Source organism: Vibrio tapetis subsp. tapetis, from assembly GCF_900233005.1.
Lineage (GTDB): Bacteria > Pseudomonadota > Gammaproteobacteria > Enterobacterales > Vibrionaceae > Vibrio > Vibrio tapetis.
The window spans coordinates 634,149-864,834 of the sequence record NZ_LT960611.1; the positions used below are offsets into that span (position 1 = coordinate 634,149).

At 43.5% G+C, this 230,686-nt stretch carries 192 protein-coding genes, 1 tRNA gene, 1 pseudogene and 1 riboswitch (2 of these 195 only partly in view); of the genes and pseudogenes, 97 read left to right on the forward strand and 97 right to left on the reverse strand.

Features of this window, described 5'->3' with window-relative positions; all coding sequences use genetic code 11:
- Together VTAP4600_RS02905 and rmf are read left to right on the forward strand one after the other, a co-directional pair.
- A protein-coding gene (locus VTAP4600_RS02905; RefSeq protein WP_102521417.1) for a DUF3466 family protein crosses the window boundary here: on the forward strand, positions 1-1,187 show its 3' portion. Its footprint begins 697 nt before the window's first position; only the last 1,187 of its 1,884 coding nucleotides appear in the window; its start codon lies off the left edge, out of view; the stop codon is at positions 1,185-1,187.
- A gap of 164 nt (positions 1,188-1,351) precedes the next feature.
- On the forward strand, positions 1,352-1,525 hold the full coding sequence (rmf, locus tag VTAP4600_RS02910; protein WP_102521418.1) for a ribosome modulation factor: 174 nt from the start codon (positions 1,352-1,354) through the stop codon (positions 1,523-1,525).
- A gap of 142 nt (positions 1,526-1,667) precedes the next feature.
- Here rmf and fabA read toward each other — a convergent pair whose 3' ends face one another.
- Together fabA and VTAP4600_RS02920 are read right to left on the reverse strand one after the other, a co-directional pair.
- Positions 1,668-2,186, reverse strand: a complete 519-nt coding sequence (gene fabA / locus VTAP4600_RS02915) for a bifunctional 3-hydroxydecanoyl-ACP dehydratase/trans-2-decenoyl-ACP isomerase (RefSeq protein WP_102521419.1) — start codon at positions 2,184-2,186, stop codon at positions 1,668-1,670.
- A gap of 66 nt (positions 2,187-2,252) precedes the next feature.
- Positions 2,253-3,917, reverse strand: a complete 1,665-nt coding sequence (locus VTAP4600_RS02920) for an AAA family ATPase (RefSeq protein WP_102521420.1) — start codon at positions 3,915-3,917, stop codon at positions 2,253-2,255.
- Between the two features lie 166 nt (positions 3,918-4,083).
- Between VTAP4600_RS02920 and matP the strand changes: the two genes are divergently transcribed.
- The 6 genes from matP (at position 4,084) to ltrA (ending at position 8,313) form a co-directional block, all read left to right on the forward strand.
- The gene (gene matP, locus VTAP4600_RS02925) at positions 4,084-4,533 is read left to right on the forward strand and encodes a macrodomain Ter protein MatP (RefSeq protein WP_102521421.1); all 450 of its coding nucleotides are present in this window, start codon (positions 4,084-4,086) and stop codon (positions 4,531-4,533) included.
- Between the two features lie 11 nt (positions 4,534-4,544).
- A complete protein-coding gene (locus tag VTAP4600_RS02930; RefSeq protein WP_102521422.1) occupies positions 4,545-4,856 on the forward strand; it encodes a DUF3634 family protein in 312 nt (103 codons plus the stop codon).
- A 185-nt stretch (positions 4,857-5,041) separates the two neighbouring features.
- Positions 5,042-5,371 (forward strand): hypothetical protein, encoded by a 330-nt coding sequence (locus VTAP4600_RS02935; protein WP_102521423.1) that lies wholly within the window; start codon positions 5,042-5,044, stop codon positions 5,369-5,371.
- A 358-nt stretch (positions 5,372-5,729) separates the two neighbouring features.
- On the forward strand, positions 5,730-5,882 hold the full coding sequence (locus VTAP4600_RS25880) for a hypothetical protein (RefSeq protein WP_172443053.1): 153 nt from the start codon (positions 5,730-5,732) through the stop codon (positions 5,880-5,882).
- Positions 5,883-6,001: 119 nt separating this feature from the next.
- Entirely contained in the window at positions 6,002-6,229 is a 228-nt protein-coding gene (locus VTAP4600_RS02940; RefSeq protein ID WP_012396984.1) for a hypothetical protein, read from the forward strand.
- Positions 6,230-7,029: 800 nt separating this feature from the next.
- Entirely contained in the window at positions 7,030-8,313 is a 1,284-nt protein-coding gene (gene ltrA / locus VTAP4600_RS02945; RefSeq protein WP_102521018.1) for a group II intron reverse transcriptase/maturase, read from the forward strand.
- A 707-nt stretch (positions 8,314-9,020) separates the two neighbouring features.
- Here the strand turns inward: ltrA and VTAP4600_RS02955 are convergent.
- Positions 9,021-9,416 (reverse strand): helix-turn-helix transcriptional regulator, encoded by a 396-nt coding sequence (locus VTAP4600_RS02955; protein ID WP_102521425.1) that lies wholly within the window; start codon positions 9,414-9,416, stop codon positions 9,021-9,023.
- Between the two features lie 120 nt (positions 9,417-9,536).
- On the opposite strand from VTAP4600_RS02955, the gene VTAP4600_RS02960 reads away from it, so the two are divergent.
- The 4 genes from VTAP4600_RS02960 to VTAP4600_RS02975 all read left to right on the forward strand — a co-directional run bounded on the left by VTAP4600_RS02960 (position 9,537) and on the right by VTAP4600_RS02975 (position 11,614).
- Entirely contained in the window at positions 9,537-10,679 is a 1,143-nt protein-coding gene (locus VTAP4600_RS02960; protein ID WP_102521426.1) for a phage/plasmid replication protein, II/X family, read from the forward strand.
- A 12-nt stretch (positions 10,680-10,691) separates the two neighbouring features.
- The gene (locus tag VTAP4600_RS02965; RefSeq protein ID WP_012396988.1) at positions 10,692-10,973 is read left to right on the forward strand and encodes a single-stranded DNA-binding protein; all 282 of its coding nucleotides are present in this window, start codon (positions 10,692-10,694) and stop codon (positions 10,971-10,973) included.
- A complete protein-coding gene (locus tag VTAP4600_RS02970; protein ID WP_012396989.1) occupies positions 10,970-11,323 on the forward strand; it encodes a hypothetical protein in 354 nt (117 codons plus the stop codon). Before VTAP4600_RS02965 ends, VTAP4600_RS02970 begins: the two co-directional genes overlap by 4 nt.
- Before the next feature lie 69 nt (positions 11,324-11,392).
- Entirely contained in the window at positions 11,393-11,614 is a 222-nt protein-coding gene (locus VTAP4600_RS02975) for a hypothetical protein (RefSeq protein WP_012396990.1), read from the forward strand.
- Positions 11,615-12,302: 688 nt separating this feature from the next.
- On the opposite strand, the gene VTAP4600_RS02980 is transcribed toward VTAP4600_RS02975, so the two are convergent.
- Complete coding sequence (locus VTAP4600_RS02980; RefSeq protein ID WP_102521427.1) at positions 12,303-12,683, reverse strand: hypothetical protein; 381 nt, start codon at positions 12,681-12,683, stop codon at positions 12,303-12,305.
- 369 nt (positions 12,684-13,052) lie between these two features.
- Between VTAP4600_RS02980 and VTAP4600_RS02990 the strand changes: the two genes are divergently transcribed.
- From VTAP4600_RS02990 to VTAP4600_RS03020, 6 genes are all read left to right on the forward strand, one after another.
- A complete protein-coding gene (locus tag VTAP4600_RS02990) occupies positions 13,053-14,132 on the forward strand; it encodes a replication initiation factor domain-containing protein (protein ID WP_102521428.1) in 1,080 nt (359 codons plus the stop codon).
- A gap of 1 nt (position 14,133) precedes the next feature.
- Positions 14,134-14,469: a hypothetical protein gene (locus tag VTAP4600_RS02995; RefSeq protein ID WP_102521429.1), complete on the forward strand. Its 336-nt coding sequence runs from the start codon at positions 14,134-14,136 to the stop codon at positions 14,467-14,469.
- A 243-nt stretch (positions 14,470-14,712) separates the two neighbouring features.
- Positions 14,713-14,922: an LPXTG cell wall anchor domain-containing protein gene (locus VTAP4600_RS03005; protein ID WP_415239672.1), complete on the forward strand. Its 210-nt coding sequence runs from the start codon at positions 14,713-14,715 to the stop codon at positions 14,920-14,922.
- A 133-nt stretch (positions 14,923-15,055) separates the two neighbouring features.
- On the forward strand, positions 15,056-16,462 hold the full coding sequence (locus tag VTAP4600_RS03010; RefSeq protein WP_102521430.1) for a hypothetical protein: 1,407 nt from the start codon (positions 15,056-15,058) through the stop codon (positions 16,460-16,462).
- Between the two features lie 3 nt (positions 16,463-16,465).
- Complete coding sequence (locus VTAP4600_RS03015) at positions 16,466-16,810, forward strand: DUF2523 family protein (RefSeq protein WP_102521431.1); 345 nt, start codon at positions 16,466-16,468, stop codon at positions 16,808-16,810.
- Between the two features lie 7 nt (positions 16,811-16,817).
- Positions 16,818-18,224, forward strand: a complete 1,407-nt coding sequence (locus VTAP4600_RS03020; protein WP_102521432.1) for a zonular occludens toxin domain-containing protein — start codon at positions 16,818-16,820, stop codon at positions 18,222-18,224.
- A gap of 85 nt (positions 18,225-18,309) precedes the next feature.
- Here the strand turns inward: VTAP4600_RS03020 and VTAP4600_RS03025 are convergent, their stop codons facing one another.
- From VTAP4600_RS03025 to VTAP4600_RS03040, 4 genes are all read right to left on the reverse strand, one after another.
- A complete protein-coding gene (locus VTAP4600_RS03025; protein ID WP_102521433.1) occupies positions 18,310-18,492 on the reverse strand; it encodes a YegP family protein in 183 nt (60 codons plus the stop codon).
- 372 nt (positions 18,493-18,864) lie between these two features.
- A complete protein-coding gene (locus tag VTAP4600_RS03030) occupies positions 18,865-20,943 on the reverse strand; it encodes a PAS domain-containing hybrid sensor histidine kinase/response regulator (protein WP_102521434.1) in 2,079 nt (692 codons plus the stop codon).
- Between the two features lie 11 nt (positions 20,944-20,954).
- Positions 20,955-22,142 carry an FIST signal transduction protein gene (locus tag VTAP4600_RS03035; RefSeq protein WP_102521435.1) on the reverse strand — a complete coding sequence of 396 codons (1,188 nt, stop codon included), beginning with the start codon at positions 22,140-22,142 and terminating at the stop codon, positions 20,955-20,957.
- 108 nt (positions 22,143-22,250) lie between these two features.
- Positions 22,251-22,607 carry a hypothetical protein gene (locus VTAP4600_RS03040; protein WP_102521436.1) on the reverse strand — a complete coding sequence of 119 codons (357 nt, stop codon included), beginning with the start codon at positions 22,605-22,607 and terminating at the stop codon, positions 22,251-22,253.
- Between the two features lie 260 nt (positions 22,608-22,867).
- Here VTAP4600_RS03040 and ccoN point away from each other — a divergent pair, with 260 nt between their 5' ends.
- From ccoN to uspE, 10 genes are all read left to right on the forward strand, one after another.
- Positions 22,868-24,295, forward strand: a complete 1,428-nt coding sequence (gene ccoN, locus VTAP4600_RS03045; protein ID WP_172443054.1) for a cytochrome-c oxidase, cbb3-type subunit I — start codon at positions 22,868-22,870, stop codon at positions 24,293-24,295.
- Positions 24,296-24,307: 12 nt separating this feature from the next.
- Positions 24,308-24,928, forward strand: a complete 621-nt coding sequence (ccoO, locus tag VTAP4600_RS03050; RefSeq protein ID WP_102521438.1) for a cytochrome-c oxidase, cbb3-type subunit II — start codon at positions 24,308-24,310, stop codon at positions 24,926-24,928.
- Positions 24,929-24,937: 9 nt separating this feature from the next.
- Positions 24,938-25,120, forward strand: coding sequence for a cbb3-type cytochrome oxidase subunit 3 (locus VTAP4600_RS03055; protein ID WP_102521439.1), 183 nt, complete (start codon positions 24,938-24,940; stop codon positions 25,118-25,120).
- On the forward strand, positions 25,120-26,088 hold the full coding sequence (gene ccoP / locus VTAP4600_RS03060; RefSeq protein ID WP_102521440.1) for a cytochrome-c oxidase, cbb3-type subunit III: 969 nt from the start codon (positions 25,120-25,122) through the stop codon (positions 26,086-26,088). The genes VTAP4600_RS03055 and ccoP overlap by 1 nt, the downstream gene beginning before the upstream one ends.
- A gap of 84 nt (positions 26,089-26,172) precedes the next feature.
- Entirely contained in the window at positions 26,173-26,652 is a 480-nt protein-coding gene (locus VTAP4600_RS03065; RefSeq protein WP_102521441.1) for a FixH family protein, read from the forward strand.
- Between the two features lie 3 nt (positions 26,653-26,655).
- Positions 26,656-29,025 (forward strand): heavy metal translocating P-type ATPase, encoded by a 2,370-nt coding sequence (locus VTAP4600_RS03070; protein WP_102521442.1) that lies wholly within the window; start codon positions 26,656-26,658, stop codon positions 29,023-29,025.
- Between the two features lie 4 nt (positions 29,026-29,029).
- Positions 29,030-29,206 carry a cbb3-type cytochrome oxidase assembly protein CcoS gene (ccoS, locus tag VTAP4600_RS03075; protein WP_102521443.1) on the forward strand — a complete coding sequence of 59 codons (177 nt, stop codon included), beginning with the start codon at positions 29,030-29,032 and terminating at the stop codon, positions 29,204-29,206.
- A complete protein-coding gene (locus VTAP4600_RS03080; protein ID WP_102521444.1) occupies positions 29,196-29,867 on the forward strand; it encodes a sulfite exporter TauE/SafE family protein in 672 nt (223 codons plus the stop codon). Before ccoS ends, VTAP4600_RS03080 begins: the two co-directional genes overlap by 11 nt.
- A 99-nt stretch (positions 29,868-29,966) precedes the next feature.
- The gene (locus VTAP4600_RS03085) at positions 29,967-30,713 is read left to right on the forward strand and encodes a fumarate/nitrate reduction transcriptional regulator Fnr (protein WP_102521445.1); all 747 of its coding nucleotides are present in this window, start codon (positions 29,967-29,969) and stop codon (positions 30,711-30,713) included.
- A 149-nt stretch (positions 30,714-30,862) separates the two neighbouring features.
- Positions 30,863-31,804, forward strand: a complete 942-nt coding sequence (gene uspE, locus VTAP4600_RS03090) for a universal stress protein UspE (protein ID WP_102521446.1) — start codon at positions 30,863-30,865, stop codon at positions 31,802-31,804.
- Positions 31,805-32,119: 315 nt separating this feature from the next.
- Here the strand turns inward: uspE and VTAP4600_RS03095 are convergent, their stop codons facing one another.
- The 5 genes from VTAP4600_RS03095 to VTAP4600_RS03115 all read right to left on the reverse strand — a co-directional run bounded on the left by VTAP4600_RS03095 (position 32,120) and on the right by VTAP4600_RS03115 (position 36,710).
- Positions 32,120-33,172 carry an IS4 family transposase gene (locus tag VTAP4600_RS03095; protein WP_231897854.1) on the reverse strand — a complete coding sequence of 351 codons (1,053 nt, stop codon included), beginning with the start codon at positions 33,170-33,172 and terminating at the stop codon, positions 32,120-32,122.
- 123 nt (positions 33,173-33,295) lie between these two features.
- The gene (ttcA, locus tag VTAP4600_RS03100; protein ID WP_102521447.1) at positions 33,296-34,189 is read right to left on the reverse strand and encodes a tRNA 2-thiocytidine(32) synthetase TtcA; all 894 of its coding nucleotides are present in this window, start codon (positions 34,187-34,189) and stop codon (positions 33,296-33,298) included.
- 222 nt (positions 34,190-34,411) lie between these two features.
- On the reverse strand, positions 34,412-35,050 hold the full coding sequence (locus VTAP4600_RS03105) for a DUF2987 domain-containing protein (protein ID WP_231897855.1): 639 nt from the start codon (positions 35,048-35,050) through the stop codon (positions 34,412-34,414).
- Positions 35,051-35,065: 15 nt separating this feature from the next.
- Positions 35,066-35,905 (reverse strand): glucosaminidase domain-containing protein, encoded by an 840-nt coding sequence (locus VTAP4600_RS03110; RefSeq protein ID WP_102521449.1) that lies wholly within the window; start codon positions 35,903-35,905, stop codon positions 35,066-35,068.
- Positions 35,898-36,710, reverse strand: coding sequence for a DUF2189 domain-containing protein (locus tag VTAP4600_RS03115; protein WP_102521450.1), 813 nt, complete (start codon positions 36,708-36,710; stop codon positions 35,898-35,900). Before VTAP4600_RS03115 ends, VTAP4600_RS03110 begins: the two co-directional genes overlap by 8 nt.
- A 297-nt stretch (positions 36,711-37,007) precedes the next feature.
- Between VTAP4600_RS03115 and potA the strand changes: the two genes are divergently transcribed.
- The 6 genes from potA (at position 37,008) to VTAP4600_RS03145 (ending at position 43,016) form a co-directional block, all read left to right on the forward strand.
- A complete protein-coding gene (potA, locus tag VTAP4600_RS03120; RefSeq protein WP_102521451.1) occupies positions 37,008-38,126 on the forward strand; it encodes a spermidine/putrescine ABC transporter ATP-binding protein PotA in 1,119 nt (372 codons plus the stop codon).
- Positions 38,113-38,967: a spermidine/putrescine ABC transporter permease PotB gene (gene potB, locus VTAP4600_RS03125; RefSeq protein WP_102521452.1), complete on the forward strand. Its 855-nt coding sequence runs from the start codon at positions 38,113-38,115 to the stop codon at positions 38,965-38,967. The genes potA and potB overlap by 14 nt, the downstream gene beginning before the upstream one ends.
- Positions 38,967-39,737: a spermidine/putrescine ABC transporter permease PotC gene (gene potC, locus VTAP4600_RS03130; protein WP_102521453.1), complete on the forward strand. Its 771-nt coding sequence runs from the start codon at positions 38,967-38,969 to the stop codon at positions 39,735-39,737. The genes potB and potC overlap by 1 nt, the downstream gene beginning before the upstream one ends.
- 116 nt (positions 39,738-39,853) lie before the next feature.
- On the forward strand, positions 39,854-40,891 hold the full coding sequence (locus VTAP4600_RS03135; protein WP_102521454.1) for an extracellular solute-binding protein: 1,038 nt from the start codon (positions 39,854-39,856) through the stop codon (positions 40,889-40,891).
- Positions 40,892-41,030: 139 nt separating this feature from the next.
- Positions 41,031-42,074 (forward strand): extracellular solute-binding protein, encoded by a 1,044-nt coding sequence (locus VTAP4600_RS03140; protein WP_102521455.1) that lies wholly within the window; start codon positions 41,031-41,033, stop codon positions 42,072-42,074.
- A 267-nt stretch (positions 42,075-42,341) separates the two neighbouring features.
- Positions 42,342-43,016, forward strand: a complete 675-nt coding sequence (locus VTAP4600_RS03145) for a GGDEF domain-containing protein (protein WP_102521456.1) — start codon at positions 42,342-42,344, stop codon at positions 43,014-43,016.
- Here the strand turns inward: VTAP4600_RS03145 and cobB are convergent.
- A complete protein-coding gene (gene cobB, locus VTAP4600_RS03150; protein WP_102521457.1) occupies positions 42,988-43,719 on the reverse strand; it encodes a Sir2 family NAD+-dependent deacetylase in 732 nt (243 codons plus the stop codon). The two genes, VTAP4600_RS03145 and cobB, sit on opposite strands and share 29 nt — an antisense overlap.
- A 166-nt stretch (positions 43,720-43,885) precedes the next feature.
- Positions 43,886-45,105: pseudogene (locus VTAP4600_RS03155) on the reverse strand (ammonium transporter).
- Between the two features lie 361 nt (positions 45,106-45,466).
- Here VTAP4600_RS03155 and VTAP4600_RS03160 point away from each other — a divergent pair.
- Positions 45,467-47,338 (forward strand): methyl-accepting chemotaxis protein, encoded by a 1,872-nt coding sequence (locus tag VTAP4600_RS03160; RefSeq protein ID WP_102521458.1) that lies wholly within the window; start codon positions 45,467-45,469, stop codon positions 47,336-47,338.
- 109 nt (positions 47,339-47,447) lie between these two features.
- On the opposite strand, the gene VTAP4600_RS03165 is transcribed toward VTAP4600_RS03160, so the two are convergent.
- The 9 genes from VTAP4600_RS03165 to VTAP4600_RS03205 all read right to left on the reverse strand — a co-directional run bounded on the left by VTAP4600_RS03165 (position 47,448) and on the right by VTAP4600_RS03205 (position 56,313).
- The gene (locus VTAP4600_RS03165; RefSeq protein ID WP_102521459.1) at positions 47,448-47,861 is read right to left on the reverse strand and encodes a hypothetical protein; all 414 of its coding nucleotides are present in this window, start codon (positions 47,859-47,861) and stop codon (positions 47,448-47,450) included.
- A gap of 44 nt (positions 47,862-47,905) precedes the next feature.
- Positions 47,906-48,937 (reverse strand): formate dehydrogenase subunit gamma, encoded by a 1,032-nt coding sequence (locus VTAP4600_RS03170; RefSeq protein ID WP_102521460.1) that lies wholly within the window; start codon positions 48,935-48,937, stop codon positions 47,906-47,908.
- Between the two features lie 14 nt (positions 48,938-48,951).
- Positions 48,952-49,560, reverse strand: a complete 609-nt coding sequence (fdh3B, locus tag VTAP4600_RS03175; protein WP_102521461.1) for a formate dehydrogenase FDH3 subunit beta — start codon at positions 49,558-49,560, stop codon at positions 48,952-48,954.
- An 11-nt stretch (positions 49,561-49,571) separates the two neighbouring features.
- Positions 49,572-52,427: a formate dehydrogenase subunit alpha gene (locus VTAP4600_RS03180; protein ID WP_102521462.1), complete on the reverse strand. Its 2,856-nt coding sequence runs from the start codon at positions 52,425-52,427 to the stop codon at positions 49,572-49,574.
- Between the two features lie 14 nt (positions 52,428-52,441).
- Positions 52,442-52,636 (reverse strand): twin-arginine translocation signal domain-containing protein, encoded by a 195-nt coding sequence (locus VTAP4600_RS03185; protein WP_102521463.1) that lies wholly within the window; start codon positions 52,634-52,636, stop codon positions 52,442-52,444.
- A gap of 55 nt (positions 52,637-52,691) precedes the next feature.
- Entirely contained in the window at positions 52,692-53,294 is a 603-nt protein-coding gene (locus tag VTAP4600_RS03190) for a TorD/DmsD family molecular chaperone (protein ID WP_102521464.1), read from the reverse strand.
- An 8-nt stretch (positions 53,295-53,302) separates the two neighbouring features.
- Positions 53,303-55,012: a 4Fe-4S dicluster domain-containing protein gene (locus tag VTAP4600_RS03195; protein WP_102521465.1), complete on the reverse strand. Its 1,710-nt coding sequence runs from the start codon at positions 55,010-55,012 to the stop codon at positions 53,303-53,305.
- 184 nt (positions 55,013-55,196) lie between these two features.
- Complete coding sequence (locus VTAP4600_RS03200; protein WP_102521466.1) at positions 55,197-55,874, reverse strand: DUF3306 domain-containing protein; 678 nt, start codon at positions 55,872-55,874, stop codon at positions 55,197-55,199.
- On the reverse strand, positions 55,864-56,313 hold the full coding sequence (locus tag VTAP4600_RS03205) for a DUF3305 domain-containing protein (protein ID WP_102521467.1): 450 nt from the start codon (positions 56,311-56,313) through the stop codon (positions 55,864-55,866). Before VTAP4600_RS03205 ends, VTAP4600_RS03200 begins: the two co-directional genes overlap by 11 nt.
- 242 nt (positions 56,314-56,555) lie before the next feature.
- On the opposite strand from VTAP4600_RS03205, the gene fdhD reads away from it, so the two are divergent.
- Both fdhD and VTAP4600_RS03215 read left to right on the forward strand, forming a co-directional pair.
- Positions 56,556-57,383 (forward strand): formate dehydrogenase accessory sulfurtransferase FdhD, encoded by an 828-nt coding sequence (gene fdhD / locus VTAP4600_RS03210; protein WP_231897856.1) that lies wholly within the window; start codon positions 56,556-56,558, stop codon positions 57,381-57,383.
- A 274-nt stretch (positions 57,384-57,657) separates the two neighbouring features.
- Positions 57,658-59,550 (forward strand): methyl-accepting chemotaxis protein, encoded by a 1,893-nt coding sequence (locus VTAP4600_RS03215; RefSeq protein ID WP_102521468.1) that lies wholly within the window; start codon positions 57,658-57,660, stop codon positions 59,548-59,550.
- 185 nt (positions 59,551-59,735) lie between these two features.
- On the opposite strand, the gene VTAP4600_RS03220 is transcribed toward VTAP4600_RS03215, so the two are convergent.
- From VTAP4600_RS03220 to VTAP4600_RS03230, 3 genes are all read right to left on the reverse strand, one after another.
- A complete protein-coding gene (locus VTAP4600_RS03220; protein WP_102521469.1) occupies positions 59,736-61,325 on the reverse strand; it encodes an ABC-F family ATPase in 1,590 nt (529 codons plus the stop codon).
- Between the two features lie 141 nt (positions 61,326-61,466).
- The gene (locus tag VTAP4600_RS03225) at positions 61,467-63,500 is read right to left on the reverse strand and encodes a sensor histidine kinase (protein WP_102521470.1); all 2,034 of its coding nucleotides are present in this window, start codon (positions 63,498-63,500) and stop codon (positions 61,467-61,469) included.
- Complete coding sequence (locus VTAP4600_RS03230) at positions 63,487-64,953, reverse strand: sigma-54-dependent transcriptional regulator (RefSeq protein WP_102521471.1); 1,467 nt, start codon at positions 64,951-64,953, stop codon at positions 63,487-63,489. The genes VTAP4600_RS03225 and VTAP4600_RS03230 overlap by 14 nt, the downstream gene beginning before the upstream one ends.
- A gap of 221 nt (positions 64,954-65,174) precedes the next feature.
- Here VTAP4600_RS03230 and VTAP4600_RS03235 point away from each other — a divergent pair, with 221 nt between their 5' ends.
- From VTAP4600_RS03235 to VTAP4600_RS03260, 6 genes are all read left to right on the forward strand, one after another.
- Positions 65,175-65,984 (forward strand): ABC transporter substrate-binding protein, encoded by an 810-nt coding sequence (locus VTAP4600_RS03235; RefSeq protein ID WP_102521472.1) that lies wholly within the window; start codon positions 65,175-65,177, stop codon positions 65,982-65,984.
- 2 nt (positions 65,985-65,986) lie between these two features.
- A complete protein-coding gene (locus VTAP4600_RS03240; protein WP_102521473.1) occupies positions 65,987-66,685 on the forward strand; it encodes an ABC transporter permease in 699 nt (232 codons plus the stop codon).
- A gap of 11 nt (positions 66,686-66,696) precedes the next feature.
- Positions 66,697-67,401, forward strand: coding sequence for an energy-coupling factor ABC transporter ATP-binding protein (locus tag VTAP4600_RS03245; protein WP_102521474.1), 705 nt, complete (start codon positions 66,697-66,699; stop codon positions 67,399-67,401).
- Positions 67,379-67,963: a molybdenum cofactor guanylyltransferase MobA gene (gene mobA / locus VTAP4600_RS03250; protein WP_102521475.1), complete on the forward strand. Its 585-nt coding sequence runs from the start codon at positions 67,379-67,381 to the stop codon at positions 67,961-67,963. Before VTAP4600_RS03245 ends, mobA begins: the two co-directional genes overlap by 23 nt.
- Positions 67,960-69,789, forward strand: a complete 1,830-nt coding sequence (locus tag VTAP4600_RS03255; protein ID WP_102521476.1) for a bifunctional molybdopterin-guanine dinucleotide biosynthesis adaptor protein MobB/molybdopterin molybdotransferase MoeA — start codon at positions 67,960-67,962, stop codon at positions 69,787-69,789. The genes mobA and VTAP4600_RS03255 overlap by 4 nt, the downstream gene beginning before the upstream one ends.
- Before the next feature lie 100 nt (positions 69,790-69,889).
- The gene (locus tag VTAP4600_RS03260; RefSeq protein ID WP_102521477.1) at positions 69,890-70,159 is read left to right on the forward strand and encodes a DUF2960 family protein; all 270 of its coding nucleotides are present in this window, start codon (positions 69,890-69,892) and stop codon (positions 70,157-70,159) included.
- Between the two features lie 68 nt (positions 70,160-70,227).
- Here VTAP4600_RS03260 and nagK read toward each other — a convergent pair whose 3' ends face one another.
- Together nagK and VTAP4600_RS03270 are read right to left on the reverse strand one after the other, a co-directional pair.
- Entirely contained in the window at positions 70,228-71,136 is a 909-nt protein-coding gene (gene nagK, locus VTAP4600_RS03265) for an N-acetylglucosamine kinase (protein WP_102521478.1), read from the reverse strand.
- 166 nt (positions 71,137-71,302) lie between these two features.
- On the reverse strand, positions 71,303-72,049 hold the full coding sequence (locus VTAP4600_RS03270) for a tRNA-uridine aminocarboxypropyltransferase (RefSeq protein WP_102521479.1): 747 nt from the start codon (positions 72,047-72,049) through the stop codon (positions 71,303-71,305).
- 59 nt (positions 72,050-72,108) lie between these two features.
- On the opposite strand from VTAP4600_RS03270, the gene VTAP4600_RS03275 reads away from it, so the two are divergent.
- Positions 72,109-72,912 (forward strand): sterol desaturase family protein, encoded by an 804-nt coding sequence (locus VTAP4600_RS03275; RefSeq protein WP_102521480.1) that lies wholly within the window; start codon positions 72,109-72,111, stop codon positions 72,910-72,912.
- Between the two features lie 69 nt (positions 72,913-72,981).
- Here VTAP4600_RS03275 and VTAP4600_RS03280 read toward each other — a convergent pair whose 3' ends face one another.
- Positions 72,982-75,015: a methyl-accepting chemotaxis protein gene (locus VTAP4600_RS03280; RefSeq protein ID WP_102521481.1), complete on the reverse strand. Its 2,034-nt coding sequence runs from the start codon at positions 75,013-75,015 to the stop codon at positions 72,982-72,984.
- A 96-nt stretch (positions 75,016-75,111) separates the two neighbouring features.
- Between VTAP4600_RS03280 and VTAP4600_RS03285 the strand changes: the two genes are divergently transcribed.
- Positions 75,112-75,597, forward strand: coding sequence for a C40 family peptidase (locus VTAP4600_RS03285; RefSeq protein ID WP_102521482.1), 486 nt, complete (start codon positions 75,112-75,114; stop codon positions 75,595-75,597).
- A 41-nt stretch (positions 75,598-75,638) separates the two neighbouring features.
- Here VTAP4600_RS03285 and VTAP4600_RS03290 read toward each other — a convergent pair whose 3' ends face one another.
- The 3 genes from VTAP4600_RS03290 to VTAP4600_RS03300 form a co-directional block, all read right to left on the reverse strand.
- Positions 75,639-75,983, reverse strand: coding sequence for a DUF3802 family protein (locus tag VTAP4600_RS03290; RefSeq protein WP_102521483.1), 345 nt, complete (start codon positions 75,981-75,983; stop codon positions 75,639-75,641).
- Between the two features lie 85 nt (positions 75,984-76,068).
- A complete protein-coding gene (locus VTAP4600_RS03295; RefSeq protein ID WP_102521484.1) occupies positions 76,069-77,037 on the reverse strand; it encodes a sensor domain-containing diguanylate cyclase in 969 nt (322 codons plus the stop codon).
- Positions 77,038-78,003 carry a response regulator gene (locus tag VTAP4600_RS03300; protein WP_102521485.1) on the reverse strand — a complete coding sequence of 322 codons (966 nt, stop codon included), beginning with the start codon at positions 78,001-78,003 and terminating at the stop codon, positions 77,038-77,040.
- A gap of 245 nt (positions 78,004-78,248) precedes the next feature.
- Between VTAP4600_RS03300 and VTAP4600_RS03305 the strand changes: the two genes are divergently transcribed.
- The gene (locus VTAP4600_RS03305) at positions 78,249-79,124 is read left to right on the forward strand and encodes a fructosamine kinase family protein (RefSeq protein ID WP_102521486.1); all 876 of its coding nucleotides are present in this window, start codon (positions 78,249-78,251) and stop codon (positions 79,122-79,124) included.
- 289 nt (positions 79,125-79,413) lie between these two features.
- On the forward strand, positions 79,414-79,617 hold the full coding sequence (locus tag VTAP4600_RS03310) for a CPXCG motif-containing cysteine-rich protein (RefSeq protein WP_102521487.1): 204 nt from the start codon (positions 79,414-79,416) through the stop codon (positions 79,615-79,617).
- Positions 79,618-79,667: 50 nt separating this feature from the next.
- On the opposite strand, the gene VTAP4600_RS03315 is transcribed toward VTAP4600_RS03310, so the two are convergent.
- The gene (locus tag VTAP4600_RS03315) at positions 79,668-80,300 is read right to left on the reverse strand and encodes a riboflavin synthase subunit alpha (protein ID WP_102521488.1); all 633 of its coding nucleotides are present in this window, start codon (positions 80,298-80,300) and stop codon (positions 79,668-79,670) included.
- 153 nt (positions 80,301-80,453) lie between these two features.
- Here VTAP4600_RS03315 and VTAP4600_RS03320 point away from each other — a divergent pair, with 153 nt between their 5' ends.
- Positions 80,454-81,824, forward strand: coding sequence for an MATE family efflux transporter (locus VTAP4600_RS03320; RefSeq protein ID WP_102521489.1), 1,371 nt, complete (start codon positions 80,454-80,456; stop codon positions 81,822-81,824).
- A 114-nt stretch (positions 81,825-81,938) separates the two neighbouring features.
- Here VTAP4600_RS03320 and VTAP4600_RS03325 read toward each other — a convergent pair whose 3' ends face one another.
- The gene (locus tag VTAP4600_RS03325) at positions 81,939-82,802 is read right to left on the reverse strand and encodes a DNA ligase (RefSeq protein WP_102521490.1); all 864 of its coding nucleotides are present in this window, start codon (positions 82,800-82,802) and stop codon (positions 81,939-81,941) included.
- Between the two features lie 366 nt (positions 82,803-83,168).
- Between VTAP4600_RS03325 and VTAP4600_RS03330 the strand changes: the two genes are divergently transcribed.
- Positions 83,169-83,245: transfer RNA gene (locus VTAP4600_RS03330), tRNA-Val, on the forward strand.
- 127 nt (positions 83,246-83,372) lie between these two features.
- On the opposite strand, the gene VTAP4600_RS03335 is transcribed toward VTAP4600_RS03330, so the two are convergent.
- From VTAP4600_RS03335 to VTAP4600_RS03380, 9 genes are all read right to left on the reverse strand, one after another.
- Complete coding sequence (locus tag VTAP4600_RS03335) at positions 83,373-85,325, reverse strand: monovalent cation:proton antiporter-2 (CPA2) family protein (RefSeq protein ID WP_102521491.1); 1,953 nt, start codon at positions 85,323-85,325, stop codon at positions 83,373-83,375.
- Positions 85,322-85,939, reverse strand: a complete 618-nt coding sequence (locus tag VTAP4600_RS03340; protein WP_102521492.1) for an NAD(P)H-dependent oxidoreductase — start codon at positions 85,937-85,939, stop codon at positions 85,322-85,324. The genes VTAP4600_RS03335 and VTAP4600_RS03340 overlap by 4 nt, the downstream gene beginning before the upstream one ends.
- A gap of 206 nt (positions 85,940-86,145) precedes the next feature.
- Complete coding sequence (pheT, locus tag VTAP4600_RS03345) at positions 86,146-88,533, reverse strand: phenylalanine--tRNA ligase subunit beta (RefSeq protein ID WP_102521493.1); 2,388 nt, start codon at positions 88,531-88,533, stop codon at positions 86,146-86,148.
- Between the two features lie 15 nt (positions 88,534-88,548).
- Positions 88,549-89,532, reverse strand: coding sequence for a phenylalanine--tRNA ligase subunit alpha (gene pheS / locus VTAP4600_RS03350; RefSeq protein WP_102521494.1), 984 nt, complete (start codon positions 89,530-89,532; stop codon positions 88,549-88,551).
- 264 nt (positions 89,533-89,796) lie between these two features.
- Positions 89,797-90,918: a GGDEF domain-containing protein gene (locus tag VTAP4600_RS03360; RefSeq protein ID WP_102521496.1), complete on the reverse strand. Its 1,122-nt coding sequence runs from the start codon at positions 90,916-90,918 to the stop codon at positions 89,797-89,799.
- 337 nt (positions 90,919-91,255) lie between these two features.
- Complete coding sequence (pulA, locus tag VTAP4600_RS03365; RefSeq protein WP_102521497.1) at positions 91,256-95,296, reverse strand: pullulanase-type alpha-1,6-glucosidase; 4,041 nt, start codon at positions 95,294-95,296, stop codon at positions 91,256-91,258.
- 408 nt (positions 95,297-95,704) lie between these two features.
- Positions 95,705-98,761 (reverse strand): efflux RND transporter permease subunit, encoded by a 3,057-nt coding sequence (locus tag VTAP4600_RS03370; RefSeq protein WP_102521498.1) that lies wholly within the window; start codon positions 98,759-98,761, stop codon positions 95,705-95,707.
- Positions 98,761-99,822 carry an efflux RND transporter periplasmic adaptor subunit gene (locus VTAP4600_RS03375; RefSeq protein WP_102521499.1) on the reverse strand — a complete coding sequence of 354 codons (1,062 nt, stop codon included), beginning with the start codon at positions 99,820-99,822 and terminating at the stop codon, positions 98,761-98,763. The genes VTAP4600_RS03370 and VTAP4600_RS03375 overlap by 1 nt, the downstream gene beginning before the upstream one ends.
- Positions 99,822-100,898, reverse strand: a complete 1,077-nt coding sequence (locus VTAP4600_RS03380) for an efflux RND transporter periplasmic adaptor subunit (protein ID WP_102521500.1) — start codon at positions 100,896-100,898, stop codon at positions 99,822-99,824. Before VTAP4600_RS03380 ends, VTAP4600_RS03375 begins: the two co-directional genes overlap by 1 nt.
- A 156-nt stretch (positions 100,899-101,054) precedes the next feature.
- On the opposite strand from VTAP4600_RS03380, the gene VTAP4600_RS03385 reads away from it, so the two are divergent.
- Positions 101,055-101,855 (forward strand): TetR/AcrR family transcriptional regulator, encoded by an 801-nt coding sequence (locus VTAP4600_RS03385; protein ID WP_102521501.1) that lies wholly within the window; start codon positions 101,055-101,057, stop codon positions 101,853-101,855.
- An 88-nt stretch (positions 101,856-101,943) separates the two neighbouring features.
- Here VTAP4600_RS03385 and VTAP4600_RS03390 read toward each other — a convergent pair whose 3' ends face one another.
- Positions 101,944-102,264 carry a YciI family protein gene (locus tag VTAP4600_RS03390; protein WP_102521502.1) on the reverse strand — a complete coding sequence of 107 codons (321 nt, stop codon included), beginning with the start codon at positions 102,262-102,264 and terminating at the stop codon, positions 101,944-101,946.
- A gap of 194 nt (positions 102,265-102,458) precedes the next feature.
- Between VTAP4600_RS03390 and VTAP4600_RS03395 the strand changes: the two genes are divergently transcribed.
- The 3 genes from VTAP4600_RS03395 to VTAP4600_RS03405 all read left to right on the forward strand — a co-directional run bounded on the left by VTAP4600_RS03395 (position 102,459) and on the right by VTAP4600_RS03405 (position 106,224).
- Complete coding sequence (locus VTAP4600_RS03395; protein WP_102521503.1) at positions 102,459-103,898, forward strand: protein adenylyltransferase SelO; 1,440 nt, start codon at positions 102,459-102,461, stop codon at positions 103,896-103,898.
- Between the two features lie 91 nt (positions 103,899-103,989).
- Positions 103,990-104,532, forward strand: a complete 543-nt coding sequence (locus VTAP4600_RS03400) for a heme NO-binding domain-containing protein (protein ID WP_102521504.1) — start codon at positions 103,990-103,992, stop codon at positions 104,530-104,532.
- Positions 104,533-104,535: 3 nt separating this feature from the next.
- The gene (locus tag VTAP4600_RS03405; protein ID WP_102521505.1) at positions 104,536-106,224 is read left to right on the forward strand and encodes an ATP-binding protein; all 1,689 of its coding nucleotides are present in this window, start codon (positions 104,536-104,538) and stop codon (positions 106,222-106,224) included.
- Between the two features lie 28 nt (positions 106,225-106,252).
- Here the strand turns inward: VTAP4600_RS03405 and VTAP4600_RS03410 are convergent, their stop codons facing one another.
- The 3 genes from VTAP4600_RS03410 to VTAP4600_RS03420 form a co-directional block, all read right to left on the reverse strand.
- Complete coding sequence (locus tag VTAP4600_RS03410) at positions 106,253-108,424, reverse strand: EAL domain-containing protein (RefSeq protein WP_102521506.1); 2,172 nt, start codon at positions 108,422-108,424, stop codon at positions 106,253-106,255.
- A gap of 22 nt (positions 108,425-108,446) precedes the next feature.
- Complete coding sequence (locus VTAP4600_RS03415) at positions 108,447-109,481, reverse strand: phosphate/phosphite/phosphonate ABC transporter substrate-binding protein (protein ID WP_172443055.1); 1,035 nt, start codon at positions 109,479-109,481, stop codon at positions 108,447-108,449.
- A 187-nt stretch (positions 109,482-109,668) separates the two neighbouring features.
- Positions 109,669-110,118, reverse strand: coding sequence for a dCMP deaminase family protein (locus VTAP4600_RS03420; RefSeq protein ID WP_102521508.1), 450 nt, complete (start codon positions 110,116-110,118; stop codon positions 109,669-109,671).
- 311 nt (positions 110,119-110,429) lie between these two features.
- Between VTAP4600_RS03420 and VTAP4600_RS03425 the strand changes: the two genes are divergently transcribed.
- Positions 110,430-110,885, forward strand: a complete 456-nt coding sequence (locus tag VTAP4600_RS03425; RefSeq protein WP_102521509.1) for an exoribonuclease R — start codon at positions 110,430-110,432, stop codon at positions 110,883-110,885.
- Between the two features lie 111 nt (positions 110,886-110,996).
- Here the strand turns inward: VTAP4600_RS03425 and VTAP4600_RS03430 are convergent, their stop codons facing one another.
- The 3 genes from VTAP4600_RS03430 to VTAP4600_RS03440 form a co-directional block, all read right to left on the reverse strand.
- The gene (locus tag VTAP4600_RS03430) at positions 110,997-111,377 is read right to left on the reverse strand and encodes a VOC family protein (protein ID WP_102521510.1); all 381 of its coding nucleotides are present in this window, start codon (positions 111,375-111,377) and stop codon (positions 110,997-110,999) included.
- Between the two features lie 147 nt (positions 111,378-111,524).
- Positions 111,525-111,824, reverse strand: coding sequence for a YkgJ family cysteine cluster protein (locus tag VTAP4600_RS03435; RefSeq protein ID WP_102521511.1), 300 nt, complete (start codon positions 111,822-111,824; stop codon positions 111,525-111,527).
- Positions 111,825-111,946: 122 nt separating this feature from the next.
- A complete protein-coding gene (locus VTAP4600_RS03440; RefSeq protein ID WP_102521512.1) occupies positions 111,947-112,387 on the reverse strand; it encodes a GNAT family N-acetyltransferase in 441 nt (146 codons plus the stop codon).
- Between the two features lie 121 nt (positions 112,388-112,508).
- Between VTAP4600_RS03440 and VTAP4600_RS03445 the strand changes: the two genes are divergently transcribed.
- Positions 112,509-112,841, forward strand: coding sequence for a PBPRA1643 family SWIM/SEC-C metal-binding motif protein (locus VTAP4600_RS03445; protein WP_102521513.1), 333 nt, complete (start codon positions 112,509-112,511; stop codon positions 112,839-112,841).
- A gap of 57 nt (positions 112,842-112,898) precedes the next feature.
- On the opposite strand, the gene VTAP4600_RS25885 is transcribed toward VTAP4600_RS03445, so the two are convergent.
- Entirely contained in the window at positions 112,899-113,060 is a 162-nt protein-coding gene (locus VTAP4600_RS25885; RefSeq protein ID WP_172443056.1) for a hypothetical protein, read from the reverse strand.
- A 224-nt stretch (positions 113,061-113,284) separates the two neighbouring features.
- Here VTAP4600_RS25885 and VTAP4600_RS03450 point away from each other — a divergent pair, with 224 nt between their 5' ends.
- Complete coding sequence (locus VTAP4600_RS03450; RefSeq protein WP_172443057.1) at positions 113,285-114,244, forward strand: transposase; 960 nt, start codon at positions 113,285-113,287, stop codon at positions 114,242-114,244.
- A 217-nt stretch (positions 114,245-114,461) separates the two neighbouring features.
- Here the strand turns inward: VTAP4600_RS03450 and VTAP4600_RS03455 are convergent, their stop codons facing one another.
- Positions 114,462-114,740, reverse strand: coding sequence for a hypothetical protein (locus tag VTAP4600_RS03455; protein ID WP_102521514.1), 279 nt, complete (start codon positions 114,738-114,740; stop codon positions 114,462-114,464).
- Between the two features lie 258 nt (positions 114,741-114,998).
- Here VTAP4600_RS03455 and sbcB point away from each other — a divergent pair, with 258 nt between their 5' ends.
- From sbcB to purT, 5 genes are all read left to right on the forward strand, one after another.
- The gene (gene sbcB / locus VTAP4600_RS03460; RefSeq protein WP_102521515.1) at positions 114,999-116,423 is read left to right on the forward strand and encodes an exodeoxyribonuclease I; all 1,425 of its coding nucleotides are present in this window, start codon (positions 114,999-115,001) and stop codon (positions 116,421-116,423) included.
- Positions 116,424-116,433: 10 nt separating this feature from the next.
- Entirely contained in the window at positions 116,434-116,796 is a 363-nt protein-coding gene (locus tag VTAP4600_RS03465) for a CidA/LrgA family protein (RefSeq protein ID WP_102521516.1), read from the forward strand.
- A gap of 1 nt (position 116,797) precedes the next feature.
- Positions 116,798-117,475: an LrgB family protein gene (locus VTAP4600_RS03470; RefSeq protein WP_102521517.1), complete on the forward strand. Its 678-nt coding sequence runs from the start codon at positions 116,798-116,800 to the stop codon at positions 117,473-117,475.
- 176 nt (positions 117,476-117,651) lie between these two features.
- On the forward strand, positions 117,652-118,539 hold the full coding sequence (gene cdd / locus VTAP4600_RS03475) for a cytidine deaminase (RefSeq protein ID WP_102521518.1): 888 nt from the start codon (positions 117,652-117,654) through the stop codon (positions 118,537-118,539).
- Positions 118,540-118,782: 243 nt separating this feature from the next.
- Positions 118,783-119,976, forward strand: coding sequence for a formate-dependent phosphoribosylglycinamide formyltransferase (gene purT / locus VTAP4600_RS03480; RefSeq protein ID WP_102521519.1), 1,194 nt, complete (start codon positions 118,783-118,785; stop codon positions 119,974-119,976).
- Positions 119,977-120,048: 72 nt separating this feature from the next.
- Here the strand turns inward: purT and VTAP4600_RS03485 are convergent, their stop codons facing one another.
- Positions 120,049-120,720: a thiopurine S-methyltransferase gene (locus tag VTAP4600_RS03485; RefSeq protein ID WP_102521520.1), complete on the reverse strand. Its 672-nt coding sequence runs from the start codon at positions 120,718-120,720 to the stop codon at positions 120,049-120,051.
- 299 nt (positions 120,721-121,019) lie between these two features.
- On the opposite strand from VTAP4600_RS03485, the gene VTAP4600_RS03490 reads away from it, so the two are divergent.
- Positions 121,020-121,799: a RelA/SpoT-related domain-containing protein gene (locus tag VTAP4600_RS03490; RefSeq protein ID WP_102521521.1), complete on the forward strand. Its 780-nt coding sequence runs from the start codon at positions 121,020-121,022 to the stop codon at positions 121,797-121,799.
- A 116-nt stretch (positions 121,800-121,915) separates the two neighbouring features.
- On the opposite strand, the gene ihfA is transcribed toward VTAP4600_RS03490, so the two are convergent.
- The 7 genes from ihfA to VTAP4600_RS03525 all read right to left on the reverse strand — a co-directional run bounded on the left by ihfA (position 121,916) and on the right by VTAP4600_RS03525 (position 129,000).
- Positions 121,916-122,212: an integration host factor subunit alpha gene (gene ihfA, locus VTAP4600_RS03495; RefSeq protein WP_102521522.1), complete on the reverse strand. Its 297-nt coding sequence runs from the start codon at positions 122,210-122,212 to the stop codon at positions 121,916-121,918.
- A gap of 485 nt (positions 122,213-122,697) precedes the next feature.
- Positions 122,698-123,906: a hypothetical protein gene (locus VTAP4600_RS03500; protein WP_231897857.1), complete on the reverse strand. Its 1,209-nt coding sequence runs from the start codon at positions 123,904-123,906 to the stop codon at positions 122,698-122,700.
- The gene (locus VTAP4600_RS03505) at positions 123,903-124,613 is read right to left on the reverse strand and encodes an ABC transporter ATP-binding protein (protein WP_102521523.1); all 711 of its coding nucleotides are present in this window, start codon (positions 124,611-124,613) and stop codon (positions 123,903-123,905) included. Before VTAP4600_RS03505 ends, VTAP4600_RS03500 begins: the two co-directional genes overlap by 4 nt.
- Positions 124,614-124,615: 2 nt before the next feature.
- A complete protein-coding gene (locus tag VTAP4600_RS03510) occupies positions 124,616-125,863 on the reverse strand; it encodes an ABC transporter permease (protein WP_102521524.1) in 1,248 nt (415 codons plus the stop codon).
- Positions 125,853-127,082 (reverse strand): ABC transporter permease, encoded by a 1,230-nt coding sequence (locus VTAP4600_RS03515; RefSeq protein ID WP_102521525.1) that lies wholly within the window; start codon positions 127,080-127,082, stop codon positions 125,853-125,855. Before VTAP4600_RS03515 ends, VTAP4600_RS03510 begins: the two co-directional genes overlap by 11 nt.
- Positions 127,083-127,106: 24 nt before the next feature.
- Positions 127,107-127,895 carry an outer membrane lipoprotein-sorting protein gene (locus VTAP4600_RS03520; protein WP_102521526.1) on the reverse strand — a complete coding sequence of 263 codons (789 nt, stop codon included), beginning with the start codon at positions 127,893-127,895 and terminating at the stop codon, positions 127,107-127,109.
- Between the two features lie 163 nt (positions 127,896-128,058).
- On the reverse strand, positions 128,059-129,000 hold the full coding sequence (locus tag VTAP4600_RS03525; protein ID WP_102521527.1) for a siroheme synthase: 942 nt from the start codon (positions 128,998-129,000) through the stop codon (positions 128,059-128,061).
- Positions 129,001-129,445: 445 nt separating this feature from the next.
- On the opposite strand from VTAP4600_RS03525, the gene VTAP4600_RS03530 reads away from it, so the two are divergent.
- From VTAP4600_RS03530 to VTAP4600_RS03555, 6 genes are all read left to right on the forward strand, one after another.
- Positions 129,446-130,474 carry an amino acid ABC transporter substrate-binding protein gene (locus tag VTAP4600_RS03530; protein ID WP_102521528.1) on the forward strand — a complete coding sequence of 343 codons (1,029 nt, stop codon included), beginning with the start codon at positions 129,446-129,448 and terminating at the stop codon, positions 130,472-130,474.
- 72 nt (positions 130,475-130,546) lie between these two features.
- On the forward strand, positions 130,547-131,749 hold the full coding sequence (locus VTAP4600_RS03535) for an amino acid ABC transporter permease (protein ID WP_102521529.1): 1,203 nt from the start codon (positions 130,547-130,549) through the stop codon (positions 131,747-131,749).
- Between the two features lies 1 nt (position 131,750).
- A complete protein-coding gene (locus VTAP4600_RS03540) occupies positions 131,751-132,848 on the forward strand; it encodes an amino acid ABC transporter permease (RefSeq protein WP_102521530.1) in 1,098 nt (365 codons plus the stop codon).
- Positions 132,849-132,869: 21 nt separating this feature from the next.
- Positions 132,870-133,619, forward strand: coding sequence for an amino acid ABC transporter ATP-binding protein (locus VTAP4600_RS03545; RefSeq protein ID WP_102521531.1), 750 nt, complete (start codon positions 132,870-132,872; stop codon positions 133,617-133,619).
- 230 nt (positions 133,620-133,849) lie between these two features.
- Positions 133,850-134,515, forward strand: a complete 666-nt coding sequence (locus VTAP4600_RS03550; RefSeq protein WP_102521532.1) for a Bax inhibitor-1/YccA family protein — start codon at positions 133,850-133,852, stop codon at positions 134,513-134,515.
- 112 nt (positions 134,516-134,627) lie between these two features.
- Complete coding sequence (locus tag VTAP4600_RS03555; protein WP_102521533.1) at positions 134,628-134,957, forward strand: TusE/DsrC/DsvC family sulfur relay protein; 330 nt, start codon at positions 134,628-134,630, stop codon at positions 134,955-134,957.
- A gap of 28 nt (positions 134,958-134,985) precedes the next feature.
- Here VTAP4600_RS03555 and yccX read toward each other — a convergent pair whose 3' ends face one another.
- Positions 134,986-135,258 (reverse strand): acylphosphatase, encoded by a 273-nt coding sequence (gene yccX, locus VTAP4600_RS03560; protein ID WP_102521534.1) that lies wholly within the window; start codon positions 135,256-135,258, stop codon positions 134,986-134,988.
- Positions 135,259-135,342: 84 nt separating this feature from the next.
- Between yccX and VTAP4600_RS03565 the strand changes: the two genes are divergently transcribed.
- On the forward strand, positions 135,343-136,746 hold the full coding sequence (locus tag VTAP4600_RS03565) for a methyl-accepting chemotaxis protein (RefSeq protein ID WP_102521535.1): 1,404 nt from the start codon (positions 135,343-135,345) through the stop codon (positions 136,744-136,746).
- A 203-nt stretch (positions 136,747-136,949) separates the two neighbouring features.
- Positions 136,950-138,146, forward strand: a complete 1,197-nt coding sequence (locus VTAP4600_RS03570; RefSeq protein WP_102521536.1) for a class I SAM-dependent methyltransferase — start codon at positions 136,950-136,952, stop codon at positions 138,144-138,146.
- Between the two features lie 132 nt (positions 138,147-138,278).
- Here VTAP4600_RS03570 and VTAP4600_RS03575 read toward each other — a convergent pair whose 3' ends face one another.
- Complete coding sequence (locus VTAP4600_RS03575; RefSeq protein WP_102521537.1) at positions 138,279-147,638, reverse strand: Ig-like domain-containing protein; 9,360 nt, start codon at positions 147,636-147,638, stop codon at positions 138,279-138,281.
- Between the two features lie 456 nt (positions 147,639-148,094).
- On the opposite strand from VTAP4600_RS03575, the gene VTAP4600_RS03580 reads away from it, so the two are divergent.
- Positions 148,095-149,399 (forward strand): TolC family outer membrane protein, encoded by a 1,305-nt coding sequence (locus VTAP4600_RS03580; RefSeq protein WP_172443058.1) that lies wholly within the window; start codon positions 148,095-148,097, stop codon positions 149,397-149,399.
- A 188-nt stretch (positions 149,400-149,587) separates the two neighbouring features.
- Here VTAP4600_RS03580 and VTAP4600_RS03585 read toward each other — a convergent pair whose 3' ends face one another.
- A complete protein-coding gene (locus VTAP4600_RS03585; RefSeq protein WP_172443059.1) occupies positions 149,588-161,008 on the reverse strand; it encodes a VCBS domain-containing protein in 11,421 nt (3,806 codons plus the stop codon).
- Positions 161,009-161,697: 689 nt separating this feature from the next.
- Here VTAP4600_RS03585 and VTAP4600_RS03590 point away from each other — a divergent pair.
- From VTAP4600_RS03590 to VTAP4600_RS03610, 5 genes are all read left to right on the forward strand, one after another.
- Entirely contained in the window at positions 161,698-162,279 is a 582-nt protein-coding gene (locus VTAP4600_RS03590) for an OmpA family protein (RefSeq protein ID WP_102523885.1), read from the forward strand.
- Positions 162,280-162,944: 665 nt separating this feature from the next.
- The gene (locus VTAP4600_RS03595; RefSeq protein ID WP_102521540.1) at positions 162,945-164,246 is read left to right on the forward strand and encodes a TolC family outer membrane protein; all 1,302 of its coding nucleotides are present in this window, start codon (positions 162,945-162,947) and stop codon (positions 164,244-164,246) included.
- 8 nt (positions 164,247-164,254) lie between these two features.
- Complete coding sequence (locus tag VTAP4600_RS03600; protein WP_102521541.1) at positions 164,255-164,872, forward strand: OmpA family protein; 618 nt, start codon at positions 164,255-164,257, stop codon at positions 164,870-164,872.
- Between the two features lie 79 nt (positions 164,873-164,951).
- The gene (locus tag VTAP4600_RS03605; RefSeq protein WP_102521542.1) at positions 164,952-165,302 is read left to right on the forward strand and encodes a DUF2750 domain-containing protein; all 351 of its coding nucleotides are present in this window, start codon (positions 164,952-164,954) and stop codon (positions 165,300-165,302) included.
- Between the two features lie 266 nt (positions 165,303-165,568).
- Positions 165,569-167,530 carry a tetratricopeptide repeat-containing diguanylate cyclase gene (locus VTAP4600_RS03610; RefSeq protein WP_102521543.1) on the forward strand — a complete coding sequence of 654 codons (1,962 nt, stop codon included), beginning with the start codon at positions 165,569-165,571 and terminating at the stop codon, positions 167,528-167,530.
- Here VTAP4600_RS03610 and queC read toward each other — a convergent pair.
- The 11 genes from queC to VTAP4600_RS03665 all read right to left on the reverse strand — a co-directional run bounded on the left by queC (position 167,493) and on the right by VTAP4600_RS03665 (position 180,496).
- Positions 167,493-168,185: a 7-cyano-7-deazaguanine synthase QueC gene (queC, locus tag VTAP4600_RS03615; RefSeq protein WP_102521544.1), complete on the reverse strand. Its 693-nt coding sequence runs from the start codon at positions 168,183-168,185 to the stop codon at positions 167,493-167,495. The genes VTAP4600_RS03610 and queC overlap by 38 nt on opposite strands.
- Positions 168,186-168,194: 9 nt before the next feature.
- Complete coding sequence (queE, locus tag VTAP4600_RS03620; RefSeq protein WP_102523886.1) at positions 168,195-168,845, reverse strand: 7-carboxy-7-deazaguanine synthase QueE; 651 nt, start codon at positions 168,843-168,845, stop codon at positions 168,195-168,197.
- Positions 168,846-168,982: 137 nt separating this feature from the next.
- Positions 168,983-169,525, reverse strand: coding sequence for a GNAT family N-acetyltransferase (locus tag VTAP4600_RS03625; RefSeq protein WP_231897858.1), 543 nt, complete (start codon positions 169,523-169,525; stop codon positions 168,983-168,985).
- Positions 169,526-169,529: 4 nt separating this feature from the next.
- Positions 169,530-170,987, reverse strand: coding sequence for a bifunctional NUDIX hydrolase/phosphatase PAP2 family protein (locus tag VTAP4600_RS03630; RefSeq protein WP_172443060.1), 1,458 nt, complete (start codon positions 170,985-170,987; stop codon positions 169,530-169,532).
- A gap of 90 nt (positions 170,988-171,077) precedes the next feature.
- Complete coding sequence (locus VTAP4600_RS03635) at positions 171,078-171,557, reverse strand: GNAT family N-acetyltransferase (protein ID WP_102521547.1); 480 nt, start codon at positions 171,555-171,557, stop codon at positions 171,078-171,080.
- 188 nt (positions 171,558-171,745) lie between these two features.
- Complete coding sequence (locus VTAP4600_RS03640) at positions 171,746-173,626, reverse strand: propionyl-CoA synthetase (RefSeq protein WP_102521548.1); 1,881 nt, start codon at positions 173,624-173,626, stop codon at positions 171,746-171,748.
- Between the two features lie 29 nt (positions 173,627-173,655).
- Complete coding sequence (gene prpF, locus VTAP4600_RS03645; protein ID WP_102521549.1) at positions 173,656-174,912, reverse strand: 2-methylaconitate cis-trans isomerase PrpF; 1,257 nt, start codon at positions 174,910-174,912, stop codon at positions 173,656-173,658.
- Between the two features lie 12 nt (positions 174,913-174,924).
- Positions 174,925-177,534, reverse strand: coding sequence for a Fe/S-dependent 2-methylisocitrate dehydratase AcnD (gene acnD / locus VTAP4600_RS03650; RefSeq protein ID WP_102523887.1), 2,610 nt, complete (start codon positions 177,532-177,534; stop codon positions 174,925-174,927).
- A gap of 114 nt (positions 177,535-177,648) precedes the next feature.
- Positions 177,649-178,779: a bifunctional 2-methylcitrate synthase/citrate synthase gene (gene prpC, locus VTAP4600_RS03655; protein ID WP_102521550.1), complete on the reverse strand. Its 1,131-nt coding sequence runs from the start codon at positions 178,777-178,779 to the stop codon at positions 177,649-177,651.
- Between the two features lie 113 nt (positions 178,780-178,892).
- Positions 178,893-179,792, reverse strand: coding sequence for a methylisocitrate lyase (prpB, locus tag VTAP4600_RS03660; RefSeq protein ID WP_102521551.1), 900 nt, complete (start codon positions 179,790-179,792; stop codon positions 178,893-178,895).
- Complete coding sequence (locus tag VTAP4600_RS03665) at positions 179,789-180,496, reverse strand: GntR family transcriptional regulator (protein ID WP_102521552.1); 708 nt, start codon at positions 180,494-180,496, stop codon at positions 179,789-179,791. Before VTAP4600_RS03665 ends, prpB begins: the two co-directional genes overlap by 4 nt.
- A gap of 619 nt (positions 180,497-181,115) precedes the next feature.
- Between VTAP4600_RS03665 and VTAP4600_RS03670 the strand changes: the two genes are divergently transcribed.
- From VTAP4600_RS03670 to VTAP4600_RS03685, 4 genes are all read left to right on the forward strand, one after another.
- Entirely contained in the window at positions 181,116-182,858 is a 1,743-nt protein-coding gene (locus VTAP4600_RS03670; RefSeq protein ID WP_102521553.1) for a methyl-accepting chemotaxis protein, read from the forward strand.
- A 302-nt stretch (positions 182,859-183,160) separates the two neighbouring features.
- Positions 183,161-184,132: a tripartite tricarboxylate transporter substrate binding protein gene (locus VTAP4600_RS03675; RefSeq protein WP_102521554.1), complete on the forward strand. Its 972-nt coding sequence runs from the start codon at positions 183,161-183,163 to the stop codon at positions 184,130-184,132.
- 172 nt (positions 184,133-184,304) lie between these two features.
- Positions 184,305-184,781 carry a tripartite tricarboxylate transporter TctB family protein gene (locus tag VTAP4600_RS03680; protein WP_102521555.1) on the forward strand — a complete coding sequence of 159 codons (477 nt, stop codon included), beginning with the start codon at positions 184,305-184,307 and terminating at the stop codon, positions 184,779-184,781.
- A 13-nt stretch (positions 184,782-184,794) separates the two neighbouring features.
- The gene (locus VTAP4600_RS03685; protein WP_102521556.1) at positions 184,795-186,339 is read left to right on the forward strand and encodes a tripartite tricarboxylate transporter permease; all 1,545 of its coding nucleotides are present in this window, start codon (positions 184,795-184,797) and stop codon (positions 186,337-186,339) included.
- Between the two features lie 113 nt (positions 186,340-186,452).
- Here VTAP4600_RS03685 and VTAP4600_RS03690 read toward each other — a convergent pair whose 3' ends face one another.
- From VTAP4600_RS03690 to VTAP4600_RS03705, 4 genes are read right to left on the reverse strand one after another with little or no spacing between them, the layout of a single operon-like run.
- Positions 186,453-187,475 (reverse strand): ABC transporter substrate-binding protein, encoded by a 1,023-nt coding sequence (locus tag VTAP4600_RS03690; RefSeq protein WP_102521557.1) that lies wholly within the window; start codon positions 187,473-187,475, stop codon positions 186,453-186,455.
- An 11-nt stretch (positions 187,476-187,486) separates the two neighbouring features.
- Positions 187,487-188,449, reverse strand: coding sequence for an ABC transporter substrate-binding protein (locus VTAP4600_RS03695; RefSeq protein ID WP_102521558.1), 963 nt, complete (start codon positions 188,447-188,449; stop codon positions 187,487-187,489).
- 59 nt (positions 188,450-188,508) lie between these two features.
- A complete protein-coding gene (locus VTAP4600_RS03700; protein ID WP_102521559.1) occupies positions 188,509-189,198 on the reverse strand; it encodes a response regulator in 690 nt (229 codons plus the stop codon).
- Positions 189,195-190,796, reverse strand: a complete 1,602-nt coding sequence (locus tag VTAP4600_RS03705; protein WP_102521560.1) for an ATP-binding protein — start codon at positions 190,794-190,796, stop codon at positions 189,195-189,197. Before VTAP4600_RS03705 ends, VTAP4600_RS03700 begins: the two co-directional genes overlap by 4 nt.
- A gap of 217 nt (positions 190,797-191,013) precedes the next feature.
- Here VTAP4600_RS03705 and VTAP4600_RS03710 point away from each other — a divergent pair, with 217 nt between their 5' ends.
- Genes VTAP4600_RS03710 through VTAP4600_RS03725 form a run of 4 tightly spaced genes read left to right on the forward strand, consistent with a single transcriptional unit; the run spans position 191,014 to position 195,680 of the window.
- Positions 191,014-192,420 carry a TolC family protein gene (locus VTAP4600_RS03710; RefSeq protein WP_102521561.1) on the forward strand — a complete coding sequence of 469 codons (1,407 nt, stop codon included), beginning with the start codon at positions 191,014-191,016 and terminating at the stop codon, positions 192,418-192,420.
- Entirely contained in the window at positions 192,417-193,400 is a 984-nt protein-coding gene (locus VTAP4600_RS03715; protein ID WP_102521562.1) for an HlyD family secretion protein, read from the forward strand. The genes VTAP4600_RS03710 and VTAP4600_RS03715 overlap by 4 nt, the downstream gene beginning before the upstream one ends.
- Positions 193,381-194,547, forward strand: coding sequence for an ABC transporter permease (locus tag VTAP4600_RS03720; RefSeq protein WP_231897859.1), 1,167 nt, complete (start codon positions 193,381-193,383; stop codon positions 194,545-194,547). Before VTAP4600_RS03715 ends, VTAP4600_RS03720 begins: the two co-directional genes overlap by 20 nt.
- The gene (locus tag VTAP4600_RS03725; RefSeq protein ID WP_102521563.1) at positions 194,544-195,680 is read left to right on the forward strand and encodes an ABC transporter permease; all 1,137 of its coding nucleotides are present in this window, start codon (positions 194,544-194,546) and stop codon (positions 195,678-195,680) included. Before VTAP4600_RS03720 ends, VTAP4600_RS03725 begins: the two co-directional genes overlap by 4 nt.
- Positions 195,681-195,761: 81 nt before the next feature.
- On the opposite strand, the gene VTAP4600_RS03730 is transcribed toward VTAP4600_RS03725, so the two are convergent.
- Positions 195,762-196,508 (reverse strand): chromosome partitioning protein ParA, encoded by a 747-nt coding sequence (locus tag VTAP4600_RS03730; protein ID WP_231897860.1) that lies wholly within the window; start codon positions 196,506-196,508, stop codon positions 195,762-195,764.
- 16 nt (positions 196,509-196,524) lie between these two features.
- Positions 196,525-196,683: a hypothetical protein gene (locus VTAP4600_RS25890; protein WP_172443061.1), complete on the reverse strand. Its 159-nt coding sequence runs from the start codon at positions 196,681-196,683 to the stop codon at positions 196,525-196,527.
- 461 nt (positions 196,684-197,144) lie between these two features.
- A riboswitch (glycine riboswitch) is annotated at positions 197,145-197,250 on the forward strand.
- Positions 197,251-197,343: 93 nt separating this feature from the next.
- Between VTAP4600_RS25890 and VTAP4600_RS03735 the strand changes: the two genes are divergently transcribed.
- Entirely contained in the window at positions 197,344-198,720 is a 1,377-nt protein-coding gene (locus VTAP4600_RS03735) for an alanine/glycine:cation symporter family protein (RefSeq protein WP_102521564.1), read from the forward strand.
- 72 nt (positions 198,721-198,792) lie between these two features.
- On the opposite strand, the gene VTAP4600_RS03740 is transcribed toward VTAP4600_RS03735, so the two are convergent.
- Positions 198,793-199,431 (reverse strand): LysE family translocator, encoded by a 639-nt coding sequence (locus tag VTAP4600_RS03740; protein ID WP_102521565.1) that lies wholly within the window; start codon positions 199,429-199,431, stop codon positions 198,793-198,795.
- Positions 199,432-199,622: 191 nt separating this feature from the next.
- Between VTAP4600_RS03740 and VTAP4600_RS03745 the strand changes: the two genes are divergently transcribed.
- From VTAP4600_RS03745 to VTAP4600_RS03765, 5 genes are all read left to right on the forward strand, one after another.
- On the forward strand, positions 199,623-201,104 hold the full coding sequence (locus tag VTAP4600_RS03745; protein WP_102521566.1) for a carboxypeptidase M32: 1,482 nt from the start codon (positions 199,623-199,625) through the stop codon (positions 201,102-201,104).
- A gap of 113 nt (positions 201,105-201,217) precedes the next feature.
- On the forward strand, positions 201,218-201,565 hold the full coding sequence (locus VTAP4600_RS03750; RefSeq protein WP_102521567.1) for a rhodanese-like domain-containing protein: 348 nt from the start codon (positions 201,218-201,220) through the stop codon (positions 201,563-201,565).
- 189 nt (positions 201,566-201,754) lie between these two features.
- Complete coding sequence (locus tag VTAP4600_RS03755; protein WP_102521568.1) at positions 201,755-202,195, forward strand: hypothetical protein; 441 nt, start codon at positions 201,755-201,757, stop codon at positions 202,193-202,195.
- A gap of 369 nt (positions 202,196-202,564) precedes the next feature.
- Complete coding sequence (locus tag VTAP4600_RS03760) at positions 202,565-203,086, forward strand: outer membrane beta-barrel protein (protein WP_172443062.1); 522 nt, start codon at positions 202,565-202,567, stop codon at positions 203,084-203,086.
- A 108-nt stretch (positions 203,087-203,194) separates the two neighbouring features.
- Positions 203,195-203,677: an outer membrane beta-barrel protein gene (locus VTAP4600_RS03765; RefSeq protein ID WP_102521570.1), complete on the forward strand. Its 483-nt coding sequence runs from the start codon at positions 203,195-203,197 to the stop codon at positions 203,675-203,677.
- A 162-nt stretch (positions 203,678-203,839) separates the two neighbouring features.
- On the opposite strand, the gene VTAP4600_RS03770 is transcribed toward VTAP4600_RS03765, so the two are convergent.
- The 4 genes from VTAP4600_RS03770 to hrpA all read right to left on the reverse strand — a co-directional run bounded on the left by VTAP4600_RS03770 (position 203,840) and on the right by hrpA (position 209,980).
- Positions 203,840-204,376 carry an outer membrane beta-barrel protein gene (locus tag VTAP4600_RS03770; RefSeq protein WP_102521571.1) on the reverse strand — a complete coding sequence of 179 codons (537 nt, stop codon included), beginning with the start codon at positions 204,374-204,376 and terminating at the stop codon, positions 203,840-203,842.
- A 234-nt stretch (positions 204,377-204,610) separates the two neighbouring features.
- Positions 204,611-205,078 carry an outer membrane beta-barrel protein gene (locus VTAP4600_RS03780; protein ID WP_102521573.1) on the reverse strand — a complete coding sequence of 156 codons (468 nt, stop codon included), beginning with the start codon at positions 205,076-205,078 and terminating at the stop codon, positions 204,611-204,613.
- A gap of 307 nt (positions 205,079-205,385) precedes the next feature.
- Positions 205,386-205,880, reverse strand: a complete 495-nt coding sequence (locus VTAP4600_RS03785) for a porin family protein (protein WP_102521574.1) — start codon at positions 205,878-205,880, stop codon at positions 205,386-205,388.
- 155 nt (positions 205,881-206,035) lie between these two features.
- Positions 206,036-209,980, reverse strand: a complete 3,945-nt coding sequence (gene hrpA / locus VTAP4600_RS03790) for an ATP-dependent RNA helicase HrpA (RefSeq protein ID WP_102521575.1) — start codon at positions 209,978-209,980, stop codon at positions 206,036-206,038.
- A gap of 193 nt (positions 209,981-210,173) precedes the next feature.
- On the opposite strand from hrpA, the gene VTAP4600_RS03795 reads away from it, so the two are divergent.
- Positions 210,174-210,761 (forward strand): FMN-dependent NADH-azoreductase, encoded by a 588-nt coding sequence (locus VTAP4600_RS03795; RefSeq protein WP_102521576.1) that lies wholly within the window; start codon positions 210,174-210,176, stop codon positions 210,759-210,761.
- Positions 210,762-210,845: 84 nt separating this feature from the next.
- Here the strand turns inward: VTAP4600_RS03795 and VTAP4600_RS03800 are convergent, their stop codons facing one another.
- Positions 210,846-212,183, reverse strand: a complete 1,338-nt coding sequence (locus tag VTAP4600_RS03800) for a MipA/OmpV family protein (protein ID WP_102521577.1) — start codon at positions 212,181-212,183, stop codon at positions 210,846-210,848.
- Between the two features lie 170 nt (positions 212,184-212,353).
- Between VTAP4600_RS03800 and VTAP4600_RS03805 the strand changes: the two genes are divergently transcribed.
- Positions 212,354-212,707 (forward strand): VC1380 family protein, encoded by a 354-nt coding sequence (locus VTAP4600_RS03805; RefSeq protein ID WP_102521578.1) that lies wholly within the window; start codon positions 212,354-212,356, stop codon positions 212,705-212,707.
- Positions 212,708-212,846: 139 nt separating this feature from the next.
- Here VTAP4600_RS03805 and VTAP4600_RS03810 read toward each other — a convergent pair whose 3' ends face one another.
- The gene (locus VTAP4600_RS03810) at positions 212,847-213,557 is read right to left on the reverse strand and encodes a sulfite exporter TauE/SafE family protein (RefSeq protein ID WP_415239673.1); all 711 of its coding nucleotides are present in this window, start codon (positions 213,555-213,557) and stop codon (positions 212,847-212,849) included.
- A 171-nt stretch (positions 213,558-213,728) separates the two neighbouring features.
- Here VTAP4600_RS03810 and VTAP4600_RS03815 point away from each other — a divergent pair, with 171 nt between their 5' ends.
- A complete protein-coding gene (locus tag VTAP4600_RS03815; protein ID WP_102521580.1) occupies positions 213,729-214,172 on the forward strand; it encodes a tellurite resistance TerB family protein in 444 nt (147 codons plus the stop codon).
- 102 nt (positions 214,173-214,274) lie between these two features.
- Here VTAP4600_RS03815 and VTAP4600_RS03820 read toward each other — a convergent pair whose 3' ends face one another.
- The 7 genes from VTAP4600_RS03820 to VTAP4600_RS03850 all read right to left on the reverse strand — a co-directional run bounded on the left by VTAP4600_RS03820 (position 214,275) and on the right by VTAP4600_RS03850 (position 222,766).
- Complete coding sequence (locus VTAP4600_RS03820; RefSeq protein ID WP_102521581.1) at positions 214,275-215,255, reverse strand: ABC transporter ATP-binding protein; 981 nt, start codon at positions 215,253-215,255, stop codon at positions 214,275-214,277.
- Positions 215,252-216,256 carry an ABC transporter ATP-binding protein gene (locus VTAP4600_RS03825; protein WP_102521582.1) on the reverse strand — a complete coding sequence of 335 codons (1,005 nt, stop codon included), beginning with the start codon at positions 216,254-216,256 and terminating at the stop codon, positions 215,252-215,254. The genes VTAP4600_RS03820 and VTAP4600_RS03825 overlap by 4 nt, the downstream gene beginning before the upstream one ends.
- 2 nt (positions 216,257-216,258) lie before the next feature.
- Positions 216,259-217,146 carry an ABC transporter permease gene (locus tag VTAP4600_RS03830; protein ID WP_102521583.1) on the reverse strand — a complete coding sequence of 296 codons (888 nt, stop codon included), beginning with the start codon at positions 217,144-217,146 and terminating at the stop codon, positions 216,259-216,261.
- 10 nt (positions 217,147-217,156) lie between these two features.
- Complete coding sequence (locus VTAP4600_RS03835) at positions 217,157-218,110, reverse strand: ABC transporter permease (RefSeq protein WP_102521584.1); 954 nt, start codon at positions 218,108-218,110, stop codon at positions 217,157-217,159.
- A 23-nt stretch (positions 218,111-218,133) separates the two neighbouring features.
- Positions 218,134-219,888 carry an ABC transporter substrate-binding protein gene (locus tag VTAP4600_RS03840; RefSeq protein WP_102521585.1) on the reverse strand — a complete coding sequence of 585 codons (1,755 nt, stop codon included), beginning with the start codon at positions 219,886-219,888 and terminating at the stop codon, positions 218,134-218,136.
- Positions 219,889-220,319: 431 nt separating this feature from the next.
- A complete protein-coding gene (locus VTAP4600_RS03845) occupies positions 220,320-221,948 on the reverse strand; it encodes an endonuclease (protein ID WP_102521586.1) in 1,629 nt (542 codons plus the stop codon).
- A gap of 287 nt (positions 221,949-222,235) precedes the next feature.
- The gene (locus tag VTAP4600_RS03850; RefSeq protein WP_102521587.1) at positions 222,236-222,766 is read right to left on the reverse strand and encodes a 3'-5' exonuclease; all 531 of its coding nucleotides are present in this window, start codon (positions 222,764-222,766) and stop codon (positions 222,236-222,238) included.
- A 311-nt stretch (positions 222,767-223,077) separates the two neighbouring features.
- Between VTAP4600_RS03850 and VTAP4600_RS03855 the strand changes: the two genes are divergently transcribed.
- From VTAP4600_RS03855 to VTAP4600_RS03870, 4 genes are all read left to right on the forward strand, one after another.
- Positions 223,078-223,698: a DUF2760 domain-containing protein gene (locus VTAP4600_RS03855; RefSeq protein WP_102521588.1), complete on the forward strand. Its 621-nt coding sequence runs from the start codon at positions 223,078-223,080 to the stop codon at positions 223,696-223,698.
- 36 nt (positions 223,699-223,734) lie between these two features.
- Positions 223,735-225,687, forward strand: coding sequence for an Hsp70 family protein (locus VTAP4600_RS03860; protein WP_231897861.1), 1,953 nt, complete (start codon positions 223,735-223,737; stop codon positions 225,685-225,687).
- 49 nt (positions 225,688-225,736) lie between these two features.
- Positions 225,737-228,550 carry an Hsp70 family protein gene (locus VTAP4600_RS03865; RefSeq protein WP_102523891.1) on the forward strand — a complete coding sequence of 938 codons (2,814 nt, stop codon included), beginning with the start codon at positions 225,737-225,739 and terminating at the stop codon, positions 228,548-228,550.
- A gap of 169 nt (positions 228,551-228,719) precedes the next feature.
- Positions 228,720-229,571 (forward strand): hypothetical protein, encoded by an 852-nt coding sequence (locus tag VTAP4600_RS03870; protein ID WP_102521589.1) that lies wholly within the window; start codon positions 228,720-228,722, stop codon positions 229,569-229,571.
- On the opposite strand, the gene VTAP4600_RS03875 is transcribed toward VTAP4600_RS03870, so the two are convergent.
- The gene (locus VTAP4600_RS03875; RefSeq protein ID WP_102521590.1) at positions 229,546-229,770 is read right to left on the reverse strand and encodes a hypothetical protein; all 225 of its coding nucleotides are present in this window, start codon (positions 229,768-229,770) and stop codon (positions 229,546-229,548) included. The genes VTAP4600_RS03870 and VTAP4600_RS03875 overlap by 26 nt on opposite strands.
- Before the next feature lie 130 nt (positions 229,771-229,900).
- Positions 229,901-230,686, reverse strand: the 3' portion of a protein-coding gene (locus tag VTAP4600_RS03880; RefSeq protein WP_102521591.1) for a diacylglycerol/lipid kinase family protein. 120 nt of this gene lie beyond the right edge of the window; 786 of the gene's 906 nt are visible here — the last part of the coding sequence; its start codon lies off the right edge, out of view; the stop codon is at positions 229,901-229,903.

The window sequence follows — 230,686 nt, forward strand, 5'->3', positions numbered from 1 at the left end:
TTGGCGTTCTTCTAGCACCAACACGTGCGTTTGATGAATTCGAATATGGCGGTAAGAGCTATGCTGTTGGTTCGGCTGCAAGTGATGTATTTAACTCGCGTAGTTGTTCTAATACAACGAATCCGGAGGAGAGCTCATCTTGCCAAAATACCATTTATAATAGTAAAGCGTCGGTGTGGGACTTGAATACACCTGCACCGATTCAGGTAGCAAATTGGAATGGTTTTAGCGGTACAAGTCCGGGCAATTCTAATTCCATCAACTCTAGTATTCGTGGAGCCTCGATTGCTGCAGGCGGAACCTACGATGCTTTACCTGTATTAGCCGGTTACAACGCAACAAATGGCGATAGCCGGTCTATGTTGCAAGCTGCGGTTTTTTTGCCTAACACGACTGGTTTTACGGTTGCCGCCGATCAATGGACATCAAAAACAGTTGCTGGTACCGAGCTAAAAAGCGGCAGTGATTGGCTTTACAGTAATTCAACCGCTACAGACATCAACAATAAGCTAGTTGTTATTGGCACAAGCAAGCGTGGTAGCTTCGACTATATTCGTGGTAGCAGTAGTACAGGTAATACCGATATCCCAGTACAAAATGGTTCGTTGAACAACCGTTTGTGGGTCGCTGATGCGTCAACTGGAAGCCCGACTGCTGACTACCTAAGTGGTGGCATCTTCTTTGATGGCTCTGGCGGTGAAATGGGAGCGATAAACAACTTTAATGAAGTTGTTGGACGCGTTCACGCTGAAACGTCTCGTGAAGTTCAAGGTAAAGTGCGTCGTGAACGTGGTTTCATTCTTCCTTATAAAGCTACTGGCATAGCGAATAACCGTAGTGCCATCTTTAATAATCAGGCTTGGTGGCTCGATGACTTAACTAATGATGGTAGCCAAAGTGGTACTGCCAATAAGTATCGAATTTTAGACGCTAACGATATTAACGATGCCGGCATTATTGCAGCTACTGCGGTTTACTGTTCTATTGGTTACAAAACAACATCTCATAACTCTGAGTGTGGCGTAGCAGAAAAGAAAGTAGCGATAAAACTGACTCCTATAGATGGGGCAACATCTGCTAATATTCAGGTAAGATCTACAGACTCTAATCCCGTGACCAGACAAGGTGCTGGGCTAGGTTGGTTGTTCTTAGGCGTGCTAACACTATTTGGTTTCCGCCGTAAATAATAAAATTGTAATAATAGGCATGGTTTCACAAAAATGAAACCATGCCTTTTTTGTGTCTTGTGTATCTGCTCATTCTGTACAATTCTTAATCATGGAGTAACAAAAACTCCATACGATGTTAATAGTAGTAAATTACGAATTTTAGATTTTGTGAGGACTGTACTATGAAGAGACAGAAACGTGACCGCCAAGAACGAGCTCAATCTCAAGGTTACAAAGCAGGAGTGAATGGGAGATCTCAAGAGGAGTGCCCATATCAACAAATGGAAGCGAGATCGAATTGGTTAGGTGGTTGGCGGGACGCCAGAGATGACAAACAAGCTGGTCTCTATAAGTAAATTACAACCTTCAGAATAGGAAAAGGCCCCTTAATATGGGGCCTTTTGCGTTATGTGAGCATTAATATGTATGAGCACATAACGCACTATAACTAAATGGATAGTAACAAAAAAGACAGCCTATTCAGCTGCCTTTATTGATTTAGAAGTTAGATGTGTCTTGGAATAAACCAACTTTTAAATCTTTTGCTACGTAAATCTCTTTGCCATCAACTAAAACTCGGCCATCAGCAAGGCCCATAACAAGGCGACGATTGACAACACGCTTCATATGAATCTCGTAAGTCACTTTTTTCGCAGTCGGTAGGATTTGACCAGTGAATTTCACTTCGCCCACACCTAGAGCGCGACCTTTACCTTCTCCGCCAACCCAACCAAGGTAGAAGCCAACTAGCTGCCACATTGCATCAAGGCCAAGACAACCCGGCATTACAGGGTCACCAGGGAAGTGGCAATCGAAGAACCAAAGATCAGGAGTAATATCCAGTTCAGCTAAGATCAGTCCTTTACCGAAATCGCCTTCAGTTTCAGACATTTTCGTAATTCGATCCATCATTAGCATGTTTGGTGCTGGTAGTTGCGGGCCTGTAGGGCCAAACAATTCGCCTTGGCTAGAAGCTAGTAGGTCTTCACGAGTATATGAATCACGTTTATTTTGCATTATTTTATTACTCCAAAAATACTTATTGGGCATGTTAGTGAACAGCTGTACGCTAAACAAGTCGGATCAGTTATGGTCAAACCACTGTTTAAGTCTCGTAATCAAACCATTAGCCGGGATGTGCCGTTCAAAATCATCAATCCGTTGTGCTATTTTATTTAAAATTGTGTCTTCATCATCACCACGAAGTGCCTTTCCCGTAAGCAACGGAACCGCTTCATCAACAGATTCCACCGACCAGATATGAAATTTCTCAGCTTTAATCGCGTTGATGACATCATCGTGTAATGCTAAATGTTTCAAGTTTGTTTTAGGGAGAATCACACCTTGGCCCCCCGTTAAACCTTTGTGCTGGCAGACGTGGAAGAAACCTTCGATCTTTTCGTTAAGCCCCCCGACAGCTTGAACTCGTCCAAACTGATCAACTGCACCTGTAATAGCAATCTGTTGATTGATCGGTTGTTCAGAAAGGGCGCTGACTAGTGAACACAACTCGGCAAGTGACGCACTGTCGCCATCCACTTCACAATATGATTGCTCAAATACAATTGATGCCGAGTAAGGTAAAGGCTCATCTAAATTAAGCGCACTGCTTACAAATGCTTGCATTATCATCATGCCTTTAGCATGAAGATTGCCACCAAGTTCAGCTTTGCGTTCAACGTCGTTAATGTCGCCGTCACCAAAGTGGATAACACAGGAAATACGTGCAGGTTCGCCGTATGAGATAGGATGGCCAGGTATTTCTACGACAGTCAGTCCGTTAACTTGCCCAACTTGCTCACCCTCAGTTTCAATGATGACTTGGCCACCGAGTATGTCGTCGACGGCTCGAAGGGTAAGATAAGACTCTCGATAATACTTATGTTCAATTGCGGCTTTAATATGAGCACTAGTTACCGCGTCACCATTAGACTCTAATGCCGATTCAGACAGTAGGGCATTATGCCAAACGGGACTTAATGGCGCGAAATCTTGGTCTTCACACTGACGGGCGCCAGCGGCAAGTAAAGCGGGCACTGAGTCACAAGTAATATCGGGCAGTTGGAATCGGGTAAGCAAGCCTTTAACATAACCGAGGTAAGTCGCTAGTGACTCTTCACTGAGCCTGACTTCCAACTCTACTTCACTGAACATACAGAATCCGGTTTGTATGTCTGTGTCGAAGTAATCAAGGTCACCCATTTGGTTTCGATCGCCAATCACGACGAGCTTCGTATCAAATGTTGATGAGGGTATGGTAATTGATAGGTTTTTACTGTCGGCGTTGATCGGAGAAACCGCTTCACCAAGTAGTGCCGCTTTTAGTTTGGTCCACATTATCGGATTAGCTAAAATGAGATTAGCAGAAACCATTAGGTAGCCGCCGTTAGCCTGCTCAAGATAACCTTTGATATGCTGGGTAATATCACCATCTTTCGCTTGGTACAAACCGAATAGGGCATCTGAATCAAGAGACTCAACACGAACCACCGGTTTGCCTGCTGCTATATCATTAGAGTCTTGAAGCTGCTTAAATCCATCGACAACCAACTGACGATAAATTGCGTTGTCTGGTGCGTTAACTAATAAAACTCGAGTTAAACTGTTGAGTTTGTCGAATCGAGAGATGGCTGATGCAAGGCGCGGCTGAACATCCAAAAACGTTAAGGGTGCTAGCTCGTGATACTGAGAAATCACTTGCGCAAATGAATCGTACTGAGGTGTTACTGATTGCCAATTTTCGTGCATCTTAGGCGCTATGTCTCATGTTAAAAGAGCCAAAGTATATAGAAAATTGGTGATACGTTATAGTGTTATCTTACAATTGAGCGAAGCAATGAGTAATCCTGAAGAATTTGATTTTGACGTCAGTTTGGGTTACGCTGTCACACGTAATTTTTAATGGAATGAGTTCATGAAATATCAGCAGCTAGAAAACCTGGAATGTGGTTGGAAATGGCAGTATCTCGTCAAGAAGTGGAAAGACGGAGAGGCTGTTACACAATATATCGATACTAGTGAAGATGCCGCTGCTATAGAACAACTCAAGCTACTTGAGCATGAACCGACTAAAGTGCTGGACTGGATCAGTCAGCACATGTCACCTGAACTTGATAACAAAATGAAGCAAGCGATTAGGGCAAAGCGCAAACGACATTTTAATGCTGAGCAGGTTCACACCAAAAAGAAATCGATTGATCTTGATTACCGCGTTTGGGAAAAACTCTCGAACAGAGCTGGTGAGTTAGGCTGTACGTTGTCTGATGCAATAGAATATCTATTGGGTGAAGCATCTCGTAGTGAAAAGGCCAGCCAAAAAGTCGACAGCCTAAAAGAAAATTTGAGTAAGTTGCTATCAGACTGAGGAGTTAGTCTATGTTATGGGTTTTGGTTGTTGCCGCGATTGTGATTTTTTGGCTTGTAGGTGTAGATAGACCACGCTTAAAAATGGAATTCAAAGAAGGGCAGCTAATAAAAGTAAAAGGGCACTTGCCTGCAACTTTTAAGCATAATTGTTTAGACATAGCACATCGTCAACCATTCTCCGGCGTTATCAAAGTTTATAGTACTCGAAGCGGTGCGAAGTTAACCTTCTCGAAAACAATCCCAAATAAGATACAGCAACGCGTTAGAAACGTTTTTCCCCATCAAGGCTTTAAAAATGACAGTAGCAAAAAAAGTGCGTGATTTAGCGACCAAACCATCAAGTTGCAATGTAATTACAGCATAAAAAAATGAATACTTTTGTGTTACTCGAATTAACATAATCTTTAGTGCCTAGCTTCAAATAGACCCCATTATACTGACCCTCTCTAAGTAACCGTCGCGCTCATAGTGGCGGTTTTTTTATGCCCGAATAAAAGGAATAGTATATGTTCGCTCATAACCTAGGATTAGTAGCCATTACATGTAGTTTGATTAGCTCGCAAACACTGGCGGATGACTCCCAAATTAATCCAGTCGCAAGAAATATCAAAGCTAAGATCGAGCGAAAGGTTAGTGAGTACGACGCACCTTTAACTGGATACTGTGACTTCACCATTGAGATGAAACACGAAGGTAAATTTGCATACATCAAACGGATCCGCACCAGTGGAGACGCACAGCTATGCAAAGTAGGTAAAAAATCACTTAAAAAAGGCATGAGATTTCATTATCAAGAACCTGAGAAATTCATCCGCGTTCAGATAGTAGAAAATTAGTATGCGTTGCACTCAATGGAAACTGGCTTACTGTTTAAATGTACAGTGTCGTGATTTTGGCGTAGATACTTGAACAAATTAGAGCGTGAAGCTTAGCACGTTGCTAATGTAAGTGGTTGTTAAACATCTATGCAGAAAAATGATTGGTGTAGGATGTGCCCAATAAATTTGGTTCGTCGTCATTCATACTCAGTTCTGTCGGCGTAGCTAAACTTTACGCAAACATTAGCTACAGCTTCTAAATAGGCAGGTATCACAAGTCTTGTGATACTGGTAAAAACATTAGCATCCTGATAACTCCTAATCTTGCGTTATATAAGTAAGCTTAGGAGGACATTTTTCAAATAGCTCAATAACAATGGCATGGACCGGATTATTGGCGGTGAATATGGATTCTGTGGCGGTTACAGAATCATTATCTCAGTGCGCATTATGTGGTCAGATTTATGTTGAAAGCGTGGCGGGCAGTACCATTGCGCCAGCACTGGCCGCAGCCGCTAGGCTCTTTTAATATAAATCCTGTAATGCGCATTAATAAGCAACCATTTCTTTATTCCAATTTGGTCTATCCAACTCATTGATTTGTTGAAGTTTAACCTCCATATATGTGTTTTTATAGAGGTCTATTATATGTATACATTTATTGTTTTATCAGGTGAAGGCAGCGAAGATTGGTCACATGTTTTTTTGTCTGTAATTCCAGAACCTAATAGCATTCTGCTTTTTGAAGGCAACGAACGACATATTGAAAAAGTAGTTTTGACGAATATGCGAGAAAATATGGAGGCTAGGGGTATGAATAATACTGGGATATTACATTTAGAGCCACTTCCTGCGGATTTGGCTGATGTGTTATAAGGTTCTCTTGTCGTTATCCCAATAATGACATGTAACTAAGTCCGGTTTTTCCGGACTTTTTTGTTTGCCCAGCGAAGCTGGCAAACCCATTAGGCTGAAAGAAGCCTAAATCACCCTGATTGAGGGGAAGATAATCCGAATCGCAAGGGCGTTGCTGGCCAACGGCAGGGTTTGAAGGAAGCGATAGGAAGTTAACAGTACACAACGAAAGTGAACCTGATTCGGCAATTTAGGTGGGTAAGCGTGCAAAATAGCGTGAAGCCCGATACTCAATCAGACCTAGATTGTGCTTGAGGGTGGCATTGTTAACAGGGAGCCAGTGCAGTAACTGGGGAAGCCTGACACCACATCCGAGCAAACGTCGGAAGCATAAACTCAAGGCGAGAGCCAAGATCTATGTTGGTGCGAGGTGGCAGATGAATCCGTAGTAGTGAGTAAAGCTCGGCCGGTGAAGCCCAGTAATGGTGTGGAGGATAAAACTGAGCTGACCATCAGTAACACGTCTGATGGGACAACATTTTGCCAAAAGCAATCTGGTGTTGCGAAGGGATGAAGTACATTTTAAGTCTGTGATGAGCAGATGTTTTTTTTTCAGTGGTATACAAGTTGATTAGCTATCGAGGTATTCCGTCTCGGTCTTTGTGAAAGCAAAGCACTGAAGCGAGAAACCGTACAAGGGAGTAACTCTGACTCACTCTAGTAAATTGCCATTGAGCTAGAAGGCTAGAGAGTGGAGTGAAATACACCAACACTGTGAGAGAGCATTTGTCCCCACACGGCACACAATCTAAAGGAAAAAGTTGAGAGTTTACTACAGTTTATATGGTCACTTGCTCCACAAAGAGCGACTCTATAAAGGATTTAAAAAAGTGTGGAAAGCGAAAGGCGCGGCCGGAATAGATAGGCAGAGCCTAAGCGACTACGCCCAAAATCTGAGTGATAACCTAGATCAACTTCTTCTGGAACTCAAAACCAAGCGATACACCCCTCAACCCGTCAGACGGGTAGAAATACCGAAAGATGATGGTGGGGTGCGATTACTTGGGATCCCAACAGTACGGGATAGAGTTGTCCAACAAGCTCTAAATGATCTATTAACCCCAATCTTCGAAGAGCAGTTTCACCCATCCAGCTTTGGGTATAGACCGAATCGAAGTTGTCACGATGCTATAAACAAAGCGACGATGTTCATCCGTCGATACGGAATGCAACACGTCGTAGATATGGACTTATCGAAGTGCTTCGATAAGCTCGACCACGAGCTTATTCTAAAAAGCATTAAGAAACGAGTCACAGACAGTAGCGTACTGGAGCTCATCAAACAGTTCCTGAAAAGTGGCGTAATGGTTGATGGAGAGTGGCAGCATACCGAGATAGGTAGTCCGCAAGGTGGAGTAATAAGCCCACTGATAGCGAACATCTATCTGGATGCGTTTGATCAAGAGATGCGAAAGCGAGGACATCGAATAGTCCGTTATGCCGACGACATACTGATCTTCTGTCGCAGCCGTAAAGGTGCAGAAAATGCGCAAGTACAGGCAACGAAGGTCCTGGAAAAACAGCTCAAGTTAACGGTGAACGAAACCAAATCACACATAGCGCACAGCGGCGAAGGTGTGAAATTCCTTGGAATAGAAATCGGTAGCCATTATAGCCGTATTCAGCCAAAGAAAATGTCGACGTTCAAAGGAAAGTTGAAGCGAGTGACAAGACGCAATGGCGGTAAGCCATTGTTAGAAGTCATTAAACAACTGAATCCACTTCTGAGAGGGTTCAGCCAGTACTTTCGAATAGCGAATGCCAACAGGGAGTTTAAGAAACTGGCCGCGTGGTTAAGGCGAAGACTTCGCAGCGTCCAATTACGATTATGGAAAAAACCGACCCGACTCCACCGCAGGCTAAGACAGCTAGGTTACGAAGGGTCATTCAGGTATATCTGTATGGATAGTTGGAGAAATGCTGCGAGTCCATTAGCCAGTTACTCGATGCCAAATCAATGGTTTAACGACCTTGGATTAGTGAATCTTGAACACGTTAGGACAGGATATGTGTTCAGCCATTATGCTGAATGGAAATGTGCATGAGCCGTATACGAGGTCCGTACGTACGGTTCTGTGAGAGGGATGAGGCGGAGACGCCTCACCCTACTCGATGTTTTCGTGTGACATCGCGATAAACTTCCTTCCAGTCAAGCGCTTTTGCCCCTATTTAACTCGACGCATGACGACGAGAAACGACGGCGAAGACTGAGCAAGGAGGTCGAGGAGGAGAAGGAGAGTACACTATCTTTAATAGTGTACTCTTGTGCGGATTTCGCATTTTCCCGCAGGGATAAGGGCACAACTCCACGTTGATATGGTCGCTCCGGCCAAACAGCCCGATACGCGCGAAGCGCTCCCAATCTATGACACCGCGATAAACTTCCTTTCTTTCTTGCTAGAACCACCCTTGCAGAGCATCACAGCACCAAAGGGCGTTTTGCAACTGCAACCCTTATATCTATCAGTTATCAAGACTCGACGACTGACGACTGACGACGAACAACGACGGCGAAAACTGAGCAAGGAGGGTGAGAAGGAAATAGGAGAGGCCATTTACATTTGGGAAGGGGCCCCGTTTCGACGGGGAAGGGCTCCAAATTAAATGGCGTTTACTTTTCTATCGATACTATTTTTTCCATTAAAAATGGCCTCAAAAGGCCATCTTCAAAATTGTCACTTGTAATCGAAATGTTATCAGAACAAGTTGGGGTTACTGTTACACCCCAACTAACTCCGGACATCCGGAATTATCACCGTTTTCCTAGCGCTCTCTCAATCTCTCCAACCTCACCAATTGCTTCATAGTATTGGCCTTCGCTTGTATGCTCTATTCTGTCAAAAAACACCTCGTGGTCTGGGATCATTTTCCACGTCATCATAGTCACTAATTCACTAGGCCATTTGTTGATTGCCGTTTCTACAATGAAGTCTTCTAAGCTCATTTTGGTTGTTCTTTTGCCAGAGCATATTTCGTTTGCTGTTAGTCCAAGGTTTTCTGCCAATAACTGGATTTGAGTTGCTTTGGGTTCAGTTTCGCCATTTTCCCATTTCAAGTAGGTTTGCTTTGCTACTTTCACCAATTTTGCTATTTGCTCTTGGGTATAACCACGTTCTACACGCGCAGACTTAATTACATCTTTCAACACCACAAACTCCTTATCGATACTCTTTTTTATAACTATAACACTGCTTTTTTGTACCTAGCGGTTGAAGTGTGCTTTTTTATTATGTATGTTATAAAAAAACGTACTTGACAGGGTTTTAACTTGTACTTCATTGATAAGCTTTTCATGCAACAACAGTATCCCCAAGGTGGTCTTCCACTTGTTGGGACGCATGTGATTGAAAGGCTAGAAATGGAGACAGGGGAAGCATTACCTCCATCGGTTAATCAAAAGCGTTTAGAAGGATCATTTAGTACAAAGCTGACTATTAGGTGTGATGGTTACAAAGTTCGTGTAGAAGGAAATCCCTCTCGTTGGCAGCGGATGGATAATCTATTTGGGCTAACAACATTTGAAGAATGTGTAGCAATTTACAATCATATATTGGCGAAATACAACTTACCGCCATTCACTAAAAATACTCGTTTATGTCCTCGTCAAACACCGGATGGTAAGCCAATAAGTTTTATAGGTAATGGCGCTGAAATTACAGCTGTTGATTGGACTCAAAACTTATCAGTAGGTCAGGGGATGGAGGCATCATTCATTCGTGGAATGTCTTCTATGCAAATAGGTAGAGGTAGGAAGCCAACACTTTACCCTAACGGTATGACTTGTAGCTGGGGCTATGGTTCCAATTGGCGAGCAGACATACTTTATGCCAAAGCATTTGAGCTTAGAGAGCACCTCAAAAAAGACAAAAGAAAGAAAATAGGCGTGACGGTTAAACAGCTAGAATATATAGAAAAATTAATCAGTTATTGTGAAGAGCAAGGTGTCGTCAGACAAGAGCATAAATTACAGCAAATATTATTGAAGAAGCATAATTTACATTACTACGGGCTAAAAACAGAAGCAGATTATTTACCACATTTGAATGAAATCGAGAATGCCATGAAGACAATACAAATTAATCATGATGAACATAAAAGCATTGCTGACCAATTATTAGATCTGGGGATTGTTAAGAGTCGCCAAGCCGCAAATTCTACTCAGAGTTATGCAACGATGTGGCAGCACGGTACTGATTTACGCCAGGTCTTAAAACAAAGTCAATTTTACGAACATAAATCTCGGCTCAAGAAAATAGGTATAGATATCGGTCAGGTTTTTGATGTTACTCGCCTGTGTCCAACCTTAAAACGCTCAGAGTTAATTGAAGTAAAACCGCTCGCTATTCCAAATTGGTATCACTTACCAGTAGTTGCTAAGTCTAATGTTATGCCGTTTAAGGCAATCGCTTAAAGAGAAACTAGTATGTTAAAAATTGAAGTTTTCAAAGAAGACGTTAAATCGACACCAAGAACCATGCAGGGTAAAGATGGGAAACCACCGCGCACAATTTACGAACAAGATGCGTATGTATTTTTAGAAGGTCGCTTCCCGACATTGACCAAGGTTCAATTGGAAGAAGGCCAGCCGCCATATCAAGCGGGGATTTATACGTTTCATTCCTCGTCATACATCGTCAATCACTTCAATACGGTTGAATTGAAAAAATACGGTAAAATGATTGTCCCAATGGAGCCTGAACTATGAGTATTCCAACCCCTGAACAAATCAAAAAAGACGCTAGATTGCCTGAAAATGCTAATTTTCATGGATGGTTAATTCATAACCCTGAGTGTGATGATTTTCTTCTTCAGTATAAAGAACGCGCAGGTGTAATCAGTAAAAAGTGGTGCGGATTACCAGACGCCGCGATGCGTTTCAATCGTTATACGAGAGCCCTTAAAGTCTTAAAAAATTTAGAATTAGATGACCGCGCTATTATTGTCGTGGCTTTTGACCTTGGTAGCCAGATTATCGTAATTGGCCCTGATGTATTTCAAGATCGAATGTCTTTACCATCCGACAATCCATTTAGAGCGGGTCACCTTAACCGCTAAATAGCAAAGCCCGTAGCTGCATGAACAGTTACGGGCTTTTTACCACAACCAACTTAACTGGAGTTGATTATGACCGTTAAAGAATACACGTTATCAGACGCAGAAGCTAAGCTTGATACAATAGCCAGCATCTCATTGTTTTTGAGTACAGGTAATTGTCCTAGAGAAATAGCCTTCAACTTACAAGATCATATGCAAGATGAAATCGAGAATCTTCAAGGTATTTTAGGTTTCATGCGGATATATCCCCAAATCAAAGCTCAAGAACTGGAGCACGCTAGCGATTCATAACCGGTGTACTGGCCACTTATGAAAGAGCCCATGATGGTATTCGTCAGGGGCTTTTTTATTGGCCGTCACTGGTGACAACACTCACGCCGTTCAAATCATACCGCTGAACGGTGATAACTTTGCTTCGCAAATGTTTCTCCGTGAAGTGGAATAACGCACGAACCATCCAAAATTCCTCAATCAATTCAGACAACTACCATACCTTAGTGCGCATTATATACACTGATTTATGTTTAAAGCGTGGCCGTCAGTACCATTGCGAAGCACTGACGGCAGCCGTCAGGCTCTTTTAATATAAATCGTACAATGCGCATTAAGAGACTCTCATCATCTCGATACTTAGCGCTACTGCATATATGACTATCTTTCATGGTGTGCCTCTGGCCGTCCGTCCCTAACAGCACAAAAGCGGGTATGTTATTTCGATAATATACCCGTTCAAAGAAAAATAGCCTCCTTTCTGCAAAGCTGCTTTGCTTTATAGCCTGAAAGCATGGCGAGGAAGAGGAGGGCGAAGACTGAGCAACGACGATAACGAGCGATGCGAGGTCAGAACCCCCGTCTAGTATTACGGGGGTTAATCCCACGGAACCATCAACCCGCACCGTGTATTCGCAAGCGTAGCGCGCCAGTGTTTGAGCGCTAGCGAGTCTATCTCCGTCATTAATTTTTACTGTAAACTCAAGGGTTATAATTTAGGCTCGATTCTTTCTTTTTTCGATTCATCAGATTTATTTATAATCTCCCGCTCTACTTTTCTTTTAGAGTGCAAGCGTAACCCGATGATTTGAATGGTAAATATAATGCCATATATGAGCCTTATTTCTTTATCAATGCTACCTTGTAAGAGCTCAGGGCGACTGCTTAATACCGTGATGAGGGTTACTGGTGATAACACTGTAAGATTCGCTATGTTAAGAATTAGCGCTGCAACTGCATAAGAGTCTCTGTATTTATAGCTAGATAATGCTAATGCCCCTGATATGCCTGACAATAAAAAGCCCATAGGTACAAAGATACCGCATACAGCTAAAATTACAGATGAAAGCCCTAACCCTGTTCCTTTCATGCCAATATTCCTATTTATTCGAGCTCTTTCCAATGCCACTTCGCAAGATCTACTAATCTCTTTTTTTGTGTATTAGATCTTGTATTGCTTCATCGCTGTAATGGTCGATTAAGTGATTTACTATGTCAGATATTTTTAGTAGCTGACCAGTTTCGCTTCCTACCTTTATGGCACCTCTTTGAAGTTTTAGTTTTCTTGTCTCATTTACTCGTACGGTTGTATCGCCTCGTTTCATATCATTCTCTTTTTGTGACTTTACCTACAGTTTAATGCATATTGGATTTATTTATGCGCGCATGCGTATTTACTTTACATGCAAAATAGGCTTAGTATGTGCGCATGCAATATGTGAATTGAGATTGATAGGATATGAAAAAATTGGTTTTTACTCCAGATGAGCTTGAAATTGATACAGAAGCGACACCTTTCGTTTTTGTTGATTACTTGTCGTGGTCTATCCCTTACGCAGCACTTAGGCATGCTCACAAATCAGATTTAACGTCTCCTATCTGGGCATCACTTCCAAAAGCTGATTATCGAATGGCTAAAACTCCAGAACAAAAAGAAAAACTTGTCGAGCGTTATAAACAAAAATGGAACGTAGCCATGATGGATAGACTTGAAGCCTTTTGTCTTCATGTTCTTGGTCTTCGAATGTCTTCTTGGCGCGGTAAAGGCTTGTATGGGTATGAAGATTCTTGTCATCTGATGTCAAAACACTCTAATAAACACGTTGGTTTTATTGCCTTGGGTGGTAACCGTGGAACCTGTTATTTCCAAATTGAGGGGCTAGGGTGTCAGCATCTTTTTCAGCACACCTCTGCTTTTCGCTTGCATTGGTGGTTACAGCTTTTGGATTGTTCACGCCTTTCTCGTATTGATTTAGCGGTAGATGATTTTCACGGTTTGTTTGGGCGTGAGTACGCTAAAAAAGCCTATGCAGATGATGCCTTTCGAACACACCCTCAAGGTCGAGGGCCTAGTGCAGGTGAACGATATTTTGCTGAGTCGGGGGGTAAGGTGCTCAATGAATCTTTTGAGGTTGGTCAGCGTTCCTCGCGGATTTACTGGCGAATTTATAACAAGGCTGCGCAACTCGGCCTAGATATGTTTTGGTTTCGTAGTGAGGTGGAATTGAAAGACACGCCTATTGATGTATTGCTCGACATATCCGGCGTATTTGCTGGCTTGTGTGCATATTCAGCATCCATAGTCGATTCAATGCCAGTAAAGGTGGTCACAAAAAAGAAACAAGCTGCACTCGACATTCACGGGCGTGTTCGCTGGGCTCGTCGTCAAGTGGGGCGAACGTTGCACGATATTGCTAAACATTTTGGCGGTGATTTAGAAAAAACTTTCGGTGTATTGATATCGAAAGACTTTCATGACGATGGGCTGTCATTACCTGATACCTATCGAAAAGTAATAGACGAGATAATAGGAACTTAATATGAAATACGTAATTCTAGGCGCTTTCTATGCTGAGGGCGTAGGTAAAGACTCTGGTAAAAAATATGACTATGGTGAGCTCCATATCGGCGTCCCTTTTCAATCATGGGACAACAACAACGGAAAGGGGGTCGGTCGTGGTTTTGATGCTTCAAAACTTCAATTTAATAAAACGCCTGAGCTATTAGCAAAAATTGAGTCGGCTGCATTCCCTATTCTTGCTGATGTAAAAATGGAGCCTAGTCCTGAAGACCCAAACAAGAATATTGCACTTGATTTTGATGTGATCACTTCGTTGTTTGACAATCTCCATGACAAAGGGAAAAAGGCTATCTAATGGCCTCCTGTCTAATCCTCGGAGTGGACAGTTATTTAAAGGTAAGCCCTAGTTTGCCTTTAAACGAGTGTCAGTTGGTCGCTATATCCACTACGGAATATAACGACATGGTCACTACTCCAATTAATCAATTAACCATTGACCCTGAGATTTACACGCTCGTGTCTGGATACATGCTTTTATCATTTTTATCTGGTCATGTTTTAGGGCGAATTTTGAAAGGGTTAGGAAAAGGATAACACCATGAAAAACATGAAAATTAAAATCATCACTCTTACTGCTTTACTTGCTTCTGGCTCTGCGGCTGCTGAGGATTCAGCGATTACAACGGCTCTTAAAGCGGCTATTGCAACAGGTCAAGAGAACTACGGCTATGTTGTCGTAGGTTTGATTGCTTTGGCGGCGCTTGGCTTCGGGTTGCGTTCAATCACTGGCGGAATGAAGAGTGCTTAACGCTGCGGACACATCAAGCCTTTTAAGTATATTGCTTGGTGTGTCCATTTCCATGGCGTTCATCTATGGAATTTATACAGGTATCAACGCATCGTAATGGTGCGTTTTTTTTGCTTAAAATAGGGGGCTTAACATGGCTCGATTTTTAATTATTTTGGCCTTCTTGTTTACCTCCTTATCTCATGCAGCGGTGGTCAATGAATGCCCTAGCGGTGAAGTGAAAAACCATGCTGGCGTTTGTGAACAATACTGCTCGTTTAAGAAAAACATCAATAGTGAAGTCAGTTTGTCATGGTCAAAACTGGTTTATGGTGATGATGTCAAATCCGCTTGTTACGCTCGGGGTTACGTTGCTTGCAAGCTCAAAGCAACGGGTGCGGTTCAAATTGAAGTCAGCAGTCATTTGAATATACGAGACTTTACTTGGACAGGTGAAACTTGTCCTTTTGGTGAGTCTGGGGAGTTCTATGGCGGCAATGTTGACGGCTGTGTCATTGAACCTGGTTCAACGTCTTGTTGGGATGAAAACCCTCTGCCAACTCCTGATCCAAAACCACCGACAACAATTGATTGCACCGGTGATAATTGTAATAGTTTGCTTTCTTCTCATGTCTGGCAGGCTGTTAATGATTACGATGACTATGCCGATAAGACATTGAACATGATGGCGGCTGAACTTGGTCGTCGAGGTCAGTTAAATACAAAGCTTTCTAACCTCCAAGCATTGATTAACAATGTTGGCGTAAAGACCAGTAATGCTATTTCGGATGTCACGAACCTGACAGGCCAAATGGTTTCAGATACGAACGAAACCATGATCACTAAAATGAATGCTATTGCTAGTGATGTGAAATCTTCCACTACGGCTGTATCGCAAAGCTTAGCGGATTTATCGACGAAAACGGATGTTAATCGCCAGACTGTTACCTTGATGCAAGCACTTCAAAAAGGGGGTGATGATGCTCAATTGAAGTCGATAGATAGTAAGCTTAGGTCTGTGAAAGATTCATTGAATGACATTAGTAATTATGAACGAACAGAGCAAAAAGGCTTATTGAAATTTATTAGAAAAAATACAGATGGTATTAAAAAGAATGTTAACAAAGTAAACAACAATCTGAACAACACCAATAAAAAATTGGATGCCATTAACGAATCAAATAATGATATAGCCAATAAAACACAACAATTAATTGATGAACTGTCCGTTGCGGGTGGTCACATCCCAAAATCTAACATTGTGATAGACGACAATACATTTATTACCGACACAATGAGAAGCAAGGTAAAGGCAGATATTGAGCAATTAGAGTTGGATTACTCTAATAAAATAAAAGAGTTTAAATCTGAGTTTGATTTTAAAGCTGAATTAAAGAATGGTGGATTTAAAGAGCATAAGCTTGATTTATTCGTTAACGGTGAAACGCATAGTTTTTCTTCTGCTGTATTTGTTGGCTTAGTGGATAATGCAAATTATATTGCGGCTATCATTATGTTTATTGCAGCTATGGCAGGAATAAAAGTGATAATGAAGGGGTAGGTGATGGATTCTATTTACGATTTACTAGGTTCTATGTCAGATATGTTTAAGTCAGTTGAAGCTTATTTATTGGCGATACCAGATATGTTTGACGATTTACTCGCACATTTACACTACTGGTATATTAAAGGAAAGTTGACGTTTGCTCTGTTCTTTATCGAGCTTTCTTACAATACGGCCAAGGTGTTTCTTAATGAAATTGGTTTCAATCGATTAATTGAAACCTCGTTCAATGCTTTACCTGACGAACTTCGTTATTACGCTTTCTTGTTCAAAGTCCCAGACGCAATCACGTTGTATATGAATTGCTTATCAACGGCTCTTGTTATGCGTTTATCAAGGTGGTAATGACTTTATGGCTATCAGTATCAGAACGGGGGCTAACGGCTCTTACAAAACCGCTTATGTAGTTTGGTTTGTTATTCTTCCTGCTTTACGTGCGGGTCGTGTAGTGGTGACGAACATCGAGGGCATGGAGCCACTTCCTGAAATCGAGAGTCGTTTAGGCGAAAAATTCCCCTCTACAACTCGACTCATTAGGATATTTTCAAGGGATGTGGATGGGATTGACTTGTGGCAACACTTCTTTTGTTGGTGTCCTCTTGGGGCGCTTATCGTTGTTGATGAGTGCCAAGACATCATGTCTAAAAATATTGGCTTTGACTTAAGAAAAATTAAATCTCGTCCTTTCTCTGAGTTTGTTGATAATCTTCCTCCTGACTTCTCTGAGCTTTTTTATAGCCGTCACATCCCCGTTAATATGGATAGCCTTCGCTCTTGTGAGGTGGATGATAGGGGGCGTGCTGAATACGATTCTGACGGTAAAATCATTTATCCATTGTCCTTTAACGAGGGCTTCATGAGGCATCGTAAATACAATTGGGATATTGAACTGTTATCACCTGATTGGAAGCAAATAGATTCAGGAATTAAAGCCTGTGCTGAGCAAGCTTTCTTTCATAAAAATAATGATGGAATTTTTTGGTCTAAGAGGCGACCTTATATTTATAAGCATAAGTTATCGGCGGCCTCTATTGAATTACCAAAGAAAAACGATGTTAATTTAACAAAGGAAAAAATTCCTGTTGATGCTCACTTATTATATAAGTCAACAGGGACAGGCAAGGTGACGAAATCTGGGGGTGTTAACTTAATATTCAAGAACCCTAAGTTAATCATCGTAATGTTAATTGGTTTGTTTTGTTTGGGGGTGTTAATTAATGGTCTATCCAATTTGGTTTTTGGTGAATCGCAGGAAGTGGAAAAAGTGGAGGAGGTTAAGAAGGGAGAACAAACCAATAAGAACAACCAGAACAATACGGCATTGGCTTCTCAAGGTAATGAAAATGGTTCTGTTGTACATAGCGGTGGGAATACTGATTCGGTTTATATCGATGGGGATAATTTCCTTCATCTCTTAAACTCTCCAATCCCTGAACTTCAAATCAACGGTTTAAAGAATGTTTACCTAACCAGTTACACGTATATATTTCTGACCGAAAAAAGACCGTATGACGTGAAGTTGCGGTTGTCATTAAAAGTCGAGACCGATTCGGGTAGCTATCATATTAATGAATCTTACTTAAGACGCAAAAAGATTGGGTTTAACGTATTGGATGAATGCTTGCTTGAGCTGGTTAAAGACGAGCGTTCTTATCTGGTCGGTTGCGCTCCATTGGATGAGCCAACCGAAACCCAATACGCATCAAATGGTGCTAAGCCAATATCATTTTCCAAAGACATTTTAAAGCTCAACAATTGAAGTATAAAATTGATTGGTTTTTAGAGGTTATTTTTGGTTTTAAAAAAGCCACCTGAGTGGCTTTTTTAATTATTAAAAATTTTGATTAAGTTTCATCTACTGTATTTGAGTTTGCATTGTTTTTAACAGATTGAATCCCATTCTCTGCGTTTTGCTTAGTGCTATACATTTCGCTTTGCGCAATTACTTGGTTGTTATCTGCTTTTAGTACAAAGTAGTATGGTTGTGAAGTGTTTTTATCTGATTTCTTGATTACATATTTGCCCATTTTAAGCTCCGTATAAGGTAAGTTATGAAAGAGTCAAATCTCTTCCAGCTTACTATATGGGTTCTGTTACATACAATATCAAGTGCATATCGCATATGAATGGAAAATATTGTCATATTTGTTCGAGGTTTTTCTATTTGATTGATAGGCCGCTTGTTAGGCGTAAGTTCAAATGCTCTTAGTGCGCATTATATATCTTATGTTAAATAAAGTTTCGAGGTATACATGAGAAGTACTCTCTAGCCCCTGCTTGTTATTGAATTTTACCTGGTTGTCATACTATTTAACCATAATCTATATTTACCATAAAATAGCTAATAATCATTACTTTAATCAAAGATTAAGTCCTGACTATTAGCTTATAGCACGGCTTTATAGAAAACGACTAAGAGCGATTTGAAGATCTTTACTTCTCACCGGTTTGGTAATGAAGTCATTCATACCGGAGCTTAAACACTGCGCCTTATCATCAGGCATTGCGTGAGCAGTTAATGCAATGATTGGTAACGCGATGCTACGCTCTCTGATCTCTTTCGTTGCGGTAATGCCATCCATTTCTGGCATTGAAATATCCATAAAGACTACGTCGAGGCTTTGTTCATTTTCCTTCGCTATCTTAATGGCTTCTAGACCATTGTTCGCAATCGTAACGTTGTGCCCTAGGTTGTTGAGCAGGAGTCGGATGACCATTTGATTTGCTGGGCTGTCTTCCGCAACGAGTATGTTTAAAGATTGACGTTTAATGACTACTTCTTCGTTATTGGTTGTAGTCTCTCTTAAGCTATCACTTTTAAAATGTGACGTGGTCACAGGGATAGAAACGGCAAAACGACTTCCCTGATCAATATCACTGGTTACGCATATAGAGCCATCAAACGAATGAACCAAATGCTTTGTTATGGTTAGACCTAGGCCTGTTCCTCCATACTTCCGAGTTATGGAACTGTCGGCTTGAACAAAAGGGCTAAACAATTTGTCGATGGCATGTTGCTCCATACCGATACCCGTATCTTCTACTTCTAAATTAAGATATCGATTTTCGCTGAGCGAGATTGTTACTTTAATATGCCCAACAGAGGTAAATTTGATGGCATTTCCCACTAAGTTAAATAAGATTTGAGATAGCCTAGTTGGGTCAGTGTTGACATAGGTTGGTAGATTTTCGTCAAGGGACGTAATGAATGTTAAGCCCTTTGACTCAGCCAATGGGTGGTATTGAGTCAAACTATTAGCTACAGTGTCACGTAGATTAACCACTTGTTTTTCAAGCTTAAAGCTTGAGGATTCAACTTTAGACAAATCAAGTACATCTGAAATGATCGCGAGTAATAACTCAGCTGACGATGCCATTAATTCTAATCTGTCCTGGTCTTTATCTCTTGGTGCCGAATCTAATAATACGTCAATCAGCCCTAAAATTGCATTTAGCGGCGTTCTAATTTCGTGGCTCATCATCGCTAAGAATTCAGATTTGGCTCGATTTGCTTTCTCTGCTTCGAGTCGGGCTTTTTTCACTTCTAGAAATCTTCGTCGTCGTTGCGTAACGTCCTTTACAATACCTCGGTAACCAAGAAAGTTGCCATATTGATCGTAGTAAGGTGCCCCACTAACGCTTAACCATTCGTCAGTTAATTCGTCATTGCACCATTCTAGTTTTTTGAACGGCTTACGATTATCAAGCGACTCTCTTATTTCGTTGGCCAATTCGACATTGTTTATCTGACTTAAAAGATCCTTATTAGAGAGGTCAAAGCTCAATGAATTCACCTCTGACATATAGGTGAAATTCAACTGCTCGTCGGTTTCCCATAACCAATCACCAACACTATTGGCAAAATCATGAAAACGCTCCCTACTCCTTTTTAACTGCGCTGTTCGTGACATAACGATGGATTGAAGTTTTTCTTTGTACGTAATGTCGACCAGTGCACGTTCTATAAGAGGTAAAAATCGCATAAGAGCCGCTTTACTCTCAAAACCAAACTGCGACCTACGTTTGCCGAAAAATAAAATAACACACTGATTCGCCTCAGTTTTAACCCCCGTCAATAAGACGGAACCAATTTGATCTTTTACGATTGAATTAAAATGTTCAAACTGGGTTAATACGCTTGGTTTATATAAGACAATGCAGTCTCCATCTATTCCACGCTCAAATTTTTCATCGTATTCCCACGACTCACATGCAAGAGCTTGGTTGGTTGACAGCAATGTTTTAAAAGGTTCTTCAGCTTCAGATCTCGATAAAATAACAGCATCTTCAAAGCTAATATATTGCTTTAACACTGGAAGTAATACGTTAAATGTTTGTTGTTTACTATGAGTACCACTCATCGATGACAACGCATCCAAAATTGCCCTATTTTCGTTCATAAGACGTTGTTCATTAGCTTTACTTTTTTGCAATGCTAAATTGGATTCTTCAAGTTGTTCTTTTTCTAACGTATTCATCCGACATTCTTTTATGTATGAAACACCGCAGAAGAAATCATCAGATTTCCATGAGAATTAACGCCCGCATTGAAGCCACCTTGCTCTCCGAAGGTAAACGGACATATGTATGATTTTTTATCTAAAGCATTATGAATTTGCTGACTGACCTGATTCATCGTCTTTTCAATATTAAGCATAGAACCTGCACAAAAAATACTGATACTACCAATTGGAGATGAATTGACTAAATGGGACTGCTTTGCTGTTTCAATCACTCTCTCGGCACGTGATATTAGTCGTTGTTTAGACCCAGACATGAGGTGCACTGTTTCCCCTTCTTGAATCGAAGTGAAAGTCTCAATACCACCATGAGGCCCAATTTGAGTAGGATGCGCCAAATTATAAAGTGGTTGTTCGTCAACACCATAGCTCACGCGACCAAAAGGAAATGAATTTGTATGTTCAAATAATGTTTGGTCATCATAAAGTGTGACATTGTCACTCAGTGCTATCCAGCTTTTATAAACGTCAAGACAGGGCTTATGATCGATCTCAATAAGCTCCCTACCTTTCACTTTGGTGACAGTGCCAAAGTGCTCAGTCGCTGAATAGCCAGCTTGAAAGCCCGCAGTCACGGGTTGAGATGGAAAAAGAACGGTGACAGATACTGCAGACTTGTACGCGAATTCATGGCTGAATAAACTCCAGTCGCCCGTAATTTTGTTATCAGCAGCAGTTCCACCAAGTAACGGGACGTACCCACCGAATTCAGCGTTAATCTTATCAATGGCAATTTCTTCTGCGCCCGAGCTCGTGTGCAAAACAACCAAATCCGGTTGCTCTCCGGTTCGCCCGCACTTAGCTAATGCCGCATTAAGCGCTCTTTGCGTCGCTAAGCCAACATCCGGGCAATCATCGAGCGAAGTGATTGCGCTAGCGTAAGCACTTGAAGGGGTATCTATGATCGCCAAAATCCCGACAACAGGGCCGAGATGAAATCCTTTGTCTGTCATAATGCCTTTACATGAAGACGCCCCCATGATGACAGAATGAGCAAACTGCTTGGTTAATTCAGATGATAGTTCTTGAGGGCAATACTCCTCAGTGTAATAGCATAATATGAGAGACGGCTGGATATCTTGTGGTATCTGTCGTCTCATTTCCTTAATAGCGTTGTCTACTGACACACTATGTGAGTACGCCGATACTAGTTTCATTATGTTCTTATTATTTATAATCTACACGCTTCCATTGCGAATTATACACCCGAAGGATAAAAGTCAAAACTATTCCATTTCAATTGAGATATATAGCACCCATTATTGTTATTTTTGTAGATTAACCCGTACTATTTCAGAGTGTTCTTGACTTGTTAATAATATGTTTATTTTTTTATCTTTAGAGTGAATTTTAACCGTCTCACCTGTATTACTCACCACTTCGCCAGTGGGATTGAGCTTAATATCAACATCATTCAAGTGGCCATTTAATAAATAGCCATTTTCTATTTCAATAACGGAAACATTTTTTTGAGCAAACACAAACTCACATTTATTTACACTGCATTTACTCAATGTGTACACCTTGTGCTGAAATGTTCGCCACGTAAAAGCAGCGACTAAAATCAACAACATGACAATAATTTGAGCAAGCCTAGCTCTCGTCAGCTTCTCTGCAGCCATTATATCTATTCTCCTTTGTAACAAGCTTCAAACTTTTAGCAATAAGTTGCAATAACCCAAGTGTATGTGAGGTTAACGCCCTGTCATTGATATGTTAATTCAAGTATAGTGTTAAGCGAAAATGCCGCTTTATTTTTTAAATCGTAAACGGAATTAACATTATGATAAATCGAAAATTCCTAGTTTGGATTGGGTAGCATTACGACATTATGTCGAATTGAAAGTAAAAGTGTAGTTAATTAAAAATTGGAAGCATGCAAATGAGCCAAGAAAAGCAGCTGGAACACAACTACAACTATACCGTAGTACGTCAATTTACCTTAGTAACCATACTTTGGGGAATTGTCGGGATGGCAGTTGGTGTTTTAATCGCCGCTCAATTAGTCTGGCCACAGCTCAACTTTGATACGCCGTGGTTGACGTATAGTCGCTTACGTCCTCTGCATACTAATGCGGTAATTTTTGCGTTTGGTACCAGTGCACTGTTTGCAACATCTTATTATGTTGTGCAGCGTACTTGTCAAACACGTCTATTTGGTGGTCCTTTGGTCGCCTTCACCTTTTGGGGTTGGCAAGCCATAATTTTATCCGCTGCAATCACTTTACCGTTAGGACTTACGTCTGGTAAAGAGTATGCAGAATTAGAATGGCCGATTGATATCGCTATCACACTCGTTTGGGTGGCGTATGCGGTAGTGTTCTTCGGAACATTAATAAAGAGGAATACTTCACACATCTATGTAGCAAACTGGTTCTTTGGTGCCTTCATCATCACCGTAGCCGTCTTGCATATAGTGAACAGTTTGGCTGTTCCGGTTTCATTAGGTAAATCATATTCGATTTACTCTGGTGCGGTCGATGCCATGGTTCAGTGGTGGTATGGTCACAACGCAGTAGGCTTCCTACTGACTGCTGGCTTCCTCGGAATGATGTACTACTTTGTACCTAAACAAGCTGAACGACCAGTTTACTCTTACCGTTTGTCTATCGTTCACTTTTGGGCTTTGGTTTCACTGTATATTTGGGCTGGTCCTCACCACCTTCATTACACAGCATTACCAGATTGGACTCAGTCACTAGGTATGGTCATGTCGTTAGTTCTATTCGCTCCTTCTTGGGGTGGCATGATTAACGGTATTATGACGCTATCAGGTGCATGGCATAAGCTTCGCCATGATCCTATTTTGCGCTTCCTAGTTGTTTCATTGTCTTTCTACGGTATGTCTACCTTTGAAGGCCCAATGATGGCAATCAAAACTGTTAACGCCCTATCTCACTATACGGACTGGACTATCGGTCACGTTCACTCTGGTGCGTTAGGTTGGGTTGCAATGGTATCTATTGGTTCTGTTTACCACCTTGTACCGCGTTTATTCGGTCAAGAGCGTATGTATTCTATTAGCCTGATCAATGTTCACTTTTGGTTAGCAACTATTGGTACCGTTCTATACATCGTAGCAATGTGGATTTCAGGTGTAATGCAAGGTCTGATGTGGCGTGCAGTAAATGCTGATGGTACGTTGACTTATAGCTTCGTTGAATCAGTACAGGCATCTTACCCGTTCTACTTCGTACGCTTCATAGGTGGATTAATCTTCCTATCGGGCATGTTCCTATTGGCTTATAACACTTATAAGACCGTTAGCGCACCAAAAGATAGCCTAAAAGCTATTGTTCATACGGCTTAAGGAGATGACGAGATGAGTTCTAATTCAAAAAATCGCCATGAGATAGTCGAAAAGAACGTTGGGTTGCTTGCGATACTGATTGTTGTGGCTATTAGTTTTGGTGCTTTGGTAGAGATCACCCCGCTGATTTTTCAAAAGCAAACCACTGAACCTGTAGAAAACCTACGAGCTTACACAGCGCTTGAAATGGAAGGTCGCGATATTTACATTCGTGAAGGTTGTAACGTATGTCACAGCCAAATGATCCGCCCTTTCCGTTCAGAAACAGAACGCTACGGTCACTACTCGGTTGCGGGTGAAAGTGTCTGGGAGCATCCGTTCTTATGGGGTTCTAAGCGTACAGGCCCTGATCTAGCCCGTGTTGGTGGTCGTTACTCTGATGAGTGGCACCGTGTTCACCTGATCAACCCTCGCCAATTGGTACCTGAATCGAATATGCCAGGTTTCCCTTGGTTTGAAGAAAACGTCTTAGACGGTGAGTTGACACAACGTAAGCTGGAAGTATTCCGCAACCAGTTTGGTGTCCCTTACACGGATGAACAAATTGCCAACGCGAAACAAGATGTTGCAGGTAAAACCGAGATGGATGCCATCATCGCTTACCTTCAGTCTCTTGGCCACGCGATGAAATAAGGAGCAGATATGGATATCGGTACTATTCATAGTATATGGACTCTATTGCTTTTCATTAGCTTCTTAGGAGTCGTATGGTGGGCATATGGTAAAAGCCGTAAATCTCGCTTTGATGAAGCCGCTAACTTAGTTTTTGCAGACGAACCGCAAAACAAAGAAGCTCAAGAAGCAGATAAAGGAGTGACCAAGTAATGAGTACATTCTGGAGTATCTGGATAAGCGTAATTACCATCGGCACTCTCGTTGGCTGCGCCGCGCTGCTTTATTGGTGTGTAAAAGACAAAATGGGCGTAGAGGAAGGGGAAGACATGGGTCATGAATACGATGGTATTCGTGAGCTAAACAACCCACTTCCTAAATGGTGGACGTATTTGTTCATCAGTACGTTCATCTTCTCAGCTGTTTACTTAGTTCTGTATCCAGGGCTTGGCAACTTTGCAGGCGTATTGGGTTGGACAAGTTCTGACCAAGAAGTACGTAGCCTAGAAGAGTCTCGCGCGTCAGTTGCACGTTCACACAGTGAAAAACGCATTGATCAGTACGCAATGGAGCTAGATGATGCCCAAGCCAACTTTGGTGAAGCATATAAAAAACTGGCTTTTACAAGTACAGGTGAATTGCGCCCTATCCCTGAGATAGCGGGTGATGAAGAAGCACTTAAAGTAGGTCAACGTCTATTTTTGCAAAACTGTTCGCAGTGTCACGGCTCAGATGCTCGTGGTCAAATAGGTTTTCCTAACTTGACTGATGACGCTTGGCTATATGGCGGTGAACCACAAGCTATCGTAAATACTGTCCTTCATGGACGTATTGGCGCGATGCCAGCTTGGGGCGATGCGTTTGGTGAGCAAGGCGTAAAAGAGGTTGTTACCTACACTCTTAGCCTCGCAGGCCGTAAAGTAAATGCTCGTGAAGCGGAAGCTGGTAAAGCTCGTTTTGCAGCGTGTGCGGCGTGTCACGGTACGGATGGTAAAGGAAACCCTGCATTTGGCGCTCCTGACCTAACAGACCAAGACTGGCTGTTTGGCGACACTCGTGAAGCCATTACACAAACAGTTGCTTACGGACGTCAAGGCGTGATGCCAGCATGGAAAGATATTTTGGGTGAAGACAAAGTTCAGCTCGTATCTGCCTATGTTTGGAGCCTAAGTAACAAGTAAATCGTAACATTTCACTACAGCCCCTGTTCAAGGGGCTGTCTTTTCTTTAAGTTAAATCTATGTTTTGTAGTTGAGATTTTTTTTATGATAACTCCTTGGTATAAACAGTTTTGGCCGTGGTTCTTAATCGCACTTCCAGCGTCTGTCGTTATTGGCAGCTTTGTTACGCTTGGCTTATTTTCAAAAAATGCGGTTTCACTTGTAGCAGAGGATTATTATAAAAAAGGTAAAGGTATCAACATTGATCTATCAAAAATCAATGCCGCCAAAGAACTAGAACTTGGCGCTATGGTACTTTCGAAACAAAATTCCGTTATTGTTCAATTCGATAAAGGCGAGCTAACACACTTCCCCGCTCTGATCGTTTACTTTACTCACCGTACGTTGCCAGACCGCGATTTTCAGAAAACACTCTCTGCTGATGGCCAAGGAAACTACCAATTCTCGTTACCCAATAAGATCTCTGGTCCTTGGTTTATTGAGCTTGAGCCCCATAACCAGCAATGGCTTATACAAGGAAAGGTCGAATTCCCTTCTGAATCTCCAACAGCATTAATGAAATAGATCATGGATAAAGCGTGTTACCACTGTGGTGAAGAAGTCCCAGCAAACACCGATTTTATCGTCGAAATTTTGGGAGAAGACCGGGACATGTGTTGCCCCGGTTGCGAATCGGTAGCCAGTACGATCGTTGAAAGCGGGCTAGTTTCTTATTATCAATACCGAACTGCGCCTGCCGAAAAAGCGGATCTCGTTCCAGAACAGCTTAGAAATCTAATCCACTACGATAATGAAGAAGTTCAAGACGAATTTGTTCGCCAAACTGAAGACTGTTCAGAGGTCACATTATCGGTCGAAGGGGTTTCCTGTGCCGCTTGCGCATGGTTAATAGAAAAACAACTCATGCACCATAAAGGTGTCGTGTCTATTCGCGTTAACACCACCACAAACCGCGCATTATTAAGTTGGTCTAAATCGGAAGCCAAACTAAGTGAACTTCTAGCGGCCATACACCAACTCGGTTATAAAGCTGCGCCATTCGAAGCTGATAATCAAGAAGCGGCCTACCATCGCCAAATGAAGCAATATCTCTACCGACTCGGTATTGCGGGCATAGCGACGATGCAAGTGATGATGCTTGCGGTAGCTTTGTATTTAGAAGTGTTTGGAGACCTTGACCCTCAATTTAAACAGTATTTTCGCGTTGTCAGCCTTATTTTTGCCACTCCCGTATTACTCTATTCAGCGCTTCCTTTTTACTTAAACGCATGGCGGAGCCTTAAGGGCCGAACACTAGGGATGGATGTTCCGGTTTCGATCGCTTTAATTTTTGCTTATGTTGCCAGCCTAGTGGCAACTGTCACAGAAAATGGCGAAGTATTCTTTGAGTCCATCTCAATGTTCACTTTCTTTTTGCTTTTGGGTCGTTTTCTCGAAATGCGAGCAAGAAGACAAGCTGCAGCGGCAAGTGCCAATCTACTTAAGCTGGTTCCTGCTATCGCAACGAAACTAGATGGCAGTCAGACGCCAGTAAAATCGCTTATCGTCGGTGATCAAATCCGAGTATTACCAGGTGAACACATTCCGGCTGACGGCGTCGTGTTAAAAGGCCGAATACACATTAATGAAGCGATGCTTACTGGTGAATCCGTTCCTGTTGTTAAACAGCAAGGAGACAGCGTCTTTGCCGGCACGCTCAATGGGGACGAGTCGTTTGAGTTAGAGGTTACAACAAAAAAAGCAGACTCAATGATTGCTCATATTGTGCGCTTGCAAGATGAAGCTCAGATGTCTAAGCCAAAAATTGCCGAAGTCGCAGATGTTGTTGCTCGCTACTTCGTTGCCGTAATCCTGATTATCGCCGCTGGAACCTGGTTCTATTGGCATCAATCTAAACCAGAAGACGCGTTTTGGATAATGCTCGCGGTTTTGGTTGCCACCTGCCCTTGTGCTTTATCTTTGGCGACACCAACGGCAATTACCTGCGCCACGTCTAGGCTAGGTAACCTCGGCATATTACTGCGTAAAGGGCATGTCTTTGAAACCTTATGCAAAGTTAACCACCTTGTTATCGATAAAACCGGAACGTTAACCGAAGGCAACATAGCAATTACAGACGTTCAAACTCATGCACAGTTTGATGCCGATACATGTTTAGCAGTTGCCGCGTCTATGGAGCAGCATGCTAACCACCCTATCGCTAAAGCCTTTTCCGAGCATTTAAACAGCAAGGTTGAAGTAACAAGCGTTGAAAACTTAATCGGCTTTGGTGTTCAGGGGCAATGGAATGGTCAAAAATGTCAGTTAGGCAGTGAGTCGTTCGTGTTAGGGGACGTGAAAGGATCATCCCTTCCATCTGTATATTTGTCTATTGACGGAGTTCACCAAGCTACGTTTTTCTACCGAGATCCAATTAGAAAAGAGAGTGAAACTCTTATCACTCAATTGTCAAAAGTGGGTGTTAGAGCGACATTGCTCACTGGCGACTCAATTGAACATGCTAGACCGGTTGCCGATACTATCGGGATCTCATCGGTTGTCGCAAGTGCGACGCCTGAAGATAAGCTCAATTTTCTCTCTACGCTTAAGCCTGATGAAATCACCCTGATGGTTGGTGACGGCATTAACGATGCCCCTATTCTTGCTGGCGCTCACCTATCGGTCGCGATGGGCGGTGGAACAGACGTCGCTAAAGCATCAGCAGACATGGTCTTGTTAGGCGATAAACTAGACAAACTGATCATTGCTCGTGAACTTGCACTAAAAACACGAAAAATCATCAGAGAAAACTTAGCTTGGTCTTTGGGGTACAACTTATTAATATTGCCTTTGGCCGTATCAGGTCTCGTTGCTCCGTATATCGCGGTTGTGGGAATGTCTGCGAGCTCTATTATTGTTGTCTCGAATTCACTCAGATTACTAAAAGATAAAGGCTAACAAGATGGAAAGTTTATTTATTCTGATCCCTATCGCGATCGTTTTAGTGTGCCTCGCTGTTGCCGTATTCTTATGGGCTGTACGAAGTGAACAATTTGAAGACTTAGAGCGTCAAGGTCACAATATTTTGTTCGATGAAGACCAACCTCGAAAACAGCCAAAAGACACCGATGATGAATGATTTGCTTGCCGCATTAATGGTCGGATTTTTGGGCGCAGGTCATTGTATGGGTATGTGTGGCGGTATTGCTTCCGCAATGTCTTTGGGGGAGCCGTCAAGTTCAAGAACCACCTTAACGACGCTTTGTTATAATTTAGGGCGACTACTTACCTATTGTGTCGCTGGTGCTCTGGTAGGTGGTACCGTTTCTTCAATTGCTGAAGTCGCAGACTATAACCAGGCATTTGTATTCCTAAGGCTCGTGGCAGCCAGTTTCATGATTTTACTTTCTCTTTATCTTGGTAAATGGTGGTTTGGGCTGCTGTTTGTTGAAAAAATTGGGCAACACTTTTGGAAATACCTATCCCCTTTGGGTAAAAAGCTCCTCCCACTTAAATCACCTTGGCACGCCATTCCATTTGGAATGGTTTGGGGATGGCTTCCGTGCGGGTTAGTTTACTCAATGCTCACTTGGTCTGCTGTCTCTGGCGACGCGATAAATGGCGCATTGGTAATGCTAGCATTTGGTCTAGGTACTCTACCGTCGATGATCTTAATCGGATTTGGTGCCACTAAAATGCAACGTTTACAACGATCCCCGACATTTCGTCAAATCGGTGCGTTATTACTGTTGTGCTACGGCCTCTACTCAGGATACGACGCACTGATATTATTGTCATAATTAGTTATATCTTGTTGTTTTATTATAATATTTTTATCTATCCTTTAGGATTTAGAAGTGTTAAAATATTGATGTATATCAAATTAGTGCTTGGAAGTTATGATATCTGATAAACCTGCGACAAAACGAATCCAGTCTGGCGGATGTGCTATTCATTGCCAAGATTGTAGTATTAGTCAGCTTTGTATCCCTTTTACTTTGAATGAGTCTGAGCTAGATCAGCTTGATGAAATCATTGAACGTAAAAAGCCGATCCAAAAAGGCCAAGAACTGTTTAAAGCCGGTGATGAACTTAAGTCACTTTACGCGATACGTTCTGGGACAATAAAAAGCTATACGATCACAGAACAGGGCGATGAGCAGATTACAGCCTTTCATCTAGCCGGGGATCTTGTCGGATTTGACGCGATTAATGACAGTGAGCATCCGAGTTTTGCTCAAGCTCTTGAAACGTCGATGGTCTGTGAAATTCCTTATGAAATTCTTGATGATTTGTCAGGAAAGATGCCAAAGCTAAGGCAGCAAATCATGCGTTTGATGAGTAATGAAATCAAAGGCGATCAAGAAATGATTTTGCTGTTGTCTAAGAAAAACGCAGAAGAAAGGTTAGCGGCATTCCTGTATAACTTGTCTACTCGTTTCTCTCAACGAGGCTTTAGCCCGCGCGAGTTCAGACTTACGATGACACGTGGAGACATAGGCAACTATCTGGGGTTAACGGTAGAGACAATTAGCCGTTTGTTAGGACGTTTCCAAAAATCCGACATCCTTAGTGTAAAAGGTAAGTACATTACCATTGTCGATCACAGTGCACTGCAAGATTTAGCTGGCGTAAGTAAAGGTTAATTCCCCTTTTCTATCCATGAAGCGGCTCAAAACTGAGCCACTTCATATTTCTCTATCAATTCCTTCGAATTTGCTAAAAACTTTGTCTTGATTAAGCTACAGTTTAATTGAATATTGTCTTTAACCAATTGGTTTATAAGGAGCTGGTTATGAGTATTTACAATAAGATCCTCGTCATCGCTGATGTAAATAGCGATCAGCAACCTGCCCTTGCACGAGCAATTCAGCTCAGCGAGAGTAGCCGTTCAGAAAGCCACATTACTTTTTTCTTATCTATTTACGACTTTTCCTATGAAATGACATCTATGCTATCCGCCGATGAACGTAATGCTATGCGGCGTGGTGTCATCCAACAACGAGAATCGTGGATGAATGAGGTCGCGCAGCCTTATTTAAATGATGCGATCAACATTGAAGTGAAAGTGGTTTGGCACAACCGTCCATACGAAGCGATCATTGGTGAAGTATTTAGCGGTGAACATGAGATTGTGGTTAAATCCACACGTAAACATGACCTATTAGAATCCGTCATTTTCACACCAACAGATTGGCATTTATTGCGTAAATGCCCTAGCCCGGTCTTATTAGTAAAAGATCACGATTGGCCTATTAATGGGTACGTCATAGCGTCGGTACACGCTGGGTCTGAAAATCCAACCCATCTTGGCCTCAACGATACTATGGTCTCGCAGTTAAAGGACATTACGCAACGGCTCAACGCTCGGCCTATTCTAGTTAATGCATACCCCGTTACTCCTGCTAACATTACCATTGAACTGCCAGAGTTTGATCCCGCAAGTTATACCGATGCGGTTCGCGGGCATCACTTAACTTCAATGAAAGCGCTCCGACAAAAGCATGGGCTTGACGAAGACAACACTCGAGTTGAGCAAGGGTTACCAGAAGAAGTGATTCCTTCTGTCGTTAAAGACTTAAATGCTGGTCTTGTTATCTTAGGCACGACGGGTAGAACGGGCTTATCCGCGGTATTTATCGGCAACACTGCCGAGCACGTTATCGATAAGATCACTTGTGATGTCTTGGCATTTAAACCAAGCGGCTATATTAGCCCGTTAGACCCAAACCACTAAACTTAACGCGTAAAACAGGCGACCACTTGGTTAATGCCACTCGCTTAAGAGCGAGTGGCATGTTTATTGGGGTATCGGGCTGGCTTTTTTAAAACCGCTCTGGGGTATGGTTTCCTTTTCCGTTTCTTGGGGAGAATAAGCCGCTTCCCATTGTCCCTGAGAGCTTTTAAGTTTTTTGGTATCGCTCCTGGACTTCGAGTGTCGCTCGCCCAAATCATCTCATCCATAATCAAAAATAAGGCATTAATGAAGCTGATCCGTAGAGGTTCATTTCCATGTGTTTTAGCCATCTCAGCCATTTCCAGCCTCAAGAAGTTATAGCTGGTTAAATTTCCCAATAGTTCCTGATATATCCGGACTTTTTTTCTTACTTGGTAATGTTGGTTTGTTTTGTAACTGATACTGCTTTAGTTCGCCGTAACTGCGTTCGATTTCCCAACGCTCCCAATACACTTTAACTAAGTCATCAAACAGATAGCGCTCAGGGCATAAGCACGAAGTAATGAAGCCTTTGATTTCACCTTTAGGGGTTGGAATTAGAATAAGGCGTGCTTGCCATCTCTTGCCAAGATAGGGAGTCTGCTTTTGAGCTTGTGGTGAAACAGGCATCTCAATGAGATGATCATAATCAGTATAACTCTCGATTATGTCATAGCGCATTTTGGTTTTGATTGGTGTTAACCAGTGGCTGTTACTGCTAGCACCCTGCCAGCTGGTAAATAACTCCGCAGAAGTGAACCCTCTATCAAAAAGTGTTAATGAGTCATCTGGTGCTGACCCCACAAGTTGTTGGGCATATGATATTTCACTGTTTGTTACTGGTCCAAAAGCAGCATCGGACACAAGGTGGCTACGTGTAGACATTAATGTTACTGCCAACACGCTTGGAAATGATGCACCTTTTTGAGCAAACCCAAAATGCTGATTTTCTTCGGTATTGTGAGTTTTGAAATACGTTCCATCGACACTAAGAAGCTTTAAGCCACAAACTTCGTCAAAGTCTGATTGTTGCTCCCACTGTTGGGCTGTAGTTTTAAATAAGTAACGCATAGGTTTATCGCCGAGGCGTTCTTTCCCCTTGATAATACTGCTTGTTGCCATAGGTGTGAGTTCACCATCTACATCAGGGAATGCTAACTCCAACTTGTCGCAGACATCTTGAATGGAGCGATTACGTTGGAGCCCAATCCCTAATACTAACCAAACAGCTTGCTCTGCGGGGAGGCGTCGCTTTCTGAGCGATACTCGTCCAGTTTGTTGAACAGCTTCTTCAACCCATTCCCAAGGAATGTGTTTATTAAACACATCGATTGGACGTTCGTGGCAAAACTCTGCGGTAACCTGTAACTCTTTTGAAAACTCAGACATAAAAAATCGGCCGTAACTTACGTTACGACCGATTATGAGGCCTCTGGAGGATCGTTCAAGTAGCTAAACGATCGGCATTAACCACTTGGTCGCCTTTTTATTTAGTCTTTTATGGTCATCGTTCTAAACGTTTGTCACATCAATAAACAAAGACTCATCAATATTTGATGAAGAAACTTCGGCTTCGCTGAACGCGTACTCTTGGCGATCCCCTTCTCGGTCTAGAGGGAGGTTGATGAAATCAAATAGCTCTCGGTCAGCGAGTTGGCTTGGGCTAACATTTTGGATTGATTTGAATACCTGTTCAACTCGGCCTGGTGTTTTCGTATCCCAATCAATCAACATTGCTTTAATGCTCTGTCGTTGTAAATTTTCTTGAGAGCCACAAAGGTTACACGGAATAATTGGAAAATTCTGATGTTCAGCATATTGAATTAAGTCAGTTTCACGGCAGTAGGTCAATGGCCTAATGACAACATTCCTACCATCGTCTGAACGTAACTTTGGCGGCATAGCTTTTAATCTCGCCCCATGGAACATATTTAAGAACATGGTTTCCACGATATCGTCCAAGTGGTGACCCAGTGCAATTTTAGTTGCTCCAATTTTTTCTGCAAACGAATATAACGTACCACGGCGAAGCCTAGAGCATAAGCCACACGTCGTCTTGCCTTCTGGAATCTTTTCTTTAACGACAGAGTACGTGTCTTTATCAACAATATAATAAGGAATATTCAGTGTTTCAAAATACTCAGGCAGAATATGTGCAGGAAAGCCTGGCTGTTTTTGATCTAAATTTACCGCAATCACATCAAACTTTATCGGCGCGACTTCCTTGAGTTTTAATAAAATATCTAGCATAGCAAAAGAGTCTTTACCACCGCTGATACAAGCCATCACTACGTCATTATATTCGATCATGTTGTAGTCGACGATTGCGTTACCAACATTTTTCCGCAAGCGTTTTTGGAGTTTGTTGAATTCCAGGGTTTCTTTATTGCTATCTATTTGATTCATTACAACTTCTCGTGTAGCCAATTGGTTCGACTGCTGATTTTTTAGTGGGATACTTTCTAGGGCGTGGATTATACGTATTTTTTAGAAAGGTTTAAACATATCAATCGAGACAGTTGCTTTAGAAACCGTTACTTTAGAGACACTGTCAGCGATAATTTAGATCAAAAAAGACCACCTCGCGGGGTGGCCTCTTAGTAAAATTAGACTAAACCGATTCAAAACCTACTTGGCATTTGGTAGCCAAGGTAGAACTCGAGTCGTCGGGCTTGGTAGCTTTATACTCGCGTCCGGAGCAAGTTTTGCTAATTCGATATACGCCCGTCCATCAACGATGTCAAAAGACGCGCCATTAGATGCGTTAATGCTGCCATTGTAGCCGTTGGCGAACTCCAACGTTACGCCTTCAACATCAGGGGTGAACCAGCTTGCAAACATACCACCCAAATCTTCGAGCATAATTTGCATCTGAGGCAGTAGTCTCTCAATCTCTTGATAACTCACTTCTCCACTAAAGGGTTCATTAGCCATTACAACCAAAGAAAAGTCGCATTGAGCCTCACTTCCCATTTGGACGTAAACTAATGGGTTTGCACTCTTAAGGTTGCTATCTACTGGAACTTTAAACTCAAAACCCGACGTATCAAGTTCCTCGTAGTGCTCTTCTTTTTCCATCCATGCTTTGGTTAAAGGACATAATTGCTTGGTTTCAGCATTTAAAAAGAACATTCCTAACCGAACGTCATCATGGCCTTCTTTGGCATTATTTTTCATTTGAGAATACAGTTTTGAATAGGTAAACATGTATTCTTGCGCATGTAATGGAAACGCTGCTGCGAGGCACAGCAGAATTAAACTCGTCATTGGCACTTTCATTTATTAACTTCCATTTTTTGACCAAAACTTACTATTATGGCGAACCATTGCCTTTAATTCGTCGATGTAGTCCGCACCACGCTCTGAATATTGACCTAACTCATTGATTAGTGCGAGCGCCGTATCGTCACTTTGTAGAGAAGCTCCCTCTTTTTCTAACACAAGCCGTTTGTTCCTTAGATTTTGATAAGCACGGTTACGGTTTATGTTCATAAAGTAGGCATTAACTGACTGTTGTACCGTTGAAAACTTTGCAACCTCATGGCTCGCGCCTTCATTTCGTTGCAGTGGAACCAAGCCGCAACCTTTGCGGTAACACCATTGGCCAAAATAGTTATTAGCCTGTGTTGCAAATCTTGACGTGCCCCAAGCGGATTCATTCGCAGCTTGAATCATCACCATACTCGGAGGCAACACATTGACCCTTTCCAAGGCTTGCTCAATCCATTCATCCGTTAAGGCATTATCCGGCAGTGAAAGTTGGTACATCTTCCCAATCCGAGTAACGTATTTACGATGTTCATCAGTAATCGAACCGTCACTTAGTGCACTTTTAGCGGCAAGTAATGCATTTCTTTCATTTAACACACGCCCATTTTCAATGTCTATTTTGGGTTTGAGATAACCGAAAAATGCCTTTTTCTTCTCATTAACATCAGCAATTGCTTTAAAGTCAGGTTTACCTGATACGTTTTCCACCACAACAGGCGGCGTGTCTTTAGTGTTTTCAATAGGAAGAACCGACACCGGCTGTTGTTGGTTTTGTTGAATAAGTAAAAACCCAAGCACGCCTAAGCTAACAAGCACCCCAATAACGACGACATTTATGGTTTTTTTACGCATCAAACGAACCTGGGTGATTACGATCTGAATCTGAGTCTGTCGCAATCGGCGTATCTGATGCCACGACTTTCAAGCGAATACCGAACATATTTCGATAGAGAATACCTTTCACATGGAAGAAGAATGGCACAACAAAAATCAAACCGATCCCATAGAATAATGTCGCGACAACAAACATCAGCGTCACCATCATGTAGATCCCAGCAATTGGGAAAATCTTCTTGTTGATAGCTCTAAGTGATAACAACATTGATTGCATAGGAGCAACGCGCTTCTCACAAATTAGCAGTATCGACTGGCTAAATGCCATTGTTAAGTAGAAAGAAACAAACGGCAGCAACACACTTGCGATGGCTTGCATCATCAAACTAAACAGTGTCGCGATAATAACAGGGATAGTGAACTGTAAACCTTTTGCCATGTGGCGAGGCTTTGTCGTTAACCCGGCAGCGTGGCTCATCGCCATTAAGCTAATACCCGCATAAAGTGGTGCACTGATTACTTCGTAGCTAAAGTTAGCCATAAAAATGGACTGAAGGATGCGTTCATCAAACAACAGCGGATCTTTTACCGCCTCTAACAGCACGGACGGATCACCCAATTGTAATTTTAATGCGATGTAGAAAATTACCGCTTGCATAAAAATGAGAAAAACTATCGCAGGAGAAAAAGTTAAAAAGTGCTTAATCGTGTATTTCCAAGCCTCTTGAAACACAGCGGTAGGGCTAAGCTCATAGTCACCTGAAAGAGCCTTTTCTACACTGCCACCAAGGTTAAAATCTTTTTCTATATCTTCGTTATTCATAATATTTCCGTGGCAGGTTTAGGGCTGCCAGATTAAGTATGGTCGCTATTATACGTGAAGGTCGCAATCTCGTAACAAGAAGTATGCAATAAGCGCTTTTTTTTATTGCAATAATGGCGAATAATTAGACAGTTCATGCCAAACAATCATCTTCTATCGAGTATGGTAGAACTTATTGAATAAAACACGCAAAAAAAAGTTGTTTCAGAGTAAGAAATTTCTTTGCGGATCAGAAGATGGGATTTATGATGCGTGCCCGATTAGTCGCGTACTTATAGCCTTGGTTTTTAGGCTTGTATAGGAGAAAGACAGACATTGAAAAAACCAACACATGTAGTTGAACTTACTAACATTAGTAAGAGTTTTGACGGAAAGCAGATCATTGGCAATTTGAACCTAAATGTAAATCATGGTGAGTTCCTCACTATTTTAGGTCCATCAGGGTGCGGTAAAACAACCGTCCTTAGAATGATCGCTGGATTTGAAACCGCTGACAGCGGAAGTATGCATCTTGCAAGCAAGGATGTTACTTCAGTTCCCGCTGAACAGAGGCATGTAAACACGGTATTTCAAAGTTACGCATTATTCCCACACATGACGGTGTTCGATAACGTTGCATTCGGTTTAAAAATGCAACAAGTCCCCTCTTTGGAGATTGAACCTCGTGTGAAAGAAGCACTTAAAATGGTACGCCTGGACCACATGGCTGATCGTAAGCCACACCAGCTATCTGGGGGGCAGCAACAACGCGTAGCCATTGCTCGCGCTGTCGTTAACAAACCAAAAGTGTTGTTACTCGATGAATCATTGTCGGCACTCGATTACAAGTTGCGTAAACAAATGCAGATCGAGCTAAAACAACTGCAACGTCAACTGGGCATTACTTTTATTTTTGTTACTCACGATCAAGAAGAAGCGTTGTCGATGTCAGACCGAATTATCGTAATGAAAGACGGTAATATTGAACAAGACGGCACACCCCGTGAGATATATGAAGAACCAAAAAATCTGTTCGTAGCAAAATTCATTGGCGAGATAAACGTTTTCCAAACCAGAGCTATTGAGCGTTTAGATGAAAAGCGAATTAAAGCTGAAATTGAAGGCATCAACTCTGTTGTTTACTACGATCAACCAATAGAACAAGGTCAGTTGCTTCAAGTATTACTAAGACCTGAAGATCTTAGATTAGAAGAAATCAAAGAGTCTGAACAAAAAGGCATCGTAGGTCACGTGGTTGAGCGTACCTATAAAGGGATGACATTGGATTCTGTAGTTGAACTTGAATCTGGTCTACGCGTGATGGTTAGCGAGTTCTTTAACGAAGATGATCCGGACGTGGATCACTCGTTAGGGCAAAAAGTCGCTGTTACATGGGTTGAAAGCTGGGAAGTGGTACTGGCGGATGAAGAAGCTTAGTTTACAGAATGCAATAGTCGGCCTAATCGTTGGCTGGCTAGTGGTTTTCGTGTTGCTGCCAAATCTGATGATCATTGGCACCAGCTTTTTAACAAGAGATGAAGCCAATCTCATCGAGATGACCTTCACGCTTAATAACTATATAAGACTTGCCGACCCACTGTATTTTAAAGTGCTGTGGCATTCGTTTTATATGGCTATTGTCGCTACATTATTGTGTTTAGCGATTGGTTACCCATTTGCTTACATTGTTGCGAAAATGCCACAAAAGTGGCGCCCATTTATGCTGTTTTTGGTCATAGTCCCATTTTGGACTAACTCACTGATACGCACGTATGGGCTAAAAATCGTGTTAGGTACACAAGGCATATTAAATAAGAGCCTAATAGCATTGGACATCATAGATAAGCCAATGCGCATTATGTACACCGAAACAGCTGTCATGATTGGTCTAGTCTATATCTTACTGCCATTCATGATATTGCCACTGTATTCGGCTATCGAGAAACTTGATGGAACGTATATAGAAGCGGCAAGAGACTTGGGTGCAAACAAGTTTCAGACATTTATGAAAGTGGTATTGCCGCTGACTATGCCCGGCATTATTGGCGGCTGTTTATTAGTGTTGTTACCTGCCCTTGGCATGTTCTATATCTCCGACTTACTAGGTGGAGCGAAAAACTTGCTCATTGGTAACGTAATAAAAAGCCAAGTGCTTAACGCGAGAGACTGGCCTTTTGGAGCGGCAACAAGTATTGCCTTAACGTTCGCTATGGCGGTCATGCTCTACGCATATTACCGAGCTGGTAAATTACTGAATAAGAAAGTGGAATTAGAATAATGGGAAAGTCAGCCAAATTTGGTTTCATGGGCTTGGTATATGCATTTTTGTACCTCCCTATCATTGTTTTGATCGCCAACTCATTTAATGCCAATAAATTTGGAATGAAATGGGGAGGATTTACATTTAGATGGTACGAGTCGCTGATTAACAACGACAGCTTGATGCAGGCTGCCTGGCATTCGCTTACGGTTGCGGTCTTTTCTGCGACGGCTGCCACCATTATTGGCAGCTTAACCGCTGTTGCCTTATTTCGTTATCGATTTAAGGGGAAAGGTTTAGTCAATGGTTTACTGTTTATCGTCATGATGTCACCTGATATCGTCATGGCAATTTCACTGTTAGCATTGTTCTTAGTTGTAGGGTTTGAGCTCGGGTTTTTGACTCTATTTTTTGCTCATATCACGTTCTGTTTGCCATTCGTCGTCGTGACTGTTTATTCAAGACTCAATGGCTTTGACGTAAAAATGCTGGAAGCGGCGAAAGATCTTGGCGCAAGTGAATGGGTAATACTAAAGCAAATTCTGTTGCCTTTGGCTAAACCAGCCGTTGCTGCTGGGTGGTTACTGAGTTTTACCCTATCACTTGATGACGTGATAATTAGTTCGTTTGTAACAGGGCCAACCTATGAGATTTTACCGTTAAAAATCTACTCAATGGTTAAAGTTGGGATATCGCCAGAAGTAAACGCATTAGCAACCATAATGTTGATCGTTTCTCTGATTCTAGTGGTCATATCGCAACTGCTTGCTAGAGAAAAAATTAAGTAATTACGTCTTAGACGCTAATGTTAACAATCCATCTATTATCTAGATGAATAAATGAAACAGTACGGCTTTTTGACCGTACTGTTTTTCTATCCACGTTTGTTTTGGAGCTAACGTAAATGAAAAAATGGGCTACTTTCTTAGCTGGTAGTGCATATGCGCTCTCATTGGCAGTAACAACTGTGAGCGCGAATGAGAAAAACGACGAATTAGTGTTTATGAATTGGGGGCCATATGTTTCCAGTGATCTAATCCAACAATTCACTGATGAAACTGGCATAAAAGTCATTTACTCGACCTACGAGTCAAATGAAACCTTGTATGCAAAATTAAAAACACATAATAAAGGCTATGATCTAGTCGTACCATCAACGTATTTTGTCGCGAAAATGCGCGATGAAGGCATGCTACAAAAAATCGACAAGACTAAGCTTTCTAACTTCAACAAGTTGGATCATAACTACCTGGATAAGCCATACGATCCAAACAATGAGTATTCGATTCCTCATGTTGTTGCCATCACAGGGCTAGCGGTAAACACCGATATGTACGACCCAGATAAGTTTACCAGCTGGGCCGATTTATGGTCGCCAGAACTTGAAGGCCAAATCATGCTTATGGATGACACTCGTGAAGTATTCCATATCGCGCTAAGAAAGTTAGGGTACTCTGGCAACAGCACCAAGGATGAAGAAATCGATCAAGCTTATGCTGAACTCGTCAAACTCATGCCAAATGTTCTAGTATTTAACTCAGACAACCCAGCCCACCCTTATCTTGCGGGCGATGTTGGTGTAGGTATGCTTTGGAACGGTTCAGCGGCGGCAGCGCAAGCGGAAGAGCTACCGTTAAAGCTTATATTTCCAAAAGAAGGGGGGATTGGCTGGGTAGATAACTTTGCCATTTCTTCTGGTGCTAGCAATGTCGAAGCCGCACATAAAATGATTGATTTTTTGTTAAGACCAGAAATCGCGGAGCAGATCTCACAAAGCGCTGGCTATCTTACCGCAGTCAAAGAATCTAACGATAAGTTCAAAGACGTCTCCGCTCTTTTTCCATCACAAGAAGACTTAGACCGCGTTGAATGGCAAGACGCTATTGGTGATAAAACAACACGCTATGAGAGCTACTTTATGAAGCTCAAAGCGGGACAATAAAACATCTAGTTTCAGTTAATCTAAGGGTAGCATCAAGCTACCCTTTTTCATTGAGCCCATTTGCAGTATAGTATGCCCCTCAATATCCGCCTAGTGATATAAAACCCACCATTCATATACATTCAGGTATAGCGTAAAGATGAAAAATTGCTCGAAGCTATTTGCTGGTCTTATCAGTGCTGCAACTCTTATTTCCTTTTCTGCTCAAGCGGCAGATGAAGAGTTATATTTTTATAACTGGTCTGAGTATATTCCAAGTGAAGTGCTTAAAGATTTTACCGAAGAAACGGAAATAAAAGTGTTTTATTCGACCTATGAGTCGAACGAAAGTATGTACGCTAAACTGAAAACACAAGGTGCCGGTTATGACCTAGTGGTTCCTTCTACGTATTTTGTTTCTAAAATGCGTAAAGAAGGTATGTTGCAGGAGATTGACAAGTCAAAGCTCTCCCACTTTAAGGATCTAGACCCTAACTACTTAAACAAACCTTTTGATCCTGATAACAAATACTCTATCCCTTACATTTGGGGCGCAACAGGTATTGGCGTGAATGCCGATATGCTCGACAAATCATCGGTCTCTAAATGGGCCGACTTGTGGGACAGCAAGTGGTCTGGTCAACTTATGATGATGGATGACTCTCGTGAAGTTTTTCATATTGCGCTGAGCAAACTTGGTTATTCCGGGAATACAACCAACCCAGATGAGATCAAAGCCGCTTACTTAGAATTGAAAAAGCTGATGCCTAACGTTTTGGTTTTCAATTCTGACTTCCCTGCTAACCCATACCTTGCTGGTGAGACATCAATTGGCATGCTTTGGAATGGCTCTGCCTACATGGCGAGGCAAGAAGGCGCCCAAATCGATATCGTCTGGCCAGAAAAAGGCGCAATCTTCTGGATGGACAGCATTGCAATTCCTGCCGGTGCAAAAAATACCGAAGCAGCACATAAGATGATTGATTTCTTAACGCGTCCAGAAAACGCGGCAAAAATTGCGCTCGAAATTGGCTACCCTACTCCAGTAAAATCGGCTTACCCTCTTTTACCTAAGTCTTTCGCTGAAGATCCGAATGTATTCCCACCACAACACATTATGGATTCCGGCGAATGGCAAGATGAAGTCGGTGAAGCAAGTTCACTTTACGAAGAGTACTTCCAAAAATTAAAAGTTAACCTGTAGTCAGGATATATAACAACAGAATGGCTAAAAAGAGCAGTAAGATCTGCTCTTTTTTATTAACTGGCCAAAAAATTTTGAATATGAGATGTCTATACGTCGAATAGTTCAATCTCGATAGCTATGCTGTGTAATGAACTGTTTATAAAGGCAAACACCATTGGCTAAAGCAAATAGAACCGCTGTAATAGCACCTTTGATTTTTTAGTACTGACTGCCATCGTACTCTTTTTTAGACATTCTCTCTTGATAGAGCATCCAGGGGAGTTGATGTTCGAAGCCTGTGGCGTTGCCGTACTCCTTTATATCTATCTCACTATTTCCGAACACATGAAAGACAGCAAAAAACTTCGTGTGGGCGTTCTGCTTGTCTTATTGAGCACCTTTTACGATACAGTCACTGAAATCAGGCCTGTGATTGAAGAGTTCCGGAACCTAGACAGCTTTTTAGAAGATGGGCTCATGAATATTGCCTATGTTCTGATTGCAATCGGCATCACTGATTACACTCGTCAACTCACGATTCAAAACCTAAAAGACGAGTTAACCGGATTGTTCAATAGGAAAATGCTGCCCAATATCAAGCTTGATTTTTTTGATGTGATCTATTTTGATTTGGATGGCTTAAAAGATGTTAACGATCAGCAAGGACACGAAGCCGGAGACCGTTACATTGCGACATTTGCACAAGCGTTGAGTTTATCGCTGGGAGATAAAGAAATGGGCTTTCGCTTGGGCGGAGATGAATTCTTAGCAATAGTAAAGCCAAAGCGTGCAAATGATTGCTTAGAGCAGATCTCGTTATTCTTGAAAAAACACCACGTTCAATACTCATATGGTATCGAAAGTGGTGATAAGAAAAACCTTGAAAGCACGTTAGCTTCTGCAGACAAAGCCATGTACGAGATGAAAAAAGCTAAGCGCGCAACGCAGCAGGAGCACTAAGCAGCTCCTCGACTAATTTAGGTACTTCAATGCTGGCTTTTCCATAACGCCTTTCTTCAAATTCACTCTCTACAGCGCTAGGCTCTAAGTTAATTTCAATGGTATGAGCGCCATGCATTCTGGCATCATGGACAAACCCAGCTGCGGGATAAACAACGCCAGACGTTCCGATAGAAATGAACAGGTCTGCCGCTTCTATTGCTGAGTAAATATCCCCCATTCTTAAGGGCATTTCACCAAACCAAACTATATGCGGCCGCATCTGTGCCGGGATTTGACAACAATGACAAAGATCATCGATATTGATATCTGTAGAGCAATCAATAACCTGATTGGACTCAGAGCAGCGCGACTTAAGTAACTCACCATGCATATGGATAATATTCTTAGTGCCGCCTCTTTCATGAAGGTTGTCTATATTTTGCGTTATAACGGTAACACTGCCTTCAATCTGCTGTTCAAGTTTTCCTAAGGCAATATGAGCAGCATTAGGGATAATAGAATTGTCTTGTAGCTTTTTTCGTCGTTGATTATAAAAATCCAAAACTAATGGCGGATCTCGATGAAACCCTTCTGGTGTCGCCACATCTTCAATTTTATGGTTTTCCCATAAGCCATCCTGAGCTCTAAACGTTTGGATTCCCGATTCTGCAGAAATCCCTGCTCCGGTTAAGATTACGATGTTTCGATACGGGTAGTCCATGCTGCTTCCTTAACTGAATCACTACTTTAGTTACCTTAACACCAATGTAACAACATCAGAAGTCGTGGGGGTATAGACCATAGTCGAAAAAAGAGCGATCATGATCGCTCTTTTTAATAAATGAATACGTAAAAGCACCTCTGCCTTTAGGTAATGACACTGAAGGTTAGTCTTCGTTGGTTGAACTGATCTTATGAATCGCGAGATCTGCACCATTAAATTCATCTTCTTCAGAGAGCCTTAGGCCCGTGACATAATTCAACGTACCGTACACAATGAGTGCACCTACCACTGCAACACTTACCCCTAATAGCGTACCTAAGATTTGCATCGTTAAGCTCACGCCGCCAAGCCCACCTAAAGCACTTTGCCCAAATATACCAGCCGCGACTCCGCCCCAAGCACCACAAACACCGTGCAATGGCCAAACACCTAATACATCATCTATTTTGGTTTTATTTTGCAAGTGAGTAAACAACCAAACAAATGCAGCACCCGCAACTAAACCCGTCATTAGCGCTCCTAATGGATGCATCAGGTCAGAGCCCGCACACACAGCGACTAAACCCGCCAATGGTCCATTATGAATAAAGCCTGGGTCATTTTTGCCCACGACCAAGGCTGCCAAGATGCCTCCCGTCATTGCCATCAATGAATTCATGGCAACCAACCCACTCACACCGTTCAGTGTTTGCGCAGACATAACATTAAAACCAAACCAACCTACACTTAAAATCCACGCACCAAGTGCCAAAAACGGAATATTGGAAGGTGCAAAGTTAGTATGCTTACCAGCACGAACGCGACCTCGACGCATCCCCAAGAAGATGACAGCGACTAACGCAATCCAGCCGCCAACGCCGTGTACAACAACGGAACCAGCAAAATCATGGAACCCTGCGCCAAACGTCGTCTCAAACCACGATTGAACCCCGTAATTTCCGTTCCAAATCATGCCTTCAAATACTGGATAAACAAGACCGACAGTGAAGAAAGTAGCAAGAAGAATAGGATAAAAACGCGCACGTTCTGCAATACCCCCGGAAACAATGGCAGGAATGGCTGCGGCAAATGTTAACAAGAAGAAGAATTTCACTAACTCGTAACCATTTCCTGCAGAAAGGGTTTCTGCATCTGCGAAAAAAGTGCCGCCATAAGCCACCCAATAGCCGATGAAGAAGTACGCTATGGTCGAAACACCAAAGTCAGCGAGAATTTTGACCAGCGCATTCACTTGGTTTTTTTACGTACGGTACCTACTTCTAAAAATGCGAAACCTGCGTGCATCAGAAAGACCATGATCGCACCCAACAAGAGAAAAAGCGTATCCGAGCTTTGTGTAAGTGTCTGAACCGCGCCATGCACTTCACTGATTGAATTACTCATTGTGAAAAAACTCCCTGTATAATTATTCTTATGCAATGTCCTATTGCATGTGTTAACAGCAAGTTATGTACCAATACTGTTAACTTAGTCACTTATATATATAACTATCTGAATATAATGAATTACCAAGCGATAAACAGCCACTAATAGCGTATCGAACCTCAGCGCTCACGCACCATATCGGTGCACTCAAGCAATTATTTGGTGCATTGCACGAACATAGAGCATTAAGAGCGTTTTGGGGATAGATACTCAACGAGTTGAGTTTGTTGTAATTCTATTTATACCCACTTCTTAGTATCAGAATTCAAGACCTAAGTTGTGGTTTGTGCATGTGTTCTAAGCGTGTTGGAGAGTTAAAATGAAATTCAAGAGTAAAATAGTCATCGCATCATCGATGTGTGTCATTGGCGCTGTCGCCTGCCTGTCAACCTATCAGTATTTCTCAATTTCAGATTACGTCCAAAAAAGTGTTTCTGAAAATATTTCATTGGCTCTTGATGAGTCAAAGCTTGCCGTTGAATCCGAGCTTTCAAAAAATTCAGTATTGGTTGCTTCTATTTCAGATTTGATCGAACTTTCACCTCAAGATAAAAGTCATGTGAGCACAATTTTAGATACTCCAACTTTTAAAAAGTCTTTTATTGTTGTGGGTCTTGGTTACGAATCAGATGGCTCTTTAGTTGAGAATGATCCTAGTTGGCTCCCTGATTCAAGCTATGATTCAAAAACAAGACCTTGGTATGAAACGGCCAAATCAACCGGAACCTTAAATGTTACCGAACCCTATTTTGATGATATTACCAATGAAATGGTTGTTTCATTAGCTGCCCCGATCAAAAACAGCGGCCAGTTTGTTGGTAGTTTATTTGCTGATGTTAGCCTTAAAGAGCTCGCGACTAAAATCAACAAGATCAAGCTTGTCGGAGACGGACACAGTTTCGTAATCAGCCCCAACGGCACATTTGTTGCCCACCCTAACTCGCAATACAACGGCAAAAAGCTTCTAGACATCTTCCCAGACCTTGTCAACGGTGATGCCATGCAACTAGCGAATGTTGAAGGCAAACAACAAATTGTAAAAATGATGCCTGCTGGAACGCAAGGATGGAAGGTCGGTGTAATGGTGAGCAATGAGGCCGCATACAGCGAACTAAGTGCTATCAACAAAGCAAACATACTGTTTGGCTTGTTAGCCATTATTCTTAGCGTTTTTGTTGTCTCAATGGTGACGATTCGCTTGTTACGCCCACTGGAAAGTCTTAACAAAGCGATCAATGATGTAGCAACCGGCGAAGGTGACTTAACACAACGATTATCAACCGATACTGACCAAGAGTTTTCAGAACTGGCGGCGGGATTTAATACCTTTATCGCCTCATTACAGAGCATGGTACAACAACTTCAAGTGATCGGCGGTGATATTAAAAACAACAACGGCATGATTTCAAATGGAGCAGGTGCATCGTCAAGCGCGATGGGTAAACAAATGGAACAACTAGAAATGTTAGCAACGGCCATGCACGAGATGTCGGTTACCGCATCCGACGTTGCTAATAGTGCTCAGTCTGCATCAGATTCAGCCTCTGTTGCGGATAACGCAACGGTCGAAGGAGACGAAATCGTTGGCAACACACAACGTTCTATTACACAACTTGCAGACCGTATATCCGAAGCCGTCGTTAAAGTCAGTGAGCTTGAATCTGCCAGTGACAACATAGAGAACATTCTGCGAGTCATCAGTGAAATAGCAGAACAGACCAACCTACTTGCTCTTAATGCTGCTATCGAAGCCGCAAGAGCAGGCGAAAGTGGCCGTGGTTTTGCTGTAGTAGCCGACGAAGTAAGAAACCTCGCCAGCCGCACACAACAATCGACTTCTGAGATTCAAGAAATGATCACACAACTTCAAACGGGCGCGTCTGGGGTAACTAAAGTCATGCAAGAAAGTGCCAGTATGGCTTCCGTTGCGGTAGAAGAATCTTCTAAGGCGAGCGATGCGCTCAACCGCATTAAGGACAGCATCGGTGTCATCAGCGAAATGAACATGCAGATTGCGACAGCGGCTCAAGAACAAAGCCATGTTGCCGATGAAATCAACGTTAACACTCTGCAAATAAAGGATCTTTCTACCGAAGTATCAACACTGGCAAATGGTGCGGTCTCGGCAGTCGATGAACAACAGCAACGAATCGAGCAACAAGACTCAATCTTAGGTCGATTTGTCGTTTAATATTCGTCACAGGCACAAAGTGTAAACAATAAAAAAGCCGCAAATTATTTCACAACATACGGTTGAAATGATTTGCGGCTTTTTGTTTTCTATTGGCGAATCTTCCAACTTACAGATTCGGTCCTTTCGACTTTTCTAACGGTAAATTTTGCTGCAGCTTCTTCATCCCTTTAACAATTCTGAACATCCAGACCGCAATAGCGATAACCGCAAATCCAGCGCCAACATATGGGATCACATAGCGAATTGAGTCAATCCAGGATGCTTTATACCAGTAGTTATGAACCCCAGCTAACACACCGTTAGAGGTAGCAACTGTGACGATCAGCACCACAAAAAACGTAAGGTACAAAAAGAAGCTACGGATCAGCCCGTAGTAATGCGAATTAACCACATCGCCATCTTCATTTTTGTCTAACCGATAACCCGCGTAGAGAATCGCGCCAATACCTGAAATCAAAAAAGTGAAAGGTGTAAGCAGGCTGGCAAAATACGCAACCCAAATACCTCGATTATTATTCATCTGTCCATCTCTCAAGTGAGGCAGAATTTCTGCCTCATTGTGTTTTAAGTGTGTTTACTTTGAGTCTCTTGCGCTTGTTTTTGAACTTCCGTGTCTGCCGCTTTGACTTCTTCATACCACAAGTCGTGATGTTCTTTCGCCCAAGTTTCGTCAACCTCACCGGTTACCATACCCTCTAGCGCACCTTCCATACCAAATAACCCGATATAGATGTGGAAGATAAAGCCACAAATCAAAATAAGAGCAGAGAACATGTGAACCAAGTTAGACAGCTCCATGTCTCGGCGTGTTTGACCAAAGATAGGGAAATCCAGCACTAAACCGCTGATCGCAGCTACTGCACCAAACACGATCAACAACCAATAAATGGCCTTTTCACCACCATTTGAAAAGCCAGCAGATGGATGAGTGCCTTTATGTTTGCCAACCATACCGCCCATTTTCATAAACCAAGAGACATCGGTTTTATTGAACAGAGACTTTTTCCACCATTTTAGTAACACGCAGGTCAGAAGAACAAAGAATAATGGCCCAACATAATTGTGGTACTGCTTTGCCAGCATAATGATGAACCCCCACCAATCGGTTGGAATATACGGTTTCAAAAAGTGCTTGCCATAAACCAGCATTAATCCACTAAAAGACAACGTTAGAAAGGTAAACGCCATGCTCCAGTGCAACGCCCTGTCCCATCGAGACCAGCGCTTAATTTTTTTGCCTGTTCTTGGAGCGCTCAGCATCAATGGCCCAACAGCAATATAAGCTAAGACAACAAGTGCAATACTGCCAAATATCGCGATAGCGCCAGCCGGAGACATCCACTTTTCTTTTAAGATGAACCACGTTTCACCAGGAGTACTGATCAGAACGCCGTGCTCAGGAAATTGAGATGTCGTGTAACCTTCGGTTCCCTCTTTTACTTCGCGCCAAAAATCGGCACCCGCTAATTGGGTCATCTCTTTTTCCGCAGACGGATGACCTTGGTCATCCGCCATAGCAGGCATTGAAAACGTGAACAATAAAGCGGTGATCAAAGCAACCACAGCCAAACCCACACGTTTAAAATGTCTTAACATAACATTCTCCATCATTAGCTTTTTGTTGCATCAAAAGCTAAATCTTCGCCATTTGTCCAACCTGCACCTTTCGCACCACGTTCAACAACACGTTGACGGAAGATATCTGAAACTTTGTCAGCGTCCCCAGCAAGCAGTGCTTTGGTCGAACATAAAGAAGCACACATAGGTAACTTGCCCTCTGCAATACGGTTAGCACCGTACTTTTTACGTTCTTCATCTGACCCTGCTTCTGTTTCCGGGCCGCCAGCACAGAAGGTACATTTGTCCATCTTGCCGCGCTCACCAAATGCCGATTGTTTCGGAAATTGAGGCGCACCAAATGGGCAGGCAAACAAACAGTAACCACAACCGATACAAAGATCTTTGTTATGCAGCACAATACCATCTTCGGTTTGCTTAAAGCAGTCAGCCGGGCAAACCGCCATACAAGGTGCATCAGTACAGTGCATACACGCAACAGAGATCGAGTTTTCACCCGGCTCACCGTCATTAAGCGTAACCACGCGACGACGCTGGATACCCCACTCTAATGCATCATCATTTTCATTTTTACACGCAGTGACACAACCATTACATTCAATACAACGCTTGGTGTCACATAAGAATTTCATTCTAGCCATTCGAGGACTCCTTACGCTTTACGAATATTACAAAGGGTGACTTTAGTTTCTTGCATTTGAGTAACCGGATCGTAACCGTAAGTGGTTGCGATGTTGGCCGACTCACCAATGACATAAGGGTCACTGCCTTCTGGATACTTGTCTCGCAAATCTTCACCTTGGAATTTGCCACCAAAGTGGAACGGTATGAATGCCATGCCAGGACGTACTCGTCGTGTAACCATGGCTTTAACATGGATGCGGCCTTTCTCGGCACCCTCAACCCACACCATTTCACCGTCTTTGAAACCAAGATCGTTTGCATCTTTAGGGTTCACCTCTACAAACATTTCTTGTTGCAGCTCTGCAAGCCAAGGGTTTGAACGCGTTTCTTCGCCGCCACCTTCGTATTCAACCAAACGACCTGAGGTAAGCACAATTGGGTATTCTTTCGACTTGTCTTGATCTTGAATAGACTTGTACATCGTCGGAAGACGATAAATTGATTCACTGTCGTCCCAAGTTGGGTAATCAGCCACTAAATCACGACGTGGTGTATATAGCGGTTCACGGTGAAGCGGCACTCTGTCAGGGAAAGTCCAAACAATTGCTCGTGCTTTCGCATTACCAAATGGCATACAACCATGTTTGATCGCAACACGTTGGATACCGCCAGAAACGTCGGTTTTCCAGTTTTTACCTTCTGCTAATGCTTTTTCATCAGCCGTCAGGTCATCCCACCAACCAAGGGTTTTGAGCAGTTTGTCGCTAAATTCTGGATAACCGTCTTCAAGCTCACAGTCTTTCGAATAACTGTCTTCCGCCAGTAAATTATCACCTTCGAACTCAACCCCGAAACGGGCACGGAAGTTACCGCCTCCTTCAGCGACTGGCTTCGATGTGTCATACAGAATATGGGTACCTGGGTGCTTCATTTCAGGTGTACCCCAACATGGCCACGGTAAACCATAGGTTTCTCCGTGAATTGGACCGCCTTCCGCTTCCAGTGACGTTTTGTGGAAGGTATGCCAGTTCATAGTGTGAGCTTTAATTCGCTCAGGGCTTTGACCTGTGTAACCTATCGTCCACATACCTTGGTTGAATTCACGTGTAATGTCTTCAATAACCGGTTGATTGTCTTTGATCTCGACGTGTTTGAATAACTGGTCAGCAAAGCCAAGTTTCTTGGTTAACAAGTACATGATTTCATGATCAGGTTTTGATTCGAACAGCGGTGAGACCACTTGCTCACGCCATTGGAGAGAGCGGTTAGATGCCGTAACAGAACCCGTTGTTTCAAACTGCGTACAGGCTGGAAGAAGATAAACGCCATCGCTACGTTCATTCATAACCGCAGCAACCGTTGGGTACGGATCAACGATCACCATCATATCGAGTTGTTTCATGGCTTTTTTCATTTCGACGCCACGAGTTTGCGAGTTAACCGCATGGCCCCAATAGAACATCGCACGAATGTTATCGTTCTGCTCGATGTTGTCTTTGTTTTCAAGTACGCCATCAATCCAACGAGAAACAGGAATACCCATGTTATTCATTGGTTGTTTGCCGCGGTATTTATTTTGGTCAAAACGTTTTTGAACCCACTCGTAATCTAAGTCCCATACCTTTGACCAATGTTTCCAGGCACCGTCTGAAAGACCGTAATAACCCGGTAATGTATGAGAAAGCACACCAAGATCCGTCGCACCTTGCACATTATCGTGACCACGGAAAATATTGGCACCGCCACCAGATTTCCCCATGTTGCCTAGTGCAAGTTCAAGCACACAGTATGCGCGAGTATTGTTGTTACCCGTCGTATGTTGCGTACCACCCATACACCAAACAACACAACCCGGGCGGTTTTCAGATAGTAGTTTAGCCGTGTGGTAAACGTCGTCTTTTGAAACGCCAGTAACCCGCTCTACTTCAGCGGGTGTCCACTTGGCCACCTCTTCTCGAATTTCATCCATGCCATACACTCGTTGGCGGATGAACTCTTTGTCTTCCCATTTATTTTCGAATACGTGCCATAGTACGCCCCAAATAAAGGCGACATCGGTGCCTGGACGTAATGAAACGAAATGATCGGCTTTCGCCGCAGTACGAGTGCGACGAGGGTCAGCAACGACGATCTTACAATTGTTCTTTTCCTTTGCGATCAAGATATGCTGCATCGCCACTGGATGTGCTTCAGCAGGGTTTGATCCAATGAATAACATCGACTTACAGTTGTGCATATCATTAAAGGAGTTGGTCATCGCACCGTAACCCCACGTGTTTGCAACACCGGCTACCGTAGTAGAGTGACAAATACGAGCTTGGTGGTCGACATTGTTGGTTCCCCACAATGATGCCATCTTACGGAACATGTAAGCTTGTTCATTACTGTGCTTAGCACTACCAAGCCAGTAAACCGAATCGGGGCCTGATTCTTTACGAATTTGTAAGGTTTTCTCGCCAATTTCTTCAATGGCTTGGTCCCACGACAACTTCTTCCATTTACCGCCTTCAAGCTTCATTGGGTATTTTAAACGTCTTTCACCGTGGCCGTGCTCACGCAGTGCTGCGCCTTTTGCACAGTGTCCACCAGCATTAAATGGATGATCGAATGCAGGTTCTTGCCCGGTCCATACGCCATTTTGAACTTCAGCGTAAATTCCGCAACCAACCGAGCAGTGCGAACAAATGGTGCGCTTAATTTCAGTTGGAGAATCATGGTCAACGTCAGCCGCTTGCGCTTTTTTCATCATACCCGGTGCAAACATAGAGGCACCGACTGCAGCGCCACCAGCGGCGATAGAGGTGTTTTTCATGAATGAACGACGGCTGATACCCAGTTGGCTCTGCTCTTTTACTACGCTATTGGAGCGTTTAGTTAATTTCATTTTTATAAAGCTCCTTATAATGTGTCGTAGTAATCACGAATATGTTGAGTTTCGTGGTAACCCGTTTCTTTTACTTCTTCGGGTGTTGAAACCTCAGCAGCATTAGCAACCTTGGCAGTACCGGCAACAACGGCTCCTGCAACCGTTGCTGTGGTGACCCCTTTTAAAAGGTTACGTCGAGCTGTATTCACTTGTGTTTTTTCTTTCATACATTGCTCCTTTCTGGATGCTTTGCGCATCTCTTGTGTTGTCATCCGGTAACGGCTATTTAATACCCGATGTTGCGAATTTTGTTTCACGCACTGGTATAGCGGCGAATCGAGTTTGTTCAATCAATAAAAATTGGTTTATTAAAGTAGAAACCGCACAATAAAATTGGCTGTTTTTTGCGTTCGTGATCTGCTCAGTCAGTTTCAAGTACCAAGACTCAATATGACGATTGAAGAAACGATGTTGATCCGCTTCGCTGTCAAGTAACGCCATCACCTCACATAGTGCCGCGAAATGATCTTCTGGTTCTTTTGTCCCTTCTGATCTTTCAAACCCAAGTTGAATCAGATCGTTACGAAGCAAGGCCAACGGTTTTTCCATTAAAGACCCCGTTAAATGCCATGATGCGAAAGGCATGACCTCCCCTCGACCAATGCCGATGAATAAATGTTGATACTCATCCGCTAAATTTTCTTGTGTCGTTTCTTTGGCCGCCAAGCTCAGTGCTTGCCACGCCTTTGTCATCGGTTGTTCACTCGCACCATCGAGCTCTATTTCAGACAACCAGTCCAGCAATTGCTGGTCAGGAGCTTGGCGCAATAAGGTTGCGATCAAATTGTAAATATCAGCACGAACTGATTGAGTTTCTTGAGTCATGCTTATTCCTATATATCCAATTGTTTTTCTGGGTTGTCAGCCAGAGTAGAAAACATATCTATCACTCTGCAGTCTTCGCACATCGCAATTCGGCTAAGTGCAGTTTCATTTGCGAAGTGAGAGTGACCTCGTAACTTATCTTGCAACATCGTAATCATAGATTGAGGTGCGAATGGTTTTCCACAACTCAGGCATTCTGCGGCTTTTTCTTCATGAATAACCTGAGGGGTTTGTCTTGTTTCATGATCCCAGTTGAACTGGCTTGAAAGCGTCAAGGCGTTTTCTGGGCATGCTTTTTCACACATGCCACATTGAATGCAATCTTGTTCAATAAATTGAAGCTTGGGTGAGGAACCATCGTTGTGAAGTGCGGCAGTAGGGCAAACGGCGACACACCCCATACACAAAGTGCAAGACGTTTCATCGCAACTCACCTTGCCAAAAGGCGCCGATGCCGAAACTTGAGTCTCAAGTTGCTTTGGAGTGTATATCTGAGCTAGGTTATCAAGCGCAGTAAATAGACGTTGGCGCTTATTGCCTTCGAGTGGGCCAAGTAGTAACGCCAAAGGCCTTTCTATCAATTCAGGTAAGCCATTACGCATAGACTCTAAAAACAAGATATCAATGCGATTAGGCTCAAGGCCCAGTTGAGTTAACAGCTGTTTAGCGACTTCAACTTCTTGTCCCAGCACGCGTTTGATTGTTTCTGGCATATGCAGACTTGCAGCAAACATAACTTGGCATGCACCATTAGTTAATGCAGCAAACCATGTGTCAATTCCTACCGATGGCAGATCTTCTAGCTCAACCGGAATCACATTATCTGGAAGCGCTTTTAACGCCATGACGTTATAGCTTTCATGCCTTTCACTACAAAAAAGGATGATTGGATTCATGCCCCCTGCTTTTTTATAGTTAGCTAACAGGTTTTCAATGAATTTTTGCGTTTGTTCTGGTTCAGGCAATGCGTAGGAGATGGCTTCGGTTGGGCATGCCGTTGCGCATGTACCAACCCCCTGGCACAAATACGGATTAATTTGGATTTTATGGCCAATCTCATCGTTACCGTCACTGGTTAATGCGCCAGCAGGACAAGCGTCTACGCAACGATCACAACCTTTAACACCACGAGAACTATGAGCACATTTGTCTGTATCTAACCGGAAGAACTTTGGCTTATCGAAGGTTCCCATTAACGTCGGGATTTCAGTTAAAGCTTCAGCCAATTTTGGATAACCACGACCAACAGGATAATAACCCGGCACAGGGACTTCTTCACTCATATGGCTGGTCAGTGTCATGTCTAGCACGAGATCAAAGCGATCTTTACCAATTGCCACCTGAGCGAGATTTTCCATCACGCCATTGACCTCTACCGACACCTGAAATGTCCCTAGAAATCCAGTAACGTGAATGCGCTTAGAAAAATACAAACGGTCAAGAGGTTCGGCATTATCGACAGCATCAACGCGAGATAGATCAGAACCAGATAGCGCGAGTTGATTATCGGTACATAAGAAAGTAACCGTCGCCATTTCTGTTAATTGAGGTGCCAAATCTTTTAGGATAGATATCGGGCCAATAACGACTAGATGGCCAGTACTATTGTAACTGACCGTAGGTGGGATCAAGTTCGTTAACTCGACGGTGTTTTCTACGGCAAAGCACCGAGCCTTACCATTATCAGATGAGGATGATTCTAAAAGTGATTTCAACATTGCTTCAGTTCACGGCTTCATTGTTTTTATACCGCTTACTTTGCAAGTACTGCACCAACTTTAAATCGGCGTATATCAGGGACTAAAGTCTATATTTTTGCTTAACCCACAATTTATGTGTGACAAATTGTCTCAATTGATGATTTTGTGATTACGTCAAAATGTACCGGTATTTTAAGTGGTACTATTTGTCGCCAACGCCCAAGTTTACTGAATGGTTCTCATTATTGGCTTCAAAGTTTTGTGTCGTTTCTGCTGCGGCGAGTTCTCGTTTACTCCCTTCTTGGTCGTGCGCCGCTTTGTCTTCCTCTATTCCGTCATTCTGTTCAGGTTGATCAGGGTCTTGATGATCACAGCCTTGCAGAGCCTCGTCTTGTGATTGATTTGTTTCGTCAACGGTCACGTCAGTATGGCCAGCGTCATTCTCTACTGAGTCGTTAAGCCAGTTTCTAAGTTGGCTTGCTGCATCTGTCGACAAGCTCTTCACCGCTTTATAGTCGTGATCGTAGTCATTAAGCCTATCAACTTCTGCAAACTCACCAGACAAAAACAGCTTTCTTAATGCTTGTTTTTTAACACTGCCTTTTATGCCATCAGCCAAAATATTAGCAACGCTTAAAGATTCAATATGGTCAGAACCCGCCGCGATTTCTGGAAGAAATTCAAGCTCTTGAGTCTCTTCCTCTACAAGGCTATTGGCTTCAAACGAGCGAGGTTCTGCATGCTTAGCGTTTTGACCTACCGCGACAGGATCGATCGTGCGTTCTGTTACTTGTTCAACGTCGACGTTATCAAGCTTTTGATTTTCTTCTTGTTTTGCGAGTTTATTGTCAGACCATCGCTTAAAAAAGTTATTTGCCACTAGAACGCCCTGCCCCTTTACGTTTCTTACGTCGCTGCTCTAATAGTTCACCGTGACGACCAATATAGGCTTCCATCCATGCTTGTATTGCTAGCGGCATGTCGATGGATAACACAAGGTAATCTCCATCTAAGAAGTTGCCAGCAATAGACTGAGATGCGGTGAGCGTAATCGGTTTTAATCGCTCATTCTCCTCTTCAATGGCTAGAAATAACTTAGGTTGCTGTGAGCTCAAGTTAAAGCGGTAATCCGTACGTTCGTCGCGGAACAGTTCAAGGGCGAGTATCCACGCATCCCCTTCAGGCTTACCTGACGATGAAGGTTGAAGAATGACGTCTGCCCACTGCCATTGCGTCACACTCCAACGTCCACTGGTGACTTCCTTAGCCTCAATAAGGCATTCAATAGGCCAACGGTCTTCGGTTTTTGATAGCGTCATTATCGATGATTACCTTATATAGAACTGATTTTGATTCATTCACTCGCTGGGATTACTGTGCCAAATTTTGGAGTAATAATCCTACGCAGTCGATTTACTTATCAATTACTAAGCAATTCTCACGCCAGTTGCTAGTACTACTGTATTCAACCGCAACAAGCTAAGTTAAAGTGGTGCAATAATTGCTTAATTGAAAGCACCTGTAACACACCCGAATACCATAAAAGAGTAAGGATTTCCTCGTGTCCCAATTACCAAATTTCATTACATCTGGAACAGCACCGGTTCAAACCCAAGAAGTTGAAGTGTACGACGAGTATGGTGAAAAGCTCATCAAAGAAGTCGCTTGTGAACGTCCATTAACCGTCCTGCTTAATTGGAAAGAAATAGTGACCTTAATGACATTAGGTTCTCGCCCAGAAGCATTGGTGTTGGGGTACCTTAAAAACCAAGCATTTTTAGAAGATCCGACTGCCATTGATTCCGTCATCATTGATTGGCAAACTCATTCAGCCGCCGTAGTCACGAAGGAAAATACCGATCACCTCGAAGCTGCGTTAAAAAAGAAAACCGTCACTTCAGGCTGCGGGCAAGGAACCATGTACGGCAACGTAATGAAAAAGCTCGAAGAGTATCAAGTTCCCCAAGTGACATTAAAACAATCTGAGATCTATTCTGCCTTGGAAGCGCTTACCCATTATAACGATACCTACCGTAAAGCCGGAGCGGTTCATGGCTGTGCGATTTGCAACAAAGACTCCGTCTTATCATTTGTCGAAGATGTTGGCAGGCACAATGCGGTTGATACCTTGGCAGGTGAACTTTGGTTAAAGCAAGAAACCGGTGAAGACAAGTTTTTTTACACCACTGGCCGTCTCACCTCTGAGATGGTGATCAAAGTAGCTCAAATGGGCATCCCTGTACTCTTGTCACGTTCAGGTGTAACTCAGATGGGGTTAGATTTAGCGAAGAAGTTTGGTATCACCACGATCGCTCGTGCAAAAGGCCTAAGGTTTCAAGTATTTACTGGTGCCGAGAAAGTCGACTTTGACGTCAAAGGCGCCAACTAACCCGGATTATCGAACCCGTTACCCCTATATCTAGCGCGTGTATTAGCGCGCTTGCATATTCACTTTCCTATGCTAAGACTTTATTAGTGCCTGTCATCAATAATTAACATAACTGTCATAAAGACAAGCTAGCAGGCATTACGTCAGGTAGGATTTCCGGACACCTAGAACCTGTGTTCAAGGTAAAAGTGTCGTCGAACACTAATCACTGCGGAGTCCATCGTTGCTTTACCCGTTTTTAAACTGGGTAATTCGCCGTGCTAGGAGTTCAATTATGCAATTAGATCAGGGTAATCTCGGGCTGTTTTCATCCATTACCATCAAAGCAAAGTTATTATTTGTTACGGCGTTTTTATTAGCCTGCATGGGTATTTACGCGTTTTACGAAAACCATGCGCTTGAAGAGCTTAAAATGCTTCAGGTAGCCCAAGAACTTAACGGCAGTAGTGAAACTGCACTGTTGATGTTAAGACGAAATGAAAAAGATTTTCTAAGCAGGAACGACCCAAAATACGTATCAAAATTCAATACTAATCATAATAAGCTTATAGAACAGGTTACGGACTTGGAAGCCATTCTAAATCAATACCCAGAGCTCCTTGATACTGACTTTAATCTTATCCGCAGTACGTTAGATAGCTATAAAATCCAGTTTAATCGGTTAGCACAGCAAACTGAAAAAGTCGGATTTGACTTAAATGCGGGCTTACTTGGTGAACTAACCAACACCGAGTCTGAATTGACTCAATTGGTTGATGAGCAAAATAACGCCAATCTCTCATTGGGCTTGATGCAAGTAATCGATCTCCAGCATCGATTTTTGTTAGACCCCAATGCCGAACAAGTCGCCCTATTTCAATCTAAATGGAAAGCTTATCGTACTCAGTTGTTTCTAGCGCCGAAAGCCGTCAAAACGCTCTCAGATCGCTATCAAAGCACTTTAACCGACTTATATGATGCGATGGTCGTACGTGGGCTTGATCACCAGTCAGGCATGCGTGGAGAGCTTCGTAGTAATGTTCACCAAACTGAGAAAGCGTTTGATCAAATGCAGTTGGCGATTAGCAGTATGGTTTCCTCCATGCGGGTTAACGTCACCAATAATCTTAAACTGCTAGGAATCAGCATTGCTTCGGTTGTTTCATTGTGTTTAGTCACGCTCAGCTACAAAATTTCTGCCAGGCTACTCAACGTTAAAAAGATGATGCAAAACATTGCGGAAGGTAACGGCGACCTCACCGTTCGTATGAACGATCGTGGCGGAGACGAACTCGCTCAATTGAGCCAAGCCTTTGATGTATTTGTCGGCAAATTACAACTGAGTATTCAAGAGATAGCCAACGTAACAGAACAGTTATCGGGTGCGGCAGGGTCTTCTCAGTCAGCAGCAAAAGCCAGCTTAAACAATGCAGAGCAGCAACAGCTGGAGTCCACCTCCATCGCGACGGCCGTCAATCAACTTCTGATGACCACCAATGAGATAGCCTCTAATATTGAAAATGCCGCCCATACTGCGCATACCGTAAAAGTAGATGCCGAAGAAAGTATGCGTTTAACCAACATTGCCGGGGACAGCATTCAAGATCTCACCAATAACATTACCGACTCCCAAAAGCTGGTCAGAGCGTTGGAGCAACAAAGTACCGAGATTCATTCCGTTGTTTCGACCATACGTGAGATTACTGAACAAACTAACCTACTGGCACTGAATGCCGCGATTGAAGCCGCTCGAGCGGGGGAAAATGGCCGTGGTTTCGCCGTGGTCGCAGACGAAGTTCGTCAATTAGCGAAACGGACTAACGAATCGACCGTCGAGATCGAAGGAACCATTGACGGGCTAAGCCAGGGGGTCCAACAAACCGTCGGCCTGATGCAAAACAGTCTGTCTCGTGCGAGTAACACCAATCAACATACCATTGAAGCCGTTACCGCGATTCAACGTATTGTGACTGAAGTGAGTGCGATTTTTGACATGAACTCTCAGATTGCTACCGCATCAGAAGAGCAAGCGATGGTATCTGCCGATATCGATAGAAATATCACGCACATTGCAGAGCTGGCAACGGACACCAAAGAGTCTGTGTCCATTTCTGTTTCAAGTAGTGAAGACGTGAGTAGTGCGAGTAATCGGCTACTCAAAGTGGTGGAGCAATTTCGCTATGCTTAGGCGGTTTGATGGTGCTGATAACAACTCACGACAAACGGTCTGTTGTTGTTAAACCCAATGTTGCTATCCCTATCGTTCAAATAAAAACGCCCCTCTATTTAAACAGAGGGGCGTTTTCAATCTGAAATAGACCTAGGCTACAGTCTAACCAGTAACGTTGTTGATACGGCGTCAATAATTACGGGTTATTCAACACCACGGTTTTTCAAGAACTCAGCGTAGGTGCCTTTGAAGTCATGAATTTTGTTGTCTCTGATTTCAAGAACGCGCGTCGCCAAAGAGTCTACGAACTGACGGTCATGAGAAACGAAGAACAATGTGCCCTTATAGTTCTCTAGTGCCAAGTTTAACGATTCAATTGACTCCATATCCATGTGGTTCGTTGGTTCATCCATTAATAGGATATTCGGACGATGCATCATGATTTTACCAAGAAGCATACGACCTTGCTCACCACCAGAAAGGACTTTTACTGATTTTTTGATGTCGTCTTGAGAGAAAAGCATACGACCAAGGAAGCTACGAATAACTTGCTCATCTTCACCTTCACTACGCCATTGACCCATCCAGTCAAACAAGTTCATGTCTTCTTCAAACTCATGAGCATGATCTTGAGCGTAGTAACCCAGTGTTGAGTTCTCAGACCACTTAAACTCACCTGAACGTGGAGCTAATTGACCCATTAGTGTGTTAAGTAGCGTTGTTTTACCGACGCCATTATCACCGATGATCGCAACGCGCTCACCCACTTCAAAGATAGTGCTGTAGTCAGAGAACAGATCTTCTTCAAAGCCTTGAGTCAGGTTTTCAACCACTAGAGCATTACGGAATAGCTCTTTGTCTTGCTCAAAACGAATGAATGGGTTTTGACGACTAGACGCTTTCACTTCATCAAGCTGAATCTTATCGATTTGCTTAGCACGAGATGTCGCTTGCTTCGCTTTAGATGCGTTAGCAGAGAAACGAGATACGAAAGTTTGAAGTTCAGCGATTTGCGCTTTCTTCTTTGCGTTATCAGATAACAGACGCTCACGAGCTTGCGTTGCTGCCGTCATGTATTCATCGTAGTTGCCAGAGAATAGGCTAAGTTCGCCGTAATCCAAGTCAGCCATATGGGTACAAACACTGTTTAAGAAGTGACGGTCATGCGAGATGATGATCATAGTACAGTTACGTTGGTTCAGCGTTTGCTCCAACCAACGGATGGTATCCATGTCCAAGTTGTTCGTTGGTTCATCAAGCAGCATGATATGCGGTTCAGCAAATAATACTTGTGCCAGAAGAACACGCAATTTCCAACCTGGGGCGATTTCGCTCATCAAGCCAAAGTGTTGCTCTAATGGAATACCAACGGCCAGTAGTAATTCACCTGCGCGAGATTCCGCAGTGTAACCGTCCATTTCAGCAAATTCTGTTTCGAGATCGGCCACTTTCATGCCGTCTTCTTCGCTCATTTCAGCCAGCGAGTAAATGCGGTCACGCTCTTGCTTTACAGTCCACAGTTCTTTGTGACCCATAATAACGGTGTCGATAACACTGAACTCTTCGTATGCGAACTGATCTTGGCTCAGTTTTGCAACGCGTTCGTTAGGATCAGTACTTACGTTACCACCTGTAGGTTCTAGCTCTCCGCTCAAAATCTTCATGAATGTAGACTTACCACACCCATTAGCGCCGATCAGGCCATAGCGATTGCCTTCACCAAATTTGACTGAAATGTTTTCAAATAGTGGCTTAGCACCAAATTGTTGCGTGATATTTGCGGTTGAAATCAAAACCTATTACCTACAGTTAGCGTTAAAAAAACGGTGCAACCGTACTCGCGTTAGAGTATAGATGCAAGTAGATTCACCATTTTTCGTCAATATCCAGCTTATCAAATCTATTTATCAAGTTAGCCTACACAATGAGAGCCATTACCCTACTTCTAAGATATCGACATGATTGGCCTTGAGCGGTAAATAAATAGAAAAACGACTGCCTTTGCCCGACTCTGATTCAGCGGTAATTTCTCCACCATTTTGGCTCAAAATACTTTGGCTAACAGATAAGCCAAGCCCGGTACCATCGCGCTTCGTTGTATAGAAAGGATCAAATACACGTTTAAGGCGTTCAGGGGCGATGCCACACCCTTGATCGGTAACATGAACCACAACGCCAATCACGTCTCCATTTTCTAACCAGTCTTCACTGCTAAGGATGATCGACCCTTCGCTTTCCATTGCGTGTATCGCATTCATTTCTAGATTCACCAATATCTGCAATAACTGATGGCGGTTCATCTCTACAACGGCTTTGGCGTTTAACTCGGTGATAAACGTAATGTTACGTTTCTTACTACCTGTTTTCACTAAGGTAAGGCTTTCTTCGACGATCGGGTTGACATGTTGCCATGTGATTTCGTCTTGAATTCCACCTTGACGGCTATATTGCAATAAACTTCGGGTGATATTCCTGATACGGTCGATTTGGTTCAATATGGTCTGAATCTCATCTTCCACGCCGTCGGCGTTGTCTCCGAGCTCAAATTTGAGCAGTTCAACATTACCAAGAATAACCGCGGTTGGGTTGTTAATTTCATGGGCGATGCCTGCCGTCAATTCACCTAACGCCGCCAGTTTCTCGCTTACGACCAGTTTGTCTCTTGTCTGGTGCAGTAGCTTAATATGTAACTCTAACTGTTCAGTTTGGTGTTTCAGTTTAACTGTGCGACGCTCTACTTTCTCTTCTAATAGCTCCGAGGCCTGTTTTATTTCGCTATTACGCCTATCCAATAGATCGAGCATTTGATCAAACTGGCTCGCAAGGGACATCAATTCATGTTGAGAGTCTAATCCCAACTGGCCAATACGTTTGTGTCGCCCTGCCTGCACGGACTTGACCACATGGTGAATACGCTCAATTGGCTGAAATAAGTCTCGAGACCCGCGATAAACCATCATGCCAGAGATCAACAGCAAGGCTAAAATAGTAAGGCTAATTTCCCCGAGGTTAGTAATATAAACTTTGATAAGAGGCCAGATCAGATAACCGGTATACAACATACCAATGACCTCACCTTGTTGGTCGTGCAACGGCTGATAAGCAGTAACATACCAATCGTCGTATACGTACGCTCTGTCTATCCAGAGTTTTCCTTCCCCTATCACCGCATGCCTGACTTCAGCAGAAACTCGAGTTCCTATTGCTCGACCGACACTGTCTTCACTGTCTAACGGAACGTTGGTACTGATCCTTAGATCATCCAAAAAAAGAGTGACGGTTCCTTTGCTCGGTTGCAACATATTAGGCTTGGGATAAATCAGGTCTCTAATTTTATCCACCAGCGCAGTGCTGTTATTTAATAATAGTCCGCCTTCTAGGTAGCCCAGTAATTCACCTTCATTTGAGATAACAGGAAAAATACTTCGACTTAATAAGCCCCTTGATTCCAACCCTGTTCCATTTAATAACGGGACATGTGCCTGATTAGGTAATCTCGGATCGATTAGCCTTAGTATTTCTTTATCAACCACTTCGAAATACGTCTGTGGTACATAAACTGGCGACTCTTGGCTGCGTTGAGAGGTAGGAACCCAGCGAAGGAAGTCCAACTGATGTTTAACTTTTGTTTGTTCCATCCAGAGTTTAAACGAGTCCGACTCGGTTAACGAATGCTCGAGTTGCTGCCGAAAATAGTAATTCTGGCCAGTCGCTGCCACACTTTGTTCTTGTTTCTCTTGGAGGATCTCGATGCTGTTTTCTGCAACCGAGAGTTTTTCTTCAACATTAACCAGCGCATTTTGCCAAGAGTAATGCGTCGACCAATACAAAGTAATACCCACCAGTGCCAGTAGCGTTAAGATGATTGGAGCCGACGTGAGTAACAACAACCGATAGCGCACCATCGTGTGAAAACGAATCTGCCAAAGACGAAGACTACCAAAGACCCCAGTTTTATTGGTTGGCATACGACTCTTCACCTTCTTCCCACTCTTTGTACTTTCGTTCTAATGTTTTTCTTGCGACACCGAGTTGACGAGCAGCGGCAGATTTATTGCCATCATTGAAATCAACGACCTGCCGAATGTGTGATTTTTCAACATCTTTCAAGGTCCAAAGGTTTGGATAACCACTAATTTCATCGGTACGGTAATCTGGCATTGTCGGAAGCTCAGCACCTTGTGACAATGTCACTGTAACTCGGTTAGGTACAATATCAGGGGTGCCATTAAGCTCTCTCCAATAGTGAGCCGGTGGTTTACCCAGTAGGATGCAGCGCTCTATTAGGTTTTTAAGTTCGCGAACATTACCCGGCCACTCATAGTCATGTAACGCGATGACATCTTCATGAGCCCACATCGGCTCTGGCATTCCCAGTTCCTTCGACAAAATACGAGTAAAATAAGGCACGAGTTCAATAAGATCAGTTGTTCGCTCACGTAATGCTGGCACATCAATTTTGAGGACATTTAAACGATAATAGAGATCTTTTCTAAATTGACCTGCTTCGACTTGCTCTTTTAAGTTGCGGTTTGTTGCCGCCACGATACGAACATCAATACTTATCTCCTTCTCAGTCCCGACAGGCCTGATCGTTCGTTGTTCTAATACTCTTAACAACGAAGACTGCATAGCCAGTGGCATTTCACCAATCTCATCCAAAAACAGCGTCCCACCGTGCGCGACTCGAAATAACCCTTCCCGAGATTTTTTAGCACCAGTGAAGGCGCCCGACGTATGACCAAATAGTTCGCTTTCCAGTAATTCAGGCGCAATAGAACCGCAGTTAACGGGAACAAAAGGGCCTGAACGCTCACTTGCATGATGAATACCACGAGCAACAAGCTCTTTGCCAGTCCCCGACTCTCCTTCCACTAAAATGGAAGCTTTAGAAGGAGAAAATTGACTGATCAGCTGCTTTAACAAACGTGTTTTTTCTGAGCCGCCAATGATTTCACTGTTATTGTAGCGGTTTACATCATGCTGTAATGCGGTGTGCATTCGCTCGGCAAGTCGCTTATCCATACAGCGTTGCACTGACTGCAACATTTGCTCGAGATTGAAGGGTTTAAGGATAAAATCGGTCGCACCTAGTTTGAGTGCTTTTATCGCGGTTTCCAAATCGGCATAGCCTGTCATGAAGATGATATCGCAGCGTCTGTCAGGATCATTGAACGCTTCCGTCCATTCTATCCCAGAGCGTCCGGGTAAATTGATGTCCAGTACAATTAAATCATAATGATTTGCGCTTCTTAACTGCTCCGCCTGTTCAATGCTTCCGCAACAATCCACCTTTGAGAACCATTTTCCCAACGCTTTTTGTAAAATTGTTTGCATACCCTGTTCATCATCAACGACTAAGACTGAAAAAGCGCGATACTTAGCATGATTACTTAAACTAGAGCCAACGGAATGAGACATTGTAGAACCTTAATACAATGACTGGGACAGAGTGTACCAATCTGATTTGAAGACGACGGTAAGTATGTGCGACATTTTGTCCTAACTCAAATAATTAACTGATAAAAAACGGTAAATTTAAACGTAACGCACAATATTTTGTGGTTTTTTGCCCAATGAATGTTGGCATTAGGATTGCTAGTGATGTTGTAAGATTTTCATCAAAGAGAAATGGACACTGTATGAAATACACAATTTTACCGCTTATCGCTGCCGCAACGTTCTCATATTCTGCTCACGCAACAGAGCAACTGCCTCATATCCGATTAGCGACCACAACCAGCACTTACCATTCGGGGTTGCTTGATTACTTGTTACCTCAGTTTCAAAAGGACACCGGTTATCAAGTCGACGTCATTGCAGCGGGTACGGGCAAGTCTTTACGAATGGGCCAAAATGGCGATGTAGACTTGGTGATGACTCACGCACCGAAAGCAGAAGCTAAGTTCGTTGAACAAGGGTACGGCGTACTTGCACGAGCGTTGATGTATAATGATTTTGTCGTCGTGGGGCCTAAATCTGATCCAGCTAACATTGTGGGTGAAGCGGAGGTCACCAAAGCTTTCCAAGAAATCGTCGCAAACAATGCATATTTTGTTTCCCGTGGTGACGACTCTGGCACGCACAAAAAAGAGCTTAACTTATGGGCTCAATCAAAAGTGGAGCCCAATTTTGGTGGCTACCGCTCAGTAGGCCAAGGTATGGGACCAACATTAAACATGGCATCAGAGATGCAAGCTTATACCCTCACAGACAGAGGTACTTGGCTAGCATACCAATCTAAGGTTGATTTAACGGTCGCAGTTCAAGGAGATAAGCGCCTGTTTAATCCCTACCAAGTTATTTTGATAAATCCAAAACGCTACCCTGATATTAACTATCAAGGAGCCAAAATATTCAGTGATTGGCTCGTGAACGAAAAAGGTCAAACTTTGATAAATAGTTTTAAACTGCAAGGCAAACAACTGTTTGTCGCTAGCGCGGCGAAATAACAATGCAGTTGTGGCAAACGACACTCGATGCATTTCAATTGTTGATAAGTTTTGATAGTCAACTTTGGACCATTGTGGGCGTATCCTTTTCGGTTTCGGTCACCGCACTTCTGTTGGTATTAATACCCTCACTGATTTGCGCATTTGTCTTGGCGTATTGCCACTTTCCTGGCCGTTGGACGTTACTGTCTTTAATCAATACGCTGCAAGCGGTTCCGACTGTTGTGATAGGCCTATTGCTTTACATGATGTTATCTCGCTCCGGTCCATTAGGTGATTGGCAAATGCTCTTCACTCAAAAGGCCATGGTATTTGGCCAAATGCTGATTTGCTTTCCTATACTGGTCTCCATGATGCACGGCGCACTGCAAGCCAGTGATAAGCGAGCACTCGAAACATCTTTAACCTTGGGGGCGTCTATTCCCCATGTTATTACCACGTTATTGTGGGAAAATCGGTTTCCACTCATCGCTGCAACCATTGCCGGATTTTCTCGAATAATAACGGAAGTTGGCTGCTCGATGATGGTAGGAGGCAATATCATGGAAATGACCCGAAATATCCCGACAGCCATTGCGATGGAAAGTCAAAAAGGCGCTTTTGCTCAGGGGGTCGCTTTAGGCATGGTATTGCTGGCATTAGCCTTGATACTTAATTTTTCTTTGTCCTCGGTTCGAGGCAAAGGTTATCTGCGTACATAGGATATAGCCATATGACGATTCAGCTGTCGATTCAAAACCTATCTATGCGGTTTAAACAGCGTACGCTTTTTCACGTTACAGATTTAACGCTTGGTCCTAATGATGCCATCTACCTCAAAGGTGATAATGGCGTAGGCAAAACCACACTGTTAAAAATCATGTCCGGATTGTTAAATCCAACGACTGGAACCGTGAACTCAACCAAAACCCCTTGGTTAAAACGTCTTTTGGGTATTAAAACTCGTACCGATGTCATCTATTTGCATCAAACTCCCTATCTATTTGATGGCAGCGTTTATCAAAACGTCGCTTATGGGATAAAATACAGCGCGAAATCCAAATTGCAGAAACGCAATGATGTGATCACAGCGCTGCGAATGGTTGGTCTCGAAACACTAGCAAATGAACATATTTCATTGTTGTCTGGTGGAGAAAAACAGCGAGTTGCCATGGCGAGAGCTTGGGTGCTTTCCCCTGCTATCTTGTTGATGGACGAACCAAGTGCAAGCCTAGATCAAGAATCCATTTCACGCTTAGTCATTATGTGCCAAGACTTGATAAAGCGAGGATCAAGCCTCGTGATTACCAGTCATCAAACCAACGCTCTGACTGAGTTGTGTAAAAAGCAGTGGCTAATAGACGATCAGAGCATCGTAGAAAAGCCCTTGCTACAACTGATCCAAGAGAGTGACTATGCAATCTCCAACGCCAATTAGTTGGGTTATTCTAGCTGGTGGACAAGCCACCAGAATGGGTGGAAAAGACAAAGGTCTTGTTGAGCTTAACGGCACACCATTAATAGAATTGGTACAACGCAAACTACTTCCTCAAACCGACAGTATCGTTATCAACGCCAATCGCAATGTAGAGCAATATCAACAATACGCCCCCGTCATTGCGGACGAATTCAAAGGCTATCCCGGCCCTCTCGGCGGAATTCACGCGGGATTACTGCACGCTAATACCGATTGGGTTGGGTTCGTGCCTTGTGATAGCCCTTTAATCAGCAACGATCTGGTATCACAATTCAAACAAGCCATGACATCTGAGCTCGATATTTTGGTGGCTCATGATGGCGAGCATCTACAGCCTGTCTTTACCCTATTTCATAGGCGTGTTCTGCCAAAACTCGAGGCTTTTTTGGATAGAGGGGATCGTAAGATCATCCTTCTTTATGACGAATGTAAAACAAAGTACGTAGATTTTAGTCACGACAAGACCTCATTTATCAACTTGAATACTCCTCAAGAACTCGAACAATTTGGAACTTTACTATGAGCCTAACTCTTCCTATCGCGATACCCGTTCTTGGGTTTGCAGCATACAGCGGCACAGGTAAAACAACGCTACTTGAAGCCTTACTACCAATGCTGACAGATAAAGGTTTACGTCTTGGTGTACTAAAACATGCTCACCATGATTTTGACGTTGATAAGCCGGGTAAAGACAGCTATCGCTTACGTAAAGCAGGCGCGAGTCAAATGTTGATCGGTTCAAGAAATCGCCATGTTTTGATGACTGAAACGCCAGAAGCAGAAGCTGAATTTGAATACTTGTTAAGTCGCTTTGATTGCGAAAAGTTAGACCTCATTTTAGTCGAAGGCTGCAAAAACATCGCCTTTCCAAAAATCGAACTCAATCGAGAGACATTGGGTAAACCGTGGCTACATACTACAGACACTAACATCATTGCCGTCGCGTGCGATCAAGCCTTGAACATTGATTTACCTCTGCTCGATATTAACAACTTAAATGCCATCTCAGAATTTGTCATCGACTACTCTAAAGGCAAGAGCAAACGGTTAGATAACAGCTGTGAATCAAAGGCCAACAAAATAGAAAGTGCAGCATGTAAACCATCCGCCGCTTCTTCTTGTTGTGACATCCTGTCTCCTGCTTTTTTGTCAGTAGAGCAAGGTCAAACGGCGATTTTGGAACAAGTGGCAAGCTTAATTGAGGTTGAAGAGGCGTCTCTTGAAAACAGTTATGGCCGTGTCCTTGCTGATGATATAACGTCACCGATTCACGTACCGGCTTACACTAACTCCGCAATGGATGGTTACGCCATTCGCGGTGATGATGTCGACCGCCCACAATACCAACTGGTTGCTGAAGTCATGGCAGGCCAAAGCTATGATCAGGAACTGTTAGCAGGGCAAACCGTAAAAATCATGACCGGAGCCCCTACTCCAGAGGGCGCAGATACCGTTGTAATGCGAGAACAGTCAACACAAGACGGTGACATCGTCACGTTTTCATCTTCTGGCATCAAACCGGGACAAAACGTACGTCAAGCAGGCGAAGACTTAGCGAAAGGTCAGCCCGTGTTTAGCTCAGGTACTCGCATTGCATCCCCTGAAATGGGAATGATCGCCTCTTTGGGCTATAACCGCATTAACGTGACACGTAAAATCAAAGTCGCGATGTTCTCAACCGGTGATGAAGTTCAAGCTCCAGGAGAAACTCTAGAACCTAATCGTATCTATGATTCAAATCGATTCACGATCAAAGGTGTCCTGACTCAACTCGGCTGCGAAGTTATTGACTTAGGTATTCTTGAAGACGATCACCAAGTCATGGCCGATGCACTTCAAAAGGCATCTCACCTCGCTGATGTTGTTGTGACATCCGGTGGTGTATCTGTTGGCGATGCCGACTACATTAAAACGGTTCTAGAAGAGTTAGGACAAATTAACTTCTGGCGAATCAATATGCGTCCGGGCAGACCGTTAGCCTTTGGTAAGATTAATGACAAACCATTCTTCGGTTTACCAGGCAACCCTGTTGCTGTCATGGTGTCATTGATAAACTTTGTTGAGCCTGCACTACGTAAAATGCAAGGCGAGCAAAACTGGATGCCTGCAAAAGTCCAAGCAACAGCCAGTGAGAACCTACGCTCTCGCATGGGCCGAACCGAATTTAGCCGAGGCGTGTTTAGCTTCAACGCACAAGGTCGTATCGAAGTGAAAACAACAGGCAAGCAAGGTTCTGGCATTTTACGCTCAATGAGCGAAGCAAACTGTCTGATAGAAATCACGCCAGACGTTGATACCGTGAAACAAGGTGAGTTAGTGACTATCATTCCTTTACAAGGGCGAGTTTAACGCTTATCTCCCCCTTGCTATTGCTGCCCTCTTGTTACTCTGGTTTAACTAGGTTAGAGTGCAGCAAAATTTCCATAAACTGTTTTAGAGTACGATTTTTATGGCACGCACAATTCTTTATAGTTACAAAAACGAAGACAAAACGCTTATTTTCTCTTATGAGAAACATCGCAATATTCACGAAGCGGTGGCTGAAGAAGAAGGCATCGATATTAGCGATTACCTAAAGATGGAACAGCAAATCGAAGCTATCTCTAGCACCAAAGCCGTTCGTGACTACAGAGACAACCATTTCAGAAAGTTAGGCTTTGGCAAAATCACCCTAGCGAAAAAAGAAAACCTAGGTGTCGGTAAGAAAAAAGACGACTAAACAAAAAAGCCCCGCAGAGTCATTCTGCGGGGCTTTTTAATTTGTGTGAGGCAAATTTAAGTAAACAATTACTTAATATTTAAGAATGCAGCACCACGAACACCACCTGAATCACCGTGCTTCGCTTTGATGATCTTCGGTACTTTTGCGACAGACAGTAGATACTTAGGGATACGCTTAGGCAGCTCTTCATAAATAAGGTCATAATTTGAGAGGCCGCCACCTAAAGCAACAACATGTGGGTCAAGTTGAGTGAACAAGTTTGCAAAACAAATGGCTAGCAACTCCATGAAGCGCTCAACATGTTCTACTGCTTTTTCTTCACCTTCAGCTTGACGCTGAATGATGTCAATCGCTTTAAGCTTCTCACCGTAATAATGTGCATACAATAGTTCAAAGCCACGGCCAGACAAGTAGTTATCAATACAGCCTTTTTTATCGCAGCCACATTGTAGCAAAGGCGCGTTTTCACCTAGGTGAAACCAAGCGTCGATAGGCAAGCGAGCGTGACCTAATTCACCTGCAACATGGTTACGTCCTGAGAACACTTTACCATCAATGACGATACCGCCACCAAAGCCAGTACCCAAAATCAGTCCAAGTACTGATGGTTCGTCTGCCAGTTCTTCATCCCATGCTTCAGACAATGCAAAACAGTTGGCGTCATTATCGATGCGTACAGTTCGGCCAATTTTAGCCTCTAAATCAGTACGTAGCGGTTTGCCTTTTGCTGCAGGAACATTGGTGGTCAGTACGGTGCCGTCGTCGGCGTCTTCCATTCCCGGTATACCAATACCGATAGAACCTTCTGTCTTAAATTCTTGATCGTACTTCGCTACCATTGCAGCGAGAGTCTCTACCAATTTAGGGTAATCGTCTCCTGGTGTAGGAACACGCTCCGTCGCAACACGTTCTAGCTTTTCATTGAAAGCCCCGAACTCTATTTTCGTGCCGCCGACATCAAAGCCGTAATACATATTTCTCTCCTAGAATGTGTATCAATAGATAAAATATAACTGAATGCCATTATCCATAAATTGGCCCTACAATCCGTGACCCAGAGCTGATTAATAATGTGAGCTAGACCGACTGCTTATTACGTAAACGACATAATAATACGGTTTTGCACTTAACTCGTTATTTTTATGACAGTTTATGGAAACCATTTTCAATATAGGATGTTAAGCACGGCTTACTCAGATCCGGCTTAATTCGGGTCTTACTGAGCATGTAGCCTTCATTAAACACATCAAACCACCCCGCTAGTACCTCTGCGGCCTTTGGCTCTCCAGCCTCTCCAATGACAAGGCTTGCCACTTCTGCGGTTGCTAAATGATTTTCATTTTCGGACTTTCTCATGATGTATTGCGAGACAACTCTCGGATTTACTGAAAATACAGGTAAGTTCTCGAGGTAAGGTGACTTTCTGAACATCTTACGTGCTTCTCGCCAGCTACCATCCAAAAATATCAACAATGGCTTCTTAGAAGCATTAAACATTGTCGTTGATTGCTTAAATGACGTGACCAATCTATTTGTGTTTTCCACATACTCTTCTGGGAAGACAATAACGGGCTGGTATTGTTCATCCGCCAAGATAGCAAGCATGTCTTCATTTGGCTCGGTACGGCTCCATTCAAACCCATAGGTTTCTTTAACCACATCTGCTATCAGTCGGCCAGTATTGCTCGGCTTGAGAATTTCGTTGTCAGACATGATGATCATGGTAGCTAACCCACTTTCAACATCAGGCTGGTAGCCACAAGTGCAATGAGGCATAGCAATTTGGCAATAAGAGCAGCGTTTTACCTTTGCTCCCCGAGCATTAAAAGGTTTTGTCGATCTTTCCAATCTTGTTTGATAAAGCGTGTGTAATTGATGAATTCGCATATGATAATAGACTGACTGTAAAAAACGGCGCGATTGTAGCACAGCAAGGAGTGAACGCGATGGATAATCAAACAAGCATCAGGCTAGCATTCTTTTTATCAGTATTAGTGCTTTGCGCATTATGGGAGTTTGTGGCTCCACGAAAAGTATTAACTCAAAGTAAATGGGTACGCTGGAGTAACAACCTTGGTTTAGTCGGACTTAATAGCCTTATTTTGGCAATCGTTATGCCGCTCATGGCCATGGATGTCGCTTTTCTTGCTCAACAGCATGGGTTCGGGTTATTCAACCTCACCTCGTTACCTCTGATATTTAACGTTGTCTTGTCTGTTATCTTACTCGACGCCTTAATCTACTTTCAACACAGATTGTTCCACACCACTCCTTGCCTTTGGCGATTACATCGTATGCATCATGCCGACCAAGATATCGATGTAACTACCGGCGCACGATTTCATCCAATAGAGATACTCCTATCAATGGTCATAAAGATGGCTGCGGTGCTGGCTTTAGGGGTTTCTCCCATTGCCGTTGTCATCTTTGAAGTTGTGTTAAACGCCAGTGCCATGTTCAACCACAGCAATGCAAAGCTCAACCTTAAGGCCGATAAGTGGCTACGACGCCTGATCGTGACGCCCGACATGCATCGAGTCCATCACTCTGTCATTATTAAAGAAACCAACGCTAATTATGGATTTTTCCTATCAATCTGGGATCGCATTTTCGGCTCTTATTGCGCGCAACCCGCGTTAGGCCATAAAGATGTCGTCATCGGGCTACCCTACTTTCGCAAACCACAAGAGCAGAAAATTGGGCACATGTTGCTTCAACCATTTAAGGCATTTCGGCCAAACGACGGCTAAGGCTAAAATGTAAACCGCTTTTGTTGCCGCATACAACAGAGCGCTCGATACCGTTGTGTGGTGCCAGGACTACCCCAAACGGTATTTGTTGAGCATAGCCTGTTGTTGTGCGCCAATATCAGCCACTTCTTCTGCACTCGCGATTAACGTTTCTAACTGCAATTTTGTGCTGTCGCCTTGGCTAGAAATATGACGAATGTTTTCACTCACTTCATTCGTTGTTCTTTCCTGCTCTTCCGCTGCCACCGAAATCTGTTCGACACGTTGATGAATTTGCCCGATTGACGATTCAATCTCAGAAAATGTCTGCTTAACATCTTCACTTGATTGCATCGCATGAGTCATTTCAATTCGGCTATCTGATACTGCCGCTTTTACCCGATGAGCCGCCGACTCCAGCGATTGCATCATTACCCTAATATTTCCGGTTTGTTTGCTGGTATTGCTTGCTAAGTGGCGAACCTCATCAGCCGCAACGGCAAACCCTCGGCCTTGCTCTCCGGCTCTGGCCGCTTCTATCGCAGCATTTAGAGCCAGTAAATTAGTGTTATCGGCAATATTACTGATTAAATCGACCACATCACTGATTTCACCTACTTTGATTTCAAGATCCGCCATTGAATGCTCGTTTGTTTGTAATGTTTTTTCCAATGCTTGCAATCGAAGAGTGTTACCTTCTATGGCTTTGCCGCCTTGTTGAGAGTGTTGAGTCGCTTGCTGGGCAACCTCTGTTGACTGACAAGTGACCTGAGCGATTTCCTTAATGGCTGACTGCAAATCTCCTACCGTTATGACCATATTTTGCAACGCATTATTTTGTGCATCTAGGCTATGATTCGTTTGATCTGCGGCACTTTTGCTCGTCTCGGCAGTGCGATAAAGCGTTTGGCAATTATTAGTGACGGAGATAAGTGATTCACGGGTATTCTCTATGACCAGATTCAGTTGCGAAGCAATTAGCTTCATTTCCTGAGGCCCTCTTAGCTCGGCAACGTGATCGAATTGGTGGTTATTCAGTGAGGCCATGGGCTTTGTGATCGCTAATAACCCCTTTTTTAGCCAACGACGTAATCCAAGCGCAAATACAAAGATCATCAGAACCATCGCCAAAGTGCCTACAGAAAGTAGGTAAGCAATGTTGTTTATCTCACTTGAAACGGTCACCTTACTTCCGTCCATAAGGCGTTCTGCTTGTTGTGACAATGCATTGAGCAAACCAATGGTGGCTTCTACATCTCGGCCTGCAATCTTCAATGCTGCTTTTTGTTGCTCGACAAGTTCAATTTTTGAAAGCAGTAACTTCAGTACTCCATTTTCTGAAAAGCCTTGCTTTACCATGTCGTAAGGAGCCGTGAGGCTCGCGAACTCTGCAGCGTCGGGATACCACACAATAAAGTCATCGTACGCGAGTTCTATGCCAGCAAGCCGATTTCTCATTTCTCGATAGGAAACTTGCGCTTTGTCCTTATCGTTTTCCATAAGAAGCATCAAGAATGTGCTTTCCATTGAACTCGCACTGGCAATAAATCGACTCGCCGCATCCGCTGCTGCTGGATTTTCGTCAATAAAAAATAGACTCACGCGATTCATCTCTGGACCAATAGAGCTTAAGCCATAACGAAATCCCGGAACGATTTCATCTAACTGAGTTTGAGTTGCCAAGATTTGTTGTTGCAATTGAAGGACTGATGCCGCTTTGTTGGCTAAACCGTCTAAATGATCACTCAACGCATTTTTTTGTGCCGTTGTTATAACCTTAGAAAATTGTGATGATATGTCGAACAGCTGCTTCAGTTGAGTGTCGGCTAATTGTGCTAAGCCTTTATAATTTTGAGCTATGCTTGAAAGTTCATTGGGTGAATCTGACCCCATTCCCAAGTTCAACATTTTTACTTGAGTCAGAACATTTTGAGTTAAATTTGCGTTATTTGTTGAAAGTGGTAGGGTTTTATTAGCTAATACAGAAAACTGTTCTCCGACCCGTTCGATTCCTTTAACACCAATGTATGACAGCCCAGACACGAGCAAAATAATACTAAAGAACACCATTGAGCTGATTTGTATTACAGAAAGGGAAAATCCAATTTTTTTTAAGTTACGCATCCATTATCCTACATAAGCCGCTGGCTAAGTGAGTATTAACAGGGATACTACGTACTTTTCATGACATTTATATTTCTTACGCGCAGGTACAAAGGCATGAATAATCAGCTATTTACAACAATATCAATAATAGGCGTTATTTGGTTCTTAAACGGCTGTTCAAACACACCTGAAAATAGCTCGTATGCTAATAGCACAGGCTCATTCCCTACAGTGCAAACAGATCATGCGATGAAAAAAATCTACAACGAATGGAATGGGGTGCCTTATCGCTGGGGGGGAACAAACAAATCAGGGATAGATTGCAGTGCGTTTACCCAAATTGTCATGTTGGAATATAGCCAAACAAACTTGCCAAGAACGACACATCAACAAGTGAATGTGGGCAGTAAAGTAGCCTATAGCAAAGCAAAAGTAGGTGATTTAGTATTCTTTAAAGTGAGCCGCAAACAAAACCACGTTGGCGTCTATATTGGGGGCAATGAATTTATGCACGCATCTACATCAAAAGGAGTCATCATTTCAAGATTAGATAACCCCTATTGGGCGGATGCATTTTGGCACTTTCGAAGAGTCAATTAGTCGTTTGTTGCCTAGTTTTATGTCGATTGATCGTCAATCGCTTAATCGTACGTTGCTACGGCAGAATCAAATAAGTTTTTAACCAGTGCAATGTACTCATCTAAAAACATAATTTGCTCGTTGGTCGCTTTTTTCATCCACGCACCGGCGAGTACTTCTCCCAAGTCTTCTGCTACAGAATCGGCTTCTTTTAGTAACTGAAATCTCACGCTTGAATGAAGCTCTGGATTTTGCTCAAATAAAGACATGATATTCGTTACGATCAAGTCGGTCGCAACATCTTCAATACTCTCGTCACCAGTATCGCCTTCTGCACGAGCAAAAATATCTAAATTCATTGTAAGATGCTCAATAAGAGCCAGATAGCCATCGGTTTCTACTACCACTATTTATCTCCACCTGTTGGTGTATTAAATTTCTATACTAGTAATATTATGCTAAGTCTCAACATATTGACACATCGATTTGTCGCTACTCATCACTTTCTTCGAAGATTGTAGACCGATTTCTTCCATTTTGTTTCGATGAGTATAACGCTTTGTCTGCAGATTCTAGCCATTGAAGGTAATTTCGCATCGTTGGCTTGTATTCACAGATCCCTAAGCTAATCGTGTAAGTAATTTGTTCACCGTCGGTATCAACAAGAGATTGTTCTATTCGGAGCCTTAATCGTTCGGCAAAAAACAGCGCCTGTTCAGACGAAGTGTTAGGGAGTAATGCGGTAAATTCTTCACCGCCATAACGACCACAGCTGTCCCCTTGCCTAGCGGTCTTCTTTAATAGATAAGCTGTATTTCTAATGACACCATCACCGGCGCTGTGACCATAAGTATCGTTCACCTTTTTAAAGAAATCGATATCAAAAATCACTAAGGTCGCCGTTGAAGATAACGTCTCACATTGGCTGAATTGTTCACTCAAACATAGTTCCCAGTGAGCTCTATTGTAAAGCCCCGTTAGGCCGTCTGTTCGGCTTAAATGACTGAGCTTCTGATTAGATTCACGTAAATGAAGTTTTTTCTTAGCAATATCAGAGACATCGTGAATCATTAGGCATATATGAGTAACTTCGCCATCCAGCGACTGCAACGGCATAAATACAATGTTTTGATACATCACTGATGCGCCATTTGATACCGGAGAAAAATTATTAAACTTGAAAAGATACTCTCTATCTTCCCACGATGAGAACCCTCTCATTTTTAATTTCTGAGTCGCATTCATTTTGGCTTTTAACCAATGACAGGGTAAGTCGGGGAAAAAATCAAACACACTTTTTCCAATGATAAACTCGGCTTCAATACCGCTGTACGAACGCATAAAGCTGTTCCATGTACAGACATTGAAATCAAGATCTAGAACAACCAACCCGGTGTCCATGTTATCCATTATTTGTAGCGCCATATGAAACTCGGCGATTTCAGCATTAACTTGGGTCATTTAAAAACTCTCCATTACACGCTTTATTGCACCAACAGAGAGAGGATCGACTAAGAACAATACCTCACACTCAAAATCTGCGTTTTCAGCGACATAGGTATATTCAACCGTAAAAATCTCTTCGTATTGCCCTAGCCCTATTGAATTGATCTCTTGGTGAAAATAGTCGATGACTGATGGCTGTCTGAGCGAAAATGGAACATTGATCTGCTCACTTAACGAAATTAAGTAAGAAGAAACCAATAGATTTGCGATGTTAAGTACCACCTCGTTAAAGGTGTATTCTCCGACTTTATAACTGAGCTGCTCCCCCATTTTAGGAATGTGCTCGCCACGCATACACACCAACGCCTCACCGTGAATACCACCGCCAACAAACCGTTGTGCGACGGCCACAGAGCCTTCGCGGTGCAACACATCTTCAAGCAGCATAGTGAGTTCACCACAACTTAAAACGCCAACATGAGGGATCGGAATTTGAATAAATTGGCCAAAATGATCAGACAAAATTGCCGCGCCACGACCTAATGCGATGTTTGTGATCTCACGAAACTTAGACAGTGGATCGAGTGATGGTGAAGTAGCAGCATGACTACGTGGATCGTGGTATCTAAGGTTCAGGTTTTCAAATAATGGACGAGCAACGTCAGGCTTGAGGGGTTTTTCAATAAACGCATAAGCTCCTAACTGCATGCATCTATTTTGAGCGGCCAGTTGTACATCACCAGAGACCACAACGACTTTGGTGGGATGGTTCGAGACAGGAAGTGCAGCCAAAACCTCATAGCCGCCCATCGTTGGCATGGTTAGGTCTAAAAAAAGCACGTCGATATTTTGCTCTACTAGAATGGCTAATGCTTCATTGCCATCCTCTGCATACTGTATATTTAAGTGTTCCAACTCGGCGATACAGCGAGACAGTGACTTCCGAGCTAATGCAGAATCATCGCAAATTAGTACTTTCATATTAACGGCTTGGGCTAACTTTCCTGAATCAATGTCACACTATAACCTTTTGATTCAATATCGCTATTGATAATGAAAATGGATAGATTAAAACCGGATTCATCTCACATCTAAAGCTTTGGTTTTCTACTATCTATATCTTTGGTTATGCTAAACTTTCGAACGAAATGTGTGCGAACTAACAGTAAAGAACTCATTTTTTGAGCTAGTATGTATAGGTAATGACTTCAACCAAGGAGTTTACTATGTGGCAATCGCTTTCCAAGCAGCTTTCTGAAGTGCTTATGTTTGACTTCAAAATAACCGAAAAGACTCAATTAGACGGCGGTGATATTAGCAAATGCTATATGATCTCAGACGGTGAGCAGAGATATTTTGTCAAGGTTAATGAGCGTGATTTTTTCTCTCGCTTCGAATTGGAAGCTGAAAGTATAAAGCAATTAAGCGACAGTAACTCTGTGTTTGTTCCCGAAGTTATTCATATTGGATACTGCAAAGATCAGGCATTCATCATCCTTAATTTTCTCGCAGCCAAGCCATTAGAAAGCGCTAAAGCGAGCTATAAATTTGGCCTACAACTGGCTAAACTGCATCAATCAGACGAACAGGGCGAATACGGATACGATCACGACAATTACGTTGGATCAACGCTGCAACCTAATAAGTGGAAAAAAAGCTGGGCACGTTTCTTCTCGGAGCAAAGGATAGGATGGCAACTCCAACTTCTTAAAGAAAAAGGCATTTCATTTGGTGCAGAGCAAACCATTGTCGATTTTGTTTATAAAGAACTGAAAAACCACAACCCTACCCCATCGTTGTTACACGGTGACTTATGGCATGGCAACGTATCTAATACTGCATTTGGCCCGATTTGCTATGATCCTGCTTGCTACTGGGGAGACCCAGAGTGTGATATTGCCATGACGGAGTTATTTGGTGGATTTATGCCTGACTTCTACGTCGCTTATGAAAGTGTTCGTCCTTTAAATCTCGAGTATCAATCTCGTAAACATATATACAACCTTTACCATGTTCTCAATCACTGCAATTTGTTTGGTGGGCACTACCTAGACGAAGCACAAGGCATGATTGAATCCATGATGAAAGCTTACAGTGAATAGCACCTATTTGATGTAACGAATTATTTCGCTCAAGCTGCACGCTTCATAAGGGATAGAATCCAAATCTAAGCCAATAATTGACGACTTATTGGCTTTTTTATTCAGGAAGTTTTTGTGATAACCAAGAACTAGGCGATAAATTTTTGAACTAGGGCAATTTTCTAAAGGAGTTTTTTGTTATTTCTTGCGTATATTCAACTATAGAACTTAATTAATCCCGATTAGCAACTTCACACACTATGATGAAAATAGGTCAACCGATTTCCTATTAAGGTGTAAGGCGGATTAGATGAACAGTTATACGGAAAAGAATGTGAAATGCCCTCATTGTGGTCATATGATCGGCATAACACTCGACGCTTCTAACGGGAGTCAGGAGTTCTACGATGATTGCCCTGCTTGTTGCCATGCCATACATCTGAATATGATGGTTGATGAGCAACACGATAATATTCAATTATTTATTGACGCTGACGACGAGCAGATTTTTTAATTGTGACCGTTAATTCAGTGATATAGGGAGCCTTAATCGGCTCCTTTTTATTACTTAACGTTTGAACTGTTCTGGTAATTTGCGGCCAGTGTTCGCTCTACCGTATCGACAATGGCTTGAGTCTGGGGATCGAACTCAATATTAACCAGATCACCCTCTTGTCTTTGGCCAAATAATGTTCTGCTTAGCGTTTCAGGGATCAGGTGCACGCTGAATTGATTTCCTTCCACTTCGCCTATTGTTAACGAACATCCGTCGATACCAATGTAACCTTTCGCTAATACGTACTTCATCACTTCGTGTGACGCAAATTCAAACCAAATGGTGCGGTTATTCTCGGTATCAAGAATGCGAGTTATCGCGGCAACCTGAGAGATATGCCCAGACATAGAATGTCCGCCGATTTCATCACCAAATTTAGCTGCTCGCTCAAAATTGATCAACGACCCGACTTCACATTCGCCTAAGTTGGTTAGCTTAAGTGTCGCTTGCATCAAATCAAAACTCACATGGTCACCATCAATTTCCGTCACGGTTAAACAGCATCCATTATGGGCGACAGATGCGCCTATTTTTAACCCCTCATTGTAGGGAGAAACCAGCTCAATCACATGGGTTTGAAATTCGTTTTTCTTCGCAATCGAGATAACCTTAGCCATCCCTTGTACAATGCCTGTAAACATACTGCGCTCCTAGTTACGTTGACAATATCAACCATCGCTTAGAAAATTGCTGATTTAGTTGGATATTTGATTGGTATATTACCGACTATTGATTACTATCTCCAAATTAAAATTCATTATTACTTTCTGACTCTGCTACGTTTGGAGCATCCTTTGCATCGTTATCGCACCGAGGCGTCACACCTCATAAAATTAGCAACTCCCGTTCTGATCGCGTCTATTGCACAGACTGGTATGGGGTTCGTAGACACCATTATGGCCGGAGGGGTAAGTCCCACAGATATGGCGGCAGTCGCCATTGCGACCAGTGTTTGGTTGCCTTCAATCTTATTCGGTATCGGCTTATTACTCGCTTTGATACCCATCATTGCGCAACTAAACGGCTCGGGTCGACGTGATAAGATCCCCTTTGAACTCCAACAAGGTATCGCATTGGCGTTGATCGTGAGTATTCCGATAATCATCGTTTTGTTGCAAACACAGTGGATTCTAGGCTGGATGGATGTTGAACCACTCATGGCTGAAAAAGCCAACGGTTATATGTATGCGGTAATGCTAGCGGTCCCGGCTTTTCTACTATTTCAAACCTTACGCAGTTTTACCGATGGTATGTCATTAACCAAGCCGGCAATGATCATCGGATTTCTTGGCCTATTACTTAACATCCCTCTAAACTGGATTTTTGTGTATGGCAAATTCGGTGCACCTGCTCTGGGTGGTGTCGGCTGTGGTGTCGCGACCACAATCGTTTATTGGGCCATGTTTGGCTTAATGCTTCTTTACGTTTTAACCTCAGATCGCATTAAATATATTGGCCTTTTCAATCAATTTCACAAACCCAACGTAAAAGCTCTTAAACGTCTTTTTGGTTTAGGGTTTCCAATTGCTGCTGCCATGTTTTTTGAAGTAACCTTGTTTGCGATAGTCGCGTTGATGATCGCCCCTCTAGGGGCTCTAACGGTTGCATCGCATCAGGTCGCTATGAATTTTTCTTCACTCGTTTTCATGTTGCCCCTTAGTATTGGCTCCGCCGTCAGTATTCGCGTTGGCCATAAGCTTGGCGAGCGCAATGTCGAAGGGGCCAAAATTGCCTCTCACGTTGGAATCATCGTTGGTTTTGCTATGGCCATAACCACCGCGGTACTAACCGTCTTATTTCGAGAGGAAATTGCCCTACTTTACACCGACGACCCACAGGTAATCGCCATGGCGGGGGGATTAATGCTGTTAGCTGCGATCTATCAATGCACCGACTCGATACAAGTCATTGCTGCTGGCGCACTGCGCGGCTACAAAGACATGAAAGCGATTTTTAATCGCACTTTCATCGCTTATTGGGTTTTTGGCCTACCAACAGGTTATGTATTAGGGTTAACCGATTGGGTAACTAAGCCGCTAGGCGCAACGGGATTTTGGATTGGGATCATCATTGGCCTTACATGCGCAGCTGTCATGCTTAGCATTCGCTTAGTTTGGATGCACAGGCAAAGCGACGAATTTCAATTGGAATCATCCACACAATAGCGATCAGACAGACTCAAAACAACACACTAAACCGCTTTGACAACGACAATGAGAAATAACAACTTATTTTCGTTTTCAAAGTGGTCGTTGGGCATTCAATACCTTAACTGATTTCTATTCATCAAGCCTTTCTCGTAAAAAACGAGCAAATCTTGGTATTCCAGAATGAGTAAAACCATTGTATCGGTAAGTTATGGTAGCGCCTATCTGTGGTGGGTTTCTTCTTTGCTCATCATTTAAGCCTGTACCGACATAAAATGTCTTCCCATCTGAATTGACGACGTGCAGCGAACCTAACATTCCCGAATATTTGCCCTCACCCGGTTTGTATCCAATAATCTTGGCTTCTGCATCATGGTGCTTTTTAACCTTCAATAACTCATCGGAACGGCCAGCATTATATAAGCCAGTCGATTTTCTCAGCATCAAGCCCTCACCGGCGTTTTCGTCCATGTTATCTAACATCTTCAACAGCTCAGTTTCGCTATTAATTGGGGAGTGAAGGACTTCTTTTATGTGGTCTTGATCAATGTTCCTTACCCAATGCAAAATATCATAATATCGTTTCCTATAATCCCCAGCCGCTTGCGGCAGGTCAAAAAGCATAAAGTCGATATGTTGCCATGCCTCTTCGTCTGGCTCTTTATCCAGCACAGTCGTTTGCACTAAGTTAAAGTTCCCTCGTCCAGCCCAGAGTTCGCCTTCAATTCTCATATTCGGCAGCCCAGACGTAAACCATCGTGGCGCCTGAATGATGTTTCCATTTTTTGTATAGAGCTGACTCCCGTCCCATATCGCTCTAATACCGTCCAACTTCTCGCTCACCCAATAATCGTCAAGAGCCATGCCTAACTGATAACTTTTGGCGAGCACGATACCCTGATAAACCTCCCCGTTGTAGAGATTACCTTGAGCTATTAGATTCTCAGCGGCTATTGGACATGAGGCAAATGTCAGAAAAACACACGTTGCTATCATTGTTCTTTTCACAAATCACGCCCTATCAGTAGAATAATAAGTATTCATATTGCCAGTTGCGATAAAGTCACGCCGAAATAAAACGAGTTAATGCGAGCAATATGGCGCTAGGTACTGATGCATATGAAATCTTACAAGCTATAAACCCTATCCTCGCTGTATTTACTACAACGTCCAATTCGTCAGCTCTACACCACCTAGATAAATAGCGATACGATTTAGCTTGCTAGATCACGTTCCTGAGCCAAAAGAGATTAAAAATACAACAATGCGATCATATAGTCGCCAACCAGTTCAAAAACATGAAATTTATACTTGCACGGACCAAACCCAATCGTTATTATCTCCCTCGTTCTAAAGGAATATGCCCGCTTAGCTCAGTTGGTTAGAGTACTTGCATGACATGCAAGGTGTCACTGGTTCGAGTCCAGTAGCGGGCACCAAATTCGTTCTTAGCGAACAAAACGCAAAGCCCGCTTTTATAGCGGGCTTTGTTGTATCTATACCTCAGCTTTTGTTATCGGTGCTTACTCACCGATAACAAGTTCAAATAATAGCTTGCCTGAAAAATCACACCTTGTCCGAAGGCGTTGAACAGTTTGAATTACTGTCATCAAGTTTGTCAGCATATCCTTTAGGTGGTGGCGTCCACTCCCTTTCAAGTAATGAGTGAGTACCTCGCTTATCTTTCTTCATATGATGATCAAACTGTTCTTCGAGTTCGATAAACAACTTACGGAAGTTTGCGCCAACCTGATTCGATTCAGGATCTCGCATCGTCCACTCTGAATAAAGAGCGTCTGAATTGACTTCATCTATATGTTTGAACGTGTGCTTTTGCTGTTCAATAAAGAAAGGATGTAAACCAAGCTGTTTCAATGTATGCCCACCGAGCTCCAACGCAGAATGGTAAGTTTCTGATTCGATAACATCTGCTCCCGCATCTCGCAATTGATACGTGTGTCTCCTATCAAACGCTCTTGCTATGACCGTCACATGCGGATAGGTATGTTTTACATATTCAACCAACTCGACACTCGCCTCTCGATTGTCGATCGCAACGACAAACGCACTTGCGTCTTCTATACCAGCGGTATGCAGTAATTCTGGGCGAGTTGCGTCACCAAAGTATGATTTAGTGCCAATTTGGCGCATCAAATCGACTTGAGCCGCCTGTGAGTCAAGCACCACGGTTTTTATTCCGTTAGTCACCAATAAGCGATTGATGATCTGCCCGACCCGACCGATACCCGCAATGATGACAGTCCCTTTCTCATCAACATTGTCTTGTTCTTGCTCGTTAGTCTGTTGCTCAAATCTTGGTTTTATCACCTTATCAAATAAGATAAATAGCCCGGACGTTAAGAACATTGATAACGCCACAACCAGAGATAACATTTGAGCGATGTCTGTTGGTAATACATGGTTTGTCACTGTAAAACCCAAGAGAACGAAACCAAACTCGCCAGCCTGCGCCAAGCTCAACGTCACTAACCAACGATCGCTGCCCTTAACGCCAAAGATCAGCGCAAGGCAATAAAGTACGCAGCCTTTAATGACAATGACTCCCAATGTTAGAAGGATGACAAGTCCAAAATCATTGAACAACACAGTAAAGTCGATACCTGCGCCAACGGTGATAAAAAACAATCCGAGCAATAACCCCTTAAACGGCTCTATGTTTGACTCTAACTCATGGCGAAACTCACTGTTTGCCAACACGACACCGGCTAGGAACGTACCAAGCGCGGGTGATAGCCCCACTAAACTCATTAAAGCGGCAATGCCTATCACCAACATAAGCGCCGTTGCAGTAAATATTTCGCGCAAACCTGAATCTGCAACCATTCTAAAAAGCGGACGACTTAAGTAATGACCACCAATGACAACAATAGCGATCGATGCCGTGATAACTAACCCATACATCCAACTCGATAACCCAGCAACTAAGTTAAGTTCTTCATGATGCTCGACGGACGAGGCCATCTTACTGGCGAGCTCTACCAGTTCAGGTATCGCAAGTAAGGGGATAAAAGCCAGCATTGGGATCACAGCAATATCTTGAAATAACAAAATCGAGAAGGCGTTTTTGCCACCATCCGTCTTATTAAGGTTTTTCTCATTAAATGTCTGCAACACGATTGCGGTAGAAGATAATGAGGAAACTAAACCAATGGTAAGCGCGATATTCCAATCTTGGCCGAACTGCATGGCGATAATCATCACCAATGCCGTTGTACCGCCGACTTGCAACCCGCCCAACCCCATCAACCGATGGCGCATTGCCCATAACATTTTCGGTTCAAGCTCTAAACCGACGAGAAACAGCATCATAACGACACCAAACTCGGCAAAATGCTGGATTGCTGATGTCTCTTCACCAACTAAACCAATCACTGGGCCAATGACCACACCTGCGATTAAGTAACCCAATACAGAGCCTAGCCCGAGTTTTTTAGAGATAGGCACAGCGATAACGGCTGCCAGCAAATAAATAAACGCCTGTAAAAATATTCCAGTCACTGGCTTTCTCCCATGGATAGCATATCTAAATGGTTGAGCTTATCTAAATGTTGCGCCGCTTTAAGATCCACTTTTTGAGTGACGAGACCATCTAAGAGCGTTTTCCATTTTTGAACGTGTTCTGTTATTCGTCTTTCTTCCGCTGCGGTTCTTGAACCAAACAAAATAAAAGGAGCGAGGTAACGCATCCCCGTCAAAGAAGCCATTTGCTCTAAAGGATGGAGTAACTCTCTTATCGTAAAGTGGTTATAACCATCAGTTTGATAAGCTTCTTGCTTCCCCCCCGCAGAGAGCGCGCAAAAAAAGGTTTTACCATAAAGCGCCGTACCGTCATTGCCGTAAGCGAAGCCATATTCCAAAACCAGGTCTTGCCATTCTTTCAAGATAGCAGGCGTTGAATACCAGAAAAGTGGGAATTGAAAAATAACAACATCATGCTCACGTAGCCTCTGCTGTTCTTTCTCGATGTTGATATTGAACGTTGGATATTCTGCATACAAGTCAATGGCTGTAACACCATCAGCGGCCATTGCAGCTCTAAATAGTGGTTGATTGACTTCAGAACGGTGTTGAGATGGGTGTGCAAAAAGCACCAAGATTTTATTTCTGTCCATAGTAGCACCTAAGTGATGGTGGTCATTACCGACCTATACGTCCGTGTGTTGTTGATTTTGGCCTTATACCTTCAACATTATAGAGGATAGTTAACCGATTTATATCATTATAGTTTTTTGTTGTTCAAATTTTAAACATGACAAAATAATAGGCATAAAAAAAGCAGGCTCTAAAGCCTGCTTTATAATTCAATGCTAACTAAACGCTAGTCACGCAATGCAGCACCAAACTTCTCAGAGATTGAAGCAACGATAGCATCAACCGCGCCAGCGATGTCTGCATCTTCAAGCGTACGCTCTAGCGATTGCAGGCTAAGTGCGATTGCAAGGCTCTTCTTACCTTCCTCAACACCTTTACCTACGTACACGTCAAACAGTTGTGCATCCGTTAGGAATTCACCACCAGCAGCAAGGCAAGCATTAACGATGTCGCCAGACAACACGGCTTCGTCAACCACTACCGCGATATCACGACGGTTCGCAGGGAACTTAGATACCGCAACAGCTTCAGGAAGCGCACGAGTATTGATAGCAGCCCACTCGATTTCGAACACGATAGTACGGCCGTTTAGGCCAAACTTGCGCTCCAATTCTGGGTGAACAGTACCGATGATGCCCACTTCTTTGCCATCAACAATAATTGCCGCAGTTTGACCTGGGTGAAGTGCTGGGTGCTTCGCCGCTTTAAAGCTGTAGGCTTTTTCGTTCGCCGTTAGCTCTAGTACTGCTTCCAAGTCACCTTTAAGATCGAAGAAATCGACAGTGTTAGTCGCAATATCCCAGTGCTCTTCGCCACGAGTACCAGAGATAACACCCGCAAGCATCATTTCTTGGCGCATGCCGTTTTCCGCTGACTCTTCAGGGATAAAACGAAGGCCAGATTCGAATAAACGAACGCGAGACTGCTGACGATTTTGGTTGTGAACAACGGTGTTTAGTAGGCCTTGAATCAAACCAAGACGCATCGCTGACATATCCGCAGAGATTGGGAATGGCAGGATCAGTGGCTCTACACCTGGAACAACTAATTTTTGCTGTTCTGGTTCAACAAAGCTGTACGTGATTGCTTCGTGGTAGCCGCGGTCTACAAGAAGGTCACGAACGCGTTTAAGCGGTTGGTTTGCTTCTTTGTGATCGTTCATCTTCAGTGCTGCCACTGGAGATTGGTTTGGAATGTTGTCGTAACCGTAGATACGGCCAACTTCTTCGATAAGATCTTGCTCAATAGCAATATCAAAACGCCAAGCTGGAGAAACTGCCGTCCAGCCTTCGGAGGTCGTTTCTACATCACAACCAAGACGCGTTAAGATCTCAACCACATCCGTAGATGGAATTTCGTGACCTAGCAAGCTGTCTAGCTTAGCGCGACGAAGTGCCACTGTGTTTGCTTTTGGCAAATCAGCTTCAGACTCGCTGCCGTTTACCGGAGCAACGTCACCACCACAAATTTCAACAAGAAGCTGTGTTGCACGCTCCATTGCTGCTGCTTGAAGTGTTGCGTCTACACCACGTTCAAAACGTAACGAAGAATCTGTGTGCAAGCCGTAAGCACGTGCGCGACCACGGATGTGGTCTGGTGCGAAGAATGCCGCTTCTAGAAGAACGTCTGTTGTTTCAGTAGTCACACCAGAGTCTTGACCACCAAAGATACCAGCAATCGCTAGTGCTTTGTTCTGGTCAGCGATAACAAGCGTTTTGCTGTTTAGCTCTGCTTCATTACCATCTAGAAGGGTTAGCTTTTCGCCCTGCTCTGCCAGACGAACCACGATACCGCCTTCGATCTTAGCAAGATCAAATGCGTGCATTGGTTGGCCTTGCTCTAGCATCACGTAGTTAGTGATGTCTACAACTGGGTCGATTGAACGGATGCCACAACGACGCAATTTTTCTTGCATCCAAAGTGGAGATTCTGCTTTCACGTTTACGTTCTTAACCACACGGCCAAGGTAACGTGGACACGCATCCGTTGCTTTAATTTCAACAGCCACAGTATCTTCAATGCTTGTCGCAACCGCTTCTACAGAAGGCTCTGTTACGTCAGCACGGTTAAGAACGCCAACTTCACGAGCAAGGCCACGAATGCTGAAGCAGTCTGCGCGGTTTGCTGTTAGGTCTACGTCGATAGCAACATCGTTAAGCTCTAGAAGCTCACGAACGTCCATACCAAGAGCTGTACCTTCTGGAAGCTCAAGGATGCCGTCTGATTCAACGTCGATACCTAGCTCAGAGAAAGAACAAAGCATGCCGTGCGATGGAACACCGCGCAGTTTTGCTTTCTTAATTTTGAAGTTACCAGGAAGAACAGCGCCAACGGTAGCAACGGCTACTGTTAGGCCAAGACGACAGTTAGAAGCACCACATACGATGTCTAACAGCTCTTCTTCACCAATATCGATTTTTGTTACTTGAAGTTTGTCTGCGTCTGGGTGCTGGCCGCACTCAACCACTTTACCGACTTTAACGCCTGTAAACTCGCCCGCAACTGGAGCAACTTCGTCTACTTCCAAACCAGCCATTGTGATTTGGTGTGCTAGTTCTTCGCTGTTTACTGCAGGTTTAACCCACTCACGTAGCCAAGATTCACTGAATTTCATTTTACTGCCCCTGACTTACTTGAATTGTTTAAGGAAACGAAGGTCGTTCTCGAAGAACGCACGAAGGTCGTTTACGCCGTAACGAAGCATTGTTAGACGCTCAATACCCATACCGAAAGCAAAACCAGAGTATTTCTCAGGGTCGATGCCAACAGAACGAAGTACGTTCGGGTGAACCATGCCACAGCCAAGTACTTCTAACCATTTGCCATCTTTACGCTTCACGTCAACTTCAGCTGAAGGTTCTGTGAACGGGAAGAATGAAGGACGGAAACGCACTTCTACTTCTTCTTCAAAGAAGTTACATAGGAAATCGTTTAACACGCCTTTAAGTTGTGCGAAGTTTACGTTTTCGTCTACTAGCATGCCTTCCACTTGGTGGAACATTGGCGTATGCGTTTGATCGTAGTCGTTACGGTAAACACGGCCCGGTGCAATAAAGCGGAACGGTGGTTTGCCATTTTCCATCGTACGGATCTGAACACCTGATGTGTGCGTGCGCAACATGAGATCAGGGTTAAAGAAGAACGTATCGTGGTCAGTACGAGCTGGGTGATCGTCTGCAATGTTCAATGCATCAAAGTTATGGAATGCATCTTCAATTTCAGGGCCAGACTCAGTGCTAAAGCCAAGCTCACCAAAGAACTGCTCAATACGCTCAACAGTGCGAGTGACTGGGTGCAGACCGCCATTTTCAATGCGACGACCTGGAAGGCTCACATCGATGGTTTCTTCAGCCAGTTTAGCTTCTAGCTCAGCACGTTGAAGTGCGTCTTTGCGAGCAGCAATCGCTTGCTGAACAGCGCCTTTCGCTTTGTTGATCTCTTGACCAGCAGTGCGACGCTCTTCAGGTGGAAGTTTACCTAGGCTTTGCAGTTGAAGGGTTAGTTCGCCCTTTTTACCTAAATACTGAACACGCACTTCATCAAGTGCGACTAACGACTCAGCCGTATTAATGGCAGCCGTTGCATTAGCAATGATCTCTTCTAGATGTTGCATCGTTTCCTCATCTACCCTCGGGCAGTGTCCCTGAAGGATGGTTTGGTGTTTTTATATGCCGTACATAGTAATCAAACCAGCCAATAAAGCCAAATTGAAATGCAATATGAATGAGTTATTGGTTAATAACAGGGCGATTTCTAAGGATTTGATGCAACAATGTCGAAAATGGAGCGGAACTAGCGGTTTATATGAGGGCACGAAGCGGCTAACTCTTGCTTTACAGACCGTCGCCACTCCGATATTCCATTTAATAATTCAATACTAACAACTTTTTTCAATTGGCAGTGCTGCCTGGACATGCTGCACTTGATTTTTTCCATTAGTTTTTGCTTGATAAACAGATTGATCAGCAAGTTTGATTAATTCATTGAAATCCAAAGTCTCATTGGTTTTCTCGGCCACCCCTACACTGACACTGCCGACCCATAATGTGTGGTCATTTTTTACGACCAGACGATTGACCTGATCAAGCATGAGATTCGCGACATGCAACCCACCTCTCAAATCCGTGTCAGGACAGATCACTATAAACTCATCACCGCCTAGACGGCACACAATATCGTCGGTTCTAAATGCACCTTTGAGCGTTCGAGCTAATTCGCATAATACGAGATCTCCAGCATCATGCCCGTGGGTATCATTCACGGTTTTAAAATGATCGGCGTCCACCATGATGCACACTAAACAATCCTCTGAAGTCCAAAGTTCACGCAAGGTTCGAATGGCATGGCGGCGGTTTGGCAATTTAGTCAGTGAATCGGTCAAAGTAAGGGCTTCAAGCTGTTGGTTCGCCATCGACAATTCTTGTGTTCGCTGTGCAACCTTCTTCTCCAATGATTCGTTAAGTGAAAGAAGTAATTTATTCCGAGCAGAAACCTGCTCAAATAAGCCATTTAATGCTAACAAAAGAGGTTCTGTTGAGCTGTCCCTTTCTCTCTCTTCATTTTCATAGGCTTCACTCGGCAACAGACCACTTTTAATGGCTTCAGCTTGCCGAGCCATGTTCTGATCACAGCCTAAAATATGATAAGCCAACCAGTGGATTAAAAAATCAAGCAGCAATTCTGACGAATTTTTATCGTCGAAATCAATCAGTCCTTGCATAGAGCGAATATCAGCCATAAAGTTACGGTGTAGCTTAATATGAAAGCCAACATGACGTTCATCAACACCGATACTGTCCATCAATGCTTCTTCTTGTTCAAAATGAAATTCAGCGTAGTCGGACAATTCAACCAATGCGGTTCTCACATCGCCTGGTTTTAACCCATTTTCTGAAATCAACTCTGCATACTTATTAATAATACCAACCAAATATTGATGTTGTTCATCAACATCGTCTAGGCCAGTCTCAAAGTTTTTGTCCCACAAAAATGATTTCATTTAGTTTTCCAGATCGTACGAAGGAGTGCCGCAAGCTTGTCAGTTGGCAGACTAGGTTTAGTTGCCAGTTTAAGTTATTTATAGCTCACTTTGTTGATGTAGACCCCTAATCAAGTCATAAAATATCAATCGGTTAACTTGTTTGGACTCTCGTTAGCAAAAAATATGATCACATCCGCTGTATATATTCGCGTTTTCTACTGACTGGACTATCATTAATGTGTAGTCAAAGCTACAGTCTTACTCGCTACACCGTTTTCAATAGCCGTTCTGGTGACAGAAAACAAAAAAAAGCGCCAGCTCTCAGAGCCGGCGCTTTTGTTTTTCAGAACCCAGTTTACATTTTAACTGCGTCCAAGACCTTAGGCGATCCTTCCACTGACGCATCTAGCGTTAAACGGTATTTACCCGCTACGGCTATTTTACAGTTTTCAGAACCACAGCCCCAGTTTGCTTTGTCCCAATCGCCCAAAGTAAACTTATACTCAGTGTTTGCGCCTACTGTTACATCAACAGAGTAACGCCCATTTCCCGTAAAACTCGCTAAAGTTCCATCCACCTTCCACTCATTAAGGCTTCCTGCTACGTATACTTTCGTTTCATAGCCAAACGGTGGAACTTCGTCTTTTTTACTGACCGCAATTCCCTCACCTCTGTTGCCATTACGTGGTTGCACGAATACAGCGCTTCCCCAAGCTGGCACCACAAAAGTACCATTGGTAAAGCTCGCACCTTCAGCAATAGAGCTCGATGAACGATGAGCAGAGCTTAATTCAAACCCTTCAAGCACAGCCGAGAACTTACTAAAGCTTTGTTCACTTGGCGTCGCATTAATCATAACCACAATCGCATCTAGACTTGCATCTAGGTCTGTTGCTTGCGTTGAACCATTGTCTATCGTCATCACAATCAAACCAGGCGTTTGTGTTGCCCCCGTATTTTTGAAATCAACACGGCTGATGATTTCCTTACCTGTTGGCAGAGTCATTAATGGTGAAGACTTACGCAACGTCAGTAGTTCTTTATACTGAGCAAATGCCGTTTCAATATTGGTTGCTGATGCCTGTGCATTTGCAACCAATACGTCGGTGATAACGTCATAGTTATCGGCATCTTTTTCTTTCGCTGGTAGACCTTTGTTCCAGTTGTTATCGTTGAGAGTGAAATCAACCTTGTTGTACCAGTCACCATAATCGTACGAGTCGCGCTGCATTGATTTAGAACGCAACAACTCGCCACCCATGTGGTTGAAAGGCATCGCCTGCCCCAGTAAAACCGTTGCCATACCGATGGACTGCATTTTAACTCGAACTTCAGGAGAAACGTCTTTTGCCACTTTATACATATTGATATCCCAGAATGTCTGGTTATCGTGCTTTGAAACGTAGTTTTGCACTTCCCAAGGTTGCTCTGCATAACCGGCTTTCTGGCCGTTATAATCTAACGTTGAACCCTTTTGAGTCTTACCGTCTTTGTCAATAAATTCAAAACTTTTCAGGTTACCAGCCATGCCTAACCGAGTGAGATCAATTTGGTGTAACGCACGTTTTAGCTCATCCGCATCCGCTTTTGCCAATTCATTGGGTAAGACATAAGCCCCCGTAGCAAAGCCTTGAGTTTTACGAAGACCTTCGCCGCCATCAAACGGGCTACCACCGCGAACTGCATCACGTAAACGATCAGAGAACGAACCAATGCCCGTGCCGCCTAAATGTTTTTGCGTTGCCTGCACAAAACGCTTGTCGTCTTGTACTTCACCGAAGTTCCATCCTTCGCCATAGAAGTACACCTCAGGGTTAACCGTTTTCGCAGCCTCCAACGTACCTTTCATCTGTGCCAGTGGATGGTGGCCCATTAAGTCCCAACGGAACGCATCAATTTTGTATTCTTTGGTCCATGTTTTGATCGAATCATCGATCATTTTGGCAAACATTTCATGTTCCGGGGCCGTATTTGAGCAACAAGTCGAGTTGGTTACCGCGCCAGTATCTGGCACTAACCTTTGGTAATACAAAGGTACAATTTTATCGAGTACCGATTTCTCGCCGAGACCTGCGTCATTGGTATGGTTATACACAACGTCCATCACTACGTTCATCTTGATGTCTTGCTTCACCGATTGCACCATCTGGCGAAACTCAAGAATACGCGATGAACCTTCAGCATTAGATGCGTAAGAACCTTCAGGCACCGTGTAATGTAGTGGATCATAACCCCAGTTATAGCTATCAACGCCACGAACCAATTCATTTAAATCTTGGACTTTCGGCGTCTCTTTGGAGTCACTTGCTTTAATCTCTTCAAATACTTCTGCGATGGTTGAACCGCTATCGCAGTACTTAGCAAAGTCAGAAGATTTGGTTGCTGGGTTAACGGTACACAGCTTGCTGAATGGTTCATTGATATCCGCAACTTTACTCGGATCTTCGTTGATCGTCGCAATATCAAATACCGGCAGTAAATGAAGGTGCGTCATGCCCGCTTCACTCAGTTGCTTTAAATGCTCCGTTGGTGTTGTGCCACTTTCTGTAAAGGCGAGATATTTACCTTTATTTTGTGTGCTGTTATCCAATGATGAAAAATCACGTACATGAGATTCGTAGATCACCATATCTGAAAGATCTGAATCTTTTTGCGAATGCGGCGATTGAAGCGCATCCCAACCGGACGGTTTCAACTCGTCCGAAGACAAATTAATCGCCTGGCTGAATATTGAGTTAGTAGAAAGTGACACTGAATAAGGGTCTGTAACTTCGTAGCCATATCCTTTTTGCTCACGTGGTTGGAACACTTTCATCGCGTAACGGTAGTATTTCTTATCAACCGAATCCAATTCCTGTGTCAAGCTCCAGCTGCCTGTTTTCGCGTCTTCAATCATCTGGATACGCGTAATTTCTTGTTTGTCTTGGCCGTAGATCACCAAGTCTACGTCTGACGCGGTTGGCGCCCACAGGCGGAACGTAACACCGTTATCGCCATATACTGCACCATATTCCAGAGCTTTGGCTTCTTCAGCAAATAAATCATCCAACGCACCCGCATATTGAATTGCAGTCGCTGAGCGCAGTTGTTGTGCGCCATCTACTGCTGAAGATGAAATCGCGACCATACTGCCTTTTAGCAGTTTGTTTAAACTGACGTTCGCGTTTAATGCAGGGATCTCAAACGCAGGGTAACCCGCAAGATGTGGGAATTTCGCTTTTTGCTCATCGGTTAAAGTGGTCGACGTTAATTTGATAGCTGAGCCTGAAATAACCCCATCGTTGACGGAATATTTTCCATCATGATTGAACTTAATTTGGACATCAGATTTATCCCCACCTTTCCAAACCAATGTCTTCGCATCAATTAGAATGGCACCAACGGTATCAATTGAAAATTCAGCGCTAGGGCCAGCAATTTCAAACGCTTTATCTCGGCTTGCGTAACTTTGTGTGCGACCCGGCATATAGGTCGCCGTTTTTGTGTCTCCCAGCGTCGCGATGTTCACGGTGAGATCTGAGCCAATCAATTTGTCTTTTGTTGCGTTACGGAATATGACTTTGAAACATCCTTTGTCGGTATCCGTTACCGGTACATACCAAACTGGACCAAATTCATCGACTTCATTCGGTACCACAGAAGCATCATCCCAACCGTCATTAGCGTAGGAGCTATCCATTGCGGTACATTCAGAAGCGGTATCATTCCAAATATGAAGGTTCATTTTATCGTAAGGTGCGTAATCGCCCATTGGATCATAGAGTTGTAAAGCCACTTGACCTTTACCCGGCTTCGCCAGATCACCAGGGGCTTTCACTACCGGAAGTTTTACGTCGGTGTTAGTCTGATCAAGACCATAACCTTCGAGAAGAAGTGTTGAACGTTCACCTGTCGCGGTGACAGGTTTACCATCAACTAGGCCAATTTGTTTACCCGCGTCTGTCGCAGCTAAAGTTACTTCTTCAGCCTTTTCAGTTCCCGATGCATCGATAAACTTACACTGACCAACGGTTGTGCTACTGATTAGCCATGACGGACCGAAACTATCGGAATGCGATGGGGAAATAGGTTCTCCGTCACCGCACTTTAATGTCCATTTTGAATAATCTTCTGAGGATGTGCTCGCCGCCATCGCTTGTACCGCACCATTGGCAGGCGATACTAGATAGCTGACTGCAATTTGTTTATTTGAAGGGGCTGGCGTAGAAGCTGGTAAGTTTACTTGCGGCGACAAATCGATGCCCGCTTGAGGAGTATCGACTTTATCGTTAGATGGTTTTACAACGGTTGTGTCGTCGTTAGAGTCATTACATGCGGTTAACGCGCTGGCCGCAAGAATCGATAGCAATGCTACCGACAGTTTGGATTTTCGTAGGGTAAATTTATTCTTCTTCACGTTTCTAGTCCGTCAGTTAGTTTTTATAAAAAGGTCGCTTCCTGCCTAAAAAAGCCACTCTAGGTTAGAAAATTTCGTGCTCTACAAACCGTGACGGAGTTGAATTTTTTGTTTCATTTCTCGCTACAAAATAAGTTTCGTAACTAAAATCACCCTTTGTATGCCTGCTTTATTTGATACACATCTCATTTACTCGCTGATAACATTGGTTGCATAAGCACTACGCCTACAAAAAGAGAGCGGTCGTAAATTTAGCGATCACCCAAAATGAGATCTGCCTTTCAATTGGCGCAACATGGGGACATGGACTCTCATTAATGAGCCCACCGTTCATTCCAACAGCTCAAAAAAAACGGCGCTTCAAATTAATTGAAAGCGCCATTTTGGACGTGTTATTTAAACTCGCATTTACGTCTTGGGATGAATTTTAAACAAAATCGCAAACATCACAGGAACGACAATCAACGTCAATACGGTCGCAAAACCAAGCCCGGCCATGATGGTTACCGCCATAGAGCCAAAGAAGGCATCAAACACAAGTGGGATCATGCCCAATATGGTTGTCAACGCTGCCAAACTCACCGGGCGTACACGGCTAATGGCACTATCTACAATCGCTAAATACGGATCTTTACCTGATTCTAGTTCGATGTTGATTTGATCGAGTAGAACAATACCGTTTTTCAAAATCATGCCACTTAAGCTCAGTAACCCTAAGAAAGCGGTAAAACTGAACGGCATGCCACCAGCTAATAGGCCGATAGAAACACCAATAATCGATAGCGGAACCGTAAACCAAATCACCAATGGTTTCTTGAACGAGTTGAACAAGAAAATCGTAATGATAAACATCAGTAAGTAACCCATTGGCAATGAGCTAAACAATGAATCTTGTGCGTCTTTAGATGACTCGTATTCCCCCCCCCAACTGATGCTATAACCTTCCGGTAGTGGCAACGCTTCAATGCTTGGCTGTACTCGGCTAAACAAACTTGCTGCTGTGTCTTGGCTGAGCACGTCATGATCGGCCAATACGGTTAGGGTGCGCTTTCTGTCTCTTCGTTGAATCAACGGCTCTGACCACGCCAATTCAACCCCGTCAATCACTTGTTCGACCGGCACATAACCTTGTTGAGTTGGGCTCCAGATTTTTACGTTCTGCAATGATTCAAAGTCGACACGTTCTTCTTCTGGCAAACGGCTCATGATCGGCAAACGGTGAGTCCCGTCCCTTAACAACCCAATTACGCTACCACCAAACGCATTTTGCAGAGTGTTGGAAAGATCCGCTTTGGAGATACCTAAACGCCTAGCTTTCGATTCATTGAAGATTGGCACTAGCTCTTTTGTGCGTTCACGCCAATTGTGCCTTACGTTTCTTGCTCCATCGTCAAGCAATAGAATGTCTTCAACTTGTACCGCTATATCACGCAATATTTGAGGATCTGGACCCGTGATTCTGGCTTCAATTTTGGATGCTGGTGACGGCCCGAACTCCATCAATTTAAACTGGAACGTCGGTTTGCTAAATCGGTCACTTAACGTATCGTTTAACTGATTCAACAAAACAAACATGTTTTCACGATCGGTCGAGCGAACTTGAAGCTGCGTATAGGCTTCGTAACTTTTCTCTGGCTGGTAGGTAAGCGCAAAACGCTGCAAACCTTGACCCGTTGACGTTGTTACAAACTCAACATGCTCTTGTTCTCGGATGAATTTTTCAACACTCTGCGCTTGTTTTTGCGTTTGGCGTATGTCGCTACCTTCTGGCATCCACATATCAACGTAGAACATTGGTGTATTTGATGGTGGGAAAAACTGTTGTTTTACCATACCAAAAGCCATCACCGCACCGGCGAGCAAAACGACCATACTCACAACGGTTACCCAGCGAAAGCGCAATGCTTGTTTTAACAAGCCGCCAAATATCGTGAATAGTGCGCCTTTATAGGGATCGGCTTGTTCTTCACCCTCGGCACTTGGTTGCTCTTTAAGTAATAGCCCGGCTAAAAATGGAGTAATGGTGAGTGCTGTGATCCAACTTAAAAACAATGAGAAGCACAATACCCAGAACAAGGAGCCCATGAACTCACCGGTAGCATCTTGCGACAATCCAATCGGTGCGAACGCGGTAATGGCAATAATCGTCGCGCCTAACAACGGCCATTGCGTTTGTTTTACGATGTCTGTTGCGGCTTGAACTTTCGTTCGCCCTTTCTTTAGGCCAACCAGTATGCCTTCCACAACCACAATTGCATTATCCACCAGCATACCAAGCGCAATGATCAGAGCGCCTAACGAGATCCGGTGAAGTTCAATTTCATTGAGTTGCATTAATATGAAGGTACCCAGTACGGTCAGTAACAAGACGGAACCGATGATCAAGCCACTTCGAAGACCCATAGCAAACAGTAATACGATGATCACTATCGCAACCGCTTGACCTAGGCTTACCACAAAGTCTTGTACCGAGTTATCGACTTCTTGTGCCTGGTTGTAGAAATGGTCAATGTTTACACCAGCGGGTTTAATATTCTCTAAGCTCGCCAGCTTCGTATCGACTGCTTTGCCAACTTCGACAACGTTCACGCCCGCACCAAAAGAAATGGCAAGGTTAATAGCCGGTTTGCCGTTGTAGGTAATGATATTCGTTGGTTTTTCTTGCACACCGCGTGAAAGGTTCGCCACATCTTTTAATCGAATTAGGTTACCTGTGTCTCGACCATGAATGATCGAATTCTCTAATTCTTCAACACTCGACAAACTTCCGCTTGGCCTGATGGTTAAGCTTTCACCGTTGAGCATGACTTCGCCGGAGGCAACCACGCTGTTTTGTTGGTTAAGTAACCCAACAATGTTATTAATATCAAGGTTAAGCGCACTCATTCGATCCAGTGATATTTCTACGAACAGCATCTCTTGCTGATCACCAGAAATAGCTACTTTGCCCACACCATCGACCAATTCAATTTCACGAGATAAGTAATCGGCGTAACGCTTTAGTTCGACATAATCGTAACCATCACCAGTTAACATCAGCATAACGCCGTATACATCGCCGAAATCGTCAATGATTTGAAGTGAATTCACTTCCTGAGGCAATGAAGGTCGAAGATCATTGATCTTACGGCGCATTTCATCCCATATTTGCGGGAGTTCATCTGGGCCATAATCCATTTCCATGCTAACCATGATCTGCGACATACCCGCAGATGACGTAGAGGTTATTTGCTTAATGTAAGGGAGCTTCCGAATTTCCTTTTCTAATGGATAAGTGAGTTCCTCTTCGACTTCCGTTGATGTTGCGCCAGGGTAAGTCGATATGATCATCGCATCTTTAATGGTAAATGCAGGGTCTTCTAAACGCCCGAGGTCGTTAAAAGCACTCACACCGCCTATCGCGAGGATAACGATAAATAGCCAACTAATGACCTTGTTTTTCATTGAGTATTGCGCAATGTTCATTAGTGGTTACCTTCTGCTTTCACGACTGATTGCCCTTCGCGTAATTTTCTTAAACTCGAACTGACAAGCACATCACCCTGAGCCGATCCGTTGGCAATGATTGCCCCTTCACTGTTAATGAACTCAACCTTCACTTCTTTTCTATGCACTTCACCTTCTGACCATTTCCACACATAAAACTGGCCGTTTTCATCGCCGGCTTGGAGGACAGGCATTGGCACTTGATAACCCGTTTGAGTCCTAAGGCCTGCTGCAAGTAAATCAACTTCAACGTTAACACTGGTTCCAGGTAAAATAGCCGGCGTTACTTGTGGCATTCTCAACCACATTTCATAAGTTTGTGATTGTGGTGACGGCTCGCTAGTATGCTCTAAATAGGTAAGCGTGTAGGTTTCACTTAAGCCTGAAAACGATGCCATCGGCTTATAATTGCTTTGGTTTCGATCCGGATTAAGCATGGCGAGAACCGTATCTGATAACTGAATTTGAACGTAAACTTGATCATTCTGATACATGCTTACAACCGTTTCACCTGGGTTGACGCTCTCAAACTGTTCTTTATCCAACGCCGATATAACGCCATCGAATGGCGCCGTTAAAACACTGTATTTCATTTTTTGTTGTTCAGCCTGAAAGTTCGCTTGCGCCAGCCTCATATTGGCGGTCAATTCATCCAACTCGGCATCCGAGACCATTTGACGAACAAACATTTCTTCACCACGGCTCAGTTGTTTTTTAGCAAGCGCAAATTGAGCTTTTGCATCGGACAATTTCTGGCGTAGTTTCTTGTCGTCGAGTTTCGCCAGTACATCGCCTCTTTTAACTTGTTGTCCTTCTATGACTAAACGAGAGACCAATTCACCTTCAATTCGAAAAGACAGAGGTGTACGCTCTGCCGGCATCACCTGCCCCTTGAAGCTACGATGCTGAGTTTCAATGGGTGCACTGACCGTCACTGTCGATACTGAAAGTGGCATTGCGCTCTGTTTCACGTCTTCTGTGGTACACCCTTGAGTTAACAATAGCGCCGACAGGCTAGCTGCTAGTAATCCATACTTCATTAGATGCCGCCTTCTTTTTGCCATGCTTTCACTATTTGTCCTTCAATCAGTTTTTCGACGCCAGCAACGACGATCAAATCGCCTTTTTCTAAGCCACCGACCACTGCGTTGTTGTTATCAAATTGCACAGAGATGCGATTAACTTGCTGGCTCTCTGGATTAAATCGCCACAGTTCACCTTCTGTGTTGACCTTAGATAACCAAGCCGCGTTTGGTAGCGCAAAAGCATCGTGGCGAATGGCAGATTGAATATGAACTTGACCAGACATACCCGTTAATAAATTCATTGCTTTTGGTCTTTGAATGGTTACCGATGCTTCGTAACTATTGGTATCTAAATCAGGCTGAGTGGATATTTGTTTGAAGCTCGCTTCGATACGCTGTTGTGAATGATTGTCCATGGTGATCCACATTCGCTTTTGTTTTAGCGCGCTAATACCAACACTTTTTACATAAGAAACAGGAAGCGTGAAAGCGACATCCATTTGGTCAATGTTAATGAGATTGATCACTGGCTGTTTTGCTCCAACCAATTGAAACTGCTTTGCGAACGTATAAGAAACCATGCCATCAAAAGGAGCTACTAGCGCTGTATGCGCCAAATCGGTTTTGGCTTGCTCTAAGCTCGCGAACGTCGCCTTAAAGCGAGTTTCATTTTGGTCGTAGTTATCGGCACTAATTAACTTTTTATCAAATAACTGCTTGGCTCTTTGGTATTGAGTTATGGCCAAATCAAATTGAGCCTGCTTGGCGTCTACCGCTAATTGGTAATCGGTTGGATCAAGCTGAGCAATTAGCTGACCTTTCACTACCTGTTCACCCATTCGAACGGTCGCAGACTCAATCACCCCACCAACCTGAAAAGACAACTGGGCACGATCGGTTGCATCTACCTTCGCCAAGAAACTGTCGACTGTTTGCTGCCCTAATTGAGGAACAGTAACTAACTTTACGGGCGTAATGACTGGATCGATTATTTCAGAATTGGCGTTGTTACAGCCACTTAACGAAATACTCAATGCAGCAATTGCAGCGACCGTCGTCAGTTTAGTTAAGTGATATTTGGACGTTATCATCGTTTTCTCCATCACGATTTATATACTACACACATGTGCAGTATATTCACAATTAGACAGAGATCAATTGTTATTTTCCACGCGTGCAATATAATTAAATGACTAACTGAGCCAAATCTGGTAAAAATGTCCCCGAGCAATATAAGAAGAGTTAGCATGGTTGAACGTAAACAAGGTCGCCGTAGCGCCCAACAAGCAGAAGAAACCAAACAACATATCCTTTTGTTCGCAACCCAAATGTTTTGCGAGCAAGGTTACGAGCGGGTTTCCTTACGTAGTATTAGTGAAAAGGCCGGCGTGTCTCATAGCTTGATCCGCCATCATTTCGGCAGTAAAGAAAAAATTTGGCACGCGATCAGTGATGGCTTGCATGACTACATGCAAAGATACATCGCGCATATACTCGAGAAGTTACCACCCGATACTCAAGCAAATGTGAAACTGTACACGCTTGTTTCACGTTTATTGGCATTTATGCTGACTTACCCTCAACCAATTCAGCTAATCGCTGACGCGGTTAGGCAAGAAGACGCGTTATTTGATTATTTTATTGATAACGTTGGTGAGCTTGAGTCGCAAGTATTCGCTATTGCTGAGGAATACAACACTTTGTTTCCTGAGACCCCAGTAAACGTAGCCGAGCTAAAATGGCAGATGATCATGGTCGCGCATAGTGCAGCGAGCTTAACGCCCTTTATGCGTCAAACGTGGGTAGATGAGTCACTCAACGACGTGGAATGTTTGGCTCGTCAGTGGCAAATGTTTGAAAGACATGTTGCGTCTGTTCTCCATATTGAGCAAGAGAACCGATTAACAACCGTCACTGTCGATGACTTGGTATACGATGTGCCGTGCTTTACACAAGAGCAAGGTGGCGATTGCGCATTTGAACAGCAACTCAATCAACTAAATCGAGTTTTTGGCTGTATGCATGGCGCGGACGCAGAAACACAATAGTGGCGTTATCAAATAGCGGCACTACCAGCCGAAGATGAACCACCTGTCGATACGATAGGTGGTTTCTATATTCTAAATTACGCTCCAATTAAAAGTTCGGCATCTCCGCAAGTTCTGACACCTCTAACGTACCGCCAATGCCTAAGAACGGGCACTTTTTCGCGATCTTCAGTGCATTTTCTATCGATTCTGACTCTATGATGGTATAGCCGGACATAGACGTCGCACTACCAATATTACTATTTCCGCCGGGTTCTATCGTATGTGAGTTTTTTATCGGATTAGCCGGGCTAACTAATCCATCACCAATAGAGGCCATCCATTGCTTGTAAGCGGCCATATGGATTTTCCCTTCTTCAGGTGTTGCTGGTGGATTGCCACCAAAGTATACAATCAGATACTGTGCCATTGAATTATCCTGTTGGGCTTGCTATCAATTCGATCTTTCTTAAGCGTAGCAACGTATTAAATTAATGCTTAAAGCAAATCAAAAACCCTCACTTACCGTCTAAATCAACGTATGTCAGCGGTTGTTAATTGTAATTATTGGCATTGTGTGTTCAATTAACAACAATTTAACAGCGTCAGCTCAAAGGAAATCCAGTGAAACTCACCAATACTTACCTAACACTCGGTGAACATTTTTATCAAGAAATCGAGCCTACGCCGGTTACTTCCCCTGATCTGTTTTTGTGGAATGAAGCGTTAGCATCCGAATTGTCTGTTTCAGAACAGATAAAAAACCGTGCCAGCCATTACTTTTCTGGAAATGAGCGATTGGAAGGAAGTCAGCCGATAGCGCAAGCCTACGCTGGTCACCAATTTGGTAGCTATAACCCACAATTGGGAGATGGCCGTGCTCATTTACTTGGTGATACCAAGAACCTCTCGGGAAAAATTCAAGAAATACAGCTAAAAGGTTCAGGACCAACTCGATATTCACGGAGAGGCGATGGACGATGTGCACTTGGACCCGCTGTTCGTGAGTTTATAATGAGCCAAGCTATGCATTCCCTCGGTGTTCCAACAACCAAAGCGCTTGCCGTTGTCACAACAGGTGAGAAGGTATGGAGGCAATCATCTGAGAACGGCGCCGTGGTCACACGGGTTGCATCTAGCCACTTACGCGTAGGAACTTTTCAGTACATCGCCGCACTGGATGATAAACACAAGCTTGAACAACTACTCGAATTTGCGATTGAGAGGCACTACCCACAGCTCAGCCAACACGAACAAAAGGCGCTGGCGTTTTTAGACTGCGTGATCAAAGCCCAAATCAAAACCGTTGTAGAGTGGATGCGTGTCGGCTTTATTCATGGCGTGATGAATACTGACAATACGACTATTTCAGGCGAAACCATCGACTACGGTCCCTGTGCGATGATGGGAAAATATCACCCATTAACGGTGTTTAGCTCCATAGACAGAGACGGACGGTACAGCTTTGGCAATCAGCCTTGGATCATGCAATGGAACATGGCTCGCTTAGCAGAGAGCCTAATTACTCTTGTCGATGATGATGCAGATAAAGCCGTATCAATGCTGGAACCCTATATCAATGGTTTTGCCGAGCAACTTAAAGTCGCTTACTACCAAATGATGTATGACAAGCTCGGCTTAATTGCTCAACCAAAACGTGAATTTGTCGATAAACTCTTAACCAGGATGCAAGAACTAGAGCTAGATTATACTCAGACGTTTGCCGAGTTAACGCAAAGTTTGGCTCCAGTACCAATGGAAGCGCTTAACACTGAGAACATCAAAGCCTTAGGTGACGTATATGACGAATGGCTATCGCTCGTAACCACGCAACCCCAAGCTGACACCAGAGAAATCATGCGAAAATCTAACCCTCTGGTCATTCCAAGGAATCATCATATAGAATCTGTAATTAGTCAGTGTGAGTTGACTGGTAAACCCGAATCTGCGATCGCCATATTGAAGGTGTTGACGTCACCCTACCACGAGAATTCTGAGACCAAACACTATCAAGACGCCGGGGATGATAACGATAAATATTACCAAACATTTTGTGGTACATAATCTCGTAGAACACTAGGTTTTCTTTCTAATACCCTTGAATTTATTATGATTTAAACAATACTAAAAGTACGACACACAGATAAGGATCATCATGAAAGGAATTATATTCACTGAGTTCCTCGAACTGGTTGAGGCTCAATTTGGCCTAGAGACTCTAGACACCGTACTTACGCTTGCTGAAGATGAAGGTATTTATACATCCGTAGGAAGTTATGACCACAAAAACCTAGTGAAACTCATTGTCCAACTGAGTAAACAAACCGATATTCCGCCAGAAGATCTACAGCAAGTTTTTGGTCAATCCGTATTCAAAAACTTGCTTGCAAGCTTGCCAGCCGATGTTAGCCTCATCCAAAGTGCAAATACCTTTCAATTTATTCGCCACGTTGAAGAATACATTCACGTTGAAGTTAAAAAGCTCTACCCTGAAGCGAAACCGCCAAGTTTTGTTTTTATCAACGAATCCGACACTACAATGACAGTCGATTATCACAGTGCTCGTTGTATGTCTCACGTATGTTTAGGTTTGATACATGGCTGTGCCGAACATTTTAACGAAGAACTGGATGTTACCTCAGAACCGCAAAATGAAAGTGGCAGTTGCGTCCGCTTTCATTTGGCGATGAAGAAGTAGACTATGGACTCTCCGCTTGATCGCAAACTCAAACGAGAAATTGCAGCCAGAAAACAAGCTGAACATCTACTCGAAGCAAAGAGCCTTGAGCTATTTTCAACGAACCAACAGCTTCAGGATGCGCTCAGAGCGCTCGAGAAGTCCTCAGATAACAACTTAAAGAAGCTAGATTTTCAAAGTAAAATCGATGCCATTTTGATAGATTTTGGTCGAACCTTTTTAGTGAAGGATCTCGACGAAGTGGTGCTTGCGAATTTCACACAGAGGTTATGTGACAATTCGGTCGTTGAATCAAGCAGACTCACTCTCAATAAGGGCTGCAATTTGCAATTGATCCTCTATTGTTTTGGTAATTTCAACATTGATTTTGTAGAATGCAACGAGCTTTGCTGGCACGAAAACCTACTGCATATCCCATTGAAATTAAACAATAATTTAATTGGCACTTTATCGGTTAGAGTTCGAGATTACGATGGCTTTGAAGACACAATTCAAAACTCAATGACATTAGTTGCCGAATTACTTCTTAATGCGGTTAGCCATCAAATCGCGATACTCAAAAATATACAATCAAGGAAACGAGCTGAAGCGTCTGAACGATCAACTCGAGACTTTCTTGCCATGATCAATCATGAACTAAGAACCCCCCTTAACGGTTTATTAGGGAGCGCCGAATTACTGCATGATGCTCAGCTTAACGAGCCTCAACAAGATCTGGTTAAGAACATTGAGCAATCTGGAGAGTTCTTAAGAACGATCATTAATGACCTACTTGATTTTAGTAAAATCAACGCCGGTATGTTTGAACTGATCCCCCGCATATTTTCATCATCAGAGCTCCACGACACGTTGAACAGTATCTTTTCTACTAAAGCTCAAGAGAAATCAATCGCGTTTTCGATTACCGCCACCAACGCGATCCCAGAATATTTTCACGCTGACTTAGAGCGAATTACGCAGGTCTTAGTCAATGTGATTGGAAATTCAATTAAATTTACCGAATCAGGCTCCGTTATCGTTGAAGCCAACTGGAATGAGCCGAACCTATTTCTCACCGTTAAAGATACCGGTATTGGTATTTCAGAAAAGGCGCAGAACAACCTCTTCCAACCATTTATACAAGCAGATCTTAGCAGCAAGCGGCAATTTGAAGGCACAGGTCTTGGCCTCGCCATTTGTGGGCAATTAGTGGCCTTGATGAACGGAACGATCAAACTAAGCAGTACTTTAGGCGTAGGTTCTACCGTTGAAATTACACTGCCGTTGACTATCGCAGAGAAACCGCCGGTCATTACCAACGAAGTCGATCCATCGTTGCGTAATTCGACAGTAACTTCTCTCTCGATTCTGGTCGTTGAAGACATAAGAATGAACCAAATAGTCATTGAGCAAATGATGTCTAAATTTAATATCAAGCCAGATCTTGCCAATAATGGCTTGGAGGCGATCGAAGCGGCTTGTGGCAAAGACTATGATCTCATCTTCATGGATTATCGAATGCCCGTGATGGATGGACTGGAAGCGACAAGAAGACTACGACAATCCGGGTTTACCGCTCCTATCATAGCCCTTACAGCAGGGACAACCTCCAGTGAGAGAGAGTTGTGCATGAATTCCGGTATGAACGATATTTTGACCAAACCTTACCGTGGTGTTCAATTAATTGAAATGATTCAAAAGTGGAGTAAATAGAAATAGCCACTTGAGCCTGTAACCCCCCCTACTCTTTAACGCGAATTAACGGCCAAAACATTTGCTCAAACTGTTTGGCTTCTAAAGGCGCAGAAAGCAATTCTCCTTGGCCAATTCGACAACCCTTCTCCTGTAAGAATTGGGCTTGAGCTTCTTTTTCAATGCCCTCAGCCACCACAGCCAAATTGAGATCCCGAGCCATCGAAATTATCGTCGAACATAAGGCGCGATCATTACTGTCAGTCTCAATATCTGCCACAAAGCTTCGGTCAATTTTCACCCCATCGACCTGAAATTTGCGTAAATAGCCTAGTGACGAATAACCCGTACCAAAATCATCTAGCCAAACCTGGATTCCTAAATCTCGCAATGATATTAGTGTATGCAAAGATTCGTCCTCATTTTGCATGAGTAGGCTCTCGGTCACTTCTGCATGGATACGATGAGGCCGGATATTCTTCATCTGCATTTGATTACGAAAAACATCAACAATTTGTTGCCTGTACAATTGCTTAGCGGACAGATTGACCGAAATATAGAAAGAACTGTTGAGCTTACTTTCCCAAGCCACCAATTGAGCACAAACCTGTTCTGTAACCCATTCACCAATTGGCACGATCAATCCCGTGGCTTCAGCGATCGGAATGAACTCATCGGAACTTAATATCCCTTTGTTCGGCATATTCCAACGAACAAGTGCTTCTGCACCCAATAACTCACGAGTACCAATATCAAAAAACGGCTGATACCAAACTTCAAACTGAGTCATATCTAACATCGCAACTCGTAGTTTTCGTTCAATCCAGGCCTTATGTCGCACTTGCTTACGCATCTCATCGGTAAAGTGGCTATACGTACTTTTTCCTAGCGCTTTAGCCTGATACATTGCGATATCAGCATGTTTAATCAACTCTTCGGCGTCTATTCCGTCATTGGGATAGGTGGCAATACCAATGCTTCCACTGATCACGACTGGCTCCTTTTTTACCCCAACAGAAATTGGCGAGCAAAGGGAGGCTAGTAATGAATTTGAAAACTCAAATAACAGCTGTATGTCTCCTGAGTAAGGCAAACAAAGTAAAAATTCATCACCGCCGATACGAGAAACAATACCATCGAAGATAAGAGGGTTAGTCAATGAGGTACGTTCGATACTGTGTTGATATGACGCAATTTGTGATTCTAGTCGGCTAGCAACCTCGCACAACAGCCGATCTCCAGCGTGATGGCCAAAGTTATCATTCACTCCCTTGAATTCATCAAGATCAATAAACAATATGGCTAATGATTGTTGTTGGGCTGCGCCTTTCTCTTCTAGCAATTCAGAAACCCGTTTAATGAAAAGCGTTCTGTTGGGTAGCTCTGTAAGGTGATCGTGGTAGGCCAAAAATTCAATCGATTCCGTTCTTTGTTTCAGGCTTTCGCTCATTTCATTGAACGTATTAGCCAACTCGCCTACTTCATCATTTCGATTAATTGTATTATCTTGCTGATAGTCACCTTGAGTGATTCGACGCGCATGTTCAACCAGTAATGTGACCGGAGAAATAATAGTACGAGTGATCAAATAAGACACCACAATGCTGATCACACAAAACACAAAGGCCAATAACGCAGAGCCTAACGTCCCCGTTTGACTCGCTTTATCGTTGATATTCTGAATAATTGAACGCGTTTGTGCGATATCGTGTTCAATACCTTCTACTGATAGCTTCAAAAACAGCCCTGCCAGTAATTCATCACCAATGTATAAAGGCCGAGCATAGCGTAATTCGTTATCCACGACTCGCTTGTACTCAATCCCCAGTTCTAACACGGCTTCTTTCACCTTTGGCATGTCAAACTCAATGCCATAACTCGCATCAATACGTTGACCGGTATGAAAAATGTTTCCTTCAGTATCAAAAACTACAATTGCCAAAACTTCGCTACTGTTCAACGCTGGTTCTAGTAACTCGTGAACGCCTTCCATATCAAACTTGTAAATTGGGTTAGTTAACGCTTCCGATAGATAATTGCCGGTATACTCCGCGCGCTGCTCTAATTGTGATAACAAACTCTGAGATACTTTAGTCGATGTTTGCTCCAACATTTGATTAGACGTAAAATGAAAGCCTAGCAATTGAATAATAGAAAACGTGATCACAGTGACGACGACCATGACAGTATTCGATATGGTAATTCTACTTTGTAATTTCATTGACTCTCATTTCAAGCAATTGTTATAGCATCAGAGATTTGTCGACCAACGGCTTTAGCTTCTCTACCCATTCAATCCCAGACAGCGTTTGTTCATCGATAGCGTCGAATTTCTTAGTCTTTTTATACTTACGCAAAGCCTTCTGTCCTTCCTCAGACAAGTGAGCCGAAAACAACACGGCTTTAATATCTTCTTTTAACCTAACGTCCATATTGGGTCTCACCAAATCGAGGGTTCGAGGTACGGGTTTACTGCGATAAAAAATCTTCATTTTATCTCTGAGTAACTCGGGTATTTCATTTTCCCAATCAACATCACTGAAGGCAGCTGCAGCAACAATGCCATTATATACCCATGTATACATGTTGATTTCACCACCAGATGTCGTCAGTTCGTCAGCGAAGAGATAACCGATTGTCCCTGGCGGTGGCGTTTCTCTTGGTGAGGTTAATTCAAACAAAGAGTAGCCTTGCTCAATCAACACCGCCGCAGGAATATAAAACGCACTGGTTGATTCTCTGTCTTCAAAAACTACGGTTTTGCCCACTAAGTCATCAAAGGAATGAATACTGTTGTCCTTTAACGTAAAAAATACGGAAGAATATTCTGCGACTCCACTTTTCCACCTTCGAGCGATTAACTCACCTTCAGAACGACGAACCAAAGCTTGAGCCGAGAAAACACTCTCTGAAACAATATCAACCCGGCCTTGTACTAGCCAGCGCGACATCTGGAGGTGATCCTTAGCCACGACAACATGGCCTTTTTCTATGCCATGGTGAGACAAATTACTCGCCAAATAACGCGCCATTGGCATGCTTCTTTTTACCGCGTTTTTGGGGTTAGAACTGATCACGCCCAGCACTAACTTCTTAGGGCTCATCGAAGGTTTTACTTTATGATTTTCGGCTGTATCACTGCCCACTAACTCACCACTAGCCGTTCGGCTTGGCGATTGTGCTAACACGATACTTGGCACGACACTCGCGCAGGCTCCCAACAAGAAAAGCAAAATAAAGAGATAACGATGAGGCGAATAAGAAAACAAACCAAACATTATGCATTCCCTAATAAATACACCAGCCATTAAATACCGGATTGCTAAATTAAGAATAGCAAATATGACAAGTTAGTCTCTTTTTCAGGCATTAGCGTTTTTAATTCTTTGAACTCAAGACGATCATTTTGTTTAGGCAAAAAAAATGCGAGCCAACTTAGCTCGCAAGATAATTTCTATTTAACGGTTATTCTGGCGTTATATCACTGAGCGGTAACCAATCGACCTTAACACCAGCTTGCAAAAACATATCTTGGCTCACTCGGATTTTATCACCCCAACGAGAAAGAAAGTCTTCTGTTTGCTCCGGGCAATGTACTGCCTTTATTCCTGTTTGAATGATCTTTGCTGCACAATTAGGGCAAGGAAAATGAGTCACCCAGATATCGCAATCGTCTAAATCCCGCTTAGCAAAGAGAATCGCATTTTCTTCAGCATGCAAGGTTTTAAGGTACTTCATATCACGTTCGTCGGTTTCCGCGCTGTCGGATATACCGTGAGGGTAACCGTTAAAACCGACAGAAACGATTCGGTTATGTTTTGTGATCACCGCGCCTACTTGTGTCGATGGGTCTTTACTCCAAGATGCCACCAGTTCGGCCATTTGATTAAAGCGCTGAGCCCATTTAGATATCATGTAGAGTCCTCTCTTTCACTCGTGTCATTTCAAGTCGACTAAAACTAATTTACTGATAGTAGCTTAGTTTGTGACTTACCCCTAACATTTCTGACTATTTGCTTGCGACTATATTTCTTCCACAAATTCAACGGAAAACCGATGTCGCCTGTCACTGTCATCATTAACTTGGTCACGCTCTTAATAAGGGAAACACTCTCATCCTAAATCACGCCCGGGTTAGATCTCTAATAATTAGGGTAATTGAACATGGATTTGTTGCGATAAATCGCTAGAATAGCCGCCTCGTAACCAACTTGCTTGAGAGAATTATGGAACGCGATTACACCCTAGACTGCTTAATGACGATGCCTCGCCATGAATTAGAAGAATTTAGCATGCGAGTAATGACTCGCATGGTGCCTGAAGATGTCATGAGTGAGCTTTTTACTTTCGACAAAGAAGAAGTTGATAACGAAGAGCGCATGAAGTCAGCTCAATTTGACGCAATGCTACGTATGACGGGTATCGCACTAGGGGAAGTGAGCCAAGCATTTAGTGAGTCTGATAACGCGGTACAAAATACCCAACGTATGACCCGCTTGGTGTTATGGCACTTCTACGCCATCTCTTTTAATCTAGAAGAAGCTATTTCGCTTGAAATTCACTGCGAAAAAGTCGAATCGATTTTGATAAATGCGCCAGTAGACGCGTTCGGATGGGTAAAAGTACTTACTGAATTACTGCATTTTTACGCCGAAAAAAACGAAACTGATCAAGACAAGTAGCTCTATCAAATAAAGGGTAAGAGTCGAAAGCTATCTTTGACTCTTACCTCGTAACATTTCTGAGCTAGATCAATCACCAGTTCGATCACGATACAGCGAATAACAGCCACATCATTTTTCTGAATGAAGCCCTATCATATTCCCTTCAGTATCAATAACCATAGCAATGAAACCATATTCACCAATCGACATTTTATCTTGTGTGACTTTACCACCAGCCGCCACGACTCGAGACTGCTCCAACGAACAATCTTCGCAAGAAAAGTACACCATGGTGCTATTACCACCAGCGGAACAACCCGCCATTTTGATTAGAGCGCCCGTCGCACCGTACTGTTCGATATTCGAACTAAATGACCACATCTCTATATTGGCGTCTTTAGGGTCGCCTAGCCGCTCTAAATCAACCGCTAAAACCGTTTGATAGAACGCTTTTGCTCTTTCAATATCATCAACGTATATTTCAAACCAACCTACTGGATTACCTTGCATATTTTGTCCCTCGTTATGCCGCTACCCAATAAAACATAGGACACAGATTCAAAACTATCTAGCAAGGGACTTGCGACTCAAAACCAATTCCAATAAAAGAGAAACCCATCGACATTTCTTGAATTTTTCGTGGTAAGTCCGATGGAACTAAAGATCAAGAAGCTGTGCTTTTCGTTCGTTTTCGCACTCATAAGAGGCCATTTCGAATTCACGGCAGATCCACGGGCGGTTTTCATAAATGGTACACATCAAGGTTTCACGATCAACGGCGGAGCACCATCCATCTTCAAGACGCAACATGGTTTCACCTCCCCATTCATCAACTGCGATGTGCTCTTCTGGCACCCCCGTATCTGTAATAATCATTACTTCTAAGCGGCAGCAGCAGGCTTGACAGTTTGCACAGGTAATTTCTTTGGTTGGAATGTTTTTTATATTAATGGTCATGCATATCTACAATTAGAGCGGTTGACGCATAGTACTCCAAAATTCAAATAAATATCGGGTTTCCTTTGGCATCAAGAACGACAAGCATCCTTTATTGAACAATAGGCCGCATCTAACTTGGCTCAACATTCGTTGTTTAGACTCTGAGTTAGGTCTTTATATAAGACCGTATGTTCATCATTGGTGTTTGCCATTTCCCACCCCAAATTTAGGTAGAGTGCTGGAATGTGCGTATAAACGTATAGAACGGTCTCATCATTCATTATTGCCAAGCGTTCTGCATGTTGTATGAGTTTAGAGCTCACCCTTTGGTTTCTGTGCTCAATTTTTACATACAACGCATTTATCCACAGCGCTTGTGTACCTGTCTTGGGAGCAGGAAATCGTGTAAAGGCTAAACCACCGATAAGTTTGTCATGGGAAAACGCAAGTAAAGGCAGTGGAACATCAAAACCATTAACAAGAGGCAGGTAAGGCTCGAACTCCGACCATTCTGATTGAAATAACCGCGTAAGCGCTGCTATATATTGGCTACCTGTTTTTGCCACAACAATCTCTATCATAGATATAACCTTGTGTTGCAGTTGCTATAAACCACTTAACTGTCATCGCCGCTTTATCAATTGCGATAGTTAGGTATAATCGCCGCATTATTGCGTCATACCAACTGTTAGTGAGTCTCCAATGTCAAAAATGTTTTTTAAAGGCCGTATTGAAACCAGACAGAACCATGTTCAATCTGGCTATAACGTTAACCGCGATGTAAAAGCGGGAAGCGAAGAAGCGCCGATTTCCATTATGGTAAAAACAGAAGAACGTAAAGCTGAGATTGATGCTATCGTTGCTGAAAACGCGATGTTTGCAAGCATCACGGTAGACCCAACTCAGGAAGAAAACACCTTAGAGTTGGACACGATCCTCAATAAACCAAAAACCACGACATTTGAAAAAACACCGAATCGCAACGATCCGTGCTCGTGTGGTAGTGGCAAAAAATACAAAAAATGCTGTGCTTAATTACGTAGTAGCCAATCGTAAACTGAAGTGGCGATCACTTCAGTTTATCCACTAAATCTAATCGTCTTCCCCACATTTTACACACGCATCATACGTCCTTTCCCCCTCACTAATAACAATATAGCGAGCAACGCAACGCTCACATAACGCCAGTATAGGGTACGCATCTTTACGTTTTTTCGCGTTCGGATCGCCTTCCGTCGTATAATACTTTCTCATTATGGCTCCGTATTCGTTCATTATGCCGGTATTGTAACGTGCAATAACCTTAACGCATACAAACCAACAAACAATCCCCCCTTTTAAGCGAGTTTTAAGCGGACACACACCAAATAGTACGAGTTATCGACTGAGTTTACGTCAGCACGCCCCCAACTCTGCACACGCAACTTTTCCTACCTCCCGCAATTGCTATCCTAGTAAAAAAATGATTGGGAAAAGTCATGGCCACCGCAAGAAAACAGCTCATCTCTGTCGATGCAACGCCCTATTATCACTGCGTCTCAAGGTGTGTAAGGCAAAGCTATTTATGTGGCGAAGATGCCACTACAAATAAGAGCTATGAACATCGTAGGGAATGGATCGAACACAAAATTCAATCACTCACGCTTACCTATTGCATTGATATCTGCGCGTACGCCGTGATGAGCAATCATTACCATTTGGTGTCGCACATCAATCAAAACAAAGCGCTTCAATTATCACTTTCCGATGTGGTTGAACGCTGGAGTCATAACCATAAGCTACCGGTGCTGATTCAACGTTGGTTGAACAAAGACTTAAAGACACAAGCGGAAGAAGATAAATGTTTAGAAGTTATCGAGGCATGGCGAGAGCGGATCTGGTCATTAAGTTGGTTCATGAAAGAGCTTAACTACGATATCGCCTGCAGAGCCAATCAAGAAGACCAATGCTCTGGGCACTTTTGGGAAAGTCGCTTCAAAAGCCAAGCACTACTTGATGAAAAAGCATTAGCCGCTGCCATGACTTATGTGGACTTAAACCCGGTTCGAGCGGGTATCGCAAACTCTCCTGAACAATCTGACTTTACGTCAATAAAAGCAAGACTGCAGGCACTTAACAAACACCTTGAAACCGCGCCATGCCTACATCCATTCATTGGCGATCCAACCAACAAATTAGTGGACGGAATACCATTTAAGTTAATGGATTACATGGAATTGGTTGACTGGACAGCCCGGCAGTTCCGAGAAGGAAAAACATCAATGGCTGCCCATTTACCACCAATTTTAGAAAGGCTTAACTTTAGCCAAAGTAACTGGTTAGAAATCTGTACTTCCATAGAGAAAAAGCGTTCCACAGCCATCGGTTCACCTAGCAAACTTCAGCAAGCAAAAGTCGCTTTAAATAAATCAAAAATTCACTATTATCCGCTCGAATAGAAAACGCCCCACGCAATAGAACACAAAATACTACGCCAGCATTAAGTTGGCTGGTTCCGTCTATTTCACACTGTTGGTGACACTAAGGTTTTCCTAAAAGCGATTGATCGACGCGTTTTTTGAAGCCTACATTGAAAATAATTCGAGCACTTCTAATTTGAATACGGGTTTCTATGTAGAATTTTGATTAAGTGTGTGTCTGGTTAGATAGAAGTACCTACGACGATTTCATCGTCATAGTGTTTCTTCTTAATAAACAACGCTCTGTATTACGACCGACAACCGAGGACTTACTATATTGGTTGCCTGAGTCCCCGAACGAGGTGAATCCAAGGCAACCTAGATAGTCGTCAACCTGTTTGGCCGTCACCTCTATATCGAGAGTTTCCTGAATAGTTTTGATAAATTCGTTAGTAGTAAACGTTGTACGAAGTGGCTTATATATTGAGAAGAAATCTTGAGGCTTGAGCTTGAACAAAGGATTAATTGTTGGCATCTACTGCAACCCTAACACGAACAAAACGTGCATCGAGTATAACTGAGCGACAAATGCAACACCATGCTTATAGAGTAATCATTCTAGCATTTTATAAATATATTCGACAAGATGCGATTCATGTAGCCTCTTTTTGAAACCACATAAAAACCTATCCGCTTTCTGAGTAATACGCCCATTCACCAAACACTTAATTGATATACAGGCCCTTGAGTGGTCTAATAACGCAATAGCGCACCGTTACTTTGGAATCCATTGATGTCACAAGACAACCAGCCTACTCTTTTCTTTTTCGATTATGAAACTTGGGGAGTAAACCCAGCAATCGATCGTCCTTGCCAGTTTGCAGGGGTTCGTACCGATATGGATTTTAATATTATTGGTGAACCCTTAGTCATTTATTGTCAGCCACCTAGTGATTATCTACCGGCGCCTGAAGCTGCGTTGATCACAGGTATTATGCCGCAAACAGCGGTTTCTAAAGGGCTATCTGAGCCAGAGTTCATCGCTAAGATTCACCACGAACTGGCAACACCGAATACCACCAGCCTTGGCTACAATAGCATTCGGTTCGATGATGAAGTGTCTCGTTATACGTTATACCGTAACTTTTTAGATCCTTACGCTTGGGCGTGGCAGAATGGCAACTCTCGCTGGGACTTATTAGATGTGATGCGTACTTGCTATGCCCTTCGACCAGACGGAATAGAATGGCCTGAAAGAGAAGACGGCTTTCCAAGTTTTAAGCTGGAGCACCTATCAGTAGCCAATGGCATTGAACATGCAAATGCCCACGATGCGATGGCTGATGTTATCGCTACCATTGAACTTGCAAAAAAAGTTAAGCAAGCTCAACCTAAACTCTTTGATTATCTATTTAGTATGCGGCACAAACGTAAACTGAATGACTTAATTGATATCGTTAATATGACGCCACTAATGCATGTTTCAGGCATGCTTGGGCCTAAATGCGCCTACACTAGTTGGATGGTTCCGGTTGCTTGGCACCCGACAAACAAAAATGCCGTCGTGATGATTAACTTGGCTTTCGATCCGCAACCATTAATCAATTTAGACGTCGATGCGATCCGCGAACGTATGTACACCAAACGCGATGAACTTGCCGAGGGGGAGCAGCCTATTCCTGTGAAACTGGTGCAACTAAATAAATGCCCGACACTGGCTCCGGCTAAAACACTTACGGCAGAAAATGCCGAAAAAATCGGAATTGATCGCGAACAGTGTTTGAAGAACTTAGCACTGATTAAACAGCACCCAGAGATCAGAGAAAAGCTGACAGAGCTATACAGCAACGAGCGTCAGTACGACAAAAATCCAGATGTAGATACCCAACTGTACGATGGATTTTTCTCGCCAGCAGACAAAGCCGCAATGGACATCATTCGCAACGCTAAGCCCGAAGATCTTGGCGATCTCGATATTAGCTTCAGCGATGATCGTATCGCGCCACTTCTATTCCGTTATCGTGCTCGCCATTACCCTCACACGTTAAGCGAAGGCGAACAACAAAAGTGGGCCGCACATTGTCGTGGCTATTACGAGAACCGTATTGAAGAATACATGCTTAATCTTGAAAACTTAGCTCACGAACATGAAAGTGACGAAACGAAATTAGCTATATTAAAATCCGTTTATCGCTATGTAGAAAAACTTGTCTCATAAAGGCACTCCTATGTTTAAACGCCTACTCGGCTACGTGGTTTCATTCGCTGTTATTATGGCCTGCTTATTAGCCGGCCTAACCATTCAATCAGCTCTCGGTACATCCATTCCCGGTAGTATTTTTGGCATGCTATTGTTGTTTGCTTTGCTGGTTTTCGGCATTGTGCCTGTTGAATGGGTTAAGCCAACCTCTCAGCTTTTCATCCGCTATATGATTCTGCTGTTTGTTCCTATCAGCGTCGGATTGATGGATCACTATGAAATGCTCGCGGAAAATGCACTGCCTATTTTGGCAAGTGCCGTGGGCGGAACTGCGATCGTCTTAGTGCTATTAGGATTAACGTTGGAACATATTCTAAAAGGAGAGAAGTAGTATGTGGCTTGTTATCACCATTGCTGTTTTCTTTTTTGCTAGAGCTGTTAGCTTAAAATTGAAAAACCCGATCATGAATCCGTTGGTGATAAGCGTTTCTATCATCATCTGTGCTCTATTATTACTTGATATCGATTTTTCAACCTATTACGGAGAAACAGACTACCTGAGCTATTTACTTCAGCCTGCTGTCGTAGCTTTGGCTTACCCGCTATATTCGCAGTTACCAGAAATTCGCACTCGCTGGAGGATCATTCTACTCGCCTGCGGTGTAGGCAGCATCATGTCGATGTTAACGTCATCTGTCATTGCCGTTTATCTCAATACCGATTTAACGCTCATAGCCAGCTTACTCGGTAAATCGGTGACGACTCCAATTGCGATGGAAGTCTCTAGTAGCTTAGGTGGTGAGCCATCCATTGCCGCCATATTTGTATTAATTGTTGGTCTATTTGGGGCAATATTTGCGTATCCAATCTACAATTTGGTAGGTATTACGCACCCAATAGCGAAAGGATTAACCATGGGTACTGTTTCTCATGCGCTTGGAACCTCCACTTGCATAGAGAAAGATCCTAGAGATGCCGCTTTTAGTAGTTTGGCACTGGTACTTTGTGGGGTTATCACCTCTATTCTAGCCCCTGCATTTTTCTCATTGGTTGTTTGGCTAAGTAGCTAAGTTTCTACTTTGCGCCCATTCAATAGTGCGAGGGGTCACACATGTAATTGATTACATGTGTGACCCCTCTCAATTTATGTAACGAACATTATCGTTGCACTTACAAGCGTGATCATGATCACTGTTATTGTTTCTATTTGACCTAGAATGATACACATAACATAAAAGGATCACGTATGAACGAGCGTATTGAACAAGTACTAAGCAAAATGCCAGACAGCATTGCTGGCATTCTTAAAGTCATCATTAGCGAAATGAGCTACGACGCAACTATCTCTAAGTTGCAGTTTCAATCACTGTTAGATGCTTCTGGTCTAACCGATCAAGAGTTGCGACTCGCCCTACTTCCATTAGCTGCTACTTACGCCCATGTTCCTCTATCAGACTTTTATGTTGGCGCTATTGCTCGTGGGCTTTCTGGACGCTTGTATTTTGGCGCTAACGTTGAAATGGCTGGCGTTCAGTTAGGACAAACCGTACACGCCGAGCAAGCAGCGATTAGCCATGCATGGATGAAAGGTGAAGAAGGCCTTATTGATGTAACTGTCAACTTTAGCCCATGTGGTCACTGCCGCCAATTCATGAACGAACTGACAACAGCTAAAGACTTGATGATACAACTGCCAGAGCGCGAAGCTCTGTCTTTACATACCTATTTACCTGACTCATTTGGCCCTGCAGACCTTGGTGTAACGGAAGGCCTGATGACAAAAGTCGATAAAGGCATCACTAGTGAAAGTAATGATGAACTCATACAGCAAGCTGTAGCTGCATTGAATATGAGCCACTCACCTTACACCAAAAATCATAGTGGTGTTGCTATCCGTACTTCTGACGGTGCAATAGTTAAAGGCAGTTACGCGGAGAACGCCGCTTTTAACCCTAGCCTACCCCCGCTCCAAGTTGCCCTCGTTCAAGTTTTGTTAGCCGGTAACACTTTTGCAGATATTGAATCTGTGGCGCTAGTAGAAATGCTTGAAAGTTCAATGAGCCACTTGATTGATACTCAAGGGACTATGGAAGCGATTAGCCCAGATGTTCCGGTAGAATACATCGCTTATTAGTGCGCGCTAGTGGCGAACTATAGATCATCATTAAGGCTCTTTTTAGGGCCTTAATGATGAGTGTACGATCAACCATCACTCCATCGTCTTTTCAATTACTGCCTATTCAGCTTCTATTTGTTCAAAAGCTAAACAAGCTGAAATTTGTTGGCAAATAATTGTATCTATTCAGTAGCAAACGATTGCGTAATGATCGTTTTTCAGTATGATCCGCAGCAACTCAACAAATGAATAGGGTTCAAAATGTCTGTTACTCCAAAAAGTATTGGTACTGCTTTAGCTAAAGATGCTACTCGTGTTCTTTTACTCGGTTCTGGTGAGCTAGGTAAAGAGGTGGCGATTGAATGCCAACGCTTAGGTCTTGAAGTCATCGCAGCTGATCGTTACGAAAACGCACCAGCAATGCAAGTTGCTCACCGCTCATACGTGATTGACATGCTAGACGGCGAAGCCCTAACAAAGCTCATTGAAAAAGAACAACCAGACTACGTTGTACCTGAAATTGAAGCCATCGCGACCGATACGCTTGTTGCACTTGAAGCGAAAGGCCTCAATGTTGTGCCCACTGCGCACGCAAAAAAACTGACGATGAACCGCGAGGGGATCCGTCGCTTAGCCGCTGAAGAATTGGAAATTCCAACCTCACGCTACCGATTCGCCGACAGCCTAGAAGACTTTAAACAAGCGATTGAGTTTGTTGGTATTCCTTGCGTTGTAAAACCTGTAATGAGTTCATCAGGTAAAGGGCAAAGCGTTATCAAGCATGCTGATGATATTCAAAAAGCTTGGGATTACGCACAAGATGGTGGCCGAGCTGGCGCAGGTCGTGTGATTGTCGAGGGTTTTATCGACTTCGATTACGAAATCACATTATTGACTGTTCGTGCTGTAGACGGTGTTCACTTTTGTGCGCCGATCGGGCACCGCCAAGAGGATGGCGATTATCGCGAGTCGTGGCAGCCACAAATCATGAGCCATACGGCACTTGAAAACGCACAACGTGCAGCGGAAAAAGTCGTTAACGCTTTAGGTGGCTACGGTATCTTTGGCGTAGAACTGTTCATTAAAGGCAACGAAGTGATCTTCAATGAAGTTTCTCCTCGCCCACACGATACAGGTATGGTTACGCTCATTTCTCAGGAAATGTCAGAATTTGCTCTGCACGTAAGAGCCTTCACTGGTATGCCAATTAACAGTATTACTCAATACGGACCAAGTGCCTCTGCCGTCATTCTTGGCCAAGGTACGTCGACTAATATTCGCTTTGACGGCGTTAAAGACGCATTAAGCGCGCCACAAACGCAAGTCCGCTTGTTTGCCAAACCTGAAATCGATGGTCGCCGCCGTTTAGGTGTTACGCTTACTCGTCGCGACTCCATTGAAACAGCCGTTGAAGATGCCGTTGAAAATGCAGCAAAAGTAACCGTGCTTTATTAAAAATCTAACGCACACAAAAAGAGCCAACGACTCAATCGTTGGCTCTTGATTTTTATTCTCTTGCCTTATTCTTTAATGCCCTTCGCCTGGCGCCTCATCCCTATTTTCGATTAACCAAACTTCTTCAGCAAAGCGAGACAACCCTTTTTTAATTCGTGGATGTGTTTCATCGGCATCATCACGATAAAGTTTCGTTAGCTTCATTCCAGCAAACAGCTCTCGAACTTCTTGTTCAGTCACACTAAATGGTGGGCCTGTCATCTCTTCTTGCGGGTAATCTAACGTCACTAACAACATTCGACCGTTAATTTTTAACAAGTTACGAATACGGTCTGCGTATATCGGGCGAATTCCAGCAGGCAAAGCGATCATGGCAGCACGATCGTAAATTAGCTCTACAGGCTGCAATGGCGCGGTAAAAAAGTCTCCGACGTATAATGAAAGTTCATCAAATTGATACAGGGTGTGATGGTTATCAAGTGGAGTCACAAGCGGTGTATAAAGATGTTCTGAGAAGAAGGAGCGAACGGCAATATCGCTAAGCTCAGCTCCATGAACTTCATCATGTTTTTGCGCAAGCCACACTAAATCTTCTGACTTACCACAAAGTGGTACCAGAACGCTCTGTTCACGGCTAGGGGATAATTGAGGCCAATATTTGATAAGCAGAGGATTGACATCATCGAGATGAAAACCTATCTGATTTGACGCCCATTTGTTGTGCCACAGCTCCTGATCTTGCATTTACGTTACTCGTCTACCAATTATGAAACGAGAATACAGAATGTCACTGAGTTAATAAAGTAAAACACTATAATCAGCTCACCCAGTTTCAGTAGGTAATTTGTAAATTAAATGTCAATTCATGCGCTTGTAATGAACCAGAGGTATTACTGTGTGGTCTTAATCACGTTGTTAGGGTTGTAATCGGGTATCCTGTCCCCATATAGTAAGTACGTCAGCGAGAAACTGACACACACTGTTTGAGAGGCAAAGTAACCTTATTAGTACACCCTATTTGACTGGGTCCTTAAGGAGTGTGAATGAACCTATTTTTAAGAACGACTGCACTAATGTTGCTGCTGTTAAGCCGTGCGCCATTAGCTGCTATGCCGTTGCCTACTGTCAACCTAACAGATAGCCGCACATCAAACACCTCGCAAAACCAAATAAGCTCACGCTCGTTTAGATACAGCTTGAGCGGTCTTTATGCCATTGAATCTTTCAATAGCAATCCAATTCAACCTTATACAGACTTCGACGTGCTTTACTCAAAAGCACACCAAGCGCAATTCGAATTAGAATCTCTTTGTAAAAGCACAGCAATGCTAAGTGGCACTCAAGCGTTTTTCTCTGGCATCAAGTCAGCAGACAGAGCAAAACAAAAAATCGAACTCGAACTCAATGGTAATACCAACAAGATCACAGACCTGGCTCGTGCCACAATCATCGCCGACGATGTTGAAGGGTTAATGGCTGCGTACGAAACGCTAACCCGTGAAGCGACCGTTGTTAAAGCAAAAAATAGATTCAAAACCCCGAACAAATCCGGCTACCGTGATTTAAATGTGGTGGTTGAGCTTCCGAAAACGAAACTGATGGTTGAAGTACAATTACACTTAAGAGCCATTGCTGACGTGAAAAGTGGCCCAGAACATGACATTTACAAAGTAATTCAAGGGATAGAAAGAACGGCCGTAGCTCAAGATCGTCCTCTTAATGAGTTTGAAATGGGCAAAGTCGCCCAGCTCAGAAACCAAGCATTCGATTTATATCATCAAGCTTGGCAGCCTTATATCTCTCCACAAGCAACAGCAGCGTAATAACCGCGGCCTTGACGTTAAATCAAGGCCGAAATATTCCGCTCGCCTTTAGCCTTTTAGTCAAGAATACAAAAAGACCACGCATATAGGCGTGGTCTTTATTTTCACTGTTAGGGCTACTTCTCGACTTCGATACTCTCGACGCGAGCTTTTAACTTCTGCCCAGGACGGAATGTAACGACTCGTCGTGCGGTGATTGGAATGTCTTCACCGGTTTTCGGATTACGGCCTGGTCTTTCATTCTTGTCGCGAAGGTCAAAATTACCAAATCCTGATAATTTCACCTGCTCGCCATTTTCGAGTGCCTTTCGAACTTCTTCGAAAAAGACTTCAACCGTGTCCTTGGCATCCCGTTTACTATATCCGAGCTTTTCAAACAGGTTCTCAGCCAGATCGGCCTTGGTGAGCGCCATAAAACTTTCCTCAAAGCTGTGTTAAACTTAGCTACCAATCAGTAGCGCCAAAGCAATATGAATAGTCAAACAACTTAAAATTGACTTCATGTTGAAAAGTGTAAGCCAACCTCATGATTTTGGCTAATTTTTTTCCAAATTTCTTGAACGTATCCTCTTGACGCTGGTGATAGTTCAATCAATAAAAACGTAACTAATCAACAATTATTACTAACAATACGCCATACCACGAAATTTAACTCTGAAAGTTAGCAATAAAACAGTCAATTACTCTTAAGTAATGAAAGTGAAAAATATTTCGTTTTTTATCATATTTTTCATGATGTTGAGTATAAAAAACCGAATTCTTAACTAAAATACCGGGTTCAGTTCTATTTTATGCATATCGTTAATAATCATATACTTCCCGCAACTTGATAGAACTATAGATTAGATAACTGATTTAGATTTAAATAGTCAGCTTAGCTATATAACATAGCGATAAGCTAAAAACTCCACTTGATTTGACCAAATACCAACGTGCTTGCACTTTCATGAAACAAACTACCAGACCTGCCATCAAATCGCTGCGCAACCGCCAACAACTGAACATTATTAGACAGTGAATAACTGCTATTAAGACTGAAATACATCGAGCCATCTTGGTAGTAGATAGACGAGAATGTGATTCGGCTTAAAGGCGAGATATCAAAGCCCAGATCGGCATACAGTGTCTGTTTTGTGAAACTTAATGTTCGTGCGGTTAGAGGCAAGTTTAAGTACTTAATTGCGCTGTCGGTTGTTTGAGGCTTAGAGATGTACAGCATCGCGACTCTACCAATCCAATTTCTCGTCCCTCCAAAGCTATAATCGGCTTCCAAACTTGCAATGGTGGTTTGCTCAACCGGCATCGATTGCCATTCATCCTGAGTCGGATTGAACCAACTTAACTCACCACGCACTCCTGCACCCGACACATCACCAGCAAGGCCGGCTCCTAAGACTTGATCTAAGCCTGACTTTCCGACCATGGCTTGATAGTCCCAACCATCGTGGTTAAATAAGTAACGCGCCGCATAGCTGTCTAGTTCTTTCTCTTCATTAGGGCTAGAAACAAGATCAAGTGAACTGGCAAAGCCAAGTTTTCGACTCACCGCTATTGCGTCACTACCACTGCGTTCTTCGTAATCGAAATCGTATATTGAATAGGAATTGAAGATGTCATTCGGATTCCAAATCGTGGTCATCGCCCAGTTAACTCGAAACCTCCCTACTCGATTTTGCCAATCATCGTTTTGCCACTGTATGTAGGCTCTGTCGAACTGCGAGGTACCGATGACACCATCCCTATCAAGCCAATTACTGGTTAAGTCTAAATAGCCCGCATCGCTGCCAATGAGCTCACCGTAACCCGTGTTGTTCGCCGTATCTCCCCAGAGCACTCTATTCCTCATGCCTAAATTCACTCTGACGTCTGAGTTAAAGCGGTACTCGTAGTTAAACCGTTGGTGAACTAGGTGATCAAGTGTGTTGCTTGAATTGTCGGGCATCGTGGAGGTTGCCATGTATTTAACATAGCCGTTTAAATCCCAGTTTTTTTCAGGCACTAAGCCCGGGATTTGAGCTCCTGCAGAGTTTATACCAAACGTAGCGCTGCTAATTAGCAAGAAAATGTATGCCCTTGGCCTGAAGCGCACTTTGGTTACTCCTTTCATTCTATGTCCAAACCGCTCGGTTCATGTTGTAACCTGTCTTCTTTGAGTTGGCCATCTTCAAAAACAATGACTCGTTTGGCTCTTTTGATCACTCTTGGATCATGCGTAGAAAAGATAAACGTTGTACCTTCTTGTTCGTTGAGTCTTTGCATTATATCCAGCAGCTCTGAGGTGCTTTTTGCATCCAAGTTGGCGGTTGGCTCATCCGCCATAACGAAGCGAGGTTTGGGTGCTAACGCCCTTGCCACCGCGACACGTTGTTGTTGTCCACCAGACAGTTTAGAAGGTACTTTATTTTGTTGTTCTCCTAAGCCCACTTGCTCTAATAAGCTGCTTGCTCGTTCTCGACACTGAGCTTCACTTTGGCCCTGCAGCTGCATAACAAATTCAACGTTTTCCAGAGCCGTTAACACAGGCAGTAGGCTGTAATCTTGAAAGATAAAACCGATATGGTCTCGCCTGTAGCCTATCAATGCCTTTTCTGATAGCTGACAAATATCACAATCATCGATGAACACTTTTCCAGATGTAGGCTTGTCTATTCCTCCGAGCATATTCAGTAGTGTTGTTTTTCCTGAACCTGATGGCCCCATCACCGCAACAAACTCACCCTGCTCAATGTTCAAATCTAGATTCTGAACTGCGTGTACGGGAAATTCAGTATCTTGATTGTATGTTTTTCGTAAGGCTTCGATTCGAATCGTCATGATCAATGTTTCTCCGACATGGCTTGGACAGGGTGTTGTTTTAATATTTGACGTGCGGGATATAATGCAGCAATTAAACTGACCAACACAACGGTCACGAAGATCATCTGGTAGTCAGACCCGGCTACATAGGGGTATAGCATCGTATCCATTCCGTAATTTCCAAGCGCTTCAGCCATCATCGCTAAATTGATGCCGCTGTGCCCAAGAACCGTCATCAATGTAAAACTACTGATAACCCCCAAAGCCGCCCCTGTCACACCAAGAAATGTCGATTCCAACATGATCAAAATAAAAATTTTATGCTTTTGCATCCCGACCGCCATCAAAACACCAAATTCTTGGGTACGTTCAAACACTGACATGAGCAAGATATTAATGATGCCAAAACCCATCGCAATCACGAAGATCGCCAACATCACTTGATTGCTGGTTTTCATTGAGCCCTGCATCGTCGCAAGCAACGGTTGAACTTGCTGCCAATTTCTAACACTGATCTGTGATGAGCCTTCTTTACGCATGCTTTCATTAAGATGGCTTTGAAGCTCTTGTTGAAATGCCTTAACGCTGTCGACTTCCGTGTCATTAACCAGTATCGCAATTTCATGTACGCCCTTGATTCCGGCCAATTTAGTGAGATCATTTTTCCTAACGTAAACATTCCCGTCATCAAAGCTGGTTGAAGGCGTTTTAAATATACCGCGTACTCGAAATGCCGCACCTGATACATCATTGTTCGTATCTGAGAACGTTAATACGACTTTGGAGCCAACACGCAAACGCAGCCTTTCTGCTATTTTTTGCGAAACTAATACTGGGTTTCGACCTTCAGCTGATAGCCATTTACCATCAACGATGTGTTCAGACAAAGGAGTGATTTTTTGCTCTTGAACCAGATCGATGCCATTAATACGCACCCCTCTTGTGCTTCTCGCCGAGGCCACCATGCCATTTGCCAGAACTCTGGCCGAATAAGCCTTTATATCGGGAGACTGTTTAATATAATCTAGTATCAGGTCAGAATTGGGGATAACGGAATTAATTTCTGGGTTATCTACATAGGTTTTCTGATGCACTTGAACATGACTTGTTTGCCATGAAATAGCATTTTTTAACATGCTATCTACTAGGCCAGTCATGAACCCCATCATGAGCGAGACACCGAGTAAACCAAAAACCATGGCACCTAACATGATGCTGGTACGCATTTTATTACGCCATAAGTTGCGCCACGCAAGCTTAATGAGCATGAGCACCTCCTTTTAACGCACTCACCAACTCCAGTTGATAGATGCGTTTCATTGGGTAAATTAAACAGAGCAACATTAGCGTTAACACAATCAAGATTTGATCTATAAATAGCGACGTCTTAATGGCAATTGGGATCACAGGCTCTAACCCACTTTGAATCATCAATTTCGCAGTTTCACCCGTGAGTTCAATCGGGTTATAAAATAAGTAGGCGAGTATCGGAGCAGACACAACTAAGCCAATTACCACACCGATTAATGCCATCATTGCAGACTCTAGTCCAATCAACGTTATTAATTTGGAACGTACTAAACCCGTCGCCAACATTACGCCAAATTCGCGCTGCCTCTCTAACGTCATCATCATAATAGTGGCAAACAATCCAAAACCAACCACACCATAGAGGACGTACATCAAAAAGATGCCACCGGCTTTATCCATCTGAATGTTTTGTGCCGTTTCTGGTGATAAGTCTGTCCAATCTCGAACGTTTACATTGTCTTTATATATCGATTTTAATTGCTCTGTTGCAATCGATACCTGTTCTAGCGACTTAGTATGAAGAACCCAATTGGTCACCTGCCCTTCAGTACTGTACATCAGCTTTGCTTGCTCAAGGGGCATATACACGAGTTGGCTTTCTAGCTGAGGCGTGGGAAATGAAATCAAGCCCTTTATCGTATAAAGCCCTGCTGCGGTTTGACCACGATAGCCTTGTCCGTACAGCACAAATTCATCGCCGACTGTCACGTTCATAACACGAGCTAAACTTTCCCCAAGTAACACGGCTTTGTCTGAAGCTGAAAAGTAACTTCCCTTAACGATTTTATCGGACAAGTTCGAATAGCCGTCTTCTAGCGTTGGTTCGATGCCGATCACTAGCACACCTTTCGACTTGTCTGAAGCGGCCGCTAAAGCAAAAGACTCAATCCTTGGCATCACGAACTCCATAGAAGGCAGTGCTTTGGCTGGCTGAATGAAGTCCTCGCTGCCTGGCAACAAGTCATCAATACTGTTACTTTCGCCATACTCAGGGTGCTGAAGTTGAATAAGCCCGGTATAAAAACGGGCGCTATTCTCGATTGAGTTCGCGTATGTCCCTTCTTGCATCGACCGCATAACCAAAGACAACACCAACGCTAACGCAAGCGCAGAGGCGGTTAATACGGTACGCCGCTTTTGTCTCCATAGATTTCGCCAAGCCAATTTCACTAACATAAATAGCCCTTGATGGTCTTTGTCTTAGTCGCGTAGTGCTTTCATTTGAGATTGTGAGAAAAATTCGTCACCAATTTCAAATTCAAATTGCGCTTCATGGGTGATCATTTCCGTTTTTTGATTCGGTTTGTCTGCCGGAACCATTTCCATTCTTGTTGCTAACATGCGCCCCCCCATTTCCTTTATGTCATAAGTACTCATGGTATTAACCAGCTCATCAAACTCATCGTAAAACTCAACTTTGCGCTGCAGATAAGTCTCGGTTGAAATCCATAATTTAACCTTATTCCAAACCACGGGAGCGTCCGGTTTGGCGTACGCATTAATAACCCATGTCCTCTCATTATCGAACGATTCTTCCCCAGCCATTTTGTGATCATAATCGACCACGATCGAGGATTGATTAATCAGGTCGTCGTTAGTGAAATCAGACCCCATCCAAGACTGCCCCAACATAGACGGCGCTATTTTTATCACACGCTCAATACCCGGGATCCAGTTCCACATTTCTTTTTGCCTCTTAAGAGACGACGCACCTTTGTCCTTTGCAGGGGCAGTAACCAATACTAACGACAGGTCTTGTCCCTTTGTCCAAGACTTCATGCTCATACTACGCGTCCAGTCTGGACGGACGATATTCATCGTAGCAACCGTGTAGCTGGATTTGCCACGCATTTGCTGGTCAGAACGTTGAACGACTTCTTTGGCTGATAGAGTTTGTGAAGGCAAGGTTGGAGATTCTGCAAATACCGAAAACGAAAGGCACAGTGTAGAGAAACTTAGAGTAAAAAGACGTAACGAGAGGTGCTTCATAACAAAATCCTATAAGAAATTGACTCTTTTATATTCGCACAGTTTATTGTAGTTAACACCCATCGTTAATCAAAAATGCTTTAAAAAACAGCTAAATTAGATTCAAAAAGAAAAGAAAGGCCTCCAAATTGGAAGCCTAAAATATCGTCAGTTCGATGGCTATTTATACATTAGCCAACTGTAACAATGCGGCATTGCTTAGCAGCAAATTCAGTTCTGGTGGGCAATGGGATTTTTCTGGAACAAACACACACACGTCTTCATTATTACGTGCGGCTTCTTCTAATAAATTGGAAAGATGGGAAACAGAGTTATATGTTTGTCTTGCTGCGTCACGTCGGCATAAGTCGACAAATTCAAATGGACATGAGCTAGGATATAAAACCATCTGAGCCTGTTGCATCAAACGTAAGCTTTTAATAGACAGTAACTCGACGTCTTGCCCAAACTCATGCCAAGTAACTCGCTTGGTCGGCTCGTATGTCTCGGTTAGCAATGTTTGATACACATCTTCTAACGCTTCTCTGTTACTTGCTGTATCGACCAACGGGTGTGCAAAAAAAGCTTCCCAGAACCTTCTTCTACCGTCTACGCTATCCAAATGCTTTTTGATGCTGTTGCGCTTTGAAGCTGCAAATTCAGCTTGCAACGTTAGATTCTGAGCCAAAACTGATTCCATTTTCTCCCGAATATTTCGGATTAAAACAGGCGACGCTCCGCCACTCGAAATTGCAATTTGGACGCGCCCTCGCTCTATCATTGACGGCGTGATGAAATCACAAAATGGTAAGTCATCAACAACGTTTACCATGATTTTCTGATCTGTAGCATCTTGATAAACTTGATGGTTTAAATCAGGGTTGTCGGTTGTCGCCCAAGCTTGAACATAGTCTTTCATCATATCAGAGTGATAAAACGATTTTTCCCAAATACATTGCTCTTGCTCAACCAAAGCCTGCAGAAATGGTTCTATTTGAGGAGAGACAATTGTCACTCTCGCGCCAGCCCTCACCAATGCATCTACTTTACGAGAAGCGACCTCTCCCCCTCCAACAACCAATACTGGCTTGTGATTTAAGTCAAAAAACAGTGGAAAATATCGCATCCTTTACCTTTCTACTCATTTATATATGCCTATAAAGTCTAACAAAAATGGGGCATTGACGATATGCCCCACCCGATGATGACATCATATAGCTTTGAAATTTAAGCCCAACTAAGACAGATATACCATTTATGAGGCGCAGATTGAGATTAAAACCCACAAATTACATCAATATTGTAACAATACGTCTGATGCACAATGTTGGAGCGAGGTTGCACTATTTACAAATCCTTTACATTTGTTCATTCTAATTACGTAAAGTTTTGTGACGCTTCTCAAAAATTCTTTTAAATTAACCATTTGAGAAACTGCAAATCTTTTCCTACGCTTATAACTAGTTGATTTATTGTTCGGTCGTTCGAAACAATCTGTCAGCACAAAATGCTATTTTTTAACGTGAACCGAATTGGTTCGGTTTTACATGGATGATACAGGAAGGATTCATATGGCGAACAAACTCACTATTCTTGCTTCAGTAGTAGCAGCTTCAACTGTCATGATGGCAACATCAGCACAAGCTGCAGAAAGCACATTAGCGAAAGTGAAAGCAAAAGGCTCACTACAATGTGGTGTTAGTACTGGCTTGCCTGGTTTCTCTAACCCGAACTCAAAGGGTGAGTGGGAAGGAATCGACGTAGAGTACTGTCAAGCTGTTGCTGCTGCGGTATTAGGCGACAAAACAAAAGTTAAATATGTACCACTGACTGCGAAAGAGCGTTTTACCGCACTTCAATCGGGTGAAATTGATGTTCTTTCACGTAACACAACGTGGACACTACACCGTGATACTGCGCTAGGTTTAAACTTCGTGGGTGTGAACTACTACGATGGTCAAGGCTTCATGGTTAAGAAAGACCTAGGTCTAACAAGTGCTAAAGAACTCGATGGCGCATCTGTATGTGTTCAGTCTGGTACAACAACGGAACTAAACTTAGCCGATTACTTCCGTAATGAAGGCATGTCTTACAAGCCAGTAGTATTTGATACTGCCGCTCAAACCTCTAAAGGATTTGACTCTGGTCGTTGTGACGTTCTAACAACAGACCAATCAGGTCTATACGCTCTTCGTCTTAACCTAGCGGATCCTGCATCTGCGGTTGTATTACCAGAAATCATCTCTAAAGAGCCACTTGGCCCTGTAGTTCGTCAAGGTGATGATGCTTGGTTCAACATTGCTAAGTGGACGCTTAATGCCATGATCAATGCTGAAGAGTACGGTATCTCATCTAAAAACGCAGACCAAATGCTTAAATCTAAAGATCCAAACGTCAAGCGTATTCTTGGTGTTGATGGTCCAAAAGGTAAAGGCCTAGGTTTGAGTGATGACTGGAGCTACCAAGTTATTAAACAAGTCGGTAACTATGGTGAAAGCTTCGAACGCACCGTTGGTACAGGTTCTCCTCTGCAAATCTCACGTGGCGTGAACGCGTTGTGGAATGCAGGCGGCTTCATGTACGCTCCACCACTTCGCTAATTCCACTACTACAATAAATCAGAAAGGGCGGTATTTCCGCCCTTCTTTAAATGGATTTGAGGTTATTGTTGTATGAAACCTACGAATAATTTAGCCGAAGGCAATACTAAGCCATCTCAAAAAGCTAACCTTTTATACAATCCTACTTTTCGCTCTGTTGTTTTTCAGTTAATTGCGGTTTTCGTTCTCGGTAGTTTTATTTATACCATTGTGAGCAACGCATTAAACAATCTTGATGCTCGTGGCATCGCGACTGGTTTTGACTTTCTAACACAAGAAGCAGGCTTTGGGATTGGCCAAACACTCATCGAATATGACGAAACGTATTCTTATGGAAGAACCTTCGTTATTGGTCTTTTAAATACAGCTCTGGTCGCTGTTCTTGGTATTATCTTCGCAACATTGCTTGGATTTACCATGGGTATCGCAAGATTGTCTTCTAACTGGCTGGTAAGCCGACTAGCAGCAGTCTATATCGAAGTTTTCCGAAACATCCCTCTTTTATTACAAATCTTCTTTTGGTATTTTGCTGTACTACAAGCTCTACCTTCTCCTCGACAGAGTATGAGCCTAGGTGAAGCTATATTCCTCAATGTAAGAGGTTTATATTTACCAAGCCCTGTATTTGAAGCTGGGAGTAGCATTGTACTTGCCGTATTTGTGTTAGCTATTGCTGCTTCTATCGTCATTTCTGTTTGGGCAAAGAACAAACAAAAACTGACAGGTCAGCAAACTCCGATAGCGCTTATCGCGACTGGGCTGTGCATCATTTTACCCGTAGTTACGTATTTCCTTGTCGGAATGCCTATTACGGCAGAGTACCCCGTACTAAAAGGCTTCAATTTCCGCGGAGGTATTACGATACTTCCAGAACTTGCGGCACTACTTATGGCTCTTAGTGTTTACACTGCATCGTTCATTGCTGAAATTGTTCGTTCCGGTATTAATGCGGTGAGTCATGGCCAAACCGAAGCGGCAATGGCCCTTGGCTTGCCTCGCTCTCGCACACTTAAGTTTGTTGTTATTCCACAAGCTTTACGAATCATCATCCCACCGCTCACCAGTCAATATCTGAACCTAACCAAAAACTCATCCCTAGCAATGGCGATCGGTTACCCGGATTTGGTTTCAGTGTTTGCAGGTACAACGCTCAATCAGACAGGTCAAGCGATTGAAATCATCGCGATGACGATGGGGGTTTACTTAACGCTAAGTTTGGTTACTTCTGCTTTGATGAACATCTATAACCGTAAAGTCGCGTTGGTGGAGAGATAATATGAGTACTCATCAATTTCAACCTGACCTTCCGCCACCATCGAATACTGTTGGTATCGGTAGCTGGTTAAAGAAAAACCTATTCAATAGCGTTGGTAATTCAATATTAACCGTGATTCTTGGCTACCTGTCTATCATGTTGTTTTGGAACACATTGGACTGGGCCATACTTTCGGCAGACTGGTTTGGCACAACACGTGACGACTGTACTCGTGATGGTGCTTGTTGGGTATTCATTAGCGTCCGCTGGCAACAGTATATGTATGGATTCTACCCAACAGAAGAACTATGGCGCGCTCGCTTGTTCTTCGGCACGTTAGCGGTTTTCGTCGCATTACTGGCTTACGAAAGAACACCGAAACGTACGTGGATTTGGCTATTTTTCGTCAATATTTATCCATTCTTATCGGCTGGACTGTTATACGGCGGTGTATTTGGTCTAGAAGTCGTTGATACCCATTTATGGGGGGGCTTATTAGTCACGCTTATCATCGCGTTAGTAGGTATTGTGGTTTCACTACCAATCGGTGTCGCCCTAGCATTAGGTCGTCGTTCTGAAATGCCTATAATCCGGAGCTTATGTACTGTCTACATTGAAGCATGGCGTGGTGTTCCATTAATCACGGTTCTGTTTATGGCTTCGGTAATGCTACCTCTATTTATGTCTGAAGGCTCTGAAACAGATAAACTCATCCGTGCTCTGATCGGTGTGGTTATGTTCAGTGCAGCCTATATGGCGGAAGTAGTACGCGGCGGGCTTCAAGCTATCCCTAAGGGTCAATACGAAGCAGCCGACGCATTAGGCCTGTCTTATTGGAAGAAAACTGGGTTAATTATTTTACCTCAGGCGTTAAAAATCACCATTCCATCAATTGTTAACACGTTTATCGGTCTATTTAAAGACACCAGTTTGGTGCTTATTATCGGTATGTTTGATGTACTTGGTATTGGTCAGGCAGCAAACACCGACCCAGAATGGTTAGGTTTTGCGACTGAGAGTTATGTATTTGTTGCGTTAGTGTTCTGGGTATTTTGTTTCAGCATGTCGAGATACTCGATATGGCTTGAAAACAAACTTCATACCGGTCACAAACGATAGAATTAAGCGCAGGGACGTATTATGACGCAAGAAAATGAACTAATGATCCAATTAAAGGACATGAACAAATGGTACGGCGATTTTCACGTACTAAAGAACATTAATCTAGAGGTACGTAAAGGCGAGAAGATCGTTATTTGTGGCCCTTCTGGCTCTGGAAAATCCACCATGATTCGATGCATCAACCGCCTCGAAGAGCACCAAAAAGGTCAGATCCTTGTATCAGGAACCGAACTAACTGAAGACATTAAAAACATCGAAGCGGTTCGCAAAGAAGTAGGCATGTGTTTTCAGCACTTCAACCTATTCCCTCACCTTACCGTGTTGGAAAACTGCACCTTGGCTCCTATTTGGGTAAAGAAAATGCCTAAAGAAGAAGCCGAAGCCGTCGCAATGAAATATTTGGAAAGGGTTAAGATCCCAGATCAAGCAGAGAAATACCCAGGGCAACTGTCTGGTGGCCAACAGCAACGTGTAGCAATTGCTCGTTCACTCTGTATGAATCCGCAAGTAATGCTGTTTGATGAACCAACTTCCGCCCTCGACCCAGAAATGGTTCGTGAAGTACTCGACGTAATGGTTGAGTTAGCAGGAGAAGGCATGACCATGTTATGTGTAACGCATGAAATGGGTTTTGCAAAAGAAGTGGCCGACAGGGTTATCTTTATGGATGCAGGCGAAATCATTGAAGAAAACAACCCAGTCGACTTCTTTGAGAATCCACAGTCTGATCGAACCCAAAACTTCTTGAGTCAAATATTGCATCATTAAACTTTCCAAGAGATGATACTACACTTAAACAAGGCGACTGAAATGGTCGCCTTATCTTTGGTAGCTATGTTCACTACAACTCGGTAACAATGTGTTACAAAGTCGTTGATACATATCTCGTTATTTTTCGTACTATTTTTACCTATATGGTTGGCTCTAGCGCTTGTATTATTGAACTTTAGCCCCCATAAATGTCTTATAGATAACAACGTCACCTTACGAGGAACATTATGAACGGTCCAATCGTATCGAACTCTCGCCAACAAGAGAGTCTGATTCAAACAAACAAAGTACTGCGTAGTACTTACTTCTTGCTGTCTATGACTCTGCTTTGGTCAGCGGTTGTGGCTGGCGTGTCTATGGCAATGAACATGCCTCACCCAGGTATGATCATTACACTAGTTGGCTTCTACGGCCTTCTTTTCTTAACCGAGAAGAATCGCAATAACTCGATGGGCTTGGTGTTTACTTTCCTATTCACAGGCTTCATGGGCTACACCATTGGTCCTATCCTAAACATGTACCTTGGTGCAGGTATGGGCGATGTGATCATTACTGCTCTTGGCGGTACTGCTCTATCATTTATGGCAGCATCGGCATACGCGCTAACAACTAAGCGTGATTTGTCTATGCTTGGTGGCTTAATGCTTTCTTTGTTTGTTGTTTTGGTTGTTGGCATGATCGCTAGCATCTTTATCCAATCGACAATTATGCATTTGGCAATGAGCAGCTTGTTCATTGTATTCTCTACAATGGCAATTTTGATGACAACTCAAGGCATCATTCGCGGCGGTGAAACTAACTACATCTCTGCGACAGTGACTTTGTTTGTATCTATTTACAACATCTTCATCAGCCTGCTAAGCATCCTAGGTATCATGAACAGCGACGACTAATTTTTGCTGTTATTTGAACCCAAAAAACCCGAGCATTGCTCGGGTTTTTCTATTGGTATAAACCTTACTTTTGAGCTAACCTAGCGCCAGATTAACTTGACGAACAAATACCATGCTTAACTATCAAGATAAAGAAATTGCAACAGATGCACAGGGCTACCTTCTTAATGTTAATGACTGGGAAGAAGGCATGGTTCCTCTTCTTGCAAATGAAGAGGGAATAGACCTGACAGATGCGCACTGGGAAGTCATCCGATTTGTCCGTGATTTCTACCTAGAGTTCAATACATCGCCAGCAGTTAGAATGTTGGTAAAAGCAATGGAAAAAGCACACGGCCCTGAAAAAGGAAACAGCAAATACTTGTTCAAACTCTTCAGGCAAGGCCCAGCTAAACAAGCGACTAAACTGGCTGGTTTACCTAAACCGGCTAAGTGTTTATAAGAACTAATCCTTTTGTAGGCCTTTCGGCCTACAAAATCTCAAAACCTTCCATCTGAATTACCTCAATTTCTTCAGAGATAACCGAGTCTACCCGCGCGGTTTTAGGACCGTCCTTTAACCAGATGGCTAACGCGTTCAACTTTGGTCTCTCTCCACACGCCAATACCTCAACATCCCCGTTTTCTCGATTTTTCACGTAACCAACCAAACCCTGTTTCAATGCATATTGAGCCGTATGGAAACGAAATCCAACACCCTGAACCTTGCCTTTAACGCTAAACCGCACACATTTTTGAACCATTCTCGTACCCTCTAAAAAGGTGAAATGCTATATTAGCGTTATCATGCCAATGTATAACACCATATAGAATTAAGAGTCACCATTATGAAAGAAATCCCGTTTCGCTGGATAGATAAGTATCTCATTCATCTAAAAATCCAAGAAAAATTTTACCTGTTATTCATACTGCCCGCTTTGGCCGTTATTATTGTTACCGCAATTCTTAACTTTGCAGCCAACGACTTAATCCATGAGCTCGTTATTAAAGATTTAACTTCGGTTCAAGCTTTCGCTGATGCGGGTAACCTGACTCAGCAGCAAGTGATGAACATAATTGCGCAGTCTGATCATATTATTGTTGGTCGCGGGCCAGAATCGGTGACGGTTGCCAATGGAACACTAAGCCTAATGGAAAACCCTGATATCAGCGTAGTATCTTGGCTTTCAGCAACTCAATTGAGCATTATCATTGGCGCCCTATTTCTTGTTGCTTTAACTGTTTATTACATCATGACCTTTATCGGCGGCGCGATGTTTTCTACCAATAAAGCGCTTGCGACCCTCGCTAATGGTGATCTAAAAGCCCGTTTGAACTATTTCCCGGTCCGTGATGAATTCAGCACCATTGCTATTAATATAGACAAGGTATCTGAACGGGAACAGAAATTGGTCTTAGCAATCCAAGAGTCTGTTGCGCTGATGCAACAGATAAGCTCGGAGCTGAATCAATCTTCTCAAACCAGTTATAATCTTTCGAGTCAGCAGCAATCCAACTTGGATTCACTCGCCAGTGCGACCGAAGAGATGGCGACCACCATTCGTGAAGTGGCCAACCTTTCTCACGACTCAAGCATGCAAACCGACGAAGCACGTAACGTCGCGCAAGACGGCTTGGTAAAAGTAGGTGAAACACTGAGTTCAATTTCCAATTTGAGTAACGAAATTCAATCTGCAGCACAAGCCGTAGCGGAATTGGATACTAATGCCGCTCAGATTGACGAGGTGGTTGCCACTATCAACGCAATTTCTGAGCAAACCAACCTATTGGCACTTAATGCTGCAATCGAGGCTGCTCGCGCAGGTGAGCAAGGCCGAGGTTTTGCTGTGGTAGCTGATGAAGTTCGCACTCTTGCAGGTCGAACCCAGCAAGCAACGGTTGAGATTCAATCCATGATAGAAGCTCTTCAGAAAAACAGCGGCGCGTTAACTCGTTTGATGGAAACCACCGTCTTGAATGCTAACCAAGGCCAAAGCTTAATGGGTGAAGTGGACAAACAGATCACTGATATTTCCGATAAAAATCAGTTCATTTCTGAAAGTAGTACTCAAATCGCGACGGCTGCTGAAGAGCAAGGCGTGGTAGCAGACAGTATTGCTGCAAGCGTTGAAACGATTCGAAATCAGTCAAATGAAGTGAATACTCTTATTCAATCTTCAAATGGCAACATCGATAGCCTACGCGTGCAAAGCGACCAAATGGAAAAACTTCTTACTGGTTTAAAGGCATAGTTTGAAGTGCTAAAAGCTAAGTAACAAAAGATAAGTATAAAGTGGAGTATTGGGTGTGAGTTGAGAACAATTCGAGCCCATTGCTTCACTTATGCCTTTCCGCCTTATGCCTTCTCACCTGCCCCTTCTTTACAACATCTATTGCATTTACCTACTGCTTCACTCAAAATACGCGCCTTAGATCAACCAATCAGGCACTTCAAATGACTCCTACACTAACTCTTGTTAAAGGCCGCGATAAATCGCTGCGCCGCAAACACCCTTGGGTTTTCTCTCTCGGTATTGCAAAAATCGAAGGCGAGCCAACGCTGGGTCAAACCGTTGATATTCTTGCTCATAACGGCGAATGGTTAGCAAAAGCAGCATACTCCCCTAATTCGCAAATCAGCGCTCGTGTATGGAGTTTCAAAAAATCGGATTCAATCGATCAGGATTTTTTTATAAAACGAATTCAAGATGCCCTACTTCTTCGTCAAGATATTATTGAACGAGATGGTCTTACTGGCTTTCGCCTGATTGCCGCTGAGTCTGATGGCCTCCCTGGTATTACTATAGACAAGTATCAAGACTTTCTTGTTTGTCAGCTTCTGAGTGCAGGCGCCGAATTGCAAAAACCAGTTTTGGTAGAAGCCTTAAAAGAAGTGTTCCCAGAATGCAATGTTTACGAACGCTCTGACGTCGCCGTTCGTAAGAAAGAAGGACTAGAGCAAACGGTTGGTGTATTGCACGGTGATACTCCTCCTAAATCGGTCGTTATCGAAGAAAACGGCGTTAAGATCAGCGTAGATATTGTCGACGGCCATAAAACAGGTTTTTACCTAGACCAACGCGATAGTCGCCAACAAGCCATCAAATACGTAAAAAACAAAGAAGTACTAAACTGCTTTTCTTACACCGGTGGGTTTGGTTTGTACGCCCTTAAAGGTGATGCAAAACGCGTAATCAACGTTGATGTATCTCAACCGGCTCTTGATACAGCAAAACACAACGCTGAAATCAATGGTTTCGATATCTCAAAAAAACGCGCTGTATTCCTAAATGCTGATGTATTTAAACTGCTTCGCGAGTACCGTGACCAAGGCACGAAATTTGATGTTGTGATCATGGATCCGCCAAAGTTTGTCTCTAGCAAGAACAACTTAACCTCTGGTGCGAACGGCTATAAAGACATCAACATGCTTGCCATGCAGATCTTGAAGCCGGGTGGCACATTGCTTACTTACTCTTGCTCAGGCCTTATGGGTAACGACCTATTCCAAAAAATCATTGCCGACGCGGCACTTGATGCTGGCCGCAGCGTTAAATTCATCGAACGTTTTGAACAAGCAGCGGATCACCCTGTAGATACGGCGTATCCTGAAGGGTTTTACCTGAAAGGTTTTGCTTGTAAGGTGTTGTAGGCTCAAGGCTCAAGGCTCAAGGCTCAAGGCTCAAGGCTCAAGGCTCAAGGCTCAAGAATAGCGCTTTTAGGTATTGTGGGTATAAAAAAACCGAGATTGTTGAATCTCGGTTTTTTGTTGGCTTAAGATAAATTAGTCTTCTTTAATCACTAAAATGTTACTTAAGTTATTCGTTAGGTCAGCAGCCGACAAACCATCAAACTCTATGGTCACTTGTTGCCCTGATTTCTCAACTACCATAGAAGAGCTATCCGAATCACCATCGACTTTAATGTTATCTAGCAACTCAGTGACTTGCTGCTGAGTCGGCGTATCAGTAAACAAGTCTGATAGATCTACTTTATCTCCTTCAGTGATACTGAAATCAGTGATTCGATCCGTACTTCCATCTAAGTCACCATCAACCCACTTAAAGATATCGGCATCTCCACCTCCAGTTAAGATGTCACTGCCTAGGCCACCGGTTAGCGTATCCTCTCCATCTCCACCAAGAAGAATGTCATCGAAATTTGTACCTACAAGTAAGTCATCAGAAGTAGAGCCAACTTGCGCATGGCTTTGTGCAAGAACAGTCTCGCCATCAGAGTTAATATTTAACGACATGAGATGCTGGCTTTCATTACCTTGAGAATCAACTAACGTGTAAAGTACTTCAAAGCCAACAGCTTTGCCCGTATTCACATCAGTAGCCGTGCTTGAAGGTTCAAATACATAGCTACCATCTTCACTAATAAATAGTTCACCGTAATCTGTGGTGATTTTGAGTTCACCATTAACTACAGTAGGGTTAATTGAAGGGGTTGTAATGCTTCCGTCTTCAGCAATATACTGAATAACATCCAGTTTATCCGCATCAATGACGACCTTACTGGTACTATCAGCCCCTAACAAATCCCCTGCTTGGCCGATGGTAGGCGCTAATTGAGGCAACTTAGTTGTAAGCTCACTATCCGGTATATAAACCACTTTGTTAGAGATATCTTCAAGGTGCTCGATACTCGTATCAGAGGTTGCGGACTGAACAATACCTACCGCTGTAACATCCTTACCTTTGGCAAAGTCTTGCCATGCATTACTAGCATCACTGCTCCAACCGCCATTACTTTCACCATCACTAATGAAGTAAACGACGTCGTTGGTATTGGATGAATCAACGCCTGTTGGCAAGCTGTCGTAGCCATTAATCGTTGCGTATGCTGCTTCTTCGTAATCTGTACCGCCTTTCACTTCAAAATATTTGGTCCCGTCGACTTCAACTGAACCACTCTGAGCAGAAGTGAGTATTGCTATCGCTTGATCAACGGTAAACCAACCAATTGGAGACATGTTCTTTTCACTATTGCCTGAAACTCTATTATCAAAATCAATCAATTGAACATGTACTTCTTTTGAACCAGGTTGAGCTTTCACATCTTCTAGCATGGATACAGATGCCTGAAGCATTAGATTCATTCTAGTCACGCCATCGTGTGAGTAGTCATCCATACTGCCTGATGAATCCAACACTAATGAAATCAAGGTAGGTGGTGTTTCATCTTGAGCAACAAACACTTCATGCGGTGCTGTAGCAGAGGCTTCACTAGACTCAATATCATTGTTACCTGAATCAATAGCTTCAACTTTAACGTTAATAGAAAGTTGTTCTCCCTGAGGGATTCGTACTGATAAACCATCTATATTAATTTCAGTCTGACCACTCGTTACCGGAACTGACCATGTACCATCGCCATTAAGAGAGCCAACAACATCACCATTACTGTTTACAACTTCAGACCCTGAAGGTAAACCTTCGATGGTCAAAGAGTGGATAGTATCGCTAGTAATATCGCCTACTGATGCATCAATATCCAATGGATATTCGAGGTACGTTTGTTCGATATTCTCCCAGCTATCCCCATCCCAATGGAAGATACCATCTGCGAATTGAAGATATTCAACATCATATAGATCGTCATCCCCTTCATTTGAACGGCTTGATGCTGAACCTATCTTATCTTCAACGGTGAAGAATTTATTTTTGCCACCGTCATTAGTTATTGAAACATCTGAGATTTCATAGTCAGCGAAATTACCTGCGTATACTGCGGTATCAATTCCATCACCACCGTATAGAGCATCATCACCACCTTCGCCAACTAGAATATCATTGCCGCCGTAACCAGCTAAGGTATCTTGGTCATCATCATTTTTATTGTGATTCGCATCACCAAGGATGCCATTACCACCAATCAGAATATCATCTTTATCGACTAATCCAGATGCTAGAATATAATCATTCCCGCCTTGACCTATTATCAAATGCGAGTTTTGAGAATGATAATAACCGCCTAAATCGTTATTACTATTATTGCCAGAAACCGTTTGCCCACTACCATTGTAGTCTTGCTCAGCCTGAGACAGGCCATTATATACTCTGACTACCGAGTGAGTCGTTTGATCAACATGAGATATTATTTTCGGCTCACCAATCTGTACACTCACGTCAGGTTTTGCATCAGATGTTGTACCATCTACGGTAATTTGAGCCGTATTGCTATCAGCACCGTCTGCATCAACGGCATGATAGTCGATGCTTTCACTAATCGTTGATTCATTAACCTCAACACCTCTAACCGTGAAGTTGGAGTTACTATTGGCTGTAGTCGTTACGCGTATTTCATCGAAGCCATCAGCAAACTCGATAGTTTTAGTTGCTAAAGAATTTGCAAGCGAGTCTCCGTTATCTGCATCAACAACTAAAGTTTCTACATGAACTCCATCGCGGTAAAGGAAAATATTAACCTGGGCATTTTGCGGCTCTCCAGCACTGTAATGACCATGCATACTAGCAAAAGAAATATCAGCGCTTGTCACCGTCACACCTTCAGCAAAATCGATACGCATATATTCTTGTGCACCAGAGCTTATTTCGTTATCTACATCAGTAGGTGAGTTCACTCCAAAGCCGCGATCTTTATCACTTGAATCGTAACCAAGATTTGCTTCCGTCAAGGTGGCGCCGCTTTCCATGTTGCCCGCATACACACCGCCTGTGATGCTAACGCCACCAATAACAATTGCCTTAACGGAACTGCCTACGCTATTTCCAGCATTGATATAATCAACGGCATCAAAACTAAGCTTATCATTTGCATCATCAGCTGCGCGATACTCTAGTTTAGTATCAGCATCAATTTCAGTGCCTTGACTAACTTTTTGGTTTGTTCCCGCTACGTAGAAGTCACCAAACAATGGATCTTCATCGATGACTATCTTAAGCGTCGTTCCGTCATGATCGTCTTCAACGTCCGACACAGCAGAGTCTTGCGTAACTAAGTTTAAATCAACATCGGTAAATTTAAACTCTGCATCACCATTACTATCTGTCGTTAACTTAAAGCTCTGAGCTACAGGGTCATCATTTGTACCTGTAACCGTGATAACAGCGCTTTGGTCAACCGTTGCCCCATTTTCATCTTTGACTTTGTAATTGACCGTCACATCCATCGAATCATCTTTACCAAGATGCTGATAAGAAGCATGACTAGTGTCTATGGTTAATGTTGAACCGGAAACCGTAACTCCGTCAGGCAGAGCTCCCAAATCGACGACCGACAAGGAATGGCCGTTATCCACGTCTGAGGCATTCTGCAGTAAATCAACGGTAGAACTACTGTCCTCGGCTACCATTTTGGTAACAGGGCCACTTACTGTTGGCTCGTCATTCGTACCAGTAATAGTCACATCAATTTGGTGTGTCGTACCATCTGCCGACTTAACAATGAAACTTTCGACTCGAGTTTGATTTATCGCCAATGATTCAATATCACTATTACTTACGTTGTATGTCCAAACACCTGCTGTAGTCATCGTTAATGAACCATGGGGTGCACCTTCTTCTGGATGAACAACATCTGTTACGTTAGTAAGGAATAGGTTGTCAACATTATCGACATCCGTCGAATACAGCGTACCTGTATCGCTCAAAATGACAGAACCATCGACTTCAGTAACTGACCCAACATCAATTCCTGTAATATTTGCCTGGTCATTAACAGCGTCGTAAGTAAATTCAACCGTTGCTGTGTCAGTATCGCCATGAGCATCAGTAATTGTATAGGTGAAGGATGCCTTACCATTAAAGTGTTCAGTTGGAGTGAATACTACGTTACTGCCAATAATTGCCACTGTACCGCCAACAGCGTTACCGACATTTGTAATGCTGAAACTGTCGTTATCCGCATCAGAGTCATTAACAACGAGATCTGACTTAGCAATTGTAACTATCGTCTCTTCATCTATATTATTTAGACTATCGTTTTCAGCGTTAGGCGCTGTATTAACGTCAATGCTATCTGAACCTGATTCACCGGTCTGACCATTTTCTAAGGTGATTTGAGCTCCAATTGTCAATTCGCTTCCAACAACGTCGCTTCCCGGAAGACTTAAGTTTAACTGGCCATCATTTAGGTGCTGTTGCGTAATTTGAATCGGTGTTTGTGCAACGCCTTCAATCGTTAGAACTAACGTAGAACCGACCGCAGCACCTACCGGAAGCTTGACCGTATAATTAACATTTTGTCCAAGCTCTACCTGAGTCAGAATATTATCGGCATCAATAATATTGACATCAGGCTGCAGGATTTCGTCTTTGCTAATGACTTCGCCATCAAAATCGAACTTCTCGAACTCTCTGAAGGTGTTTGTATCACCTTGAGGGTCAACTACAACGACTTCACCCGCTGTATTTATAGTAACGGTTACACCTTGTGCATCTTTCGCGAAATCAAATTTCGCTGTATCTATTCCTGCCCCACCGTCTGCAACAAGTTTATCGTTAGCATCGTCTTGATCGACGATAAACTCATCATCACCCGTGCCAAGCAGAACGTAGTCATCTGTGGTTTCAGATTGTGCAGGGTCGAAATCACCGTGATAATAGTGGACTGTATCGGATGCTTGACTTGTGTTGCCGTATGAGTCCGTTTCCTTAGCGTACAGGAATTCATTGTCGTTTAGCGGAATTGCACTTTCAGACGAAATATCCAAAGTCCATGTAGGCGTTGGACTACCCGCAACAACCAATGCAGTACCTATTGATACGTAAGCACCCGTTCCGTCTTTTGCAAACACTTCGATTGTGTTTCCAACTACGCTCCCGGTACCATGTAATGTTACGGTCGTATAGTCAGAAGCACCAGAATCGTCCGTAATATTAGTTATAGCTGGACTATTCGGAGACTCAACGACTTTGATCATCTGACTCTCAGATGCTTTATTACCTGCTTCGTCGGTAACTTCAATTGCAATAGATGTATCTCCAACGACTAATTCGTGGCCTAAATCTATTGAATAGATACCCTGAGAATTCGCAGTTCCAGTGACGGTCTTCTCATCACCATTAATATCTAAGAAAGTAAGTTTAATTACCGCATTAGATTCTGTAATACCAGTGACAGAAGGGGATTTTGTAACTGTAACTAAGTCTCCATTCGTACCTGAATCTGTAGCATCCGTTAAGTCAAACGTAATCGCTGCAGTTCCATCGCCCGCTGTTTCAGTTAATACAGCCGTGTCTTTCTCAATCTCAACGACCTCAGAGTCTGCTGTATTTCCAGCAGGGTCTGTGACATTGATGACAACCGAAAGTTTACCGTCAACCAGCGTGCTAACATCGGTGGTTAACTCAAAATAATCATTACTACTATCGTAAACAAAGCCATTTGTTATGGTAATGCTCTGCCCTTCGCTATCTGTAATAGTAATAGAATTTACTGTTGCGTTCTCTTCTATAAACGCTCCAATTTGGACATTGCCTTTCTCATCGAAATTAATAACGTTATCGTTATCAAGTTCATTGCCATCGGTAACAAATGGGTCGATATCAACGAATTGATCGACTTTGTAGATTTCTGTACTAGATTCTGAGAAATCATTACCAGCTCCATCTTTACCAGTCACCGTAGCGACAATCGATGGGTTAGTTAACGTCGTCGATGCGAGGGTAGAACCAAGAACATCAACACTGAAGAGATATTTTCCTTGGGCGTTTGTTTGGTTGGAGACCTCTGCCGTACCAATTATAGCTCCATCAAGAGTGATTGTTACCGTATCACCTGGCTTCGCATCGTCACCTACCCAACCGGTAATTGGAACAATGACATCGGTTGCTGATTCAGCTGAATTGATGATGCTGTCTGATGTGATTCTGTCTACGTCAATGCTAGCGAATGCTTCTGTATCCACTTTCGCTTCGTCGCTGCCTTCCTTCGACACGTTGCCGTCGCGGTCGGTCTGCGTCGCATCCACTTTGATGCTCGCGCCTTCGGCCACGGTTTCGGTCCAAGTGATCGCGCCGTTGTTGTAGCTGTACGTGCTTTGCGCTGTGCCATCTAAGTTCACAAGGGCATTGCCATCCAGTTTCAACGACACATCGCTGCCGTTGATGCTCAACGTCACGTGACCGCCTTCAACCAACTCGCCGTGCAGCACGTCAACCTTCACTTGAACGTTGTCATTACCCAGCTCGTCTTTGTTGATCACCCCATCGTCTGGGTTGTTGTCATCCACGATGCTCACGCTCGGTGCGTAGTCGCCGTCTGTCGTGAACTCCGTATCCACTTTCGCTTCGTCGCTGCCTTCCTTCGACACGTTGCCGTCGCGGTCGGTCTGCGTCGCATCCACTTTGATGCTCGCGCCTTCGGCCACGGTTTCGGTCCAAGTGATCGCGCCGTTGTTGTAGCTGTACGTGCTTTGCGCTGTGCCATCTAAGTTCACAAGGGCATTGCCATCCAGTTTCAACGACACATCGCTGCCGTTGATGCTCAACGTCACGTGACCGCCTTCAACCAACTCGCCGTGCAGCACGTCAACCTTCACTTGAACGTTGTCATTACCCAGCTCGTCTTTGTTGATCACCCCATCGTCTGGGTTGTTGTCATCCACGATGCTCACGCTCGGTGCGCCTGTATTTGGAGAAATATCAACCACATGCTCTGACGTGGTTTTACTTTCCACCGTATTACCGGCATTATCGTTTGACATAACAAGCACATCAAACTCTGTATCCGCCGCTAAATCACTGCCGGCTACATCTACAGTCCAATTGCCACTGGCATCAACTGTGGTTGTGTATGCCTTACCATTAATAGTCATGCTCACAACATCGCCTTCGTCGATGTCGCCACCTGTTGCTGTACCGGTTACGGTAATTGTTTCGCCACTTTCTTTGGCGTTGATAACATCATCTTCTGTTATATTTGCAACAGTGACTGTTCCCGCTTCCGCAACTAAATCCACAGTATGAGTTGAAGTGGTTGAGGCTGAATATGGATTCCCAGCGTTGTCTTCACCAGTTATCGATGCAACAAAAGAACTGTCTTGTGCAAGATCAGCCCCCGCAACATTAGTACTCCACGTTTTATTAGCTAAAACCGTCGCGGTATAGACCGTACCATTGATTGTCATTGATACAACGTCACCCGCTTTGGCATCAAAACCAACTCGGCCGCTTACGATAATCGTCGACTCACTTTCAGATGCATTAATAATGTCATCGCTAGTGATGTCATTGACTCTAATCGTGGCTCGAGCTGAAGTATCAACAAAATAAGCTTCTGTTGAAGTAGCGGTACCAGATTGTCCAATATCATTTGAGACAGAAACCGTAGCATCGACTAAGCGATCCGAATCAGAAGTTAGAGCAGAACCAGGAACATCTATTGAATATTTCCCGTCAACAATCGCACCTGTATATTCAACACCGCCAATAAGTAATATCACGGTACCTGTATCAAAACTATCGCCCGTAACAGTACCTGTTACAGCAACAGTACCTGCCGCTTCCACGGCGTTGATCACAGAGTCTTCAGTGATAGGATCAATATCGATATTTATCGCGATCGGAGTATCATCAACACTATGAGTCGATGTTCCCGTGCTAGTCACCGTATTACCTACGCCATCGCTAGACTCGACGTTAACATCAAATTCTGTATCTTTTGCTAAGTCGCTACCCGCAACATCGACAGACCAATTGCCATCACCGTCAACAGTCGTGGTATATGACTTTCCATTTATGGTCATGCTAACTGTATCGCCAGTGCTAATATCACCACCAGTAGCGGTACCACTCACCTGAATCGTTTCATTACTTTCTTGCGCGTTTATGATGTCATCATCTGTTATATTATTCGTTGTAACGGTACCAGCATTGGCAACTGTATCTACAACAAACGCATCCGTATCCTGCGCTTCATTACCTTGGGAATCAGAGCCCTTAATAACCACATCATATTCCGCATCTGCCAACGCATCTTCCGCAGGAAGCTCAAATGACCAAGACCCATCGGCGTTAGGAGTAACGGAATAATCTTTACCATTTACGGTTAGTGTTAGGTCGCCATCGGTATTTGACGAAGTGCCTGAGAATACAGGCGTGTTATCAGCGGTAACCGTTTGGTCTGAAATACTGACTAATGGTTTATTCGCATCAATTTGAATACTATCTGAATCAGTCGCGCTGTTACCTTGTGTATCGGATCCGGTAACCACAACGGTGTAATCACCATCGTCTAGGGCATCTTCAGCAGGCAAAGGTAATGTCCAGTTTCCATCTGAATCTGGAGTAACGCTGTAATCTTTACCATTCACATTGACGGTTAGATCACCATCAGTATTTGATGATGTGCCCGAAAATACAGGTGTACTGGATTCAGAAACCGTTTGGTCAACAATCGTTACCTGAGGCTTCACATCAACAGAAAATTGATCAGATGCAGATGAGCTATCACCTTGATCGTTTTGCCCCGTTACCGTCACTTCGTGAGCGCCATCGGTCAAGGCATCTTCTTGTGGTAATTCGAATGACCATGAGCCATCAGCTTCTGGTGTCACAGTGTAGTCTTTACCATTAACCGTTAGGGTTAGGTCACCATTTACGTTGGTAGCGGTTCCACTGAATAAAGGTGTGTTGTCTTCGGTTTCACTAATGTCCGCAACGGTAATAACTGGCAACTCTGATTCAGGTGCCGCATCGTCGGTCGAGATCAGGCTTCTATAGGATTCTAATAAAGTCAGGCTTTGGGTTTGAGAGAGGCCCTGACTTTGAAGTGCACTGGTATCAAAAGAGGTTGAAGCAAGGGTTTGTGTACCAGTACGTTCTATTTCACCGGAAGCAGTAAGGCTTGAACCACTGGTCGCCTCACCGGCTGCTGGAGCGAATTCATCATCAAATTGAGTGGGATCTTCTCCACTTTCTAACGCTGCAAAAATCTGATTAATCTCATCATCTAGATTCAACTCTGTCAAAGACAGATCATCACCGACGATACTTGCTGACGGAAGATCGTTGCCATCTACGGTGATTTGATCGTCACCGTTACTAACAACGACTTCTCCTGGTTTCAACGCTGCCCCTTCCGGAACAACCTTCAAATTACCTAATGCATCAATAACAATGATTTGCCCCGACGCAACAGCACTAGCAGACAACAATGAGAAAACAGAATCCATGTGAACCTCTAAAAACAAATTTACATCCTTCACCAAACCCAAGTGAATTAACGGATGTTAAAAAAATGATCGAACTGGTAACTTATCATCGAAATGGAACCAAGGCCACAAAACCGCCATCAAGCGTGACATATAGCCAACGTCACTTTTACAATTTAGAGATAAGTCCCAATATCCAACCTAACTATTTCATATCTATTGACTGTGAACCATAATAAATAGGCAACCCGTTACAATGAAACAGCCTAAAATGGAATGAACCACAACAACATAGAATGAATGAAGAGTCAGACATACGCGTAATACATCAATGGTAATAAAATTAACAACACTAGGTATACTAATCATTGCCAATTATGTTATTTAGTCTTAACTTAATCATTAGAATCTCACATTTGAGACTGCATTTGCTCATACACTTATTGAAACTTGGTAATGGACAACCTGGAGAACGTCGTGAATAGGACAAAAATCACGCTACTGGCAACAACATTACTGTTGTCGAATAGTGTTTCATCTCAAACACTTGAGCAATCTATTGCGATTACTCTGGCAACTAACCCGGCCCTTAAAAGTGCGTTTAACGACTACAAAAGTTACGTTAAACAGCACGAATCTGCGAACGGCGCATACCTTCCATCTATCGATTTAGACGCAGGCGTAGGTTACGAAAAAGTTAATACAACCCGAGACGTTAGTACTAACCTAAATCGCAAAGAAGCGACACTCACACTAAACCAGTTAATTTGGGATGGCTCTGCCACTTTGAACAACATGGATAGAACGGCAGCAGAAGCCGAATCTATGCGATTCCAGTTATTGTCCGACGCACAAGACAAAGCACTTGAGGTGACTCAAATATACCTCGATGCGGTAAAAGCGAATGAGATCTTAGCGCTTTCAGAAAGTAACCTAGCGGTTCATAAGAAGATCTATAAAGACATCAGAAAGCGGGCAGAATCAGGTATTGGATCAACAGCGGATTTATCGCAAGTAGAAGCTCGTATTGCAAAGGCACACGGTAATCTACTAGCAGCACAAAACAACATTTTTGATACCCATACGCAGTTTTACCGAATTGTCGGCCAAACACCTCAAGGCCTTGTATTCCCACGATCCAATATCAATGAACTTCCCCTTTCTCTGAGCGATGCATTAAAAACCGCTACTGACAATCATCCTGTTTTAAAAGTCTCAATGAGTGATGTTGACGCGGCAAGGTTTCAATTTGATCAATCTAAGGGCGTAAATTATCCAACAATTTCTTTTGAAGCAGGACAAGTTTGGCGGGACGATGCGGGTGGTCTAGAGGGAAGCAGTGATGAGCTTTCTGCTATGATTCGTATGCGTTATAACCTATATAACGGCGGCAGTGATGATGCAAACATCGAACGCTCTGCATACCAACTCAATAAAGCAAAAGATCTAAGGGATCGTTCATACAGAACAGTAGAAGAAAGCTTAAAACTTTCCTGGAGTGCGCTAGATTTAACACTTCAACAAAAAGAGTTTCTAGCCGATCATGTAGACTCAGCAGCGCAAACGGTTATCGCTTACGAGAAACAATATCGTATCGGTAAACGAACATTACTAGATCTTCTTAATACCGAAAATGAATTGTTTGAGGCTCGTAAATCCTATATTGACGCTCATTATTCTGAGCAGTTCGCTAAATACCGCGTTATGAACGCCACAGGGACCTTACTAACCGGTCTTATGATAGATGTCCCTGCGGAATGGGATGAAACTGTTGAGTATTAAAGCAAGCCAGCCAAGGGCTTTCTTGTGGCTGCTTAGTATCGCCTAAAGTTAACACCTTAGTGACCACTAAAAGTGGGCAATAAAAAAAGAGCCGTAATGGGGATACTCCTTACGGCTCTTTCGATCTTTCTAAAACAAGCTAGTTATTCAACCAGTTATAATAGTTCATCCCAACTTGTTTTAATGGCTCAATCCCACTTGAATGCATCTCGAGATAAAAGCTCTGATACGATATCAGCAGATGACGATACCCCTGACAAACCGAAAGCTCCCACGTCACCAACGTGTACATCAATGGTCTGAGTTAAGCCGGTTTCTGGCGTCACGACGAGCTCAATCGTCTCATTGTCTGACGCAATTGACGCATTTACGTGGGTGAGAAGATTAGTTAGATCAGTTCCATCAATTACGTCTGGGAGGATGTCTCTAAAATCAAGTTTATCACCGCCAGCGAGCTCAAAATCAGAGACTTCATCATGGCCGGCAACCGAGTTTGTTTCATCTTGATGCCAAATGAAAATATCATTTCCTGAGCCGCCAGTGAGGATATCATCCCCTTCACCACCCGTTAGGAAGTCGTCTCCCTCAAGCCCATACAAACTATCTGAGCCTGCTGTTCCTGTGATAGAGTTTGCTGAGTCATCACCTATGTGTTCAGAGACTTTTAACGTCCCGTTTCCAAGCATACGAATGATTTGGTCAGCGCTAGACAAAGCTGAAGCATTTGGGTGTTCAAGCAAAGTATTCAGGTTCATCGATTCAAATTCAATGGTTTGAATCACGCCAGCTCCATCGTTTATCGACAACAAAACATTTGAGCCAGCTTCAACTAATGAAATGCTGCTGGTCAACGCGTTTAAGTTTGCTAACGAGTCTACAGACACGATACCACCAATATCAATGCTATCATTTGATGCATCAAATTCACGGATAATATCTCGCCCAGGAAGTCCATTGACTAGCCCCAAAGAACCTGAGAGCCATACAAACGTGTCTTGGGAGCTAGCAGAAGAACCAAGTGGATCACCAAACATAACTTCATTGTTGGCCGTCCCCGTTAGGATGTCTGCGCCTGTTGTCACCACACCATTATAGAAAGCCCCGTCTACATCTATCGTTACTGTTTCTTGAGTCACGGCTCCATGAGTATCCGTCACCTGAATGGTAAAGATCTCCTGACCCGATGATCCAGCTTTCAAGGATGTTGCGCCCGGCTTTGATTCATCAATGTTGTACGTCCAAGCTCCAGTTTGATCAATCGACAACGTACCGTACGTGCCTTCTTGATCAACAATGGACCAAACTAAGTCGGTATTATTGCTATCTGCATCAGAAGCGGTGAAGCTACCTAAGGCTTGTGTTGTATAACCAACAATCGCATTACCCGTCGCTATTACACTTGTTATTTGTGGTGCATCGTTTCGTCCTGTTACTTCGATAGAGACTGTTTGATTCTTAGTTGCACCGCTAGAATCAGATACCTGAACAACAAATAACTCACTATCTGTTTCACCTTGCCCTAGAGCATCACTACCTGAAAGAGTATTGTCTATTTGATACTCCCAATTACCCGTTAATTGATTAAGAACAAAATGTCCATATTGGCCTTCAGCACTTCCAACGAGCGTCCATGTGTGGGTATCGTTTGTATCCGTATCAACGGCGCTTAGTGAACCACCAACGTGAGCCGCAGCATCTTGAGTCGTCGACGTTGAAGTATCTCCAGAAATAGAAGGAAGATCATTCGAGCCCGAAACGTCTATCGTTACCTCTTTTGTCACGGTATCTGTGCCATCAAACAAGGTGACTGTAAACGTATCTTGTTCCGTTTGACCTTGCGCTAAGCCTTGTACTGCAGCGGATGAGTTTGCCAAGGTATAGATCCACTGACCATTAGCATCAACGGTTAAACTCCCATAAGTACCTGCGCCGCCCCCTTGAACACCCCAGGTGTGGCTGTCATTTACATCAATATCAGTGAAATCCAAATCACCTTGTTGAGTAGCGGTTCCATCTTCAACGACGCTTCCCGTTGTTGGCCCCGTTATAGTAGGAAGATCGTTGGTACCGTTAACGGTAATCGTCACATCTTGAGTATGGCTAACGTTGTGTTGATCGGTGACTTTCACTTGGTAGGTAATGTCAATCGATTCACCATTACCAAGCGCTTGGATATCGCTATGAGTATTTGTAAGGTTAAAGCTCCACTTACCATTTTGATCAATCGACATATCGCCATATGGTGAAGTATTGCTTAGCAGTGTCCATGTATGAGTATCTGCCGTTTGAAGAACGTCTGGGTCGCCAGTTTCCAATTGACCCGTTAGCATGGTATTTGTATCTTCATTGGCATCTGCAGTAAGATTACCCGATATTTCAGGAGCATCATTCTCGCCATTGATAGTAATATCAACCGAAATTGTGTCCGTTCCCCCAAAGGCATCCATCACTGTAATTATTGCGGTATCCGTAATGCTCGAACCTTTCGCTAGGCTATTTACCGTCGCGTTATCGCTGTCAATCGTGTAAATCCACACACCTGTTGTCGGATTAACAACCAAGGCGCCGTAACTGGCCGAAGTAGTCACGCTATAGCTGTGACTGTCACTTTCATCGAGATCGCTAGTTACTAAGTTTCCAGTCGCCGTCAGGGTTTGGGTTTCTGAAACAACCCCCGTAGAGTCGCCGGATACTTCTGGTCGATCATTTGTGCCCTTTATTTCAATGGTCACGGTTTCTCGAGTGGTAACACCAAAGCTGTCCACCGCTGTGACAATAAAGCTTTCCGTTACAATGTCACTCGGTGATAACTCCTGCACATGTGGCTGCGTGTTGTATAAACTGTATGTCCAATCACCGTCACTCGTTATTTCAAACTGGCCATATGTGCCTTGAAGTGCATTACCACCACTGGCTGTTTTGGCGATGAAGCTTGCAGTGTCATCCGTATTAGATTCAACGGCGACTAAGCTGCCTGTTGTAACGATCGCGGTATCCTCAACTGAATCTCCGGTTAGATCGCCAGTAATAACTGGCTCAAGGTTCGACCCAGCTATCGTAATGGTTACAGGCTTAACAGACTCTAACCCCAGTGCATCGACCACTTTGACATTGAATATGTCTGTGAGTGTCTCGGTTTCGCCTAGATTCTTAACCGCGTCGATGCTTTTATCTAGCTCGTAGCGATATTGCCCTGTTACAGGATCTAGAATCAGCTTACCGTACGTTCCATCTTGTTCGTTAGCCGTCGTTTCATCTGGTAGGCTCCAGGTATGGGTATCTGTTACATCAACGTCACCATCATTCAAATTGCCCACTATTTGACTATCATCATCTGTATTGCTGATGGTAGCGGCCAATTCGCCAGTAATGTTAGGCCCATCATTCGAACCATTAACGACGACGTTGATCTGCATTTTAACGGGATCACCGTTACTATCGACGGTTGTTTTACCAAACTCATCCACAACAACTTCAAATATCTCGGTTAATGATTCACCCACATTTAGTCGATCAACGGCAGGAATCGAGCTATTTAAATTGTACGTCCAATCACCAGCCTCATTTAACGTCAGTGTTCCATAATCACCAGCCCCCGACGCCAAATGCCAAGCAGGATCGCCTAACTCTGCGGGTGCCACTAATGTGCCCGATTTTGAAATATCAGTGTCTTCCGTGACGTTCACGGTCTCAACAACTGGATCAGAGATTTCGACGTCGTCCGCGGTACCTTTAATATCAATGGTGATGGTTTGCGTACCGGTATCGTTAGCCTCTCCTGATGAATCCTTCACCTCAACAGAAAAAGTGTCTTGCAATGTTTCGCCATGATCAAGAGCTTGAACGGTTGCGTTGTTATTATCCAGAATGTAATCCCAACGACCAGTGATAGGGTTTAATTCAAGGTGTCCGTATAAGCCTTGAACGATGTTATCGCCATCTGTATCTGCTGATAAAGACCAGGTATGACTATCACCACTATCGTTATCATCAACTAACAACTGACCCGATTCTGCTGTTAGCGCATCCTCGGTAACCGCCCCTGAGATTTGTCCGGTCACCGACGGTTGATCGTTTGGTGTCCCACCGCCTCCAGGGCCTGTGCCATCGTCTGCACCCAACACTGTGATCACCACTGGATACGTAGCTGAAACACCGCCAGCCGTATCTTTGGCAGTCACATAAAAGGTGTCTGTTGCTGAATCCCCTGCGACAAGGCCACTCGTTGCAGGTTTAGAATCGTCCAGTACAAATGTCCAAATGCCATTAGAATCTATGGTCAATTGGCCATAAGATCCATCGACTGGCGAGACACTCCACTCACTAACCGTATCAAGTACATCAACATCGGTCGCGTAAACCATGCCTTGGGTCGTTTCCCATGTGCTGTCTTTCGCTACCCGGCCAGTATCCTCACCTAAAACGATGGGTAAATCATTAGTCCCTTGAATTGTGATAGTCAGAGGTTGATTCACCACTCCACCAAACTCATCAAACGCATGAACGTTAAATACTTCTGTGTGGGTGTCTCCTTCGCGCAAGCCTTGTACGTTCTCTGAATTGTTATCGACTACATACGACCACACGCCAGCATCATTAATAGTCAAAGTGCCTAAGTTGCCCGTTATCGTCGCACTGATAAATTTAACTGTGTCTTCGGCGTCTGTATCGGTTCCACTCGCCACATCAGTGTCGATATCTACTGATGTAATTGTGCCTGACAATGGGCTAGCGGTAACATCCTCTTCGAATGTCGCTGTAGTATCACCGCCTAATGTTGGCTTATCATTCGTCCCTTGAATCGTCACTACAACATTTTTCGACGCGGTTAACCCTGCTGAGTCTGTCACCGTTACAGAAAAAGTTTCTGTAATGGAGGTGGTGGGCGATAAAGCTTGGATTGCAGGCGCATTCATATCGGTTACAGAATATGTCCAAACACCGGCAGAGTTGATGGTGAGACTACCGTAAACACCAGTGGCATCATCTATGCTCCAATTCGATGTATCATGTACATCTGGGTCGCCGGATTTTAGTTTTCCAGATACAGATGTCGCACCATCTTCAGTGATAGTACCTGTAACATTCGAGCCTACGAGAGTCGGCGCATCGTTTGTTCCGGTGATCGTCACTTCAACTTGTGCGGTACTGACTTGCCCAAAGCTGTCACTTACTTGAACCGTAAACGTATCAGTAACAATATCGCCGCTATCTAAGCCATTTACAGAAGAAGCCGCATCATTTAACACAAATGTCCACTTGCCATTCGCATCTATTGACATGGTTCCGTACGTGCCGGTTGGCTCAACGATCAACCAATCATGGCTGTCAGACCCATCAGGATCACCTGAATCTAACTGGCCAATCACTTTATTGTCGACTCCTGTGCCGACAAGTTCGGTAATGGTGCCGGTTTCATCGCCAACAATCAGCGGGGAAGTATTGGTACCGACAACATTAATAGTGATGACTTGAGTGTCTGTTCCGCCATTTCCATCTGAGACTTCTATCGTGAACGGATCATTCACGACTTCACCAGCATCTAGCGCAACGGTTTCTGTTTTTGTAGAGTCAAGCGTATAAGTCCACATCCCAGTCGTTTCATCAATACTTAATGTGCCATACGTACCTAATAACGATCCCGCAAGGCCTGTTCCGGTTTGAACCTTCCAGCTATGGGAATCCGTTGTATCAACGTCCAATGCAACCAATTTACCGCTGGTTTCTTGTTGACCAGAAACCGCTTCTATAACCGTTCCCGAGTTGGGGCCTGTGATAGTCGGGTCATCATTATTACCGTTTATCGTCACCACGATATTCTTTTCAGTTTTCGCTCCGTGACTGTCTTCTACGGTCACCCGGAAAGTCTCGGTAAGTGTTTCACTATCAGCCAAAGCTTGAACTTGAGCTTTTGTATTGTCTAATGTGTATGTCCAATTACCCGCAGGGGTCAACACGAGCTCTCCATATCGGCCTGAAGGATTTAGAGCTTCATATACATGAGTATCGTCCGCATCTACATCACCATCAGTTAATATCCCAGTTACAATCAAGCCAATATCTTCAGTAGCATCCCCCGTCAAGTCGCCTTCCAATGTTGGTATGTCATTGGCACCAAAAATAGAAACTTTGACCGTTTTCGTTTTTGATGCTCCTTCCTGGTCTTCAACCTTCACTTGATACGATTCAATCACTTTGTCACCAGCATCCAGATGTTGGGCTGCGCCATTGTTTAACGTAAACGTCCATTTTCCTGTCGCCGATAATACAAATGTTCCCAAGCTTGAGGCAGGCGAAGACACCACTGTCCAAGTGTGAGTATCTCCTACATCTTTATCTCCGTGATAAAGCTGTTTGGTTATACTCAGTGTGCCATCTTCAGTCACATCCCCTCTTCGGGAACCCCCTAACCTAGGCGCATCGTTTGTCCCTGTAATTGTGATACTTATTAGCTGAGTATCAGTACCACCTTTCCCATCGTCGACAATAATAGTGAAAAAATCTTTTTTGGTGTCGCCTTCACCAATCCGCTGGACACGATTACTGCCGTTGTTCAGGTTATATGTCCATTCACCATTCGCATCGATAGACAAGCTACCAAAATTACCAACGCCTCCACCACTCACCGACCACGAGTGATCATCAATAACATCGACATCCGCTACTGCTAAAGTGCCAGTAGCAGTATAGGTAGTATCTTCTTTGACGTTACCCGATGAGTCGCCGGAAATAGTCGGTTGGTCATTATCACCCTTAATGGTAATCGTAACGCTTTGATTAGTAATACCACCGTAGGTGTCTGCAACTTTGATGTTAAATATTTCTGTAACCGTTTCATTTTCTGCTAGCTTTTGAGCTTCTGCGTTATCTAAGGTATATACCCACTTTCCTGTCAATGGGTTAAATGAAAACAAGCCGTAAGGCGTATCAGTAGCGCTTGTCAAAGTCATCGTGACGGAGTCAGGAACATCAGCATCCGATGCGACTATGGTTCCATCAACTGATAAAGTCGTATCTTCCTCAACCACCCCAACGACGTCGCCTGTAACCGTTGGCAGATCATTCGTTCCTGTAACGGTTAGATTAATGACCTGTTCAACAAACCCACCATGGTTATCACTTAAGCGAACGGTAAATGATTCACTCACAAGTTCACCTTGATGTAACGAATCCACGCGGGTGCTCACTAGGGTATAAGTCCACAACCCATTTGGGTCGATAGACAGGTCTCCATAGGTACCTGTTCCGCCACCATTCACAGACCAAGACAGGGTGTCTAACAAATCAATATCATCAAACACTAACTGACCCGTTGCCACAGTCGTCACGTCTTCGACAGTCGCTCCCGATGTCACACCAGAGGTAATAACGGGGGTATCGTTGTCACCCTTAATAGTGACCGTAACAACTTGAGTATCGGTTAAATCTCCATCACTGACTTGAATCGTAAAGGTATCTGTTACAAATTGGCCTTCTGACAATGACTGTACAACGGTATCGTTATTATTCAGGACATAAGTCCACTTGCCATTCGCATCCAAAGAAAAACTACCGTAAGTCGGAGTTCCAGTGGTGACATTCGTCCACGTCATATCAGATGACACATCGTGGTCAGGATCGCTCGCAACTAAGGTTCCTGTCGTTTGATAACTCGGGGTGTCCTCTTCAAGCGAGCCCGTTACACCGACTGCCGAATTGATAACCGGAGCATCGTTGGTACCCTGAATAATGATTTCAACCGAGCTTGGCGTACCATCTATAGAGGTGATATTGAAAGTGTGTCGGACTTCATCTCCAACTTGCATTGAATCAAACGCGCTGTTAGCAAGAAAAGACCAATTACCATTCGATAACAAAGTTAGAGTGCCAATAGGCCCTGAAACCGTTGCAGGCGTAAAGGTGTTATCTGGGTTATCAACATCGACGCTGGTTAATGTGCCTGTAGAGGTGAGCGCTACATCGGTTTCAGCGAGTACTTTACTCACGGAAGAAACCGTCGCGGAATCGTTCGTACCCGTCACAGTAATAGTCAATGTTGTTGTATCTGTGCCACCGGCCTCATCGGTCACTGTTACAGGGACAACGACTTCAAGTATTTCGTTTTCAGAAAGAAAGTCGTAACTACTTGCATCAAATATGTAGCTGCCATCCGTATTAAGTGTCAGCCCAGCAGCTGTACTAGTTGTTGTAAAGCTAAGTGAATTGCCTACTGGAAGATCTACATCACTCGCCGTGACATGACCCGCGATCATATTATCTTCAACAACTGCATCAACTTTAGCGACCGCGACCGGGTCATCGTTGGTACCTGTTATTGTGATGGTTAATAATGTCGTATCAGTACCACCAGATTCATCAGTGACGGTAACAGGTACAATAATATCCAACTTCTCGTTTTTAGATAAACTGTCGTAGCTAGACGCGTCAAATGTATATGAGCCATCAGAGTTAAACGTTAATCCCGTGGCTGTCGACGTTGTCGTAAACGTTAGATTACTACCCGATGGCAAATCGACATCCGACGCGGTTACAACACTATTTAAAATCGCGTCTTCAAGTACACCGGCAGTGGCAATGTTTGCCACAGGATCGTCATTCGTACCTGTAATGGTAATGGTCAGCGTTGTGGTGTCTGTCCCGCCAGCTTCATCGGTGACAGTAACAGGCACGACGATATCTAGCGTTTCGTCTTTAGATAAACTGTCGTAACTAGACGCATCAAAAGTATAGCTTCCATCAGAGTTAAACGTTAACCCTGTGGCCGTCGATGTGGTTGAAAACGTAAGATCACTACTTGATGGCAGATCAACATCCGATGCCGTAACAACACCTGTTAAATTCGAATCTTCAAGCACATCAGCGGTGGCGATGTTAGCGACCGGATCGTCGTTTGTGCCCGTAATGGTAATGGTCAATGTTGTAGTGTCTGTCCCACCAACTTCATCGGTAACCGTCACAGGCACGACGATATCTAGCGTTTCGTCTTTGGATAAGCTGTCGTAGCTAGAAGCATCAAAACTATAGCTTCCATCAGAGTTAAACGTTAACCCTGTGGCTGTCGATGTCGTTGAGAACGTGAGGTTACTGTTTGATGGCAGATCAACACCCGTTAAATTCGAATCTTCAAGCACATCAGTGGCGGCGATGTTAGCGACCGGATCGTCGTTTGTGCCTGTGACGGTAATCGTCAACGTTGTGGTGTCTGTCCCGCCGACTTCATCAGTAACCGTCACAGGCACGACGATATCTAGCGTTTCGCCTTTGGATAGGCTGTCGTAGCTAGACGCATCAAAACTATAAGTTCCATCAGAATTAAACGTTAACCCTGTGGCTGTCGATGTCGTTGAGAACATGAGGTTACTGCTTGATGGCAGATCAACATCCGATGCCGTGACAACACCCGTTAAATTCGAATCTTCAAGCACATCAGTAACCGTCACAGGTACGACGATATCTAGCGTTTCGCCTTTGGATAAACTGTCGTAGCTAGACGCATCAAAACTGTAGGTTCCATCAGAGTTGAACGTTAACCCTGTGGCTGTCGATGTCGTTGAGAACGTGAGGTTACTGCTTGATGGCAGATCAACATCCGATGCCGTAACAACCCCCGTTAAATTCGAATCTTCAAGCACATCAGTGGCGGCGATGGTAGCGACCGGATCGTCGTTTGTGCCCGTAATGGTAATCGTCAACGTTGTGGTGTCTGTCCCGCCTACTTCATCGGTAACCGTCACAGGTACGACGATATCTAGCGTTTCGCCTTTGGATAAGCTGTCGTAACTAGACGCATCAAAACTGTATGTTCCATCAGAGTTAAACGTTAATCCTGTGGCTGTCGATGTAGTTGTAAACGTCAAGCTTCTGTCTGATGGCAGATCAACATCCGATGCCGTAACAACACCCGTTAAATTCGAATCTTCAAGCACATCAGCGGTGGCGATGTTAGCGACCGGATCGTCGTTTGTGCCAGTAATGGTAATGGTCAATGTTGTGGTGTCTGTCCCACCCACTTCATCGGTAACCGTCACAGGTACGACGATATCTAGTGTTTCGTCTTTGGATAAACTATCGTAACTAGACGCATCAAATGTATAGGTTCCATCAGAATTGAGCGTTAACCCTGTAGCCGTACTGGTGGTGGTAAAACTCAGCGAGCTACCAGAAGGTAAATCAACGTCCGTTGCTGTTAGTTGACCCGATATGCTGGCGTCTTCAGTCACCGCATCAATTTTTGATACGGCAACCGGATCGTCATTTGTCCCAGTGACAGTAATGGTCAGTGTTGTGGTGTCTGTCCCGCCAACTTCATCGGTAACCGTCACAGGTACGATGATATCTAGTGTTTCATCTTTGGATAAACTGTCGTAGCTAGAGGCATCAAAACTATAGGTTCCATCAGAGTTAAAAGTTAATCCTGTGGCCGTCGATGTAGTTGTAAACGTCAAGCTTCTGTCTGATGGCAGATCAACATCCGATGCTGTAACAACACCCGTTAAATTCGAATCTTCAAGCACATCAGCGGTGGCGATGTTAGCGACCGGATCGTCGTTTGTGCCTGTGATGGTAATCATCAACGTTGTGGTGTCTGTCCCGCCAACTTCATCGGTAACCGTCACAGGAACGACGATATCTAATGTTTCGTCTTTGGATAGACTGTCGTAACTAGACGCATCAAATGTATAGGATCCATCAGAATTGAGCGTTAACCCTGTAGCCGTACTGGTGGTGGTAAAACTCAGCGAGCTACCAGAAGGTAAATCAACGTCCGTTGCTGTTAGTTGACCCGATATGCTGGCGTCTTCAGTCACTGCATCAGTTTTTGATACGGCGACCGGATCGTCATTTGTCCCAGTGACAGTAATGGTTAATGTTGTGGTGTCTGTCCCGCCTACTTCATCGGTAACGGTAACAGGCGCAACGATGTCTAGCTCTTCACCTTCCGACAAACTGTCGTAGCTAGAGGCATCAAAACTATAGGTTCCATCAGAATTAAACGTTAACCCAGTGGCTGTCGACGTAGTGGTAAACGTCAAGCTGCTGCCTGATGGTAAATCTAGGTCTGATGCAATAATGTTTCCAGAAATCACATTGTCTTCGAGCACTCTTTCTGAAGAGGCTAACGCACTAGGAAGAAGGTTTGTATTGACCGCAGAACGTAACGCATTCAATAGCGCAACACTTTGAGTTTCGGATAACCCCTGCGTTTGCACTCCATCAGTCTCAAAAAAGGTACTTGCAAGAACTTGAGCACCCGTTCGCTCTATCTCTCCAACCCCTCCAATGCTTGACCCTTGTGGACCATCCCCAGCAGCAGGTGCGAATTCCTCTGCTAGAGTCGGATCATCTCCCGCCTCCAATGCTGCGAAAATTTGGCCTATTTCATCATCAACTTTAAGAGCGTCTAGTTCGCTCTCTTCATCAATCAACCCGCCGGGAAGCACATCGGTATCATTTAACCAAACGGGAGAATCCCCAGAAGTTAACACTAGCTCTCCCGGAAGCAAAATATAATCTAGGTCAACAAGTTTAGTATTCCCGCTAGCATCTAGGATGATGATTCGACCAGGTCCTGTAGCGCCCAAATTTAAAAGCGAACGAATAGAACTCATACTTTGCAACTCCATAAAATACAACAAACAGAGTTAACATTGGCACTTCTTTACAGCGCAACACCAGCATAAAGCGCTCTATTATTATTTAAACAAATTAGCTACGCGTTCATATGCAGGAGTTTGTTACGGTGATGGAATAACACAAGCATGGCTTCAATACATGCCAACTCTTTCTAAACCATCATAGCGTAACAACTTGTCAACGTTAAATTGTAAGTATATGTATTAAAGGGTGAGGATCTATATCAAAAGTAAGAATCGGAGGATTTAGTTGATATTTGTGTCAATAATAAGGGCAAATTAACAATAATGAGACGATAAACTCGAAAGTGCACTGATGTAGATTGACTACTCGACGGAAGATGAGGCCTAACAATAGAGCCTAGACTGCCTAATGGAAAGTAACAAACAAATTATCCCTTTGATTTTATTTGCCCTATGGGTCGCAAATAATCCTAATCATCCCTACAGATAAAAACCAACAATTTGCAATTAATGTATAAATACACAAGACTAGAAGATGTGCATCGATCTTTAAAACCGACGTCTAGTTGGGCAATTGATAATGTATCGAATAATGAATGCGACAGGGACGCTTTAAAAAATAATTAAAGCGGTCAAATTCCACAAGGAACAAAAAAATGGATGAATTTAGTATTAACCCCCGAAGGATAGTTTTGTGTGCCATGCTTGCGCTTCTGACATCGCATCATTCGCTCGCACAAGAAACGACATACATAGAAACGCCTGTTGCAAATCAAAAAGCAGACCTAACAGACGACGATTATGATGGAGTGATTAATGCCCGTGACCTCTGTAGCGGAACACCACGTACTGCATTAGTTAACAACGAAGGATGCGAAGAATACTACGAAAACAGAGAACAAAAGCAGCTCAAAGTTTTGTTCGGTAACAATGAAACTGAGATATCACCAATATTCTTAACACAAATAAGAACCATGGCTGAATTTTTGGATATCTATCCAGAAACAAAAATCGAACTTCAAGGGTTTGCAAGTCGAACGGGTAATGCAGCACATAACTTAGAGCTATCCAAAACACGAGCTCAAAATGTAAGACGCGCCCTAATTGGTTACGGTGTGAGCCACACAAGAATTAAAACCGTCGGCTTTGGTGACTCGGTTCTAGCAGTAGAGGGAGACAGCAAAGCTAACCAAGCGATGAATAGACGAGTAACCGCATCCGTCGTCGGCTTCAAAGGTGATGTAGTTAAAGAGTGGACTATATTTACTGTACGGAAGAAATAATTCCAAATAAGCAAGGCCGTGGTTATCTCACTTTGCTCTTTCTAAACCTCACTTGATGCATGATTTTTGCTTATCATTTATTTTCAGGCTGTTTGGTTAATGGATAGCTTCTGTAAGCGAAAGCTTGTGTTAACCCTGACCTAAGTGGTACTTGAAAACCGATATAAAAAACCGCGTTCATGCGGTTTTTTACGGCTTGTTATCAAACCCAGCTTCATAACCTAATTTGATAATACGGCACATTAGAGACTCTAAAAAAATCATTTACTACTTTACTGTGTCCGGCATTACGCCCCTGCATTCATATGATCTTATATTTGGAATTGACCTCACAGTATCAAAATCACTTGTCTTCGTTTCAATACTCACTAAAGCACACCCTGATGCATATTGGATAAATCGATAAACACCAATTAAAACACACCACCATCAATATAGTTACGAATCTTATTTTTTAACTACTATTATCAGCAAGTTAGAATAGTACCGCAAAGAATTTGAACGCAATCGATAAAATCGCTGATGTGGTATTTCCTATCATTTTCAATCAAGCAAATATCACACCGTCAATAATCCACACTCTTCACAATAGTCTCAGAAATGAGAACCATATTACGCTAATATATACGCAATAATTTAGAATTTATCACTGGGGAATTGCTGCAATGAATATCCGATTGTGCGCTATTGCAGTATTTATAGGCGGATCTATATCGGCTCATGCTCAAACATTAGAGCAAGCTATTGCAATAACTTTGGCAACAAACCCTGAGATCAAAAGTGCCTTTAATGACTATATGAGTTATCAAAAAGATAATGAGTCAGCGACAGGGGCATATCGACCAAAAATCAACCTAGACGCAGGTGTGGGGTTCGAAAGTGTCGATTCCGTATCAAATAGCCGGACAAACCTTAATAGAAAAGACGCTACATTGTCTTTAAACCAGTTAATTTGGGATGGCTCATCGACACTGAATAATATTGATCGAACCGCAGCGGAAACCGAATCAATGCGCTTTCAATTGATTGCCAATGCTCAAGATAAAGCCTTGGCTGTTGCTAGCATTTATTTAGACGCTGTAAAAGCGAACGAAATACTTAAGCTGTCTGAAAGCAACCTTGCCGTCCATAAAAAAATCTACAACGACATAAAACGCAGGGCCGAATCGGGCATTGGGTCAACTGCAGATGTATCTCAAGTAGAAGCTCGTCTTGCTAAAGCTCACGGTAATCTTTTAGCCGCGCAAAACAATTTATTTGATACCCACACCCAGTTTACGAGGCTTGTAGGACAAAGACCGCAAGGTTTAGTCTTCCCACGAGCCGATGTCACCGCTTTACCGCTAACCTTTCAGCAAGCATTGGTAAGCGCTTATTCTATTCATCCTGTTATCAAAGTAGCGAGTGCAGACGTCGATGCTGCAAGATTTCAATATGAGCAAACCAAAGGGGTTAACTACCCTACTTTGTCTTTTGAAGCTGCTCAAACTTGGCGAGATGATGCGGGAGGTCTAGAAGGTAGCAGTAATGAAACCAGCGCTATGCTGCGAGTTCGATACAACCTCTATAACGGTGGTAGTGATGAAGCAAACTCGGAGCGAGCGGCTTACCAGCTAAATAAAGCGAAAGACTTACGCGACAGAACTCATCGAAATATTCAAGAAAGCTTGCAACTCTCCTGGAGCGCTTTGGATCTTACACTTCAACAAAAAGAATTCCTAGAAGACCATGTAGACTCTGCCTCCAATACAGTAATTGCTTACGAAAAACAGTATCGAATTGGCAAACGAACATTACTCGATTTACTTAACACTGAAAACGAACTTTTCGAAGCACGTAAAGCCTATGTTGATGCCAATTACGCAGAACAGCTAGCTAAATACCGTGTGATGAACGCCAGCGGTAATCTGCTCGATGCACTTCGTGTCGATATCCCTGAAGAATGGACCAAGAGCCAAAATTACTAGAGAGTCTTATGAAACACCTATTAATACTACTTTCCATTGTTGTAGGTAGCACTGCGAGTGCTGCGTCAAACAATATTGATGAGCAATACGATTATTTGGAAACGCCCGTTTCAAATCAAATCGCGGACCTAGCCGATCAAGATCTCGACGGAGTAATTAACGCCAGAGATCTGTGCAAAAACACCCCCGCCGGAGCTGAGATAGACAATAATGGGTGCGAGACCTACTACGAAGCCACGGAGAAAAAGCAACTAAAGGTTCTATTTGCTAATAACTCGACGGAAATATCACCACTTTTTATCACTCAAGTAAGAACCATGGCCGAATTTCTTACCGCTTACCCTGACACATCCATTGAGTTGCAAGGTTTTGCCAGTAAAACAGGCAACGCGGAACACAATTTGGCGCTATCAAAGCAAAGAGCAACCAATGTACGCAAAGCACTTATTAGCTATGGTGTAAGTCACACACGTATAAAGACTGTAGGTTTTGGAGACACCATAACTGCAGCTGAAGGCAATACGGATACCACTCACGCCCTCAACCGTCGAGTTGTAGCAACCGTTGTTGGCTTCCATGGCGAAGTCGCCAAAGAGTGGACCATATTTACGACAATAGCGAAGTAGCATTCAAACAACGCTAAACATTTCAAGTATTGTAATAAAGTGATACTCTAGCGCCGTCTTACATCTATGGAATTCAAAAATGACTAAATTAACCGGTGATCTTCAAGCAAACCTTGAATTATTCGTTACAGAAACTAAGCAGAACAAACTTGTTTGGGGCCTTCGAAACGATGAAGGTTGGTTAGCTTGTGACTCAACTGAGTTTGAAAACAGCGAAGTCATGCCATTTTGGTCTTCAAAAGAAGACGCAGCGGCTCATAATGTTGAAGAATGGGCTGATTTTGAAGTACTGGAAATCCCATTAGACATTTTTGTTGAAGATTGGTTAATCACACTTTCTGAAGACGGTGTACTGGTTGGTAGCAACTGGAATGCTGAACTTCAAGGTAAAGAAATCGAACCAGGCGAGCTGGCGAAGCTTTACCTATAACCATGACTCAAGAAGCGGCATAACATGCCGCTTTTTTATATTTAACATAGATCTTCATTCAAGAACTTCTAGTTTGCAGACCATGATTACCCGTCAAGCTTATCTTATGCAGTTGCTTTTGTTGCATCCAATTTCACCACCCACTTCACCAATTTCATATTAATTTTGTTAATAAAATATATATAATTCAATTAGTGACAAATGCCCTTTGCATTTGAATATCAGCACGTAACATAGCCACTTATTATTCAAGTGCGAGCATATCAATGAAATCCAAACTAACGGTATTAATTCTAGCCGTCATAATGAGTCAATCCGTTTACGCATTTGATCGAGATAGCTGGGATAAGCTTCTGGGAACTCAAGGCAATGACAATGCAACATTAGCCATGCTGCAAGAAAGATATATAGCGCTCCCTAACGGAGGAGAACGACTATACATATCAACGTTAATTCACCGATTTCTGAGTGTACGTGGACAACCCTATTTTGGGGTAACCAAAGATACCGCTTCCAGCTACGATAGATTCCAATCGAATCTAATCGCAGCGCTTAACGATGAACAAAACAACCAAAATCAGTCGTCCTATGCCAAATTACGAAACCTATTAAACCAAACAAAAGCCAACCACGATTACAACGCCCGAACCGTTATAGAGTACCAATTATGTCGGCTTTTAAGCCGTATGGGAGAACACCATAGTGCAAAGTTTTACTGCAATTCGGCGAGATCTCATCTAGAGCAAATGGACGACCCATTCATTCCTCTACGTCACCTATATCGCTTAACTGCAAATAATCATGATTATTTAGGTAACTACGAGTTAGCGCTTAATGACTACTTTCAAGTGATCGATCAAGCAAAGTCATACCACGATAACTCTGGCATCTATAACGACGTAGGCAATTTACTTACCGATATGGGCGAATACGAACAAGCATTAAAGTACTTAACGCTCGCCTATGACCAACGACGCCATGGCAACACTCTACCGCTCGCCGTCGCTCAAGTATTGCATAGCCTCGCAAACCTATATTATGAAATGGGCAACTACGATACTTCTCTTGAACACTATGACCAATCTCTTGCCCTATTAAAACAAGTCGACCACCAATACGGAATCGCTCTGGCCTATATTGGTTTAGGAAAGCTACATACAAAGTATGGGAATCATGATCTGAGTAATGCATATCTACATCAGGCTTTAGATATGGCATCAGAACAAAATAACCGAGCGATGAAAATAAAAATCACGCTGTATCTTAGTCAGGCTTACCAAGCACAGAACATCAACAATGTAGCCATTGAATATGCCCAAACAGCTCTAGAATATGCACAGAACGATGCTCTCTATATCTATGAATCTAAAGCACTACGTCAGCTTTCTGAGTTGTTTGAATTAAACGCCCAACCCAAGCTTGCATTAAAATATTATAAGCAATTTCATAAACTCGAAGTCAACAAGCATACCATCGACAATCGCAATGCTTTTGAAGCACTTGACCTCAGTAAATCTAGATTAGTAGAAGAACTTGAAAACTCAAAACTTGTTCTGAAAAACACGTCTCAGAAACTAGAGTTAGACAATTTGCAACAACAAAACCTAGCCTATGGTTTATTCATTGCTCTGCTCGGATTAATGATTACCGCTATGATCTACGCGAATAAAAAAGTACGTCGTCTCGCCGAACACGACGCATTAACTCATACGTTAAGCAGAATGGGGGCGGTAGCTAACATACGGGCGCAAGGTCCCATAGGAAGCCCAGATAAAAAACACGTGTTAGTGCTATTCGATTTAGACAAGTTCAAGCTGATCAACGATTCGTACGGCCACCCTACTGGTGACCGAGCCTTAAAGCATGTTGCGCAAAGCATCAATTTACATCTAAATAAGAACGAATTTATCGGCCGTCTTGGTGGTGAAGAGTTTATCGTGTTGTTAACTGGTGTGGCGGAATCTGACGTGCGCAATAGAGTAGAAATGTTACGAATGGCTATTTCGAGCCAACCTCTTTTCTCTGACGATGAAGTGCCTATTCATTTGTCAGCCAGTTTCTCATTCTTAGCGACATCAGAGGATCTGGCAGAGTTTGATGTATTATATTCAATACTGGATCAGGCACTATACCAAGCGAAACAAAATGGTCGTGACTGCGTTATTGATGCCTATCACGACCCTGTCGATGTTATGCCCTACGCTGCTTCTCGACCAACGCTTGCATAATGGATTCTCGGTCATTCAAGTAATCTTCAAGACCTGCCTTTCTTAAATCGCAAGAAGGGCAATCACCACAACCGTCGCCAATAATACCGTTGTAGCAGGTCAGTGTTTTATCACGCACCAACGATAATGACTGATATTGATCGGCCATAGCCCATGTTTCAGCCTTATTGAGCCACATCAGCGGTGTTAGAATATCAAATGGACGATCCATTCCTTGCACAAGCGCGGTGTTCATTGCTTTAACAAACTCATCACGGCAGTCTGGATAACCTGAAAAATCCGTTTCACACACGCCCGTAATGACACTCTGCGCGCCAATTTGATACGCGTATATACCTGCCAGAGTCAAAAACAAAATATTCCGGCCAGGCACAAAAGAATTAGGCAAACCATTTTCTTGCAGCTCATGAGAAACAGGAATATCGTCGCGAGTCAACGAGCTTACTGCCAGTTCGTTTAACAAGCTAACATCCATCACTTTATGCGCTTTTACGCCCAGCTCGATCGCCAGAGACTGTGCCACTTCGATTTCTAGTTTGTGGCGCTGGCCATAATCAAACGTAATCGCATGAACTTCATCATACTCTTTAAGAGCTTGAACTAAACACGTCGTGGAGTCTTGCCCGCCACTGAATACAACAACAGCTTTTTTCATGATGTTCCCTTAAGCGATATCTAAATATTTGTGAGTTTGAATCGACAAACGCCAGTTACGAGCAATGCAAGTATCAATGCACAACTGAGTTGCTCGTGGCTTCTGGCTAATAGGTTGCAATGCGATTGACGTGTTTGAGTCCAGGTTTGCTGACGCAATTAACTCATCCAACTGCTCAATATCTTTAACGGTACCGACTGGATGTTTGATTTCGTCAGCTCTTTCAAGAGCAGAAATCAAAACAGGTAACTTACCCTTCATTGCAACTTTAGGTGACACCGTAACCCATGTTGTAGTGGTCACTTTAACTTCATATGTGCCACTGGTCTCTAACTGACATTGACAGCCAATGGCTTCAAATGCTTCGCATAGGTCAATTAGGTCATAGACACAAGGCTCACCACCAGTGATCACAATATTAGTCGCGGTATAACCTTGACGTTGATACTCACTAACAATGTCTTGCCCACTGACACTGCACCATGTTGGGGTATCAGCCGTTTTAAGCATGATATCGCCGAGCGGGACTTCGTCTTGAGGTTCTGCTGTCCAAGTTTGCTTAGTGTCGCACCAAGCACAACCAACCGGGCATTCTTGTAAACGGACAAAAACAGACGGAACTCCGGTAAACGAGCCCTCACCCTGTATGGTTTCAAACATTTCGTTAATTTTGTAGCGAGTAGTCAAAACGGTATACTTTCAATTCAAATATTGGGTGGGGAATTATACGCTGAAAACCTGAGTTTGCCAGCTCGATAACCGACTTGCCACGAGAGAAATCGGCAAGTCGACTGAGTTTAATGATTATTGAATACCATCACCAAACGTGAATCTTCTGCTTCAAAATAATTTTGTTCAAGGTGGGAAAGCTCAAAACCTAGGCTCTCGTATAGCTTGCATGCACCGATATTGTCAGGATCAACAGTTAAGAACACTTGCTGGTATTGCGCTGATTGCTCACACGCATGTTTAAGTAACGCTTGGCCTACTCCTTTCCCTTGCGCACTCTCAGACACACCCACTGACAATATCCATGCTTTTTTATGAACACCTTCGTCAGACGGCGCGAGGAGTAAATAGCCAAGGACCTCATTTTGTTCAACAGTGATAGATAAGTGATCTTCATCAGCGCGACTTTTCTCTACATCACTTTTCACCACATAAAAACCACTTCCCCAGCAATCAAAGGCTTGTCTGAAAAAAAACGCTGGGTACCCATGATGACCAAATAATGCGTGTTCTATCTTTGCAACAGCATCTAAGTCATTCTTAGATGCTTTATAAATGGAATAGGGTAAAGGCATAAGTCCTAGTGTCTCTGAATTGTATTTATTCTGCATTATCTTAGTCTATTGTGGTTTGGGATTTTTTTTCAAACACAACCACACCTATTGCAAACGCCAAAATCAAAACAGCATAATGCGTAGCCTGTAAGATAAGAGATGACATAGAGCTTGAGTCAAATTGAGGGCTCAGCATACTAAACAGCATATTGATAAGGAAAATAACCGACATCCCCACAATAACTTGTCTATTTGATAAGTTTAAATACTCTCTTCTAGGTCTTAAGAAGGTAAAAACTGCGGCCAAAGAGATAACAATTGAAAGCCAATATGAGAACTCTGGACGAGGCCATACCAAGCCCAACGCCGTCACCACCAGTACCGCTATCCACCATAAAGGGGCACCCGTCAGAATATCATCTAGCTTACTGCCAATCTTTCTTTCTAAGCGGTCAAAGTGCCACACGATCAAGCCACCCAAAACAAAACCGGCAATCACATCACTGAAAAATGAACTTCCTAAATAAATGGCAGCAAATCCTTGTAACACTGGTAGGGTAAACATCACTGAAAGATAACGCCGCGCCGCATGCTCGCCAGAGACTTTTTCTAACTGGATGTAGAGCATACCAAGCACAGACACCATCAGTGCTGAGGACACACTTGGCATTCCAAAGCCAAAATGCTGAGCTAACTGCAGTTCTGGGATGTAAACAAATGGGCGTGGTAGAGCTAGGCCAATTTGAGCGACAAGGCCGAGTAAAGAAACGCAGGTCACCGCAAATACCAACTTAGCAGCAAAATTTCTACCATAGTGTAGATAAGCAAAAACTAGAGCTAAAATCAGCAACACTGGGCTTGCAATCGCATCCGCGACTAGGAAAAACTGGTGCAATACGGTTCTAATTTGGTCTGGCAAGTTGGCAATGTTTTGTTGCAACGACTGAATATAGGGTAGCTCAGATTGATGAATAGTCGGCGCCGCCTGAGAAGCTTGCTCGATAAAGGTAATGTTGTGTTCAGTAGCCCTTGAAGCCAACTTCAAAATATCGGCTACTTGGGCTGGAAAGCGATAATCTGCAGGCTGAATTCCTTCAAGGTAAGCAAGTAATACTTGATTCACTTCTATCCCGTAATGAGGTGCAAACCACGCAGGCATAATGTGTTGATGTTGATCGTTCACATAATGGAAAGCAATAACGTCAGAGTCTGATACACAATCAAATACTACGGCCTTACCCGAGTAACCCAATTGTTTTCCAACGGTTACAACTAACCCGGTCTCTTCCCATGTTTCTCTCTGAGCCGCCAAACTTGGCTCTTCGCCCGATTCTATCGTACCACCAGGTAGTGACAATTTATTGGTAATGGTTTCACGCACTAATACAATTTGCTCTTGATCGCTTTTAATCAGGCATAAAGCCCCTTTAAGCTCTGCCGGGGAATCAGCCAACGCCAATTGAGAATACAATCCAAAAACAAAGCTCAACAACACAGTTGAAATACAGCGTAACAACACATCCACTCCCTATCCGTGCTTAATTAAGCACACAAAATCGAAACACCTTCTTTTGGTAAGAGTGTGCCTCATTGGTTTTTTATAAACATACTACGTAATTGATTTTCGCATCCAATGAATATGATGCTCAAAACCAGATTTATTGTAAAAATTCACTGCGGTTTGATTAAACTGCCAAACTTCCACGAAAAGTTGCTGAACTCCACACTCTTTAAGGGATACTTCCAATCGGTTGAACAACTGAATCGCAACACCGCTGTTTCTATGTTCAACGTCGACATAAACTTCATCAATGCTCCCCATTAGCATCGACTTGACGATAGGAGAAATTAGTTCGCAAAAATGACCCGAAATAAACCCGACACAATGGTCGCATTCATCAATAGCCACATAAACAAAACATTCCGGGTTATCTAAATAGCTGGCAATGCTTTTCTCTTCTTCGACTTCTTCTGGTGTTTTGAATAGATCAGGTGAGGCTAAGTGATGATGCTCATGCAATTGATACATCATTTGATTTAACTTAGGCAGGTCAGCAAAACTTGCTGCGCGGATCGTATAAGAATGCATAAATATCTTTGTTATTTATTTTGCCTCTATAATAAAGATCAGAAGCAACTTTGCATAGATAATAGCGAATTGATCTGACAAGTCAGGTAGAAAACGTGTTTTCTCTCGCAACACGACTTTTAACTTGTCAGCACAAAAAAGGCTCTGCCAACGAACAACAGAGCCTTTCAGTTAAATAAACACCCCAGTTAATCGGTATGTAGCACTTTTTCTAGCTCTGTTAAACTGGCGGGATCATCAATGGTCGACGGTATTGTATAGCTTTCACCATCGGCAATCTGACGAATCACTCGACGCAGTATTTTACCGGAACGTGTCTTAGGCAACCGCTCAACAACCAAAGCATGTTTAAAACAAGCGACTGCGCCAATTTCTGTCCTGACTTTTCCTACCAACTCTGTTTCTAGTTCAAGCCCATCGATTTTCATCCCGTCTTTCAACACCACTAAGCCCAAAGGCATTTGGCCTTTTAGTTCATCGTGGACGCCAACCACAGCACATTCCGCAATTGCTGGGTGCCCTCCTACAATTTCTTCCATTTCTCCGGTAGATAGACGGTGACCCGCAACGTTTATCACGTCGTCTATGCGTCCCATAATGAATAGATAACCATCATCATCGAAATAACCACCATCTCCAGAAACATAATAGCCCGGGAATTGCCCTAAATAGCCAGACTCGAACCTGTCGTGATTCCGCCAAACTGTCGGCAAACAGCTTGGTGGCAAGGGCCTTTTCAGTGCCACAAAACCTTGCTGATTAGCCGTTACAACCTCGCCTAATTCATCCAACACTTCCACTTGATAGCCCGGAATTGGCTTGGTTGCCGACCCTGCTTTGATCTTCATCATTTCAATGCCGGTTGGGTTTCCTGCGATGGCCCACCCGGTTTCAGTCTGCCACCAGTGGTCGATAACCGGCTTTTTGGTGTGTTGTTCGACCCATTCTAGGGTTGGCGGGTCGAGTCGTTCTCCTGCCATGAAAATGGTTTTTAGAGCGGAAAGGTCATAGTCGTTAAGCAGCTGACCATCTGGGTCTTCTTTCTTAATCGCCCGAAACGCGGTTGGAGCAGAAAACAGCGCATCAACCTTATACTCTTGACACACACGCCAAAACGCACCGGGATCTGGCGTTCTTACTGGCTTGCCCTCAAACAGCACCGTAGTACAACCATGTATAAGCGGTGCATAGACGATGTATGAATGACCAACCACCCAGCCAACGTCAGAAGCGGCCCAAAAGACACCATTTTGATCGATATTATATATCGCACTCATGGAATACTTCATCGCTACTGCATGGCCGCCATTGTCACGAACCACACCTTTGGGCTTACCTGTTGTGCCGCTGGTGTACAAAATATAGAGAGGATCCGTTGCTTTTACCGGCACACAATCATGAGGCATCGCAAATTGCTGTGCTTGCACCCAATCCAAGTCACGTGACTGGTTAAGCTCGGCTAGGCACTCTTTTCTTTGCCAAACCAATACTGATTCTGGTTTCCATCGGCTGTCTAAAATGGCGCGGTCAACTAAGGGTTTGTAAGGGAGCACTTTATTAACTTCGATACCACAAGAAGCTGTCATCACCACTTTCGGCTCGGCATCTTCAAGACGAACGGCCAATTCATTAGGAGCAAAGCCGCCAAATACAACGGAGTGAATTGCCCCTAGCCTTGCACACGCCAGCATTGCCATCGCTGCTTCAGGGATCATTGGCATATAGATAACAACACGATCGCCTTTTACCACGCCTTGATTGGCTAACATGCCTGCTGTTTTGGCAACTTGCTGCTGCAATTGCTGATAGGTATAACGTTTTTTAGTATGGGTGACGGGGGAATCGTAAATCAGCGCGACGTGATCTCCACGTCCTTGTTCCACGTGGTAATCTAATGCGAGCCAACAGGTATTAAGCTCACCATCGACAAACCAGCGTTCAATGCCGTTATCATCATTTTCCAAGATGGTTTTTGGAAACGTGAACCAGTCAATCGCTTGGGCTTGCTTGGTCCAAAACTTCTCTGGCTCACTAACTGAAAGTTGGTACTCTTGCTCATAGGTAGACATAATGCCACTCCTTGAATGTATGCCACAGCCTATAAACCAGTGCCCTTTTCAACACTATTAGGCTCACATGTGTCGACAGGTACTCGAACCCATCCTTCCATAATCACTCGAGCGCTGCGGCTCATGATTGCTTTTTCAACTTTCCAACCCGCACTGCTTTGGCTGGCATTAGCGCCAACCTTCAACGTGCCGGATGGATGACCAAAAGTGACCGACTCTTTTTCGCCGCCACCTGCAGCCAAATTAACTAATGTGCCTGGAACACAAGCTGCCGACGCAATCGCAACAGCGGCGGTTCCCATCATTGCATGGTGCAGCTTCCCCATCGACAAGGCTCTTACGAGCACATCAATGCTGTTTGCTTCTACCCTTTTTCCACTTGAGGAAGAATAGCTTTTCGGTTTAGAAACAAACGCCACTTTTGGCGTGTGCTGTCTGGTTACGGCTTCATCTACATGGGAGATCAAGCCCATTTTTACCGCTCCATGGGCTCGAATAGCCTCAAACATCGCCAACGCTTTTTCATCGTTGTTGATGTCTTCTTGCAACTCTGTACCTAAGTAGCTAATCGAGCTTGCATCTAAGAAAATAGTGGGAATACCGGCGTTTATCATCGTCACATTGAGCACGCCTACGTCAGGAACTTCCAAGTCATCAACGAGATTACCGGTCGGAAACATCGACCCCTTGCTATCAGCCGGATCGACAAAGTCCACTTGGATTTCGGCCGCAGGAAACGTCACCCCATCGAGTTCAAACTCGCCAGTTTCTTGGACAAAACCATTAACGATTGGCACATGCACCAAAATGGTTTTTTCAATATTCACTTGCCAAACCCGTACTGTCACAAGGCCATTTTTAGGTAGCTTGTCTGCATCAATCAGACCACTATGAATAGCAAATGGGCCAACCGCCGCAGACAAATTTCCGCAGTTTCCGCTCCAATCCACAAACGGCTTGTCGATAGACACTTGCCCAAAAAGATAATCTACATCGTGCTGTTCAGACGTGCTTTTAGAGACGATCACCGTTTTACTGGTGCTTGATGTCGCGGAGCCCATTCCGTCAATTTGCTTACCATAGGGATCTGGGCTGCCAATAACTCGAAGTAATAAATTGTCCCTCGCTTGTCCTGCTTTTTGTGCCTCAATTGGCAAGTCCGCTAAGCTAAAGAACACACCTTTACTGGTGCCTCCCCGCATATACGTTGCTGGAACCCTAATTTGGCTCGGAACGGAAGAAAACAAAGGGCTAACACCTACAGATTGGTTGGCTAAATCGGTCATTGGCTTTGTCTCCTATTGTGCTAAAAAGTCTTGGGCGAAACGTTGCAGTACACCACCAGCGTTATAAACACTCACCTCGTCCGCGGTATCCAATCGACAGGTCACTGGTACATCGATTTTTTCACCGTTTGAGCGCGTAACAATAAGAGCCAAATCCGCACCGGGAGAAATATCACCTAGAACGTCATAAAGTTCTGATCCGTCTAACCCCAGTGATTTTCTGTCTACACCCGTTTTAAATTGTAACGGCAGTACGCCCATACCAACCAAGTTAGTTCGATGAATTCGTTCAAACCCTTCAGCTACAATCACTTCCACCCCTGCAAGTCGCACGCCTTTCGCCGCCCAATCTCGTGATGAGCCTTGCCCATAGTCAGCACCTGCAACGATGATCAACGGTTGCTTTCGGTTCATGTAGGTTTCTATTGCTTCCCACATTCGGCTGACCTGACCTTCAGGTTCGATTCGAGCCAAAGATCCTTGCACGACTTCACCGTGATCTTGCACCATTTCATTAAACAGCTTAGGGTTTGCGAACGTGGCTCTCTGAGCCGTCAAGTGATCCCCTCGGTGAGTTGCATAAGAGTTAAAGTCCTCTTCTGGCACCTCCATTTTTGCTAGATATTCACCAGCAGCACTGGAGGCCAAGATCGCATTTGATGGCGATAAATGATCCGTCGTTATGTTGTCGCCTAGCACGGCAAGCGGCCTCATTGCTGACATGGTTCTTTCACCTGCAAGTGCACCTTCCCAATACGGAGGCCTACGAATATAGGTACTTTTTGGACGCCAATCATAAAGCGGGTTGCTATTGGTCGTTTCGTCATCCAATTTGAACATCTGAATGTAAACTTGCTTAAACTGTTCGGGTTTTACACTTTTGTTAACGACCGCGTCAATTTCCGCATCAGTTGGCCAAATATCATTAAGGTATATTGAGTTGCCATTAGCATCAGTACCAAGCGAATCACGCTCAATATCAAAACGAATGGTACCTGCCAACGCATACGCCACAACCAAAGGAGGCGACGCTAAGAAAGCCTGCTTCGCGTAAGGATGGATACGCCCATCAAAATTACGGTTACCTGATAACACCGCTGTTGAATACAAGTCTCGGTCGATGATCTCTTTTTGAATATTTGAATCAAGCGCACCACTCATACCATTACAGGTCGTGCAGGCATACCCAACAATGCCAAAGCCAAGTTGTTCTAACTCGGGTAATAACTCGGATTCTTCCAAATACAATTTCGCAACTTTTGAGCCAGGTGCAAACGATGTTTTCACCCAAGGTTTACGCACTAAACCCAACTCATTGGCTTTTTTGGCAAGTAGCCCAGCCGCGACCACGTTTCTTGGGTTACTGGTATTGGTACAAGACGTAATTGCAGCGATAATCACCGCGCCGTCAGGCATGGTTTTACTCTCGTCGCTGCCATCTTGTTCGTGCCACTGTTTGGCAATGCCACGCTCAGCTAATTCAGCCGTCGGCAATCTACGATGCGGGTTTGATGGGCCGGCCAAATTTCGTTCTACTTTGGAAAGGTCAAATTCAAGTACGCGCTCATAAACAGCCTCTTCTAAATCATCAGCCCAAAGCCCGGTTTGCTTTGCGTACTGTTCAACTAGTTCAACTTGCTCTGACTCCCGTCCCGTTAGTTTTAAGTAGTTGATGGTTTGTTCGTCGATGTAAAACATGCCCGCGGTCGCGCCGTATTCAGGTGTCATGTTCGAAATGGTCGCTCTATCACCAATAGTGAGATCTTTTACCCCTTCGCCATAAAATTCTAAATAGGATGAAACGACACGCTCACTTCTCAAAAACTCCGTGATGGCCAAAACGATGTCGGTAGCGGTGATACCCTCTTGGCGTTTTCCGTTGAGCTTAACGCCGACAATATCAGGCAGGCGCATCATCGATGGGCGGCCAAGCATCACTGTTTCTGCTTCAAGGCCTCCGACACCAATAGCAATGACACCTAAGGCATCAACATGAGGTGTATGACTGTCTGTTCCTACACAGGTATCTGGAAACGCAATGCCGTGTTTAACCTGCACGACAGGGGACATTTTCTCTAGGTTAATTTGGTGCATGATGCCGTTACCAGCAGGAATAACGCTGACGTTCTCAAACGCCGTTTTACACCACTCAATAAAGTGAAATCGATCTTCGTTTCGACGATCTTCAATGGCTCTGTTTTTATCAAACGCGTCACTATCAAATCCGGCATGCTCCACCGCTAACGAGTGATCCACGATTAGTTGAGTTTCAACCACTGGATTGACTTTAGCTGGGTCGCCACCTTGTTCGGCAATGGCATCACGCAAGCCAGCCAGATCGACGAGTGCGGTCTGTCCTAAAATATCGTGACAAACAACACGAGCAGGATACCAAGGGAAATCTAGGTCTCGTTTTCGATTAATGATCTGCTTGAGAGAATCCGTTAGCGTCTCTGGGCTACAACGTCTGACTAGGTTTTCAGCCAACACACGAGATGTGTAAGGCAACCTATCGAATGCGCCGTCAGAAATACTATTCACAGCGTCTCTTGCATCAAAGTACTCGAGTTCTGTACCCGGTAAGGTTTTACGATATTGGGTGTTGGTCGGGAGAGCGCTCATATTGTCCATCCATGCTGTGTTTTGTTGGCCTCCTTCGTTGGGAGGCCTATCAATGTATAAGCTTAATTGCCAGTTACTTGACTACTTGTCGCTAAAATTTCTTTCTGGTGGCATTTACTTACGAGCTTCAATTGGCAGCCAATCTTGATGATCTGGGCCTGTGTAGTCGGCACTTGGGCGAATGATTCGGTTGTTGGCACGTTGCTCATAAATGTGCGCGGCCCAACCGGTTAGTCGGCTCATGACAAATATCGGTGTAAACAATTTGGTTGGAATATCCATGAAGTGGTAAGCAGACGCATGGAAGAAATCGGCGTTACAAAATAGGCCTTTTTCACGCTTCATTACCGATTCAACACGCTCAGACACCGCGTATAGATGAGTGTCTCCTACGGCCGAAGACAACTTAGCCGACCAAGCTTTGATGAGTGCATTACGTGGGTCGCTTTCACGATATACCGCATGGCCAAAGCCCATGATTTTATCTTTGTTTGCCAACATTTTCATGATGTTGCTTTCGGCTTCATCAGGTGTTTGCCAGTTTTCAATCATTGCCATTGCGGCTTCGTTAGCCCCACCATGAAGTGGGCCACGTAGCGTGCCAATTGCCGCGGTAACACTAGAGTGGATGTCAGAAAGTGTCGATGAACAAACACGGCCTGCAAATGTAGACGCATTAAATTCGTGCTCTGCGTACAAAATAAGTGAACAGTGCATCACTTGTTTATGTAGCTCGGTTGGCGTTTTGTCCGTTAACATCTTAAGGAAATAGCCACCGATGGAGTCTTCTGAACGATCATCCGTATCAATACGAACGCCGTCATGACTAAAGCGATACCAGTAACAAATCATCGCAGGAAACAAAGCCAACATACGTTCAGTTGCTTGCTGTTGCTGCGAAAAATCTTGCTCTTGCACTAGATTTCCTAGCATGGAACAACCCGTACGCATGACATCCATTGGGTGAGCGTCGGCCGGGATCAGCTCTAACACTTTTTTCAATGCATCAGGTAAACCACGCAAGCCAATTAGGCGTGTTTTATACTCGTCCAACTCTGCTTGATTCGGTAAATGGCCTTGTAGCAATAAGAACGCCACTTCTTCAAACTGGGCATTATTTGCCAGGTCGGTAATATCATAACCTCGATACGTTAGCCCAGTACCAGACTGACCTACCGTACATAAAGCCGTGCTTCCTGCACTTTGTCCGCGCAATCCTGCGCCGCCTAGTTGTTTCTCTGACATGACGAACTCCTTCTCTATTCTTTTGTTTTGCTGGAGCAAGCTCCAACAGCAATGCGTTATGGTTTAATTAGGTAAATATTCGTTCACTGCTTATCTTCTATGGATGAGCGAGCCTATTCAGAACCACTCTTAAATAAGTGATCCAATTTATTTTCGTAGTCGTGGTAGTTAAGGTAGGCATAAAGCTCTTTGCGAGTTTGCATATCATCAAGCAGCGCTTCTTGGTTTCCTTCAGTCAGAATATGTTGGTAAACCATCTCGGCGGCTTTGTTCATTGCACGGAACGCACTGAGTGGGTAAAGCACCATGTCTACTTGGTGTTTTGCTAATTCTTCACAGCCATATAGTGGCGTTTGACCAAATTCGGTGATGTTGGCAAGGATGGGGACGTTTTTGCCAAATTCAGACCTAAGCGCATTCGAAAATTGTACGTACTCTTCTAGCTTGGACATGGCTTCTGGGAAAATCATGTCAGCACCAGCGTGTACACAAGCAATCGCTCTGTCTATCGCAGAGTCTATACCTTCTACTGCGAGAGCATCGGTACGCGCCATAATGACGAATTCATCATTATTTCTGGCATCCACCGCCGCCTTTACTCGGTCGACCATCTCTTGCTGGCTAACAATGCCTTTATTTGGACGATGGCCACAGCGCTTTTGCGCCACTTGATCTTCCATATGGATTGCCGCAGCACCGGCTTTTTCCATCGCTTTGATGGTACGCGAAATGTTAAATGCACCGCCAAACCCGGTATCTATATCCACCAGCAAAGGCACATCACAGGCATTGGTAATACGCTCTACATCCACCAACACATCATTAAGGGTAGTAATGCCAAGATCAGGTAAGCCGTATGAGGCATTGGCGATACCGCCGCCAGACAAATAAATGGCTTGGTGACCTAATGTTTTGGCCATCATGGCGCAATACGGATTCACGGTTCCAACGATTTGCAATGGATCGTTATCTGTGACGGCTTGTCGGAATTTGGCGCCTTGGCTCTGACTCATGATGCATTCTCCTTTTGCTCTTCAATTTGTTCGTTAATTTGTTGTTCAATCAGTTTTCGGCTACCCGATATATGACGACGCATTAGCATTTCGGCCAATTCTTCATCACGATCTCGAATCGCTTGTAGGATAAATTTGTGCTCTTGCAAAGCTTTGGTTGGACGCGATGGGGATTTTGGAGATTGGTATCGGTACATTCGCACTAGGTGATATAACTCATCACACAGCAGTGTGACCAACTTGCTATTTCTGCTCGCTTTTATGATTCGGTAATGAAAATCAAAATCACCTTGCTGATGAAAATACGATTTCCCCGCAACCTGGTCTATATGGCTAGAGTGGGTGCTTAATAACAAGTCGAGTTCGCGAATCTCATCATCCGTGATGTTCCTTGCCGCTAGACGAGCCGCCATGCCTTCAAGTGGCTCGCGTACTGCATACAATTCGCAAAGATTGTTCAGAGAAAAGCTGACGACACGAGCGCCCACATGTGGAATACGCTCAATCAATCCAAGCCCTTCCAAACGCATGATGGCTTCCCGCAACGGGCCGCGGCTCACATTTAGACGTTTAGCGATTTCTGGTTCAGAGATTTTACTGCCCAGAGGGATGTCTCCTCCAACAATCGCTTCGATAAGGTAATTGGTTAAGTTTTCAGATTTGGTGTTTTCTTTATCAGACACGCTTAAATGTAAATCAGACATATCAAAACCAACATTTGGTTAACATGCAATTAACTTACACCATGAGATTGTCGACAATCAAGAGAATTGTCTACAATTTAGACTAAAGTCTATTTTACATTCACCAGTGTAAATCTATAAATTTCACATAAAATAACTAATAAACAATAAGTTAATTTCGATACATAAAATTTATCGATAATCCCAGCAAAACCCATATTGTAGACAAACCTTCACAATCACTCTCATTTCCAAACCTTGAATACATAAGCAACCCGTCAGCGATTTACGCCATTAACACCATTAAGATCCTTTAATTTTGATAAAAACCACCAGCCAATAAGAAACGATTCAAGCACCAATTTGAGACAATACTCATATTCGCATAATAATATCGAGCGGAATTTGAAGTAATGGGATGCGTAAGATCACTGGTTTATTTTTGTCTGTAGATCTTTCTCACCCTTTAAAGCGCTAACGATTAATCAAATTTAAGGGCTTAGTTACACTGGGAGACTTGTTAAAAGAATATGGGCTACCACACGATTTTTATTCAATTATCGAGTACTAAACCCCCTTGCCTTAACTAAAAATTCACTCATTAAAATCGGACAATCCAATCTATTGGGGTAGTAACACAATGAAGAATATATCGTTTCAAGCAAAAGTCTTTTTGGTCGTATTCAGTATTTTTATTGGCACGATTTTTACTTCTTATTTAAGTGCCAACCACTTTATTAGTGATTACATTTATAAGAAAGAAACTCAAAGCATCAACGCTCAATTAAACTTGGTTAAAGACAAGCTCATCGACGAAATGAACTACAAAGTTTTACTGGCAGAGAGCTTGCAGGTTAACCTGATTTCTATCGCCGAAACATTAGATAGAACTGGCTTCGACAACATCTATAAAGCCTCTTATGATTTGGTGTTTGATAAGAACGGTGAAGTAACAGAACTCAATTTGGCGCAATCCATTTTAGAGAAAATCAATCAGGCAGGTGAAGAGCTGGTAGTAAGTGACGTATTAATGCGTAATGACAAACCAATGATCTCAGTTACAGTACCAAGAGGCATGTCTGAAGGTGATGTTTTTTATATTGATTTAAGCCACATCCGAGACTTACTGACAGCAACAGCCGTAGAAGGAAGTTATATCGAACTCATCGACAACAATGGCATGACCATATTTTCAAATAAACAAGATGGCGAACTTACTCCACTCCAAAATCATATTGAAGTATTTGGTAAACAGTGGCAATTAACTGGCTATATTGACCAAGGATTTATTAAACAAAATACCAGCAAGGTAAATGATGCTATTACCGTCGCTTTACTCATTTCTGCTGCAGTCATAATGCCATTGAGTATTCTGGCACTGTATTTTGCATACAAGCCCATCGTATCTCTAAGAAACATTGTGACCGATCTTGCCAAAGGTGAAGGCGATTTAACTCGCCGACTGCAAGTATCGACAAAAGATGACCTAGGTACCATTGCCGCAAGTATTAATCAATTTATCAGTCAACTTCAGGCCATGATGCTGGAGGTCTCGCAATCTAGGATGAAAATAAGCACGGAGATTGTTCAGGTCGAGCAACAAACCGATTCAACGCAGTCGTTGCTAACGGCTCACAGCGCCGAAACCGATCAAGCAGCCGCCGCCGTCACCCAAATGAGCTCGGCAGCAGACACAGTAGCCGAAAACGCTAAACACGCCGCAACGCTAACACAAAAAGCAAACAACGAAGCATCACGTTCGAAACAAACGGTTCACCACGCGGTGGATAGTGTTTCTGCTCTTATTGAAGAAGTGGACAACATGTCTCAATCCGTTCAGGTGATGAGCCAAGATACCCAGCAGATAAGTAAAGTTCTAACGGTTATTGGTGAAATTGCTGAGCAAACCAACCTATTAGCACTCAATGCAGCCATTGAAGCAGCTCGCGCCGGCGAACAAGGCCGTGGATTTGCTGTCGTGGCCGATGAGGTACGTGCACTCGCCGCCCGCACCCAACACAGTACATCCGAGATCAATGAAATGTTGACCAAACTGCACAATGGGAGTCAATCGTTGGTAAAAGGCATGAACGCAACTAAACACAGTTGCGAACAAACAGCGGACAGCACGTCACAAGTGATGGACTCGCTAGATCACGTTGTTGAGTCCATTAGTGAAATTGATGAGTTAGCCTCGGTGATTGCAACATCAGCCAGCGAACAAAACCTCGTCAGTGACGAAATTAGCCGCATAATGGTCACCATTCAAGACATGATTGAGACCCTCAACCAAAACAGTAACAACACGGTTCAAAGTAGCCATCAACTTGCTGAAACCAACCAACAGCTCGAAGGTATCGTAGCGCAATTCAAACTCGCGTAACGTCTGTTGTTACAAGAGTGATCAAAAAATGAATCACAGACTAAGCAGTACAAGTTCACAACTCTGATCCCACACTAAACGGCATTTTTTACTAAAGAATGCCGTTTTTATTGGCTTATAACTAGAAATCACCGCCCGTGAACAATATGAACATAATTCACTTTTTGTACTTTATTGCCTTTAAACTCGATTTATAGTCACGCCAATTAAATCCCTCTATGTTTAACCCATCAGCGATAACATTTTATTAACACCCTGCTTCGCTGGTGCTTAATTCATAACGGATACATAAGGAATGTGACATGTTTAAAGCATTTAAACCTACCCTCGCAGCTTCTATTATAGCGACCACTCTTTCATTTGGTGCGATTGCGTCTGACTTAGAGAAAATTCACTTCTTAATCCCTGGTGGTGCTGGGGGTGGCTGGGATATGACAGCTCGTGGAACAGGCGATGCCTTGGTCAAGTCTGACATTGTCGACAAAGTGTCTTTTCAAAACCTTTCAGGTGGCGGTGGTGGTAAAGCCATTGCTCATTTAATTGAAACGGCATCTCGCCAGCCAGACACGTTAATGGTGAACTCGACTCCGATTGTTGTTCGTTCTTTAACTGGCGTCTTCCCTCAATCATTCCGTGACTTAACACCCGTCGCAGCCACCATCGCCGACTATGGCGCTATCGTAACGTCTGTCGATTCAAAGTATCAGACTTGGCAGGATGTGGTTGACGAATTTGAGAAAAACCCACGTAACGTGAAAGTTTCTGGTGGTTCCGCTCGTGGCAGTATGGATCACTTAGTGGTCGCTGCTGCATTTAAAGGCGAAGGTTTTGATGCTAAGAAAGTACGCTACATTGCCTATGATGCAGGCGGTAAAGCCATGGCTTCATTGTTATCTGGTGAAACACAACTGTTATCGACAGGCCTTGGCGAAGTGCTAGAGATGTCGAAAAGTGGCCAAGTACGCGTTCTTGCCGTAACCGCACCAAAACGTTTACCTGCTGCACCTAATATCCCAACTCTCGTTGAAACGGGTAACGAAACTGTTTTTGCTAATTGGCGTGGATTCTTTGCAGCACCAGGCACAAGCCAAGCCAAAATTGATGAATACAATGAAGCACTGTCTAAAATGTACAAAACAGAGCAATGGGCAGTTGTTCGTGACCGCAACGGCTGGATTGATAACTACAAGCCAGATCAAGCATTCTTTAGCTTCCTTGAAGACCAAGAAAAGCAAATGGGTTCATTAATGCGTGAATTGGGCTTCCTAAAATAGTCCCTTAGATTAACCACTTTAATTATAACTATTTAAGCCATATACAAGTACACCGATACACTCCTTTGTTTATGTCATATGAGGGCGTAACACGCCCCTTTGACCTTCCGTGTATATGGCCTTTTTCACTTTTTATAACCTTGTAGAAAGTGCATCACATAGGAAGTTTACTATGTCGACCCAAGTCCCTAACCTTTTATGCCGTGACCGAGTAGGAGCCATCCTTTTTTTGCTTGTTTGCTTAGTTTACGGCTACCAAACTGCGCAGATCCCGTTATTTCCGGGTGACGAATATGAACCTTTTACTGCCAGAACTCTGCCCTTCATTTTGACGGCGATTGGTATTTTCCTGTCACTGGCGATGATAGTCACGGCAAAAACAGATGAACAATCCGGTGCGATTATGGACTTTAACTGGAAGTTGCTTTTCGGTTTTCTTGCATTGATGGCCATTTATGGCGTTGGGCTTACCTATATTGGCTTTGTGCTTGCTACGAGCTTCTTCCTATTGGCTGGATTTTATATTTTGGGTGAACGTAGAAAAGGCGTGTTATTTGGTGCCTCTTTTCCATTCGTGATCGCCTTTTATTTATTACTTACCCAAGTGCTAGAGGTCTATCTAGAACCCGGCATTTTATTCACACTTTAATAGGGACACGATTATGTTAGATGGAATTTTATCTGGGCTATCGACTGCTATCATGCCCTTCAATTTAATGATGGTTATCGTTGGCTGTTTCGTGGGTACCTTCATAGGCATGCTGCCCGGGCTTGGGCCTATATCCGCCATTGCCCTAATGATCCCGATTAGCTACGGACTCGATCCTTCATCAGGCCTTATTTTAATGGCAGGCGTCTATTACGGCGCGGTATTTGGCGGTTCAACCTCTTCCATTTTGATTAACGCCCCTGGTTGTTCTTCTACTGTCGTGACCGCATTCGATGGCTACCCGATGGCGCAGAAAGGCCAAGCAGGTAAAGCACTCGCTTTAGCGGCTTATTCGTCATTCACCGGTGGCACCCTTTCGGCCATTATGTTGCTTATTGCGGCACCTGCACTGGCCAGTGTTTCGCTCAGTTTCCAGTCTTCCGATTATTTTGCTTTGATGCTATTAGGGCTCTCTGCGGTTGCAGCCTTTGCAGGTAAAGGCCAAGTATTAAAAGCATGGATGATGACTATTCTAGGTTTGATGCTTTCCACCGTTGGTATTGACAAAGGCGTCGGTGTTGAACGTTTTACCTTCGGTATGACGGATTTAATGGACGGATTTTCATTCCTACTATTGGCAATGGCAACCTTCGCACTCGGCGAAACCTTAATGGGTATCCTTAAGCCACAATCTGATACTCGTGATGAAGAAAGTAAAATGATTGGCGAGATTGGTAGCATGAAAGTGACCAAAGAAGAGATCATGGAAGTCGCTCCTGTCTCTATTCGTTCGTCCATTGTTGGCTTTTTTACTGGTGTATTGCCGGGCGCTGGCGCCACCATCGCGGCTTTCTTAAGTTATGGGCTTGAGCGTAATCTTGCTCCTAAAGACAAACAAGAAGAATTTGGTAAAGGCAGTATCCGTGGGTTAGTTGCCCCTGAGTCGGCAAATAACGCCGCTTCTAGTGGCTCTTTTGTTCCTCTGCTTACTCTAGGTATTCCAGGTTCTGGTACAACGGCCATTATGCTTGGCGCATTAATCGCTTACGGTATTCAGCCTGGCCCTCGTTTGTTTGTCGATCACCCGGATGTATTTTGGTCGGTGATCATTTCCATGTACTTTGGTAACATCGTATTGGTGATTCTGAACTTACCGCTTATTCCATACATCTCTAAGTTGTTGATGGTTCCGCGCACGGTATTGCTTCCAATGATATTGTTTTTCTCTATCACTGGCGTGTATCTGGTGTCGTTCAATACCGTTGATATCTTTATCATGCTGATCATTGCGTTTGCTGCCATCATGTTAAGGCTGGCAAACTTTCCATTGGCTCCGCTTCTACTTGGATTCATTCTCGGTGGAATGATGGAAGAGAATCTGCGACGTGCTTTGATGATAAGCGACGGTGAACTCAGTTTCCTTTGGGAACGTCCAATTACCGCTGTATTCACCTGTTTAGCAATCGCAGTACTTGCTGCTCCACTGATTCGTAAGTTCATTCAATACTTACGCTCAAGAAATGATGTGAATACCGACAACCCAACACAAGTTGATTAAGCCCTCTTTCAACTAAACTGGCAAAATAACCAAAGTAAAATGCGCCTAAATAACTAGGCGCATTTTTTGATTAAGGCAAATAAGTAACAAAGTAACAAAGTAACAAGCCTGAATTATTCTCGATATAACGTCTGGCTATCAATACTGTTAGGTAATCGGATATTCCATCGCTCTATTTCATATTGACTAAAAACGTAAGCGCCTTTCTTAGGAGTCACAACTATCGGCATTTCGTTGTTAGCGACGTAATGGTTAACCTGCTCTGCCAGTGCTTTACCTTGCTCGTAACCACTTAAACTAAACCCACCAATAGCCCGTCCTTTGCCAATAGAAAACTCCCACCCAGCAAATACCGGCAACTCACTGTGTTCGCTGGTCCAACTGTCTACCTGTTTGGTTGTGAGATACACGCCCTCCTCCCCTTCTAAGCAGCTATAAACCAAGAGCATAATGGCATCGTACCCTTCGCTTTTTGCCTGCATCACTTCTTGCTGCCACTCACTAAAGCTATTGAGCATGACACCGCCCAATTGAATCCCGGTAATGGTCTGATTCATTTTATTGGCAAATGACGTTTCAAGGATGGCACGAGACGACGTGGATGCGTCCATTAACACTTTGATTTTTTCAAGATCAGGAATGATGTGGGCCAACATACTCGCTGAACGCAGTAGCAAGGGTCTTTCTAGTACCCCGCTGACATTACTATTTAGGTCAATATAGTTTCTTGGATTATTGTTAATTCCCGAGAAAAAAATCGGAATGTCATAAGACTGAATATAGGGACCAATATGCTGTAGCGCAGCATCATCAGCAAGAACGACCATGTCGGGTTTCGTTTCACGATAAAACTGCTTGGCTCTTTTGGTTGCTTCACGGAGATCTTGCTGGCTAAAGTGGCGCTTAGTATCCATTTCAAACTCTTCAATCACCACAGAGTCGTCGACGTACTCAAAAAATGCTCTCCGATAATCTTGCACCCATAAATAACCAAAATGGTAACTGTGGATGAAAGACAATTTAATCGGTTCTGACTGTGCATGAAAACTCGCCGCAGACAAGGTTACGGCTAATGTTAAAAAAGACCGAAATGTTGGAAAAAACCGAGGGTGACGTTTCTCTATCAATGCCATCATTCTACCTACCATTACTCAAGCATTCTTGCTTTTGAGTGAATTTCAGCGGGCAAGTGCAATTTCCATCGATCGAGTTCCGACTGACTAAATACAAACGCCCCTTTCTCTGGGGTTGTGATCATCGGCATTGTTTGCTGTTCAAAATATTGATTGACCAGTTGCGCCGCGACAATACCTTGCTGCGTTGCACTAATGCTCAAACCACCAACCGCCTTTTTCTTTCCAACTGAATATGCCCAAAAAGCAAATAACGGGAGCTCACTGTGCTCACTCGTCCATTCACTTACACTGTCCATATCATGGTGGCGGCCATATCTATCTTTTAGCCCTGCATAATTTGCAATAACGACGGCATCATAACCATCGTATTTTGCATCAAATATGAACTGTTGCCATTGCTCCCAACTGCTAACCAGCTTGGTATCTACCTCTATTCCAGTCACGGTTTGGTTGAGCTTATTTCCAAAGGATGTTTCAAGTATCGCGTTGGAAGTAACAGTTGAATCCATTAACACCCTAATGCGTTTAACATCGGGTAAAACTTTACCAATCATATATACCGATCGACGAACTAAAGGCCGTTCCAAGACACCCGATACCGTATCTGTTATTGGGATATAATTACGCGGGTTAGCATTCACACCCATGAAAAAGAAAGGAATACCTTGTTCGGAAAGCCTCGGCCCTAGGTACTTGAGCGCATTATCATCAGAAACAACCACGACATCCGGTGCGTTTTTTATAACAAATGACCAAGCTTGTTCCGCAATCGCTTTGAATTCATCGGGGGCTCGGCGCTTGGTATCCATTTGAAACTCAGCGACTTCCATCTTATCTAATGTATCGAAGAAACCTGAACGGTACTCTTGCACCCAAGGATAGCCAAAATGATAACTATGGACAAACACCATACTTTTGGCTTGAGTTTGTGCAACAAAAAACGCCATATAAACACACAGTAACCATTTGAACATGCGCAGCCCTTAGTGCCTTCACCATGCTTTAAGTGTAGACGAGAGTTTTGCGTTCGAAGTTACTTTGAGCGGATAACTTTTTTATAACTGCGCTCTGGTCTGCCAACAGTTCCATAAACCACATCCGCTTCTAACTCACCAGTAGAGATTAAGTATTCTAGATATCTTCTAGCGGTTGTTCGGCTTGCTCCGATCTTATTTCCAGATTCATCCGCCGTTAGTTGAGCTTCATGCTTAAATAATTCGCGTATTTTATCCAGAGTCACTCCATCAATACCTTTAGGTAGGCGAGCAGAAGCATCATCGCCGTTTTGCGCTTGGAGCATCTTATCGACAATCTGCTGATCCAAATCATTCGTGCCCGTTAACTGATGTCTTTGTTGCTGATACTTTTTAAGTGCTGCCTCTAACCTTGGAAACATGACAGGCTTAAGTAAATAATCTACCACACCGCCACGCATCGCTTCTTGTAAAGTGTCTACATCACGGGCAGCAGTGACTAAAATAACGTCACACGCTTGCTGTTGCTGACGAACCTGACGCAAGATTTCCAACCCATTACCGTCAGGAAGATACACATCCAAAATCACCAATTGAGGCTTGAGTATATCCAACTGCATTTCCGCTTCCGTTTGATTCGTCGCAATGGCCACCACCTCGTACCCGCCAATCTGCGCCAAATACCGTCGATGTACTTCTGCGATGGCTAAGTCATCTTCGATGATCATGACTTTGATTGATTCTGTCATTTCTGCTTTTCCTTAGGTAAATAGACCGCGACTCTCACTCCCTGAGATGCATTATTTACAATTTCTAATTGACCATTATTTAATTTGACGAGTTTATTGACTAAATACAGCCCCATCCCCCTTCCCACTGTATTTTTACTTGAGATGCCTTTCCTCACTAATTGCTCTACCGACAACTGCTTAGGTAAACCACACCCTCTATCTTCAACTTCGAGTATCACCTCGGTTCCATAGTCGCCGATAGAAACACTAACGCGGTTAGTCGTGCGGTTTTGATTACTTAAAGTGGCATCAAACGCATTATCGATGAGGTTACCTAAAATCGTCACTATGTTGTTTGCGCTCATCCCTTCTGGTAATAACATCAACCGTGACTCTTCATCGATATCGAGCGTTAAACCTAGCTCTCTAGCTCGCTCCGTTTTGCCTAACAATAAACCTGCGACCAACGGATCAGTGACAATTTCGCGGATAAAACCAATCAGACTCTGATAGTGATCGGTTTCTTGACCAATCAGACTCTGTACCTCTTCAATTTCTCCTAGCTGCACGAGCCCACTGATGGTATTAAGTTTATTCCGATGTTCGTGAGTTTGAGACCTCAACATATCGGCGTATTCTCTGCTCTGGGAAAGTTGTTTGGTCAATTCAGTGATTTCATCTTGACGACGAAAGCTCGATACCGCCCCAACAACTTGGCCTTCTACGATGATAGGGTATCGATTAGCCACGATGTGCTGGCCGTTAAGGTAAATATCCAGATCTTGTTGAGCTTCTTTGGTCGTTAATATTTCCGTTAAGCCGCTTTCTGGCAGCACTGATTTCATGGCTTGGTTAATGGCATTGTCACGATTAACTTGCAGTATTTCGCAGGCACTTTTGTTGATAGAGCGGATAAAACCGTGGCTATCGATGCTGATAACCCCTTCTTTAATGGTGCTCATCGTAATATCAAGTTCGACATACAGCCGTGCAATTTCTTCCGGTTCAAAACCCAAGATCGCTTTTTGAAAACGGCGCGAGGCGTAGTTTGACAAAAAGCCGTTAGCCACGACCACGAGTAGCGCCATCGCGATTAAATATGCTAAAAACGGCTCGATTCTGTCTTGTAAACTATCCAATAAGTACCCAACGGAAACGACACCAATGATCTGCCCGTTAGCATTCAATATCGGTGTTTTACCACGAACGGATTTACCCAATGACCCATGAGCAAACGACACATAAGATTCGCCCTTTTCTAAAGCACGAATGTTATCCCCACCTTTCATTGGCAAACCTACGCGTTCTGGCAAAGGGTGAATCAAGCGAACCCCTTTACTATCGCCAATCACAATAAATGTCGCACCAATTGATTGAGTCAATTTAGCCATTTGGCCTGATAAACGCGCGGCTTCAGAGCGTTCAACCATAGAAACCACGGTTGGAGACTGAGCAAGAAATTGTGCTATGCCAAGTGCCTTTTGCCCCATTTCTTGCTGCTGAGAATGTTTGATATAGGCAAACCCTGCTCCCGACAAAATGAGCAATTCGATTAACCCTGACAGAGTCATGATCATCAATAATCGGCGCCTAAAACTTAAACTGTTCCAATTCAAAGTGTCTTTCCTTAACCTCTTGGAAAGCCTACAATAACATTCTCATTACATCTTTAGTGTTAACTGCAGCAGAAAAAGCTTTTATTCATTGCTAATCGAACATTTACTAAGCTACTGTTATATGAAACTTTGATTTACACTTTCGACTCTTTACATTAGATGTTAGACCTTTAAAATAGAGCATATACTCTAGATAATGTACTTCCCTAGGCGGACAATGATGAAACGTACAACCTCTTGGTTAATCGGTGGTGTTCTAGCGCTGCCGTTTATTGCAGCCAACGCGCAGCCGCTCGCTTTTGAACAAGCATGGCAAATTGTACAAAGTGACAACGATTCTCTTGCGGCATCGCAAGCTAATGTCGATCGCTACCGCTACTTACAGCAGTCGAAAGACGGTTTGAACTTACCGAGTATCAAGCTTTCGGCAAACTACACGGTGTTAGATAAAGACGTGACGGTGAATGGTCATCAATTGGCTGATGCGACAACAGGCTTGGAAGGTCTTAGTGGTTCACCTGTTGGTGGTTTTTTAGGAAACATTCTCGGCGGTATCGAGACTACTGTTACTGAAAGAGACATTTTCAGCTCTTCTATCCGTGCCATTTGGCCAATCTTTACGGGAGGCCGTATTACGGCTGCACAAGAAATTGCCGCAGGCCAAGCTGATCAAGCTCGCAGTGAATTTGCGATGGAGCGTCAAGCTCGCTTTGAAGACTTGAGCAAATACTACTTTAGTGTCGTACTTACCAAAGAAGTCCTTGCTACTCGCAAAGCGGTTGAACAAGGCCTCACCCAGCACCGTGATTTTGCATTGAAGTTAGAAAAACAAGGTCAAATCGCCAAAGTTGAACGCCTTCAAGCAGAGGCATCGCTAGATAAAGCTAAAGTGGATACCCGAAAAGCCGCTAGAGACATGGAAATAGCCTCTGCGGCGCTTGCAAGTTTGCTCAACCAAAAAGACATAGAGTTAGAAAGTGCTTTGTTCATTAATCATAAGCTTCCTCCTCTATCTGCTTTTGTTGATCAAACTCTTGCCACTTACCCTGGGCTAGATATTCTCGATGCCAAAAAGAAGCAAGCGACCAATTTAGTAAAAGCAGAAGACGGAAAATACTTACCTGAAGTATTTGTTTACGGTGATTACTCTGTTTACGAACACGAAAGTTTAGCGAGCCAAATGAAACCTGACTGGATGGTTGGTATCGGTGTAAGCGTGCCTTTAATTGATACCTCTGGTCGCTCTGACCGTTCTCAAGCGGCACATAGCGCCGTTCGACAAGTGCAGTACCTTCGCATTCAAGCCGAGAAGAACCTCGAAGTTTTGGTTGAAAAAACGTATCTCGCTGCAGAACAATCAATGGAAGAAGTAAACGGCCTACAATCGAGCTTAAATTTAGCAACAGAAAACCTAAATTTACGCAGTCGCGCCTTTAATCAAGGCCTGTCGAACTCTTTAGAAGTTGTTGATGCAGAGCTGTATTTAGCAAGCATCAAAACACAACAACACCTCGCGCGATTCAACTACCTTATCGCTTTAAATAAGTTGCTAGCACTTAGCAATGAAATGAACACATTCAGCCAATACGAATCTAGTGCAATCGCTCAGAAGGATAACTCATGAACACCAAACTACTTAAACCTGCCATTGCCGGTACTGCCACTCTTGCACTAGTTGGCTGGTTGGCCTACAGCTTTGCAACCGCCTATGAAGATCAGCCAATTCGTCTGCAAGGTCAGATCGAAGCGCAACAATACAATGTCTCTTCTAAAGTAGCCGGCCGAATTGATGAAGTGCTTGTACGTAAAGGCGATATGGTTCGTAAAGGCGATATGGTATTCACCATCTACAGCCCAGAGATTGAAGCGAAATTGGAACAAGCGGTGGCTGGTCAAGAAGCGGCTGGAGCAATGGCTCAACAAGCAGAGAAAGGCGCTCGCGTTCAGCAAATTCAAGCATCAAAAGATCAGTGGATGAAAGCAAAAGCTGCCTCTGATCTGATGGAAAAAACCTACCAGCGTGTTAATAATCTCTATTCAGACGGGGTCGTCGCGGAGCAAAAACGTGATGAAGCCAAAACACAATGGCAAGCAGCCAAGTACACCGAAAGCGCCGCTTTCCAAATGTATCAAATGGCGCAAGAAGGCGCTCGTGACGAAACCAAACGTGCAGCGGTTGAAAAAGCACGCATGGCAGCTGGCGCAGTGGCAGAAGTAGAAGCTTACGCAGCCGACACTCGAATTCAAAGCTGGTTTAATGGAGAAGTCTCTCAGGTATTACTAAACAGTGGAGAGCTTGCACCTCAAGGTTTCCCCGTTGTGACTGTTCTTGATATGCAAGACGCATGGGCGGTATTTAACGTTCGTGAAGACCAGTTAAGTAAGTTCACAAAAGGCAGCCAGTTTGAGGTCTTTATTCCTGCTATCGACGAAAAAGTCATGCTGGAAGTAAGCCACGTTGCAGTGATGGGTGATTTCGCTACCTGGCGCTCTACCGATTCAAGCCAAGGCTTCGATATGCGCACGTTCGAAGTAGAAGCGCGCCCTGTTGTCGCTATGGATAACCTACGAGTGGGAATGAGTGTTGTCATCGAGAACTTATAACCAAACCCCGGATTCTCTGGCACATCAGTGGCAGATCGTCAAAAAGGATAAGTGGCTACTGTCTGTACTGACGTGGTTGCCTATCTTATTGATGGTAAGCCTTTGGTGGGTGTTCTCTTCGAGCATCGCCAGAGACATCCCTATCGGCGTAGTAGATTTGGATCATAGCCAAGTTTCACGTCAGATGGTTCAGCACTATGATGCAACCTCTAGCTTGTCTGTATCGGCTCATTATACCGATACTCATCAAGCCAAGTTGGCACTGCAATCTGGTGACATATACGCTTATGTGGTGATCCCTAAAGACACCAGCAAACTGGCTTACCTAGCCCAACCCCCGCAGGTAACGGCATTTTTTAATAGCCAATATATTCTTGTTGGACGCTTGGTGAATTCAGCCTTGTTACAAGCTCAAGGAACATTTAACGCCAAGTTGGATGCCGGTAAAATATTAGCGAAAGGCAATGCCACGCCAACCCAAGCTCTGGGCAAAGCTGTGCCAATTCGCAGTCAAATAACCCCGTTATTTAACAGCAATACCAGTTACAGCCAGTTTCTTATTTCTGCTGTTGTTCCTGCAATATGGCAGATCGCCATCGTGGTTTCGACGGTTATGATCATTGCCGCTCAATTAAGAACTCAAACGTTATCTTCTTGGTTAGGCAATGCTCCTGTGTCTCGCTTAGTGCGTACTCTGGCTCCTTACAGCGTCATATTTGCCTTGCATGGGCTGGCACTTCTGTATTGGTTATTCGTTGGCATCGGCTGGGCATTTAACGGCAGCTTCTTGCTGGTCATTATTTGCCAATTATTGATGATTCTGGCTTGTATGATCATGGGCAGCTTGTTTTTCTTCTTAACCATGGACGCAACACGCGCCATGAGTTTTGCAGGGGCCTATACCGCACCAAGTTTTGCCTTTATGGGCATTACTTTTCCGGTTACTGACATGAGTCAACTCGCCCAAGCTTGGCGTAGCTTACTTCCTGTTAGCCATTATATCGAAGGGCAAGTTTATCAAGCCAGTTATGGGGCAAATGTTTGGCAAACCTTAACCACTCAACTGCCCATGCTCGGCTTTATATTTCCTGCTTTGCTCGTCATGTTATTGGTTAAAAAACGTCTAGCTAAAGAGGTAATAGCATGAGCTGGTGGACATTAATTAAAAAAGAGTTGATGGCAATTCTGACCCATCCAGCCATCGTCGTGACGGTTTTTGGAGGAACCATTTTTTACTCATTCCTCTACCCTTTGCCTTATGCTCATCAAGTTGCGCAAGAGCAAGAGATCACCGTAGTAAATTTAGACAAAAGCCGAAGCAGTTATCAGTTAGAACGCATGGTAGACGCTACACCACAAGTAAAAATTGCCACGCGTGCTCACACGATAGAGCAAGCCAAACAGCAGTTTTTGAACAAAGAGGCGAGTGGTATTTTGGTGATACCAGAACATTTCTATAAAGATTTGTTACTTGGTAAAAGCCCGACACTTGCCTATGCAGGCGATGCCTCTTACTTCTTAGTATACGGCACCGTAGTTGAAGGTTTAGCTAAGGCCAGTGGAACATTAGGTGCGCAAGCTAAAGTCGCCAAATTGGTTATGGAAGGCGAACCGATGGCGCTTGCCTCGGAGCAGCATGCCCCTATTCACTTGAACCTAAAGCCAACGTTCAACCCTAAAATGGGGTATGTCGACTATGTCGTCCCTGCGGTATTTGTGATCATACTGCACCAAACTTTATTGATGGGTGTGGGCATTCTAACTTGTTCTCAACGTAATAAAGAAGGTTATTGGTCTGAGGCGTCAAAGCTACAACTGCTCGTTGTACGAGTCGGATGTTTTAGCATGCTCTACGTATTACTGAGTCTATTTTATTTCGGTTATAGCTTCGAGATGTATGAAATAAGCCGTCTCGCCGCGCCAATTGATCTGGCGATTGTGCTGGTGCCCTTCCTATTTTCGGCCAGCTTGATTGGTGTTTGCGTCGGTCGATGGGTGCCAAGAACAGAGCTAGTGACTCTGCTGGTTTTACTAAGTTCAATGCCTTTGATCTTCAGTGCTGGTTTTATATGGCCTGTTGAAAGCATCCCTAGCCCAATTGTATTACTGAGTAACTTGATACCAAGTACGCCAGCCATTATGAGCTTCTTGAAAATAAATCAAATGGGCGCATCCATCACACAAATAAAAGAGCTAGTCACCCAACTATGGTTGCTAACGCTATTGTGGGGAGTGATGGCTTGGATCTCGATGAAAGTAAAGATACGAACAGAAGTGTGATAACGTTATAACAGTCTAAACTCAAAATGCAGCGAACGATTCGCTGCATTTTTTATTTCAGTCAATAAACAGAACTCGCGATTACAAACCTATGTCTTCACTCAATTGCTGAATCTGTTGTAGATCTAATCGGTGGACTTCCAGCATTTGGTCGATTTGGCTAAGTCTTGAACTTAATTCATCACTTTTATCACAGGCATCACTTTTGGAATCCCAAGACGTGCCTTCTAAGAACACATCACACTCTTTTTTCATGCGTTCTTTTTGCGGTAACAACTCATCTCGTTCTTTAACTAAGTCTTTCATTTCTTGTTTGATCGTCAATTCGCGCTGAAACACTTCACGAGAACGTTCAAATACCGTTGCTTGAAGATCAGCCTGACGGTTTAGCTTTTGATTATCATCGGCCGCCGCTTCTAAACTTTTCTTCTGCTTAGCGATTAGGTTTTCCTGATCCAAGTTTACTTTCTCAAGTTCAGTGACGCTTTTTTCTAACTCAGATATTGTCTTTTCGTACTCTGTCGTTAACTGGTCTGATTGAGTCGTTAATTGAACTTCCACTTTTGAGTCAAAGTCTTTTTGATGACTAAGCAAAGTTTGCTCCATCAGCACTTTCTCGCCTTCAAGTTTTTGAACTCGATTCTCAACACTCGAATAGGCTTGCTGCCAACTATTCTGGGTAAGAACAGAACCTGCTAACCCTCCAATTGCCAGACCTAATGAGGCGGCTATAGCGATATACAAATAAGATGTCTTATTACGCTCTTCAACAATCACGACTTCATCGTCGAGATCATCTCGTTCAATGGCTTCGTTTTCTTTACTCACTGTTACACTCCAAACATCAGCGAATGAGTTCCATCAAGACAATATAGATAACATAGCTTGCCGCACCCATTACTGAGGTATAAATAACGGCCTTTTGCAGTTTTTCGTTGGTTCGATATTTAAACAGCAAAACGGCGAGCCCAATCAAGACCCCGATAGCAATTAATCTAGTCATAGTAATCTCCCTTACCTCAATCAGTTATAACACTTTTTTTCCATGTTCGCGTTAGCGTAGTGTCGATGTTTTCACTAAACGACCAAGAATTATGCAAGCAATTATAAATTAGGTAGATGTTACTCAATCACTTGCTCTATTTGCGTGGATTACATTCGATATCGAACGACATGAAATCTTATTGAATAGGTAAATGAACAGGCGCAGTACATTACTGATAAGCATTTGATCAAAATCAGTTGAATTATTCAAAATTCCTGATAATCTCCTCGTCTTCTTGACGTTAGTGCGTTAAGAACAAACATAATCCACTAATTGGATTCGTGTTCCGATGAAGATGTACAGGAGAGCGGAATCTCTTTAATTAGAGAGACCTACCGAAGAAGCATAGCCTTTTACTGGCAGCAGTAAATCGCCGAATCTTTCAGGTGCTGTTTTAAGTAACAGTGAGGACTGTCATTGGAGGAACCTCTGGAGAGAACCGTTAAATCGGTCGCCGAAGGAGCAAGCTCACACACATATTATGTGTTGAGTGAAACTCTCAGGCAAAAGGACAGAGGAGTGAAAGGCTATACCATGTAACTCAATCTATTGAGCCATTTGCGGATCGTTGATCCCCTTTCTCTCTTCTCCTTATATGTTGTTTATTAAGGGGAAACCATGCAAGACCTATATTCATTTCTACAAATTGTCGACAACCTCGTTTGGGGTCCACCACTGCTAATTCTGTTAGTTGGTACCGGCGCATACTTCACTTTTCGACTCAACCTTTTGCAGTTCCGTCACCTGCCTACTGCGCTAAAACTTGTGTTTGGCAAAAACAAAAACCAAGAGAAGCAAGGCGATATTTCCAGCTTCGCTGCTCTGTGTACTGCCCTTTCGGCAACCATTGGTACGGGTAATATCGTTGGTGTTGCTACTGCTATCAAAATGGGTGGCCCTGGCGCTCTATTTTGGATGTGGCTCGCGGCTTTATTTGGCATGGCGACGAAATACGCCGAATGTTTGCTTGCGGTGAAATACCGTAAAGTTGACGATAAAGGCCAAATGGTTGGCGGACCAATGTACTACTTGCAGTACGGTGTAGGTTCAAAATTCTTAGCCGTCATGTTCGCTATTTTTGCTTTGGGTGTTGCCTGCTTTGGTATCGGTACCTTCCCACAAGTGAATGCCATTTTGGACGCTAGCTATCTGTCTTTTGGTGTATCTCGTGACGTTTCTGCCATTGTTTTAACTTCATTGGTTGCCATCGTGACACTAGGTGGAATCCAGTCTATCGCTAAAGTTGCGGGTAAAGTGGTACCAACCATGGCACTATTTTACATTCTTGCGTGTGTCAGTGTTCTAGCCATGAATGCAGACCAACTCGGAGCCGCGATTTCACTGGTGGTAAGTTCCGCATTTACCAATACCGCAGCAAGTGGTGGCTTCTTAGGGGCTAGCATTATGCTTGCGATTCAATCTGGTATTGCTCGCGGCGTATTCTCTAACGAGTCGGGACTTGGTAGTGCACCAATGGCGGCGGCAGCAGCGAAAACAGACTCTTGTGTCAAACAAGGCCTGATTTCAATGACAGGCACCTTCTTCGACACCATCATCATCTGTACCATGACTGGCCTCACGCTTATCCTAACGGGTGCTTGGCAAGGCGATCTTGCTGGCGCAGAGATGACGACTTACGCCTTTTCAGTCGGCTTAGATTCTGAATCAATCGGCCCGATGATGGTATCAGTTGGTTTGATGTTCTTTGCGTTTACTACCATTCTAGGTTGGAACTACTACGGCGAGCGCTGCGTGGTTTACTTGATGGGTACCAAAGCCATTCTACCTTACAAAATCATCTTCGTAGCGTTAGTCGCATCAGGTGCTTTCTTAAAGTTGGACATGATTTGGGTTATCGCAGACATCGTAAACGGCCTAATGGCGATTCCAAACTTAATTGGTTTGATTGCGTTAAGAAGTGTCGTAATTGAAGAAACCAAGCGATTCTTTGATATTGAGTCTGGCTTACAATCATCGAAACCAGTTCAAGCATAATCTAGAACGACAAAGTCCGCGATAACTGCGGACTTTGTTATTTCTGTCTAAGCGATGTCTATACGATGGCTGCTATAAAGGCTCTTCCATAATAAGCTTCACACCCAATGCAACCAAAACCACACCTGTCGCTCCTTCAAGCCAACGTACAAATGATGTATTACTCAAGGCACCTTTCGCTCTATTGATCATCAGCGCAATACTACATTGCCAAACCATAGCAATAAAAAAGTGAATCGACGCCATTAACAGCGACTGTAAGAATGGCGAATAATCTGGGTGAATAAACTGCGGTAGAAAAGCCAGATAAAACACGGCAGTTTTAGGGTTCAACACATTGGATAAAAAGCCTTCTTTAAGTGATTTCCTCCAATCCCCTTGAGAGCCACTGTTTACCGCTTCAATTTTTAAGGCATCACCACCGCGCCACATGGTTTTTAATGAGCCAATTCCTAACCAAATAAGATACGCGGCGCCAACCCATTTCATAACCATAAACATTTCCGCAGATTGCAAGAGAATGGCCGAGATACCAATAGCAGAGAATGTGGCGTGGACGAACAACCCCAAGCAAATACCTAAGCTAGTTATGCTCCCTTGCAGTGCACCATTACGGCTGGTATTACGGATAACCAAAGCCGTATCAAGCCCAGGCGTTAATGTTAGGATAGTAATGGCAATCAAAAAAGCTTCAATATTCAGTAGTTGCATAGTGAGGATCGAATAAATAAATCATTCCATCTGTATATCAATTGTTTCAAAGCTTGGAAAGCGAAGTTTACAGAAAAAAGTCGAGTCAACCCGAATAGGTAAACAAATTGAGCATGATTCGTTGTTAAATAGTTGCTATAGTTTGGCTTGGATTTCGTTCCGCTCGTTTAAGCTACAAAATAAGGATTACCATGAGCTATTACAAAAAACTTGTCGACCATAACTTGAAGATCTCACGCTTCAATCATCTCTCAGCAATCTGTGGCTGGGATCAGGCTGCAATGATGCCTAGTGGTGGCAACCAAGCTCGCTCGGAAGCAATGGCAGAACTGTCTGTTCACGTTCACACTCTATCAACTCAGCCACAACTTGCTGAATGGTTTGATAAGGCTGAGCAAGAATCTCTTTCTCCGACTGAAACCGCCAGCCTGCGTGAAATGAAACGTACCTGGAATAATAGCAATGTGCTGCCAGAAGCCCTCGTGGAAGCAAAAGCCCTTGCCGGTTCTAAGTGTGAGCACGCATGGCGCAGTCAACGCGGCCAAAATGATTGGCAAGGTTTTGAAAAAAACTGGCGTGAAGTGGTTGAGCTTTCTCGAGAAGAATCTCAGATTCGTGCCGATGCTGCTGGCTTATCACCTTACGATGCCATGCTTGATCTCTACGAACCTGGCACGAATACCCAATTCCTCGAAGGCTTATTTGGCGACGTAAAAACGTGGCTACCTAACCTCATTGATCAAGTTATTGATAAACAGAATCAAGAACAAATCATTCAACCAAGTGGCACTTTTCCAACACAAAACCAGCGCGAACTTGGGTTGGATGTAATGAAGTTACTTCAATTCGACTTCAACCACGGTCGCCTTGATGTCAGTGTTCATCCATTTTGCGGCGGTGTGCCTTCGGATGTCCGCCTAACGACACGTTACTGCGAAAGCGACTTTGTTCAGTCTTTAATGGGCACGGTTCATGAAACAGGCCACGCTCGATATGAGCAAGGTTTACCAAAATCATTAGCAGGGCTGCCAGTTGGAGAAGCGCGTTCAATGGGTGTGCACGAGTCTCAATCTCTATTTTTCGAGATGCAGTTAGGCCGCAGTGACGCATTCATTAAAATCTTATCAGAAAAAGCTGCACACAATTTCGGACGTCAGTCTGACTCGGCGTTTTCTTATGACAACTTCCACAAGCTTTACACCAAAGTGGATAAAGGCTTCATTCGTGTCGATGCCGATGAGCTAACCTACCCTGCCCACGTTATTCTTCGTTACGAAATTGAACGTGACCTGATCAACGGTAAAATTTCCCACACTGATGTACCAGAGCTTTGGGCCACCAAGATGAAGCAATACTTGGGTCTTGATACGGTAGGCAACTACACCAACGGATGCATGCAAGACATACACTGGACAGACGGCGCATTCGGCTACTTCCCAAGTTACACACTTGGCGCGATGTACGCGGCGCAACAAATGGCAACAGTTAGTAAGCAGTTGAACGTTGAAGACGTGATTAACTCTGGTGATTTAACACCTATTTTTGACTGGCTAGGCAGTAACATTTGGGATAAGGCGAGTACGCTTTCAACCAATGATTTGATGATTCAAGCAACAGGTGAAGTATTGAATCCTAGTTTCTTTAAGAAACACTTAGAGGATCGCTACTTGTAACGAATACCGTTATTCCATATTTGGTATTTTTAAGGGCGCATATCAACTCGTATATGCGCCCTTTTTCTATATACTAAGGTGAAACATTCACCAGCTTGCTATCGAGAAAAACTATGTTTAAAAATCTACAGGTTGTACTTTTTGCTTTCACGATTTTGTTTTCCCCTTTTTCAATGGCGTCGGAACGAGCAGAGCAAGGTTGGCAACTGATAGAACAAGGTGCTCTGATCGTCGATGTACGAACGCCTCAAGAATTTGATGATGCGCATTTAAACAATGCCCTGAACTTCCCGTTACATGAACTTGATAAACACTTTTCATCCATAAACAAAGACCGCGTGATTGTGTTGTACTGCCGAAGCGGTAACCGTTCAGGCCAAGCTTATAACTATTTACTCGAACAAGGGTTTACTCACTTGCACAATGCCGGTGGCCTACAAGAAATGCAAACATCTAAGTAAAATAGTCCTGCATGAATGCCGCTTTATCCTAGTCACGCAGCCTCATTACGCTGTCAGCGAACGTAAACTGTTAATTAAACTCTTTATCAATTCAATGCATGACATAGCCCTGACAATAATATGTTTGACGTCAACCATTCAAGCAAGCATAATGCGACGTAAAACCACATATTATATAAAAGGTCATCTATGACATCGTTTGGTAAAATTATTGCTCTCGTTCTTGCTGCTTCTACACTAGGCGGCTGCTCTGCTTACAACATGGCAAAAGCTGCAAAACTGCAGTCTGATTACAACCTGTTAACTGGCCAAAACGAAGCTATTTTTAACTCTGATAATGGCAATCAATACATGATCCCTGCTGCTCATGATGAACGCCACCCAAAAATGCTTGTTTGTTCTCAAATAAACGGCTTGTTTGTTGAAGTAACGGAAGATGACCTACGTGAAGTAGCGAACGAGTTTCTGACTAAAAACAAACCAGGTTTAGAAGCTGGCGCTGGTGAAGAGCAATCTGCAGTAGCAAACCAAAAGATCTGTTGGGAATTTGAAATCAACCAACCTCAACCCATTGGTGCTTACCTAGACGAAGAGACCGGTGAAGTTGTTGTTGTAGGCCAAAGCAACTAATCATATCTCACCATTTGATAGTATTCAGAATGTTTAAAGGCGATCTTGTGATCGCCTTTTTTTATAACTGTTAAACTATTTCGACCAAACCTATCAAACACTTTTGTAAAAATCCCGAAAATTCAGCTAGATAGCTCAAGGCCTTTCCATTGAAAGTAACAGATCCCTTTAAGTTTCTCGTACATTTCTAGACTTTATATAACCCTGACAAATATCCAACACATAAGATTTGATGGCAAACTATGTGCTTTATATACTCGCCGCCACAAACAAGGTATTACGAGATACCTTAACCTTAATTTAGTAAACCCTATCACACTGTCAGGAGACACGCTTAGCAAGGAAATGCTAACTACTTGGAGTTTCAAAGTGAAAAAATTGCTATTAGCTACGGCTGTTCTTGTCTCTACTAATGCCTCTGCACTAGATTTCACCGTTCTTGCTGGCGTTGACAGCAACAATGGCCCAGCGGTTGCTGCTGAAATTGGTGTTGGCTCTGCACTAATTGGCTTTCAAGCTCTTGGGAATGTAGAGCAGAAAAACGTCATTGGCGCTGATGAACATAACCCTGAAGGCCACGATTTAATTCAAAGCCAAAAAGACGTTACTTTCTACACTGGATATCGTTTCGAAAATGGTATTGCCGCTAAAGCCGGTTTTGCAATGAGTACGTTTGAAGGCTCTATCAGTGACCAACGTCAAGGTCCAATCACACATGCAGTTTTCCGCCCTATGTTAGGTTTAGGCTACGACTTCAGTAATACATGGTCAGTAAATTTACACTATACAACCTCTGCGAATGTTGAGTCTTTTCAAGATGAAACACTTAACAAATATTCTGAATACACATTTGAAGACAGCGTAACCATCATGGCTGGTTTCCGCTTCTAACCAAATTATAGAAAGAAGAGACGTTTCTCTTTTTTCAGTAACACATCACCAACTTACTGTTTATGGATTTAACCAGCACGGAATTGCTACTTTCCGGAGTTCTATAAAATGAAAAAACTATTGATTGCCACTGCTATTCTTGCGTCTTCTGCTGCCTCTGCAAACGTTGACTTCACTCTTTTAGGTGGTATTGATACTCAAAATGGTCTTAACCTTGCTGCTGAAGTAGGTTTTGGTCAAGCTGTAGTAGGTGTTAAGGGGCTTGGCAGTATTGAAGAAACATTGATGCTAACTCAAACTAACACTTTGACAGGTACTCAAAATGATACAACTGTTTATGGCGGCTACCGTTTAGGTAATGGCATGGCTATTAAAGCAGGTGCGGTATTTTCTAGCTATGACGTAAAAATCACAGGAACATCTATCGATGATTCTAGATCTACCATTCGACCTATGGTTGGTTTCGGTTATGACTTTAGCGACAACTTCACTATGGATGTACATTATACAGCATCATCAGAACTTAATGCCGAAGGCCGCATTATAACTCTAGATGACAGCTTCACTTTCCTAGCTGGCTACCGCTTCTAAGAAAACCTCTAACACCTATTTATCTAAGCCCTAGATGACTGTCATCTGGGGCTTTTTTGTGGCTATTTAGCAATTAAGAACTAATCTGACATAAAAAGCACCAACCGAAGTCAGTGCTAAAATAAAATCTTATGATCGCTATAGAGCAGCAGCGAACTGATATTACATAAAGTGCAAAGTAAAATTCACGCCGATATGTTCAACATTACCGTACTTAGTTTCATACTTTTGCGCCAAGACACCAGCAGACAAGCCTTCACTGAAGAAGTAATCTGCGCCTACACCGTACATATAGCCATGACCACTTTCTGTCTCGTAGGTATGCTCTGTTTTACCATCAATTTCAAGAGTTGTCTCACCACTCCATGCATGTCGGCCAAGCTTTGCATAAAGCTGCACCGGGCCCACCATTACTTGAGGTTTAAGGGCGAAATAGAAAGAATCAAATTGAGAAACATCTTTAATATTAACTAAGTCATTCTCAGGAAGCCACAACTCTTCTTGTTTACCATGCCCTTGAAATCCAATTTCAACGCCTAAAAACGACAAAAGATTTGCACCAACATATGCACCAACTCCAACGTCTTTCTGTCCATCGAGTGAAGCTTGACCTGCGTTAAGACCAATGTAGGCATTAGTGTCTGCAATAACGTTGAATGATGAGCCCGCAACCAGTGCTACGATAAGTAACTTTTTCATGGGTGTACCTAAAAGGGAGAAATATAATTTAGATACAATATCAAACAATATTGTCAGTATGCGACATTTTGGTCAGAACAATGTCATTATGTTTAACTTAGAACATAATAAGGAAATGAAAAGGCAGCTTTACTTTCTCAAACCTGACAATAGAAAACAGGCACAAAAAAAGCGACCCAACCGAGAAATGGCAAGTCGCTCTCTGGCATAGTTAGAAATAATTCCCACTACGACTTATAAGAAATGAATCGTTGCTGTTAGGTTGAACGAGCCAATGTTACCTGAGTCTGTTTTAAAGTTTTGGTATGCACCACCAACAGACAGCATATCAAACATAAAGTATTCAACACCCACGCCATACATTGCATCGGTGCCATCTTGATTTGGAGCACCTGAATGCGCAGCCTTATAACTGTGAACACCAGCTTTGCCGTATACGTGCAATGGACCCAAATCAATACTAGGCTTAACAGCAAAGTAGTATGAGCTCATATCCCAGTTGTTGATTTTGCCGTGGTTGTTGTAACCCGCTTCTAAACCAATGATTGGAAGAATACCAGTACCAACATGGAAACCAGCCGCTGTTGCATTCTTACCGTCTAGGTCAGACTGGCCAATATTTGCGCCTGCATACAACCAAGAATCCGCTGCTGCCGTCGATGCAACACCTGTTAGTGCCAATGCTAATAGAATCTTTTTCATTTTTTTCCTACTACTTAATACGCGAATACAATGCGAATATACTTAACAATCATGATTGCTTAAGTATAGATCCTTACCGCATTTATCGGCTGAAATTGAAAAAGCTTTAATCCCTACAAACTTTAAACTCGCTAGACGAGCACATAAAAAGCGCACGTCAAAAATTTGGGCTGATTCTATATCTTTTAGTCTAGGCGACGCAAACTCATTGTAATAGGAACTTACAACTCACCCCTAATTTGACCCAAAAATGACAAAAGGCACCGAACGATTCGGTGCCATAAGAAAATGATTTTAAAACTGATACTTATAAGAAGTGGAACGTCGCTGTTAGAGCGAACTGATCAGAATTAACGTCAGCCGTATTACCACCCATTTTAAACTGCGTCCATGAAGCGCCAACGGAAAGGTTATCAATCAAATAATATTCTGCACCAAAGCCATACATAAGATCTGTGCCTGTATCGTCACTTGAAACGCCACTGATCTCTTGGCTCCAAGAATGAAAACCAGCTTTTGCGTATACTTGAATCGGACCTACATCAATACTTGGCTTAGCTGCCACATAAATAGTTGATGCTTCAATGTTAACAGAGCCGACTGATGCGTCACCCAGTTTCTGGTAGCCCGCTTCTAAGCCGATAAACGGTAAAATACCGGTACCTATATGAGCGCCAAACACCGTGGACTTATCTGAGTCAATATTAGATTGGCCAACGTTTGCCCCTGCATAAATTAGAGCATCGGCCGCTGCCGTTGAAGACATGCCAAGCAATGCCGCTACGATAAGAATCTTTTTCATGAGATACCTTTATTAATCCATTGAATTACAAGCCATCTTTGGCTTTAGTTATCCAAATTTAGTGCTTTTGTGAATAACTAAAGCACTAAATCACTAAATCACTAAATCACTAAATCACAATCTACTATAATTTGAAGCTGTTATATTTGGCTAATTCAAGCAAAGTCTATGCCAACGTCGGATTGAAAATCTGAGATGACATTTTTTACTCGCTTATCCGACACAGGATAAGGCGTGCCTAACTGTTGAGCAAAAAAGCTCACTCGAAGCTCTTCTAGCATCCAGCGAACTTCTTTAACAGGCTCTGGTACTGGCACACCTTTCGGGATCTTATTCAACAGCTCTTTGTAGTCGTTTGTTACCGACTCTATTCGGATCATGTGTAATCGATCTTTATTTGGGTCAATCGGCAGTTTTTCCATTCTACGCTCAATCGCTTTCATATAGCGAAGAATATCGGGTAAACGCTTCCAACCACATTCCGTTGCAAAACCTTTAAAGATCAAACTTTCAATTTGGGCTTTAATGTCCGACAAAGCAAACGCCATGGTAAAGTCGATTTTTCCCTTTAGTTTCTTATTAATTGCAAAAGCCGTCGTTAGGATAGTTTCCACTTGCTGGGCAATGTCCACAACGGTATCGCCTAGCTCTGCTCTGATCTTTTCTTTGGTTTGCTCGAACTGTTCAGGGTCCCAGACCATGCCACCATTTTGTTCGAGTAGCTTATCAATGCCACAAGAAATACAGTCATCAATCAAATCAAGCACTTTACCGTAAGGGTTAAAGTATAAGCCCAGTTTTGATTTGTTCGGCAAGTTAGAGTGCAAGTACTTAATCGGTGATGGCACATTCAACAGCACCAAACGACGCTGACCTTGGCGCATGGCCGAATGTTGCTCTTGCTCTGTTTCAAATAGCTTTATTTCAACACTGTCTTTGTTATCCACCAGTGCTGGGTAGGCTTTCACTTCAAAACCACCACGTTTCTGCTGGTAGACTTTTGGCAATTCGCCAAAGCTCCACGTATGTAGGCCTTGCTGTTCAATATCATCATCCGCCACTTGTGACAGAGTCTCTTGAACCTTATCTTTCAAACTCTCTTTGAGTTCGTAAATATTTTTATGTTCTTTTAGCTTACGGTTACGATGATCAACCGCACGATACGTTACCTTCAAGTGCTCAGGGATTTGCTCTAACTTCCAGTCTTCTCGTAAAACTTCAACCCCAGTAATGCGACGAAGCTCTTTCTCGAGCGCATCTAACAATGGCGTTTCCATTGGTGTGACACGGGCTAAAAATGCATCGGCATAGTTAGGAGCAGGGACGAAATTGCGTCGCAGTGTTTTTGGCAAAGACTTAATTAAGCTCACAACCAATTCATGTCGTAAACCCGGAATCTGCCAATCGAAGCCGGTTTGATCCACCTGATTCAAAATAGGTAACGGCAGATGAACGGTTACCCCATCGTTGTCGTCGCCGGGTTCAAATTGGTAGCTCAATTTAAGCTTCAGACCATCTTGATGCCAAAAGTTTGGGTAGTCCAAGTCGGTAATGTGGCTAGCATCGCCCTTAAATAGCATCTCTTTTTCAAAGTTCAGCAATTCAGGCTCAGATTGAGATTTAATTTTCCACCAGCTGTCAAAATGCTTGCCTGAAACCGCTTCTGTACTAACACGTTGATCATAAAAATCGGCCAATTCGTCGTCGTCGATCAAAATATCGCGGCGACGAGATTTGTGCTCTAATTCTTCAACCTCTTGCAAAAGCTTGCGGTTTTGCTTGAAGAACTTGTGCTTGGTTTCCCACTCACCTTCAACCAACGCAGAACGAATGAAAATTTCACGGCTCACAACAGGATCGATGTTGCCATAATTAATGGTGCGTTTAGGCACAATTGGGATGCCATAAAGCATCACTTTTTCATGCGCCATTACCGCAGATTGCTTCTTAGACCAATGTGGTTCGCTATAGCTCCGCTTTATTAAGTGCTTCGCTAAAGGCTCGATCCATTCCGGTTGGATTTTGGCAATAATGCGCCCCCAAAGCTTGGAGGTTTCAACTAATTCAGCTGACATAATCCACTTAGGCTGTTTCTTAAATAACCCAGAAGCTGGGAAGATATTGAAACGAGCGTTACGAGCACCTTGGTACTCGTTCTTTTCTTGGTCTTTAACGCCAATATGCGATAGCAGCCCAACCAGCAAGGCACTATGAATACTTTGATAACTGCCCGGCTGTGAATTCAACTTGGTGTCCATTTCTCGCATGGCTTGATGGACTTTGAAGTACACATCTTGCCACTCACGAACACGCAGGTAATTGAGGTACTCTTTCTTACATTGCTTACGGAATTGATTCCCAGAAAGTGCTTTTTGTTGCTCTTGAATATAATCCCATAGGTTAACAAACGTAATGAAATCAGATTCTTTATCATTAAAGCGACGATGTTGCTCGTCAGCCGCTTGCTGTTTTTCGCTCGAGCGTTCACGCGGGTCTTGTATAGACAACGCAGACACGATCACCATCACCTCTTTAAGGCAACCAATTCGTGACGCTTCAATCACCATGCGAGCCAAACGAGGATCAATCGGCAAACGCGAGATCTGACGGCCTAGTGGTGTCAGTCGCTTTTTAGAATCTTCCTCTTTCTTGGTACTGACGGCAAGCGCACCCAATTCTTCCAGCAGGCGCACGCCATCTTGAATATTGCGTTTATCTGGCGCTTCTACAAATGGGAAAGCCTGGATGTCACCCAAACCTAATGCCGTCATTTGCAAAATAACCGACGCCAAGTTGGTTCTTAATATTTCAGGATCGGTAAATTCAGGGCGCGATAAGAAATCGTCTTCAGAATACAGTCGAATACAAATACCTTCATCAACACGGCCACAACGGCCTTTACGTTGATTAGCACTCGCTTGAGAAATTGCTTCAATCGGCAGGCGCTGAACTTTGGTTTTGTAACTGTATCGGCTAATTCGAGCTGTACCCGGGTCAATGACATACTTGATACCCGGCACCGTCAGTGACGTTTCTGCCACGTTTGTTGCCAATACGATGCGGCGGCCAGAATGAGATTGAAATATTTTATTCTGTTCCGCAGAAGACAGGCGCGCATACAAAGGCACCACTTCAGTGTCACGAATTTTACGCTTGGTGAGAGCATCTGCAGTATCGCGAATTTCTCGTTCGCCATTCATAAAGATCAGGATGTCCCCTACCCCTTCATCGCACAGTTCATCTACCGCTTCAAAAATACCTTCAAGTTGATCTCGGTCGCTTTCGCCGTCGTCTGCATTTAATGGTCGGTAGCGTGTTTCTACAGGGTAGGTGCGCCCCGACACTTCAATGATTGGAGCATCTCTAAAGTGCTTTGAAAAACGTTGTGGGTCTATCGTCGCCGAAGTGATGATCACTTTCAGGTCTGGACGGCGAGGAAGCAATTCTTTTAGATAACCCAAAATGAAATCGATGTTTAAGCTACGTTCGTGCGCTTCATCGATAATAATCGTGTCATATTGGTTAAGAAAACGATCGTGTTGAATCTCAGCCAGTAAAATACCGTCTGTCATCAATTTAATTTGAGTGTTTTCAGAAATTTGGTCGTTAAAACGAACTTTATAGCCAACAAACTCCCCGAGCTTGGTTTCCATCTCTTCGGCAATACGGTTTGCTACTGAGCGCGCGGCTAAGCGACGTGGCTGTGTATGACCAATAAGCCCGTACTTGCCTCGCCCTATTTCACTGCATATTTTAGGGAGTTGTGTTGTTTTACCCGAACCCGTTTCACCCGCGACGATGACCACTTGGTTCTCTTCAATCGCTTTGGCAATGTCGTCACGCTTTTGACTAACAGGAAGCAGTTCAGGATATTCGATGGTCGCGCTTGCAGAGATGCGCTGCTGCGCCGTCATCATTGATTTGGCAATGTCCATTGCAATTTCATCAAATACCGCATTACGAGATTCGTCTTTTTTTATCTTACTCGCACCGAAAATTCGCTTTTGTAAACGAAAGCGGTCTTTGAACATGCATTCTTTTAGTGCCGCTTTAAGGCTTGCAGCACTGTTTTGTTGTTTTTTTGGCTGTGACGAGGTCAAAGCAATACCTATCTGACTATAGCTTTAAAAATTGGCGCGATTGTATCACACACCATTCAATTCCTTAATCTTTCCGCCTTGTTCGATTTTTTTGAATATGATGAGCACATTTTTCGCCTTATCTCGATTTCTGCAATCGCATAACATCTATCTCAACAACACTGCCTGTTGATGAAAATATAAGGAATACAATATGTCTCGCTTACTCGTACTAAAATCAAGCATCCTTGGTGGCTACTCTCAATCAAACCAAATAATCGAACAACTAACGGCAACGCAACCTGGTGAGCAAATTATCGAGCGCGATCTTGTGCAAGATGCTTTACCAATGTTGGATATGAATGTGGCAACCGCACTGCGCGGTGGTGATGAGCTTAGCCCTGAACAACAAGAAATTTTAGCGCTGTCTAACACTCTGATTGAAGAAATTAAGCAATCCGACACCTTGATCATTGCCGCGCCAATGTACAACTTTACGGTACCGACGCAGTTAAAAAACTGGGTTGATATGATCGCCCGAGCAGGCGTAACCTTTGCTTATACTGAGCAAGGCCCAAAAGGATTACTTGAAAACAAGAAAGCCATTGTCGTGACGACTCGAGGTGGTATCCACAAAGATGCAGCAACCGACATCATCACACCATACTTAACCACGGTGCTTGGCTTTGTTGGAATTACCAACGTGGAGTTTGTGTACGCGGAAGCATTGAATATGGGTGACGAAATGGCGAAACAAGGCCTAGACAGCGCGAAAGAACAACTTAGCGCTCTATCCCTGTAACCTTTAATCCAAAATAACAAAGGGTCAGCACTAAGCTGACCCTTTCGTTTTTACATTCACGATAAGACGTTTTTATTGAACCAACTAAAAATCGTACTGCAAGTAAACCGTGTTGTAGTTACTGCCACCTTTAATACGGCCAAACTGAGAAGCCTTTTCAAAGATAGACGAACGGTGATGCAGAGAGTAACCAATCCACATGTTTTCCCAATCTGACTTACCTACGATGTCACCCACGTTGATATCAAAAGATATATCAAGGTAGTTCATCAAAGGGCTGCCATTAGCGTACTCTTTTTTCTCAAGTTCACTACTTTCAATATAGGTTGGGTGCTGAACATACGAAACACCTTCTGCCACACCGAATTTCCAACGTACCGGCCAATCAAATGTGTAGTACGCTTTGATAGCCACAACGTATTCTGGGCTCGATTTCTGAGTATCACTTTGCCAATGCCATGCCACGCCTGGTGTTAAGTAAACGTCTAACGGCAGGCCGAACAATTCGTCAGTCAGTGGATGACCATAAAAGAACGACGTCATTTTGTTATTATTTGGATCCGATTCGCCCTTGCCTTGGAAGATATCGCCCATGTCCGATGGGGTAGCAAAACCTTGAGCAATTCTCATATACGGTTTTGCACCGATCTCTGACTTTCTCGGTACGCTGTTGTCGTTAGAAAAACCAAAGCCGACAAAATACTCACTTGCCCATTGCTCATTTACGGTACTTGCACCATAAGCGGCGCCATCTAAACGAGTAGCGAAAGCAGAACCCATTAGATACAAATTAGAAGTCACATGATAACGAGCCTCAAAGCCCATTTTGAAATCGACGCCACCACCGATTCTCTCCCCTGTTAAACTTTCTGCCGCGTAATATTGAGAATTGAAATCAGCCGTTTTGTAGCGCATCTGAATACTCGGCTTAAAGTCCCAGCTTTCAGTTAAGTACTCGGCCGTTGCTTTGACGTTACCGTGAAATCGCCCATGGCTATCACTTAGCACTTCCACATCGGTATACCAAAACTCATCCATGTTGTGGCGATACTGCATACCCAAATCAAACACGTCTCCGCCAAACTCATTTTGTTTGGATGCAGGTAAATCAACAAAACGTAAGCGAGTAAATGCGTTTACTTGCCAATCATCTTGTTGGTATAGATGCGCACCACCTTCCAATCCATCCATGTAAAAGCGCTCGCCCTGATAATAAAACATAGGAACAAACGTGCTTACCGATGTATCTGAGGTGCCCGGAAAATCATGAACAAGGGAGGCAGAACGATAAGCGGCGCTTAGTCCCCATTCCTGCTCAGATTGCGCAAATGCAAAAGAGGATGACAGAGCTGAAATAGCGCAAAGCGTTATAATAGGCTTAGAAAGAAGCGGTTGTTCAAGAAGCTGTTTATTAAAAAGCATGGATGCCAATACTCATGTTTAACGGTGACAAATTGAAGTTTCGAAGACGAAAGAAAACTAATTGATTCTTATATCAAGATATATAGCTAAAAAGAGCAATTTACTTTAAGATGCTCGCCACTTTGCCGCTACAATAACGTATATAGCGACGTATAATATAAAAAATCATTGTGAAAGTATCGGAATTATTAAAATTACTTAAGAATCTTCCAAGTGACCTAGACCTTGACGTCGTTACTGGAGAAGAATGGCTACCAGAACGTTTGCTTTCTACTAAGCAAGACGGCGATTTCCTATTTCTTGAATTTGACAATCAGCCAGAAGATGTTGGGGGCGAGATCGAAGCCCGAGGTTTTGTCGAACATGAAGTCACTATGCTCAAAGACAAAATTGTACAACTGATCAGTGAGTCTGATGACATCGATGTTAAAGCGGATGCTTTACTCACCCTACTGCTCATCAGCCATGAAAACTCCTCTTCTGATGTGATAGAAATCCTAGAAGAAGACGCCAGTCAACATTGATAAACGTTAATTAGCGAAAAAAAAGGAAGCCAAGTGCTTCCTATTTTTATTGCAACGATCAATCAGCCCATCTCTAGATCTTATCGTTTAGTCTTTAGTCTTTAGTCTTTAGTCTTTAGTCTTTAGTCTTTAACCAAACTTAAACCGCCTGCCAAATAGCGCCAACGCCACTCACTGCGCACAATACCAACGCTCCGTAACGAATCCAGTTTTTCGAAAAACGATCCACACACTTGCTTGCCAAAAAGTAGCCTAACCAAGCCGCAGGGATCAGCGGAATCGTGAGTTCAACATGTTGCCAAGTTAAAAAACCGATTGGGATCTGCACAATAAGAGAAATAATAGAGCTGAAAACAAAGAACGCGGAAAGATTACCACGCAGTGCGTTCGCATCTTGGTGTTGAAGTAGCAATGCCATCGGCGGCCCACCGATACTGGAACTTGTGCCCATAAAACCAGAAAAGAACCCGGCGATGCCCATTCGCATAGGCGTGGGTTCAATTCGAAACGGCAGCAAACTCACCGCAACCGCCATCAACACGAAAATACCAAGCCACAATGACAAACTGGAGACCGAGACGTATAAAAGTAGTGCCCCTCCAGCAATGGAACCCGGAACACGGCCTATAATCGCCGCTTTTAACCCGCCGAGAGACACATTCGATTTGTGCTTATATGCGTTAAGCAGAGAAATAAACAGCGCGACAAGGCAGATAGGAGCCGGAACATATAACGGAGAAATCAAGAACAAAAGTGGTGCGGCCACAATAGCCAAACCAAACCCAATAGCACTTTGAACAAATGAGCCAAGAAAAATAAGCCCCATAGCAATTAATGTTGTCGATTCCATGCTCATCACCTCGGCGAAATAGGCCTGTATTCTATCGGCAGCTTCCTGATTTATCGAGCAATATCGAACACATCGTTTGTAAATTGAATGTAAGAAACCCGAACAAGCCTTGTTTTTATCGCCAATGAACACTATTTATGTAAATAGATGTTTACCAATAAGAGAGTCCACATGATTGGCGTACTATCCAAAATATTCAAGCAACTGGTAGAGGGGCAAGATCTCTCTGCAAGTGACAAATCAAACCCAGACCTTGCGATTGCGTCGCTATTTTGTGAGGTAGCTAACGCTGATCATAATGTTGGAAAATTAGAGCAAGAAGCAAAAATATCCATGTTAATGAAAGTGTTAGAGGTGGATGAATCTAAAGCTAAAGTCTTGCTGGAAGCTGCCATTGAACAGTCAGAGAACTCCGCATCACTGTATGACTTCACCTCTCAGTTAAGACACTTAGAACAAGAAGAACGTTTCTCTATCGTTAAAGCTATGTGGCAAGTCGCTTATTCTGATGGTGAACTGGATCCAATGGAAGAAGCGGTTATCCGCAAAGTCGCCGAGCTGTTGTATGTTGATCACGCCGAATTTATCCGAGCCAAATTGCAAGTTACCGGTTAGACATCCAAAATCAATACACACAAATGTTGAAAGACAGATTTAAAACAGCCCCATTTGATGGCAAATGAGGCTGGAAGTTAACAGGTTACTTCATAATTAGCATCAATCAGCAAACAGATGGCAAGTAACAAGATGTTCAATACCATTGTCACCAAGGTTGTGCACTTGAGGCACTTCTTTACTGCATCGGGTGGTTGCTTGTTTACAGCGAGTTCTAAACGTACAGCCACTTGGTGGGGCAAGCGGTGATGGCACGTCTCCTTCTAATGGAATCGTCTCGGATACTATGGTTGGATCAGGCACAGGAATCGCCGACAACAAAGCTTGCGTATACGGGTGCTTGGGGTTTCGGTATAGCTCTTCGGCTGGTGCTTTCTCTACCATACGACCAAGGTACATCACCCCTACTTCGTCACAAATATGTTGAACGACCGCCAAATCATGAGCAATAAACAAGAACGAAATACCTTTCTTCTCTTGCAACTCTGCAATTAAATTAAGTACTTGTGCTTGAACTGACACATCTAATGCGGAAACAGGCTCATCTGCAACAATAAACTTAGGCTCTAGTACCAAAGCCCTGGCGATGCCTACCCTCTGTCTTTGACCGCCAGAAAACTCATGAGGGTAACGATTTAGCGCTTGAGGCCGCAATCCAACAATGGCCATGACTTCGGCTATTTTTGCTTCCCGTTCTTCTATCGTACCGACTTCGTGGGTATCTAAAGGCTCACGTAATATGTCATGAATGGTCATTCTAGGGCTTAACGAGGCAAACGGGTCTTGAAAGATTATCTGCATATCTTTGCGAAGCGCTTTTAAACTCTTTGCGTCTAAGTCGACCACATTCTGACCGTTAATTTTCACGCTGCCAGATGTAGGCTCTAATAGACGAAGAACACAGCGACCTAATGTCGATTTACCGCAACCCGACTCGCCAACTAACCCTAGAGTTTTGCCTTTTTCAATCTTAAAGCTCACATCATCAACCGCTTTACACAGCCCTTTATTACGCTTAAAGAAACTCTTACCCACGGTAAAGTGCTTTTTTAACCCAGAAACTTCTAATAGAACATCGGTCATGACATGGCTCCTACCCGTTGGCGTTGATCGTCATAGTTAAAACACGCTACTTGATGCTCAGTCTCACCCAATAATTTAGGCGAACTTTGCTGGCAGTGAGCAGAGATTTTTTCACAGCGATCCGCAAAACGGCAGCCATTTGGTAAATGGAATAAATCTGGGACTACCCCTTCAATTGTCGGAAGACGTGGTATTTTCTTATCCCGCACAATAGGGATAGATTTCAAGAGGCCTTGCGTATATGGGTGCTTAGGGTTGGCAAAAATATCCTCAACTCGTCCTTGTTCGATGACTTCACCGCAATACATCACCACCACGCGTTTGCAAGACTCGGCAACCACACCCAAATCATGGGTCACGAGTACAACGGCCATATTCAGCTCTTTTTGCAGGCGCACCATCTCTTTCATCACTTGCGCTTGAATGGTCACATCTAGCGCTGTCGTCGGCTCATCAGCCAGTAACAGTGATGGCTTACACGAGAGCGCCATAGCAATCATCACTCGCTGACGCATGCCGCCAGAAAGCTGGTGAGGGTACTCGTTAACACGTTGCTCTGGTGCCGGAATGCCAACGGTTCTTAGCATGTCAATGGCACGCTCTTTCGCTTCAGCTTTAGACACTTTGTTATGGTTACGGATCACATCCACCATTTGAGTGCTGATCTTCAAAACAGGGTTAAGTGCGGTCATCGGCTCTTGGAATATCATCGAGATATCGTTACCGCGGATCTTGCGATATTCCTTTTCGCTCAGCCCTATTAGCTCGCGTCCTTTAAATTGAATACTTCCATCAACGATCTTGCCAGGTGGTGATGGCACTAACCCCATGATAGACAGCGAACTCACCGACTTACCACAACCCGACTCACCCACAATACCAATGGTTTCCCCCGGCATTACGTTGAAACTTGCTCCATTGATGGCTCTAACAACGCCTTTATCGGTTTTGAACTCAACCGTTAAGTTGTCGACCTTTAATAAGGGTTCATACTGAGACATGATCAAACCTTCCTTGGGTCTAGTGCATCTTGCAGAGAATCAGAAAACATATTGAACGCCAAAACCAACACAAACAGCATGCCTGAAGCGGCAAAGAAGTTACTGAAATGGCCCGCCGTCACTTCGCCGCTTGCTTCAGAAATCATTAAGCCCCAGCTAATGCTGTCTTTAATACCTAAGCCTAAAAAGCTCAAGATCACTTCACTCTTAATTGCAGTGATAAAGAGCAACGTCATTTCAACCAACAAAATGTGTGTTGTATTGGGCATTAAATGCTTAAAGATGATTTTGTAGGTCGGAACCCCTAACGAGTGCGCCGCTTCGGTAAATTCCATGTTCTTAAGCTTGATGACTTCGCCACGTACGACCCTCGCAGTGCCTGTCCAAAATGCAAACATCATAGCGATGTGCATGGAGTAAGGGTTCCCATCAAGCGCGACTGCAATAGCGGCAACCAATAAGAAATACGGTACACAATCAATACTGTTCATTATCCATAAGACAAATTCATCTAACACCGTACCTGAATAATATCCCATGAACGAACCCGCGATCGCGCCAATGGAAGTGGCGAACAAAGCCACAATCAGGCCAACCTCAAAAGCAGTTTTAGTGCTGTAGATGGCTCGTTGAAATATGTCTTGCCCGTTAATCGTCGTGCCAAACCAATATTCGGCCGTTGGCCCCATTTGACCGCTTGCGAGTAGCTCGTCCCATTGCTGGGCAATTAAGCCGCTCCAGACCAAAATAGCGATAGCAAAATACGCACTGACAACAAAGAGGCTCACCATACCTAGGCGATCTCGTTTGAACTTTTGAAGAGCTTTACTCCACAGAGATTCACGTTTGAGCGGTTTTTCTACTGGCTCAACATTGAGTATATCCGTCATAAAAATGTCCCTACTTTAATGAAATACGCGGATCAACCATTTTGTAAAGCACGTCTACAACACTGACGACGCCGATAAACAAAACAGTAATTAACACAATCACGGCCTTCAAAACCGGTAAGTCACCGGTTGTGATGGCATCGTATGTGATTAACCCTATACCCGGAATACCAAAGTAACTTTCCAGCAACAATGACCCGCCAATCACCACGAATGGGATCGAAAATACAATACGGGTAATGATTGGAATCATGGCGTTTTTCAAGACATGCTTAAGCAAAATCATGGTTGGGTTGTGACCAAAGGCTTTCGCAGTTCGAATGTGATCTCGTGTTGTTTCTTCAACAATGATAGCTCGATAAAATCTCGTGCTATAACCAACCGAAACAAATACGGAACACATGGTTGGGACAGTAATGTAATACAGGTAGTCCGAAAGGGAGCTCACATCCCAGCCGTACACTGGGAAGAGGTTAAGCCCGTAACTGGAACAGAAGATCAACTGCAATGCGATAATAACAATCAAGTACGAAATGCTCATACCAACAACAGAGCTAGACATGATTATTTTGTCTAGCCACGTCCCTCGATGCTGGGCAGCAAACAACCCTAGAGCAATACTGATCACATGACCCAATACAAAACCAGGCAATACCAGAGCCAAAGACACTGGGATCGTTTTACTCAGAATGCTCGTTACCTTTTCACCACTTGAATCGGAATAGCCGAAGTCAAAGGTGATCACTTGATGCAAGTACTCCATATAACGTACAAAGAATGTTTTGTCGTAACCTAGCTGGTGACGAATCTCATTGATCTCTTCAACAGTTGGGTTTCTACCTAACAAATCATAGGTTTTATCAGGCCCGAAATAGACCATTAATACAAAACTGATCAACGTAACGCCAAGTAAAAGTGGCATGCTATAAATCAATTTTCGGATGCAATATTTCAACGTTTCCATGTTGTTTTCGTCCTACCTATTCGCTACTTCACATCAACGTATTTAAAGTAATTTCCGATGATGTCGCGTTGAGGCCACATGATTGCTTCCTTGTGCCAAACTTGAATACCAGTACGAGAGAAGCCACTGATACCGACGCAATCATCCACTAGAATCTGATTCAATTCTTTGTAAATCGTCGTACGTTCAGGACTTGGTTGCATCACAGACGCTTTTTCAAATAGTTCGTTGTATTTCGGGTTGTTGTAGTTAGCACTGTTTGAGCCTGGAGAACGGTTTGGCCCATAGTACAATTGCAGTGTATTTTCCGCATCTGGGTAATCTAGCCCCCAAGCCATACTGATCATCTGCGTTTTGCTGTTCTTCACATCACGGTTGTAGTCACCAAATGTTGCGTAAGATTTGAATTTGATTTTCTTCTTCGGATAACCAATCTTGGTCAAGTTACCGCGAAATTGTTCAAAGAACTGCTTAGCACGAACACTGGAAACCGATGGGTAATACAGCACTGGCAAGTTTTTAGCATTCCAACCGTTCTCTTTCAATAATGCTTTAGCACCCGCTAAATCTTGCGTAATGGACGTTTTGTCCATATTTGGATCAAAGCCATCTGTCCCCGGGACGATAAAACCTGGGTAGGCGTTACCTAAGCCGAGGTAAAAACGAGAAACACGCTCAGGCCAGCTGAACGACTTAATAATGGAACAACGAAGTGCTTTGTTTTGAGCATTGGTCTTTGCATCATCGGAATGGCCAAAATACTCATCGTCAAAATTGAACACGTTGTAGACAAAGCCAGGCTCAGTTGATGCGCGGAAGTGGTACTTATCCGCATACTCAGGCTTTAGTTTTACTGGGTGTTTTGATTCTAAAACCGTATCAAGTTGTTCATTCTGCAAAGATGAATTTACAATCTCATTACCTTTAGTAAAGGAATTCCAACGAGCCGATGCTTGCTTGATCCAGTTCGCTTCAATTCGGTCAACAATTGGGAGGGTCTTCCCCTCGAGCTCTGCGATGCCTGTACCGCCATGCACGACAGGATCGTAACCTTCTTTTTCAAGGCTGAACACTTCATGTCGGTAACTTGGGTTTTTCTCAAGAACCGTTTTGGTACTGTTATGAGAAATCAATTTGTAAGGGCCACTGCCCACTGGGTGAACTGAAAATTCACGGCCATACTTTTCAACGGCTTCTACAGGAACGACTCCTGCATAACCCATTGCTAGTGTGTACGTCAGTTGCGGGTATGGTTTTGTCAGTGTAATTTGAATTGTATAGTCATCGAGTGCTTTTAAACCCTCAACAGGCTTACTGTAATCGGCTCCGTCTTTCTTCCATTGATCTAAGCCTGCAATTTTACCGGCCCATAACCAAGAACCTTGAGAACGGTTTGCCGGATCAAAATGGCGTTTAACGGAATAAACAAAGTCACTCGCGATCAATTCACGGCCTTTACCATCTTTAAACGCTTCATCATCAATGAACGTAACCCCTTGCTTGATTTTGATTGTATACGTCAAGCCGTCTTCAGAAACCTCTGGCATCCCCGTAGCAAGACTCGGTTTCAGCTCGTAAGGAGAGTTAAGATATTTGTATTCATATAAGGTGTCGTATACGGCCGTAACAATCGTATTACTGTACTTGGTGCCAGACTGAACAGTATCAAACGTTGTTGGTGTACCATTGTCAGAGAATTTAAACACCTTCACTTCGTCTGCAACGGCAAATGAAGCGGCCATCATCGCAGCCAGTGGTAAAAGTTTAAACTTGGTCATACAAATTCCTTTTTGTGTCTCTGAGAGAGCGTTTTAAAAAATCAACATTGCTTTAGTGTTAGCAAAATCCATCAACCATATAGGCTCATGTCGCCACAAAAACTAAAACCATAATTTGAACACGGTAACTATGAAACCTCAGGCATTAGATAAAAGTCAACAAAACCCATATTTTATTCATAAAATGAATATCAAAAATCTCACACCCGCTCACAAAAACCACATAAATTCCCATTACGAAACATTTTTACGGCACAAATCACTAGTTCAATAAATTAGTTAGGAATAAACAATAGCCAGTAAGTGACTTATCAAATCAAGGGGATAACAATCCATGATAAATGGGAATGGCTTCACACGAGCAAAAAACGAAAAAACCCCAAGACAAGAGCCTTGAGGTTTCAGTAAATGAGTCTTTGGAGATTACTCTATCATTGCCCCCAAATTGCGCTTACAAATTCAGGATGATCGATATAAGGATTACGGTTACCTTGGAAATTGAATACGGCCTGGTTGCGATCAATTTCTTTTTGACTGACAGGATCAGCTTTGTGCCACTGTTTAAGCATTGTGAGTAGCCAAGGTTCGAATACCGTAGTGTTCGTTCCATTGAGTACGGCATTCGCGCTATCACTGTTACCTTCCCAATTAGCAATCGCATTCTCGTAACGAGTTGCCATGTAAAAGTATGCACGAGCAAAATCCCCTTTGAACTCATCGACCGGTTCAAATACCGTTCCAGCATAACCAAGATCTGAACGAGCAGCACCCAATTTCGACCCATTGCTAGAGGTGTAAGTTGCGCTACCTACCTCACCAAATGGCCAATTACTGCGTTTGGAATTAACGTAACCATCAGTGGCGAACAAATGATGGCCATCCGAGTTCATTGGCTCAACTTTGCCGCCAAACCAACTTTTAGGGAATGAATGTTCACGGTTATAACAGTCACCTTCTCGGCGGTACTGACCACACTGGTCAGTCACTTTGGTAAACGACACCGAATCCGAACCTGCTGGCTTTTCTGAATAGACATCCAAAATCGAGCCGTCTTTTTCATAATAACTATCAATATCAGCAGTCTTTACAAGATTCCAAATATTGCCATAACCTTGACTATTGTGATCACGAATGACGCTATATAGCGCAGTTTTCAATGCAAAACCTGTTTTACCTTGTGCCGCTTTATAGTAGTCGCCCAATACTGGAGGTTCGACAGGATCTATCGGACCCGTTCCGCCGATTTTAAACGTTAAAGACTGAGTTTTTTGGAACTCACCCCCTGAAACCAACGACTTGCCATCCACTTCAATCTTGAAAGAGCCATCGCCAGAGCTACAACATATACCATCGCCATAAGAGTCATTAATTTCGAAAGTGTAGTCGCCATCGCCTAGGCACATGGCTTTAGTGTACGTGGTACTGTTGCTGTAACCCGAACCGCTATACTGTTCTTGAGCATGGCTATTTTTAAGTAGCCAACTGGTTTCTGAAGCGTATTGATCCGTAACGAGAGTAAGCGTTGCTTCTGTCTGACCGCAAGTCTCCCCTGTTGGTGGAGTTGTGCCCGCTTTGGTTGGCTGAAAGTTATCTAAGTACACCACTTCGGAGCCATCAAAACCGCTTACATCGTAAAACCGCAGCCCTACGACGATACTTTTATCCGCGGTTGCGGTATAGCGATAAGCAACGTCCTGCCACTGATTGGCTTTGCTTGGCACACTGTAATCGCGATACCCATCAACATATAAACGAGCCTTAACGCCACCTTCAGTATGGAATACTGAAACTGAGAAGTCATAACTCTTACCTTTTTCTACACTGAGTGATTGCAATAAATCAGTACTGCTTTGAGAGCCCGTATTTACAACAACTTTTGCAGACAGTCCTCCGCTTTTAACTTGGTCTGACGTGGGTGAAACACTGATACCACTATCAATGGTTGACCACCCAGTCGGAGTACTTCCACTCCACTGTTCAAAATCCCCATTTGTTACTTGCGCTATTGCACTTTGTGACAACAACGTTGCGCCAACAAGGGATAAAATTCCATATTTCATGTATCCACCTTTTTTATATGTCGCGATTTCTATCGCGGCTAAAAGAATAAGAGCTCACCCTGGTTAAAAAACCAACTCAGATCTCAATTTATAAATTAAGGATGTTACATATTGCTTACAATTTTGGCAGGTATCACACAATAAACACGAACGGTACTCAGTGATCTACGGTAAAGCCCTAGGTACAAAGTAAATTAGGTACGCTTTCCTGAGTTTGACTCGATATAAAAAAGCCGAGAATATGAATTCTCGGCTTTATAAACAATACGTTACATTAGCATTAAGTGTTACAACATGGTCAATGCTAACTTTGCTAGGTTGTAGGCATCAACAAACCCAGAATGCTGCCGACCTTCCCACTCGATGTTTTTGCTTTCTTGTGCAGCGCGGTGGCCAATTCGTTTCTCTTTTAGGCGATTTTGCATACGGAATAACGTTGCCAAATTGACGAACTCTTTAAACGGCATCTCTAGCCCTTTTTGTTCGCACTCTTTGGCCAAAATGAAATCATCGTGTCCCCAAGCGGCGTAGATTTTATTTGCACCACCAAAGTTCTTAACCATCGATTTCATCACCTCTTCTAGAGGACGACCTTGCTTCTCAACTTTACGAGGCGTGATGCCGGTCAGTTCCGCACAAAAAAGAGAAACTTCATCATGTTCAGGCTTCACGTAGTATTGCGCTCGCTTAACTATTTCACCTTTTTTAAGGTCTATCTCAGCCAAGCCAACTTCAATGATCTCCCCAGTAGTGCCAACGCCATCGACATTCCAGCAACACATTTCTAAATCAAAGCACACTACACGGTTATAATTCATTTCCAGCCTTTAAACTGCCTGTTATTTCATTTCGCCGCCATTCTACCTCAGCGTAATCGGAAACGCAGCCTTAAGGCGTTTGATTGGTTAAAAGTCGTGTCATTACTGATCGGATTTGGTGATTCCACTCTTCCATAGAAGAAAATAGAGCCAGCATTGCCTAAAAAAACAGCTAACGAGCGAACATCGCAACCTCTGGTACAATAATTCTTCGAGCTAGACACCTTGAATATGGTACAGTTCGCCCCTATTTCCGCTATATCAAGGCATGCAATTGGCTCATGCCACACTTGCTGATAGAGAACGTATTTATGAACTTTGACATCAATTTAATTCCAACAACATTCGACATGCTACACACGGGTTTGGCAGCATCAAGCTTTATGCTATTGCTTATTGCCGTATCACGTAAATCAAAAGTGGTTGAGAAACCAGTAGAGAAAATTGTTGAAGTAGAGAAACAAGTAGAAAAAATCGTCGAAGTTGAGAAAGTCGTCGAAGTTGAAAAGGTTATTGAGAAAGTCGTTGAAGTAGAGTCTAAGCTTGCAACTGCGACCACAGATTCTGCAATGCAATTGCTTTCTATCATGCAACAAGAAGCTCGCTTAATTGATTTCTTGCAAGAAGACCTGACCTCTTTCTCAGACGAAGAAGTGGGTGCAGCAGCGCGAGTTATTCACACCGGTGGCAAAAAAGTACTGGCCGATTATGTTGAGCTTGCACACGTTCGTAGTGAAGACGAAGAAACACGCATCACGGTTGAAGAAGGCTTTAACCCACAAGAAATTCGCCTAATTGGCAATGTAACAGGCAATGCGCCATTTAACGGCACTCTGGTACATAAAGGGTGGAAAGCCACCTCGATGACGTTACCAAAACTGGCAGAAAACTACGACGCATCTGTGATCGCCCCAGCCGAAGTAGAGCTGTAATAGCGCACCAGAAGCATCTATTAAGAAGAATAAACTATGCAAGACACTAACCAGAACACTATGAATTCAGAAAACCAAACGAAATACAGTGTAGGTATCGATTTAGGTACCACTCACTGCGTACTTTCTTTTGTTGATACCACCAATGAAGACGCTCGCGTTCAAGTGATGACCATCCCTCAATTAACGGGACCTGGAACCGTAGAAGATCGCAGCCAATTAGGCTCTTTTCTATACCAGCCGCACGAACATGAGATGAATTCAGCTTCTCGCGTACTCCCTTGGTCAAGTGAGCCTAAAGCTCTTGTGGGCGCAATTGCCCGTAACCTTGGTAGCAAAACACCGATTCGCCTGATCGCCAGCGCAAAATCTTGGCTTTGCCATGGGGGTGTGAATCGTCGTGACGCATTTCTACCTCAAGGTAGCCCTGAAGAAGTTGAAAAAGTATCGCCAGTTAAAGCCACTGAGCTTTACTTACAACACTTGAAAGAAGCTTGGGATCATCAACACCCTGAGCACCCTCTTTCCGCTCAAGATGTCACCATCACGGTACCCGCTTCTTTTGATCCTGCCGCTCGCGATTTAACCGCAGAAGCTGCTCGTAACGTGGGATTTTCACATCTTACGCTACTAGAAGAGCCTCAAGCGGCGTTGTATAGCTGGATCGATAACAGCAACGACACGTGGCGTGATGAAGTAAACGTTGGCGACATTGTATTGGTTGTAGATGTCGGTGGCGGTACGACGGATTTGTCTTTGGTTGAAGTAACCCAAGATGAAGGCAACTTAACTCTGAATCGTATTGCGGTTGGTGAGCACATCCTATTGGGTGGCGACAACATGGATCTTGCTCTAGCCTATCGTTTAAAAATGAAGTTAGCGCAAGAAGGCAAAGAACTGGCTCCTTGGCAAGTGCAAGCAATGACGCATGCTTGCCGTGATGCAAAAGAAGCCCTACTTAATGATGCCGACCTACACGCCGTCCCTATCGTTGTGCCAAGTCGTGGTTCTAAATTATTAGGCGCGACGCTTAAAACAGAATTGACCCAACAAGAAGTACAGCAAACTTTAGTTGATGGCTTCTTCCCTAAAGTTTCAGTGACTGAGCACCCGGTACAAAAAACTCGCGGCGCATTAACCCAAATGGGCTTACCTTATGCTCAAGATGCAGGTATTACCCGTCACATTGCGGCTTTCCTTTCTAAGCAAGCCAATGCGCTAGGTGGCGAAGCTGCACCTGCACCAGAGTTCAACCCATTTGCAAACATGCCTGGTATGCCGGGGATGGATACGAACACGCCAGCCGCAGACTTCATTAAGCCAACCGCCATATTATTTAACGGCGGCGTGCTTAAATCAGATCTACTAGCGAACCGTTTATCTGAAACCATCGACAGCTGGTTAATCGAGGCCGATTCTGAGTCTGCAAAACGCTTATCAGGCTTAGATTTGGATCTTGCTGTTGCAAGCGGCGCTTCTTACTACGGCGCAGTACGTCGTGGTCAAGGTGTTCGTATTCGTGGTGGTATTGCATCAAGCTACTACGTGGGTATTGAAAGTGCGATGCCTGCAATCCCAGGTATGGCACCGCCAATGGAAGCATTGTGTGTTGCCCCTTTTGGTATGGAAGAAGGTTCTAGCGTTCAAGTTCCTAGCCAAGAGTTTGGTTTGATCATCGGCCAACCAGTGCATTTCCAGTTCTTTGGTTCAACCGTACGCCGTGAAGACGAAGCCGGTACTCACCTTGATCATTGGAACCCAGAAGAGCTTGATGAATTACCTGAAATTCAAGTAACGTTATCAATCTCTGAAGGGCGCCGTGAAGGTGAAGTCGTTCCAGTAACGCTTGCATCACGGGTAACCGAACTGGGCACTCTCTACTTAGAAGCCATTGCTTCAGACAACGGTCAAAAATGGCACGTTGAATTTGATGTGCGTGAAGATACCGCAACGGACACAGATACAACGAACGAACAAGCACACTCATAAACTCCTTAACGGCATCCAAATGGGTGCCGTTTTTATTAGAGGTTATCCTATGGCATCCCCTCGTTTTCTGGTCGGCATCGATCTTGGGACTACTAATACTGTGGTCGCTTTTTGTGAAATTTCTGATGACCTACAGCACGCTCCCGTTTCATTATTCGACATAGACCAGCTCATTGGCGCAGGTGAAGTGGTACGAAAGCCTTTATTGCCTTCTTTCCGCTATCACCCAGCACAAGCACAAGTGTCAGCCTCTGACCTTACCTTACCTTGGGAACAACAAGGTGTTGAGGGTGATATAACCAACATTATTATCGGTGAATGGGCTCGTGAATTAGGAGCCAAAGTAGAAGGACGCCAAGTTTCTAGTGCGAAAAGTTGGCTTTCTCACCAAGGCGTTGACCGCGAATCTGAGATCTTGCCATGGGCTGCTGCAAATGATGTAGACAAAGTATCTCCAGTTGTCGCTAGTGCGAGTTATTTAAACCACATCCGCCAATCTTGGAACTACCGAAACCCTAGTAATAAACTCGAAGATCAAGACGTCGTGGTAACGGTTCCTGCATCGTTTGATGAAACGGCACGTAAGTTCACCCTAGAAGCGGCGAAAATGGCTGGTTTAAGCAGTATTGTCTTACTAGAGGAACCTCAAGCCGTCTGCTACGATTGGTATGCTCGTCACCAACAAACGGCCGCCGAACAACTAAAAGAGTTACCGCTGATTTTGGTGTGTGACGTCGGTGGCGGTACCACGGATTTGAGCCTCATTGAAGCAAAGTTCGATAACGACGAACTCGGGTTGAACCGCATCGGCGTTGGTGAACACTTAATGCTGGGTGGGGACAACCTCGACTTGGCTCTTGCGCATCTAGCAGAGCAACGTTTTAGCCAAAACAAGAAACTCAATGCCGCAGGTTTAACCAAACTTATTCAACAGACTCGCAAAGCAAAAGAACACCTGCTTTCAAGCAACGCACCTGAAGAAGTTAAAATCACCATGTTAGGCAGTGGTTCAAAGCTACTTGGTGGCACAAAAAGCGTTGGCCTTACCAAGCAAGAAGTGCATAACATTGCTCTTGATGGCTTTTTCCCTCTTTCCGATTTTGAACAAACCCCGGATAAGCGCCGCAGCGCCGTCGTAGAATTTGGTCTACCATACGTAGCTGATCCCGCGGTAAGTAAACACATTGCAGAATTCCTCACCACGCACCAACAAGTCAGCCACGCGGCACTCAATAGTGACGATGTTACCTCCCCTGCAATTCCAGTTGGCTTACTACTCAATGGTGGTGTATTTAACAGTGATCTGGTAACAGATCGAATGACAACGCTATTGAGCAAGTGGCGTGGAACAGACGTTACCGTATTAGATAACCCTCACCCAGATTGGTCGGTAGCTCTTGGTGCTGTTGCATTTGGCAAAGCTCGCCGTGGTGCCCAACTTAAGATTGGAGGCGGTGTCGCTCGTTCCTACTTCCTGCATCTACAGGAAAAAAATAAAATGGGTCACGCTCTGTGCCTACTTGCAAAAGGCACTGAAGAAGGCCATGAAATACGATTGAGTGGTCGCCGATTCTCTCTTACACTCGGTGAGCCCGTTCGCTTTAATCTGCTTACATCAACTCATGACCAGCTAGCAGACCAAACTGCTGCACAAAACGGTGTGATGGTAAAAGTAGAACCGGATATTTTTTCTCCGCTACCACCGTACATTTCTACCCTAGATGGTTCAGACGAGACCCAACTTCAAGCTAATCAAAAAGAGCGAGTGGAAGTTCAGCTTGCGTGTCAGCTTACTGAAGTCGGCACACTTAAAATGGAATGTGTTAGCGTTGAAGACGATAGCAAGCGTTGGGCGCTTGAGTTTGAAGTTCGTAATCAACAGACAAACGAAAATGATGACGTTAGCCACCACCCGCGCCTTGAGGAATCCAAAGCTTTAATCACAAGTTTGTATAGTGGTAACAAAAACGCGGCCGATACTAAAGCCATCAAAACCTTGGCAAAAGATCTGGAAAAACGATTAGGCAAACGAGAGGAATGGGATTTTACCACCTTACGCCATTTGTTTGATTCACTTTCCCAAGGTAGAAAGCGCCGTCGCCGTTCTGAGCAACATGAAAAGAACTGGTTGCGTCTTGCCGGTTTCGCTATGAGGCCGGGGTTCGGCGATCCAACCGATTCATGGCGAATGGAACAGATATGGGCGCTTTATCAACAAGGCATTCAGTTTCAAAATCATCAAGGCTGGACAGATTGGTGGGTGTTTTGGCGCCGTATTGCTGGAGGGTTAAGCCAAGAGCAGCAAGAGAATATTCTGGGGGATATCGCCAAATACCTTCATCCCGGAGCCATGAAAAACCCTAAGTCCGCTAAAGATGCTCAAGACAAGGGTTATGAAGCCATGGTTCGCCTGTCAGCTTCGCTTGAACATTTAGAAGTCGACGACAAAGTTTTACTTTCTACTTGGTTTTTGAGTAAAGCCGTTAATCAAAACCAGTTTGAACAGGCTCATTGGTGGGCACTTGGTCGCCTAGCATCAAGAACACCATTATACGGTAGTCAACATAGCGTAATTCCACGTGAACAAGTCGAACAATGGCTACCAAAGCTGCTAGAACAAAATTGGTTAAAAGAACCGATGATTGCATTTGCGACCGTCATGATTTGCCGTAAAACAGGCGATCGCTTATTTGATATTTCGGACGATTACCGTCAACAGGTACTCGACAAATTAAAACAGAGCAAAGCTTCTGATTCTTGGATATCACTGGTTGAAGAAGTCAAAGATCTATCAGAAAGTGAATCAAAACGCGTCTTTGGTGATGCCCTACCGCACGGACTCAGCTTGATAAAAAGCGAGTAAAAACATTACCCATCACTAATTAATCAGGTACTTACAAAACAAGCCGAAGCAATTACTTCGGCTTTTTGTATTCTAAGTACGAACACCATCACACATTCACCATAAGAATACCACCACAAGAAAAGATTAAACTGGTAGCATATCACTTTGTATTTTATAGAATAATTCAATGAGACTATCAATAAAATCCTTGGCCATTATAGGGAGCCTGTTATTTACTGTCGTTCTGTTTGTATTTGGTCAAAAAGGTCAAGGCGGCTTAGAACTACCGCAATGCCTAGCGTCTACTGACAAAACGCAAGTCATCGATACCTACATTCATTTTTACGTCAGTAAAACCGCATTGGATACCTACAGTCAATCCGTTATTGAAAGTGATATTAATGAGTCCATCGAAATCGCAAATCAAATCTTAACCAACTCATGTGTCCCGATGGCACGTAAGTTAGCGCGAATACAATACATCGACTTAACTGAGCAAACCTTCAATGACATTGGTCAATCCCATAAGGCGTTACTCAATGTCGTCGGTAAAGACGAGATCAATCAGATACGTTCCCATCCAAACCACTATTATGGGTTAATCATGGCCGAGGAAGATAACTTCCTCGGCCCAGTCAATTATGGTGACCCTAGCTTTGTCGGGGAGACCAACCCAAGTGTGAATAGCCACTACTTTATCGCAACTGCGGACGCACACCTGATTACACTAGAGCACGAACTTGGTCACCTAGCATGGGCGCAACATAGAGACACAAGCGGCACACTAAACATCTGGCTAAATCAAATTTACGCAAACAAACAGGCAAACTTAAAACCCTATGCTCGCGCCTATCGGTGTGGTGATAGCGGTACGGTCATGAGTTATGAATCAAACGTCATTTTAGCCTATTCCAGCCCAGATATTTTCTATCAAGGTGAAGCCTGTGGCGATGCCAAAACAGCTGACAACGCCAGACAGTTAAGAGAGTACGCACGAAATATGCGTGATAGGATCAGTGCGAAGAGCCCGCGGGGTTAGACCCGAAATCGGACTGGTGATAAATATCGGCCAAAGATTTTGGCCCCTGTTTTTTGGTTTTACGTTTCAGCGTGGTTGGTTGGTTAAGGGATTCAGCTTCAACAGCTTGCTCGTGTTCTTTAGCCGCTTGCACAAATTCAGGATTTGATAACGCTTCTTTGCGCAGTCGGTTCACTCTTTCTAGTGTTTCCCACAACATAGTACACCTCCAAACTTGACGGTTTACCTATTAATAATAGCCCTATCCTAGGGGCTGTCAAGAAAAACCACTGTTTTAATGAACAGTGATTTTTCTTTATATGTTGGGGGAAGAACTATTGAAGATGAAACTAAGAGAGGTTGCTTAAAACACAGAGCGCTTGTGGATGCATCGTTAATCGTGCTGGTAAAGGCGCAATCAATTCGCCATCACACTCAAAGTACCATTCACGATCACTGTTGATTTCAATTTCGCGGCTTACATAACTCTCAGCTCTATCATGTTGATTTATTGAACCATTTAGTGGATATCTTAACCCAAGTAAGCGTTGAACAAACGTCATATCCTTGATACATAGCCCGTTAAATTTACCATTATTGGTGTTTGCATCAGGCGCGAAATCCATTCCGGCACCACCATATCTTCCAAGGCAATGAATCAGCATTAACGCAGGCGTTTCAAATCGCCTTCCATCATAAGACACATTAAAGTTAACGGCTTTGTAACGGCGTAAACACCGCAACATGGTTAAATAATAACGAAATGACAAACCAGCGGCTTGCCCCATTTCTTGTAACACCATGCAATCTAATCCAGTGCCAGCCAGGTTTATAAACGCGTGATTTGACTCGAAATCCGCACCGAATGATGCGATGCCAATATCGTGTTTCACTCTTTGCTGCTGCTTAAAAAACGATATCCATTTCTCTGTCTGGTGTGGGATCTTATGGAATCGCGCCCAATCGTTTCCAGAGCCCCAAGGCAGCACCGTGAGCGTAAATTCCTCGATTGGAAGTGTAGACTCGACTATGCCCTGTAACACTTCATTTAGGCTCCCGTCACCTCCTACCGCAACAAACAAACGTTCGCCAGACAAGGCTAAGTCCTTAACCAGTTCAACTCCGTGCTTTGGTTT

Coding starts and splice junctions, on each gene's coding strand:
- rmf (WP_102521418.1), top strand. CDS start 1,352: ATGAAGAGACAGAAACGTGACCGCCAAGAACGAGCTCAATCTCAAGGT.
- fabA (WP_102521419.1), bottom strand. CDS start 2,186: ATGCAAAATAAACGTGATTCATATACTCGTGAAGACCTACTAGCTTCT.
- VTAP4600_RS02920 (WP_102521420.1), bottom strand. CDS start 3,917: ATGCACGAAAATTGGCAATCAGTAACACCTCAGTACGATTCATTTGCG.
- matP (WP_102521421.1), top strand. CDS start 4,084: ATGAAATATCAGCAGCTAGAAAACCTGGAATGTGGTTGGAAATGGCAG.
- VTAP4600_RS02930 (WP_102521422.1), top strand. CDS start 4,545: ATGTTATGGGTTTTGGTTGTTGCCGCGATTGTGATTTTTTGGCTTGTA.
- VTAP4600_RS02935 (WP_102521423.1), top strand. CDS start 5,042: ATGTTCGCTCATAACCTAGGATTAGTAGCCATTACATGTAGTTTGATT.
- VTAP4600_RS25880 (WP_172443053.1), top strand. CDS start 5,730: ATGGCATGGACCGGATTATTGGCGGTGAATATGGATTCTGTGGCGGTT.
- VTAP4600_RS02940 (WP_012396984.1), top strand. CDS start 6,002: ATGTATACATTTATTGTTTTATCAGGTGAAGGCAGCGAAGATTGGTCA.
- VTAP4600_RS02965 (WP_012396988.1), top strand. CDS start 10,692: ATGTTAAAAATTGAAGTTTTCAAAGAAGACGTTAAATCGACACCAAGA.
- VTAP4600_RS02970 (WP_012396989.1), top strand. CDS start 10,970: ATGAGTATTCCAACCCCTGAACAAATCAAAAAAGACGCTAGATTGCCT.
- VTAP4600_RS02975 (WP_012396990.1), top strand. CDS start 11,393: ATGACCGTTAAAGAATACACGTTATCAGACGCAGAAGCTAAGCTTGAT.
- VTAP4600_RS02980 (WP_102521427.1), bottom strand. CDS start 12,683: ATGAAAGGAACAGGGTTAGGGCTTTCATCTGTAATTTTAGCTGTATGC.
- VTAP4600_RS02990 (WP_102521428.1), top strand. CDS start 13,053: ATGAAAAAATTGGTTTTTACTCCAGATGAGCTTGAAATTGATACAGAA.
- VTAP4600_RS02995 (WP_102521429.1), top strand. CDS start 14,134: ATGAAATACGTAATTCTAGGCGCTTTCTATGCTGAGGGCGTAGGTAAA.
- VTAP4600_RS03005 (WP_415239672.1), top strand. CDS start 14,713: ATGAAAAACATGAAAATTAAAATCATCACTCTTACTGCTTTACTTGCT.
- VTAP4600_RS03010 (WP_102521430.1), top strand. CDS start 15,056: ATGGCTCGATTTTTAATTATTTTGGCCTTCTTGTTTACCTCCTTATCT.
- VTAP4600_RS03015 (WP_102521431.1), top strand. CDS start 16,466: ATGGATTCTATTTACGATTTACTAGGTTCTATGTCAGATATGTTTAAG.
- VTAP4600_RS03020 (WP_102521432.1), top strand. CDS start 16,818: ATGGCTATCAGTATCAGAACGGGGGCTAACGGCTCTTACAAAACCGCT.
- VTAP4600_RS03025 (WP_102521433.1), bottom strand. CDS start 18,492: ATGGGCAAATATGTAATCAAGAAATCAGATAAAAACACTTCACAACCA.
- VTAP4600_RS03030 (WP_102521434.1), bottom strand. CDS start 20,943: ATGAATACGTTAGAAAAAGAACAACTTGAAGAATCCAATTTAGCATTG.
- VTAP4600_RS03035 (WP_102521435.1), bottom strand. CDS start 22,142: ATGAAACTAGTATCGGCGTACTCACATAGTGTGTCAGTAGACAACGCT.
- VTAP4600_RS03040 (WP_102521436.1), bottom strand. CDS start 22,607: ATGGCTGCAGAGAAGCTGACGAGAGCTAGGCTTGCTCAAATTATTGTC.
- ccoN (WP_172443054.1), top strand. CDS start 22,868: ATGAGCCAAGAAAAGCAGCTGGAACACAACTACAACTATACCGTAGTA.
- ccoO (WP_102521438.1), top strand. CDS start 24,308: ATGAGTTCTAATTCAAAAAATCGCCATGAGATAGTCGAAAAGAACGTT.
- VTAP4600_RS03055 (WP_102521439.1), top strand. CDS start 24,938: ATGGATATCGGTACTATTCATAGTATATGGACTCTATTGCTTTTCATT.
- ccoP (WP_102521440.1), top strand. CDS start 25,120: ATGAGTACATTCTGGAGTATCTGGATAAGCGTAATTACCATCGGCACT.
- VTAP4600_RS03065 (WP_102521441.1), top strand. CDS start 26,173: ATGATAACTCCTTGGTATAAACAGTTTTGGCCGTGGTTCTTAATCGCA.
- VTAP4600_RS03070 (WP_102521442.1), top strand. CDS start 26,656: ATGGATAAAGCGTGTTACCACTGTGGTGAAGAAGTCCCAGCAAACACC.
- ccoS (WP_102521443.1), top strand. CDS start 29,030: ATGGAAAGTTTATTTATTCTGATCCCTATCGCGATCGTTTTAGTGTGC.
- VTAP4600_RS03080 (WP_102521444.1), top strand. CDS start 29,196: ATGATGAATGATTTGCTTGCCGCATTAATGGTCGGATTTTTGGGCGCA.
- VTAP4600_RS03085 (WP_102521445.1), top strand. CDS start 29,967: ATGATATCTGATAAACCTGCGACAAAACGAATCCAGTCTGGCGGATGT.
- uspE (WP_102521446.1), top strand. CDS start 30,863: ATGAGTATTTACAATAAGATCCTCGTCATCGCTGATGTAAATAGCGAT.
- VTAP4600_RS03095 (WP_231897854.1), bottom strand. CDS start 33,172: ATGTCTGAGTTTTCAAAAGAGTTACAGGTTACCGCAGAGTTTTGCCAC.
- ttcA (WP_102521447.1), bottom strand. CDS start 34,189: ATGAATCAAATAGATAGCAATAAAGAAACCCTGGAATTCAACAAACTC.
- VTAP4600_RS03105 (WP_231897855.1), bottom strand. CDS start 35,050: ATGACGAGTTTAATTCTGCTGTGCCTCGCAGCAGCGTTTCCATTACAT.
- VTAP4600_RS03110 (WP_102521449.1), bottom strand. CDS start 35,905: ATGCGTAAAAAAACCATAAATGTCGTCGTTATTGGGGTGCTTGTTAGC.
- VTAP4600_RS03115 (WP_102521450.1), bottom strand. CDS start 36,710: ATGAATAACGAAGATATAGAAAAAGATTTTAACCTTGGTGGCAGTGTA.
- potB (WP_102521452.1), top strand. CDS start 38,113: ATGAAGAAGCTTAGTTTACAGAATGCAATAGTCGGCCTAATCGTTGGC.
- potC (WP_102521453.1), top strand. CDS start 38,967: ATGGGAAAGTCAGCCAAATTTGGTTTCATGGGCTTGGTATATGCATTT.
- VTAP4600_RS03135 (WP_102521454.1), top strand. CDS start 39,854: ATGAAAAAATGGGCTACTTTCTTAGCTGGTAGTGCATATGCGCTCTCA.
- VTAP4600_RS03140 (WP_102521455.1), top strand. CDS start 41,031: ATGAAAAATTGCTCGAAGCTATTTGCTGGTCTTATCAGTGCTGCAACT.
- VTAP4600_RS03145 (WP_102521456.1), top strand. CDS start 42,342: ATGTTCGAAGCCTGTGGCGTTGCCGTACTCCTTTATATCTATCTCACT.
- cobB (WP_102521457.1), bottom strand. CDS start 43,719: ATGGACTACCCGTATCGAAACATCGTAATCTTAACCGGAGCAGGGATT.
- VTAP4600_RS03160 (WP_102521458.1), top strand. CDS start 45,467: ATGAAATTCAAGAGTAAAATAGTCATCGCATCATCGATGTGTGTCATT.
- VTAP4600_RS03165 (WP_102521459.1), bottom strand. CDS start 47,861: ATGAATAATAATCGAGGTATTTGGGTTGCGTATTTTGCCAGCCTGCTT.
- VTAP4600_RS03170 (WP_102521460.1), bottom strand. CDS start 48,937: ATGTTAAGACATTTTAAACGTGTGGGTTTGGCTGTGGTTGCTTTGATC.
- fdh3B (WP_102521461.1), bottom strand. CDS start 49,560: ATGGCTAGAATGAAATTCTTATGTGACACCAAGCGTTGTATTGAATGT.
- VTAP4600_RS03180 (WP_102521462.1), bottom strand. CDS start 52,427: ATGAAATTAACTAAACGCTCCAATAGCGTAGTAAAAGAGCAGAGCCAA.
- VTAP4600_RS03185 (WP_102521463.1), bottom strand. CDS start 52,636: ATGAAAGAAAAAACACAAGTGAATACAGCTCGACGTAACCTTTTAAAA.
- VTAP4600_RS03190 (WP_102521464.1), bottom strand. CDS start 53,294: ATGACTCAAGAAACTCAATCAGTTCGTGCTGATATTTACAATTTGATC.
- VTAP4600_RS03195 (WP_102521465.1), bottom strand. CDS start 55,012: ATGTTGAAATCACTTTTAGAATCATCCTCATCTGATAATGGTAAGGCT.
- VTAP4600_RS03205 (WP_102521467.1), bottom strand. CDS start 56,313: ATGACGCTATCAAAAACCGAAGACCGTTGGCCTATTGAATGCCTTATT.
- VTAP4600_RS03215 (WP_102521468.1), top strand. CDS start 57,658: ATGCAATTAGATCAGGGTAATCTCGGGCTGTTTTCATCCATTACCATC.
- VTAP4600_RS03225 (WP_102521470.1), bottom strand. CDS start 63,500: ATGCCAACCAATAAAACTGGGGTCTTTGGTAGTCTTCGTCTTTGGCAG.
- VTAP4600_RS03230 (WP_102521471.1), bottom strand. CDS start 64,953: ATGTCTCATTCCGTTGGCTCTAGTTTAAGTAATCATGCTAAGTATCGC.
- VTAP4600_RS03235 (WP_102521472.1), top strand. CDS start 65,175: ATGAAATACACAATTTTACCGCTTATCGCTGCCGCAACGTTCTCATAT.
- VTAP4600_RS03240 (WP_102521473.1), top strand. CDS start 65,987: ATGCAGTTGTGGCAAACGACACTCGATGCATTTCAATTGTTGATAAGT.
- VTAP4600_RS03245 (WP_102521474.1), top strand. CDS start 66,697: ATGACGATTCAGCTGTCGATTCAAAACCTATCTATGCGGTTTAAACAG.
- mobA (WP_102521475.1), top strand. CDS start 67,379: ATGCAATCTCCAACGCCAATTAGTTGGGTTATTCTAGCTGGTGGACAA.
- VTAP4600_RS03255 (WP_102521476.1), top strand. CDS start 67,960: ATGAGCCTAACTCTTCCTATCGCGATACCCGTTCTTGGGTTTGCAGCA.
- VTAP4600_RS03260 (WP_102521477.1), top strand. CDS start 69,890: ATGGCACGCACAATTCTTTATAGTTACAAAAACGAAGACAAAACGCTT.
- nagK (WP_102521478.1), bottom strand. CDS start 71,136: ATGTATTACGGCTTTGATGTCGGCGGCACGAAAATAGAGTTCGGGGCT.
- VTAP4600_RS03270 (WP_102521479.1), bottom strand. CDS start 72,049: ATGCGAATTCATCAATTACACACGCTTTATCAAACAAGATTGGAAAGA.
- VTAP4600_RS03275 (WP_102521480.1), top strand. CDS start 72,109: ATGGATAATCAAACAAGCATCAGGCTAGCATTCTTTTTATCAGTATTA.
- VTAP4600_RS03280 (WP_102521481.1), bottom strand. CDS start 75,015: ATGCGTAACTTAAAAAAAATTGGATTTTCCCTTTCTGTAATACAAATC.
- VTAP4600_RS03285 (WP_102521482.1), top strand. CDS start 75,112: ATGAATAATCAGCTATTTACAACAATATCAATAATAGGCGTTATTTGG.
- VTAP4600_RS03295 (WP_102521484.1), bottom strand. CDS start 77,037: ATGACCCAAGTTAATGCTGAAATCGCCGAGTTTCATATGGCGCTACAA.
- VTAP4600_RS03300 (WP_102521485.1), bottom strand. CDS start 78,003: ATGAAAGTACTAATTTGCGATGATTCTGCATTAGCTCGGAAGTCACTG.
- VTAP4600_RS03305 (WP_102521486.1), top strand. CDS start 78,249: ATGTGGCAATCGCTTTCCAAGCAGCTTTCTGAAGTGCTTATGTTTGAC.
- VTAP4600_RS03310 (WP_102521487.1), top strand. CDS start 79,414: ATGAACAGTTATACGGAAAAGAATGTGAAATGCCCTCATTGTGGTCAT.
- VTAP4600_RS03315 (WP_102521488.1), bottom strand. CDS start 80,300: ATGTTTACAGGCATTGTACAAGGGATGGCTAAGGTTATCTCGATTGCG.
- VTAP4600_RS03325 (WP_102521490.1), bottom strand. CDS start 82,802: ATGATAGCAACGTGTGTTTTTCTGACATTTGCCTCATGTCCAATAGCC.
- VTAP4600_RS03340 (WP_102521492.1), bottom strand. CDS start 85,939: ATGGACAGAAATAAAATCTTGGTGCTTTTTGCACACCCATCTCAACAC.
- pheT (WP_102521493.1), bottom strand. CDS start 88,533: ATGAAATTCAGTGAATCTTGGCTACGTGAGTGGGTTAAACCTGCAGTA.
- pheS (WP_102521494.1), bottom strand. CDS start 89,532: ATGCAACATCTAGAAGAGATCATTGCTAATGCAACGGCTGCCATTAAT.
- VTAP4600_RS03360 (WP_102521496.1), bottom strand. CDS start 90,918: ATGAAATCATTTTTGTGGGACAAAAACTTTGAGACTGGCCTAGACGAT.
- VTAP4600_RS03370 (WP_102521498.1), bottom strand. CDS start 98,761: ATGAACATTGCGCAATACTCAATGAAAAACAAGGTCATTAGTTGGCTA.
- VTAP4600_RS03375 (WP_102521499.1), bottom strand. CDS start 99,822: ATGAAGTATGGATTACTAGCAGCTAGCCTGTCGGCGCTATTGTTAACT.
- VTAP4600_RS03380 (WP_102521500.1), bottom strand. CDS start 100,898: ATGATAACGTCCAAATATCACTTAACTAAACTGACGACGGTCGCTGCA.
- VTAP4600_RS03385 (WP_102521501.1), top strand. CDS start 101,055: ATGGTTGAACGTAAACAAGGTCGCCGTAGCGCCCAACAAGCAGAAGAA.
- VTAP4600_RS03390 (WP_102521502.1), bottom strand. CDS start 102,264: ATGGCACAGTATCTGATTGTATACTTTGGTGGCAATCCACCAGCAACA.
- VTAP4600_RS03400 (WP_102521504.1), top strand. CDS start 103,990: ATGAAAGGAATTATATTCACTGAGTTCCTCGAACTGGTTGAGGCTCAA.
- VTAP4600_RS03405 (WP_102521505.1), top strand. CDS start 104,536: ATGGACTCTCCGCTTGATCGCAAACTCAAACGAGAAATTGCAGCCAGA.
- VTAP4600_RS03410 (WP_102521506.1), bottom strand. CDS start 108,424: ATGAAATTACAAAGTAGAATTACCATATCGAATACTGTCATGGTCGTC.
- VTAP4600_RS03415 (WP_172443055.1), bottom strand. CDS start 109,481: ATGTTTGGTTTGTTTTCTTATTCGCCTCATCGTTATCTCTTTATTTTG.
- VTAP4600_RS03420 (WP_102521508.1), bottom strand. CDS start 110,118: ATGATATCTAAATGGGCTCAGCGCTTTAATCAAATGGCCGAACTGGTG.
- VTAP4600_RS03425 (WP_102521509.1), top strand. CDS start 110,430: ATGGAACGCGATTACACCCTAGACTGCTTAATGACGATGCCTCGCCAT.
- VTAP4600_RS03430 (WP_102521510.1), bottom strand. CDS start 111,377: ATGCAAGGTAATCCAGTAGGTTGGTTTGAAATATACGTTGATGATATT.
- VTAP4600_RS03435 (WP_102521511.1), bottom strand. CDS start 111,824: ATGACCATTAATATAAAAAACATTCCAACCAAAGAAATTACCTGTGCA.
- VTAP4600_RS03440 (WP_102521512.1), bottom strand. CDS start 112,387: ATGATAGAGATTGTTGTGGCAAAAACAGGTAGCCAATATATAGCAGCG.
- VTAP4600_RS03445 (WP_102521513.1), top strand. CDS start 112,509: ATGTCAAAAATGTTTTTTAAAGGCCGTATTGAAACCAGACAGAACCAT.
- VTAP4600_RS25885 (WP_172443056.1), bottom strand. CDS start 113,060: ATGAGAAAGTATTATACGACGGAAGGCGATCCGAACGCGAAAAAACGT.
- VTAP4600_RS03450 (WP_172443057.1), top strand. CDS start 113,285: ATGGCCACCGCAAGAAAACAGCTCATCTCTGTCGATGCAACGCCCTAT.
- VTAP4600_RS03455 (WP_102521514.1), bottom strand. CDS start 114,740: ATGCCAACAATTAATCCTTTGTTCAAGCTCAAGCCTCAAGATTTCTTC.
- sbcB (WP_102521515.1), top strand. CDS start 114,999: ATGTCACAAGACAACCAGCCTACTCTTTTCTTTTTCGATTATGAAACT.
- VTAP4600_RS03465 (WP_102521516.1), top strand. CDS start 116,434: ATGTTTAAACGCCTACTCGGCTACGTGGTTTCATTCGCTGTTATTATG.
- VTAP4600_RS03470 (WP_102521517.1), top strand. CDS start 116,798: ATGTGGCTTGTTATCACCATTGCTGTTTTCTTTTTTGCTAGAGCTGTT.
- cdd (WP_102521518.1), top strand. CDS start 117,652: ATGAACGAGCGTATTGAACAAGTACTAAGCAAAATGCCAGACAGCATT.
- purT (WP_102521519.1), top strand. CDS start 118,783: ATGTCTGTTACTCCAAAAAGTATTGGTACTGCTTTAGCTAAAGATGCT.
- VTAP4600_RS03485 (WP_102521520.1), bottom strand. CDS start 120,720: ATGCAAGATCAGGAGCTGTGGCACAACAAATGGGCGTCAAATCAGATA.
- VTAP4600_RS03490 (WP_102521521.1), top strand. CDS start 121,020: ATGAACCTATTTTTAAGAACGACTGCACTAATGTTGCTGCTGTTAAGC.
- ihfA (WP_102521522.1), bottom strand. CDS start 122,212: ATGGCGCTCACCAAGGCCGATCTGGCTGAGAACCTGTTTGAAAAGCTC.
- VTAP4600_RS03500 (WP_231897857.1), bottom strand. CDS start 123,906: ATGAAAGGAGTAACCAAAGTGCGCTTCAGGCCAAGGGCATACATTTTC.
- VTAP4600_RS03505 (WP_102521523.1), bottom strand. CDS start 124,613: ATGACGATTCGAATCGAAGCCTTACGAAAAACATACAATCAAGATACT.
- VTAP4600_RS03510 (WP_102521524.1), bottom strand. CDS start 125,863: ATGCTCATTAAGCTTGCGTGGCGCAACTTATGGCGTAATAAAATGCGT.
- VTAP4600_RS03515 (WP_102521525.1), bottom strand. CDS start 127,082: ATGTTAGTGAAATTGGCTTGGCGAAATCTATGGAGACAAAAGCGGCGT.
- VTAP4600_RS03520 (WP_102521526.1), bottom strand. CDS start 127,895: ATGAAGCACCTCTCGTTACGTCTTTTTACTCTAAGTTTCTCTACACTG.
- VTAP4600_RS03525 (WP_102521527.1), bottom strand. CDS start 129,000: ATGCGATATTTTCCACTGTTTTTTGACTTAAATCACAAGCCAGTATTG.
- VTAP4600_RS03530 (WP_102521528.1), top strand. CDS start 129,446: ATGGCGAACAAACTCACTATTCTTGCTTCAGTAGTAGCAGCTTCAACT.
- VTAP4600_RS03535 (WP_102521529.1), top strand. CDS start 130,547: ATGAAACCTACGAATAATTTAGCCGAAGGCAATACTAAGCCATCTCAA.
- VTAP4600_RS03540 (WP_102521530.1), top strand. CDS start 131,751: ATGAGTACTCATCAATTTCAACCTGACCTTCCGCCACCATCGAATACT.
- VTAP4600_RS03545 (WP_102521531.1), top strand. CDS start 132,870: ATGACGCAAGAAAATGAACTAATGATCCAATTAAAGGACATGAACAAA.
- VTAP4600_RS03550 (WP_102521532.1), top strand. CDS start 133,850: ATGAACGGTCCAATCGTATCGAACTCTCGCCAACAAGAGAGTCTGATT.
- VTAP4600_RS03555 (WP_102521533.1), top strand. CDS start 134,628: ATGCTTAACTATCAAGATAAAGAAATTGCAACAGATGCACAGGGCTAC.
- yccX (WP_102521534.1), bottom strand. CDS start 135,258: ATGGTTCAAAAATGTGTGCGGTTTAGCGTTAAAGGCAAGGTTCAGGGT.
- VTAP4600_RS03565 (WP_102521535.1), top strand. CDS start 135,343: ATGAAAGAAATCCCGTTTCGCTGGATAGATAAGTATCTCATTCATCTA.
- VTAP4600_RS03570 (WP_102521536.1), top strand. CDS start 136,950: ATGACTCCTACACTAACTCTTGTTAAAGGCCGCGATAAATCGCTGCGC.
- VTAP4600_RS03575 (WP_102521537.1), bottom strand. CDS start 147,638: ATGGATTCTGTTTTCTCATTGTTGTCTGCTAGTGCTGTTGCGTCGGGG.
- VTAP4600_RS03585 (WP_172443059.1), bottom strand. CDS start 161,008: ATGAGTTCTATTCGTTCGCTTTTAAATTTGGGCGCTACAGGACCTGGT.
- VTAP4600_RS03590 (WP_102523885.1), top strand. CDS start 161,698: ATGCTTGCGCTTCTGACATCGCATCATTCGCTCGCACAAGAAACGACA.
- VTAP4600_RS03595 (WP_102521540.1), top strand. CDS start 162,945: ATGAATATCCGATTGTGCGCTATTGCAGTATTTATAGGCGGATCTATA.
- VTAP4600_RS03600 (WP_102521541.1), top strand. CDS start 164,255: ATGAAACACCTATTAATACTACTTTCCATTGTTGTAGGTAGCACTGCG.
- VTAP4600_RS03605 (WP_102521542.1), top strand. CDS start 164,952: ATGACTAAATTAACCGGTGATCTTCAAGCAAACCTTGAATTATTCGTT.
- VTAP4600_RS03610 (WP_102521543.1), top strand. CDS start 165,569: ATGAAATCCAAACTAACGGTATTAATTCTAGCCGTCATAATGAGTCAA.
- queC (WP_102521544.1), bottom strand. CDS start 168,185: ATGAAAAAAGCTGTTGTTGTATTCAGTGGCGGGCAAGACTCCACGACG.
- queE (WP_102523886.1), bottom strand. CDS start 168,845: ATGTTTGAAACCATACAGGGTGAGGGCTCGTTTACCGGAGTTCCGTCT.
- VTAP4600_RS03625 (WP_231897858.1), bottom strand. CDS start 169,525: ATGCAGAATAAATACAATTCAGAGACACTAGGACTTATGCCTTTACCC.
- VTAP4600_RS03635 (WP_102521547.1), bottom strand. CDS start 171,557: ATGCATTCTTATACGATCCGCGCAGCAAGTTTTGCTGACCTGCCTAAG.
- VTAP4600_RS03640 (WP_102521548.1), bottom strand. CDS start 173,626: ATGTCTACCTATGAGCAAGAGTACCAACTTTCAGTTAGTGAGCCAGAG.
- prpF (WP_102521549.1), bottom strand. CDS start 174,912: ATGACCGATTTAGCCAACCAATCTGTAGGTGTTAGCCCTTTGTTTTCT.
- acnD (WP_102523887.1), bottom strand. CDS start 177,534: ATGAGCGCTCTCCCGACCAACACCCAATATCGTAAAACCTTACCGGGT.
- prpC (WP_102521550.1), bottom strand. CDS start 178,779: ATGTCAGAGAAACAACTAGGCGGCGCAGGATTGCGCGGACAAAGTGCA.
- prpB (WP_102521551.1), bottom strand. CDS start 179,792: ATGAGTCAGAGCCAAGGCGCCAAATTCCGACAAGCCGTCACAGATAAC.
- VTAP4600_RS03665 (WP_102521552.1), bottom strand. CDS start 180,496: ATGTCTGATTTACATTTAAGCGTGTCTGATAAAGAAAACACCAAATCT.
- VTAP4600_RS03670 (WP_102521553.1), top strand. CDS start 181,116: ATGAAGAATATATCGTTTCAAGCAAAAGTCTTTTTGGTCGTATTCAGT.
- VTAP4600_RS03675 (WP_102521554.1), top strand. CDS start 183,161: ATGTTTAAAGCATTTAAACCTACCCTCGCAGCTTCTATTATAGCGACC.
- VTAP4600_RS03680 (WP_102521555.1), top strand. CDS start 184,305: ATGTCGACCCAAGTCCCTAACCTTTTATGCCGTGACCGAGTAGGAGCC.
- VTAP4600_RS03685 (WP_102521556.1), top strand. CDS start 184,795: ATGTTAGATGGAATTTTATCTGGGCTATCGACTGCTATCATGCCCTTC.
- VTAP4600_RS03690 (WP_102521557.1), bottom strand. CDS start 187,475: ATGATGGCATTGATAGAGAAACGTCACCCTCGGTTTTTTCCAACATTT.
- VTAP4600_RS03695 (WP_102521558.1), bottom strand. CDS start 188,449: ATGTTCAAATGGTTACTGTGTGTTTATATGGCGTTTTTTGTTGCACAA.
- VTAP4600_RS03700 (WP_102521559.1), bottom strand. CDS start 189,198: ATGACAGAATCAATCAAAGTCATGATCATCGAAGATGACTTAGCCATC.
- VTAP4600_RS03710 (WP_102521561.1), top strand. CDS start 191,014: ATGATGAAACGTACAACCTCTTGGTTAATCGGTGGTGTTCTAGCGCTG.
- VTAP4600_RS03715 (WP_102521562.1), top strand. CDS start 192,417: ATGAACACCAAACTACTTAAACCTGCCATTGCCGGTACTGCCACTCTT.
- VTAP4600_RS03725 (WP_102521563.1), top strand. CDS start 194,544: ATGAGCTGGTGGACATTAATTAAAAAAGAGTTGATGGCAATTCTGACC.
- VTAP4600_RS25890 (WP_172443061.1), bottom strand. CDS start 196,683: ATGACTAGATTAATTGCTATCGGGGTCTTGATTGGGCTCGCCGTTTTG.
- VTAP4600_RS03735 (WP_102521564.1), top strand. CDS start 197,344: ATGCAAGACCTATATTCATTTCTACAAATTGTCGACAACCTCGTTTGG.
- VTAP4600_RS03740 (WP_102521565.1), bottom strand. CDS start 199,431: ATGCAACTACTGAATATTGAAGCTTTTTTGATTGCCATTACTATCCTA.
- VTAP4600_RS03745 (WP_102521566.1), top strand. CDS start 199,623: ATGAGCTATTACAAAAAACTTGTCGACCATAACTTGAAGATCTCACGC.
- VTAP4600_RS03750 (WP_102521567.1), top strand. CDS start 201,218: ATGTTTAAAAATCTACAGGTTGTACTTTTTGCTTTCACGATTTTGTTT.
- VTAP4600_RS03755 (WP_102521568.1), top strand. CDS start 201,755: ATGACATCGTTTGGTAAAATTATTGCTCTCGTTCTTGCTGCTTCTACA.
- VTAP4600_RS03765 (WP_102521570.1), top strand. CDS start 203,195: ATGAAAAAACTATTGATTGCCACTGCTATTCTTGCGTCTTCTGCTGCC.
- VTAP4600_RS03770 (WP_102521571.1), bottom strand. CDS start 204,376: ATGAAAAAGTTACTTATCGTAGCACTGGTTGCGGGCTCATCATTCAAC.
- VTAP4600_RS03780 (WP_102521573.1), bottom strand. CDS start 205,078: ATGAAAAAGATTCTATTAGCATTGGCACTAACAGGTGTTGCATCGACG.
- VTAP4600_RS03785 (WP_102521574.1), bottom strand. CDS start 205,880: ATGAAAAAGATTCTTATCGTAGCGGCATTGCTTGGCATGTCTTCAACG.
- VTAP4600_RS03795 (WP_102521576.1), top strand. CDS start 210,174: ATGTCTCGCTTACTCGTACTAAAATCAAGCATCCTTGGTGGCTACTCT.
- VTAP4600_RS03800 (WP_102521577.1), bottom strand. CDS start 212,183: ATGCTTTTTAATAAACAGCTTCTTGAACAACCGCTTCTTTCTAAGCCT.
- VTAP4600_RS03810 (WP_415239673.1), bottom strand. CDS start 213,557: ATGGAATCGACAACATTAATTGCTATGGGGCTTATTTTTCTTGGCTCA.
- VTAP4600_RS03815 (WP_102521580.1), top strand. CDS start 213,729: ATGATTGGCGTACTATCCAAAATATTCAAGCAACTGGTAGAGGGGCAA.
- VTAP4600_RS03820 (WP_102521581.1), bottom strand. CDS start 215,255: ATGACCGATGTTCTATTAGAAGTTTCTGGGTTAAAAAAGCACTTTACC.
- VTAP4600_RS03825 (WP_102521582.1), bottom strand. CDS start 216,256: ATGTCTCAGTATGAACCCTTATTAAAGGTCGACAACTTAACGGTTGAG.
- VTAP4600_RS03830 (WP_102521583.1), bottom strand. CDS start 217,146: ATGACGGATATACTCAATGTTGAGCCAGTAGAAAAACCGCTCAAACGT.
- VTAP4600_RS03835 (WP_102521584.1), bottom strand. CDS start 218,110: ATGGAAACGTTGAAATATTGCATCCGAAAATTGATTTATAGCATGCCA.
- VTAP4600_RS03840 (WP_102521585.1), bottom strand. CDS start 219,888: ATGACCAAGTTTAAACTTTTACCACTGGCTGCGATGATGGCCGCTTCA.
- VTAP4600_RS03845 (WP_102521586.1), bottom strand. CDS start 221,948: ATGAAATATGGAATTTTATCCCTTGTTGGCGCAACGTTGTTGTCACAA.
- VTAP4600_RS03850 (WP_102521587.1), bottom strand. CDS start 222,766: ATGAATTATAACCGTGTAGTGTGCTTTGATTTAGAAATGTGTTGCTGG.
- VTAP4600_RS03855 (WP_102521588.1), top strand. CDS start 223,078: ATGAACTTTGACATCAATTTAATTCCAACAACATTCGACATGCTACAC.
- VTAP4600_RS03860 (WP_231897861.1), top strand. CDS start 223,735: ATGCAAGACACTAACCAGAACACTATGAATTCAGAAAACCAAACGAAA.
- VTAP4600_RS03865 (WP_102523891.1), top strand. CDS start 225,737: ATGGCATCCCCTCGTTTTCTGGTCGGCATCGATCTTGGGACTACTAAT.
- VTAP4600_RS03870 (WP_102521589.1), top strand. CDS start 228,720: ATGAGACTATCAATAAAATCCTTGGCCATTATAGGGAGCCTGTTATTT.
- VTAP4600_RS03875 (WP_102521590.1), bottom strand. CDS start 229,770: ATGTTGTGGGAAACACTAGAAAGAGTGAACCGACTGCGCAAAGAAGCG.